201 protein-coding genes and 2 pseudogenes (2 of these 203 cut by a window edge) are annotated in these 226,560 nt (G+C 68.1%); 86 read left to right on the top strand and 117 right to left on the bottom strand.

What is annotated here, in order from left to right:
* From BM133_RS18925 to BM133_RS18875, 11 genes are all read right to left on the bottom strand, one after another.
* Positions 1-5 carry the 5' end (the start) of a type II secretion system F family protein gene (locus BM133_RS18925; RefSeq protein ID WP_093436872.1) on the bottom strand. Its footprint begins 853 nt before the window's first position, so 5 of the gene's 858 nt are visible here — the first part of the coding sequence; its start codon is at positions 3-5; its stop codon lies off the left edge, out of view.
* Complete coding sequence (locus tag BM133_RS18920; RefSeq protein ID WP_093436870.1) at positions 2-1,645, bottom strand: TadA family conjugal transfer-associated ATPase; 1,644 nt, start codon at positions 1,643-1,645, stop codon at positions 2-4. The genes BM133_RS18925 and BM133_RS18920 overlap by 4 nt, the downstream gene beginning before the upstream one ends.
* 31 nt (positions 1,646-1,676) lie before the next feature.
* Entirely contained in the window at positions 1,677-3,275 is a 1,599-nt protein-coding gene (locus tag BM133_RS18915; protein ID WP_093436867.1) for a type II and III secretion system protein family protein, read from the bottom strand.
* Between the two features lie 65 nt (positions 3,276-3,340).
* Positions 3,341-4,297: a Flp pilus assembly protein CpaB gene (gene cpaB, locus BM133_RS18910; RefSeq protein ID WP_093436864.1), complete on the bottom strand. Its 957-nt coding sequence runs from the start codon at positions 4,295-4,297 to the stop codon at positions 3,341-3,343.
* A gap of 6 nt (positions 4,298-4,303) precedes the next feature.
* Positions 4,304-4,516, bottom strand: coding sequence for a hypothetical protein (locus BM133_RS18905; RefSeq protein WP_093437136.1), 213 nt, complete (start codon positions 4,514-4,516; stop codon positions 4,304-4,306).
* An 11-nt stretch (positions 4,517-4,527) separates the two neighbouring features.
* Positions 4,528-5,250 (bottom strand): hypothetical protein, encoded by a 723-nt coding sequence (locus tag BM133_RS18900; protein WP_093436862.1) that lies wholly within the window; start codon positions 5,248-5,250, stop codon positions 4,528-4,530.
* Complete coding sequence (locus BM133_RS18895; RefSeq protein WP_256219258.1) at positions 5,250-6,170, bottom strand: hypothetical protein; 921 nt, start codon at positions 6,168-6,170, stop codon at positions 5,250-5,252. The genes BM133_RS18900 and BM133_RS18895 overlap by 1 nt, the downstream gene beginning before the upstream one ends.
* Positions 6,171-6,255: 85 nt before the next feature.
* Positions 6,256-8,163 carry a TadE/TadG family type IV pilus assembly protein gene (locus BM133_RS18890; RefSeq protein ID WP_093436856.1) on the bottom strand — a complete coding sequence of 636 codons (1,908 nt, stop codon included), beginning with the start codon at positions 8,161-8,163 and terminating at the stop codon, positions 6,256-6,258.
* A 42-nt stretch (positions 8,164-8,205) separates the two neighbouring features.
* A complete protein-coding gene (locus BM133_RS18885) occupies positions 8,206-8,511 on the bottom strand; it encodes a Flp family type IVb pilin (protein WP_093436854.1) in 306 nt (101 codons plus the stop codon).
* 133 nt (positions 8,512-8,644) lie between these two features.
* Positions 8,645-9,583 (bottom strand): AraC family transcriptional regulator, encoded by a 939-nt coding sequence (locus BM133_RS18880; protein WP_093436851.1) that lies wholly within the window; start codon positions 9,581-9,583, stop codon positions 8,645-8,647.
* 352 nt (positions 9,584-9,935) lie between these two features.
* Positions 9,936-10,367 carry a putative toxin-antitoxin system toxin component, PIN family gene (locus tag BM133_RS18875; protein WP_093436848.1) on the bottom strand — a complete coding sequence of 144 codons (432 nt, stop codon included), beginning with the start codon at positions 10,365-10,367 and terminating at the stop codon, positions 9,936-9,938.
* A 135-nt stretch (positions 10,368-10,502) separates the two neighbouring features.
* Here BM133_RS18875 and BM133_RS18870 point away from each other — a divergent pair, with 135 nt between their 5' ends.
* Positions 10,503-10,934, top strand: a complete 432-nt coding sequence (locus BM133_RS18870; RefSeq protein WP_093436846.1) for a surface-adhesin E family protein — start codon at positions 10,503-10,505, stop codon at positions 10,932-10,934.
* 1 nt (position 10,935) lies between these two features.
* On the opposite strand, the gene BM133_RS18865 is transcribed toward BM133_RS18870, so the two are convergent.
* Together BM133_RS18865 and BM133_RS18860 are read right to left on the bottom strand one after the other, a co-directional pair.
* Positions 10,936-13,836, bottom strand: a complete 2,901-nt coding sequence (locus BM133_RS18865) for a C1 family peptidase (protein WP_256219257.1) — start codon at positions 13,834-13,836, stop codon at positions 10,936-10,938.
* A 382-nt stretch (positions 13,837-14,218) separates the two neighbouring features.
* Positions 14,219-15,439: a THUMP domain-containing class I SAM-dependent RNA methyltransferase gene (locus BM133_RS18860; RefSeq protein WP_093436843.1), complete on the bottom strand. Its 1,221-nt coding sequence runs from the start codon at positions 15,437-15,439 to the stop codon at positions 14,219-14,221.
* 82 nt (positions 15,440-15,521) lie between these two features.
* Between BM133_RS18860 and BM133_RS18855 the strand changes: the two genes are divergently transcribed.
* The 5 genes from BM133_RS18855 (at position 15,522) to BM133_RS18835 (ending at position 19,973) form a co-directional block, all read left to right on the top strand.
* Positions 15,522-17,315: an ATP-binding response regulator gene (locus tag BM133_RS18855; RefSeq protein ID WP_093436841.1), complete on the top strand. Its 1,794-nt coding sequence runs from the start codon at positions 15,522-15,524 to the stop codon at positions 17,313-17,315.
* Between the two features lie 115 nt (positions 17,316-17,430).
* On the top strand, positions 17,431-18,033 hold the full coding sequence (locus BM133_RS18850; RefSeq protein ID WP_093436838.1) for a cytochrome b: 603 nt from the start codon (positions 17,431-17,433) through the stop codon (positions 18,031-18,033).
* A gap of 13 nt (positions 18,034-18,046) precedes the next feature.
* On the top strand, positions 18,047-18,622 hold the full coding sequence (locus tag BM133_RS18845) for a YceI family protein (protein WP_093436836.1): 576 nt from the start codon (positions 18,047-18,049) through the stop codon (positions 18,620-18,622).
* 54 nt (positions 18,623-18,676) lie between these two features.
* A complete protein-coding gene (locus tag BM133_RS18840) occupies positions 18,677-19,309 on the top strand; it encodes a YceI family protein (RefSeq protein ID WP_093436833.1) in 633 nt (210 codons plus the stop codon).
* A gap of 19 nt (positions 19,310-19,328) precedes the next feature.
* Entirely contained in the window at positions 19,329-19,973 is a 645-nt protein-coding gene (locus tag BM133_RS18835) for a LysE family translocator (RefSeq protein WP_093436831.1), read from the top strand.
* Between the two features lie 95 nt (positions 19,974-20,068).
* Here BM133_RS18835 and BM133_RS18830 read toward each other — a convergent pair whose 3' ends face one another.
* From BM133_RS18830 to argS, 7 genes are all read right to left on the bottom strand, one after another.
* On the bottom strand, positions 20,069-21,670 hold the full coding sequence (locus BM133_RS18830; RefSeq protein WP_093436828.1) for a phospholipase D family protein: 1,602 nt from the start codon (positions 21,668-21,670) through the stop codon (positions 20,069-20,071).
* A gap of 10 nt (positions 21,671-21,680) precedes the next feature.
* Positions 21,681-23,273 carry an RNA polymerase factor sigma-54 gene (gene rpoN / locus BM133_RS18825; protein ID WP_093436825.1) on the bottom strand — a complete coding sequence of 531 codons (1,593 nt, stop codon included), beginning with the start codon at positions 23,271-23,273 and terminating at the stop codon, positions 21,681-21,683.
* Between the two features lie 18 nt (positions 23,274-23,291).
* On the bottom strand, positions 23,292-24,086 hold the full coding sequence (gene lptB, locus BM133_RS18820) for an LPS export ABC transporter ATP-binding protein (protein ID WP_093436822.1): 795 nt from the start codon (positions 24,084-24,086) through the stop codon (positions 23,292-23,294).
* Positions 24,083-24,799, bottom strand: a complete 717-nt coding sequence (gene lptA / locus BM133_RS18815; protein WP_093436820.1) for a lipopolysaccharide transport periplasmic protein LptA — start codon at positions 24,797-24,799, stop codon at positions 24,083-24,085. Before lptA ends, lptB begins: the two co-directional genes overlap by 4 nt.
* 199 nt (positions 24,800-24,998) lie before the next feature.
* Entirely contained in the window at positions 24,999-25,646 is a 648-nt protein-coding gene (locus BM133_RS18810; RefSeq protein ID WP_093436817.1) for a thiol:disulfide interchange protein DsbA/DsbL, read from the bottom strand.
* Positions 25,647-25,800: 154 nt separating this feature from the next.
* On the bottom strand, positions 25,801-26,565 hold the full coding sequence (locus tag BM133_RS18805) for an SPOR domain-containing protein (RefSeq protein ID WP_093437131.1): 765 nt from the start codon (positions 26,563-26,565) through the stop codon (positions 25,801-25,803).
* Between the two features lie 11 nt (positions 26,566-26,576).
* Positions 26,577-28,262 carry an arginine--tRNA ligase gene (gene argS / locus BM133_RS18800; RefSeq protein WP_093436814.1) on the bottom strand — a complete coding sequence of 562 codons (1,686 nt, stop codon included), beginning with the start codon at positions 28,260-28,262 and terminating at the stop codon, positions 26,577-26,579.
* A 130-nt stretch (positions 28,263-28,392) separates the two neighbouring features.
* Between argS and BM133_RS18795 the strand changes: the two genes are divergently transcribed.
* A complete protein-coding gene (locus tag BM133_RS18795; protein ID WP_093436812.1) occupies positions 28,393-28,746 on the top strand; it encodes a hypothetical protein in 354 nt (117 codons plus the stop codon).
* Positions 28,747-28,810: 64 nt separating this feature from the next.
* Here BM133_RS18795 and BM133_RS18790 read toward each other — a convergent pair whose 3' ends face one another.
* The 6 genes from BM133_RS18790 to BM133_RS18765 form a co-directional block, all read right to left on the bottom strand.
* Positions 28,811-30,847 (bottom strand): fused MFS/spermidine synthase, encoded by a 2,037-nt coding sequence (locus BM133_RS18790; protein ID WP_093436809.1) that lies wholly within the window; start codon positions 30,845-30,847, stop codon positions 28,811-28,813.
* A gap of 12 nt (positions 30,848-30,859) precedes the next feature.
* Entirely contained in the window at positions 30,860-31,312 is a 453-nt protein-coding gene (locus BM133_RS18785; RefSeq protein ID WP_093436807.1) for a DUF2214 family protein, read from the bottom strand.
* Between the two features lie 178 nt (positions 31,313-31,490).
* On the bottom strand, positions 31,491-32,417 hold the full coding sequence (locus BM133_RS18780) for a LysR family transcriptional regulator (protein ID WP_093436804.1): 927 nt from the start codon (positions 32,415-32,417) through the stop codon (positions 31,491-31,493).
* A 42-nt stretch (positions 32,418-32,459) separates the two neighbouring features.
* A complete protein-coding gene (locus BM133_RS18775; RefSeq protein ID WP_093436802.1) occupies positions 32,460-33,446 on the bottom strand; it encodes a Bug family tripartite tricarboxylate transporter substrate binding protein in 987 nt (328 codons plus the stop codon).
* 4 nt (positions 33,447-33,450) lie between these two features.
* Positions 33,451-34,641: a CaiB/BaiF CoA transferase family protein gene (locus tag BM133_RS18770; protein WP_093436799.1), complete on the bottom strand. Its 1,191-nt coding sequence runs from the start codon at positions 34,639-34,641 to the stop codon at positions 33,451-33,453.
* Complete coding sequence (locus BM133_RS18765) at positions 34,634-35,569, bottom strand: hydroxymethylglutaryl-CoA lyase (RefSeq protein WP_093436797.1); 936 nt, start codon at positions 35,567-35,569, stop codon at positions 34,634-34,636. The genes BM133_RS18770 and BM133_RS18765 overlap by 8 nt, the downstream gene beginning before the upstream one ends.
* A gap of 118 nt (positions 35,570-35,687) precedes the next feature.
* On the opposite strand from BM133_RS18765, the gene BM133_RS18760 reads away from it, so the two are divergent.
* Positions 35,688-36,428 carry an IclR family transcriptional regulator gene (locus BM133_RS18760; protein WP_093436794.1) on the top strand — a complete coding sequence of 247 codons (741 nt, stop codon included), beginning with the start codon at positions 35,688-35,690 and terminating at the stop codon, positions 36,426-36,428.
* Positions 36,429-36,431: 3 nt separating this feature from the next.
* Here the strand turns inward: BM133_RS18760 and BM133_RS18755 are convergent, their stop codons facing one another.
* Together BM133_RS18755 and hisC are read right to left on the bottom strand one after the other, a co-directional pair.
* Complete coding sequence (locus BM133_RS18755; protein WP_093436792.1) at positions 36,432-37,400, bottom strand: Bug family tripartite tricarboxylate transporter substrate binding protein; 969 nt, start codon at positions 37,398-37,400, stop codon at positions 36,432-36,434.
* A gap of 57 nt (positions 37,401-37,457) precedes the next feature.
* On the bottom strand, positions 37,458-38,435 hold the full coding sequence (gene hisC, locus BM133_RS18750; RefSeq protein WP_093436789.1) for a histidinol-phosphate transaminase: 978 nt from the start codon (positions 38,433-38,435) through the stop codon (positions 37,458-37,460).
* Positions 38,436-38,689: 254 nt separating this feature from the next.
* On the opposite strand from hisC, the gene BM133_RS18745 reads away from it, so the two are divergent.
* The 3 genes from BM133_RS18745 (at position 38,690) to BM133_RS18735 (ending at position 43,337) form a co-directional block, all read left to right on the top strand.
* Positions 38,690-40,876 carry a malate synthase G gene (locus BM133_RS18745; protein ID WP_093436786.1) on the top strand — a complete coding sequence of 729 codons (2,187 nt, stop codon included), beginning with the start codon at positions 38,690-38,692 and terminating at the stop codon, positions 40,874-40,876.
* A 129-nt stretch (positions 40,877-41,005) separates the two neighbouring features.
* Positions 41,006-42,274 carry an MFS transporter gene (locus tag BM133_RS18740; RefSeq protein WP_093436784.1) on the top strand — a complete coding sequence of 423 codons (1,269 nt, stop codon included), beginning with the start codon at positions 41,006-41,008 and terminating at the stop codon, positions 42,272-42,274.
* 43 nt (positions 42,275-42,317) lie between these two features.
* Positions 42,318-43,337 (top strand): hypothetical protein, encoded by a 1,020-nt coding sequence (locus tag BM133_RS18735; RefSeq protein WP_093436781.1) that lies wholly within the window; start codon positions 42,318-42,320, stop codon positions 43,335-43,337.
* On the opposite strand, the gene BM133_RS18730 is transcribed toward BM133_RS18735, so the two are convergent.
* Positions 43,315-44,130: a hypothetical protein gene (locus BM133_RS18730; RefSeq protein ID WP_256219256.1), complete on the bottom strand. Its 816-nt coding sequence runs from the start codon at positions 44,128-44,130 to the stop codon at positions 43,315-43,317. The genes BM133_RS18735 and BM133_RS18730 overlap by 23 nt on opposite strands.
* Positions 44,131-44,134: 4 nt before the next feature.
* A complete protein-coding gene (locus BM133_RS18725; RefSeq protein WP_093436776.1) occupies positions 44,135-44,362 on the bottom strand; it encodes a hypothetical protein in 228 nt (75 codons plus the stop codon).
* A 405-nt stretch (positions 44,363-44,767) separates the two neighbouring features.
* On the opposite strand from BM133_RS18725, the gene BM133_RS18720 reads away from it, so the two are divergent.
* Positions 44,768-45,346 (top strand): fasciclin domain-containing protein, encoded by a 579-nt coding sequence (locus BM133_RS18720; RefSeq protein WP_093436773.1) that lies wholly within the window; start codon positions 44,768-44,770, stop codon positions 45,344-45,346.
* Positions 45,347-45,371: 25 nt separating this feature from the next.
* Here the strand turns inward: BM133_RS18720 and BM133_RS18715 are convergent, their stop codons facing one another.
* Positions 45,372-46,307: a LysR substrate-binding domain-containing protein gene (locus tag BM133_RS18715; RefSeq protein WP_093436770.1), complete on the bottom strand. Its 936-nt coding sequence runs from the start codon at positions 46,305-46,307 to the stop codon at positions 45,372-45,374.
* 82 nt (positions 46,308-46,389) lie between these two features.
* Between BM133_RS18715 and BM133_RS18710 the strand changes: the two genes are divergently transcribed.
* The 4 genes from BM133_RS18710 to BM133_RS18695 all read left to right on the top strand — a co-directional run bounded on the left by BM133_RS18710 (position 46,390) and on the right by BM133_RS18695 (position 49,097).
* Positions 46,390-46,713, top strand: a complete 324-nt coding sequence (locus BM133_RS18710; RefSeq protein ID WP_093437128.1) for a DUF2917 domain-containing protein — start codon at positions 46,390-46,392, stop codon at positions 46,711-46,713.
* A gap of 32 nt (positions 46,714-46,745) precedes the next feature.
* A complete protein-coding gene (locus tag BM133_RS18705; protein ID WP_093437126.1) occupies positions 46,746-47,552 on the top strand; it encodes an enoyl-CoA hydratase-related protein in 807 nt (268 codons plus the stop codon).
* 64 nt (positions 47,553-47,616) lie between these two features.
* Entirely contained in the window at positions 47,617-48,873 is a 1,257-nt protein-coding gene (locus BM133_RS18700) for a 6-phosphofructokinase (protein ID WP_093436768.1), read from the top strand.
* A complete protein-coding gene (locus BM133_RS18695; RefSeq protein WP_093436765.1) occupies positions 48,870-49,097 on the top strand; it encodes a cysteine-rich CWC family protein in 228 nt (75 codons plus the stop codon). Before BM133_RS18700 ends, BM133_RS18695 begins: the two co-directional genes overlap by 4 nt.
* On the opposite strand, the gene BM133_RS18690 is transcribed toward BM133_RS18695, so the two are convergent.
* On the bottom strand, positions 49,088-50,428 hold the full coding sequence (locus BM133_RS18690) for a zinc-binding metallopeptidase family protein (RefSeq protein WP_093436763.1): 1,341 nt from the start codon (positions 50,426-50,428) through the stop codon (positions 49,088-49,090). The two genes, BM133_RS18695 and BM133_RS18690, sit on opposite strands and share 10 nt — an antisense overlap.
* A 138-nt stretch (positions 50,429-50,566) precedes the next feature.
* Here BM133_RS18690 and BM133_RS18685 point away from each other — a divergent pair, with 138 nt between their 5' ends.
* The 5 genes from BM133_RS18685 to BM133_RS18665 all read left to right on the top strand — a co-directional run bounded on the left by BM133_RS18685 (position 50,567) and on the right by BM133_RS18665 (position 57,754).
* Positions 50,567-52,087 (top strand): DHA2 family efflux MFS transporter permease subunit, encoded by a 1,521-nt coding sequence (locus BM133_RS18685; protein WP_093436760.1) that lies wholly within the window; start codon positions 50,567-50,569, stop codon positions 52,085-52,087.
* Positions 52,088-52,157: 70 nt separating this feature from the next.
* Positions 52,158-53,300, top strand: a complete 1,143-nt coding sequence (locus BM133_RS18680; protein ID WP_093436758.1) for an ABC transporter substrate-binding protein — start codon at positions 52,158-52,160, stop codon at positions 53,298-53,300.
* 69 nt (positions 53,301-53,369) lie between these two features.
* Positions 53,370-54,137, top strand: coding sequence for a class II glutamine amidotransferase (locus BM133_RS18675; RefSeq protein WP_093436755.1), 768 nt, complete (start codon positions 53,370-53,372; stop codon positions 54,135-54,137).
* 114 nt (positions 54,138-54,251) lie between these two features.
* Positions 54,252-56,453, top strand: coding sequence for a TonB-dependent receptor (locus BM133_RS18670; RefSeq protein WP_093436752.1), 2,202 nt, complete (start codon positions 54,252-54,254; stop codon positions 56,451-56,453).
* A complete protein-coding gene (locus BM133_RS18665) occupies positions 56,453-57,754 on the top strand; it encodes a PepSY-associated TM helix domain-containing protein (RefSeq protein ID WP_093436749.1) in 1,302 nt (433 codons plus the stop codon). Before BM133_RS18670 ends, BM133_RS18665 begins: the two co-directional genes overlap by 1 nt.
* Here the strand turns inward: BM133_RS18665 and gshB are convergent.
* Positions 57,717-58,670, bottom strand: coding sequence for a glutathione synthase (gene gshB, locus BM133_RS18660; protein WP_093436746.1), 954 nt, complete (start codon positions 58,668-58,670; stop codon positions 57,717-57,719). The genes BM133_RS18665 and gshB overlap by 38 nt on opposite strands.
* Positions 58,667-59,932, bottom strand: a complete 1,266-nt coding sequence (locus BM133_RS18655) for a benzoate/H(+) symporter BenE family transporter (protein ID WP_093436743.1) — start codon at positions 59,930-59,932, stop codon at positions 58,667-58,669. Before BM133_RS18655 ends, gshB begins: the two co-directional genes overlap by 4 nt.
* Before the next feature lie 106 nt (positions 59,933-60,038).
* Between BM133_RS18655 and BM133_RS18650 the strand changes: the two genes are divergently transcribed.
* On the top strand, positions 60,039-60,452 hold the full coding sequence (locus BM133_RS18650) for a nuclear transport factor 2 family protein (RefSeq protein ID WP_256219255.1): 414 nt from the start codon (positions 60,039-60,041) through the stop codon (positions 60,450-60,452).
* Positions 60,453-60,462: 10 nt separating this feature from the next.
* Positions 60,463-61,386 (top strand): polysaccharide deacetylase family protein, encoded by a 924-nt coding sequence (locus BM133_RS18645; protein ID WP_093436737.1) that lies wholly within the window; start codon positions 60,463-60,465, stop codon positions 61,384-61,386.
* 25 nt (positions 61,387-61,411) lie between these two features.
* Here BM133_RS18645 and BM133_RS18640 read toward each other — a convergent pair whose 3' ends face one another.
* From BM133_RS18640 to leuS, 6 genes are all read right to left on the bottom strand, one after another.
* The gene (locus BM133_RS18640) at positions 61,412-63,280 is read right to left on the bottom strand and encodes a potassium transporter Kup (RefSeq protein ID WP_093436734.1); all 1,869 of its coding nucleotides are present in this window, start codon (positions 63,278-63,280) and stop codon (positions 61,412-61,414) included.
* Between the two features lie 175 nt (positions 63,281-63,455).
* Positions 63,456-64,772: a glutamate--cysteine ligase gene (gene gshA / locus BM133_RS18635; protein ID WP_093436732.1), complete on the bottom strand. Its 1,317-nt coding sequence runs from the start codon at positions 64,770-64,772 to the stop codon at positions 63,456-63,458.
* Between the two features lie 262 nt (positions 64,773-65,034).
* Positions 65,035-66,327: a glutamate-5-semialdehyde dehydrogenase gene (locus BM133_RS18630; RefSeq protein WP_093436729.1), complete on the bottom strand. Its 1,293-nt coding sequence runs from the start codon at positions 66,325-66,327 to the stop codon at positions 65,035-65,037.
* A gap of 81 nt (positions 66,328-66,408) precedes the next feature.
* On the bottom strand, positions 66,409-67,482 hold the full coding sequence (gene holA / locus BM133_RS18625; RefSeq protein ID WP_093436726.1) for a DNA polymerase III subunit delta: 1,074 nt from the start codon (positions 67,480-67,482) through the stop codon (positions 66,409-66,411).
* Between the two features lie 24 nt (positions 67,483-67,506).
* Complete coding sequence (gene lptE / locus BM133_RS18620; protein WP_093436723.1) at positions 67,507-68,028, bottom strand: LPS-assembly lipoprotein LptE; 522 nt, start codon at positions 68,026-68,028, stop codon at positions 67,507-67,509.
* Between the two features lie 11 nt (positions 68,029-68,039).
* Positions 68,040-70,670: a leucine--tRNA ligase gene (leuS, locus tag BM133_RS18615; RefSeq protein WP_093436720.1), complete on the bottom strand. Its 2,631-nt coding sequence runs from the start codon at positions 70,668-70,670 to the stop codon at positions 68,040-68,042.
* Between the two features lie 171 nt (positions 70,671-70,841).
* Here leuS and BM133_RS18610 point away from each other — a divergent pair, with 171 nt between their 5' ends.
* Together BM133_RS18610 and BM133_RS18605 are read left to right on the top strand one after the other, a co-directional pair.
* Positions 70,842-71,816 (top strand): Bug family tripartite tricarboxylate transporter substrate binding protein, encoded by a 975-nt coding sequence (locus BM133_RS18610; protein WP_093436717.1) that lies wholly within the window; start codon positions 70,842-70,844, stop codon positions 71,814-71,816.
* 111 nt (positions 71,817-71,927) lie between these two features.
* A complete protein-coding gene (locus BM133_RS18605) occupies positions 71,928-73,007 on the top strand; it encodes an NAD/NADP-dependent octopine/nopaline dehydrogenase family protein (protein ID WP_256219254.1) in 1,080 nt (359 codons plus the stop codon).
* Here BM133_RS18605 and BM133_RS18600 read toward each other — a convergent pair.
* Genes BM133_RS18600 through BM133_RS18590 form a run of 3 tightly spaced genes read right to left on the bottom strand, consistent with a single transcriptional unit; the run spans position 73,002 to position 75,596 of the window.
* Entirely contained in the window at positions 73,002-73,595 is a 594-nt protein-coding gene (locus BM133_RS18600) for a peroxidase-related enzyme (RefSeq protein ID WP_093436714.1), read from the bottom strand. The genes BM133_RS18605 and BM133_RS18600 overlap by 6 nt on opposite strands.
* Entirely contained in the window at positions 73,592-74,119 is a 528-nt protein-coding gene (locus tag BM133_RS18595) for a CMD domain-containing protein (protein WP_093436711.1), read from the bottom strand. Before BM133_RS18595 ends, BM133_RS18600 begins: the two co-directional genes overlap by 4 nt.
* Before the next feature lie 25 nt (positions 74,120-74,144).
* Complete coding sequence (locus BM133_RS18590) at positions 74,145-75,596, bottom strand: NAD(P)-binding domain-containing protein (protein WP_093436708.1); 1,452 nt, start codon at positions 75,594-75,596, stop codon at positions 74,145-74,147.
* Between the two features lie 131 nt (positions 75,597-75,727).
* On the opposite strand from BM133_RS18590, the gene BM133_RS18585 reads away from it, so the two are divergent.
* The 6 genes from BM133_RS18585 (at position 75,728) to BM133_RS18560 (ending at position 87,249) form a co-directional block, all read left to right on the top strand.
* Entirely contained in the window at positions 75,728-77,404 is a 1,677-nt protein-coding gene (locus BM133_RS18585; RefSeq protein ID WP_093436705.1) for an alpha-amylase family glycosyl hydrolase, read from the top strand.
* A gap of 5 nt (positions 77,405-77,409) precedes the next feature.
* Positions 77,410-79,581, top strand: coding sequence for a 1,4-alpha-glucan branching protein GlgB (gene glgB, locus BM133_RS18580; protein WP_093436702.1), 2,172 nt, complete (start codon positions 77,410-77,412; stop codon positions 79,579-79,581).
* Between the two features lie 79 nt (positions 79,582-79,660).
* A complete protein-coding gene (gene glgX, locus BM133_RS18575) occupies positions 79,661-81,739 on the top strand; it encodes a glycogen debranching protein GlgX (RefSeq protein ID WP_093436698.1) in 2,079 nt (692 codons plus the stop codon).
* Between the two features lie 79 nt (positions 81,740-81,818).
* The gene (gene glgC / locus BM133_RS18570) at positions 81,819-83,126 is read left to right on the top strand and encodes a glucose-1-phosphate adenylyltransferase (RefSeq protein WP_093436695.1); all 1,308 of its coding nucleotides are present in this window, start codon (positions 81,819-81,821) and stop codon (positions 83,124-83,126) included.
* A gap of 17 nt (positions 83,127-83,143) precedes the next feature.
* The gene (glgA, locus tag BM133_RS18565) at positions 83,144-84,622 is read left to right on the top strand and encodes a glycogen synthase GlgA (protein WP_093436692.1); all 1,479 of its coding nucleotides are present in this window, start codon (positions 83,144-83,146) and stop codon (positions 84,620-84,622) included.
* A 143-nt stretch (positions 84,623-84,765) separates the two neighbouring features.
* A complete protein-coding gene (locus BM133_RS18560; RefSeq protein WP_093436689.1) occupies positions 84,766-87,249 on the top strand; it encodes a glycogen/starch/alpha-glucan phosphorylase in 2,484 nt (827 codons plus the stop codon).
* Between the two features lie 141 nt (positions 87,250-87,390).
* Here BM133_RS18560 and BM133_RS18555 read toward each other — a convergent pair whose 3' ends face one another.
* The 4 genes from BM133_RS18555 to BM133_RS18540 form a co-directional block, all read right to left on the bottom strand.
* Positions 87,391-87,861 (bottom strand): ExbD/TolR family protein, encoded by a 471-nt coding sequence (locus BM133_RS18555; protein ID WP_093436686.1) that lies wholly within the window; start codon positions 87,859-87,861, stop codon positions 87,391-87,393.
* 17 nt (positions 87,862-87,878) lie between these two features.
* Positions 87,879-88,574: a MotA/TolQ/ExbB proton channel family protein gene (locus BM133_RS18550; RefSeq protein WP_093436684.1), complete on the bottom strand. Its 696-nt coding sequence runs from the start codon at positions 88,572-88,574 to the stop codon at positions 87,879-87,881.
* Positions 88,575-88,583: 9 nt separating this feature from the next.
* A complete protein-coding gene (gene dapB, locus BM133_RS18545; RefSeq protein ID WP_371286345.1) occupies positions 88,584-89,348 on the bottom strand; it encodes a 4-hydroxy-tetrahydrodipicolinate reductase in 765 nt (254 codons plus the stop codon).
* A gap of 193 nt (positions 89,349-89,541) precedes the next feature.
* A complete protein-coding gene (locus BM133_RS18540; protein ID WP_093436679.1) occupies positions 89,542-90,096 on the bottom strand; it encodes an outer membrane protein assembly factor BamE in 555 nt (184 codons plus the stop codon).
* 89 nt (positions 90,097-90,185) lie between these two features.
* Here BM133_RS18540 and fur point away from each other — a divergent pair, with 89 nt between their 5' ends.
* Complete coding sequence (fur, locus tag BM133_RS18535) at positions 90,186-90,605, top strand: ferric iron uptake transcriptional regulator (RefSeq protein ID WP_013538901.1); 420 nt, start codon at positions 90,186-90,188, stop codon at positions 90,603-90,605.
* Positions 90,606-90,627: 22 nt separating this feature from the next.
* On the opposite strand, the gene hprK is transcribed toward fur, so the two are convergent.
* From hprK to BM133_RS18515, 4 genes are all read right to left on the bottom strand, one after another.
* A complete protein-coding gene (hprK, locus tag BM133_RS18530) occupies positions 90,628-91,587 on the bottom strand; it encodes an HPr(Ser) kinase/phosphatase (RefSeq protein ID WP_093436676.1) in 960 nt (319 codons plus the stop codon).
* A gap of 96 nt (positions 91,588-91,683) precedes the next feature.
* A complete protein-coding gene (locus BM133_RS18525) occupies positions 91,684-92,151 on the bottom strand; it encodes a PTS sugar transporter subunit IIA (RefSeq protein WP_093127334.1) in 468 nt (155 codons plus the stop codon).
* A gap of 214 nt (positions 92,152-92,365) precedes the next feature.
* Positions 92,366-92,695: a ribosome hibernation-promoting factor, HPF/YfiA family gene (gene hpf / locus BM133_RS18520; RefSeq protein WP_093436673.1), complete on the bottom strand. Its 330-nt coding sequence runs from the start codon at positions 92,693-92,695 to the stop codon at positions 92,366-92,368.
* 318 nt (positions 92,696-93,013) lie between these two features.
* Positions 93,014-95,131, bottom strand: a complete 2,118-nt coding sequence (locus tag BM133_RS18515) for an ATP-dependent helicase (RefSeq protein ID WP_093436670.1) — start codon at positions 95,129-95,131, stop codon at positions 93,014-93,016.
* Positions 95,132-95,344: 213 nt separating this feature from the next.
* On the opposite strand from BM133_RS18515, the gene corA reads away from it, so the two are divergent.
* Positions 95,345-96,331, top strand: a complete 987-nt coding sequence (gene corA, locus BM133_RS18510) for a magnesium/cobalt transporter CorA (RefSeq protein ID WP_093436667.1) — start codon at positions 95,345-95,347, stop codon at positions 96,329-96,331.
* Here corA and BM133_RS18505 read toward each other — a convergent pair.
* The 10 genes from BM133_RS18505 to BM133_RS18460 all read right to left on the bottom strand — a co-directional run bounded on the left by BM133_RS18505 (position 96,324) and on the right by BM133_RS18460 (position 107,703).
* Positions 96,324-97,088 carry a 5'-methylthioadenosine/adenosylhomocysteine nucleosidase gene (locus BM133_RS18505; RefSeq protein ID WP_093436664.1) on the bottom strand — a complete coding sequence of 255 codons (765 nt, stop codon included), beginning with the start codon at positions 97,086-97,088 and terminating at the stop codon, positions 96,324-96,326. The genes corA and BM133_RS18505 overlap by 8 nt on opposite strands.
* A gap of 3 nt (positions 97,089-97,091) precedes the next feature.
* Positions 97,092-98,723 carry an ABC transporter substrate-binding protein gene (locus tag BM133_RS18500; protein ID WP_093436661.1) on the bottom strand — a complete coding sequence of 544 codons (1,632 nt, stop codon included), beginning with the start codon at positions 98,721-98,723 and terminating at the stop codon, positions 97,092-97,094.
* A 39-nt stretch (positions 98,724-98,762) separates the two neighbouring features.
* Positions 98,763-99,806, bottom strand: coding sequence for a dipeptide ABC transporter ATP-binding protein (locus BM133_RS18495; protein ID WP_093436659.1), 1,044 nt, complete (start codon positions 99,804-99,806; stop codon positions 98,763-98,765).
* A complete protein-coding gene (locus tag BM133_RS18490; protein ID WP_093436656.1) occupies positions 99,803-100,831 on the bottom strand; it encodes an ABC transporter ATP-binding protein in 1,029 nt (342 codons plus the stop codon). The genes BM133_RS18495 and BM133_RS18490 overlap by 4 nt, the downstream gene beginning before the upstream one ends.
* A gap of 118 nt (positions 100,832-100,949) precedes the next feature.
* Positions 100,950-101,861, bottom strand: coding sequence for an ABC transporter permease subunit (locus tag BM133_RS18485; protein WP_093436653.1), 912 nt, complete (start codon positions 101,859-101,861; stop codon positions 100,950-100,952).
* Entirely contained in the window at positions 101,861-102,865 is a 1,005-nt protein-coding gene (locus BM133_RS18480; RefSeq protein ID WP_093436651.1) for an ABC transporter permease subunit, read from the bottom strand. The genes BM133_RS18485 and BM133_RS18480 overlap by 1 nt, the downstream gene beginning before the upstream one ends.
* Positions 102,866-102,916: 51 nt before the next feature.
* On the bottom strand, positions 102,917-104,596 hold the full coding sequence (locus BM133_RS18475; RefSeq protein WP_093436648.1) for a long-chain-fatty-acid--CoA ligase: 1,680 nt from the start codon (positions 104,594-104,596) through the stop codon (positions 102,917-102,919).
* A gap of 109 nt (positions 104,597-104,705) precedes the next feature.
* Positions 104,706-106,205 (bottom strand): NAD(P)(+) transhydrogenase (Re/Si-specific) subunit beta, encoded by a 1,500-nt coding sequence (locus tag BM133_RS18470; RefSeq protein ID WP_093436646.1) that lies wholly within the window; start codon positions 106,203-106,205, stop codon positions 104,706-104,708.
* The gene (locus tag BM133_RS18465) at positions 106,202-106,534 is read right to left on the bottom strand and encodes an NAD(P) transhydrogenase subunit alpha part 2 (RefSeq protein WP_093436643.1); all 333 of its coding nucleotides are present in this window, start codon (positions 106,532-106,534) and stop codon (positions 106,202-106,204) included. Before BM133_RS18465 ends, BM133_RS18470 begins: the two co-directional genes overlap by 4 nt.
* Positions 106,535-106,560: 26 nt before the next feature.
* Positions 106,561-107,703 (bottom strand): Re/Si-specific NAD(P)(+) transhydrogenase subunit alpha, encoded by a 1,143-nt coding sequence (locus BM133_RS18460; RefSeq protein ID WP_093436641.1) that lies wholly within the window; start codon positions 107,701-107,703, stop codon positions 106,561-106,563.
* Positions 107,704-108,134: 431 nt separating this feature from the next.
* Between BM133_RS18460 and BM133_RS18455 the strand changes: the two genes are divergently transcribed.
* The 3 genes from BM133_RS18455 (at position 108,135) to BM133_RS18445 (ending at position 109,879) form a co-directional block, all read left to right on the top strand.
* The gene (locus BM133_RS18455; RefSeq protein ID WP_093436638.1) at positions 108,135-108,845 is read left to right on the top strand and encodes a response regulator transcription factor; all 711 of its coding nucleotides are present in this window, start codon (positions 108,135-108,137) and stop codon (positions 108,843-108,845) included.
* Positions 108,846-108,926: 81 nt separating this feature from the next.
* Positions 108,927-109,370, top strand: coding sequence for a DUF4019 domain-containing protein (locus BM133_RS18450; protein WP_093436635.1), 444 nt, complete (start codon positions 108,927-108,929; stop codon positions 109,368-109,370).
* A gap of 14 nt (positions 109,371-109,384) precedes the next feature.
* Positions 109,385-109,879 (top strand): NUDIX hydrolase, encoded by a 495-nt coding sequence (locus BM133_RS18445; RefSeq protein ID WP_093436632.1) that lies wholly within the window; start codon positions 109,385-109,387, stop codon positions 109,877-109,879.
* Here BM133_RS18445 and mnmA read toward each other — a convergent pair.
* The 6 genes from mnmA to BM133_RS35190 form a co-directional block, all read right to left on the bottom strand.
* Positions 109,869-111,005, bottom strand: a complete 1,137-nt coding sequence (gene mnmA, locus BM133_RS18440) for a tRNA 2-thiouridine(34) synthase MnmA (RefSeq protein WP_093436629.1) — start codon at positions 111,003-111,005, stop codon at positions 109,869-109,871. The genes BM133_RS18445 and mnmA overlap by 11 nt on opposite strands.
* 89 nt (positions 111,006-111,094) lie before the next feature.
* The gene (locus tag BM133_RS18435; RefSeq protein ID WP_093437121.1) at positions 111,095-112,072 is read right to left on the bottom strand and encodes an LLM class flavin-dependent oxidoreductase; all 978 of its coding nucleotides are present in this window, start codon (positions 112,070-112,072) and stop codon (positions 111,095-111,097) included.
* A 45-nt stretch (positions 112,073-112,117) separates the two neighbouring features.
* Positions 112,118-113,791: an FxLYD domain-containing protein gene (locus tag BM133_RS18430; protein WP_093436627.1), complete on the bottom strand. Its 1,674-nt coding sequence runs from the start codon at positions 113,789-113,791 to the stop codon at positions 112,118-112,120.
* Entirely contained in the window at positions 113,788-115,659 is a 1,872-nt protein-coding gene (locus BM133_RS18425) for a VanW family protein (RefSeq protein WP_256219253.1), read from the bottom strand. Before BM133_RS18425 ends, BM133_RS18430 begins: the two co-directional genes overlap by 4 nt.
* Entirely contained in the window at positions 115,656-116,261 is a 606-nt protein-coding gene (locus tag BM133_RS18420) for a DUF6891 domain-containing protein (protein ID WP_093436621.1), read from the bottom strand. The genes BM133_RS18425 and BM133_RS18420 overlap by 4 nt, the downstream gene beginning before the upstream one ends.
* A gap of 18 nt (positions 116,262-116,279) precedes the next feature.
* The gene (locus BM133_RS35190; RefSeq protein ID WP_177224870.1) at positions 116,280-116,429 is read right to left on the bottom strand and encodes a hypothetical protein; all 150 of its coding nucleotides are present in this window, start codon (positions 116,427-116,429) and stop codon (positions 116,280-116,282) included.
* 136 nt (positions 116,430-116,565) lie between these two features.
* Here BM133_RS35190 and BM133_RS18415 point away from each other — a divergent pair, with 136 nt between their 5' ends.
* Positions 116,566-117,573, top strand: a complete 1,008-nt coding sequence (locus BM133_RS18415; RefSeq protein WP_256219252.1) for a hypothetical protein — start codon at positions 116,566-116,568, stop codon at positions 117,571-117,573.
* A 6-nt stretch (positions 117,574-117,579) separates the two neighbouring features.
* Here the strand turns inward: BM133_RS18415 and BM133_RS18410 are convergent, their stop codons facing one another.
* Positions 117,580-118,161 carry an isochorismatase family protein gene (locus tag BM133_RS18410; RefSeq protein ID WP_093436618.1) on the bottom strand — a complete coding sequence of 194 codons (582 nt, stop codon included), beginning with the start codon at positions 118,159-118,161 and terminating at the stop codon, positions 117,580-117,582.
* A gap of 115 nt (positions 118,162-118,276) precedes the next feature.
* Positions 118,277-118,657 carry a helicase SNF2 gene (locus BM133_RS18405; protein ID WP_093436615.1) on the bottom strand — a complete coding sequence of 127 codons (381 nt, stop codon included), beginning with the start codon at positions 118,655-118,657 and terminating at the stop codon, positions 118,277-118,279.
* Between the two features lie 255 nt (positions 118,658-118,912).
* Between BM133_RS18405 and BM133_RS18400 the strand changes: the two genes are divergently transcribed.
* Entirely contained in the window at positions 118,913-119,383 is a 471-nt protein-coding gene (locus BM133_RS18400; protein WP_093436612.1) for a DUF6314 family protein, read from the top strand.
* Between the two features lie 9 nt (positions 119,384-119,392).
* Here BM133_RS18400 and BM133_RS18395 read toward each other — a convergent pair whose 3' ends face one another.
* From BM133_RS18395 to BM133_RS18365, 7 genes are all read right to left on the bottom strand, one after another.
* Positions 119,393-119,971 (bottom strand): biotin transporter BioY, encoded by a 579-nt coding sequence (locus tag BM133_RS18395; protein WP_042581295.1) that lies wholly within the window; start codon positions 119,969-119,971, stop codon positions 119,393-119,395.
* A gap of 51 nt (positions 119,972-120,022) precedes the next feature.
* Positions 120,023-120,616: an energy-coupling factor transporter transmembrane component T family protein gene (locus tag BM133_RS18390; RefSeq protein ID WP_093437113.1), complete on the bottom strand. Its 594-nt coding sequence runs from the start codon at positions 120,614-120,616 to the stop codon at positions 120,023-120,025.
* Complete coding sequence (locus BM133_RS18385) at positions 120,609-121,349, bottom strand: energy-coupling factor ABC transporter ATP-binding protein (protein ID WP_093437116.1); 741 nt, start codon at positions 121,347-121,349, stop codon at positions 120,609-120,611. Before BM133_RS18385 ends, BM133_RS18390 begins: the two co-directional genes overlap by 8 nt.
* Positions 121,350-121,478: 129 nt before the next feature.
* Positions 121,479-122,342, bottom strand: a complete 864-nt coding sequence (locus BM133_RS18380) for a winged helix-turn-helix domain-containing protein (RefSeq protein WP_177224869.1) — start codon at positions 122,340-122,342, stop codon at positions 121,479-121,481.
* 396 nt (positions 122,343-122,738) lie between these two features.
* Positions 122,739-123,461, bottom strand: coding sequence for a Crp/Fnr family transcriptional regulator (locus tag BM133_RS18375; protein ID WP_143100151.1), 723 nt, complete (start codon positions 123,459-123,461; stop codon positions 122,739-122,741).
* Positions 123,462-123,615: 154 nt separating this feature from the next.
* On the bottom strand, positions 123,616-125,121 hold the full coding sequence (locus tag BM133_RS18370) for a Crp/Fnr family transcriptional regulator (RefSeq protein WP_093436602.1): 1,506 nt from the start codon (positions 125,119-125,121) through the stop codon (positions 123,616-123,618).
* 65 nt (positions 125,122-125,186) lie between these two features.
* Complete coding sequence (locus tag BM133_RS18365) at positions 125,187-126,044, bottom strand: isocitrate lyase/PEP mutase family protein (protein ID WP_093436599.1); 858 nt, start codon at positions 126,042-126,044, stop codon at positions 125,187-125,189.
* 133 nt (positions 126,045-126,177) lie between these two features.
* Here BM133_RS18365 and BM133_RS18360 point away from each other — a divergent pair, with 133 nt between their 5' ends.
* Positions 126,178-126,891: a YebC/PmpR family DNA-binding transcriptional regulator gene (locus tag BM133_RS18360; RefSeq protein ID WP_093436596.1), complete on the top strand. Its 714-nt coding sequence runs from the start codon at positions 126,178-126,180 to the stop codon at positions 126,889-126,891.
* Positions 126,892-126,918: 27 nt separating this feature from the next.
* Entirely contained in the window at positions 126,919-127,335 is a 417-nt protein-coding gene (locus BM133_RS18355; protein ID WP_093436593.1) for a GFA family protein, read from the top strand.
* 16 nt (positions 127,336-127,351) lie between these two features.
* On the opposite strand, the gene BM133_RS18350 is transcribed toward BM133_RS18355, so the two are convergent.
* The gene (locus BM133_RS18350; protein ID WP_093436590.1) at positions 127,352-129,370 is read right to left on the bottom strand and encodes a sensor histidine kinase; all 2,019 of its coding nucleotides are present in this window, start codon (positions 129,368-129,370) and stop codon (positions 127,352-127,354) included.
* 119 nt (positions 129,371-129,489) lie between these two features.
* A complete protein-coding gene (ssb, locus tag BM133_RS18345; RefSeq protein ID WP_093436587.1) occupies positions 129,490-130,053 on the bottom strand; it encodes a single-stranded DNA-binding protein in 564 nt (187 codons plus the stop codon).
* A 123-nt stretch (positions 130,054-130,176) separates the two neighbouring features.
* Between ssb and BM133_RS18340 the strand changes: the two genes are divergently transcribed.
* From BM133_RS18340 to BM133_RS18330, 3 genes are read left to right on the top strand one after another with little or no spacing between them, the layout of a single operon-like run.
* Complete coding sequence (locus tag BM133_RS18340; RefSeq protein WP_093436584.1) at positions 130,177-131,559, top strand: chloride channel protein; 1,383 nt, start codon at positions 130,177-130,179, stop codon at positions 131,557-131,559.
* Positions 131,560-131,577: 18 nt separating this feature from the next.
* The gene (gene uvrA, locus BM133_RS18335) at positions 131,578-134,694 is read left to right on the top strand and encodes an excinuclease ABC subunit UvrA (RefSeq protein ID WP_093436582.1); all 3,117 of its coding nucleotides are present in this window, start codon (positions 131,578-131,580) and stop codon (positions 134,692-134,694) included.
* Positions 134,695-134,703: 9 nt separating this feature from the next.
* On the top strand, positions 134,704-135,594 hold the full coding sequence (locus BM133_RS18330) for a DMT family transporter (RefSeq protein ID WP_093436580.1): 891 nt from the start codon (positions 134,704-134,706) through the stop codon (positions 135,592-135,594).
* 13 nt (positions 135,595-135,607) lie between these two features.
* On the opposite strand, the gene BM133_RS18325 is transcribed toward BM133_RS18330, so the two are convergent.
* The 3 genes from BM133_RS18325 to BM133_RS18315 are packed head-to-tail and all read right to left on the bottom strand — an operon-like array spanning position 135,608 to position 139,673.
* Positions 135,608-136,366, bottom strand: coding sequence for a GntR family transcriptional regulator (locus BM133_RS18325; RefSeq protein ID WP_093436577.1), 759 nt, complete (start codon positions 136,364-136,366; stop codon positions 135,608-135,610).
* A gap of 2 nt (positions 136,367-136,368) precedes the next feature.
* The gene (locus BM133_RS18320; RefSeq protein WP_093436574.1) at positions 136,369-138,129 is read right to left on the bottom strand and encodes a glycerol-3-phosphate dehydrogenase/oxidase; all 1,761 of its coding nucleotides are present in this window, start codon (positions 138,127-138,129) and stop codon (positions 136,369-136,371) included.
* The gene (locus tag BM133_RS18315) at positions 138,126-139,673 is read right to left on the bottom strand and encodes an FGGY family carbohydrate kinase (protein WP_093436571.1); all 1,548 of its coding nucleotides are present in this window, start codon (positions 139,671-139,673) and stop codon (positions 138,126-138,128) included. Before BM133_RS18315 ends, BM133_RS18320 begins: the two co-directional genes overlap by 4 nt.
* Before the next feature lie 180 nt (positions 139,674-139,853).
* On the opposite strand from BM133_RS18315, the gene BM133_RS18310 reads away from it, so the two are divergent.
* The 12 genes from BM133_RS18310 to BM133_RS18255 all read left to right on the top strand — a co-directional run bounded on the left by BM133_RS18310 (position 139,854) and on the right by BM133_RS18255 (position 155,549).
* Positions 139,854-140,900: a substrate-binding domain-containing protein gene (locus tag BM133_RS18310; protein WP_093436569.1), complete on the top strand. Its 1,047-nt coding sequence runs from the start codon at positions 139,854-139,856 to the stop codon at positions 140,898-140,900.
* Entirely contained in the window at positions 140,897-142,408 is a 1,512-nt protein-coding gene (locus BM133_RS18305) for a sugar ABC transporter ATP-binding protein (RefSeq protein ID WP_093436566.1), read from the top strand. The genes BM133_RS18310 and BM133_RS18305 overlap by 4 nt, the downstream gene beginning before the upstream one ends.
* A complete protein-coding gene (locus BM133_RS18300) occupies positions 142,405-143,448 on the top strand; it encodes an ABC transporter permease (RefSeq protein WP_093436563.1) in 1,044 nt (347 codons plus the stop codon). The genes BM133_RS18305 and BM133_RS18300 overlap by 4 nt, the downstream gene beginning before the upstream one ends.
* A gap of 32 nt (positions 143,449-143,480) precedes the next feature.
* Positions 143,481-144,461, top strand: a complete 981-nt coding sequence (locus BM133_RS18295) for an aldo/keto reductase (protein WP_177224880.1) — start codon at positions 143,481-143,483, stop codon at positions 144,459-144,461.
* A 41-nt stretch (positions 144,462-144,502) separates the two neighbouring features.
* On the top strand, positions 144,503-145,363 hold the full coding sequence (locus BM133_RS18290) for a class I fructose-bisphosphate aldolase (protein WP_093436560.1): 861 nt from the start codon (positions 144,503-144,505) through the stop codon (positions 145,361-145,363).
* 147 nt (positions 145,364-145,510) lie between these two features.
* Entirely contained in the window at positions 145,511-150,220 is a 4,710-nt protein-coding gene (locus BM133_RS18285) for an RICIN domain-containing protein (RefSeq protein ID WP_093436557.1), read from the top strand.
* Between the two features lie 139 nt (positions 150,221-150,359).
* Positions 150,360-150,599, top strand: coding sequence for a F0F1 ATP synthase subunit C (gene atpE / locus BM133_RS18280; RefSeq protein WP_013538854.1), 240 nt, complete (start codon positions 150,360-150,362; stop codon positions 150,597-150,599).
* 194 nt (positions 150,600-150,793) lie between these two features.
* The gene (locus BM133_RS18275) at positions 150,794-151,999 is read left to right on the top strand and encodes an ABC transporter substrate-binding protein (protein WP_093436554.1); all 1,206 of its coding nucleotides are present in this window, start codon (positions 150,794-150,796) and stop codon (positions 151,997-151,999) included.
* A gap of 157 nt (positions 152,000-152,156) precedes the next feature.
* Positions 152,157-153,077, top strand: coding sequence for a branched-chain amino acid ABC transporter permease (locus tag BM133_RS18270; protein WP_093436551.1), 921 nt, complete (start codon positions 152,157-152,159; stop codon positions 153,075-153,077).
* A complete protein-coding gene (locus tag BM133_RS18265) occupies positions 153,074-154,045 on the top strand; it encodes a branched-chain amino acid ABC transporter permease (protein ID WP_093436548.1) in 972 nt (323 codons plus the stop codon). The genes BM133_RS18270 and BM133_RS18265 overlap by 4 nt, the downstream gene beginning before the upstream one ends.
* Positions 154,042-154,797: an ABC transporter ATP-binding protein gene (locus tag BM133_RS18260; protein WP_093436545.1), complete on the top strand. Its 756-nt coding sequence runs from the start codon at positions 154,042-154,044 to the stop codon at positions 154,795-154,797. The genes BM133_RS18265 and BM133_RS18260 overlap by 4 nt, the downstream gene beginning before the upstream one ends.
* A complete protein-coding gene (locus BM133_RS18255) occupies positions 154,794-155,549 on the top strand; it encodes an ABC transporter ATP-binding protein (RefSeq protein WP_093436543.1) in 756 nt (251 codons plus the stop codon). The genes BM133_RS18260 and BM133_RS18255 overlap by 4 nt, the downstream gene beginning before the upstream one ends.
* 14 nt (positions 155,550-155,563) lie before the next feature.
* Here the strand turns inward: BM133_RS18255 and BM133_RS18250 are convergent, their stop codons facing one another.
* Both BM133_RS18250 and BM133_RS18245 read right to left on the bottom strand, forming a co-directional pair.
* Entirely contained in the window at positions 155,564-156,175 is a 612-nt protein-coding gene (locus tag BM133_RS18250; protein ID WP_093436540.1) for a methyltransferase domain-containing protein, read from the bottom strand.
* Positions 156,176-156,258: 83 nt separating this feature from the next.
* Positions 156,259-157,476, bottom strand: coding sequence for a multidrug effflux MFS transporter (locus BM133_RS18245; protein ID WP_093436537.1), 1,218 nt, complete (start codon positions 157,474-157,476; stop codon positions 156,259-156,261).
* A 74-nt stretch (positions 157,477-157,550) separates the two neighbouring features.
* Between BM133_RS18245 and BM133_RS18240 the strand changes: the two genes are divergently transcribed.
* Positions 157,551-158,510 (top strand): AraC family transcriptional regulator, encoded by a 960-nt coding sequence (locus BM133_RS18240; protein ID WP_093436534.1) that lies wholly within the window; start codon positions 157,551-157,553, stop codon positions 158,508-158,510.
* A 10-nt stretch (positions 158,511-158,520) separates the two neighbouring features.
* Here BM133_RS18240 and BM133_RS18235 read toward each other — a convergent pair whose 3' ends face one another.
* Both BM133_RS18235 and BM133_RS18230 read right to left on the bottom strand, forming a co-directional pair.
* Positions 158,521-159,978 (bottom strand): SulP family inorganic anion transporter, encoded by a 1,458-nt coding sequence (locus tag BM133_RS18235; RefSeq protein ID WP_093436531.1) that lies wholly within the window; start codon positions 159,976-159,978, stop codon positions 158,521-158,523.
* A 244-nt stretch (positions 159,979-160,222) separates the two neighbouring features.
* Complete coding sequence (locus BM133_RS18230) at positions 160,223-160,936, bottom strand: SDR family oxidoreductase (RefSeq protein WP_093436530.1); 714 nt, start codon at positions 160,934-160,936, stop codon at positions 160,223-160,225.
* Positions 160,937-161,107: 171 nt separating this feature from the next.
* Here BM133_RS18230 and BM133_RS18225 point away from each other — a divergent pair, with 171 nt between their 5' ends.
* The 4 genes and pseudogenes from BM133_RS18225 (at position 161,108) to BM133_RS18210 (ending at position 164,509) form a co-directional block, all read left to right on the top strand.
* Positions 161,108-162,250 carry an MGDG synthase family glycosyltransferase gene (locus tag BM133_RS18225; protein WP_093436527.1) on the top strand — a complete coding sequence of 381 codons (1,143 nt, stop codon included), beginning with the start codon at positions 161,108-161,110 and terminating at the stop codon, positions 162,248-162,250.
* Positions 162,247-162,741 (top strand): hypothetical protein, encoded by a 495-nt coding sequence (locus BM133_RS18220; protein ID WP_093436524.1) that lies wholly within the window; start codon positions 162,247-162,249, stop codon positions 162,739-162,741. Before BM133_RS18225 ends, BM133_RS18220 begins: the two co-directional genes overlap by 4 nt.
* On the top strand, positions 162,738-163,289 hold the full coding sequence (locus tag BM133_RS18215; RefSeq protein ID WP_093437108.1) for a dual specificity protein phosphatase family protein: 552 nt from the start codon (positions 162,738-162,740) through the stop codon (positions 163,287-163,289). Before BM133_RS18220 ends, BM133_RS18215 begins: the two co-directional genes overlap by 4 nt.
* 89 nt (positions 163,290-163,378) lie before the next feature.
* Positions 163,379-164,509, top strand: a pseudogene (locus tag BM133_RS18210) (zinc-binding dehydrogenase).
* A gap of 314 nt (positions 164,510-164,823) precedes the next feature.
* Here BM133_RS18210 and kdpE read toward each other — a convergent pair.
* From kdpE to BM133_RS35185, 9 genes are all read right to left on the bottom strand, one after another.
* Positions 164,824-165,522, bottom strand: a complete 699-nt coding sequence (gene kdpE, locus BM133_RS18205; protein ID WP_093436521.1) for a two-component system response regulator KdpE — start codon at positions 165,520-165,522, stop codon at positions 164,824-164,826.
* Positions 165,523-165,526: 4 nt separating this feature from the next.
* Entirely contained in the window at positions 165,527-168,271 is a 2,745-nt protein-coding gene (locus tag BM133_RS18200) for a DUF4118 domain-containing protein (protein ID WP_093436518.1), read from the bottom strand.
* A gap of 25 nt (positions 168,272-168,296) precedes the next feature.
* Entirely contained in the window at positions 168,297-168,431 is a 135-nt protein-coding gene (locus BM133_RS35530) for a hypothetical protein (protein ID WP_256219249.1), read from the bottom strand.
* Complete coding sequence (locus BM133_RS18195; protein ID WP_093436515.1) at positions 168,421-168,777, bottom strand: hypothetical protein; 357 nt, start codon at positions 168,775-168,777, stop codon at positions 168,421-168,423. The genes BM133_RS35530 and BM133_RS18195 overlap by 11 nt, the downstream gene beginning before the upstream one ends.
* 10 nt (positions 168,778-168,787) lie before the next feature.
* Positions 168,788-169,384 (bottom strand): potassium-transporting ATPase subunit KdpC, encoded by a 597-nt coding sequence (gene kdpC, locus BM133_RS18190; protein ID WP_093436512.1) that lies wholly within the window; start codon positions 169,382-169,384, stop codon positions 168,788-168,790.
* A gap of 12 nt (positions 169,385-169,396) precedes the next feature.
* Entirely contained in the window at positions 169,397-171,490 is a 2,094-nt protein-coding gene (gene kdpB, locus BM133_RS18185; RefSeq protein WP_093436509.1) for a potassium-transporting ATPase subunit KdpB, read from the bottom strand.
* 137 nt (positions 171,491-171,627) lie between these two features.
* A complete protein-coding gene (kdpA, locus tag BM133_RS18180) occupies positions 171,628-173,436 on the bottom strand; it encodes a potassium-transporting ATPase subunit KdpA (RefSeq protein WP_093436506.1) in 1,809 nt (602 codons plus the stop codon).
* A gap of 1 nt (position 173,437) precedes the next feature.
* A complete protein-coding gene (gene kdpF, locus BM133_RS18175; RefSeq protein WP_093243136.1) occupies positions 173,438-173,536 on the bottom strand; it encodes a K(+)-transporting ATPase subunit F in 99 nt (32 codons plus the stop codon).
* Positions 173,533-173,673, bottom strand: coding sequence for a hypothetical protein (locus BM133_RS35185; RefSeq protein ID WP_177224868.1), 141 nt, complete (start codon positions 173,671-173,673; stop codon positions 173,533-173,535). The genes kdpF and BM133_RS35185 overlap by 4 nt, the downstream gene beginning before the upstream one ends.
* A gap of 211 nt (positions 173,674-173,884) precedes the next feature.
* On the opposite strand from BM133_RS35185, the gene BM133_RS18170 reads away from it, so the two are divergent.
* Both BM133_RS18170 and BM133_RS18165 read left to right on the top strand, forming a co-directional pair.
* Positions 173,885-174,556, top strand: coding sequence for a helix-turn-helix transcriptional regulator (locus BM133_RS18170; RefSeq protein WP_093436503.1), 672 nt, complete (start codon positions 173,885-173,887; stop codon positions 174,554-174,556).
* Between the two features lie 41 nt (positions 174,557-174,597).
* Positions 174,598-175,179 carry a superoxide dismutase gene (locus BM133_RS18165; protein WP_093436500.1) on the top strand — a complete coding sequence of 194 codons (582 nt, stop codon included), beginning with the start codon at positions 174,598-174,600 and terminating at the stop codon, positions 175,177-175,179.
* Positions 175,180-175,183: 4 nt separating this feature from the next.
* On the opposite strand, the gene BM133_RS18160 is transcribed toward BM133_RS18165, so the two are convergent.
* A complete protein-coding gene (locus tag BM133_RS18160; protein WP_093436498.1) occupies positions 175,184-175,561 on the bottom strand; it encodes a VOC family protein in 378 nt (125 codons plus the stop codon).
* Positions 175,562-175,763: 202 nt separating this feature from the next.
* On the opposite strand from BM133_RS18160, the gene BM133_RS18155 reads away from it, so the two are divergent.
* On the top strand, positions 175,764-176,741 hold the full coding sequence (locus BM133_RS18155; protein ID WP_093436495.1) for a Bug family tripartite tricarboxylate transporter substrate binding protein: 978 nt from the start codon (positions 175,764-175,766) through the stop codon (positions 176,739-176,741).
* 60 nt (positions 176,742-176,801) lie between these two features.
* Entirely contained in the window at positions 176,802-177,836 is a 1,035-nt protein-coding gene (locus BM133_RS18150) for an MBL fold metallo-hydrolase (protein ID WP_093436492.1), read from the top strand.
* A 46-nt stretch (positions 177,837-177,882) separates the two neighbouring features.
* On the opposite strand, the gene BM133_RS18145 is transcribed toward BM133_RS18150, so the two are convergent.
* The 4 genes from BM133_RS18145 to BM133_RS18130 are packed head-to-tail and all read right to left on the bottom strand — an operon-like array spanning position 177,883 to position 180,233.
* Positions 177,883-178,140, bottom strand: a complete 258-nt coding sequence (locus BM133_RS18145) for a hypothetical protein (protein WP_093436489.1) — start codon at positions 178,138-178,140, stop codon at positions 177,883-177,885.
* A 31-nt stretch (positions 178,141-178,171) separates the two neighbouring features.
* Positions 178,172-178,936: an SDR family NAD(P)-dependent oxidoreductase gene (locus BM133_RS18140; RefSeq protein ID WP_093436486.1), complete on the bottom strand. Its 765-nt coding sequence runs from the start codon at positions 178,934-178,936 to the stop codon at positions 178,172-178,174.
* Between the two features lie 59 nt (positions 178,937-178,995).
* The gene (locus BM133_RS18135; RefSeq protein WP_093436483.1) at positions 178,996-179,466 is read right to left on the bottom strand and encodes a hypothetical protein; all 471 of its coding nucleotides are present in this window, start codon (positions 179,464-179,466) and stop codon (positions 178,996-178,998) included.
* Complete coding sequence (locus BM133_RS18130; protein ID WP_093436480.1) at positions 179,463-180,233, bottom strand: Crp/Fnr family transcriptional regulator; 771 nt, start codon at positions 180,231-180,233, stop codon at positions 179,463-179,465. The genes BM133_RS18135 and BM133_RS18130 overlap by 4 nt, the downstream gene beginning before the upstream one ends.
* A gap of 84 nt (positions 180,234-180,317) precedes the next feature.
* Here BM133_RS18130 and BM133_RS18125 point away from each other — a divergent pair, with 84 nt between their 5' ends.
* The 7 genes from BM133_RS18125 (at position 180,318) to BM133_RS18095 (ending at position 189,029) form a co-directional block, all read left to right on the top strand.
* Positions 180,318-182,273 carry an AMP-binding protein gene (locus BM133_RS18125; RefSeq protein ID WP_093436477.1) on the top strand — a complete coding sequence of 652 codons (1,956 nt, stop codon included), beginning with the start codon at positions 180,318-180,320 and terminating at the stop codon, positions 182,271-182,273.
* Positions 182,270-183,055: an ABC transporter ATP-binding protein gene (locus BM133_RS18120; protein WP_093436474.1), complete on the top strand. Its 786-nt coding sequence runs from the start codon at positions 182,270-182,272 to the stop codon at positions 183,053-183,055. The genes BM133_RS18125 and BM133_RS18120 overlap by 4 nt, the downstream gene beginning before the upstream one ends.
* Positions 183,056-183,070: 15 nt before the next feature.
* The gene (locus BM133_RS18115; RefSeq protein ID WP_093436471.1) at positions 183,071-184,000 is read left to right on the top strand and encodes a branched-chain amino acid ABC transporter permease; all 930 of its coding nucleotides are present in this window, start codon (positions 183,071-183,073) and stop codon (positions 183,998-184,000) included.
* Positions 184,001-184,089: 89 nt separating this feature from the next.
* Positions 184,090-185,154, top strand: a complete 1,065-nt coding sequence (locus BM133_RS18110) for a branched-chain amino acid ABC transporter permease (RefSeq protein ID WP_093436468.1) — start codon at positions 184,090-184,092, stop codon at positions 185,152-185,154.
* A 69-nt stretch (positions 185,155-185,223) separates the two neighbouring features.
* On the top strand, positions 185,224-186,555 hold the full coding sequence (locus tag BM133_RS18105; RefSeq protein ID WP_093436465.1) for an ABC transporter substrate-binding protein: 1,332 nt from the start codon (positions 185,224-185,226) through the stop codon (positions 186,553-186,555).
* A gap of 88 nt (positions 186,556-186,643) precedes the next feature.
* Complete coding sequence (locus BM133_RS18100; protein ID WP_093436462.1) at positions 186,644-187,456, top strand: ABC transporter ATP-binding protein; 813 nt, start codon at positions 186,644-186,646, stop codon at positions 187,454-187,456.
* A 325-nt stretch (positions 187,457-187,781) separates the two neighbouring features.
* Positions 187,782-189,029 (top strand): phenylacetate--CoA ligase family protein, encoded by a 1,248-nt coding sequence (locus BM133_RS18095; protein ID WP_093437105.1) that lies wholly within the window; start codon positions 187,782-187,784, stop codon positions 189,027-189,029.
* On the opposite strand, the gene BM133_RS18090 is transcribed toward BM133_RS18095, so the two are convergent.
* Together BM133_RS18090 and BM133_RS18085 are read right to left on the bottom strand one after the other, a co-directional pair.
* Entirely contained in the window at positions 189,020-190,039 is a 1,020-nt protein-coding gene (locus BM133_RS18090) for a hypothetical protein (protein ID WP_093436459.1), read from the bottom strand. The genes BM133_RS18095 and BM133_RS18090 overlap by 10 nt on opposite strands.
* 108 nt (positions 190,040-190,147) lie before the next feature.
* Positions 190,148-191,263 (bottom strand): citrate synthase/methylcitrate synthase, encoded by a 1,116-nt coding sequence (locus BM133_RS18085; protein ID WP_093436456.1) that lies wholly within the window; start codon positions 191,261-191,263, stop codon positions 190,148-190,150.
* Between the two features lie 82 nt (positions 191,264-191,345).
* Between BM133_RS18085 and BM133_RS18080 the strand changes: the two genes are divergently transcribed.
* A complete protein-coding gene (locus BM133_RS18080; RefSeq protein ID WP_093437103.1) occupies positions 191,346-192,509 on the top strand; it encodes a citrate synthase in 1,164 nt (387 codons plus the stop codon).
* Positions 192,510-192,518: 9 nt separating this feature from the next.
* Here the strand turns inward: BM133_RS18080 and BM133_RS18075 are convergent, their stop codons facing one another.
* Positions 192,519-193,091 (bottom strand): type 1 glutamine amidotransferase domain-containing protein, encoded by a 573-nt coding sequence (locus BM133_RS18075; protein WP_093436453.1) that lies wholly within the window; start codon positions 193,089-193,091, stop codon positions 192,519-192,521.
* Between the two features lie 165 nt (positions 193,092-193,256).
* Positions 193,257-194,441 (bottom strand): M48 family metalloprotease, encoded by a 1,185-nt coding sequence (locus BM133_RS35705; RefSeq protein WP_093436450.1) that lies wholly within the window; start codon positions 194,439-194,441, stop codon positions 193,257-193,259.
* Between the two features lie 206 nt (positions 194,442-194,647).
* On the opposite strand from BM133_RS35705, the gene BM133_RS18065 reads away from it, so the two are divergent.
* Complete coding sequence (locus tag BM133_RS18065) at positions 194,648-195,622, top strand: tripartite tricarboxylate transporter substrate-binding protein (RefSeq protein WP_093436447.1); 975 nt, start codon at positions 194,648-194,650, stop codon at positions 195,620-195,622.
* An 82-nt stretch (positions 195,623-195,704) separates the two neighbouring features.
* Here the strand turns inward: BM133_RS18065 and BM133_RS18060 are convergent, their stop codons facing one another.
* Positions 195,705-197,831 (bottom strand): hypothetical protein, encoded by a 2,127-nt coding sequence (locus BM133_RS18060; protein WP_093436444.1) that lies wholly within the window; start codon positions 197,829-197,831, stop codon positions 195,705-195,707.
* Positions 197,832-198,018: 187 nt separating this feature from the next.
* Here BM133_RS18060 and BM133_RS18055 point away from each other — a divergent pair, with 187 nt between their 5' ends.
* The 3 genes from BM133_RS18055 to BM133_RS18045 all read left to right on the top strand — a co-directional run bounded on the left by BM133_RS18055 (position 198,019) and on the right by BM133_RS18045 (position 202,280).
* Positions 198,019-198,996, top strand: coding sequence for a helix-turn-helix transcriptional regulator (locus BM133_RS18055; protein WP_093436441.1), 978 nt, complete (start codon positions 198,019-198,021; stop codon positions 198,994-198,996).
* A 96-nt stretch (positions 198,997-199,092) separates the two neighbouring features.
* Positions 199,093-199,860, top strand: a complete 768-nt coding sequence (locus tag BM133_RS18050) for a hypothetical protein (RefSeq protein WP_143100150.1) — start codon at positions 199,093-199,095, stop codon at positions 199,858-199,860.
* An 8-nt stretch (positions 199,861-199,868) separates the two neighbouring features.
* Positions 199,869-202,280, top strand: a complete 2,412-nt coding sequence (locus BM133_RS18045; RefSeq protein WP_093436435.1) for a hypothetical protein — start codon at positions 199,869-199,871, stop codon at positions 202,278-202,280.
* A 12-nt stretch (positions 202,281-202,292) separates the two neighbouring features.
* Here the strand turns inward: BM133_RS18045 and BM133_RS18040 are convergent, their stop codons facing one another.
* The 4 genes from BM133_RS18040 to BM133_RS34670 all read right to left on the bottom strand — a co-directional run bounded on the left by BM133_RS18040 (position 202,293) and on the right by BM133_RS34670 (position 206,209).
* The gene (locus BM133_RS18040; protein ID WP_093436432.1) at positions 202,293-204,401 is read right to left on the bottom strand and encodes a PQQ-dependent dehydrogenase, methanol/ethanol family; all 2,109 of its coding nucleotides are present in this window, start codon (positions 204,399-204,401) and stop codon (positions 202,293-202,295) included.
* Positions 204,402-204,485: 84 nt separating this feature from the next.
* On the bottom strand, positions 204,486-204,722 hold the full coding sequence (locus BM133_RS18035; RefSeq protein WP_093436429.1) for a hypothetical protein: 237 nt from the start codon (positions 204,720-204,722) through the stop codon (positions 204,486-204,488).
* Between the two features lie 250 nt (positions 204,723-204,972).
* Positions 204,973-205,566 carry a Swt1 family HEPN domain-containing protein gene (locus tag BM133_RS18030; RefSeq protein ID WP_093436425.1) on the bottom strand — a complete coding sequence of 198 codons (594 nt, stop codon included), beginning with the start codon at positions 205,564-205,566 and terminating at the stop codon, positions 204,973-204,975.
* Positions 205,559-206,209, bottom strand: a complete 651-nt coding sequence (locus tag BM133_RS34670) for a DUF5343 domain-containing protein (RefSeq protein ID WP_143100149.1) — start codon at positions 206,207-206,209, stop codon at positions 205,559-205,561. Before BM133_RS34670 ends, BM133_RS18030 begins: the two co-directional genes overlap by 8 nt.
* A 346-nt stretch (positions 206,210-206,555) precedes the next feature.
* Between BM133_RS34670 and BM133_RS18025 the strand changes: the two genes are divergently transcribed.
* Complete coding sequence (locus tag BM133_RS18025; RefSeq protein WP_093436422.1) at positions 206,556-207,797, top strand: helix-turn-helix domain-containing protein; 1,242 nt, start codon at positions 206,556-206,558, stop codon at positions 207,795-207,797.
* Positions 207,798-207,824: 27 nt separating this feature from the next.
* Here BM133_RS18025 and BM133_RS18020 read toward each other — a convergent pair whose 3' ends face one another.
* Positions 207,825-208,652 carry an IclR family transcriptional regulator gene (locus tag BM133_RS18020; protein ID WP_093436420.1) on the bottom strand — a complete coding sequence of 276 codons (828 nt, stop codon included), beginning with the start codon at positions 208,650-208,652 and terminating at the stop codon, positions 207,825-207,827.
* 142 nt (positions 208,653-208,794) lie between these two features.
* On the opposite strand from BM133_RS18020, the gene BM133_RS18015 reads away from it, so the two are divergent.
* The 4 genes from BM133_RS18015 to BM133_RS18000 all read left to right on the top strand — a co-directional run bounded on the left by BM133_RS18015 (position 208,795) and on the right by BM133_RS18000 (position 212,626).
* Positions 208,795-210,084 (top strand): 3-isopropylmalate dehydratase large subunit, encoded by a 1,290-nt coding sequence (locus tag BM133_RS18015; protein WP_256219248.1) that lies wholly within the window; start codon positions 208,795-208,797, stop codon positions 210,082-210,084.
* Positions 210,081-210,587 (top strand): LeuD/DmdB family oxidoreductase small subunit, encoded by a 507-nt coding sequence (locus BM133_RS18010; protein WP_093436417.1) that lies wholly within the window; start codon positions 210,081-210,083, stop codon positions 210,585-210,587. Before BM133_RS18015 ends, BM133_RS18010 begins: the two co-directional genes overlap by 4 nt.
* 106 nt (positions 210,588-210,693) lie before the next feature.
* A complete protein-coding gene (locus BM133_RS18005; RefSeq protein WP_093436414.1) occupies positions 210,694-211,575 on the top strand; it encodes an isocitrate lyase/PEP mutase family protein in 882 nt (293 codons plus the stop codon).
* A gap of 43 nt (positions 211,576-211,618) precedes the next feature.
* The gene (locus BM133_RS18000; protein ID WP_177224867.1) at positions 211,619-212,626 is read left to right on the top strand and encodes a Bug family tripartite tricarboxylate transporter substrate binding protein; all 1,008 of its coding nucleotides are present in this window, start codon (positions 211,619-211,621) and stop codon (positions 212,624-212,626) included.
* Positions 212,627-212,651: 25 nt separating this feature from the next.
* Here BM133_RS18000 and BM133_RS17995 read toward each other — a convergent pair whose 3' ends face one another.
* From BM133_RS17995 to xylF, 5 genes are all read right to left on the bottom strand, one after another.
* Positions 212,652-215,111: a glucose/quinate/shikimate family membrane-bound PQQ-dependent dehydrogenase gene (locus BM133_RS17995; protein ID WP_093436408.1), complete on the bottom strand. Its 2,460-nt coding sequence runs from the start codon at positions 215,109-215,111 to the stop codon at positions 212,652-212,654.
* Positions 215,112-215,190: 79 nt separating this feature from the next.
* Positions 215,191-216,348 (bottom strand): ROK family transcriptional regulator, encoded by a 1,158-nt coding sequence (locus tag BM133_RS17990; RefSeq protein ID WP_093436406.1) that lies wholly within the window; start codon positions 216,346-216,348, stop codon positions 215,191-215,193.
* Between the two features lie 13 nt (positions 216,349-216,361).
* Entirely contained in the window at positions 216,362-217,165 is an 804-nt protein-coding gene (locus BM133_RS17985; protein WP_093436404.1) for an ATP-binding cassette domain-containing protein, read from the bottom strand.
* 144 nt (positions 217,166-217,309) lie between these two features.
* Positions 217,310-218,500, bottom strand: a complete 1,191-nt coding sequence (locus tag BM133_RS17980) for a sugar ABC transporter permease (RefSeq protein WP_093436401.1) — start codon at positions 218,498-218,500, stop codon at positions 217,310-217,312.
* A 123-nt stretch (positions 218,501-218,623) separates the two neighbouring features.
* Positions 218,624-219,646 carry a D-xylose ABC transporter substrate-binding protein gene (gene xylF, locus BM133_RS17975; protein ID WP_093436399.1) on the bottom strand — a complete coding sequence of 341 codons (1,023 nt, stop codon included), beginning with the start codon at positions 219,644-219,646 and terminating at the stop codon, positions 218,624-218,626.
* A 217-nt stretch (positions 219,647-219,863) separates the two neighbouring features.
* On the opposite strand from xylF, the gene BM133_RS17970 reads away from it, so the two are divergent.
* The 3 genes and pseudogenes from BM133_RS17970 (at position 219,864) to BM133_RS17960 (ending at position 222,399) form a co-directional block, all read left to right on the top strand.
* Positions 219,864-220,280 carry a surface-adhesin E family protein gene (locus tag BM133_RS17970; protein ID WP_093436396.1) on the top strand — a complete coding sequence of 139 codons (417 nt, stop codon included), beginning with the start codon at positions 219,864-219,866 and terminating at the stop codon, positions 220,278-220,280.
* A 68-nt stretch (positions 220,281-220,348) separates the two neighbouring features.
* A pseudogene (locus tag BM133_RS17965) lies at positions 220,349-221,446 on the top strand (thiamine pyrophosphate-dependent dehydrogenase E1 component subunit alpha).
* Complete coding sequence (locus BM133_RS17960) at positions 221,437-222,399, top strand: alpha-ketoacid dehydrogenase subunit beta (RefSeq protein WP_093436393.1); 963 nt, start codon at positions 221,437-221,439, stop codon at positions 222,397-222,399. Before BM133_RS17965 ends, BM133_RS17960 begins: the two are co-directional and overlap by 10 nt.
* Before the next feature lie 30 nt (positions 222,400-222,429).
* Here the strand turns inward: BM133_RS17960 and BM133_RS17955 are convergent, their stop codons facing one another.
* Entirely contained in the window at positions 222,430-223,200 is a 771-nt protein-coding gene (locus tag BM133_RS17955) for an SDR family oxidoreductase (protein ID WP_093436392.1), read from the bottom strand.
* Between the two features lie 124 nt (positions 223,201-223,324).
* Here BM133_RS17955 and BM133_RS17950 point away from each other — a divergent pair, with 124 nt between their 5' ends.
* Together BM133_RS17950 and BM133_RS17945 are read left to right on the top strand one after the other, a co-directional pair.
* Positions 223,325-224,251: a LysR family transcriptional regulator gene (locus BM133_RS17950; protein ID WP_093436389.1), complete on the top strand. Its 927-nt coding sequence runs from the start codon at positions 223,325-223,327 to the stop codon at positions 224,249-224,251.
* Between the two features lie 64 nt (positions 224,252-224,315).
* Entirely contained in the window at positions 224,316-225,332 is a 1,017-nt protein-coding gene (locus BM133_RS17945; RefSeq protein WP_093436387.1) for a Bug family tripartite tricarboxylate transporter substrate binding protein, read from the top strand.
* A gap of 111 nt (positions 225,333-225,443) precedes the next feature.
* On the opposite strand, the gene BM133_RS17940 is transcribed toward BM133_RS17945, so the two are convergent.
* Positions 225,444-225,767 (bottom strand): DUF1840 domain-containing protein, encoded by a 324-nt coding sequence (locus BM133_RS17940; protein ID WP_093436384.1) that lies wholly within the window; start codon positions 225,765-225,767, stop codon positions 225,444-225,446.
* Positions 225,768-225,777: 10 nt separating this feature from the next.
* Positions 225,778-226,560: the 3' portion of an SAM-dependent methyltransferase gene (locus tag BM133_RS17935; RefSeq protein WP_093436382.1), read on the bottom strand. Its footprint extends 489 nt past the window's final position; only the last 783 of its 1,272 coding nucleotides appear in the window; the start codon falls outside the window, past its right edge; its stop codon occupies positions 225,778-225,780.

Genomic DNA, 226,560 nt, shown 5'->3' with positions numbered 1-226,560 from the left:
TTCATGCCGGGGTCTCCCCGAAGAGGTATTCCAGGTCCAGCTTCAGGCCGTGCTCCTGCAGGCGCGTGAAGAACTCGGGCACGGTGCCCGCGGCCGTGAAGTGGCCGACGGTCTTGAACGACTCGTCCACGCCGGTCTTGCGGAAGGCATACACGTCCTGCATCTGGATCGTGCCGTCGGCAAAGCCCGTGATCTCGGTGATCTGCGTGACCTTGCGGCTGCCGCACGGAAAGCGCGTGAGCTGCACGATCAGGTCCACGGCCGAGGCGATCTGCTCGCGGATCGCCGAGACCGGGATGTTCATGCCCGCCATGGTCACCAGCACTTCGAGCCGCGACATCGCATCGCGCGGCGAATTGCTGTGCAGCGTGGTGAGCGAGCCGTCGTGGCCGGTGTTCATGGCCTGCAGCATGTCCAGCGCCTCGCCGCCGCGGCACTCGCCCACCACGATGCGGTCGGGCCGCATCCGCAGCGAGTTGCGCACCAGGTCGCGAATGGCGATCGCGCCCTTGCCTTCGATGTTGGCCGGCCGCGATTCCAGCGACACCAGGTTGGGCTGGCCCAGCGAGAGCTCGGCCGCATCCTCGATGGTCACGATGCGCTCGTTGGGCGGAATGAAGTTCGACACCATGTTCAGCAGCGTCGTCTTGCCGGTGCCCGTACCGCCCGAGACGATGATGTTGAGCTTTTCCTCCACCGCGATGCGCATGAAGTCCACCATCTGCGCGGTGATGGAGCCGGTGCGGATCATCCCCTCGTGGCCCATGCGGTTCTTCGGGAACTTCCGGATCGTGACGCTGGGCCCGCGTAGCGCGAGCGGCGGAATGATCGCGTTCACGCGCGAGCCGTCTTTCAGTCGCGCGTCCACCATCGGCGAGCTCTCGTCGATGCGGCGGCCGAGAGGCGTCACGATGCGCTCGATGGCGCCCAGCACCGCGATGTTGCTGGTGAAGGCGACGTTGGTGCGCTCCAGGCGCCCCGCGCGCTCGATCCAGATCTCGTCGAAGCGGTTGACCATCACTTCGGTCACGCTCTCGTCTTTCAGCAACACCTCCAGCGGACCCAGGCCGATGGCTTCGTCCAGCAGCTGCTGGCTCAGGAGCGCGCGGTCCAGCTCGGGCGGCATGTCACGCGTGTCGCGGATGATCTCGGCGATCAGCGCGCGGATGTTGGAGCGCAGCTCCTCGTCCTTCATCTGCGCGGTGTCGATGCGGCGGTTGTCCAGTTGCTGGAGCAGGGTGCGGTGCAGCGAGCGGCGCCATTGCAGGAGCGGGTCCTCGATGGCGAGCGCCGTCTCGGCGTACTGCGCCGCCTCGGCTGCCTCCTGCGGATCGACGCCCGCGGGCCTGAGCGCCGTGTCCAGCGACACCACCAGCGTGTGGCCGCCGATGATGATTTCCTCGCCGCCCTTCATCGGGCCGAAGCGCGTCACGCGGTTGCCGTCGACCCAGGTGCCGAAGAGGCTGCCCAGGTCCTGCACGAACACCTCCTCGTCGTGCAGCACGAACTGGGCGTGCAGCTTGGCGACGTTCCAGCCCGAGAGCACGATGTGGTTCCCGGCATCCTTGCCGACCTGGAGTTCCGCGACGTCGATCGGGACCTCGCGCACGACCTGCTGCGGGGAATTGACGAAGACCTTGTGCATGGTGGCGTGGGTTCTCGGGTCGTGGGGAATGTCAGGGAGCGACGGGTTGGCCGGGCGTGCCGGCCGGGATGCCGCCGATGTCCGCGGCGGCGGGCGGCGGGCGCACGCCGTCGGGGTCCGACTTGTCTTCGGTCAGCCTGCCGAAGTTGCTGCCCACGTCCTGCTCGAGCTGGCGCGAGCGCTCGATGCGCTGCCGGCTGTCCGCCGGGACGACCACGCGCGGCGTGATGAACACCACCACTTCCTGCTCCTTGTCGGTGTCGTTGTCGGCGCGGAACGCGCGCCCGATGATCGGCGCCTTGCGCAGGCCCGGCACGCCGTCGCTGGAGCGCGTCGATTCGCGGCTCAGGAGCCCCGACAGCACGATGGTCTCGCCGGCCTTCACGTTGAACTCGGTGTCGGTGCGCCGGATCAGGAGGCCCGGGATGCCCTGCACCGCCACGCTGCGGTCGATGCTGCTCACCTCGGTCAAGATGCTGCCCGACACGTTGCCTTCGCCGTCGGCGATGGGCTTGATATTCAGCCGCACGCCGTAGGGCTTGAACTCCACCGAGCCCGCGCCCTGCGTGCTGAGCGCGGGCAACGGAATTTCGCCGCCGGCCAGGAACTTGGCCTCGCCGCCGCTGCGCGTGGAAAGGTTGGGCGAAGCGAGCAGGAAGGCGTTGCCGCGCTGCACCAGGAGGTTGATGCGCGAGGTGAGGCTCAGGCCGATGCCGAAGTAGGCCTCGGGCATGCGCCGGTTCTGGCCCAGCAGCGCCGTGCCCTGCGGCGTGGAGGTGTTGAACGCCGAGCCATCGGGCAGGATGCGGTAGCTGCCGCTGGAGGCGATGTCCGAGAACAGGCCGAAGTTGAAGCCGTCGCCCGAGCTCTGCCAGCGCACGCCCAGGTCATCGAGTGCGGTCTTGCTGAATTCGACGATGCGCACCTGGATGTCCACCATGCGGTCCACGCGGATGCGGTCGGCCGTGGCCAGCGACACCACGGCCGGCGCATAGAGAGTGGCCACGGTGTTCAGGCGCTCGACCGCGGCGGGGTCGAGGTTGTTGCCGTCCATGATGATGCGCTCGCCGATGCGGCGGATGTTCACGCCCGAGATGCCGCGCGTGATCTCGCGCAGCTCGTCGGCGATGCGGTCCAGGTCCACCACGTTCACGCGCACCTTGAGCTTGCGCACGGTGCCGTTCTTGTCCCAGACATGCAGCGTGCTGTCGCCCGCGTCCTGCGCGGTGATGAGCATGTTCGCGCCGTCCAGCACGCGCGCCTCCAGCACCTTGCCGTTGCCGATGGCCACGCGCGACACGCCCGGCATCTTGACCAGCACCATCTGCCCGACATAGATCGTGAGCAGCTCGGGCAGCCGCTGCAGCACGGTGGCGCGCGCGGCGATGCGCTGCAGCTCGGCCTCGGTGATGGAGGCCTGCGAGGGCGGCGGCGCGGGCGGGCGGATGCCCGGCGAACTTTCGGCACGGGCCGCGGCCGGCGCGCCCGGCGCCGAAAACGCCGGCGCGGGTGCCACGGTGCCCATGGGCACGGGCGATGCCACCGGCGCGCCGGGGTACGGACCCTGCGCCTCGGCCTGGAAAACAAGACACAGCGCCGTCGCTGCCAAGGTGCATCGCTTGAGGTTCATCGAACTTTTCTGGAGATCAGTAAAACGGGTGCGCCCCGCGGGGCAACGTTCGGGGCGGCAGGACTTCAGCGCGGCAACGCGCCGCCGGTGGGCAGCGCGGCACCCAGGCCGGGCGCGGGAGGCGCACCGCGGCCGCCGGTGCCACCGACGATGTATTCGACGCTGGGGCCCGAGGGTCCGGCCACGGCCATCGCATGCGAGCGCTGCGGCCTGAAGCCGGCCACGATGGCGTCCAGGTCGACCGCGTCGACGCCGCTGGTCATGGTGGCCCGGTCCTCGGGGTTGCGCAGCGTGGCGATGATCTTTCCGAGGCGCTGCGCCAGGATGAGCTTCTGCGCGTCCTGCGGCTGGATCGCCACGGTGACGGTGGAGTAGCGCTGCTGGGCGTAGGGGTCGGTGTCGGCGGAGACGTCCGAGCGCTTTCGCATCGCGGCGAACTGCTCCGAGGTGATCTGGCCGGTGGCGCGCACCTCCACGTCCTGCAGGAGCGGAATCACCACCGAGGGATCGTTGGCCGCGGACTTCTCCACCACGTACATGAAGTCGATGCGATCGCCGGCGCGCAGCATGCCAGAGATGGAACTGATCTCGTCCACCGGGATGGTGATGGCGCGCACGCCCTGCTCGATCTCCTGCGCGAACACCTTGCGCGGCGCCGAGAAGAACGACGCGAGCAGCGGCTTGCCGGCGGCCACCGGCACCGAGAGCTGGCGGCCCGCGAACTGCGCGAAGGTCTCGGGCGTGAGCGCGTCGTTGTGCACGTATTCGTTGGGCACCGAGCGCTTGGCCACCATGCCCGGCAGCACGGTGGTGCCGTCGGAGAGCGGCTGGCGCGCCACGACCACGTCGCGGCGCTGGCTGTCGGCATCCTTCTCCAGGCTGGCGGCGATTTCGCGCTCGCTGGCCCGAAGGTAGTACCAGCCCAGGCCCGCGGCCAGGAGGCCCAGCATCAGGGCACCGATCAGGGGGGACAGCCGTTTGACGCTTTGCTTGAACTTGAGGAGTCCCGGAGATGATTTCATGCCTGGCTACAAAGGATAGGAAAGGGTGTACGAGTAGGTCGACCAGGCGTCGCGGAAGGCCTTGATGAGCAGCCCGATCACCGAGCGGTCGGCGCCCGGGAAGGTGGCGAACAGCATCACTGCGAGGATGCCGGCGACGATCACGTATTCGGCGATGACCTGGCCGCGCTGGGCGCGGCGGGGAGAAGAACGATGGCGGCGATGGAGGCGTGAACGCATGGCGGTCGCTCTCATTCCGGCGTGGTCTGGCTGGCGACGATGAAGTAGCCGTCGTCGCGCTTGGAGATGGTCACCACCATCTCCTCGCTGTTGCGGCGGAACACCAGCGCCGAGCGGGTGCCGCCATCGATGGTGCGGTCCTGCTGCAGCGACCAGCCCAGGCGGATCATCTGTTCGCGCAGGTAGAGCGCATTGGTCTCCACGCTCACGTTGTTGGTGATGACGATGGTGCGGTTGCGCTGGCCTTCGTCGTAGGAGAGCGTGTCCGAGACCACCTGCGAGCCGGCCGGGCGCGGGAAGCCCTTGCCGATGCGCTCGGCGCGCTCGCGCAGTTCCTGTTCGCTCTTGACCTCGTCGTACATCACCGCCGCCACCAGCCGGCCCGCCGTGCCCGAGGGAACCGCGCGCAGCTGCACCGTGACCTGGTACAGGCCGAAGCGCGCACCGAGCACGCGCATCGGGCCGACGTTGCTCACGCCGTAGCCGGCCTTGTCGGCCAGCCACTTTTCGTAGAAGCGCGAGACGACTTCCATCGGGTCCTTCGACTCGATGCCGCGGATCTGCATGGGGATGGTGTTCTGCTCGATGTACTCGGCGATCCAGAAGGTCTTGGCGCTCGCGGGCGACGGAATCGCGGGCCAGTCGCGCTGCGGCGGCGCGCCAGCGGCAGCGCCGCACAGGCACAGCCATGCGGCGGCGAGCATCCATCGCAGGAACGGCGCGGGCAGGCTCATCAGGGCAGCGTGTTGACCACGGGGGTCGGCGGGAAGGCGCGGTAGTAGCGGAAATGGTCCTTCACGCTGCCGCCGTTCGCCTCGCCGTCGCCGCCGGTCTCGCCGGTCGCCTCGGGCGGGATGCGCTCGAAGCGGTCCAGCGGCGTCTTCTCCAGCGCATCGCCCGGCGTGAAACCCATGGTGAGGTTGTTCATGTCGAAGGCCGGAAAGATCTGCTTGATCTGGTAGGCCGTCTGGTGCATGCCGCCGCGCAGCTGCTGGTAGAAGGCGCCGTCCAAGAGCTTCATCGGCACCAGGCCCTGGATCTTGGATTCCTCGCGGTTCGTGCCGCCGGCGTTCCAGGCTTCGGTGAGCATGGTGACCTGCTCGCTCATGTCCAGCGCGGGAACGTCCTTGAACTTGGTGTAGGTCTGGCTCACCTTCACCTCGTGGCGCAGGTATCCGCTGCTGACCATCTGGAACTTGCCCAGCGGCCCGGTGATCGCGTTGGAGCCGAGCGCGGCCTGCGCCACCCGGATGCCGTCGAACACCACGTCGCTCGCATTGAGCAGCGAGGGCATGGGCGCTGCCGTGCTCGATGCGGTGACCGCCGTGGTGCGCTGGTCGATGGCCGGCAGCATCGGCTCGAACTCGGCGATGTCGGCGGCGTGAATGGAAATGCCGGGCGCCGAGCGGTCGCGAAAGATGTGGCGGCGCAGGTCGCGCGTGACCTCCGCGTCGGTCTTCTTGATGGCACCCGAGGCGCCCTTGGCTTCCGCGGCGGTGATGCCCTGCTCCTCCGGCATCCACACGGTGCGCTGCCAGGCCACCAGCTTGGCAGCGGCCACGGTCTGCATGCGCTTGGTGCCGTACTCGGCGATGGCCGGAATCGCGGCCAGCGTGACGGCCGCGAAGCTCGCGATGAGCAGGGTCTCGACCATCGCGTGGCCGGCAACAGCCTTCGCGCGAGGCGCTCGTGCGGGAAGGCGTGGATGCGGAGGGGTCATGCGCGGGCTTCCATCGGCATCAGTTGCCGTTGTCTTCGTCGGCCGAGCCGCCGACGGCCGTGCCGCCCATGGCGATGGCGCGCGCCCACAGCGAGGGCTCCACGTTGTGCACGTGCCAGTAGGGGCTGAAGAGGCTGCGGTGCTCGATGTAGCCGCCGGCGAAGCCCACGTTGTATTTGCCGATCGTCGAAGGATCGGCCACCGCGTTGTCGCGGCGCGCCCAGCGGTCCTGCGGCCGGCGGAAATAGACCTGCGAGGTCGACAGCGCCTTGATCTCGCGGCCCTGGAAGTTGTCGCGCAGGCCCGCCTTGCCGTCGGCCGCGGAGTTGCCGAAGCCGGCGACCTCGCCCGTGCGCAGCTTGTCGCCGCCCTTTTGCACCACGAGCGTGAAGGCCGGGCCCTTGTCGGTGTTCTTGCCCCACTTGAGCGGGTTGGCGCCCTTGAAGCCGTTTTCCGCGAGCCAGTTGTCCGACTCGTTGGCAATCATCGGCGGGTGGTCCTTGATCTCGGTGAAGCGGGGCATCGCCCAGCTCTTGGTGACCAGGCCGATGTCGGTGCGCGGGCTGTAGTGCAGCTTGGCGTTGAACACCAGCACCGCCAGCGGGGCCAGCAGGATCTCGCCGTTGCTGTCGCGCGCGGCCCGCTCGAAGGATTCGCGCTCCATGTACGCGGTGTCGCCGATCTCGCCGTTCAGGCCGCCGTAGGTGCGCCCCTCGCGGGCGTAGCTGCGCAGCGTGAGGCGCTGGCCTTCCCAGCTCTTCATGTAGTTGGGTCCGCCCGCGGCGGCCGCGCCGGCACCCAGGCCGAAGCGGCCGCGCACGATGTCGTCCCAGCCGCCGATGAGGTCGGTGTAGAGCACCCCGATGGGCAGCTTGATCTCGATCGAATCGGCCGACTGCCAGCGGATGCGCCCGGTCTCGTCGCCCACGGGGGCTTCGGTGGCGACCAGCTCGGTGCCGCCCTTCCATTCGAGGAGCCCGCCCATCATGTCGCCGGTGATGTCGCTGAAGCCCGGCGGCGAGGTCGGGCTGCTGGAAATCATGCCCTGCAGGGCGCCGGACATGCCCGAGGCAACCCAGCCGAGCACGTTGGGCAGGAAGCGGCGGTTCTTGGTCCAGTCGTCGCGCGTGGCCTGCGCGGCATGCGCGAAGCGCAGCACCTCGTTGAACTCGTCGTCGTCGAACGAGAGGCTGCCCGACTGGTGGTAGGTCCGGAGATAGGTCCCCACGTCGGCCACGAACTTGATGACGAAGATCGCGGTCTCGGCCGGCGGCACCGACGCGTCGGGGTCGTTCGAGTTGACCACGTCCTTCACCAGCTGCGGCAACTGCGCCGTCGTGCCCACGAGCATCGCGACCTGGCTGGCCGAGATGCCCTGGTTGAACGCGCGAAGGATGTCGGCCCCGATCTGCAGCGGCTTGGCCGAGGGCTCCACGAAACCGGCAATGCGGTCGGCCGTGCGCTGCAGGCGGTTCGCCTTGGCGATGTTGCCCAGGTACTGGAAGAAGTAGATCCAGCCCACGACCGGAATGCGGCTTCTCTCCAGGTTGCGTATGCCCTTCAGGGCCTCGGCGACGACCAGGCCCTCCTGGATGTTGGCCGCGCTCGTGATGAGCATGGCCATCGAGGTCTGCGCGCTCGCCAGCGTCGCGATGCTGGCCTCGTTGGCCGCCATCGCGCGGTTGGTGTAAGCCATGTAGTTGAGCGCGCGTGCCGTGAGCACGTTCGCGCTGTAGGTCGCCGCGTCGGCCGTGTTCTGCAGCTTCATCTTCTCGCGTGCCGCGATGGCCGTGTTGTAGACCACCAGCACGCTCAGGAAGATGATCGGCAGCATCGCCACCAGGTACACGATCGCCTGGCCCGACTGGCGCCGGCGCGCGGGCGCGCCGGCAGTGGCCAGGGGGAGCGAAGCGGCAGCTGGAGGCATCACGCGATGTCGATCAGGCCGTCGAAAACGTCCGGAAACGCCTTACTTCGTGGCGTCCGCACCGCCCTTGGTGTAGGTGCTCATGTTCATGTTGACCTGGGCGTTGGTCGAAGCCTTGCCGGCGGCTGTCTGCGCGTTCGTGACTTCGGTGGCGCCCGATTGGCCGCCCACTTCCTTGGCCATGCCGGCGACCTGGTTGCGCATGGTCTGGCCGAAGAAGCTGAACACGGCGATCGCGGCGATGGCGATCAGGCCCAGGATCACGAGGTACTCGGTCATGCCTTGGCCGCGGATCTTGATCTTCGAGGCAATTTGGCGGCTCAGCTGGGTCAGACGATGGATTTGCATGGGAGAAGTTCCTGAAAGGTGGCTGAAAGAACAGGCGGATCGTAGGGACGGTTTCGTCGCGTGTTCGATACACTTTTTGCGAATCCTGATACAAATTAACATTCGCAAAACGATCGCAAATCGGGCGAATTCTTTAGTTCTCCAAACTGCCCGCACCTTCGAAACGCAGCTGGCTTTGCCTGCGAAATTCGGTCGGCGTCACGCCTTTGATCTCGAGAAACCGCCGGTTGAAATTCGAGACATTGTTAAAACCAACTTCGTAACAAATCGAGGTGACGTAGCGGTCGCTCTGCATCAGCAGCAGGCAGGCCTTGTTCACCCGCACCTCGTTCACGTAGCCCAGGAAGCTGTGGCCGGTGGCGCGCCGGAAGAGCCGGCCGAAGCGCCCCGCGTTCATGCCGAGTTCGGCGGCGATGTCGGCCGCGCTCAAGTCCTTCGCGGGGTCGTTGGCGATGCGCGTGACCACGTCGTCGATGGCCTCGATGCCGTGGTCGCCGTCGGTCTGCATGCCCGAGAGCAGGCGGTAGTCGGTGCACAGCGCCAGGTCGGCCAGGAAATCGCAGAACAGGCTGAAGCGCTTCAGGCCCCGCGCGGCCTTCACGCGGTGCCAGTGCGCCTGGGCGCTGGCCGCCATGCCGAAGAACTCGATGCCGTAGCGCGCGCGCTCCAGCATGCGCACCGCCTCCTGCAGTTCGGGAATGCGCTCGGCCGCCTCGAAGATGGGGTCGTGCAGGAACTGGATCACCAGGTCGCGCTGCGCGACGCCCTCGGGCGGCACGTCCAGCGAGATCCAGTTGTGCGGCAGCTTCGGGCCGCACAGCACGAGGTGCCCCGGCTCGAAGGCGCCGATCCAGTCGCCCACGAAAGCCTGGCCCGAGGTGGCGACGATCAGGTGCAGCTCGTACTCCTCATGGCAATGCCAGCGCGCGAGCGGCGTGGGAAAACCGTGTTCCAGGCAGCGCACCAGTCCCACCTCGGTCGATGGCTCGTAGCCCAGTTCGGGCGAACGGGCACGCTCGACTTCGAGCTCGGGGAGCAACTGGCGCGGCGATCGTTGGCTGGAACTCGTCATGACTTTCTGTTGGGCTGACAGGAAACAACACGCCCGCCATCTTGGGGCGCACGGGCGACACGGCAACGAATTGGCGATCTTCGGGGGCGAACATGTCCGCGGGCGCGCTGGCAGGCAGCGGCAAGCGCAGGGATCGGGTTCGCGCCGCGGACGATATGGTTTGGCCCTTGCAATTGCCAGACCCTATGCGAACTACGAAGATTCGTATGCGCGCACGGCAAGCGCCAAATTGGGGCCGCCGGCGCTGTCTAGACAGCGGGTTTTTACGGTGGCGCACCAGTGCGGCATGCGCTGCAACGGGTGCAATGGGTCACCTGTCTAGACGACCTGCCCAACGCTGCATGTCATCGCTTCAAGCCGCGGCCAACACCGTCATCACCGCCACGCCTTGCAGGGCCAAACGTTTGCGCAGGGTCAGCACCGCCTGGTCCTTGCTGATGAGCAGCGCGCGCTGCGCCACCGCCAGGTCGATGAAGACCTGGTCGTCCGGGTCCTTGCACACGCAGGGCGCGCGCGGCGGCGTGTCGGCCACGAGGTGCACGCGCGCATCGAAGGCCGCGAGCACGCTGGCCGCTTCCATCTGCCGCTGCGCCAGCCGCCGCACGATCAGCGGGTAGCCGAGCACCCGCGCGAGCTCGGTGCGCATGGGGGCGGTGGCGATCCAGCGCAGGGCGCCGGCCGCGAGCGCCGCGGCCAGCGGCATGCAGTCGGGGTTGTCGAACACGAACAGGTCGAGCGCGATGTTGGTGTCGATGACGACGAGGCCGGATTCTGGAAGGGTCATGGCGGCGTGGAGATGACCGCCGATGTTGCACCATGTGCGCCCCCCGTCAGCCGCAGGTCGGGCGCGACGCCCCACAATGCTGCGGCGCGCACCACGCCCTCCCGCCATCGTCCCGACCCGCCGCCGCCCGCCTTCATGAAACGACTCCCGCTGCTCTGCCTCGCCCCCTCCGCCCTCCTCGCCTGCGCGGTCGCGCGGGCCGAATGGCTGACCCTGAGCGGCACGCCCGGCGATGCGGCCGGCAGCTACGTGCAGGTCGACCCGACGCGCATCGAGATCGACGGCGCGCGCCGCGGCGTCACGCTGCGCATGAGCCTGGCGGAGGACGTCATCGGCCAGGACGGTTTCAAGCTGCGCTCGTTCGAGGCCCGGGCCGCCGTCGATTGCGAGGCGCGCACCGCGCGCTACGTGAGCGCCACCTACTTCGGCCTTGCGAACTTCGTCGGCGAACCCGTGGCCGTGAAGCATTTCGAGGACGACGACATCCGCCCCATGACGCTGCCCGGCGCCCCGCCCGAGCTGGTGGCGCGCACGGTCAACGCCGCCTGCAGCGTCGGCGGCAAGTAGCTCAGAAGCCGCGCAGGTCGTCCACCGGCAGCGCGAGGCTGGCGCCCGTGATGCGCTCCAGCGTGCGGCCGACGACGCCGATGTCGTTGTCGAAGCCGCCGTGCCCCGCCGTCTCCAGGACCGGCTTGCCATTGGCGTCCAGCGCGACCTGGATGCGGTCGTCCTTCACCCGCTGGGTGCGCCTGTCCAGCTTCGCGGCCTTGGCCGAACTGCGCCAGACGGACAGCGCCTCGCCGGTGTCCGAGGAGCCGTCCCACCCCGAATAGGCCTCGTCGTTCACCCGGTCCAGGCCGAGGATCGGCGTGTGCAGGTCGGCCTCCAGCGCGTTCGACACGAGGTACAGCAGCGACTTGCGGTAGACCTTGCCGACGTTGTCGTCGGACTCGATCTTTTCCGAGAGCACGTCCAGGTGCAGCCGCTCCATCACCGCCGCGCTGCCCCCGTAGTGGCGGTTCGCGAAGGCGACGGTGCAGGCCGGTGCATACAGGTTCACCGAGGCGAGGCGTTCGCTCAGACCCCCGTCGCGTCCGGCGCGCTTGCGCGTGCTCAACGCACTGAGCAGGTGGCCGATGGCGATCGAGCCGGCCGAGTGGCCGACCAGGTGCAGCTCGAACTGGTCCTTCCAGTTGGAGGCCAGCGCCTGGAGCGCGTCCAGCAGCAGGTCGCCGCCGCGGCGGTCGGCGAACGCGAGCTCGGCGTTCTCTTTCATCTCGCTCCAGATCGGGCGCGCGAGCGGGCGGCCGATGCCTTTCTCGATCAGGAGGTCGGTCTTGTCGGTGATGCGCTCGCCCACGCCACCGCCCGCGGGCAGCGACGGCAGCTTGCCCGCGATGATCCCGCCGATCGATTCGAAGAGCCCCGTCTTCCACACCAGGAACAGCGGATAGCAGCCGTTGCCCACGAAGTAGCGCCCCATGGCACAGGCGCGCTCGATGGCCTTGTCTTCGTTGTTGAGGCCGCCGTGCACGTAGAGCACCAGGCGCTTGCGCTGCGACGAGGGCTGGCGGCGGAACCAGTCGTCGGGCAGCACGCAGGCCTGCTGCTGGAGCTTGCGCGGTTGCTCGTCCTCGGTGAGGTAGCGGCTCACGCGGCCGTCGTTGCCCAGCACCACGCTGTGCTGGTAGGCCAGGCCCGTGTCCCACCACTTGTTGCGGTCCGCGGCCGATGCGCTGCCGCGCGCCTCGGTGGCGGCGGTGCCGCTCACCGCGAGCCGGCCGGCCACCACGCCCGGCACGCCGAGCGAGACCACCCAGGCGTCCATCGCATGCGCGAGCCAGTCGAGGTACCCGATCACCGCGAAGCCGCCCGCGCCCCAGCGGTTGCCCCAGGAGTTCTGCAGGATGAAGCCCTGCGCGTTGAAGCCGATCAGCGCGAAGGCATGGCCGCCCTCTTCGGAGCGCCGGCCGTCGAACGGGATGAGCGGAAGGTCGGCGTGCGTCTTCGGCGTTTTGGAGAGCTTCACCGCGTTCCAGCCCGCGTGCGTGAAAGAGGAGACGAACACCGCGCGATGCTGCGCGATCGCGGCCTGCATGTCGGTGATCGAGGAGGTCTCGATGCGGTAGTACACGCCCAGGGTGACGTTGGCCGCGCGCGCGGCGAAGCCGTAGGTCGCGGCGCTGGACTTCTCGCTCGAATAGGGCCAGTCGGGCTCCAGGCACACGCCGTTGTTGAACCAGCCCTTGAGTGCGCCGCGGCAGCTCGAGCCTTCGTAGTTCTCGCCCTCGTACTCGTCGTGGCGGCGCGCCAGCGTGTAGAGCATGCGCGGGCTCACCGAGTCCATCTTGACGGGCAGGCCCGACTTGACCCAGCGCAGGTAGTTGACGACGCAGCTCAGGCCAAAGCCGGTGCACGCGCCTTCCTGGCCCTGGTCCAGGATGAGCCCGGCCTTGTCGTAGGCGGGCAGGTACTTGCGCATTTCCTGCACCGGCGGGTACTCGTCGGGCAGGCTGATCGCGGCGGGCTGGTAGAGGCGGTCGCGCAGGTCGGCCGCGTCCTTGCGGGTGCGCAGGTCGGTGGTGCGGCGTGCGGGAGCCTTCGGTTTGGCTGCCGCTGCAGCGCCACCTGCGCGCGCAACCGCGGGGACATCGCTCCACACCGTCTTCGCGCGCTCGAAGACATCGCGGAACCGGTCCAGGCCATGCGCGCCGCCGTTGACCAGCCGGCGCGCTTCGCGCAGGCCGTCGCGCCCGCCGACGCCGTCGTTGCGGATCGCGTCGCGGAACTTGACGGCCTTGTCGGCCAGGAACAGCGCGAGCAGCACCGCCGCGATTTCCGGCGCATTCGCGCGGTCGGGCGTCGCCTCGAGCGGCAGGCCCACGCGCTGGCCGTAGCGCCGGTAGTTGTCCTTGCCCGTCAGCTGCACGAAGCCCCGGCCGCGGTAGCGCTCGCCGTCGCCGGGCTGGCCGTTGCCCAGGTCCGTGCGCGTGTCGTAGAGGCTGAAGGGCGCGCCGCCGGGGGGCGTGTTGAACTTGGAGATGCCTTCGGCAATCGGCACGAAGCCCTCGGTCTCGGAGCGGATGGTGCCGAGCGCGCCGAGGATCATCGGCCGGTCGGTGAGCTTCGCGACGCCCAGCGCCGCCTCGATGTAGGGCAGGTAGCGCGCGATGTTCGCCGCCTTGGTGGCGGGGAACAATTTGCTCACGTGCGCCACGTCGAGCGCCAGTTCGAACGCGCGTTTGTCCAGCGCGATGAGATCGAGCAGCACCTGGCAGCGCGGCCCGACGACGCCATCGCCGATGAGCCCGACGCCGGCCTGCCATTTGCGGATGGCGGCATCGAAGTCGTCGTCGATCGGTGTGCCGGATCTGGCGAGCGATGCGAACAGGTCCGCGTCGCTGCCCAGGGCTTTTGCGAGGGCCTTGCGCAGGCGTTCGACGTCTTCGCCGACGCTGCCTTTGCTCATCAGGATGTCCATGCCGTTCCCCTTCATGCGGGCCGTGACGGGCCGCGGGACGCATGGTGAAACTCGCGCGGGGGCGCGTCTATCCGTCAGATTGAGTAGGCCAAGTGTTGCTCTCCGTTCGGGGCGGGTGCACAGGCCACCGGGTACTCCCCTCCGCGAATGTCCCCCGGGGCTTCGCCCCTCCTCCTTGATTTCGCTGCGGGGAGTACCCGATGCCCTGCGCACTTGGGCACGCTCTGAGTGAACGACTGATCAACGACCGCTCTGAAAGCGCTCACGCCGATGGTGGGCTCTGTTTCGCGAAATCAAGGAGGAGGCCGCAGGCCGGGGGACATTCGCGAAACAGAGCCCACCGTCGGCGGGAGTGCCGCCCCGAAGGGGCCTATTTCCGCGCCGACCCCGCGACCATATCGAAGCGGAACAGCCGGCACTCAATAGGACCGTTCCACATCGGCACGCGGCGCGATTCCTTCAGCCGCATCTGCTTGGGCAGCTTCAGGTCAGGGGTCAGGACCCAGGCCGTCCACCCGGCATAGTTCTTCTTCCAGTGGGTGGCCAATTGAGGGAAGAAATCGCTGCCGTCACCCTCTTCGGTCTGTGCGGATTCGCGTGCGCCCGCACGCGCCACGCCGCCGACTTCGATCCGTTCGCCATAGGGCGGATTGAGCATGATCACCCCGCCCTCGGCCGGCGGCATGCGCTGCAGCGCGTCGCCGCCGCGGAACTCGATGGCCTCGGCCACGCCCGCGCGCTCCGCGTTGCGCTCGGCGAAGTCGACCATGCGGTGCGACACGTCCGAACCGAAGATCGCGACGCTGCCCGGCTTCACGGCCGATTGCGCTTCCTTCTTGATCGCGTCCCACACGTGCGCCTGGAACGGCAGCAGCTTCTCGAAGCCGAAGCGCCTGAGCGAGCCGGCCGCGATGCCGCGCGCGATCTGCGCCGCCTCGATGGCGATGGTGCCGCTGCCGCAGCAGGGGTCGTACAGCGGCTCATCGGTCACCGCGCCCGTCTCGGGATTCCACCAGCCGCTGGCGGCCAGCATGGCCGCGGCCAGGGTTTCCTTCAGCGGGGCATCGCCCTTGTCCTGGCGCCAGCCGCGCTTGAAGAGGGGCTCGCCCGAGGTGTCGATGTAGAGCGTGCAGCTGTCGGTGGTCAGGTGGGCGAACACGCGGGTGTCGGGCCACTGGGTCTCGATGCTGGGGCGCACGCCGTTGGCCTTGGCGCGAAAGCGGTCCGCAATGGCGTCCTTGATGCGCAGCGTGGCGAAGTTCAGGCTCTGCAGCGGGCTGTGCTGGGCCGTGGTCTCGATCTTGAAAGTCTGCTTGGGCGTGAACCAGATCTCCCAGGCCACGCCGCTCGCGATGGCATACAGGTCGTTCTCGTTGCGATACGGCGCATGGGCCAGCTCGACCAGCACCCGCTGCGCGAGCCGGCTGTGCAGGTTGAGCTTCAGGGCGTCGCGCCAGTCGGCGCGCACCCGCACGCCGCCGCGCAGCGTGAGCAGGTCTTGCCCGACGCGGCCCGTGAGGGCGTGCACCTCTTGAGCGAGGAATTCCTCGACGCCGGCGGCGCAAGGCAGGAAAAAGGAGAGATCGTTCACGGAAAGTTGGCCATCGGGAAGCCCGACTAGGGGACTCCATTGTCGCCGCGTCACAGTCCTTCTCTATATAGTCGATTTGCCGATGAATCCCACCCCCGCACCTTCGCTCGCCCCGGCCGCCGACCACAGCGACCGCTTCGCGATCCAGTGCGAGGTGCTGCGGCTCTCGATCCGGCCCATCGGACCGGTGCTGCTGGTGCAATACCTGCTGAACTGCGGCGTGGCCGCGCTCTTCGCCTGGCAGTACTCGCTCACGCGCGCGCTGGTGTGGATCGCGCTCATCACCGGGGTGACGGTGATGCGCGGCTTCTTTCCCCAGCGCCTGCCCGACCCCTTCACGCCACCCAGCCTGCGCCACGCCCAGCGGGTGCACACGCTGCGCACCGCCGTCTGGGAGCTGGCGCACGGGCTGGCGGGCGTGCTGCTTTTCAACCCCGAGCGGCCCGACCAGCAACTGCTGCTCGGCCTGATGCTGATGGGCATGACGCTGTCCTCGGCGTTCTCGGTGTCGTTCTACACACCGGCCACGCAGCTGGCGATCACGCTGCTGCTGGCGCCGGTGATCGTCACCGGCCTTTCGCTGGGCGCGCCGACGATGATGGCCGTCTCGGTGATCGGCATCGGCCTCATCGCCATGATGTGGAAGCTGGTGGCCGAGCGCTCGCGCCAGCTCGAGGAAAACATCGGCCTGCGGCTGAACGAGCGCACGCTGCGCGAACAGGCGCTGGCGGGCCTGCGCGCCTCGGAGCACGCGCAGGCCGAGCGGCTGCGCTTCTTCTCTGCCGCCAACCACGACCTGCGCCAGCCGGTGATGGCCATCGGCCTGCAGGCCGAAGTGTTGCGCCAGCAACTGGACACCGGCGCGGACACCGCTGCGGTCCAGCACACCGTGGTCTCGCTCGCCCGGGCGCAGCAGGCGCTCGAAGGGCTCACCAACCAGTTGCTCGAAATCGGGCGCATCGAGGCCGCCGTCGATCCGCTGCGGCCCGTGGCGGTGGCGCTGGCCCCGCTGCTGCAGGACCTGGCGCGCCAGGCCGGCGACGGCCGCGTGACGGTGCGCTGCCCGGCCGGGGCCGTCGCGTGGAGCGATGCGGTTTCGCTGCGGCGGGTGCTGGCCAACCTGGTCGACAACGCCGTCAAGTTCACGCCGCGCGGCCGCGTGCTGCTGGCGGTGCGGGCGCGGCACCGGGGCGCCGAGCGGGCCTGGCGCGTCGAGGTGCGCGACAGCGGCATCGGCATCGCGACCGATTCGCAGGAGCGCGTGTTCAACGACTTCGAGCAGATCGGCAATGCCGAGCGCAACCTGCAGCACGGGCATGGCCTGGGCCTCGCGATCGTGCGGCGGCTGGCGGCGCAGCTGGGCATCGAGGTGTCGCTGCGCTCGGCACCGGGCCGGGGCTCGGTGTTCGGCTTCGAGCTGCCCGCGGCCCTGGGCTATGGGGCGGCGGCCACGCAGGTCGCCCCTGCGCCGTTGGCCACCCCCGGTGCCGGTGCCGCGCCCGCGCTGCGCCCCGGGCTCGCCGTGCTGGTGGTGGAGGACAACGCGGTGGTCGCCGACAGCCTGTTCGCGCTGCTGCGCCAGTGGGAGGCGAAGCCGCGCGTCTATGCCAGCGCCGCCGAAGCGCTGGCGCTGGCCGATCTGGGCGCGCTCGACGTGGCGCTGTGCGACATCCGCCTGCCGGGTGCGCTGGACGGCATCGCGCTGGCGGAACGGCTGCAGAAACAGAATCCCACGCTCGCCATCGCGCTGATCTCGGCCGATATCAACGAAGCCACCCAGCGCCTGGCCACGGAGCGCGGCTGGCATGCGCTGCGCAAGCCCGTGCAGCCGGAAGAGTTGCGCGGTGTGTTGCTGCAGGCGCAGCAGCGGAACTGACCTGACAGGTCCGGCCGAACGGCCTGGCCGGCCGGATCGGCACGGGCCTTGCGGCGCAGGAGCCCGCGGCTTCCGATATATGCTCCGCGCACAGGCCGCCCGTCCTGCCCCTCCGATGTCTGCCGACACCCCTCTTCATCCCCTTGCCGCCGGCCCGCGCGGCCAGCGCGGCCCGCGCTATGGCACCGTCGCCATCGTGCTGCACTGGCTGCTCGCAGCCATGATCGTCGGCTCGCTGGGCGTGGGGCTCTACATGACGGGGCTGCCCTTCTCGCCGCAGCGCATCAAGCTCTACAACTGGCACAAGTGGGCCGGCGTCACCATCCTGCTGCTGTCGGCGCTGCGGCTCCTGTGGCGGCTCGCGAACCGCCCCCCTCCGGTGCCGGCGCAGGTGCTGGCCGCCATGCCGCGCTGGCAGTTCGCGGGCTTGCGGGCCAGCCACGCGCTGATGTACCTGCTGTTCTTCGCGGTGCCGCTCGCCGGCTGGGCCTACACCTCGGCGCTGGGCATTCCGGTCGTGTGGTTCGGCGTGCTGCCGCTGCCCGATTTCGTGCCCGTCGACAAGGACTTGGCCGAGGCCATACTCAAGCCGCTGCACAAGGGCAGCGCCTACACGCTGGCCGCGGTGGCGCTGCTGCACACCGCGGCGGCGCTCAAGCACCACTGGATCGACCGCGACGGTCTTCTCGAACGCATGTGGCCCGGACCGCGCCACTGAAGGAACCTGCCCGATGACGCGCCTCTTTTTCCCGAGCCTCGCGGCACTGGCCTTCGCGGCGGCCATGCCCGCGGCCGCCGATCCCGCCGCGAAGCTGGTCGCCGACAAGAGCCAGATCGCCTTCGTGACCAAGCAGATGGGCGTGCCGATGGAAGGCGCCTTCAAGAAGTTCGACGCGCAGGTCGCCTTCGACCCGAAGAAGCCCGAAGGCGGCAGCGTCGCCCTGCAGATCGACACTGCCAGCGCCGGCTTCGGCGTGGCGATGAGCGATGCGGAGCTCCCCAAGGCGCCGTGGTTCGACGCCGCGAAGTTTCCGCAAGCCAGCTTCCAGTCGAGCGCCATCAAGGCGCTGGGCGATGGCAAGTTCGAGATGACGGGCAAGCTCACCATCAAGGGCACGTCCAGGTACGTGACGGTGCCCTTCGCGATCGCCCCGGCCGGCGGCAACTACGCGGCGGCCACCGGCAGCTTCACGCTCCAGCGCCTGGACTACAAGGTGGGCGACGGCGAGTGGACCGACACCTCGGTGGTCGGCAACGACGTGCAGGTGCGCTTCAAGCTCACGCTCGCGGGCCTCGGGCCGCTCTGAGCACCCCTCTCTCTTTTTCCGATTGCACATCCCATGTCCCTCATTCCTACCGCCATGAAGAAGCTCCTCCTCGCCCTGGCGCTGTCGGCCACGGCACTCCCGTTCGCCGCCGTCGCGCAGGAATACACGGCCCCCGCCGTGGCCGCCAAGCCCGCGGGCGGCCCCGTGAAGAACGGCAACTACGTGGTCGATCCCACGCACACCTTCGTGATGTACGAGATGGGCCACTACGGCACCACCACCAACCGCGGCCGCTTCAGCACCAAGGACGGCTCGGTGCAGATCGACGGCACAGGCGCCAGCGGCAAGGTCGACATCACGATGGACATCGGCACCATCAACACCGGCGTGGACCTGCTCAACCGCCACGTGCAGAGCAAGGACTTCTTCAACGTCGCCGAATTCCCGACCGGCCGCTTCGTGGCCGACCGCATCGACTTCAGCGGCGACAAGGTGGTCGACGTGCCGGGCACGCTCACGCTCATGGGCCAGACCCGGCCGGTGACGCTGAAGGCCGTGCGCTTCAACTGCTACCTGAACCCGCTGATCAACCGCCAGGTCTGCGGCGGCGACTTCGAGACCACCGTGCAGCGCAGCGACTGGGGCATCAACTGGGGGCTGAACTTCGGGTTCGAGAACAAGGTGAAGCTGCTGGTGCAGGTCGAAGCGGTCAACGTGCAGCAATGACGACGAAAAGGCCCTCGCGATGATGGACACCACACTCTCCCTCCTCGGCATTGCCGGCGCGATGACGGTCGGCGCCATGAGCCCGGGCCCGAGCTTCGTCATGGTCGCGCGCACGGCCGTGGCTTCACGCAGCGACGGGCTCGCGGCGGCGCTGGGCATGGGCGCGGGCGGGCTCGTGTTCGCGATTGCCGCGCTGGCCGGGCTGCAGGCGGCGTTCCTCGCGGTGCCGGGGCTCTATCTCGCGATCAAGGGCTTCGGCGGCGCGTACCTGATCTACCTGGGCTTTCGCATCTGGCGCGGTGCGCGGCAGCCGCTTGCGATGACGCAGGACACCGATGCATCGCCCCGGCAACAGGGCCACGGCGGGCGCACCTTCCTGCTCGGCCTGGCCACGCAGGTCAGCAACCCGAAGACAGCGGTGGTGTACGCGAGCATCTTCGCGGCCTTCCTCCCGCGCGAGATGCCGCGGGTGCTGGCGCTCGCGGTGCCGGTGGTCATCTTCTGCATCGAGACGGGGTGGTACGCGATCGTCGCGCTGGCGCTGTCATCGGCGGCGCCGCGCTCGGCCTACCTGCGCTACAAGGCCTGGATCGACCGCGCGGCCGGCGGCGTGATGGGCCTGCTGGGACTGCGGCTCGTGTGGTCGGCCGTGCGCGAAAGCTGAGGCTCCGCCCGTTCGGGCTGAGAGCTTGACGAAGCTTCGCGCGGCGCTTCGACAAGCTCAGCGTGAACGGTTTTTCGAGCGCAAGTTGCCAGGGATCACAACAGGCTCTCCGGCGTCAACGGCGCCAGCAGTTCGAGCATCGTGCGGTCCCAGAAGCCGGAGTCGGGCTCCTCGTTCAGCACCGTGGTCTTGCCCGCGTCCTCGCTGACCCACTCGATGCGCGACTCGCCGCTGTCCTGGACAAAACGCAGCCGGTACGCGCCCTGCTGCTTGAGCACGTCGATGAGCTTCAAGGTCTGCTCCGCCATCTCGGGGCTGCGGATGAACAGGCCGATCTCGGTGTTGTGCGTCTCCGAGCGCGGATCGAAATTCATCGAGCCGACGAAGAGGATGCTGCGGTCGATCACCGCCGACTTGGCGTGCAGCCGGCCCACCGAGGTGCCGAACAAGCCGAGCCGCACGCTGCGCCGCGTGCGCGTGGTGCTCAGCTCGTAAAGATCGGCGCCGAGCTTGAGCATCTCGGGCCGGTAGCGGCGGTAGGCGGTGTGCACCAGCGGCTCGTCGGTGGCGGCCAGCGAGTTGGTGACCACGCTGATCTTCACGTTGCGCTGGCGGATCTCCTTCATCACCTCCAGCCCCGCGGCGCCCGGGATCAGGTAGGGCGAGACGATGGTGACCTCGCTCCTCGCGCGGCGCATCTGCTCGACCACGTTGTAGCGCACGCTGTCCACGTCCAGCAGCGGCACGCCGCCGTACGACGCGGTCTTGCCGATCACGCGCTCGGGCGAATCGGCATACGCCTCGGCCAGGGTCCAGATCAGGCCGAGCTTGCCCGCATTCAGGTCGTCGGCCATCGGGCTGTAGCCGAGCAGGTCGTTGGGCGCGGGCTTCGGCGGCGGCGGCGTGGTGTCCGGGCCTGTGGCGGCGTCGAAGCGCTTTTGCAGTTCCTCCCGCGAGAGCTCGCTCGCGATGACCGACTGGACCGGCCGCACGTAGACGCTGTTCCAGTACTGGTCGAACAGCACGCCCAGGCGCGGGATCAGCGCGCCGGTGACGAAGGTGTCGAGGTCGATGAAGTTCTCGCCCGCCGTGCGCGTGAAGTACTGGTTGCCGATGTTGCGCCCGCCCGCCACCGCCATCGCGCCGTCGGCGATGAAGAGCTTGTTGTGCATGCGGCGGTTGACGCGGCTGAAATCGAAGAGCGAAGCGGCAAAGCGCTTGAGCAGGCTGCCGCGCCCGGCCGGGAATGGGTTGAACAGGCGCAGCTCGACATTCGGCGTGGCGGCCAGGCCGAGCAGGAGTTCGTCTTCGCCGGACGTGTACAGGTCGTCCATCAGGAGGCGCACGCGCACGCCGCGCTGGGCCGCATCGCGCAGGGTGCGCAAGAGGTAGCGGCCGGTCTCGTCGTTCTCGATCTGGTAGTACTGCACGTCCAGCGTGCGCTGCGCGCGGCGCGCGAGCTGGATGCGGGTGTCGAAGGCGAAGTCGCCGCCCGGCATCAGGCGAAAGCCGCTGAGGTCGGGGTCGGGCTGCGAGGCCAGCGCGATCTTGCCGAGCGCGGTGTCGGCGGAGACGGCGATGGTCCTGGTGGGCGGGCGCGGCGCCTCGTCGGGCAAGGTGGCGCAACCCGCGAACAGCAACGCGGCCGCGACGGCCAAGACCCAATGCCCACAGCGCGACAGCAGGCGGCGGGTCATCGGCGGCTTTCTACAGGGCCTTGCGCAGGTTGGCGGGCGCGATGCGCAGCGCCTCGCGGTACTTGGCCACGGTGCGGCGCGCGCACTCGATGCCCTGCTCCTTCAGCATCTCGGAGATCTGGCTGTCCGACAGCGGCTTCTTGATGCTCTCGGAGCTCACGAACTGCTTGATGAGCGCGCGCACCGCGGTGCTCGACGCATTGCCGCCGGTCTCGGTGCCCAGCGCCGAGCCGAAGAAGTACTTGAGCTCGACCGTGCCGAACGGCGTGGACATGTACTTGGCGGTGGTCACGCGCGAGATGGTGGATTCGTGCAGGCCCAGCTCGTCGGCGATCTCGCGCAGCACCAGCGGGCGCATCGCGAGCTCGCCGTGCACGAAGTAGCTCTTTTGCCGCTCGACGATGGCGTTGCTCACGCGCAGGATGGTGTCAAAGCGCTGCTGGATGTTCTTGATGAACCAGCGCGCCTCCTGCAGCCGCTGCGACAGCGCCTGGCTGCCCTCGCCCTTGTGCGCCTTGAGCGCGCCGGCGTAGATGTCGTGCACGCGCAGGCGCGGCATCACCTCGGGGTTGAGCATGACGCGGAACTTGATGTTGGTGCCGCGGCCGGTCTTGGTGACGATCACGTCGGGAATGACGATGTTGCGCTCGACGTCGACAAAACGGCGGCCCGGCTTGGGCTCCAGGCGCGCAATGATCTGCAGCGCCGAGCGCACCAGCTCTTCGTTGGTGCGCGTGAGCGTGGCCAGGCGCTTGAAGTCGCGCCGCGCGAGCAGCTCCATCGGCTGCTTGCAGATCGCGATGGCGGTCTTGCGGATGAGCTCTTCGTCCTCGGTCTCGTCTTCGCTGGCCAGGGCGCGCAGCTGGATGCCCAGGCACTCGCCCAGGTCGCGCGCGCCGACGCCGGCCGGCTCCAGGCTCTGCAGCAGGCCGAGCGCCACCTGGAAGTGGTGCACGAGCTCGTCGAACTGGTCGTTGTCGTCGCCCGCGAGGCCCGAGGCCAGCGCGGGGAGCGAGTCTTCCAGGTAGCCGTCGTCGTTGAGCGACTCGATCAGGAAGCGCAGCGCGGCACAGTCGTTTTCATTGAGGCGCAGGCTCAGCGCCTGGCGGTGCAGGAACGACTGCAGCGACTCCTGGCTGCGCGCAAGCTCGGTGGCGTCGGCGCGTTCGTCGTCGCCCAGGTTGTTCTGGCGCGCGGGGGCGTCGCTGCCCCACTCGCTGTCGTCCGGCGCCATGTCGACGGTGCCGTCGCCTTCCCAGTCGGGCTCGCGCTCGGCGATCTCGGCGGCGGGTGCGTCGGAGTCGGGCGTGGAGGCGGTTTCGGTGGTGGAGGTGGTCGCGCTGCTGCTCGGCGCCGAGGCGAAATCGCTCTCGCCAGTTTCGCCGCCGTCGTCGCGCGGCACCGGCGTGTCGACGGCGTCGAGCCCGAACTCCTCGCGCGCCGCTTCTTCAGCGGTGCGCTCCAGGAACGGGTTCTCGTCCAGCATCTGCTCCACCTCCTGGCTCAGTTCGAGCGTGGAGAGCTGCAGCAGGCGGATCGACTGCTGCAGCTGTGGCGTCAGTGCCAGATGCTGCGAGACGCGAAGGGACAGCCCTTGCTTCATGAAGAACCCGACCCTCCCTTACATGCGGAAGTGTTCGCCCAGGTACACCCTGCGTACTTCGGCGTTGTCGACGATCTCCGAGGGTGTGCCTTGTGCCAGCACGTGCCCGTCGCTGATGATGAAAGCGTGATCGCAGATGCCCAGCGTTTCGCGCACGTTGTGGTCGGTGATGAGCACGCCGATGCCACGTTCCTTCAGGAAACTGATGATCCGCTGGATCTCGATCACCGCGATCGGGTCGATGCCGGCGAAGGGCTCGTCCAGCAGGATGAAGCGCGGTTGCGTCGCCAGCGCGCGCGCGATCTCGACGCGGCGGCGCTCGCCGCCCGAGAGCGCGAGCGCGGGCGAATCGCGCAGGTGATCCACGCGCAGGTCGGTCAGCAGTTCGGACAGGCGCTCTTCGATGTGCTTCTTGGAAAGCGCCACCACCTTGCCGCTCTCGTCGGGTTCGCGCTGCAGCTCGAGCACGGCGCGCACGTTTTCCTCGACGGTGAGCTTGCGAAAGATCGACGCTTCCTGCGGCAGGTAGCTCAGGCCCATGCGCGCACGGCGGTGGATCGGCATGTGGGCGATCGGCTCGCCATCGATGGTGATCTCGCCCGCGTCGGCGCGCACCAGCCCGACGATCATGTAGAACGACGTGGTCTTGCCGGCGCCGTTGGGGCCGAGCAGCCCGACGACTTCGCCCTTCTGCACGTCCAGCGAGACGTCCTTCACGACGGTGCGGCTGCCATAGCTTTTCTGCAGGCCGCGCGCGACCAGGCGGCTGCCCGGGACGTTGTTGGCTTCCTGGATTCCGGCGGTTTCGATCACTTGCGCCCTTCTCCCTCTCCACCGAGCGTGGTGGTCGAGCGCAGGCCGGTGCCGGGCGCGGGGGTGGGGGCCGGTGCCGCGGGCTTCGCGCCGGCCGGGGCCGAGGCGCCGGGCTTGGGCGCGGTGGCGGCCTTCGGGGTGAGGATGGTCTTCACGCGGCCGGTGGGCGTCGATGCGTTCACGGCGGTGTTCGGCGGCACGGTCGAGCCGTTGACCGTGTAGGTGTCGTTGCTCTGGTCGTAGACGATCAGCGCGCCCTGGCTTTCGTCGTTCGGCGTGGCGCCGAGCAGGCGGCGCATGGTGGCGTTGCGGATGAACTTGACGTTGTCGGCACGGCTGTCGTACTCGATGACTTCGGACTCGCCTTCGATCCACTCGTCGGGCGCATTGCGCTTCTGCTTGTAGTAGGCCCGCTTGCCGGGTGCCGCCGTGACCACGCCGTACTGGTAGCCCTCGGCATCCTGGCGCACATCCAGGCGCGCGCCGCGGATGATGATCGTGCCCTTCGTGACGAGCACGTTGCCGGTGAACACGCTGGTCTGTTTCAGGTCGTCGTAGCGCATGGCGTCCGACTCGATGTTCATCGGCTTGCTGCGGTCGGCGGTCTCGGCCAGGGCGCCCGAGGCGAGGCCGGCCAGCAACAGCGCGCCGATGGCCAGGCGGCCGATGCGACGAATGAGGGGGGTGTTGTTTGGGTAGGAGGGCAATGTCATAGAGGCACGAAACTTGCTCTGAACCATTGTATGCGGCGGATTAACACCGGTTACCAGCGCCGATGAAAAAGGCCCGCCAAAGCGGGCCGGTGTTCCCTCGGGGAGACATCGCGGAACCGGCTCCGCCGGGCCTGAGGTATCGCCCCCTGCAAGGGAGAGGCGCTGCGGACACGAAGTGCCGCGCGGCCCTCTTCGGGGGTCAGCCCTTCTTTGCTTCGCCGACCAGGAAGTTGACGACCTGCAGCACGTTGGTCATGTTGCCGGCGGTCTCGCCATCCACATACCAGCGGCCGGCCACGGCCATTGCCGGCACACCGGCCACCTTGTAGGCGTCGGTCATCTGTGAGGCGCGCTTGGCCTTGCTGGCCACGCCGAACGAGGTGAACACTTCCTTGAACTTGGCGCCGTCGATGCCGTTGGCCGCGACCCAGGCAATGATGTTGGCGTCGCCGTTCACGTTCTGGCGCTGCTTGTGGATTGCGTTGAAGACCTTGGGCTGGAATTCGTCGACCTTGCCCAGCGCCTCGAGCGCGTAGTACAGGCGCTGCTTGGCTTCGACGTCGTTGCCCACGAAAGGCACCGGGATGCGGCGGAAGGCGACTTCCTTGGGTGCCGTCTTGGCCCAGGCTTCGAGCGCCGGTTCGAAGTCGTTGCAATGGGGGCAGTTGTACGAGAAGAACTCGACCACCTCGACCTTGCCGGCCGGTGCATCGACCGGCACGCGCTTGTCGAGCACGAGGTACTCGGAGCCGGCCTTGGGGGTGCGCGCCTGGGCGTGGGCCGGATTGGCGGCCAGCGAAAGCAGCCCGAGCGAAGTGGCGGCCAGCGAAAAGTCACGACGTTTCATTGAAAGGGTTCTCCTGTTGGTACGGCAGACTGAGCCGGCGCGCGGCGAGGAGTTCCTCGCAAGCGGTGCACACGGCGCGCCCGAAGGCGCTGAATGGTGGCGGCAAATGCCGCGCGGCGAAGCTTAAAGGCTATTTGCGACAGCCGCAGCCCGGTCAGCGCTGCACGCGGACCAAGGCCGATTCGAGACCGCCGCCGTCGAGCCGGTCCTTGAGCCGGTCGGCGTCGTCCTTCTTGTTGAACGGACCCGCGCGCACGCGGTAGACCGTGCGGCCGGCCTGCTCGCGCTCGGTGACCCGGGCCTCGACACCCATCAGCGACAGCTTGGCGCGCTGGGCCTCGGCGTCGTCGGTGGTGCGGAAGGCGCCGGCCTGCACGAAATACATGAACGGATCGGCGCCACCGGAGGACGCTGCCGCAGCGTTGTTGCTGCTCGGCGCGGCGGACGCCACGGTCGTGCTGCCCGAACTGCTGCCCGCGCGGGCCCGGGCCAAGTCGCCCAGCGGATCGTTCGACGCCGGCAGCGCATTGGCTTCGGCCGGCACGGGCGCCGCGCGCGTCGGCTTGGGCGCGACCACCACGGGCACCGGCGCGGTGGCCGGGGGCGGTGTGCCGGGTGCGACGGCGGTGGTGCTGGTGGCCGGCTCGCCAGTGATCGGGTTGACCGGGCCGGTGGCGGCCGGCGGCGTCGGCTTGGCGGCACCTGCCTTGCCGGCCAGCGGTGCGTTGGGGTCCCAGTCGCGGTTCTTGCGGGCTTCGGCCTCGTCCTGCTCTGCGCCGCCCTTCTGCGTCTTGGTCACGAACGGGATCGGCACCTTGGTCACGTAGACCGCGATGCCCAGCGCGACGCCCAGGCCGAGCACCAGCCCGATGATCAGGCCGATGACGATGTTGCCGCGTTGTCTTGTTGTCTTCTTCATGGGAGTGAGGTTCACATCTTGTTCGGCGCACTGACGCCGAGAATCGCGAGGCCATTGTGCAGCACCTGCGCGGTCGCGGCGACGAGCGCCAGGCGGGCCAGCTTGACCTTTTCGTCGTCCACCAGGATGCGTTCGGCGTCGTAGTAGCTGTGGTAGCTGGCGGCCAGTTCGCGCAGGTAGAAGGTGACGTCGTGCGGGGCGAAATCCGTCGACGCCGCCGTGAGCATGGCCGGGTACTTGGCCAGCAGCAGCATCAGCGCCTGCGCCGGCGGGCTCTCGAGCGGCGACAGGTCCACGTCCTTCAGCGTGGCGGCGTCGCCACCCCAGCCGGCCAGCACCGAGCAGATGCGCGCATGCGCGTACTGCACGTAATAAACCGGGTTGTCGTTGTTTTTCGTCACCGCGAGATCGACGTCGAAGGTGTATTCGGTGTCGGGCTTGCGGCTCAAGAGGAAGAAGCGGATGGCATCGGTGCTGGTCCACTCGATCAGGTCGCGCAGCGTGACGTAGCTGCCGGCGCGCTTGCTGATCTTGACCTCTTCGCCGCCCTTCATGACGCGCACCATGGTGTGCAGCACGTAGTCGGGGTAGCCCTCGGGGATGCCTTCGCCCGCCGCCTGCAGCCCGGCGCGCACCCGCGCGATCGTGCCGTGGTGGTCGGTGCCCTGGATGTTCACGACCTTGTGAAAGCCGCGCTCCCACTTGGCGATGTGATAGGCGACGTCGGGCACGAAGTACGTGTACGTGCCGTCCTTCTTCTTCATCACGCGGTCCTTGTCGTCGCCGTAGTCGGTCGACTTGAGCCACAGCGCGCCGTCTTCCTCGTAGGTCTTGCCGGCCGCCACGAGCTTGCCCACGGCGGCCTCGACGCGGCCGCTGGTGTAGAGGCTGGACTCCAGGTAGTAGTTGTCGAAACGCACGCGGAAGGCCTGCAGGTCCAGGTCCTGCTCGCGGCGCAGGTACGCCACGGCGAACTCGCGGATGGAATCGATGTCCTCGATGTCGCCGCTCGCGGTGTATTCGCGGTCGTCGGACCTGACGGTCTTCTTCGCCTTGAAGTCCTCGGCGATGTCGGCGATGTAGTCGCCGTTGTAGGCCGGGGCCTTTTCGCCGCTCGGCCATTCGGCGTCGCCGGGCTTGAAGCCGCGGGCGCGCAGCTGCGTGCTGTTGGCCAGCGTCTGGATCTGCACGCCGGCGTCGTTGTAATAGAACTCGCGCCAGACGCTGTCGCCCTGCGAGGCGCGCAGGTTGCAGATGGCGTCGCCCAGCGCCGCCTGGCGGCCGTGGCCCACGTGCAGCGGGCCGGTCGGGTTGGCCGAGACGAACTCGACCAGCACCTTCTCGCCGGTGGCCGGCTGCTGGCCGAAAGTGTTACCTGCGGACAGCACCTCGCGCACGATCTGCTGCTTGGCGGCGGTCTTCAGGCGGATGTTGAGGAAGCCGGGCCCGGCGATCTCGATGGCCTCGACCCATTGGCCGAAAGCGGGGGTGGCGAGCAGCGCAGCGCTCAGTTGCTCGGCCAGTTCGCGGGGCTTGCGCGCGAGCGGTTTGGCCAGTTGCATGGCGGCCGTGCTGGCGAAATCGCCGTGCGCGGCCACCTTGGGCGATTCGAACGCGGCTTTGGCGCCAGCGCCGGGGGAGAGGGATTCGAGCGTGTTCGCGAGCGCCGCGAGCAGCTCCTGTTTGACCAATAGCATCTGCGAATTTTACCGGGGGCAAACCCCGACCCAGTTGACCATCGTCATCCAATCGTTGCCTTGGGCCGTTAGGATGGGCGGCCCCGGGGCGGGGCACCTGTCACAACTCACCTTGCAAGGACATATCACCATGAAGAAGTTCCTTTCCCTGGTCGCCCTGGGCGCCTGCCTGACGTTCGGCGCCGCACAGGCACAAGACAAGGCCCCCGCGCCTGTTGTCGCCCCGGCTGCCACTGCGGCTGCCACTGCGCCTGCCGCAGCACCCGCCGCCGGCGCCACCTGCGATGCCAAGGCCATCGACAAGAACGGCAAGCCGCTGGCCGGCGCCGCCAAGGCCAGCTCCATCAAGAAGTGCGAAAAAGACACCAAGGCCGCCGCAGCCCCCGCATGCGCCGCCAAGGCCATCGACAAGAACGGCAAGCCGCTGGCCGGCGCCGCCAAGAACAGCTTCGTGAAGAAGTGCGAAAAAGACGCCAAGGCCTGAAGCCCGCGCCGCGCTGACAGAAAAGCCCGCCCCGTGCGGGCTTTTTTCATGGCCGCCCGGGCCGCTACTTCAGCACGCCCAGCAGGTTGTTGAAATCGTCGGTCCAGGGCCGGGCGCCGGCCACCGGCGCAATGGCCGATGCCGCGGCGCCCACCGGTTCGCGCGCCAGCGTCTGTGCCTCGCGCGCGACCAGCACCCAGTCGGTGTCGCGCAGCCAGGCGATGTCGGCGGTGTCGTCGTGCACCAGCACCGCATGCAGCCCCTGGGTCTCGGCGATCTTCGCGACCACGGGCGCCAGCGCGAGGAAGCGGTTGGTCACGTGGAAGGCGACGATGCCGCCGGGCCGGAGGTGCCGCAGGTACACCGCCATCGCCTCCGCGGTGATCAGGTGGATCGGCACCGAGTCGCCCGAGAACGCATCGACCGCCAGCACGTCGAAGCCCTGCGCGGGCTCGCGCTCCAGTGCCAGGCGCGCGTCGCCCAGCACCCGCTCGATGCGGGCCGGGCTGTCGCGCAGGAAGCTGAATTCGCTCTCGGCCAGCGCGAACACCTGCGGATTGATCTCGTAGACGCGATAGACATCGCCGACCCGACCGTAGCCCGCGAGCGTTCCCGCCCCAAGCCCGATCAGGCCGACGCGGCGCGGCCCCGCGGGCGCGGCGGCGATCGCGCGGCCGATGCCCGAGGTGCGGCCGTAGTACGAGGTTGGCTCGCTGCGGCGCGCAGGCGAAAGGAACTGCTCGCCGTGCTTGACCGAGCCGTGGTACATCTGCCGCACGTCGTCGGCAGGGTCGTCGCGCCGGTGATCGACGGTGACCAGCGTGCCGTAGAAATTGCGCTGCATGACGCGCGCATCGGCCGAGTCGCCCTGCACCTGCAACCAGAGGAACCACGCGCAACACCCCGCGACCGCCACGCAGGCCACCTGCAGCCAGCGCCGGTTGCGCAGCACCGCGGCCGCCACCAGCGCCGTGAGCACCAGGCCGAGGCCCAGTTCGTAATAGGCGGGCAGCACGTGCGGCGCGACCAGCCCGACGGTCACGCCGCCCAGCGCGCCGCCCAGCGACAGCATCAGGTAGAAGCGCGTGAGGTAGCGCGGCCCCGGCCGCAGCCGGGCCATCTCGCCGTGCAGGAACATGCACAGGGCGAAGAGGCCCGCCGCGTAGATCGGCAGCGCCGTCTTCAGGTTGGTGCCGATGGCGTCCTGCAGGCCGAAGGCGCACAGCAGCAGCATCGCGGCCGCGAGCGGCAGGAACACGCCGCGGCGGTACCAGCGGTCGCTCTCGAAGCACAAGACGAAGGTCAACAGGTAGAGCGTGAGCGGCAGCACCCAGAGGAAGGGAATCGCCGCCACGTTCTGGGTGATGTGGTTGGTCACGGCCAGCAGGAGCCAGGAGCCGAGCGCGGGCAGCGCGAGCCACAGCAGGTAGTGGGCGGCGCGCGGCGGTTGTTCAGGGACTGCCGCCGCATCGCCGGTCGTTTGCGGCAGCGGCACGTCGGCCCAGCGGCGCGCCACATACAGCGTGGTGCCGCTGCACAGCGCGACGAACGCCCCGTAGCCCCACGACCATCCGTGCGCCTGCTGCAGCAGCGAACTGCGCGGCTCGATCAGCACCGGGTAGCTCAGGAGCGACAGCAGCGACGCCAGGTTCGACAGCGAAAAATACCGGTACACCTGCGCGCCCCATGGCGTGCGCGCCACCCACGACTGCACCAGCGGCCCGGTGGTCGAGAGCAGGAAATACGGCAGGCCGATGGTGCCGAGCAGGAGGCCCAGGATCCACAACGTCGGGTCTTCGGCGCCGGTCGGCTTCCAGCGCGCGCTGGTCACGATCGGCAGGAAGAAAAGGCTCGCGAGCAGCAGCGCGACGTGCAGCGTCGCCTGGGCGCGCACCCGCAGGTGGCGCGTGATCCAGTCCGAATACGCATAGCCCGCGAGCAGCACGACCTGGAAGAACACCATGCAGATCGACCACACGGCCGCCGAGCCGCCGAACCACGGCAATATCTGCTTGGCGATGAGCGGCTGGACCAGGAACAGCAGGAACGCGCTGCTGAAGATCGTGCCGGCAAACAGGAGCTGGATGCCGGCGGGTCCCATGCCGGCTCTTGCTTATTTGCCGAAGCCGCGCGCGAGGAACACGGCGACCAGCGGGATCAGCGCGATCAGGTGGGCCTGCACCATCACCAGCTTGCGCGTCTTCCTGATGTCGTCTTCCAACGGGAGCTTGCCGGTGGAGCGCAGCGTCTTGCGCCAGCGGAAGTAGGTGAGCGTCGGAAAGATCGACAGCACGCCGATGATGATGAAGAGCCCCAGTTTCACGTGCAAGAGCGGGTTGGTCCAGTACCAGGCCGTGCCCTTCACGCCCCACCAGGTGCGCGCGATGCCGGTGGCGAGCACCGCGATGGCGGCGATGCCGTAGACCACGTCGACCTTGGCCAGCCGCTCGACCACCGCGGCGTTCAGCCACTGCACGCGGCACAGGGCGGCCTCGCTGGAAATGAACACGACCATCGTGAGGATGGCCAGCAGATGCAGGTAGGCGAGGACGGCTTCGAGGGTCATCGATGGCTTTCTAGGACTCGCCCCCAGGCTTCGCGTACTTCGTGCCGCTTCTCCTGCCCCCTGCCGGGGGCAACACCAGCGGCCCGGCAAAGCCGATTCCGCGGTGTGTCGCGAAGAGCGCCGTGGGGACTTCGGCGGTTTTTAAATGCAAACTGATTGTGACGCCGCTCCCGCCGCTTCAGGCCGTTCGTCCCCAGAATTCCGGTTGTCCGTACTGGTCCTTGAGGAAATCAAGCCACAGTCGCACCCTGAGCGGCAGGTGCTTGGCGCCCGCGAACACCGCGTAGATGCCGTTGGGCGGCGCGGCGAATTCGTCCAGCACCGGCACCAGGAGGCCCGCGTCGATCTCGGCTTCGACCTCCCAGGTGCTGCGCCAGGCGATGCCGTGGCCGGCCAGGCACCAGTCGTGCAGCACCTGGCCGTCGGAGCAATCGAGCGGGCCGCTCGGGCGCAGGTGGATCAGCTCTTGCGCGCCGGCCTCGCTGGTCACGCGAAAGGCCCAGCCGCGCGTCTGCGAGGCATCGCTGGACAGCGTGAGGCAGGCGAAGCGCGACAGGTCGCCGGGGTGCCGGGGTGTGCCGTGCCGGCGCAGGAAATCGGGCGTCGCCACGCAGCGGCGGCGGTTGTCGGCCAGGCGCACGCTCACGAGCGATGAATCGGGCAGGTCGCCCACGCGCACTGCGCAATCGAAGCTCTCGCCGGTCACGTCGACCACGCGGTCGCTGAGGTTGAGCGAGATCGTGACCTCGGGATGCATCGCATGAAAGCGCGGCACCAGCGGCGCGACGTGGCGGCGCCCGAAGCCGGCCGGCGCCGTCACGCGCAAATGGCCGCTCGCCTTGACGCCGCCGGCACTCACGCTGGCCTCGGCATTCGCGAACTCGGTCAGGAGGCGCTGGCAGTCTTCGAGAAAGGCGCTGCCCTCGTGCGTGAGCGTGATGCGCCGCGTGGTGCGCACCAGGAGCTTCACGCCCAGCCGCTCCTCCAGCGCATCGAGCCGCCGGCCCATGATCGCGGGCGCCACGCCCTCGGCCTTGGCCGCGGCGGTGAGGCTGCCACGCGTGGCGACCGAGACGAAGGATTCGAGTTGCTTCAGGCGGTCCATGGGGCGGGAACTATATCGCCCACCGTAGGAAACGTTCTCTTCTTATTCGGGCCTGACGCCCGCGTCGCGCACCGCCGCGCCCCAGCGCTCGTGCTCCGCCTTGATGTACTGCGCCGCCCGCTCCGGGCTGCCGCCGACCGGCACGCTGCCCTCGGCCTGCAGCTGCGCGATGGTCGCCGGCCTGGCGAGCGCCTTGTCGATGGCGGCGTTGAGCTTCTTCACGATGTCGGCGGGCGTGCCGGCCGGCACGACGACGGCCTTCCAGTCCACCGCCTCGAAGCCCTTGTAGCTTTCGCCCACGGTCGGCACGTCGGGCATCACCGGCAGGCGCTGCGCCGAGGTGACGGCCAGCGCGCGCAGCTTGCCGCCCTTGACCATCGCGAGCGCGCCCTGCGGCGTGGCGAACATGTAGTCGGTCTGGCCGCCCAGCAGGTCGGTGATGGCGGGGGCGGCGCCCTTGTACGGCACGTTGAGCACCTTGAAGCCCGCGCGCTTGGCGAGTACTTCGCCCGCCATGTGACCGAGCGTGCCGGTGCCGGCCAGCGCCTGCTTGATCTCGCCCGGCCTGGCCTTGGCGGCGGCCACCACGTCGGCCAGCGTCTTGAAGGGCGCATCGGTGCGCACCACCAGCACGACCGGCTGCGCCGCGACGATCGACACGGCCACCAGGTCCTTCAATGCGTCGTAGGGCATCTTCGGAAAGAGCGTCGGGTTGATCGCGAGGTTGGCCGTCTGGCCGAGGCCGATGGTGTAGCCGTCGGCCTTCGCCTTGGCCACCACGTCGATGCCGATGTTGCCGTTGCCGCCCGCGCGGTTGTCCACGATGAAGGTCCACTTCGTGTCGTCGGTCACCTTCTGCGCGATGAGGCGCGCGACGATGTCGGTGGCGCCGCCCGGGGTGTAGGGCACGACCAGGCGCACGGGCTTGTCGGGCCAGGCGGCGGTGTCCGCCGCAAGGGCGGGAATGGCGGGAAGGCATGCAGCGGCTGCGGCGCAGGCCAGCAAGGCGCGCCGTGTGAATGAAAACATGGGGTCAGTCTCCGAGGGTGATGTGGTGTGACTCGAGGGCCGCGATCTCTTCGTCGCTGTAGCCCACTTCTTTCAGCAGCTCGCGGCTGTGCTCGCCGATGTGCGGCGGCTGCAGGCGGATGCCGGGGCGCTGGCCGCCCAGCGTGAACGGCGCGAGCGGCACCTTGGCCATGTGGCCGTCGTTCATGCGCACGGGTGCCAGGCCGCCGGTGGCGTTCAGGTGCGGATCGTCGAACAGGTCCTGCGGCTTGGTGATGGGCGCGAAGGGCAGCTCGTTCTGCTCGAACACCGCGGCGAGCTCGGCCGCGCTGCGCTCGGCCAGGTGCGAACGCAGGATCGGCATCATCCATTCGCGCGCGCGCACGCGGTCGTTGTTGGTCTTCAGGCGCGGATCGGCCAGCATGTCTTCCAGGCCGAAGGCCTTGCAGAAGATGGCCCACTGCTTGTCGCTGACCGCGGCCAGGAAGATCTGCTCGCCGTCTTTCACCGTGAAGACGTCGTACACCGCCCACGCCGAGATGCGGCTGGGCATCGGGTCGGCCGCCTTGCCGGTGGCGGCGAACTGCATCATGTGCTGCGCGACGAGGAACACGTTGTTCTCGAACAGCGCGGCCTGCACCTCGCAGCCCTTGCCGGTCGCATCGCGCTGGCGCAGCGCGGCCATGGCGCCGATGGCGCCGAACATGCCGCCCATGATGTCGTTCACGCTGGTGCCCGCGCGCAGCGGGTCGCCCGAGCGGCCGGTCATGTAGGCGAGGCCGCCCATCATCTGCACCACTTCGTCCAGGGCGGTGCGGTGGTCGTACGGGCCGGGCAAGAAGCCCTTGTGGCTCACGTAGATGAGGCGCGGGTTGAGCCTGGAAAGCGTCTCGTAGTCGAGCCCCAGCTTCTTCATCGTGCCGGGCTTGAAGTTCTCGCTCACGATGTCGGCGGTGGCGACCAGGCGCAGCGCGGCCTCCACGCCTTTGGGCTGCTTCAGGTCGAGCGCAATGCTCTTCTTGTTGCGGTTGAAGGTCGGAAAGAAGCCCGAGCCCGAGCCGAGCAGGCGGCGCGTGTTGTCGCCCTCGATGGGCTCGACCTTGATGACCTCGGCGCCCAGGTCGGCCAGTAGCAGGCCGCAGGTCGGGCCCATCACCATGTGGGTGAACTCGACGACGCGAACGCCTGCGTAGGGAAGTGGATTGGCTTCAGACATGTGCAGTGTGTTCCTGGACAAAACCTTTGGGCAGGCCGGCCTCGGGCGTCATGCCGTAGACCGGTTCGCCGGGGAGGCCCGCCATGAGCGGCGCGCGCGCCGCGATGAGTTTCTGGATGTCGATGCCGGTGCGAACGCCCATGGCCTCGAACATGAAGACGAGGTCTTCGGTCACGGCGTTGCCCGAGGCGCCCGGCGCGTAGGGGCAGCCGCCGAGGCCGCCGAGCGAAGCGTCGAAAGTGCGCACGCCCTCGTCCCAGGCCGCCAGGCAGTTCGCGATGCCCAGGCCTCGCGTGTTGTGCATATGGGCCGCGCCGGCGTGCGTGCCGAGTTCCGCGCGCAGGCGCTTGAAGAGGCGGCGCACCTGCGCGGGATTGGCGTAGCCGACGGTGTCGGAGAGGCCCGCCTCTTCAGCGCCGGCTTCGATGCATTGCGCGGCGAGGCGGATCACGTCGTCTTCGGGCACCAGCCCCTGCAGCGTGCAGCCGAAGGCGGTGGAGATGCCCGCCTCGAGCTTGACCTGCGGCGCGATCGCGCGGCGCAGGTCGGAGATGGCGCGCACCTCCTCGACCATTTCGGCGGGAGTCTTTCGCACGTTGGCCAGCGAATGCGCCACGCTCGCCGACACCGGCATCGTGAGCTTGTGCACGCCGGCTTCGAGCGCGGCCTGCGCGCCCTTGCGGTTGGGCACGAGCGCCATCACGGTGAGGCCGGGCAGCGTGATGGCGTGGCGCACCACGTCGGCGGCATCGGCCATCTGGGGCAGCAGCCTGGCGGGCACGAAGGAAGCGACCTCGATCTCGCGCACGCCGGCGGCGTAGAGCGCGTCGATCCAGCGCAGCTTGTCGGCGGTCGGCATCGTGGCCTTGACCGATTGCAGGCCGTCGCGCGGGCCGACCTCGCTGATGAGGACGTCGGGGGGTGTCATCGAATTTGTCTCCTGGGAGCGATCACGCGGCGAAGCACTTGACAATTCTATCTTACAGAACTAAATTCCGTTAAACAGAATTAGACCGCTGTTCGACTTTCCCTGTCAAGTCACGCCCATGCCCCGCAAAGCCCAGACCGAATCGGTTTCCGATCTCAATGCCGCCCCCGGCGGCGCCGCCGCGGTCGATCGCGCGCTGAGCCTGCTCTCGGCGTTCCAGGCGGGGGACGAGGCGCTGTCGCTCGCGCAGTTCGCCGAGCGCACGCAGCTCTACAAGAGCACGGTGCTGCGGCTCCTGGCATCGCTCGAACATGCGCGGTTGATCCGCCGGCAGGACGACGGGCGCTACGCGCTCGGCATGGAGATCGCACGGCTGCACGGGCTCTACGCAGCCTCGCAGTCGCTCGACCGCGTCGTGCTGCCGGTGCTGCGCGCGCTGGTCGCCGCCACCGGCGAAAGCGCGGCGTACCACGTGCGGCAGGACCAGGGCGAGAGCTGGGTGCGCCTGTGCCAGTTCCGCATCGATTCATCGCATGTGGTGCGCGACCACGTGCGCGCGGGCGACCTCTTGCCCAACGACCGCGGCGCCGGTGCGCGCGTGCTGATCGCCTTCGGGCCCGAGGCCGAGCGGCCGCGCGGGGCGAAGGAGCGCAAGCTCTATGACGCGATCCGCGCGCAGGGCTACTGCGCGCTGGTGGGTGACCGCACGGCGGAACTCGCGGGCATCTCGGCGCCGGTGTTCCATGCGGACGGCAGCCTCGCCGCTGCGGTCACGCTGACGATGCCGACGCACCGCTACGACGAGGGCTACATCGCGCCCGTGCGCGCGGCGGCGAAGGAACTCGGCGGGCAGGTCTGAGGTTCAGGACTCGGCCTTGAAACCGGAGTTCTTGATCGGCATTTCCCAGCGCTTCAGATGCGCCGCCTGGATCGCCGCGAGTTCGGCCGGCCCCGCATGCGCCGGCACGAGCCCCAGCGCATAGATCCTGTCCTGCACATCGGGCATGCGCAGCGCATCGCCCACGGCCTTGTCGATGCGCACGACCACTTCGGGCGACATGCCCGGCGGGCCGTAGAGCCCGAAGAACGCATCGGCCGTCACGTTGATGCCGGCCTCCTTCAGCGTCGGCACATCGGGCAGCGCGCGGCTGCGCTGTTCGCCCGTCACCGCGAGGATGCGCACCCTGCCGGCGCGGTGGTGCTCGATGGTTTCGGAGGCGGTGTCGACCATCAGCGGCACCTGTCCGCCGATCAGGTCCTGCGCGGCCGGTGCGCCGCCGCGGTAGGCGACGTGCGTCATCGGCACGCCCGCCGCCTGCGCCAGCAGCTGGCCGGCGAAGTGCGGCACCGTGCCCGCGCCCGAGGTCGCGTAGTTGGCCTTGGCCGGGTTGGCCTTCATCCAGGCCAGCACCGCCTTGATGTCGCCGGGCGGCGCGCCCGGCCCGGCCGTCACCGCGAAGTCGAAGGTGCTGCCGAGCGAGATCGGCGTGAAGTCCTTCGCGGGGTCGTAGCCCAGGTTCGCATAGAGCCACGGATGGATCACCATCGCGCCGCTCGGCGAGAAGACCAGCACGCTGCCGTCGGGCGGCGAGCGCTTGAGCTCACCCAGTGCAAGGCGCCCTGCCGCGCCGGGCTTGTTGTCGATGATGACGTTCTGCCCCAGCAAGACGCGCATCTTGTCGGCGAGCAGCCGCGCCACCACATCCGCCGACCCGCCCGGCGGGAACCCGACCAGGATGCGCGTGGTGCGCTCCTGCGCGAAGGCCATCGGCGCGGTGGCCGTGACGGCAATGACGGCAGCGGCCTGCGCTGCGAACTGGCGGCGTTTCATGCGTCTGTCTCCTCGGGGGTCGTGGTGGAAATGGAGTCGGGCGGGCGGGAGCGCCGCTCAGCGCAGTGCGGCGAGCACGGCCTGGTTCTGTTCGGGCAGGCCGACGCTCACGCGCAGCCACTGCGGCAGGCCGTAGGGGCCGAGCAGCGAGACCTCGATGCCGGCGGCCAGCAGGCGCGCGTGCACGGCCTGCGCATCGCCCACCTGCACCATCAGGAAGTTGCCCGACGAAGGGATGCATGCGAGGCCCAGTTCGGTGAAGCCCGCGGCGAGCTGGTCGCGTCCGGCGGTGTTCAGGTCGTAGGTGCGCGCGAGGAATTCCGCATCGCCGAGCGCAGCCACCGCCGCGGCCTGGGCCGGCGTCGTCACGTTGAAGCGCGGGCGCTGCGCGTTCATGCGCGCGGTCAGCGGGGGCTGCGACACGCCGTAGCCGATGCGCATCCCGGCCAGGCCGAAGGCCTTGGAGAAGGTGCGCGCCACGACGAGGTTCGGCAGGCGCCGCACCCACCCGATGCTGTCGTAGCGCTGTGCGGGCGAGAGGTATTCGGTGTAGGCCTCGTCGAGCAGCACCGTCACGTGCGTGGGCACCGATTGCAGGAAGGCCAGCAGCGGCGCAGCATCGATGAAGGTGCCCGTGGGGTTGTTCGGGTTGGCGACGAAGACCAGCTTCGTGTCGTCGGCAATGGCGGCGCGCATCGCGTCCAGGTCGTGGCCGAAATCTTGCGAGGGCACGACGGTGGCGCGCGCATGCGCGTGCGCCGTGGCCTGCGCGTAGACGATGAAGCCGTACTGCGAATAGACGACGTTCTCGCCCGGCTTCAGGCTCACCTGCGCGGCGAGTTCGAGGATCTCGCTCGATCCGCTGCCCAGCGTGAGCCACTCGGGCGATACGTCGAGCCGGGCGGCCAGTGCATTCTTGAGCGCGGTGCCGTTGCTGTCGGGGTAGTTGCCCGCGCCCTGGAGGGCGGAAGCGGCGGCGCGGCGGGCCGACTCGGGCATGCCGAGCGGGTTTTCGTTGGAAGCCAGGAGGATCATTTCGGCGGAGTCGGGATTATTTAAGAAGTTAAATATATCCCGCGGCCGTGGCGTCTCTATCAGTGCCTACCCTTTGAGTAAAAACCGGCGCCATACAGCCATTACCTTCATTTTTGTCATTGATAAATCTCACTTTCGGCTCTTACTCCCTCGTAAAGTATCGAATAAAGTTGACCTGCGTCATTGCGACACCCACGTCTTTTGATTCCGTATTCCGCCGTATTCCGCCGTATTCCGATTTCCAGGAGAGAAAAATGACTGCCCGCACCACCGCCCACGGACTCCAGGTTGCGACCGAGCTCCACCGCTTCATCGAAGAAAAAGTCCTGCCCGCCACCGGCGTGGCGAGCGATGTCTTCTGGAAGGGCTTCGACGCCATCGTGAGCGACCTCGCGCCCAGGAACATCGCGCTGCTCGCCGAGCGCGACCGCCTGCAGACAGAGCTGGACGCCTGGCACAAGCAGAACCCCGGCCCGATCGGCGACATGCCGGCCTACCGCGCCTTCCTGGAAAAGATCGGCTACCTGCTGCCGCAACCCAAGGGCGCGAAGGCCACGACCGCGAACGTCGACGCCGAGCTCGCGCTGCAGGCCGGCCCGCAGTTGGTGGTGCCGATCCTGAACGCGCGCTACGCGCTGAACGCCGCCAACGCGCGCTGGGGCTCGCTGTACGACGCGCTCTACGGCACCGACGCCATCCCCGAAACCGGCGGCGCTGGCAAAGTGGCGGAAGGGGGCAAGGGCTACAACCCGGTGCGCGGCGCCAAGGTCATCGAGTTCGCGCGCAACGTGCTCGACCAGGCCGCACCGCTGGAAAACGGCTCGCACAAGATGGCGACCGGCTACAGCGTGAAGGACGGCAAGCTGGTGGTCGCGCTGCAGAGCAGCAGCACGGGCCTGGCCGACCCCTCGCAGTTCATCGGCTACCAGGGCGAGGCTGCGGCGCCGTCTTCGGTGCTGCTCAAGCACAACGGCATCCACCTGGACATCCGCATCGACCGCAGCACCGCCATCGGCAAGAGCGACGCGGCCGGCGTGAGCGACCTGGTGCTCGAAGCCGCGCTCTCGACCATCCTGGACCTGGAAGACTCGGTGGCCGTGGTCGACGCGGCCGACAAGGTGGTCGCGTATTCGAACTGGCTGGGCATCGTCGAAGGCTCGCTGACGGAAGAAGTCGCCAAGGGCGGCAAGACCTTCACGCGTGGCCTGAACGCCGACCGCGAATACACCGGCGCCGATGGCCAGCCCGTGAAGCTGCACGGCCGCTCGCTCATGTTCCTGCGCAACGTGGGCCACCTGATGACCAACCCGGCCATCCTGTACGCCGGCGGCAAGGAAATTCCGGAAGGCATCCTCGATGCCGTGGTGACCACCACCATCGCCACCATCGACCTCAAGCGCAAGGGCAACTCGCGCACCGGCAGCATCTACATCGTGAAGCCCAAGATGCACGGCCCCGCCGAAGTGGCCTTCGCGAGCGAATTGTTCGGCCGCGTCGAGCAACTGCTGGGCCTGCCCGCCAACACGGTGAAGCTGGGCATCATGGACGAGGAGCGCCGCACCAGCGTGAACCTGAAGGCCTGCATCGCCGAAGCGGCCGCGCGCGTGGCCTTCATCAACACGGGCTTCCTCGACCGCACCGGCGACGAGATGCACACCGCCATGCAGGGCGGCCCGATGATCCGCAAGGGCGACATGAAGTCCAGCGCGTGGATCGGCGCCTATGAAAAGAACAACGTGCTGGTCGGCCTCTCGTGCGGCCTGCGCGGCAAGGCGCAGATCGGCAAGGGCATGTGGGCGATGCCCGATCTCATGGCCGCGATGCTCGAGCAGAAGATCGGCCACCCCAAGGCCGGTGCCAACACCGCCTGGGTGCCCTCGCCCACCGCCGCCACGCTGCACGCGCTGCACTACCACCAGGTGAGCGTGACGGCAGTGCAGCAGGAACTGGAGAAGATCGACGCGGACGGCGAGCGCGACAACATCCTCAATGCGCTGCTGCAGGTGCCGATCGCACCCGAAGCCAAGTGGACGGCCGAAGAGCGCCAGCAGGAAATCGACAACAACGTGCAGGGCATCCTGGGCTACGTGGTGCGCTGGATCGACCAGGGCGTGGGCTGCTCCAAGGTGCCCGACATCCACAACGTGGGCCTGATGGAAGACCGCGCGACGCTGCGCATCTCCAGCCAGCACATCGCCAACTGGCTGCTGCACGGCGTGGTGACCAAGGCGCAGGTCGACGAGACCTTCCAGCGCATGGCCAAGGTGGTGGACGAGCAGAACGCGGGCGACGCGCTCTACCAGCCGATGGCCGGCAACTTCGCGACGTCGGCTGCGTACAAGGCGGCGCAGGACTTGGTGTTCAAGGGCATCGAGCAGCCGAGCGGCTACACCGAGCCGCTGCTGCATGCATGGCGCCTGAAGGTCAAGGGCGAGGCCTGATCGGCGTGCACCCGGCACTGCGCCGGGCTTGAGCGAACGGACGGCGCCTTCGGGCGCCGTTCTGCATTGAGTGCGGCATGCCATTAGCATTCGTGCCGCCCCCTTCTTCTTTCAGCCCCTCCCCTCCCGATGAACACGAACGCGGCATCGCCGCCCCCGCCGCGCTGGTCGACCTCCGCGGCCGCCATGCTCGTGGCCCTCGCCTCGGCCTTCGCGCTGAGCCAGGCCTTCCGCACCGTCGGCGCCATGATGGCCACGCCGCTCAGCAGCCACTTCGGCCTCTCGCCCCAGCAACTGGGAACATGGGCGGGCACCTTCCACTTCATGTTCGGGATCATGCAGCTCGCGATGGGCGTGTCGATCGACATGTTCGGCGTGCGGCGCACGGTGCTCACCGCGTTTCCGCTGGCCATCGCGGGCGCCGCGCTGTGCGCGGTGGCGTCGAGCTTTCACATGCTGCTGCTCGGGCAGGCGTTGATCGGCGTCGGCTGCGCGCCAGCGTTTCTTGCGTGCACGGTGTTCATCGCGCGGCATTTCGACGCCTCGCGCTTCACCGCGATGTCGGGGCTGGTGATGAGCCTGGCGGGCATGGGCATTCTCTTCACCGGCACGCCGCTGGCGCTGCTGATCGAGGCCGCATCATGGCGCGCCGGCTACACGGTGCTGGCCGTGTTCGCGGTGCTCTCGTGGATCGTCATCTTCTGGCGCGTGCGCGAGCCGGCGCGCGCGGTGGACCTTGCGCCGCAATCCGCCCCCGCCGAACGGCAATCGTTGCGCAAGGCCGTGCGCGAACTGCTGCCGCTGTTCGCGATGCCGCACACGCTGGGCCTCTTGTGCTTTGCGTGCGTGTCGTATGCGGCCTTCATCACGCTGCGGGGCCTGTGGCTCGGGCCGGTGCTGCACGAGCGGCATGGCCTCTCGCTCGTGGCCAGCGGCAACGTGGCGCTGGTGATGACGGTCACCGGCATGATCAGCCCCGCGCTGTTCGGCCGCCTGGACCCGGGCCCCGCACGGCGCACGCGCTGGATGATGGGCTGCGCCTCTGCTGGCGCGCTGATGTTCGGCGCGATGGCGTTCACGCATTCGCGCGCGATCGACATCGGCCTGCCGATCCTCTACGGACTCATCTCGGGCTACAGCGTGCTGCAGTACGCGTACACCAAGAACGGCTACCCCGCGGCGATGACGGGCCGCGCGATGGCGCTGATGAACATGGCGATGTTCCTCGGGGTCTCGCTGATGCAGTGGACGACGGGCGTGGCCGCATCGTGGGGCGTGGCGCATGGCGTGGAGCCGTTCCGCGCGGTGTTCCTCACGGTGGCGGGCATGCTGGCTGCGGGGACGCTTGCGTTCTTCTTGCTGCCGCGTGCGCAGGTGCCGACACGAGCCAGGGCTTGATGGCCGGCCCCGGAGCGGCGATGCCGCTTCTATCATCCTGCCGATGGACCCTCGCATTCACGATGCGCTCACGCGCTGCCTTCACGCGATCAACCTGGACAACGCCTTCGGCTACTACCCGAGCGCCGAGCAGAAGGCGCAGCTCGATGCGCTGGCCATCGAGATCCAGCCGCTGATCGACGCGCTCGCCGCCGAGCCCTACGCGGGCAAAGGGCTGGGTTGCGGGTATCTCGGACATCGCGGCTATCGCACGCCGTGGGCGGCCATGATGCATCGGCTTCAGGGCAGCCGCAACAGCCACAGCCTGAGCTGGAAGGATCGGATCGAAGTCCTGTTCGACACGGCCGGCCTCGGTGCAAGCGAGATGCTGGCCTGGACGCAGCAGGTGGAAGACGACATCCTGCGCGACCATCTGCTGCTGCACATCGCAGCCGATCTCGCGATCGAAGGCGAGATGACGCGTGTCGAGCAGGAGATCACGCCGCGCCTGCGTCCCGACATGGCCCATCGCGCTGACCGCGTGCTGCTGATGGAGTACGCGCGTCGCGGCGATGTCAGCGGGTTCCTGCGCAAGCAGAAGAAGGCCGATCAGCGCCAGGAACGCCACACGCTTCTCGATGCGCGTGCGTTGCTGGTCGAGCGGGTGGCCGCGCAGCAAGGCCTCGATGCGGCACTGCACCTCTGCGAAGAGACCAAGGGCTTCGGCGACGGCTATCGCGCAGCGGCCATGCGCACCTATGCGGCCACGGTGGATGTGGCGAGGATGCGCGCGTGGATCGCGGCCCATGCGACGCTGTTTGCATCGGCAGCGGGGCTTGAAGAAGAACTGCTGGTGAAGGCCTATGCCAAGGGGCCGCGACCCGATGGCATCGACGGCGACGATCCGTTTGACGAACTGTTCGCCAGGGTGGACGCGATCGACAAGTCGCTGCGCCATGGGGATGTTCGCCTGCGCGATTCGCTGTTGCTCGACCTGGGCATGGCCGTGGGGCCGGGCGCGCGCCGGCTGCTGTGCCGCAAGAAAATCGGCAATGCGTCGATCAAGCGCGAGCTCGATGCTTAGGCACAGGGCCTTCGCAGGAATCGCCAAAACGCTCCCGTACTCTCTGCAGGCTCAGCTTGCACATGGCCGCGGCGTATACATGGTCCCGCCCGTACATCTCCCGATGATCGGGTGACCCGAAGGCCGGCTTCTCGCAACCGCCACGGCGCGAGACCGGGCAGCGGCGCAGCACGTCGTAGTACGTCACATCGAGCACTGTCCGCCGCAGCTCGGGCAGCGGCGCGATGGTGACCTCGAACCAGCAGCCATCGATGCGGTGCCACTGCGTGAACTCGTCGATCACATGAAAGACCGTGTGGCGCTTCTTGTCGGTCGGCCAACCGGCCCGCGCAACGCGATACGCCTCCTGCTGCGCCTGGCGTGCTTCGCGCAATCGCCGGTTGGGCAGCACGATGCCCGTGACGGGGTGCACGAACAGCTCGACGTGCGCGGCTTCGCGAAGCGGCACACGGCGCCCGCCCCTCCATCGGGGCGAGTTCACCCACACCTGGCCATCGCGCATCACCGCCCCGCGTTCGACGAACTGGTCGATGTGCTCGAAGATGTGCGCCTGCACCGTACTGCGTCGATCGATGCCGCTGCAGAGCTCCGCATACACCTTGTCCCACGGCCTGTGCACCTGCTTGTGCAACCAGCGCTTGAGCGGCGCGAGGTTTTCGTTCAGCCCCTTCGGATGGTCATGGCCGCGCTTCATGCCCAGGTGCGAGCCGCGCTCGCGGCTGTTGCGAAAGCCGCGCCCGTCGCCCTGCACGCCACCGCCGCGGCGCGGGCGTTCGACGATGACCTTGTCCATGTCGTCACGCATCGTCGCCCCCTCGCCCTGCGCTACGCGCAGTCTTCTGCAACGCCACCTTCTGCGCACGCCGCTCGGCGCGGTGCGTGCGCAGGTGGCGCCCGGCGCCCTGGCTAGATTCGCGGCGCGCCATCGCGGCCACCACGGGATTGCGAGGTGCCGCATTCGGCACCGAAAAATAGAAACGGCCCAGACGCTTGTCGTCGTCGCGGGCCTTTCGTTGAGCACTCATGTGCGCACACTCCAAAAAACAAAAAGGCCCCGGCGAATGGCTGCGCGGGGCCTTTGTCGACAAGGCCTCGGCGGATGCATGGATGCACATCCGGCCGGGGCGGTCGGTGTGCGGGTCAGGTGTTCAGGAAACGGTTCATTGAATTGGTTGGTCGCCCGGGAGGTCGCAAGTCGCCAGGCGCGGTGAAAAGAAACTGTTGCTGAAAAACGAAGGGCGGATTCTGTCGAGCGCATGCGCGATGCGCAAGCGCCACTTGCAACGCTGTGGCGCAAAGCCGACGCGATGCGGCGCGGTGAATCCAGTTGCACCGACCTCCCGTATTGATCTCAAGCGCATCGCGCCCCCGAGCTGTTGGCGGTTTCCACAGAGAGATCCTCGACAACCATTTCTTTCCAGGAGACTTCCATGAAAAAACTCGTGATCGCACTCGGCGTTTCGGTCCTGCTCGGCGCTTGCGCGGGCGGCATGGGCATGAGCGGCAGCGGCAGCTCCGGCATGTCGTCCAACCCGATGGTCGGCGGCGCCGCGATGTACCCGACCAAGGACATCGTGGACAACGCCGTGAATTCGAAGGACCACACGACGCTGGTCGCCGCCGTCAAGGCCGCGGACCTGGTCGGCACGCTCAAGAGCCCGGGTCCGTTCACCGTGTTCGCACCGACCAATGCCGCGTTCGCGGCGCTCCCGGCCGGCACGGTCGACACGCTGCTCAAGCCCGAGAACAAGCCCACGCTGACCAAGGTGCTGACCTATCACGTGGTGCCCGGCAAGATGGACGGCCCCGCGCTCATGAGCGCGATCAACGCAGGCGGCGGCAAGGCGGTGCTCAAGACCGCGAGCGGCGGCACGCTCACGGCGACGATGAGCGGCAGCAACGTGATGGTGACCGATGCCAAGGGCGGCACGGCGATGGTGACGATCGCCAACGTGTACCAGTCGAACGGCGTGATCCACGTCGTGAACAAGGTGCTGCTGCCGGGCTGATCGTTCTCCGCGCGACGGGCCTCTTTCAGGCTCGCTGCGCGGCCTCGGCTTCGTCGCGCAACCATTGCGCGAAGTCCTGCGCATCGCGGTTCCCCGCGGCGCGCTTGGACATCTCGATGAAGTAGCCGCGGTGCGATGCCGCGCCCTCGCCGAGCGGCGCCACGAGCCGGCCGTCGCGCACCAGTTCGCGCAGCAACGGCAACCGGCCGATCACAACTCCCTGTCCCGCCACCGCGGCGGCCACCGCATCGGCGTACTGCGAGAAGCGCAGCGTGCTCTTCATGCGCAGGTCTTCCAGCCCCATCACCTTGAGCCACGGCTCCCAGTCGGTGGTCGGGGCTTCGCTGTGGTCCGGGTATTCGATGGTGAGCAGCGTGAGCCTGGAAAAGTCCGACAGCTCCCGCAGCGACGCGGCCAGTTGCGGCGAGCACAGCGGGATCACCGACTCCTCGAACAGCGCCAGCCCCACACCGCGACCGATGGGCGCGAAGCGCACCGCGAGATCGAGGCGGCTCACGTCCAGGTCGAGCACGTCGAGCGTGGCCGACACGCGCACGTCCACCTGCGGATGCGTACCGGTGAAGCGCGCCAGTTTCGGAATGAGCCAGAGCGATGCGAAGCCCGGCGTGGTGGTGATCGCCACCTGCCGCGGCGCGGCGCTGGCGCGCACGCGGGCCGTGGCGTCGCGCAGCCGCTCCAGGCTGTCGGTGACCGCACGTTGCAGCACGCCGCCCGCCTCGGTGAGCGCCAGCGCGCGGTGGCGGCGCTCGAACAGCAGCACGCCCAGGCTGGCTTCGAGTTGCTGGATCTGCCGGCTCACGGCCGACTGCGTGAGGTGCAACTCGCCGGCCGCCAGCGTGAAGCTGAGCCGTCGCGCGGCGGCCTCGAAGCTGCGCAGCAGCTCGAGCGGCGGGAGTTCGCCACCCGGGGCTGCCGTGGCTTTCGCATTCTCTGTAGGCATGCAACGAGTTCCGAATGACCGCGTGTAAGAGAGGGGGCGACTCACTATATTCATTCGTATCCCGAATGCAATGGAGCTTGCCATGAGCACCCAACCGAATACGTCTTCCCGCTTTCATGTCAGCCTGCCGACGCGCACCGTCTTTGCCGTGCCCGACGGCGCGGGCGTGGGCATCGAATGCCGCAGCGGCACCGTCTGGGTCACGCTGGACCGCGATCCGCGCGACATCGTGCTGGAGGCCGGCGACCGCTTCGACGGCACCGAGCACCGGCGCATCCTGGTGTCGGCGCTGACGGCCTCATGCATCACGGTGTCGGACGCGCAGCCCGCTGCGATGCCCCTTGCGCGACCGGCGCGCGGATGGTCGCCTTGGCGACTTCGGCCCCACGGGTTGTCCCCGGCTTGACCCGGGTGCCGTCGGCATCGAACCTCGATGCCATGGACTCCCCCCAAGCACCGATCCTCTACGAGCTGGCCGACGGCATCGCGACACTCACGCTGAACCTGCCGGCCAAGCTGAATCCCATTGCGCACGGCCTGCAGGTCGAGCTGCGCGACACGCTGGAGCGCATCCGCGACGACCGCGCGGTGCGCGCCGTGATCCTGACGGGCGCGGGCAAGGCCTTCTGCGTGGGCGCCGACCTGAGCGCGATGGCGCCCGGCGAAGAAGGCAAGTCGCTCGGCACGCAGACGGCCGAGTGGATGCAGTCGCTGAGCAATCCGCTGATCGAGACGCTGCGCACGCTGCCTGTTCCTGTGGTCGCTGCGGTGAACGGCCCGGCCGCCGGTGCAGGCGTGGGCCTCGCGCTCGCGGCGGACGTGACGATCGCCGCACGCAGCGCGTACTTCTATCTGCCCTTTCTCCCGAAGCTGGGCATCGTGCCGGACCTGGGTTGCACCTGGGCCATTCCGCGGCGCGCCGGCAAGGCGCGCGCGATGGGCATGGCGCTGCTCGACGAACGCCTGAGCGCGGGCCGCGCGGTGCAGTGGGGCCTGATCTGGGCCTGCGCCGACGACGAGCAACTGATGGACGATGCGCGTGCGATCGCGCAGCGCCTTGCACGGCTGCCCGCGCACGCGGTCGTCGAGGCGCGCGAAGCCTTCGAGGCCTCCGAGCGCCACACGCTGAAAGAGCAACTGCACTATGAAAGCGAACGCCAGCGCGAACTGATCGACCGCCCGACCTTCCGCGAGGGCGTGAGCGCGTTCCTGCAGAAGCGGCCGCCCGCTTTCGAGAGCCGCTGACATCCTGACACCCTGAAGGCCGCCGGTACTGGCGCCTGCCATGGGGCTGCGGGAGAATGCCCGCATGCCCATCCTCAACGCCTTCTACGCCCAGTCGGGCGGCGTCACTTCGGTCATCAATGCGTCGGCCTGCGGCGTGATCGAGACGGCACGAAAACACCCGGACCGCATCGGCAAGCTCTACGCAGGGCGCAACGGCATCATCGGCGCGCTGACGGAAGAATTGATCGACACGGGTGCCGAACCGGCCGAGGCCATCGCGGCGCTGCGCACCACGCCTTCGGGCGCATTCGGCTCGTGCCGCTACAAGCTCAAGTCGCTCGAGAAGAACCGGCGCGAATACGAGCGGCTGATCGAGGTGTTCAAGGCGCACGGCATCGGCTATTTCTTCTACAACGGCGGCGGCGATTCGGCCGACACCTGCTTCAAGGTGAGCCAGCTGTCGCAGTCGCTCGGCTATCCGCTGCAGGCGATCCATGTGCCCAAGACCATCGACAACGACCTGCCGCTGACCGACTGCTGCCCGGGCTTCGGCTCGGTCGCCAAGTACGTGGCGGTGTCCACGCTCGAAGCCTCGTTCGACGTGCGCTCGATGGCCGCCACCTCGACCAAGGTGTTCGTGCTCGAGGTGATGGGGCGGCATGCGGGATGGATCGCCGCGGCCGGCGGGCTCGCCGCGGACCAGGGCATTCCGGTGGTGGTGCTGTTTCCCGAGATCGAGTTCGACAAGGCGCGTTTTCTCGCGCGTGTCGATGCGTTGGTGAAGCAGCACGGCTACTGCTCGGTCGTGGTGTCCGAGGGGTGCCACTACCCCGACGGCACCTTCCTCGCGGAACAGGGCACGCGCGACGCGTTCGGCCATGCGCAACTGGGCGGCGCCGCGCCGGTGGTGGCGCAGATGATCAAGGACGCGCACGGCCACAAGTTCCATTGGGCCGTGGCCGACTACCTGCAGCGCGCGGCGCGGCACATCGCCTCGGCCACCGACGTGAAGCAGGCCTACGAACTGGGACAGCGCGCGGTCGAGCTCGCGCTGGAAGGCCGCAACGCGGTGATGCCGACGATCGAGCGCACATCCGACGTGCCCTATGCGTACACCCTGGGCAGTGCGCCGCTCGAATCGGTGGCCAATGTCGAGAAGCCGATGCCGCGCGATTTCATCTCGGACGACGGCTACGGCATCACCGAAAAGTGCAGGCGCTACCTGCTGCCGCTGATCGAGGGCGAGGACTACCCCGCCTACCGCGACGGCCTGCCGGTGTATGTGACGCTACAGAACGTCGCGGTGGCGAAGAAGCTGCCGGCTTTCGTACTCGCATGACGATCACGGCCCCTGCAGCCATCGACGCCACGCGCTGCCCGCTGTGCGGCGCGTCGAACCGCTGCGCGATGGAGGTCGAACGCGAGACGGGCCAGGCGCAGCCGCCCTGCTGGTGCATGCAGGTCGACTTCAGCAACGCCCCGCTCGCCAGGTTGCCCGAGTCGATGCGCGGCCTCGCCTGCATCTGCGCGCGCTGCGCCGCGGGGACGCCGCCTCAGGACTGAACGCCGCCCTGGGATTGCGACTGAGATTGCGTTTGGGATTGCGCCAGCCCGGGTGCGGGTTCGATGGGCTCGGGCGCCGCCACGTCGCTGGCCACCACCATCGTCGGCGCCGACCCGGGCCGCTGCTCGGTGATCACGCGGTGAATGAACTGCAGCTTGCCCACCGCCGCGCGCGGCAGCACGAAGGGGTAGTAGTCGGGCTGCCCCATGCTGCGCGACAGCTCGTTGAGCACGTTGGTGAGCAACACCCAGCCGTTGATGAAATCCAGGAACGTCGCGGCATCGGGATGGTCGGGCTGCCAGAGATCGGCCGCGGTGAAGAGGTCGCTCGTCAACTCGACGTTGGTCGCATCGACGCCGAAGCTCATCGCGGTGTCCGCGGTGTCGGCCATGTGCAGGTAGTGGGCCCAGGTCTCCGCCCAGTCTTCCCACGGGTGCATGCTCGCGTAGCTGCTCACGAAGCGGTCGGCCCAGTCGGGCGGCGGGCCCTGTTCGTAGTGCGTCTGCAGCGCGGCGGTGTAGTCGGCGCGGTCGTCGCCGAAGAGCGCGCGGAAGTCGTCGATCCACGGCGTCGGGAGCACGAGCAGGTCCCAGTAGTAGTGGCCGATCTCGTGGCGGAAATGGCCCAGCAGCGTGCGATAGGGCTCGCGCATTTCGGCGCGGATGCGTTCGCGCACGGCGTCTTCGGCTTCCTCGGCGTTGAGGGTGATCACGCCGTCGTCATGGCCGGTCATCACGTGCGGGCCACCGGGCATGTTGCTGAGGAAATCGAAAGCCAGGCCGTGCACCGGATCTGCGTGGCGGCTCACCACCGGCAGGCCGAGCGCGAGCAGTTGCGAGATGAGCCGGCGCTTGGCCGTCTCCAGCTTGCGCCAGAGTTCGCCGTTGCTCTCGATCGAAAGATCGGGAATGGTGCGGGTGACGCTGCACGCGAGGCAATAGCCGGGCACCAGGCCCTGGGTGTCCAGGGGAATCGTCTCGCCCTCGCGCGGCACCGAGACCATCCAGCTGCAGGCCGCCGGCGTCATGAGGTTCGCGCAGCGTTGGTAGGTCTTGCCGTGCGGATCGCCGAAGACGGTGAAGGTGTCGGGCAGCGCGCCCTCGCCTTCGGCCGGCGCCAGCGGCATGACGCCCAGGCGGTCGATCACGTAGCCGAGCGGCGTGTGGCAGGCCAGGCACTCGCTGTTGCGCAGGAACACGGGACGGCCGCACTGGCAGCGGTAGGCGCGGCTCAGCGTGGGCGCGACGAGTTCGCTCGCCAGCGTGGGTGCGCCTTCGGGTTCGCCATTGGCGGCTTGTTCGTTGACGGGATCGGTGGTCGAGGAGTCCATGGGATGGTCTTCTGTCTTCTTCTTGCGCTTGACGCGGAGGGGAGAGCCGCTGCATTGTGCGACCGCCCGCCGCGCCGTTCGCCACGCAAAGACCGATATGCTTGTAGGACGACGGACCCCGACACATTCCGCCGCCCCATGACCTCCCCACCCACGCCCAAAGCCGCGTCCACGCCGGCCCCGCCCTCCATGGGCACCCTGCGCGAACGCTACGGCGAGCGCTACCGCTGGTATCTGCTGATGTCGGTGATGGTGGGGACGATGGCCTCGATCATGTCCTCGACCATCGTGAACGTGGCCATCCCCGGCATGAGCCACCACTTCTCGCTCGGCCAGGAGCGCGCGCAGTGGGTGAGCTCGGGCTTCATGGTGGCGATGACGGTCTCGATGCTCACCACGCCGTGGCTGCTCTCGCGCTACGGCTACCGCCGCACCTACGTGGGCACGATGCTGCTGCTGCTCGTGGGCGGCGTCGCGGGCGGGCTGGCCAACAATTTTTCCCTGGTGCTGTTCGCACGCGTGGCCGAAGGGCTCGCGGCGGGCGTGGTGCAGCCCATTCCGGCCATCATCATCCTGCGTGCCTTCGAGCCGCACGAACAGGGGCGCGCGAGCGGCATCTTCGGCATGGGCGTGGTGCTGGCGCCGGCCATCGGGCCGAGCATCGGCGGGGTGCTGGTCGACCTGTTCGGCTGGCGCTCGATCTTCTTCATGGTGGTGCCGTTCTGCCTGGCCTCGATCTGGCTGGCCTACAAGTTCGTGCCGAAGACGGCGCCGGGCGGCGTGGCTGCCGTGCGCGGCAACGGGCTCGATGCGCGTGGCCTGGCGCTGGGCACGGTCGGTACGCTGTGCCTCCTGAACGGGCTGGTCGAGCTGCGTGGCGATTCGCCGCTGCAGGCCGCGCTGCTGCTGGGCGGCGCGCTGGCGTCCTTCGTCGCCTTCGTGTGGTGGCAGCGCCGGCTCGCGGCCTCGGGCGGCACGCCCTTGATGAACCTGGCGCTCTTCCAGTACCGGCAGTTCGCGATGGGCAGCGTGGTGGCCTTCATCTACGGCACGGCGCTGTTCGGCTCGACCTACCTGCTGCCGGTATACATGCAGGTGGGGCTGAGCCTGTCGGCGTCGCACGTGGGCACCATTCTTTTGCCAGCCGGCATCGTGCTGGCCGTGACCATCGCGGGCGTGGGCCGGCTGGCCGACCGGCAGCCGACATGGGTGCTGGTGACCGTCGGCCTCGCGCTGCTGGCGGCCTCGTTCGCGCTGATGACGGTGCTCAGGCTGGACAGCGCGCTGTGGCTGCTGGTGGCCTTCGCGATCATCGGGCGCATCGGGCTGGGGTTCATCCTGCCCTCGCTCAACCTGGGCTCGATGCGGCCGCTGGCCAAGCCGCTGATTCCGCAGGGCGCGAGCGCGATCAACTTCGTGCGCATGCTCGGTGGCGCGGCCGGCGTGAGCCTGTGCGCGATCGTGCTCGAGTGGCGTCTTGCCGCGCACGGCGATTCGCTGGCCAATCCGGTGAGCAGCCCGGCGCGGCTGGCCGCGTTCGACGAGGTGTTCGCGATGCTGGCGGGGCTGTGCGCGCTGGCGATCTGCGCGGCATGGCAACTGCGCGAAGGACCGAAAGGGCCGACAGGGACGGCAGTGACGGCGCGCAACACGGGGTAAACCCCGGCGGACCCGGAAGGCGCTTTCGCATTCAATTGTTATCAGTTGTATCTGATAACGAAACGGTTCCATGCATCGCAGAAATTTCATCGCCGCCTCGGCTGCGGCAGCGGCCGGACTCGGCCCTCTTTCCTTTCCGGCCCATGCGGCCGAGAGCGGCGTCACCGACGGCGAGATCGTCCTGGGCCACACCGGCATCCTGAGCGGCCCGCTGGGCGTGCCGGTGAAGGTGGTGATGGCCGGCGCCGGGCTGGCCTTCGATGCGGTCAATGCGCAGGGCGGACTGTCGGGACGGAAGATCCGCGTGGTTTCGCTCGACGACGAACTCAAGCCCGAGAAGGCCCTCGCCAACTACGAGAAGCTCTTGGCCGAGCACCGCGTCTTCGCCTTCTTCGGCTGCGTGGGCTCGGGCACCACCGCCGCGGGCGCCAAGGTCGTGAACCAGAGCGGCGCACCGACGGTGGGCGGCTATGCGGTGTCGGATTCGGCCCGCGAGAAGATGGGCGCCGCCGGCTATTTCGTGCGCGCCACCTTCGCGCGCGAAGCCCAGGCGCTGGTGCAGCACCTGACGACCATCGGCGTCTCGCGGATCGCCGTGGCGTACCTGGACAACCCCGGCGGCGCGGAAGTCGCCAAGCTGGTCGAAGCCGCGCTGGACACGCTCAAGCTGAAGCCCGAGGCCGCGGTGGCGGTCAAGGGCGACGGCACGGGCAACGAGGCATCCGGCAAGGCGCTGGCCGACAGCAAGGCGCAGGCCGTGATCATGTACCTGGGCGGCGGCATCGGCGGCGAGGTCATGAAAGCCGCCTGGGCGGCCGGCGGGCGGCAGATGTTCTACGGCATGTCGATCGTGCCGGGCGACGTCACGGCCAAGCTCGTGGGCGACAAGACCAGCGGGCTGGCGATCTCGCAGATCGTGCCGTACCCGTGGAGCGAGGTCGACGCCACCGCGCGCGAATTTCGCCAGCTGGCCGAGCGCGCCAAGGTGGACCTGGGCTACCTCAGCTACGAGGGTTATGTGAACGCGCTCGTGATGATCGAGGGCCTGCGCCGTACCGGCCGCGACCTGACGCGCGCGAAGCTGCACGCCGCGCTGAAGGCGATGAAGCTGCGCATCGGCGGCATGGAGATCGACTTCACCGGCGTGAGCAACACGGGCTCGCGCTTCATCGAGATGGTGCGCGTGACCAAGGAGGGCAAGTTCATCCGCTAGCTGCAGCCGGATGGTCGGGTAAGCGACGCCGGGGGCGGGGCCGGCGCGAATCGCGGTCTAATCGCCTGCATGTGTCAATTGCTAGGGATGAACTGCAACACGCCGACCGACGTGACCTTCAGCTTCACGGGGTTCGCGCAGCGCGGTGGCCGCACCGACCACCACGCCGACGGCTGGGGCATCGCGTTCTTCGAGGACCGGGGCCTGCGCCATTTCGTCGATCACCAGCCGGCCTGCGAATCGCCGGTGGCGGAGCTGATCCGGCGCTATCCGATCCAGAGCCGCAACGTCATCGCGCACATCCGCAAGGCCACGCAGGGCGAGGTCAACCTGCAGAACTGCCACCCGTTCGTGCGGGAGCTCTGGGGGCGCTACTGGGTGTTTGCGCACAACGGCGACCTGAAGGATTTCCGGCCGCGCCTGCATGGCAACTTCCATCCCGTGGGCAACACCGACAGCGAACACGCCTTCTGCTGGCTGATGCAGGAGCTGGCGAAGTCGCACGCGGGCGTGCCCAGCATCGAGGAACTGACGCTCACCCTGCGCGAACTGGCACCGCAGCTCGCGAGCCACGGCACCTTCAACTTCATGCTGTCCAACGGGCAGGCGCTGTGGGCGCACGCGTCGACGAACCTCTGGTACGTGGAGCGGCGGCATCCGTTCGTGACGGCGCAGCTGTCCGACGAAGACCTGGAGATCGATTTCGCCCAGCACACCACGCCGACCGACCGCGTGGCCGTGGTGGTGACCACGCCGCTCACCACCAACGAGACCTGGACGCCCTTTGCGCCGGGCGAATTGCATGTGTTCGTGGACGGGCAGCGGGCGCCCGGCTGAAGAAGCGGTGAAGACTTTTACCTGACACTTTTTTGCAACAGTGCAAGAAAGTATCGAAGGCGGGGCTGTGCGAGAGAATAATAACGGTTCTCATTTGCGCACATCAGATCCTCCATGCCCGCTCCATTTTTCCCTCTTCGCCCGACCGCGATCGCGTCGCTCCTCGCCCTGAATGCCCTGGCGGCGATGGCGCAGACCCCCGCGGCCGAGCCCGCACCGAGCGGTGCCCTGGCCCCCGTCAACGTCGAAGCGAGCGCCGACGCCTCGGCCGAAGGCCTGACCAAGCCCTTCGCCGGCGGCCAGGTGGCGCGCGGCGGGCGGGTCGGCATCCTGGGCAACCAGGACATGATGAGCACGCCGTTCTCCAGCACCAACTACACCAACGAACTGATCCAGGACCAGCAGGCCAAGAGCGTCGCCGACGTGCTGCTCAACGATCCGTCGGTGCGCCAGGCCCGCGGCTTCGGCAACTTCCAGGAGCTCTACGTGGTGCGCGGCTTCCCCGTGTACTCGGACGACGTTTCCTACAACGGCCTCTACGGCATGCTGCCGCGCCAGTACATCGCCTCTGAATTCTTCGAACGCGTGGAAGTGTTCCGCGGCGCCAACACCTTCCTGAACGGCGCCGCGCCCGGCGGCAGCGGCATCGGCGGTGCGATCAACCTGCTGCCCAAGCGCGCGCCCAACGAACCGCTCACCCGCGTCGGCTTCGGCGTGCAGAGCGGCGGCCAGGGCTTCGTGAACCTCGACCTGGCACGCCGCTTCGGCCCTGACGACAGCCTGGGCGTTCGCGTGAACGCCGCGCGCCGCGAAGGCGGCACCGGTGTCTTCAAGGAAAGCCAGCAGCTGAGCGCCTTCGGCGTCGGCCTGGACTGGCACAGCCGCAGCGTGCGCCTGTCGGCCGACTTCGGCTACCAGGACTTCGACCTGAAGGACGGCCGCCCGAGCCTCACGCCCTCCTCGAGCCTGCCGATCCCGCGCGCGCCCGACGCGAAGAGCAACTTCGCGCAGCCCTGGACCTATTCGAAGGAAAAGGACAAGTTCGCCACCTTCCGCGGCGAAGTCGACATCACCGACAACATCACGGCCTGGGCCGCCGGCGGCGTGCGCCGCAGCGACGAAGACAACGTGCTGTCGAACCCGACCCTGGTCAACTCGTTCGGCAACACCAGCAACACGCGCTTCAGCAACACCCGCAAGGACCGCATCGGCACCGCCGAGATCGGCGTGCGCGGCAACTTCGCCACCGGCCCCGTGAAGCACACGGTGGTGGCCTCGGCCGCCACGTACAGCAACGACCGCGACAACGCCTATGCGATCTCGCGCGGGGCCGTCCTCAACAACATCTACGCGCCCTTCTTCTCGCCCAACCCGGTGGCCAACGGCTTCACCGGCAACACGCTCGAAGACCCGCGCCTGACCGACAAGATCGACACGTCGAGCATCGCCATTGCCGACACCATGTCCTTCATGGAGGACCGCCTCCTGGTCACGCTCGGCGCGCGCCGCCAGACCATCAAGCAAACGAGCTTTGCCTACAACACGATCAAGGAATCGAGCGCCTACGACAAGAGCAAGACCACGCCGGTGGCCGGCGTCGTGTTCAAGATCACGCCGACCGTATCGGCCTACGCCAACTACATCGAAGCCCTGGTCAAGGGCAACGTGGCGCCCGGCACGGTGAACAACCGCCCGGTCACCAATGCCGGTGACGTGTTCGCGCCGTACCAGGCCAAGCAGAAGGAAATCGGCGTCAAGTACGACGGCGGCACGCTGGGCGCCAGCGCCGCGTTCTTCACCACCGACCAGCCGGTCTACCAGTACTCGGGCCAGACCTACGGCCTCTACGGCAAGCAACGCAACCAGGGCCTGGAGTTCTCGGTGTTCGGCCAGCCGGCCAAGGGCCTGCGCCTGCTCGGCGGCCTGACGCTGCTGGACGCCAAGCAGAAGAACACGCAAGGCGGCGCCACCGACGGCCTCACCGCCATCGGCGTGGCCAAGCAGCAGGCCAACCTGGGCGCCGAGTGGGACGTGCCCGGTGTGCGCAACCTGTCGCTGAATGCGCGCCTCCTGTACACCTCCAAGCAGTACGCCAACGCCGCCAACACGCAGCAGATTCCGGGCTGGACGCGCTTCGACATCGGCGCGCGCTACCTGGTGGACCTGGGCAACGGCCGTGCGCTCACGCTGCGCGCGCGCATCGACAACCTGTTCAACAAGTCGTACTGGGCTTCGGTGGGTGGCACGCAGGGCTCCAACTACCTGGTGATGGGCGCGCCGCGCACAGTCGCCGTGAGCGGCACCATCGACTTCTGATGCGCGCCTTCGCGACCGCCATCCACCGCTGGGCGGGCCTGGCGGTCGCGCTGTTCCTCATCGTCTCGGGCCTGACCGGCGCCGTCATCTCGTGGGACCACGAGATCGACGGCTGGCTCAACCGCAAGCTCTACGACACGCAGAGCCGCGGCCCCTTCAAGGACCCGTTCGCGCTGGCCGCCGCGGTCGAGGCGCACGATCCGCGTGCGCGGGTCGCATACCTTCCACTCGGTTTCGAGGAAGGCCACGCCGCCGGCTACTTCGTGCAGCCGCGCACCGATCCGGCCACCGGCAAGCCCTTCAAGCTCGGCTACAATCAGGTGTTCGTCGACCCGGTCACCGCCGAAGTGCGCGGGCGCCGCGACTCGACCGCCGTCTCGCTCAGGCCCGAGACGCTGATGCCGTTCCTGCGCAAGCTCCACTACATGCTGCACGTGCCGGCGATGTGGGGCACCGACCGCATCGGCTGGTGGATCATGGGCACGGTGGCGCTGGTGTGGCTCATCGACAGCGTCGTCGCGCTCTACCTCACGATGCCCCGGCGCCTGCGCCGGGCCGTGCACCCGGCGCACCGGCCGGCCACCGCCTGGTGGCAGCGCTGGAAGCCGGCGTGGACCGTGCGCTGGGCGGCCGGCGGCTACAAGCTCAACTTCGACCTGCACCGCGCGGGCGGGCTGTGGATCTGGGGGCTGATCATCGTCGTGGCCTTCACCTCGTTCTCGCTGAACCTCTACAAGGAGGTGTTCCACCCGATGCTCTCGCTGGTCTCCAAGACCACGCCGGGTCCGTCGGCGCTGGTACCCCTCGCACCGCTGGACACGCGCATCGAGCCCACCATCGGTTTTCGCGAGATCGTGGCCCAGGCCGACGCCGAGGCCCGGCGCCGCGGCTGGACGACGCCGCTGGGCGGCGCGTTCTACAACGCGCGCGGCGGCTTCTACAACGTCTCGTTCTTCGACCACGCCACGCACGACGACAGCGACGGCATGGGCCTGTCGAACCTCTACATGGACGGGCGCGACGGCCACATCATCGGCAGCAACCGGCCGTGGCACGGCACGGCGGCCGATGTGTTCGCGCAATTGCAATTGCCGCTGCACGGCGGGCGCATCCTGGGCATGCCGGGCCGCATCATGATGTCGGCGCTCGGGCTGGTGGTGGCGATGCTGTCGATCACCGGCATCGTCATCTGGGCGCGCAAGCTGCGCTCACGACGCCTGCAGGCCCGGCGCGAGCGCGAAGCCCGCCCGGAGACTCCGGTGCTCAGGCAGGACGCAGGGTTTTCTCCAGCGCGTCGATGAACATCTTCGGCACGTCGAAGCCGGTCTGCTCCGTGATCTCCTGAAAACACGTCGGGCTGGTCACGTTGATCTCGGTGACCGAGTCGCCGATCACGTCCAGCCCGATCAGCAGCAGCCCGCGCGGCGCGAGCACCTTGCCAATTGCCTCGGCGATCTCGCGGTTGCGCGCGGTCAGCGGCTGCGCCACGCCCTTGCCGCCCGCGGCCAGGTTGCCGCGCACCTCGGTGCCCTGGGGAATGCGCGCCAGCACGAAGGGCGCCGGCTCGCCCGCGATGATCAGGATGCGCTTGTCGCCTTGAACGACCTCGGGCACGAAGCGCTGAACCATGATGGTCTCGGCGCCGTCCTTGTTGAGCGTCTCGACGATGGAGCCCAGGTTCAGCGCGTCCTGCTTCACGCGGAAGATGCCCATGCCGCCCATGCCGTCGAGCGGCTTCAGGATGATGTCGCCGTGCTCCGCATGGAAGTCGCGCACGGCCTGCGCGCTGCGCGTGACCAGCGTGGGCGTCACGAACTGCGGAAACTCCATGATCGCGAGCTTCTCGGGGTGATCGCGCAGCGCGCGCGGCGAGTTGACCACCTGCGCGCCCTCGCGCTCGGCCTGCTGCAAGAGGTGCGTCGAGTAGATGTACTCGGCGTCGAAAGGCGGGTCCTTGCGCATCAGCACCGCGTCGAAGTCCTTCAGCGCCTTGGATTCGGTGATGTCCACGGTGTACCAGTCCTTGGCGTCGCCGGTCAGCGTGATCTGCTGCACCGTGGCGGTGACCCGCCCGCCCGACTTCCACTGGATGTCCTGCGGCAGGCACGCCGCGATGCGGTGGCCGCGCCGCTGGGCCTCGCGCATCATCGAGAAGGTGGTGTCCTTGTAGATCTTGAAGTGATCGAGCGGATCGGCGACGAAGAGGATGTTTTTCACGAGACGTTCTTTCCGGCGCCGGGTGCGGCGGCCACGTTGGTTTCTGGGGCGATGTTGCCGGAAGCGGCCATCTCCTTGCCGACTGGGGCTTTTTGCTTTCGCCCCACCTGCTGCACGGCCAGCGCCACCGCCCCGGCCACCACGCCCCAGAAGGCCGAGCCGATGCCCGCCAGCGTGACGCCCGAGAGCGTGACCAGGAAGGTGATCAGCGCCGCCTCGCGGTGCGATTCGTCGCGCACCGCGGCCGCGAGTCCGCCGCCGATGGTGCCCAGCAGCGCGAGGCCCGCGATGGCCGCGACCAGCTCCTTCGGAAACGCCGTGAGCAGCCCCGTGACCGCGGCGCCGAATATCCCGATCACCACGTAGATCGCACCGCAGCTCACCGCCGCGGTGTAGCGCCGCGCCGGGTCTTCATGGGCTTCGCGGCCCATGCACATGGCCGCGGTGATCGCGCTCAGGTTCAGCGCGAACGCGCCGAAGGGCGCGAGCACCAGCGTCGCGAGGCCGCTGAGCGTGATGAGCTTGCTGACCGGCAAATCGCTGTAGCCGCTCGCGCGAATCGCCGCCACGCCGGGCAGGTTCTGCGAGGCCATGGTCACGACGAAGAGCGGCAGCGCCAGGCTCACGACGGCCTGCCAGCTGAAGACCGGCATCGTGAACACCGGCCATGCGAGCGAGAAATGCACCGACGACCACGCCAGCTCGCCGCGCGCCGCCACGAAGACGATGGCCACGAGCAACGTCAGCGGCACCGCATAGCGCGGCAGCAGCCGCCTGGCGACGAGGTAGGTGCCCAGCATCAGCAGCACCAGCGGCAAGGCGGTCTGCGCCGCAACGAAGGCCGAGATGCCGAAGCGCGCCAGCACGCCGGCCAGGAGCGCGGAGGCGATCGCCATCGGAATCCTGTTCATCACGCGCTCGAACCAGCCGGTGGCGCCGGCCAGCACGATCAGCACCGCGCAGACGATGAACGCACCCACCGCCTCGCCCATGCTGTGGCCGACGCCCGCGACCGCCAGCACCGCCGCGCCCGGCGTGCTCCAGGCGATCATCACGGGCTTCTTCCACCAGAGCGACGGCAGCGCAGAGGCCAGCCCCATGCCGATGCCCAGCGCCCACATCCACGAAGCCGCCATCTCGGGCGTGGCGCCGAAGGCCTGCGCGGCCTGGAACACGATGGCCACCGAACTCGTGAAACCCACAAGCACGGCGACAAAACCCGCGGTGAAAGCCGAAAGGCTCAGGTCCTTGAAAAATGACATCGGGCGATTGTGCCGGGAGCCCAAGCGCCCGGGCGAGGCCCGTTCGGCACAGGAATTGCGGAGGTTCCCGGCCACGCACCGCCGTGGCCCAACGATGGAGAACCCCATGAACGCCCCCGCTCCCCTCGACCCCGCCGCGGTGGTCGACGAATTCCTCCGGCTCGTGATGATTCCCGACCCGCAATCGGCCTCGCGCTTCACCGCGCCCGGCATCCGCATCCGCTTCACCGGCAACCGCGAGATGCACGCGCCCGGCGACACCTCGGCCTTCAACGCCAAGCGCTACGCCTGGGTGAAGAAGAAGATCGAACGCACCGAAACGGTGGCCGGCGGCACGCCCGAGGCCACCGTGGTCTACAGCCTGGGCACGCTCTACGGTGCCTGGCCCGACGGCACGGCCTTCGAAGGCAACCGGTACGTCGACCGCTACGTGGTGAGCCACGGGCTCATCGTGCAGATGGACGTGTGGAACGACAGCGCCGAGTGGCTGCTGGTGCGCGCCGGGCTCGCGGTGCTGTGAGGCGGTGCGCATGACGACACGCTGGCCCGACCTCCTGCCCTCGCACGACCGCTTCGACTACCGGCCGATCACGCGGCGCCCCGACCACGCCTGGCCGAACGGCGCGCGGCTGGCCGTGTACCTGGGCTTCAACATCGAGCACTTCGCCTTCGGCGACGGCCTGGGCGCGTGCATCGGCCCGGCCTCGCCGCAGCCCGATGTGCTGAACCACGGCTGGCGCGAATACGGCAACCGGGTGGGCGCGTGGCGCTGCCTCGAACTGTTCGATGCGCTCGCGCTGCCGACCGGCGCGCTCATCAACACCGCGCTGTACGACCACTGTCCAGAACTGGTTGAGGCCTGCGTGGCGCGCGGCGACGAACTCATCGGCCACGGCCACAGCAACGCGGAGCGCCAGGGCGCGCTCGACGAAGAACACGAGCGCGCCCTGCTGCTGCGCTGCAGCGAACGCATGCTGCGCGAAAGCGGCCAGGCGCCCGCGGGCTGGCTGTCGCCATGGATCTCGGAGAGCGCCGCGACGCCCGACCTGCTCGGCGAAACCGGCTACGGCTACACGCTCAACTGGTGCCACGACGACCAGCCGGTGCGCATGCGCACGCGCGGCGGCGGCTCGATCTGGTCGGTGCCGTATCCGCAGGAGCTCAACGACATCCCGATGATCATGGGCCGCCTGATGGATGCGAAGGATTTCAGCGCGATGGTGGTCGACAACTTCGACGAGATGCTGGCGCAGTCGCGCGCGCAGCCGCTGGTGATGGGGCTGGCGCTGCACCCGTACATCGTGGGCCAGCCGTACCGGCTGCGGCACCTGCGCACGGCGCTCGCGCACCTGGCGCAGGCGCGGGACCGTGGGGAGATCTGGTTCACGACGCCGGGGGCGATCGCAGCGCACATGACGCAGCTCGCGGCGGAGCGGCCCGGGGATTTCGGCTGAAGAGGCCACCGCCCCTTCCGCTGCCTCAAATCTCGATCTTCGACCCCAACTCCACCACCGCGTTGTTCGGCAGCCCCAGGAACGCCGCCGCCCCGCTTGCGTTGTGGTGCATCTGCGCGAAGAGCTTCTCGCGCCACGGCGCCATGCCGCTGCCCAGCGTCGGGATCACGACGTCGCGGGAGAGAAAGTAGCTCGTGGCCATCGGCTCCAGCTGGCAGCCGCGCAGGCGCGCATGCTCCAGCGCACGCGGCAGGTCGATGTCGTTCTTGAAGCCGTAGTGCACCATGACCTGCCAGCAATGGTGGCCCAGCGCCTCGATCTCGATGCGCTTGTCCATCGGGATCCAGGGCACCTCATGGTTGCGCACGGTGACGAACATGTTCTGCTCGTGCAGCACCTTGTTGTGCTTGAGGTTGTGCAGCAGCGCATTGGGCACGACGCCCGGCTCCGCGGTGAGGAATACCGCCGTGCCGTCGACGCGCGCCGGCGGACTCACGAACACGGAATCGAGAAACGATTTCAGGTCGATCGCATCGGCATGCTGCGCCTCGCCCATGAGGCGCCGGCCTTCCTTCCACGTGATCATCAGCGTGAACACGAAGCCGCCGATCAACAGCGGGAACCAGCCGCCTTCGAACAGCTTGAGCAGGTTCGAGGCGAAGAACAGGAAGTCGACCACGAAGAAGACCGCGGTCGATGCGATGCACAGCGCCAGCGGCAGCTTCCACGCATAGCGGATCACGAAGAAGGTCAGGATCGTGGTGATCAGCATGTCGGTCGTCACCGCGATGCCGTAGGCCGCGGCCAGGCTGCTCGAGGTGCGGAACATCACCACCGCCAGCACGATGGCCACGAACAGGCCCCAGTTGACCAGCGGAATGTAGATCTGCCCGGCCGTGCGTACGCTGGTGTGCTCGATGTTCAGGCGCGGCAGGTAGCCCAGCTGGATCACCTGGCGCGTCACGCTGAACGCGCCGGTGATGAGCGCCTGCGACGCGATCACCGTGGACAGCGTGGCCAGCATCACCAGCGGAACCAGCGCCCACTCGGGCGCCATCATGAAGAACGGGTTCTTCACCGCCTCGGGGTTCTCCAGCAGCAGCGCGCCCTGGCCAAGGTAGTTGAGCGTCAAGGCCGGCATGACGACCGAGAACCACGCGATGCGGATCGGCTTCTTGCCGAAATGCCCCAGGTCGGCATACAGCGCCTCGGCGCCGGTCACGCACAGCACCATCGCGCCCAGCAGGATGAAGCTGGTGCCCGGGTTGTCCCAGATGAACTTCAGCGCGTACCAGGGGTTCAGCGCCTTGACGATTTCGGGGTGGTGCAGGATCTGCCACACGCCCAGCACCGCGATGGCCGCGAACCACGCCAGCGTGACCGGCCCGAAGAACTTGCCGATGCCCGCAGTGCCGCGCTTTTGCACGGCGAAGAGACAGAACAGCACGACCAGGGTGATCGGGATCACGTAGTGCGTGAAGTGCGGCGACACCACCTCCAGGCCCTCGACCGCCGACAGCACCGAGATCGCCGGGGTGATGACCCCGTCGCCGTAGAAGAGCGACGTGCCGAAGATGCCGACCACCAGCAGCAGATGGCGCAGCCTGGGCTTGTCGGCCACCGCCCGCGAGGCCAGCGCGAGCATCGCGACCAGGCCACCCTCGCCTTCGTTGTCGGCCCGCAGCACCAGCACCACGTATTTGATGGAGACGATGACGGTCAACGTCCAGAAGAACATCGAAAGGATGCCGTAGACGTTTTCGACGGTGAACGGCACATGGCCGTGGCCGAACACTTCCTTGACGGCATACAGCACGCTGGTGCCGATGTCGCCATAGACGACGCCGATGGCGCCGACGATCAGGCCGGCAGAGATTGATTTGGGGGCTGACACGAAGTCGATGGGAAAAAGGGCTGGCCGTTGGAGATCGACGCGTCAGACACGCGGGGGCGTCGTGGCGGCGGAACATTCGTTCCACCACGCGTCGCCCCTCCCGCCCTTTTGTTTCCGTTGCTGTGGGGCCGCTATTTTGCCGTTGCCCGGTGACCCCGCAACCCGACAACCCCAATCATTCGTAGATTTCGGCGTCCGGGTCGGTCGCTTCCATCTCGTAGCTGGCCGCGACCATGGCCAAGCGGCCGACCACGCCATACATGTAGAAACGGTTCGGCGCGCTCGCACCGGGCTTGGCACCGGGCTGGGGCATGTGCGTGCTTTCCGAGAAAGCCAGCGGCACGAAGCTCGCGTCCGGGAGCTTCAGGTTCTCGTCGGCCGCCTGCGCGGCATGCACCCGGTAGAAGCCGCCGACCACGTAGCGGTCCATCATGTAGACGACCGGCTCGGCCACGCCGTTGTGCACGCGCTCGTTGGTCAGCACGCCTTCCTGGACGATCAGTTCGGTGGGTTCGCGCAGGTCGCGCCCGGCAGAGGTCTTCGCCGCCGAGGAGGTGCTGGTGCGCGACTTGCCGATCAGCGCCTCGACGTCCTTGGCATCGCGCACCGTCACCACGCCCGGGCTGCCGCTGCCGCTGTGGCCGCCCTTGACGACCACGAACGGCTTTTCGTTGATGCCGTATTCCTTGTACTTGCGGCGCACCTTGGTGAGCACCGCGTCCACGTGGCTGGTCAGCACGTCGATCCCGCGGCCCTCGGCGATGTCGACGCCTTCGGCGCGCGCATAGATCGGGTTGATGAGCCAGGGGTCGATGCCCAGGAGCTTGCCCAGGCGCTTGGACAGCTCTTCATAGCTGTGCAGGTGGTTGCTCTTGCGGCGCACCGACCAGCCCGCGTGCAGCGGCGGCAGCAGGTATTGCTCGTGAAGATCCTCCAGGATGCCCGGCGTTCCCGCAGAAAGCTCGTTGTTGAGCAAAATTGTGCAGGGATCGAAGTTCTTCAGACCCAGCCGACGCTTGCCGCGCACCACCGGTTCGAGGGTGACGGTCTCGCCGTTGGGCAGTTCGATCTTCTTGGGCGACTTGATGGCCGGATCGACCGAGCCGATCCGCACGTTCAGCCCCGCCATGTGGAAGATGCGCACCAGTTGCGCGATGTTGGCGAGATAAAAGGTGTTTTTGGAGTGATTTTCCGGAATGACGAGCAGGTTGCGCGCCTCCGGACAGATCTTTTCGATCGCCGCCTGCGCGGCCTGAACCGCCAGCGGCAGCATTTCCTTGGTGAGGTTGTTCCAGCCTCCGGGGAACAGGTTGGTGTCCACCGGCGCGAGCTTGAAGCCCGCGTTGCGGATGTCCACCGAGCTGTAGAACGGCGGCGTGTGCTCCATCCATTCGAGGCGGAACCAGCGCTCGATGGCGGGCATCGAGTCGAGCACCCGCTGCTCCAGTTCGTTGATCGGGCCGGTCAGGGCGGTGACAAGATGCGGAACCATGCGGCGGCCTTCTTCGATTTGTATTAGAGGCTGAGAGGCAATTCGGCGTGACCGAGCAGCCCCCGCAAATGGGCCCAATCAAGGCGCAAAGCGCAGCCATAGCTCGGGCTATGGCGAGCATTTGCAACGCGGAGTGGGGGCGTTTGCGGGGGATGAGCGGTCATGTCGGGTTGCCTCTCAACCTCTCAGAGGTGGAGCGGAATTGTAGGAATTGGGGGTGTCCGCCCCGATGACAAGACCGCACAGGCGGCTTCGGCGTCCATCACGTGCGCACTTCGCCCTGGCCGAGCACCACGTACTTGAGCGAGGTCAGCCCTTCGATGCCGACCGGGCCGCGGGCGTGGAACTTGTCGGTGCTGATGCCGATTTCGGCACCCAGCCCGAACTCGAAGCCATCGGCGAAGCGGGTGCTCGCATTGACCATGACGCTGGCTGAATCGACCTCGCGCAGGAACCGCTGCGCATGCACGTGGTCGCGCGTGACGATGGCATCGGTGTGGTGGCTCGAATAGCGGTTGATGTGCGCAATGGCTTCGTCCACGCCGGCCACGACCTTGATGCTGATGACGGCGGCCAGGTACTCCTCGGACCAGTCGGACTCGACCGCGTCGACCACCCTGGCGGCCGGATCGGCGGCTTCATCCGCCCGCAGGATGCGGGCGGCGGCCGGATCGCAGCGCATTTCCACGCCCTTGGCAGCGAAGATGGCGGCGATTTGCGGCAGGAAGTCTTCCGCGACCGCTTCCGACACCAGCAGGCCTTCGGCCGCATTGCAGGGGCTGTACTTCTGGGTCTTGGCGTTGTCCACGATGCGCAGCGCCATGGCGAACTCGGCCGTGTCGTCCACGTACACGTGGCAGTTGCCGTCCAGGTGCTTGATGACGGGCACCTTGGCGTCGCGGCTGATGCGCTCGATCAGCCCCTTGCCGCCGCGCGGAATGATCACGTCCACGAATTCGGGCATGGCGATCAGTTGGCCCACGGCTTCCCGGTCGGTGGTCTGCACCAGCTGCACCGCCTCGACCGGCAGGCCCGCTTCGGCCAGCGCCTCGGACACCAGCAGCGCCAGCGCCTTGTTCGACTCGATGGCTTCCGAGCCGCCGCGCAGGATGGCCGCGTTGCCGCTCTTGATCGCCAGGCTCGCAGCCTCGATGGTCACGTTGGGCCGGCTCTCGTAGATCATGCCGAACACGCCGATCGGCACCCGCATCTGGCCCACGCGGATGCCACTGGGCTGCTGCTTCATGCCGATGATCTCGCCGATCACGTCGGCCATGCCGGCGAGCTGTTCGCAGCCCAGGGCCACGGTCTCGATGACCTTCGGGGTGAGCTTGAGCCGATCGACCATCGGTGCCGAGAGGCCGGCGGCGGTGGCGCGTTCCAGGTCTTTCTGGTTGGCGACCGCCAGCGCCGGGCCGGCTTCGCGCAGGCGCCGGGCAAGCGCCTTCAATGCTATGTTTTTGGTAGCTGCATCCGCACGGGCCATGAGGAAAGCAGCGGTCTTTGCCTGCAGCCCGAGGGCCTGCATGTGCTCGCTGACGTTGAACGCATTCATGTCGGCATTTTCCCACGCGGACCTGTAGCCCGGCTTACGCAAGCCTTTTGGCGGCTCCAGCCATCGAAATTCAGGCGCGAATCAGGCGCGGCGGGCGGTTGCCGGGGCGCTGCTGCACGCGCGGCACAGCATCAGCGCCAGCCGTTGCAGCGCCTGCCAGCCGCTGGCGGGCCAGTCGGGCTGCTTCAGGCCCTTGCAGATGCCGTCCACCAGGTGGGCCGCGCGCAGCAGGCGCGCCAGCATGCGGTCGTCCAGCCGCGGCAGCACGCGCTCGAAGGCGCGCTCGCGCGGGCCCCAGATGCGGTTCTCGCGCAGCGCCATCGGCAGCGGCCGGCCGGCGGCCATGGCGTCCTTCACGCGCTTCAATGCGCGGATGTCCTCGGCGATCGTGTAGTGCACCAGCACCTCGGCCTCGCCCTCGGCCTGCAGGCCGTCCAGCATGCGCGCCACGCGCTGCGGGTTGCCCGCGAGCACCGCTTCGGAGAGCTTGAACACGTCGTAGCGCGCCACGTTGTTGACCGCGCCTTCGACCTGCTCCCAGCTCAATTCGCCCGCCGGGTGCAGCAGCGCGAGCTTCTGGATTTCCTGGTGCGCGGCCAGGAGGTTGCCTTCGACGCGATCGGCAAAGAACTGCAGCGTGCGCTGGCCTTCGTCGCCCGGCATCACGCGCTGGCCCTGCAGCGCGAGGCGCTGCGCGATCCACTGCGGCAGCGCGGCGCGCTCGATCGGGTCGACCTGCAGGCTCACGCCGTTGTTCTCCAGCGCCGAAAACCAGGCACCGGTGCGCGTGGCCTTGTCCAGGCGCGGCAGCATCACCAGCGTGAGCGTGCTGTCGTTGCCGGGTGCGGCTTCGGCCAGCTGCTGCAGGGCGGTGCTGCCGTCCTTGCCGGGCTTGCCCGAGGGGATGCGGATCTCCACGATCTGCTTGTCGGCGAAGAGCGAAAGCGAGCCCCCCGCCGCGAGCACCGCGCTCCAGTCGAAGTGCGCGCCCGCCACGGTGTACGAGCTGCGCTCGGTGTAGCCCTGCTCGCGCGCAGCGGCGCGGATGGCATCGGCCGCTTCCTGCGCGAGCAGCGGCTCGTCGCCGTGGATCGTGTAGAGCGGTTTGAGCCCCTTCTGCAGGTGGGCTCCGAGTTGGGCGCTGGCAAGTTGCATGGAAAACGCTGCGGCGCGGAGCGCCTAGAGTTCCTTGACGGCCGCCAGGCGCCGCATCAGCTGCTGCGCGATGTCGGATTGCATGTCGCGGAACAGCAGTTCGGCCTCGCCTTCCTTGGCGAGCGCATTGGTTTCGTTGAAGCTCAGGTCGCGCGTCTGCGACACCTCGGAGGCAGAGAGCAGTTCCTTGCCGCCCGGCGTCTTCAGGCTGAAGCGCACGCGCAGGCGCAGTTGCAGCTCGCGCAGCGCGCCGGCCGAATTGGTCGAGATCACGAAGCGGTCGCGGTCTTCGCCAAGCACCACCAGCACCGCGTCGGCGGTCTTGGCGTCTTCCTTGGGCACCAGCGTCACCGTGCCGGCCGCGCGCAACTCGCGCCGCACCTGGTTGATGAGTGCGGAATTGCCCTCCACCGACAGCGTCTTGAACGCGAAGACCGGCGCCTTGCGCAGCTCGAAGCCGCAGCCGGCCAGGCCCACGCTGGCGCCCGCGGCGGCCAGGCCGAGAAGAAAGCCGCGGCGCGGCAACGAGGCATTGCGTTTGTTCATGCTTCTATCGTTCAAAGGACCACGTTGACCAGACGGCCGGGAACCACGATCACGCGCTTGGGCGGCGCGCCCTCGGCGAAGGCGACGAAGTCGTCGCAGGCGAGCGCGAGCTTCTCGATCTCGTCCTTGGAGGCGCCGGCCGGCACCAGCAGCTTGCCGCGCAGCTTGCCGTTGACCTGCAGCATGAGTTCGATCTCGTCCTGCACCAGCGCCTGGACGTCGACCGTCGGCCAGGCCGCATCGAGCAGGCCGCCCAGGTCCTTGTCGTAGCCCAGCTCGCTCCACAGCTGCTGGGCGATGTGCGGGGTGGCGGGGTACAGGCAGCGCAGCAGGATGCCGAAGCCCTCGCGCAGCGCGGTCGCATCGCCCGCGCTGCCGTCGGGCTTGAAGCCCTCCAGCGCGTTCAAGAGCTTCATCGCGCCCGACACCACCGTGTTGTATTGCATGCGCTGGTAGTCGTAGTCGACCTGGCGCAGCACCGTGTGCACCTCGCGGCGCAGCGCCTGCGCGGCCTTGCCGAACGTCTGTCCACCGGCCTTGGCCGGCGCCACGTCCGCCTGCGCCACGCCGAAGTTCCACACCCGGCGCAGGAACCGGTAGCTGCCTTCGACGGCGGCATCGTTCCACTCGAGCGTGGCTTCGGGCGGCGCGGTGAACATGGTGTACAGGCGCGCGGTGTCGGCGCCGTATTTCTCGATCAGGTCCTGCGGATCGACGCCGTTGCGCTCGCTCTTGCCCATCTTGCCGACGCCGCCGTACTCGACCTTCGTGCCGTCGGCCGTGGTGCCGCCGGTGATGCGGCCCTGCGCATCGAGCACGGGTGTGACTTCCGAAGGCGGAAAGTAGTCCTTGCCGCCCTTTTCGCTGCGCTTGTAGAAGATGTGGTTGAGCACCATGCCCTGCGTCAGCAGCTTGGCGAAGGGCTCGTCGGCCTTCACCAGGCCCAGGTCGCGCATCACCTTGGTCCAGAAGCGCGCGTACAGCAAATGCAGGATCGCGTGCTCGATGCCGCCGATGTACTGGTCCATCGGCATCCAGTAGTCCGCGCCCTCGGCGACCATGGCCTGGTCGTTCTTCGGGTCGCAGTAGCGCATGAAGTACCACGACGAATCCACGAAGGTGTCCATCGTGTCGGTCTCGCGCCGCGAGGGCTTGCCGCACACGGGGCAGACCACGCCGGCGTGGAAGCCTTCGTGCTTGTTCAACGGGTTGCCGGAGCCGTCGGGCACGCAGTCGGTGGGCAGCACCACGGGCAGGTCCTTCTCGGGGACCGGCACCGCGCCGTGCTCGTCGCAATGGATGATCGGGATCGGCGTGCCCCAGTAGCGCTGGCGGCTCACGCCCCAGTCGCGCAGGCGCCAGGTGGTCTGCAGCTCGCCCAGGCCCTTCTGGCCCAGCGCATGCGCCACGGCGGCCACGGCCTCCTTGTACGACATGCCGCTGAAGTTGTCGGAGTTGATGGTCACGCCGCGCTGCTTGTCGGCGTACCAGTCCTGCCACTTGTGATAGTCGAAGTGCGGCTCGTCGTCCACCAGCACGACCTGGATGATCTCGATGCCGTACTTGTTGGCGAAGGCGAAGTCGCGCTCGTCGTGCGCGGGCACGCCCATCACGGCGCCGTCGCCGTAGCCGATGAGCACATAGTTGCCGACCCACACCGGCACCTGCTCCTCGGTGATCGGGTGCTTCACGGTCAGGCCCGTGGGCACGCCCTTCTTCTCCTGCGTGGCGAGCTCGGCTTCGGTGGTGCCGCCGTTCTTGCACTCCTCGATGAAGGCCGCGACCTTCGGGTCGCGCGTGGCGGCGTGCGCGGCCAGCGGATGCTCGGGCGCCACGGCACAGAAGGTGACGCCCATGATCGTGTCGGCGCGCGTGGTGAACACGTACATGCGGCCGTCCTGGATGAGCTTTCCGCTCGCATCCTGGATGTCATGGGTGAAGGCGAAGCGCACGCCCTCGCTCTTGCCGATCCAGTTCTCCTGCATCAGCTTGACGCGCTCGGGCCAGCCCGGCAGCTTGTGCTGCGTGTGCTCGAGCAGCTCTTCGGCGTAGTCGCTGATCTTCAGGTAGTAGCCAGGGATCTCGCGGCGCTCGACCGTGGCACCGGTGCGCCAGCCCTTGCCGTCGATCACCTGCTCGTTGGCCAGCACGGTTTGGTCGACCGGGTCCCAGTTCACCACCTGGGTCTTGCGGTAGGCAATGCCCTTCTCGAGCATCTTCAGGAACAGCCACTGGTTCCACTTGTAGTAGCTCGGATCGCAGGTGGCGATCTCGCGGCTCCAGTCGATCGCCAGGCCCATGGCCTGGAGCTGGCCGCGCATGTAGTCGATGTTCTCGTAGGTCCACTTGGCTGGGGGCACGCCGTTTTTCAGCGCCGCGTTCTCGGCCGGCAGGCCGAAGGCATCCCAGCCCATGGGCATCAGCACGTTGTAGCCGCTCATGCGCAGGTAGCGCGTGAGCATGTCGTTGATCGTGTAGTTGCGCACATGGCCCATGTGCAGCTTGCCGCTGGGGTACGGCAGCATGGAGCAGGCGTAGTACTTCTTGCGGCTCGCGTCCTCGGTGACGCGGTAGGCATCGACGGCGCTCCATTGCGCCTGGGCAGCGGACTCGACGTCGCTGGGTTTGTAGCTGGGGTTCATGACGGTACGGCAGGAGCCCGGCGCGGGGCGCACCGGGGAAGGCGGATTATCGCTTTCAGGCGGGCGTCCGGCCGCCGGACCCTAGACTTGGGGCGCGTAACCTGCGTGTTGCGCGGGTAACGCCTGCTTTCCGCCCGTTTTTTGCCCGCTTTTCGCACCGCCTGGAGCCCCATGAAACTGCGCCTCAAACACCTTGCCCTGGGCCTTGCGGCCGCCGCCAGCCTCGCCACCCAGCCCCTGTGGGCGCAGCAGAACGACAAGCCGCTGCGCATGGTCGTGCCCTTCGCCCCCGGCGGTGCGCAGGACGTCATTGCCCGCTACCTGGGCGCCAAGCTCACCGACAGGCTCGGCACGCCGGTGATCATCGACAACAAGGCCGGCGCCGGCGGCATCGTCGCCGCCGATGCGGTGGCCAAGGCGACCGACGGGGCCACCGTGCTGCTGGCCACTGGCGGCGCGGTCACCATCGCGCCCCATCTGCAGGCCAAACTCCCTTACGACCCCGTGCACGAACTGGTGCCCGTGGCGCTGGTCGCCGACACGCCGATGACGCTGTCCGTGCGCACCGAAAGCCCCTACAAGACCATCGCCGATGTGCTGCGCGACGCCAAGGCGCGGCCGGGCCAGGTCACCTACGCATCCACCGGCAACGGCACGGTCTCGCACCTCACGGGCGCGCTGCTCGCGCAGGCGAGCGGCGTGAACCTGCTGCACGTGCCCTACCGCGGCGCGGCACCGGCGCTGACCGACCTGCTGGGCGGGCAGGTGGCGGTGATCGTCACCAGCGTCGCCTCGATCGAGCCCATGGTCGCGAGCGGCAAGGCGCGCGTGCTGGGCACCTTCTCGCGGGCGGCGCTGCCCAGCATGGGCACGGCACCCACCGTCGGCGAGGCCACGGGCCTGGCGGGCATGGAAGTGCCGGTGTGGGTCGGCGTGATGGCCCCGGCGCGCATGCCGGCCGCGGGCATCGACAAGCTCTCCGCCGCGCTGCTCGAGGTGTGCAACCTGCCGGAGACCAAGCAGCGCTTTGCCCAGCTGGGCGCGGTCAACACCTGCGGCAACGCGGCGGCGCTCGGCAAGGTGGTGACCGAGGACAGCCAGCGCTGGGCCAAGGTGATCAAGCAAGGCGGTATCAAGGTTGAATAGCGTGACTCTCCCCCAGGCTTCGCGCACTGCGTGTCGCTTCTCCTTCCCCCTCACCGGGGGCAACACTGGCGGCCCGGCAGAGCCGGTTCCGCGGTGTTCCCGAAGGCTCCCGTGGTGACGGAGGCTGGCAGGCTGTACCGCGTCGGCATCGCGGGCACCGGGGCCATCGCGTTCGCCAGCGCCGCATGGCTGCGCCAGGCGGGCCACGGCGTCACGCTCTGGTCGCCGGGTGGCCGGGGCGCCGAGGCCTTGCGCACGCAGCCGCTGGTAGCAGGGGGCGTGCAGCCCTGCGCCGTGACGGTCGAGGTCGCCGACGATGCGGCGCAGCTCTGCCACGCCTCGGACGTGCTGCTGCTCGCGCTTCCGGTCAACGGCCACAAGCGCGTGATGGACGCGCTCCTGCCCTTCCTGCGCGACGGGCAGACCGTCATCGTCAGCTCGATGGCCTCGCTCTCGTCGCTCTATCTCCACGAAGCCGCACGCCACGCCGGCAAACAACTGACGGTCGCCAGCTTCGGCACGACCGTGCTGACCGCGCGCCGCGAATCGGGCACGCAGGTCCGGGTGATGACGCGGCGCAAGGCCGTCGGCGTGTCGGCGCTGCCGGGCGCGAACGTCGCAGAGGCCCTGGCGCTCTGCACCGCGCTGTTCGGCGACGGCTTCTTCGCGCAGGACAGCGTGCTCGCCAGCGCCCTGGCCAACGTCAACCCGCAGTCCCACGGCCCGCTCGCGGTCTTCAACTGGACCCGCATCGAGCGCGCCGAGAACTGGCCGCAGTACCACTGCATGACGCCCGGCGTGTCGCGCGCGATCGAGGCACTCGACCTGGAACGGCGCGCCGTGGCGAAGGCCTTCGGCATCGCGCTCGGCCCCATCGAGGAACACTTCGCACGCTCCTTCGGCACCGCTTCGGCTCGGCTCGAAGACATCGCGGCCGAGCTGCACGCCCAGCGCGGCGGCCCGCCCGGGCCGGTGCGCACCGACACCCGCTACGTGACCGAGGACATGCCCTACGGCCTGGCGTTCGTCGAAGCGCTGGGGCAGATTGCCGGGGTTCCCACGCCCGCGACGCGAACCATCGTGGACGCGGCCTCGCTGGTCAACGGCGTCGACTTCCGCGCGCAGAACGACCTGCTGGCGCCGCTGGGCCTCAAGAGCGAAACCGTCGCCGGGCTGCTCGCGCGCCTATGACCCGTCCGCGGGAAAGACCGGCTCGCCCAGGTTGAGCATCAGCCGGTTGGCCCAGGCGAACAGGGCCACCGAATGGACCAGGTCGAGGATCTCCAGCGCGTCCAGCCCGACCTCTTTCAGCGCCTGCACATCCTCGGCCGACACCGTGTCCGGCGCGGCGCCGAGCTTGATCGAAAACGCGACGATGGCCTTCTCGCGCGGCGTGGTGCCGGCCGATGCCGGCTCCTCGAACACCTGCCCGATCACGTCGCTCCTCTTGGCCAGTTGCTCGAAGCGCTGCGCATGCACCGACGCGCAGTACACGCAGCCGTTGACGCGCGACTCCACCGTCGCACCCAGCTCGCGCTCGGCGCGCGGCATGCCGCCGGGCGCGAACATGATCGCGTTGAAGGCGATGGAGCGCTGCAGCAATATCTCGGGCTGGTGCGCGAGCACCAGGAAGTACGGCGAGGTGCGCGCCTGCGGGCTCATCTCGTCCAGCGCGGCCAGCTGGGCCGGCGTGGCGGTGTCGACGTTCACCGTGTCCAGCCACGGTTTCCACTTCAGCACCTCGGTGGTGAAGCCCTGGATGCGGATCGGGGCCGTCATGCCGCGGCCTCCGCAGCGGCCAGCGCCTTGAGGCCCGCGACGACGCGGACCTGGTAGGAGAGAAAGGCGACCAGCTGGCTCAGCGCCACGAGCGCGGGCGTCGACAGCCCGTGCGCCGCCAGCGCCTGGATGGCGGCGCGGTCGCCCTCGATCGGGCGGGCGATGAGCTTGCCGGCGAAATCCAGCATCGCGCGCAGCCGCGCGTCGGCGAGCGAGACGATGTCGCCGCGCTCCACCGCATCGGCCACGGCGGTGTCCACGTTCTCGGCGGCCAGCTCTTCGCGATAGTGCGCGGCGAGGTTCGGCGCTTTCGAGACGCGGCAGGCATGCAGCGCGACCAGCAGGCGGTCGGTGCGGGACAGGCCCTGGACCGCGTGCGAGAACATCGCGTCGTGGCTGCTCTGGGTGGCGGCCACGACCTTGTCGCGCCGCTGGCGCAGCGCCCAGGTCGGCTGGTTCGGCGCGAGGGGCACGGCGTCATCGACCACGTCGATGGCCGGCAGCGGCACGGAAAGATTCGTCATGCGGGGTCCTCGATGCAAAAAGGGATCAGGTGCGTTCGCCGGGCGGCGGCGCGGGCACCCACTCGTCGCCGAACAACTCAGGCTCGCTGTAGGCCTCGAGGTTGGCGAAGTGATGATCGAAATCCTCGCGGTAGAAGAGGCTCGCGATGCCGCCCGCCAGCCGCTTGGCGCCGTCGCTGATCGCGGGGATGTCGCCCGACACCGTGCCGTGCGAGAGCGCCGCCGGGTAGCAGAAGCAATGGATGCGATCGAGCCCCGGGCACTCGCCCGGCACGCGCTCCTGGAATTCGAACGCCGGCCCGAGGTCCGGCGAATCGGCCAGCTCCTGGTCTTCGTCGCCGGGCGCGGGCACGAAGCGGTCCTTCCAGGTCCGGATGTGAGCGGCGATGACGTCGAATTCGGGGCGATTCGGCCAGTCGACCTTGAAGCCGGTCGAGACGATGAGAAAGTCGAATTCGAAATCGCGCTTGGGCGTCGACACGCGCATCGAATCGCCCTGCGGCGCGACCGACAGGATCGGGCAGCCGAAGTTGAAGTACGCATTCGGAAATGCCGACACCCGCAGCGTGCTGCCATGCGGCGGCGGCACGTTCGCCACGTTGATGTAGTGCCGGATGCGCCACTTGCGCTCGTCCGACAAATCGAAATGCCCCTGCGTGAGCCCCGGAACGCCCGCGCCTTTGCCCTTGTTGACGCGCGGCAGGTCGGGCCGGCGGATCAGGATCTCGACGCTGCGCGCGCCCGCCTCCAGCGCGGTGGCGGCGCTGTCCATCGCCGAGGAGCCCGCGCCGACCACGCCGACGCGCAGGCCCGCAAGCTGGCCGTAGTCCATCTCGTCGGACGAGTGCGCCCATTGCGAGCGCGAGAGCGCATCGACGAACGCGGGAACCGCAGGGCCGCCGAGCCCGTCGCGGCCGGTGGCCAGCACGACGCGGCGCGCCAGCACGCTGTGGGCGCCGGCCGGCGTGCGCAGGTCGAGCCGCACCGCCGTGGCGTCGGGGAGCGGATGGATGCCGGTGACGGCGGTGTCGTTGCGCACGTCGACGTTCATCACGCGGCGGTACCAGCCGAGGTAGTCCATCCACTGCAAGCGCGGGATCTTGTCCATCGCCGCCCACGCCTCGCGCCCGAATTGCGCCTCGAACCACGCGCGAAAGGTGAGCGACGGCAGGCCCAGCGCGGGGCCGGTGAGCTCCTTGGGCGAGCGCAGCGTTTCCATGCGCGCGGTGGTGGCCCAGGGGCCCTCTTTGCCCGCGGGGGACCGGTCGAACACCACGGCGCGGATGCCCTGCTGCGCCAGCGCCACCGAGGCCGCGAGGCCGGCCTGGCCGCCGCCGATGACGGCCACGTCGAGCACCGCCTCGCCGTCCTTGTGCCGCACGGGCATCCACTGGCGGCCGGGCCAGCCGAGGTAGTCGAGGTCCTGGGCGAGCCGCGCTTCGAGCGCGGCGAGGGAGGAAACGGAATCTGATGTCATTTGGGAGCGCCGGAAACAGCGCCCAGTGTAGAAAGCTTCGCTGCCTGTCCAATCACGCACAGTCGCCCGCAAGCGCGTATGACTGGCCCGAATCTCGCATGCCACAATGAATTCCGACCACAGGGGCAGGCATGGGCAGCAGCATCAATAGCAGCAACAGCGAATGGTGGCGCGGCGCGGTGATCTACCAGATCTACCCGCGCAGCTTCATGGACAGCAACGGCGACGGCATCGGCGACCTGCCCGGCATCACGGCCCGGCTGGACCACGTGGCCAGCCTGGGGGTCGATGCGATCTGGGTCTCGCCCTTCTTCCGCTCGCCGATGAAGGACTTCGGCTACGACGTGTCCGACTACCGCGCGGTCGATCCGCTCTTCGGCACGCTCGCCGACTTCGACGCGATGCTCGCGCGCATGCATGCGCTGGGCCTGAAACTCATCATCGACCAGGTGCTCTCGCACACCTCCGACCAGCACGCGTGGTTCGCCGAAAGCCGATCGAGTCGCGACAACCCGAAGGCCGACTGGTACGTCTGGGCCGACCCCAGGCCCGACGGCACGCCGCCCACCAACTGGCTCTCGGTCTTCGGCGGCTCGGCCTGGCAGTGGGACTCGCGCCGCAGGCAGTACTACCTGCACAGCTTTCTTGCCGAGCAGCCCGATCTCAACTTCCATTGCGTCCAGGTGCAGGACGCCCTGCTCGGCGAGGTGCGCTTCTGGTGCGAGCGCGGCGTGGACGGCTTTCGCTTCGATGCCTGCAACCACCAGTTCCACGACGCGCTGCTGCGCGACAACCCGCCCGCTTCGCTCGCGTCGATCGACGAGGTCAGCACCGTGCGCGCCGACAACCCCTACGCGATGCAGCAGCACCTGTACGACAAGAGCCAGCAGGAGAACCTCGTGTTCCTGGAGCGCCTGCGCCAATTGCTCGACAGCTACGGCGCGGTCGCGCTGGGCGAGGTCGGCGACGAGAACGCGCCGCTCGTCATGGCGCAGTACACCGAGCTGGGCAAGCGCCTGCACCTGGCCTACAGCTTCAGCCTGCTGACGGCGGAGCACAGCGCCAAACACCTGCGCCACCAGGTCGAGACGCTCGACCTCGCGCTCGCGCCCACGGGCGGCTGGGGCTGCTGGGCGGTGTCGAATCACGACGTGCCGCGCGTGGCCACGCGCTGGAGCGACGGCAAGGCGCCCGACACCCGTCGCGACCGCCTCTGGCTCACCCTGCTGCTCACGCTGCGCGGCAGCGCCAGCATCTACCAGGGCGAAGAGCTCGGCTTGCCCGAAGCCGAGGTTCCCTTCGCGCTGCTGCAGGACCCCTACGGCCGCGCCTTCTGGCCCGAGTTCAAGGGCCGCGACGGCTGCCGCACCCCGATTCCGTGGCAGGCCGATGCGCCCCACGGCGGCTTCACCACCGGCACGCCGTGGCTGCCGGTGTACGGCCCGCACCTGCCGCTGGCCATCGACAACCAGGCCGACGAACCGGGCTCGATGCTGGCCTTCAGCCGCGCGCTGCTGCACTGGCGCCGCACGCAGCCGCTGCTGCGCACCGGCCGCATCGTGTTCTTCGACGCGCCCGAGCCCGTGCTTCGGTTCGAGCGGCGCGACGGGAGCCGGTCGCTGCAGGCGGTCTTCAACATGGGGAGCAAGGCCGTGTCGATCCCGCTGCGCGAGGCGCTGGTGCCGCTGCAAGGCCATCCGCTGGCGGGCGGCGCCGCCGTGCACGGCGATGGCGAAAAGCGCATGCTGGCGCTGACGCCCTGGGGAGTCTTTTTCGGAACACCTGCCCACGAAGAAGGACAAAGCTGATCACCATGCCATCGAAGTCCCTGCCCGCCTCCGAAGTCCGCGCCCTGATGCGCGCCGAACACGGCGATCCGTTCGCCGTGCTCGGGCCGCACGAAACGCGCGAGGGGCTGGAGGTGCGCGCCCTGATGCCCGGCGCACAGAGCGTGGCGGTGATGCATTCGCGCACCGGCTGGCCGCTGGCGATGCTCACGCGGCAGGAGGGCTCCGACCTGTTCAGCGGCCTGGTGCCGGCGGCGGAAGCGCGTCTTGGCTATTCGTTCCAGGTCGAATGGGGCTCGCACACCTCGCGGCTCGAAGACCCGTACCGCTTTCCGTTCGTGCTCGGCGAGACCGACGTGTGGCTGCTGGCCGAGGGCACGCACCTGCGGCCCTGGGAGCGGCTGGGCGCGCACCTGCGCGAGATCGACGGCGTCAAGGGCGTGGCCTTCGCGGTCTGGGCGCCGAACGCGCGGCGCGTGTCGGTGGTCGGCGACTTCAACAACTGGGACGGCCGGCGCCACATGATGCGGCTGCGCCGCGAGTGCGGCGTGTGGGAAATCTTCGCGCCGCACGTGGCCACCGGCGACAGCTACGAGTTCGAGATCCTGTCGGCGCACGGCGAGGTGCTGCGCAAGGCCGACCCGTTCGCGTTCTCCTCGCGGCTGCGGCCCGACACGGCCTGCGTGGTGGCGCCGCTGCCGGCGGCGGTGAAGATGCCCGAGGGGCGCGCCGAGGCCAACGAGCGCCACGCACCGATCAGCATCTACGAGGTGCACCTGGGCTCGTGGCGCCGCAAGAACGGCCACGAGTGGCTCGACTACCGCGAGCTGGCCGACACGCTGGTGCCCTACGCCCGCGACATGGGCTTCACGCACATCGAGCTGCTGCCCATCAGCGAGCACCCTTTCGACGGCTCGTGGGGCTACCAGCCGATCGGGCTCTATGCGCCGACCTCGCGCTTCGGCACGCCCGGCGACTTCCGTCATTTCGTGGAGGCTGCGCATGCGGCGGGGCTGGGGGTGATCCTGGACTGGGTGCCCGCGCACTTCCCGACCGATGCGCACGGCCTCGGAAACTTCGACGGCACGGCGCTGTACGAATACGCCGATCCGCGCGAGGGCTTTCACAACGACTGGCAGACGCTGATCTTCAACTTCGCGCGCACGGAGGTGCGCAACTACCTGGTGGGCAATGCGCTGTACTGGCTGGAGCGCTATGGCGTCGACGGCCTGCGCGTGGATGCGGTGGCCTCGATGCTGTACCGCGACTACAGCCGCAAGGCCGGCGAGTGGGTGCCGAATGCGCAGGGCGGGCGCGAGAACCTGGAGGCCATCGATTTTCTTCGCCGCATGAACCGCGTGGTGGGCATCGAGCGGCCCGGCGCGGTGACGCTGGCCGAGGAATCGACGAGCTTCCCGGGCGTGACGCGGCCGCCGGAAAACGGCGGGCTGGGCTTTCACTACAAGTGGAACATGGGCTGGATGAACGACACGCTGGCGTATGCGGGCACCGATGCGGTCTACCGCAGGCACCACCACCAGCAGGTCACCTTCGGGCTGATGTACGCGCACACCGAGAACTTCGTGCTGCCGCTCTCGCACGACGAGGTGGTGCACGGCAAGGGCTCGATGATCGGGCGGATGCCGGGCGACGAGTGGCAGAAGTTCGCGGGGCTGCGCAACCTGTACGGCTACCTCTGGGGGTATCCGGGAAAGAAGCTGCTGTTCATGGGCGGCGAGTTCGCGCAGGTCGCCGAGTGGAATGCGGACCGCAGCCTCGACTGGCACCTGCTGGAGCATGCGCCGCACCAAGGGGTGCGGCGGCTGGTGCGCGACCTGAACAACGTGTACCGGCACTTTCCCGCGCTGCACGAGCTGGACAACGACGCAGCCGGGTTCGAATGGACCGTGCATGACGATGCGGACCAGTCGGTGTTCGCCTTTGTCCGCAAGGCGCGGGACGGGGCGTTCGTTGTCGTCGTGTGCAACTTCACGCCTTTGCCGCGGCACTCGTACCGGCTGGGGGTGCCTGTTGCGGGGGCCTATCGCGAGATCATCAACACGGATGGCGCCGTTTATGGCGGGAGCGGCGTGGGGAACGGCATCGTCGAAAGTGCGCCGACCGCATGGCACGGGAAGGCGGATTCTGTTTGCGTCAGCGTGCCGCCGCTGGCGACTGTGATGTGGGTGCTGGCCTGATGGTTCCGGGGATGCCTTTTTTCCTGGGGCCGCGTCTCGACCCGGCCCCGGAAACCCGACCGATCCAGGGGCAACAGGAATGCTGAGCCCCGGCACTCCGTTCCCCTTGGGCGCAACCCCGGCACCTCAAGGCGTCAACTTCGCGATAGCAGCCCCCACCGCGGAGTCCGTGGAACTCTGCCTCTTCGATGGCACCGGGCAGAACGAACAGCAACGCCTCTGCCTGCCTGCGTGCACCGATGGCGTCTGGCACGGGCTGCTGCCGGCCGGCCGCAAAGGCCTGGTCTACGGCTACCGCGTGCACGGCCCGTGGGCGCCGCACGACGGGCAACGCTTCAATCCCGCCAAGCTGTTGCTCGATCCGTATGCGCGAGAGATCGTGGGGCGTTACGACGGCAGCGACCTGTTCCTCGGGCACGACCCGGCGCGCCCCGACCAGCGCGACGGGCGCGACAACGGCGCCATCGCGCTCAAGGGCCGTGCAGTGGCCGCCATGGGCGCGGCGACGCCGCCGGGCCACGCACGCATCGCGTCCGGCGACCGCGTGCTCTACGAACTGCACGTCCGCGGCCAGACCCGCCTGCACCCCGGCGTGCCCGCCGCGCTGCGCGGCACCTACGCCGGCCTCGCCGAGCCCGCGGTGCTCGACCACCTGCAGCGCCTGGGCGTCACCACGCTGAGCCTCATGCCCGTGCAGCACCGCGCCGACGAGCAGCGCCTCCTGGCCATGGGCCTCACCAACTACTGGGGCTACAACACCATCGGCTGGTTCGCGCCCGAGGCCCGCTACTGGAGCGGCCGCCCCGGCACCACGCCCGCAAGCGAATTTCGCGCGATGGCCGACGCGGTGCACGCGCGCGGCATGGAGCTGGTGATCGACGTGGTCTACAACCACAGCGCCGAGAGCGACGAGGCCGGCCCCACGCTCTCGCTGCGTGGCATCGACAACGCCCTGTACTACCACCTGCGCGAAGACGACCGCGCGCTCTACGAAAACTGGACCGGCACCGGCAACTGCCTGAACCTCGGCGAGCCCCGCGTGCTGCAGCTCGTGATGGACAGCCTGCGCTTCTGGGCTTGCGAGATGGGCGTCGACGGCTTCCGCTTCGACCTCGCGCCGGTGCTCGGGCGCGATGCCGCCACGGGGTTCGATCCGCGCGCGCCCTTCTTCGCGGCCATCGCGCAAGACCCGGTGCTCTCGCGCACGCTCTTGATCGCCGAGCCGTGGGACATCGGACCCGGCGGCTATCGCCTCGGCGAATTCCCGCCGGGCTGGCTCGAATGGAACGACCGCTACCGCGACACGCAGCGCGGCTTCTGGCTGCGGCAAGGGCGCGACGGCGCCGCGGGCCTGGGCGATTTCGCGCACCGCTTCACCGCCTCCAGCACGCAGTTCGCCCACCACGGCCGCGCGCCGGTGGCGAGCGTCAACTTCATCACCGCGCACGACGGCTTCACGCTGCGCGACCTCGTGAGCTACGAAGAGCGCCACAACCTCGCCAACGGCGAGGGCAACCGCGACGGCCATGCCCACAACCTGAGCAACAACTGCGGCGTCGAAGGCCCGAGCGACGACGCTGGCGTGCTGGCGAAACGCAGCCGGCTGCAGCGCGCGCTGCTCGCGGTGCTGCTGCTCTCGCAGGGCACGCCGATGCTGCTGGCGGGCGACGAGCTGGGCCACAGCCAGCAGGGCAACAACAACGCCTATTGCCAGGACAACGAGACCACCTGGCTCGCATGGATCGGCGCGTCGGACCCCGCGGGCGACATAACGCGCACGAGCGACTTCGTGGCACGGCTCACCGCCTTGCGCCGCGAAGCCGCGCCGCTGCGCAGCACGCGCTGGTGGCCGGCCGCGCCACCCGAGGGAACGCCGGGCATCCGCTGGCTGCGCCCCGACGGCCAGCCGATGACACCGGACGACTGGCACGTGGGCACGGCCCTTGCGATCGCCTTCGAAAGCGCCGCGACGGAGGACTCGGGCGCATGGCTGGTGCTCGTCAATGCAGGCGCGGAGACGGTGAATTTCACGCTGCCCGCGGGCACCTGGCGCAGTTGTCTCTCGACCGATCCCGCGCATGACCACGGCGCTTCGCCAGAGGCGCTCGGCGATGCGGCAGAAGTGCCTTTTTCGAGCATCCGGGTTGCAAGAACGTAGGAGCCATGCGCACGGCGCGGTGCTAGTCTCGATGCAGAAACTCTGACGGCGCATTCCAACAAACGAACGGAGACACAGGATGGACAACCAGCTCACCACGCCCCCCCCGCAGGCCCCTCTGCAGGCCCACCAACTGGTCCGCCGCACCATCGCCCTGGTGCTGGCCGGCGGCAGGGGCTCGCGCCTGAAGCAGCTGACCGACCGGCGGGCCAAGCCGGCCGTGTACTTCGGCGGCAAGTTCCGCATCATCGATTTCGCGCTGTCCAACTGCCTGAACTCGGGCATCCGGCGCATGGCGGTGGTCACGCAGTACAAGTCGCATTCGCTCATGCGCCACCTGCAGCGCGGCTGGAGCTTCCTGCGGGCCGAGCTCAACGAGATGGTCGACGTGCTCCCCGCGCAGCAGCGCGTGGGCGACGAGCACTGGTACCGCGGCACGGCCGATGCGGTGTTCCAGAACCTGGACATCATCCAGACCCGCTCCACGCCGCACGACTACGTGGTGGTGCTGGCCGGCGACCACATCTACAAGATGGACTACTCGATCATGGTGAAGGACCATGCCGAGCGCGGCCTGGGCTGCACGGTCGGCTGCATCGAGGTGCCGCGCATGGAGGCCACCGCCTTCGGCGTGATGGCCATCGACGACGGCCGGCAGATCACCGCCTTTCTCGAAAAGCCGGCCGACCCGCCCGCCATGCCGGGCAACCCCGACGTGGCGCTGGCCAGCATGGGCATCTACGTGTTCGACTCCGCCTACCTCTACCAGCTGCTGGAAGAAGACAACGCCAACCCCGATTCGAGCCACGATTTCGGCAAGGACATCATCCCGCGCGCCGTGGCGCAGGGCCGGGCGCTGGCGCATCCGTTCGGCATGTCCTGCGTCACGCGGGCCTCGCGCGGGCCCGATGCCAAGGCCTACTGGCGCGACGTGGGCACGATTGATGCATTCTGGGCAGCCAACCTCGACCTGGCCTCGATCACCCCGGAGCTCGACATCTATGACACCGACTGGCCCATCTGGACCTACCAGCGGCAATTGCCCCCGGCCAAGTTCGTGCTCGACCGCCACGGCCAGCACGGCATGACGGTCAACACCATCGTCTCGGGCGGCTGCATCGTCTCGGGCTCCAAGGTGAGCAGCTCGGTGCTGTTCTCGGGCGTGCGCATCCACTCCTTCTGCGAGATCAACGAGGCCGTGCTGCTGCCCGACGTGGAAGTGGGCCGCGGCGCCCGGCTCAACCGGGTGGTGATCGACCGCGCCTGCGTCATACCCGACGAGATGGTGATCGGCGAAGATCCGGTCGCCGACGCCGCGCGCTTCGAGCGCACCGAGAACGGGGTGGTGCTGGTCACACGCGAAATGCTCAAACGCCTGGCCGCCTGAGGCCGCAACCCGCCACGATGCGAATCCTCCAGGTCAGCGCCGAACTCTTTCCCCTCCTGAAGACCGGCGGACTGGCGGACATCGCCGGCGCCCTGCCCCTGGCGCTCATGGCCGAAGGACAGGACGCCCGCGTGCTGCTGCCGGGCTTTCCGGCCATTGTGGCCGGGGTGCGCGACCTGGCACCGGTGGCGGATTTCAATGCGCCCTGGGGCGAGCGCTTCGGCCTGCGCGCCGGGCACATCGCCATCGACGGTGCGCCGGCGATCCGCGCCTACGTGATCGACGCGCCGGCCCTGTACGACCGGCCCGGCAATCCCTACGAGGACACGGCGCGCCAGCCCTACGCCGACAACCACCGGCGCTTCGCGCTGCTCGGCTGGGCCGCGGCGCAACTGGCAAAGGGGCTCGACCCGGCGTGGCAGCCCGAGGTCGTGCATGCGCACGACTGGCATGCGGCGCTGGCGCCCGCCTACATCGCCTTTGCGCGGCAGGCCGGCCCGAACCGTGATTTGCGCGTGGGCACCGTGTTCACGGTGCACAACCTGGCCTACCAGGGCATCTTCGCGCCCTGGCATTTCACCGACCTTGGCTTGCCGGGCCCCGCCTTCCACATGAACGGGCTCGAATACCACGGGCAGGTCTCGTTCATGAAAGCCGGCCTGTACTTCGCCGACCGGCTCACCACGGTGAGCCCGACCTACGCGCTGGAGATCCAGACGCCCGAGCAGGGCTGCGGCCTGGACGGCCTGCTGCGCCAGCGCAGCGGCGCGCTCACCGGCATCCTGAACGCGGTGGACGACAAGGTCTGGAACCCGGCCTCCGACGCCGCGCTGGTGCAGGGCTATCACACGCCCGAGGGCCGCCACATGGCGGGCAAGGCGCGCTGCAAGGCGGTGCTGCAACACCAGCTTGGCCTCGCCGAGCGGCCCGATGCGCCGCTTTTCATTCTCGTGAGCCGGCTCACCGAGCAGAAGGGCCTGCACCTCGTGCTCGGCGGCATCGACGCGCTGCTCGCCCAGGGCGGCCAGCTCGCGCTGCTGGGCAGCGGCGAAGCGTGGCTCGAAGAGGCCTTCCGCCAGCGCGCGGCGGCGGCGCCGGAATCGGTCAGCGTGACCATCGGCTACAACGAGACGCTCGCGCACCAGCTCTTCGGCGGCGGCGACGTGACGCTGGTGCCGTCGCTCTTCGAGCCCTGCGGCCTCACGCAGATGTACGGCCTGAAATACGGCAGCCTGCCGCTGGTGCGCCGCGTGGGCGGGCTGGCCGACACGGTGGTCGACAGCACGCTGGAAGACATGGCGAGCGGCGAGGCCACCGGCTTCGTGTTCGACCGCTTCGACGCGGCCGACTACGAACGCGCGCTGCGCCGTGCCTTCGCCCTCTACCAGCGCGCGCCCGACTGGCGCCGCGTGCGCGGCCATGCCATGCGGCGTCCGGCCGACTGGGCCACGGCCGCCGCCCAGTACATCGACGTCTACAGGCAGAGCATGGAATGACCCCCCGTCTTCGCGCACTTCGCGTCGCTTCGCCAGCCCCCTCACGGGAGGCAATGCCAGCGGCCCGGCAAAGCCGGTTCCGCGGTGTTCTCGCGAAGATCCCGCGGCTGCAACCCTAACCACTCACACCAGAGCGCCCCACCATGACGATCAAAGACTTCGCCTACGACCACCCCGACCGCGACGTTGCGGCCTTCAAGCGCGCCGTGGCCAACAAGCTGATCTATGCGGTCGGCAAGGACCCGGTCGCCGCCAGCCAGGACGACTGGCTCAACGCCACCTCGCAGGCCGTGCGCGACCAGCTGGTGGAGCGCTGGATGATGACCACGCGCGCCAACTACGCGCAGGACCTGAAGCGCGTCTACTACCTCTCGATGGAGTTCCTCATCGGGCGCACCTTCACCAACGCGCTGCTCGCGGTGGACCTGTACGACACGGTGCGCGAAGCCCTGGCCGACTTCGGCGTCGACATGTCGGCGCTGGCCGAGCGCGAGCCCGATGCCGCGCTCGGCAACGGCGGCCTCGGACGGCTCGCGGCCTGCTTTCTCGATTCGATGGCCACGCTCGGCGTGCCGGGCATGGGCTACGGCATCCGCTATGAATACGGCATGTTCCGCCAGCGCATCGTCGACGGCCAGCAGGTGGAGACGCCCGACTACTGGCTCACGCGCGGCAACCCCTGGGAGTTCCAGCGTCCCGAGGTGAACTACCGGGTACGCTTCGGCGGCCATGTGCAGAAACGCGAAGGCCTGAATGCGCCCTACGGCGCGGCCGACTGGGTCGACACGCACGACGTGCTGGCCGTGGCCTACGACACCATCATCCCGGGCTACGGCACGCAGGCCACCAACACGCTCAGGCTCTGGTCGGCGCGCGCCACCGAGGAAATCGACCTCTCGGCCTTCAACCGCGGCAACTACATGGGCGCGGTGGAGAGCAAGAACCAGTCGGAGAACGTCTCGCGGGTGCTCTACCCCGACGACTCCACGCCCTCGGGCCGCGAGCTGCGCCTGCACCAGGAGTATTTCTTCTGCAGCGCCAGCGTGCAGGACCTCTTGCGCCGGTACCTGCGCAGCCACAAGACCTTCGAGCAGCTCTCCGAGAAGGTCAGCATCCACCTGAACGACACGCACCCTGTGCTCGCGGTGCCCGAGCTCATGCGCCTCCTGCTCGACGAACACGGCCTCGCATGGGACGAGGCCTGGGCGCACACGCAGAAGGTGTTCAGCTACACCAACCACACGCTGATGCACGAGGCGCTGGAGACCTGGCCGGTGGAGATGCTGGGGCGCATCCTGCCGCGGCACCTGCAGATCATCTACGACATGAACGCGAAGTTCCTGGCCACCGTGACGCAGAAGGTGGGCAACGACGTGGAGCTGATGCGCCGGCTCTCGCTGGTCGACGAATCGGGCGAGCGGCGCGTGCGCATGGCCTACGTGGCGGTGCTCGCGAGCCACTCGATCAATGGCGTCTCGGGTCTTCACTCGGAGCTGATGAAGCAGTCGATCTTCGCGGACTTCGACAAGATCTTTCCCGAGCGCTTCAACAACAAGACCAACGGCGTCACGCCGCGCCGCTGGCTCGCGCAGGCCAACCCGCCGCTGGCCGGGCTGCTGGACCAGCGCATCGGCAAGGGCTGGCGGCGCGACCTGTCGCAGCTGGAGGCGCTCAAGCCCATGGCCGCGCAGCCCGCCTTCGTGCGCGCGTTCCGCCACGCCAAGCGCGAGAACAAGCTGCGGCTGGCCAACTGGGTCGGGGAGCACCTGAAGATCGACCTGGACACCGATGCGATGTTCGACGTGCAGGTCAAGCGCATCCACGAGTACAAGCGGCAGCTGCTCAACGTGCTGCACGTGGTGGCGCGCTACCACCGCATCCTGGATGCGCAAGCCGCCGGAACGCCCATCGACATCGTGCCGCGCGTGGTGGTGTTCGCGGGCAAGGCGGCCTCGGCCTACGTGATGGCCAAGCTGGTGATCCGGCTCATCAACGACGTGGCGAGCACCGTCAACGCCGATACGCGTGTGGGCAAGCTGCTGAAGGTGGTGTTCTTGCCGAACTACAGCGTGAGCCTGGCGGAAATCATCATGCCGGCGGCCGACCTTTCGGAGCAGATTTCCACCGCGGGCACCGAGGCCTCGGGCACCGGCAACATGAAGTTCGCGCTGAACGGTGCGCTCACCATCGGCACGCTGGACGGCGCCAACGTGGAGATGCGCGAGAACGTGGGGCCGGAGAACATCTTCATCTTCGGCAACACGACGCCGGAGGTGGCGGACATCCGGGCGCGCGGCTACCAGCCACGCGAGATCTACGAAGAGAACGCGGAATTGAAGCGCGTGCTCGATGCGATCCGCGACGGCGCGTTCTCGCCGGGCGAGCCATCGCGCTACCAGGGCATCTACGACGCGCTGGTGAACTGGGGCGACCACTACCTGCTGCTGGCCGACTACGCGAGCTATGTCGCCAAGCAGGCCGAGGTCGATGCGCTGTACCGCGATTCGGACGCGTGGACGCGGATGGCGATCCTCAATGTGGCGGGGATGGGGGCGTTTTCGTCGGACCGCACGATCGCGCAGTACGCGCACGAGATCTGGAACACGAAACCGGTGGTGCTGGGCTGAGGTTTCGTTTCGGTATTTCTCCCTCCCCCTCTGGGGGAGGGCTGGGGTGGGGACACGGCGGGGTAACAATCACCGCGGCTTTTCAGAGGCCGCTTGCCCCCATCCCACCTTCCCCCAGAGGGGGAAGGAGCAAAGCCAGGATCAGCGCGGCTTTTCGGCGGCTGCTTCAGCCTCTGTCACGAAACCGATTCGGCTCAACCCCGCCTTGTTCGCGATGCCCATGAGCGCCACCACCTTGCCGTAGGGCACGGTCTGGTCGGCGCGCAGTTGCATTTCGGTGTCCTTGCTGTCCGCGGCGGCTTTCTCGAGTTGGGCAGCCAGCTCTTCGTCGGTCACGGGCTTGTCGTTCAGGAAGACCTTGCCCGATGCATCGACCGAGAGACTCACGAACTTGGGCGTGTCGTTGGGCTGGCCCGCATCGGTCTGCGGCAGGTCGAGCTTGATCGAGCTGGCCATCAGCGGCGCCGTGATGATGAAGATCACCAGCAGCACCAGCATCACGTCGACCAGCGGCGTGACGTTGATGTCCGAGAGCGGTCGCTGCCCGCCGGCGCCCGTGGCTCGCCCGCCGCCTGCGGCGCTGCTGCCGAGCGAAGTGCGTCCGAAGGCCATGGCGCGCTGCTCCCTGTTTAGACGGGCATCGGCCGCGCCGGCGGCGGTGCGGCCGGTGCCGGCGCCTCGCCGAAGCTGCCGAGCAGGTCGTGCGCGAAGCCTTCGAGCTCGGCCTCGATGCGGCCGATGACGCGGCCGAACACGTTGTAGGCCAGCACGGCCGGAATGGCGACCGCCAGGCCGAAGGCCGTCATGACGAGCGCTTCGCCAACCGGGCCGGCCACCTTGTCGATGGTGAAGCCGCCGGTCTGGCCCGCGATGCCCGCCAGCGCGCCGTAGATGCCCCAGACCGTGCCCAGGAGGCCGACGAAGGGCGCGGTGGCGCCGACCGTCGCGAGAAGAATCTGCCCGGCCTGGAGGCGCCGCAGCGCAGCGTGCAGGGCATCGCGCAGGGCGCGCGTCAGGCGCTGGTTGCGGTCGCCCGTGGCACCCAGCGTTCCACTGACATCGACAGCGGCCGCATTCTTGATGGCGACGACCGCCGGCAGCACCAGCGTGGCCCGGTCGAATGCCTTGAGCTTCTGCTCGGCATCGGCCAGCGTGGCCGACTGCCAGAACGCCGCGATGCCGCGCAGCACGTCGCGCGTGCCGCCGCGCAGCAGCCACGCCTTCCAGAGGATCACGACCCAGCTGGCGATCGACATGGCCAGCAGCAGCGCCGCCACCGAACGGCTGACGCCGTCGCCCTGGGTCAGCAGTTGGAACACGCTCATCGGTTTCCCTTAGCGAAGACCCAGCACGTCGTACATGTCGAACAGGCCCGCTTTCTGGCCGGCCAGGAAGCGCACCGCGCGCAGCGCGCCCTGTGCGTAGGTCACGCGGCTGGACGACTTGTGCGTGATCTCGATGCGCTCGCCGATGCCGGCGAAGAGCACGGTATGGTCGCCCACGATGTCGCCGCCGCGGATGGCCGAGAAGCCGATGGTCGAGGGATCGCGCTCGCCGGTGATGCCTTCGCGGGCATAGACGGCGCAGTCCTTCAGGTCGCGGCCCAGCGCATCGGCGATGACTTCGCCCATCTTGAGCGCGGTGCCCGAGGGCGCATCGACCTTGTGGCGGTGGTGGGCCTCGATGATCTCGATGTCGTAGCCGGTCGACATCGCCTTGGCGGCCATCTCGAGCAGCTTGAAGGTGACGTTGACGCCCACGCTCATGTTGGGGGCCAGCATGATCGCCACGTCTTTCGCGATCTCGGCGATCTCGGCCTTCTGCGCATCGCTGAAGCCGGTGGTGCCGATGACCGCCTGCACGCCGAGTTCGCGGCAGACCGCCAGGTGCGCGAGCGTGCCTTCGGGGCGGGTGAAGTCGATGAGCACCTGTGCATCCGCAAGGCCCGTGCGCAGGTCCGCCACGATGGGCACGCCGCTCGTGAAGCCCAGGAAGGCCGCGGCGTCGGCGCCGATGGCTTCGCTGCCGGCGATGTCGAGCGCGCCGGCCAGGCGGCAGTCGGGGGCGTTGCGCACGGCCTCGATCAGCATGTGGCCCATGCGGCCGGAGGCACCGGCGATGGCGATGCGGCGCAGCGCGGGGGTGGCCGAAAGGGAGGAAGAGGGGGAGGAAGAGGAGGTAGGTTCGGTCACGCGGATTCAGTCTTCAGGATGGCCCGCAGGCCACTGGAACCAAGAAGGGCACCGGACGGACGCCGCCTGACTCGGCGGGCGCCGCCCGCTCCTGCTGCGCTCAGCGCGCAGCTTCGAGCGGGGGGTAGGCGGCCGGCAGCGGCGGCACGGAGGCCGATGCGGCGGCGTCGGCTTTCTCGTCCTTGGCCGGCGCGAATTTCTTGAGCTCGTCTTCCGTGGCCTCGAGCTGGGGCACCTTGCCGGACTTCTTGCGGGTATCGAGCGTGGCGACGAATTCTTCTTCGCTGGGCATCTCGCCGCCTTCGAAGCGGTCCATCAGCTCGCCGTTGAAGAACACGGTCAGGCGGCGTTCCTGGGGTTCCACGCCCTGGCGGCGGATGGTGAACACGTAGTCCCAGCGGTTGGCGTGGAACACGTCGCTCAGCAGCGAAGTCCCGAGGATTTCCCGCACTTGCTGGCGGGACATGCCGGGCTTGAGCGCCGCGACCTGCTCCTTCGACACGAAGTTGCCCTGGACCACTTCGACCTTGTAGGGCGTGACCGCGGACAGCGCGCCCCGCGTGCGATCGCTGAAACCGCTGCAGGCACCGAGGCAGAGCGTCGCGGCGACGGCAGCAGCCAGCAGCCAGGGACGGCGTTGGAGAATGGCAGGCATGGGAGGAAAAGGGGGTAGCGATATGATCGGCCATTGTAGCGGCTGACCTTTTCAGGACCTGACCGCGGCACAGGGCGCAGGAACCATCAATGGCCAATATCGACGAACTCAAGAATACCGGCCTCAAGGCCACCTTGCCACGCCTGAAGATTCTGGAAATCTTCCAGACCGGCAGCCAGCGGCACATGACGGCCGAAGACGTGTTTCGCGTCCTGCTGAACGAGCATTCCGACATCGGCCTGGCCACCGTGTACCGGGTGCTGACGCAGTTCGAGCAGGCCGGCATCCTGGAGCGCAGCCACTTCGAGAGCGGCAAGGCGGTCTACGAGCTCAACGAGGGCACGCACCACGACCACCTGATCTGCACCTCGTGCGGCAAGGTCGAGGAGTTCTACGACGCCGAGATCGAACGCCGCCAGCAGATGATTTCCAAGGACAAGGGCTGGATCCTGCAGGACCACGCCATGTCGCTTTACGGCCTCTGCGGCGACTGCGTAAAGAAGCGCTGAACGGTCGATCGAAACGACGGCGTCAGTCGCCGTCGCGCCCGCTTTCCATCGCCTTGTGGTGGCGCGCCACGAAATCCGCATAGGTGTCGATGCCCCGCAGCTGCAGGATCGAATTGCGCACGGCCGCCTCGACCAGCACGGCGATGTTGCGCCCCGCCACCACCTGGATGATGACCTTGCGCACCGGAATGCCCAGCACGTCCTGCGTGAGCGGTGCCGAGGGCATGCGCTCGTAGTCGCGCTCGAAGCTGTCGCGCCGCACCAGGTGCACGATGAGCTTCAGGCGCATCTTCCGGCGCACCGCCGTCTCGCCGAAGATCGCGCGGATGTCCAGGAGGCCGATGCCCCGCACTTCGAGCAGGTTCAGCAGCAGGTCGGGGCAGCGGCCCTCGATGGTGTTCTGGTTGATGCGGTACAGGTCGACCGCATCGTCGGCCACCAGGCCATTGCCGCGCGAGATCAACTCCAGGCCGAGTTCGCTTTTGCCCAGGCCGGACTCGCCCGTGATCATCACGCCCATGCCCAGGATGTCCATGAACACGCCGTGCATCGAGGTGCGCTCGGCGAAATGCTTGGACAGGTAGGCACGCAGCAGGTCGATGACGAAAGCCGACGATTCGCGCGTGGCGAAAAGCGGCAGCTGGGCGCGCTCGCAGATCGACAGCAGCTCATCGGGCGGCGCCTGGCCGTCGGCCAGCACCAGCATCGGCGGCTCCAGCGTGACGATGCGGGCGATGCGGCGTGCGCAGTCGTCGGGGCTGCCGCGCGTCAGGTAGGCCACCTCGCGGGCGCCCAGGATCTGCACGCGGTACGGGTGGATGTAGTTGAGGTAGCCGACCAGGTCGGCGGCCGACTGGGCGCGGCTGATGACCTCGGGATCGAACTGGCGCTCCGAGGCTCCGAGCCCTGCGAGCCATTCCCAGCGGAGCGACCCGCGGAACTCCTCGAACATGGCATCGGCGCTGATGACGGTCGGCTTCATGCGTTCAGGAGGCGGCGCTCGGCGCCGTCATTGGAGTGAAGAGTGACAGGAGGTGTCGCGCAGCTTAGCAGCAGCCGCGCACGCCGACGCATGCGCTCAGGCGACTTGGGTCGACTGCCAGCCGGCGATCAGGCCGTGGAGCGCGGCCGCGTCGGTGCTGGACTTGATCTGTTCGCGCAGGCTGGCATCGCTCAGCAGCTCGGCGATTTCAGAGAGGATTTCCAGGTGCTTCTGCGTGGCCGCTTCGGGCACCAGCAGGAAGATCAGGAGGGCGACGGGCTGCTCGTCGGGGGCATCGAACCCGATGGGATTGGCCAGCTGGAACACCGCGGCCATCGGCGCCTTCAGGCCCTTGATGCGGCCATGCGGAATGGCAACGCCGTGGCCGAGGCCCGTGGAGCCGAGGCGCTCGCGCGCAAACAGGCTGTCGGTGATCAGGGCGCGTCCCAGGCCGTGAAGGCTTTCGAACAGAAGGCCAGCTTCTTCGAAAGCACGTTTCTTGCTGGTAGCGTCAACGCTCACAAGCACTTGGGCGGGCGGCAGGATGGACGCGAGGCGATTCATGGTGGGGGCAGAGCGGGGGCGATTATGCACCCGGTTGGTAAAAACCCCCAGTCCCCCTATCTACTTTCTGTTTACATGTTGCCCGGAGGCCTCGCTGCCCTGGGCAGAAACCAGGCAGAAACCCCAAAGCCCCACGGCAACGGTCGGAAAAGCAAAAGGCCGCCCGAAGGCGGCCTGTGGTGCGAGCGGGCCTCAAGGGGGCCTCGCCCGGTGCTCACATCACGCGCTTGGGCGCCATGTGATGGTGGTCCTGCAGGCGGTCCTTGTGGCGGACCACCTGGCGGTCCAGCTTGTCGACCAGTTCATCGACCGCAGCGTAGAGATCAGCGTGGCTCGACTCCGCGAACATGTCATTGCCCTTGACGTGAATGTTGCACTCCGCCCGTTGGCGGCGTTCCTTTTCCTTCTGCTTTTCCACCGTGAGGATCACCTTCACATCGACCACCTGGTCGAAATGCCGTGTGATCCGGTCCAGCTTGCTCGTGACGTAGGTGCGCAAGGCAGGGGTGACGTCGAGGTGATGACCGCTGATCGTCAAATTCATGAATGACCTCCTGAGAATTGACGGTTGGGGAAATGACCCCGCTCCGGGATGGAGCGTGGCCGGCGAAACAGAGGGGGGCGGTTCGGGGAGAGAGAAGAAGAAGGGGGAGAAAGAGGGGTCGGTCGATTCACTATGCCCAAGCTGTCACGGTATTGCAATACCTGGGTTCTCCGGGTGGCGGGCGTTCGCGGAGCCTGCTTCGATCCGCTATTGAATCCATAGCTGCCCACGCATGTTGGCCCGCCTTCGTGGCGCTTTGCCGGCAAGTGTCAACGCGCTTTTCCCCCGGTGACCCTGCCGGGCGAAGGGCCGGCCGCTTCAGCGCCAGGCCGCGCGCATGCGGTTGCGCAGGTCGATCACGGCGGTGGGCGGTGGCACCGCGGGTGCGCGTACCGGCGGCGGTGGCCAGGTCTGCTGCTCGAAGCCCGCGAGATCCGATTCGGCGATGAAGCGCGTGCGGTTCGCATACAGGTGCCGGTCGCCCCGCACCGCCTGCTGCGTGACGTAGAAGCGCTGCGGCACCAGCAGGTGCAGGTGGTCGCGGGCCCGCGTCATCGCGACGTAGAGCAGGCGCCGCTCTTCCTCGAGTTCGTGCGCGCCCTGCGCCACGTCGGCCGGCAGGCAACCGTCGACCACGTTGAGCACGTGCACCGAGTTCCACTCCTGGCCCTTGGCCGAATGGATGGTGGAGAGGATCAGGTAGTCCTCGTCCAGCAACGGCGGGCCGGGGCGATCGCTCGTGGCTTCGGGCGGATCGAGCGTGAGTTCGGTCAGGAAGCGCTCGCGCGAGCCGTAGCCCGCGGCAAGGCGCACCAGCTGCTCCACGTCCTGGCGGCGCACGCCGGAGGTGTCCTCGTAGAGGCGCTCCAGGTGCGGCAGGTACCAGTCCATCGCCAGTTCGACATCGGCCGGCCATGCCAGCGACGGCGCGCGCAACGCGGCGTAGGCCTCGGCAAAACCCGTCCACTGCTCGCGTGCCGCGGACGGCGGCACGAAGTCGCGCACAGCCGCGACCGGATCGGCGGCCTGGTCCATCGCGTCGAGCAACCGCGTGCCGGTGACGGGCCCGATGCCGGGGATCAGCTGCGTGACGCGAAACCCCGCCATGCGCCCGCGCGGGTTCTCGGCGAAGCGCAGCACCGCGAGCAGGTCCTTCACGTGCGAGGCCTCGAGAAACTTGAGGCCGCCGAACTTCACGAACGGGATGTTGCGGCGCGCCAGCTCCAGTTCGAGCCCCGCACTGTGCGACGACGTACGAAACAGCACCGCCTGCGACTTGAGCGCGAGCCCGCCTTCGCGGTGCGCGAGCACCTTGTCGGCCACCCAGCGCGCCTGCCCCGCCTCGTCGGGCACCAGCACCAATTGCGGCTTACCGGCGGAGGGCTTGTCGGTCCAGAGGGTCTTGGCATGCCGCTCGGCCGCCTGTGCGATCACGCGGTTCGACACATCGAGGATCGGCTGCGTCGAGCGGTAGTTGCGCTCCAGCGTGACGACCCGCGCGGCCTGGCTGAACTGCGCCGGAAAGTCGAGGATGTTGCGCACCGTGGCGCCCCGGAACGAGTAGATCGATTGCGCGTCGTCCCCCACCACCGTGACGCCGCGTCCGTCGGGCTTCATCGCCAGGAGGATCGAGGCCTGCAGCAGGTTGGTGTCCTGGTACTCGTCGACCAGCACATGGTCGAAGCGCGCGCCCACGGCCTCGGCCAGCGCGGGCTCGCCGACCATCTCGGCCCAGTAGAGCAGCAGGTCGTCGTAGTCGAGCACGTTCTGCTGCTGCTTGGCCTGGACGTAGGCGCCAAACAGCGTCTTGAGTTGCGCCTCCCATTCGCCGCACCACGGGAAGGCCTCCTTCAGCACCTCGGCCACCGGGGCGCGCGTGTTCACGCAGCGCGAGTAGATCGACAGGCACGTGCCCTTGCGCGGGAAGCGGTTCACCGTGGAGGACAGGCCCAGTTCGTGGCGCACCAGCCCCATCAGGTCTTCGGCATCGCCGCGGTCGTGGATGGTGAAGTTCTCGTCCAGGCCGATCTGCCCGGCGTATTCGCGCAGCAAACGCGCCCCGATGCCGTGAAAGGTGCCGGCCCACGGCAGCGCGGGCGGCCGTTCCGACTTCAGCCCGAGCACGCGTGCCAGCACCTGGCCCGCGCGGCGCTCCATTTCCTGCGCGGCGCGGCGCGAGAAGGTCAGCAGCAGCAGGCGCTGCGGATCGACGCCATCGGCGATCAGGTGCGCCACGCGGTGCGCCAGCGTGCTGGTCTTGCCGGAGCCGGCGCCGGCAATCACCAGCAGCGGGCGATGATCGTCGGCCACCGCAGCGCCGACACCGTGCTCCACCGCCGCGCGCTGGTCGTCGTTGAGCGTGGCCAGCGCTGCGGCCAGGCGTTCGGCCTGAGTCTTTGGCGCAGCGGAAAAAACAGGGGGCGCAGCGGTCTGCATGGGGCACGACTTTACTGTATGTCCGTCCAGTCCGGCCATCTTGCCGCCTTGTGGCCGGTGACATAATCGCGCCTCGCTGCAACCGGAGACTCCCCATGGAAACCGCCCCGTCTCGGCAGCTTTCAACTCCCTTCTGACGCGCCTCGCGCCGGGCCCGGGAATTGAAAGCGCCCCTCCCTCGCCTACCGTTCAGTCATCCCCGGGAGTGAGCCCATGCTCAATATCTTTACGCTCGCCAACGGCCGCCTCGTCCAGGAAGAGATCGAGTCGCTGGAGGAGCTCTCCAAGTTCCAGCCGATCTGGGTCGATCTCGAATCGCCCACGCTGGACGAAAAGCGCTGGATCAAGCAGTACTACGGTCTCTCGATTCCCGAAGACGCGATGGACGAGGACATCGAGGAATCCGCCCGCTTCTACGAAGAAGACAACGGCGAACTGCACATCCGCTCCGACTTTTTGATCGACGACGACGAAGACCCGCGCACGGTGCGCGTCGCCTTCATCCTCAACCAGCACAACACGGACTTGCGCAGCCGCGGCGTGCTGTTCTCGATCCACGACGAGGACGTGCCCGTGTTCCGCCTCCTGCGCATGCGCGCACGCCGCGCGCCGGGGCTGATCGAAGATGCAAAAGAAGTGATGCTCAAGCTCTTCGACGCCGACGCCGAATACTCGGCCGACACGCTGGAGAACATCTACGACGAGCTCGAGGTGGCCGGCAAGAAGGTGCTCTCGGGCAACGTCACCGACGAGCTGGCCGGCGAGGTGCTGGGCCTCATCGCGCGGCAGGAAGACTTGAACGGCCGCATCCGCCGCAACGTGATGGACACGCGCCGCGCCGTCAGCTTCATGATGCGCAGCAAGATGCTCAACGCCGAGCAGTTCGAAGAGGCGCGGCAAATCCTGCGCGACATCGAATCGCTGGACAACCACACGGCGTTCCTCTTCGACAAGATCAACTTCCTGATGGATGCGACCGTCGGTTTCATCAACATCAACCAGAACAAAACCATCAAGATCTTCTCGGTGGCGAGCGTGGCGCTCTTGCCGCCCACGCTGATCGCGAGCATCTACGGCATGAACTTCAAGTTCATGCCCGAGCTCGACTGGGCCATGGGCTATCCGTATGCCATCGTGCTGATGGCGGCCAGCGCGCTGGTGCCGATGTGGTACTTCCGCCGGCGCGGCTGGCTCAAGTAGCCGATTGCCTTGCGAGCCACGCGCCGACCAGCGCGAGGCTGTAGCGGCTCGCCACTTCGGCGACGAAGCGCGCGAAATCGCCATGGGCTTCGTCGTCGGCGCGGTCTGAAATCGTCCGCATCGCCGCGAAGGGCACGCCGTAGTCGTGGCACACCTGCGCCACTGCGGCGCCTTCCATTTCCACGGCAAGTGCGTCGGGCAGATTGCGCCGCAGCGCTTGGCTTTCGGCAGCGGTCGAGACGAAGCGGTCGCCACTGACCAGCAGGCCGCGATGCACCTTCGGCGACCGAAGGCCGAATTCATCGACAGCGCTCTGCCCCACCAGCGCCACCGGGTCACGCAGCGTCTCTTGCGCGACGGCCGCCAACGCATCGCTGATCGCGGCGTCGGCCGTGAAACGCGAAATGCCCATCAAGGGCACTTCGTACTTCGGAAAGAGCGGCGAGGCATCCATGTCGTGCTGAAGCAGCCCGGTCGCCACGACCACGTCGCCGACATTCACACCCGGCGCCAGGCCACCCGCGACACCGCTGAACACAATGGCTCGCACGGCGAACCGTTCGAGCAGCATCGTGGCCGTCACAGCCGCCGCGACCTTGCCAATGCGCGACAGCACCGCGACCACCGGTTGGCCATGCAGATGGCCCACCCAGAAGTCGCGTCCCGCGATGCGCACACGCTGCTCATCGGGCATCTGCGCGAGGAGCGCCTTCAGCTCCTCGTGCATCGCCGCGACGATGGCAATGGGCGCGGCCACCGCTTACTTGATATCCACGCCGTAGAACGTGTGGCGGCCGAACGGGCTCAGCTTGAAGTCGACGACTTCCTTGCGCACCGGCTTCAGCTGCACCGCGTGCGCAATGGTGAACCACGGCGCCTGCTCCTTGAAGATGACTTGCGCCTTCTTGTAGAGCGCGTCGCGGTCGGCCTGCTTGGTCGTGCTCTTGGCCTTCACCACGATGTCTTCATATGGCTGGTAGCAGAACTTGGAAATGTTGCTGCCGCTGGCCGACTTGGCCGAGGCGCAACCCAGCAGCGTGTACATGAAGTTGTCCGGATCGCCGTTGTCGCCGGTCCAGCCCAGCATGCCCATCTGGTGCTCGCCGGCCTGCAGGCGCTTGCGGTACTCGCCCCATTCGAAGCTCTTGATCTCGGCCTTCACGTTGATCTTGGCGAGGTCGGCCTGCATCAGCTCGGCGATGCGCTTGGCGTTCGGGTTGTACGGACGCTGCACCGGCATGGCCCACAGGTCGGTGCTGAAGCCATCGGGGAAGCCGGCCTGCGCCAGCAGCTTCTTGGCGGCTTCGGGGTCGTACGGATCGTCCTTCACCGCATCGTTGTAGGACCACATGGTCGGCGGGATCGGGTTCTTGGCCGCAACGCCGGTCGTGAGGTACACGCCGTCGATGATGGCCTTCTTGTTGATCGCCATGTTGATGGCCTTGCGCACGCGCACGTCGTCGAAGGGCTTCTTGGTCGTGTTGTACGAGAGGTAGCCCACGTTCAGGCCCGGCTGCTCCAGCACCTGCACGTTCGGGTCCTTGCGGATCGCGTCCAGGTCAGCCGGGTTCGGGTACGGCATGACGTGGCATTCGCCCTTCTGCAGCTTGGCCCAGCGCACCGATGCATCGGGCGTGATCGCAAAGATCAGGTCGTCGATCTTCGCCTTGCCGCCCCAGTACTGCGGGAAGGCCTTGAAGCGGATGATCGCGTCCTTCTGGTACTGCACGAGGTAGAACGGGCCAGTGCCGATCGGGTCCTGGTCGACCTTCTCGGGCGTGCCGGCCTTCAGCATGGCGATCGCGTATTCCTTGGACTGGATGCCCGCGTACTGCATCGCCAGGTTGGCGAGGAACGGCGCCTCGGCCTGGTTGAGCGTGATCTTCACGGTGAAGTCGTCGATGCGGTCCACCGTCTTCAGCAGCTTGGGCATGCCCATGTCGTTGAAGTACGAGTGGTTCTGGCTCGTGACCTTGAAGAACGGATCGCTCTCCTTCCACTGGCGCTCGAGCATGAAGATGAAGTCGTCGGCGTTGAAGTCGCGCGTGGGCTTGAAGCTCTTGCTCGTGGTGTGCCACTTCACGCCCTTGCGCAGGTGGAAGGTGTAGACCGTGCCGTCGGCCGAGATGTCCCACTTTTCTGCGAGGCCCGGCGTGACCTTGGTGCCGCCGCGCTCGAACTCGACGATGGTGTTGTAGACCTGCGTGGTCACGTCGAACGAGGTGCCGGTGGTGTTCATGCCCGGATAGAAATTCTCCGGACTTCCTTCGGAGCAATACACCAGCGTCTTGGCTGACACGGCGCCCGAGGCCAGGGTAAGGGCCGCAAGCGCTGTCGGTGCCAGGAGCGCCAGCATTCGTGAGCGGCGCGAAACGGAGGGTTGGGTCTTCATGGGGACTCCTTCAGACACGGTTGAAAAAAACGAACTTGCTCAGGGATTCGTCGCCATCGGAACGGCGAGCACGGGGACATCGGCGCGCACGGGAGGCGCGCCATCGAGGAACTTCTCTGCGTAGTGGCAGGCCACCAGCCGCTCGTCCAGCGCGCGCAGCAGGGGCCGCTCTTCGCGGCAGCGCTGCTGCACGTGGTGGCAGCGCGTGTTGAAGACGCAGCCCGAGGGCGGATTCAGCGGCGACGGCAGCTCGCCCTTCAACACGATGCGCTGGCTGCTGAGCCCCGGCGTCGAGGCCAGCAACGCCTGCGTGTACGGATGCAGCGGCCGGGCGAAGATGCGCCCCTTGGGGCCCTGCTCCACCGCATGGCCCAGGTACATCACGAGCACGTCGTGCGCGATATGCCGCACCACGCCCAGGTCGTGCGAGATGAAGAGATACGCAAGGCCCAGCTCGGCCTGCAGGTCGGCCAGCAGGTTCAGCACCTGCGCCTGGATCGATACGTCCAGCGCCGACACCGGCTCGTCGGCCACCAGGAGGCGCGGCGACAGCATGAGCGCGCGCGCGATCGCGATGCGCTGGCGCTGGCCGCCCGAGAACATGTGCGGGTAGCGGTTCGCGTACTCGGGACGCAGGCCCACGCGGGCGAGCATTTCGCGCGCCCTGGTGGCGCGCTCCGCCTTGCCCATCGGGGTGTTGATCGCGAGCGGATCCTCGAGCACGGCCGAGATCTTCTTGCGCGGATTGAGCGAGCCGTAGGGGTTCTGGAACACGAGTTGCACGGCCTGGCGCAGCTCGCGCTTGCGCTCGGCCGGCGGGTTCACCGCATCGGCGCCGACCAGCGTGAGCTGCCCCGCCGTCGGCTTCTCGATCAGCGCGACCATGCGCGCGAGCGTGGACTTGCCGCAGCCCGATTCACCGACCACCGCCAGTGTGCGGCCGCGTTCGAGCCGGAACGAGATGTCGCCCACTGCGCGCAGATGCGCCGGCGCGCGAAAGAGCCCGCGCCGCACGTCGTAGGTGCGCTGCAGATTGGTGGCCTCGACCACGATGTCGCCGGGCACGCCCTTGTCGTTGTTCATGGCAGCGCCTCCGCCACGGGCAACTGCCGTGGCCGGTCCTGCTCGATCGCCACGATGCGGCCCGGCTCGCCCAGCGGATAGTGGCAACGCACCTCGGCACCCTGCCACTCTCGCAGCGCCGGTCGCACGTTGCATGCGCGCGTGGTGACGTAGCTGCAGCGCGGCGCGAAGAGGCAGCCCGAAGGCCGGTCGTGCACGCCGGGCACCACGCCGCTGATGGTGGCCAGCCGCCCTTCGGGCGCGGCACGCTCGGGCAATGCCGCGAGCAGGGCCTCGGTGTACGGGTGCTGCGGCGATGCGAAGAGCCGGTCGACGCGCTGGTGCTCCATCACCTGGCCCGCGTACATCACGGCGATGCGCTGCGCCATCTCGCTCACCACGCCCATGTTGTGCGTGATGAGCACCAGCGCCATGCCGCGCTCCTTCTGCAGCTCGCGCAGCAGGTCGAGGATCTGCGCCTGGATGGTCACGTCGAGCGCGGTGGTCGGCTCGTCGGCGATCAGGAGGCGCGGGTTGCAGGCGATGGCCATCGCGATCATCACGCGCTGGTTCATGCCGCCCGAGAGTTGGTGCGGATAACTTGCGAGGCGCGACGATGCGGCGGGAATGCCCACCTGCTCCAGCAGCTCGGTCGCGCGTTTCTTCGCGGTACGCTTGTCCAGGTTCAGATGGAGACGCAGCACTTCCATCAGCTGAAAGCCGATGGTGAAGCAGGGGTTCAGGCTGGTGGTCGGCTCCTGGAAGATCATCGCGACCTCCTTGCCGACCAGCGAGCGGCGCGCCTTGTCGGAGATGCCGAGCAGGTCTTTCCCAGCGAAGCGCATGTGGTCCGCGCGCACGCGGCCCGGGAAGCCGACCAGGCCCATGAGCGCCATCATCGTGACGCTCTTGCCCGAGCCGGATTCGCCGACGATGCCGAGCACTTCACCCTCTTCGAGCGTGAGGCTCACGCCGTCTACGGCGTGCAGCACGCCACCTTGCGTGGGAAATTCCACGTGCAGATCTTTGATGTCCAGAAGACTCATCTCACCCCCAGTCTTCGCGCACTTCGTGTCGCTTCGCCAACCCCCTTGCAGGGGGCTGCACCTGCGGCCCGGCAAAGCCGGTTCCGCGGCGCCCCTGGACTTGAATCATGGAGAGTTGTCATCGTTTCAGTTTGGGGTCCAGCGCATCGCGCAGACCGTCGCCCAGCAGATTGAAAGCCAGCACCGCCGCGAGGATCGCGAGACCCGGGAAGGTCACGACCCACCAGGCGCGCAGCACGAACTCGCGCGCGTCGGCCAGCATCGTTCCCCACTCGGGCGATGGCGGCTGCGCGCCGAGGCCGAGGAAGCCGAGCGCCGCCGCATCGAGGATGGCGGTGGAAATGCCGAGCGAGGCCTGCACGATCAGCGGCGCTGCGCAGTTGGGCAGCACCTCGCTGAACATGAGGCGCAGCGTGCCGGCACCGCTCACGCGCGCCGCCGTCACGTAGTCGCGCGAGACCTCGGCGATGACGGCCGCCCGCGTGATACGCACGTAGTGCGGCAACACCACGATGGCCACCGCGAGCATCGCGTTGACGAGGCCCGGGCCGAGGATCGCGACGATCACGATGGCCAGCAGGAGGCTCGGCAGCGTGAGCACGATGTCCATGAGCCGCATGATCGCGATCTCGAGCACGCCGCGGAAAAACCCCGCGATGAGACCGAGCACCACGCCCGCCACCACCGACAGCGCCACGACGGCAACGCCGATCGACAGCGAGAGCCGCGCACCGTACATGAGGCGCGACAGGATGTCGCGGCCGATGGCGTCGGTGCCCAGCAGGTAGCTCCACGTTCCGCCCTGCTGCCAGGCGGGCGGCTGCAGGAAGACGGCGCTGTTGGTTTCGTTGGGCGCGTGCGGTGCGATCCACGGCGCGAGGAGCGCGACGAGCAGCAGCACGGCGATGGTGACGAGCCCGATGACCGCGCCGCGGTTCGCCGAGAAAGCGGTCCAGAACTCGCGCCAGGGGCCGGGCGGCGCGGTGCTCGCACCGGTCGTCGGGATGGGAGGGGTCGAAGTCGCGTTCATCAGCGTCGGATACGGGGATTGATGACGCCGTAGGCCACGTCGACAAGAAGATTGACCAGCATCACGATGCCGCCCAACAGCAGCATGCCGCCCTGCAGCACCGGGTAGTCGCGCCGGCCGATGGCCTCGATGAGCCACTTGCCGACACCGGGCCAGGAAAAGATCGTCTCGGTGAGGATCGCGCCGGTGAAGAGCACGCCCACCTGCAGCCCGATGACCGTGACGACCGGGATCAGCGCATTGCGCAGCGCATGCAGGCCCACCACGCGAAAGCGCGAGAGCCCCTTGGCGCGCGCGGTGCGGATGTAGTCCTCGCCGAGCACTTCGAGCATGGCCGAGCGCGTCATGCGCGCGATCACCGCGAGCGGCACGGTGCCCAGCACGATGGCCGGAAGAATGAGGTGGTGCAGCGCCGACCAGAAGGCATCGGTATCGCCGGCGCGCAGCGAGTCGATCAGGAGGAAGCCCGTTTCGGGCTCGATGAAGTACTGCACCGCGATGCGCCCGGAAACGGGCGTCCATCCGAGTTGCACCGAGAAGAACAGGATCAGCAGCAGCCCCCACCAGAAGATCGGCATCGAGTAGCCGGTGAGCGAGGTGGCCATCACGCCGTGGTCGAAGATGGAGTTGCGCCGCACGGCCGCCAGGATGCCGGCGGGCAAGCCCAGCAGCAGCGCGAAAAGGATCGCGCACACGCCGAGTTCCACGGTGGCGGGGAAGAGCGCGAGAAACTCGCCCATCACCTTGTCCTGCGTGATGATCGATTTGCCGAGGTCGCCATGCAGCACGCGGCCGATGTAGATGCCGTACTGCACGAGGATCGGCTTGTCGAAGCCGTAGGCGGTGCGCAGTTCGGCATGGCGCGCGGGATCGATCCCGCGCTCGCCGGCCATGGTTTCAATGGGGTCGCCCGGCACCAGCCGGATGAGAAAGAAGGCCAGCAGCGTCATGCCGATGAAGGTCGGCACCAGCAGGCTCACGCGGGTCAATATGAATCTGAACATCGACCCGCGAATATGCAAGATCGATGCCGTGGCCCTACCCGGGCCGAACCCTTACTTCTTGGCGTCGCGCAGCTCGCGGCGGAGGATCTTTCCGACCGGTGTTTTCGGCAGGTCCGTACGAAACTCTACGATTCGCGGCTGCTTGTAACCCGTAAGGTTTGCTCTGCAGTATTCGCGCACCTGCGCCTCGGTGAGCGACTCGTCTTTCTTCACGATCACGAGCTTGACGGCCTCGCCGGTCTTGTCGTCGACCACGCCCACCGCCGCGCATTCGAGCACGCCCGGAATCTGTGCAACGACGTCCTCGATCTCGTTCGGGTACACGTTGAAGCCCGACACCAGGATCATGTCCTTCTTGCGATCGACCACCTTGAAGTAGCCGCGCTCGTCGACCACGCCGATGTCGCCGCTCTTGAAGTAGCCGTCGGGCGTCATGACCTTGGCGGTCTCGTCGGGGCGCTGCCAGTAGCCGGCCATCACCTGCGGTCCCTTGATGGCGATCTCGCCCGGCTGGCCCATCGGCACTTCGTGGCCGTCGTCGTCCAGCAGCTTGAGCCAGGTGCTCGGAAGCGGCAGGCCGATGGTGCCGGTATAGGCCTTGCTGTTCGTGGGGTTGCAGGTGGTCGAGGGCGATGTCTCCGACAGGCCGTAGCCTTCGCAGATCGGGCAGCCGGTTTTCTCGAGCCAGAGCTTCGCGACCGCGGCCTGCACCGCCATGCCACCGCCCACGGAGACCTTGAGGTTCTTCCAGTTGACGGTGTTGAAGTCGGGGTGGTTCGCCAGGCCGTTGAAGAGCGTGTTGACCGCGGGAAAGCTGTGGATCGTGTGCTTGGACAACTCCTTCAGCACGCCCGCGAGGTCGCGCGGATTCGGGATCAGGATCAGCTTGCCGCCCGTGCGCATGCCCAGCATCATGCCGACCGTGAACGCGAAGATGTGATAGAGCGGCAGCGCGCACACGCCGGTAGGCTGCTCGTTGGCCGGCACCTGCGCCATCACGGGCTCGTTCCAGGCTTCGGACTGCAACACGTTGGCGATCACGTTGCGATGCAGGAGCACTGCGCCCTTGGACACGCCGGTGGTGCCGCCGGTGTACTGGAGCACCGCCACGTCGTCGGGCCCGATGACCGGCGCCTGCAGCTTGCGGGTCGCGCCTTTTTCAAGCGCCTCGTTGAAGCGCACGGCGCCCGGCAGGCTGAAGTGCGGCACCATCTTCTTGACGTTGCGCACCACGTAGTTGACCAGCGTGCCCTTGAGGAAACCGAGGCGGTCGCCCATCGAGGTGAGCACGATGTGCTTGATCGGCGTGGCCGCGATGCATTGCTGCAGCGTGGTGCCGAAGTTCTCCATGATGACGATGGCCTTGGCGCCCGAATCCTTCAACTGGTGCTCCAGCTCGCGCGGCGTGTAGAGCGGGTTCACGTTCACCAGGATGAGGCCCGCGCGAAGGATAGCCGCCACCGCGATCGGGTACTGGGGGCAGTTGGGCATCATCGCGGCCACGCGGTCGCCCTTCACGAGGCCCAGGCCCTGCAGGTACGCGGCGAAGGCCTTGCTCTGCTTGTCGGTCTCCGCGTAGCTCACGTCCTTGCCCATGAAACTGTAGGCGGTGCGGTCGGCGTACTTGGTGAAGCTCTCTTCCATGAGCCCGACCAGCGAGGAATAGTGCGAAGCGTCGATGTCGGCGGGCACGCCTTGCGGGTAGCTGCTGAGCCAGGGGCGGTCGGTCATGGATGTGTCTCCTCCAGGTCTTGGAACTTGCGGGTAACTGAAACGAAAACGGCGCTCGAATGGCGCCGCGAAGATCTGGCCCGCCTTGCGGCGGGCCCGGATCGCCGGCCTATTCGATGGCCTTGCCCATATCTTCCACTACTTTCTTCGCATCCCCAAAGACCATCATGGTCTTGTCCATGTAGAAGAGTTCGTTGTCCAGGCCGGCGTAGCCCGCCGCCATGGAGCGCTTGTTCACGATCACCGTCTTGGCCTTGTAGGCTTCGAGAATGGGCATGCCGTAGATCGGGCTGCCCTTGGTGTGCGCCGCAGGGTTCACCACGTCGTTGGCGCCCAGGATGATCGCCACATCGACCTGGCCGAACTCGCCGTTGATGTCTTCCATCTCGAACACCTGGTCGTAGGGCACTTCGGCCTCGGCCAGCAGCACGTTCATGTGGCCCGGCATGCGGCCGGCCACCGGGTGGATGGCGTACTTGACGATGATGCCCTTCTCGGTGAGCTTGGCGGCGAGCTCCTTCACCGCGTGCTGTGCGCGCGCCACGGCCAGGCCGTAGCCCGGCACGATGACCACCGTCTCGGCATTGCCGAGCACGAAGGCCGCGTCGTCGGCGCTGCCGGTCTTCACCGGGCGCTGTTCCTTGGCCGCGCCACCGGTGGTGGCCGCCTCGCCGCCGAAGCCGCCCAGGATCACGTTGAAGAACGAGCGGTTCATCGCCTTGCACATGATGTACGAGAGGATCGCGCCCGAGGAACCCACCAGCGAACCGGCCACGATCAGCATCGCGTTGTTCAGGCTGAAACCGATGCCCGCAGCGGCCCAGCCCGAGTAGCTGTTGAGCATCGACACCACCACCGGCATGTCGGCCCCGCCGATCGGGATGATGATGAGCACGCCCATCACGAACGCCAGCGCCAGCATCGCGAAGAACGCCGGCCAGCTCTCTGTGAAGACGAACACCAGGCCGAGCGCGACGGTCAGGAGGCCGAGCACGAGGTTCAGCATGTGCTGGCCCGAGAACTGCACCGGCGCGCCCTGGAACAGGCGGAACTTGTACTTGCCCGAGAGCTTGCCGAACGCGATGACCGAGCCGCTGAAGGTGATGGCACCGATGGCCGCGCCCAGGAACAGTTCGAGCCGGTTGCCCGCGGGAATGGCGTAGCGCACGAAGCCGTCCAGGATGACGGCACCGTCCGGCGTGTTGGCGCCGATGAGCGCCGCCACAGGCGCGGCGGTGATGCCGAAGGCCCAGGGCTCGGCCACGGCAGCCACGCCGATGAAGACCGCGGCCAGGCCGATCATGCTGTGCATGAAGGCGACCAGCTCGGGCATCTTGGTCATCTCGACCTTGTTGGCCATGAAGGCCCCGAGGCCCCCGCCGACCACCACGGCCGCCAGCACGTAGGCGATGCCGGTGCCGAAGTCGACATTGAGCGAGCGCGCCTGTCCGTGGATCAGCGCGATGGTGGTCAGCACGGCGATCGCCATGCCGGTCATGCCAAAAACGTTGCCGCGGATCGAGGTGGTGGGATGGGACAGGCCCTTCAGGGCCTGGATGAAGCAGACGCTGGCAACCAGGTACAGCAGCGTGACGAGGTTCATGCTCACTTGGAAGCTCCCTCTTCAGCCTTGGGTACGGCGGCCTTCTTCTCTTTCTTCTTGAACATCTCCAGCATCCGCCGCGTAACGAGGAAGCCGCCGAAGACGTTCACCGCGGCCAGGGCCACGGCCAGCACGCCCATGGTCTTGCCCAGCGGCGTGGTGGTGAGCGCGGCCGCCAGCATGGCGCCCACGATCACGATCGCCGAGATCGCGTTGGTCACGGCCATCAGCGGCGTGTGCAGCGCGGGCGTGACGGTCCAGACCACGTGGTAGCCCACGTAGATGGCCAGGACGAAAATGATCAGGTTGATGACTGTGTGGGAAACGGGATCCATGGCGCTTGTTCTCCTCGCGTTTTCGCTTACTTCTTCGTGACCTGGCCGTCCTGCGTCATGCGGCAGGCGGCGACGATGTCGTCTTCCAAGTCGATCTTGAGCGCACCTTCCTTCGTGACGATGAGCTTCAGGAAGTCGAGCACGTTGCGCGCATAGAGCGCCGACGCATCGGCCGCCACGAGCGCCGCGAGGTTGGTCTCGCCGACGATGGTCACGCCGTGCTTGACCACGGTCTTGTCGGCTTCCGACAGCGGGCAATTGCCGCCCACGCCACCATCGGGATTGACTGGCCCCTTGCCGGCGGCGATGTCCACGATCACCGAGCCGGGCTTCATGGCCTTGACCATGTCCTCGGTGATGAGCGTCGGCGCGGCGCGGCCGGGAATGAGCGCGGTGCTGATGACGATGTCGGCCAGCGCCACGCGCTTGGCGACCTCGACCTGCTGGCGCGCAAGCCAGCTCGGGGGCATCGGCTTGGCGTAGCCGCCGACGCCGACGGCGGCTTCCTTTTCTTCATCGGTGTCGTAGGAGACCTCGATGAACTTGCCGCCGAGCGATTCGATCTGCTCCTTGACGCTCGGGCGAACGTCGGAGGCTTCGATCACGGCGCCCAGGCGCTTGGCAGTGGCGATGGCCTGCAGGCCCGCCACGCCGACGCCCAGGATGACGACGCGCGCGGCCTTCACGGTGCCGGCAGCGGTCATGAGCATCGGGAAGAAGCGCTGGTATTTGTCGGCCGCGATCATCACGGCCTTGTAGCCGGCGATGTTGGCCTGCGAGGAGAGCACGTCCATGCTCTGGGCGCGGGTGGTGCGCGGCGCGGCTTCGAGGGCGAAGCCAGTGACCCCGGCCGACGCCAGGCGCTGCAGGCCCGCCGCATCGAACGGATTGAGCATGCCGATGACGACGGCGCCGGCCTTCATCAGCGCGGCCTCCGCATCGCTGGGCGTGCGCACCTTGAGCACCATGTCGGCGGACAGCGCGCCGGCCTGGTCGGTGATTTCCGCACCGGCGGTCTGGTAAGCCGCATCGGTGACGCTGGCTGCGACGCCGCCCCCCGACTGAACACGAACGATGTGCCCGGAAGCGACCAGTTTCTTCACCGTTTCGGGTGTGACGGCCACTCGGGTTTCGCCAGCCGCGGTTTCGGCAGGCACGCCTATCAGCATAGAGATCTCCTCAGGGGAAGGGGCAGCACGGAATGCGGGCAGAGCTTACAGCAAGATTACAGCGGCTCGTGTCGCAAGAATGTCGCAACGAAGTTGCCCGCCAAGGCTCATGCATGCTATTGATATAGCTATCTAATTTATAGCGACTTCGGGTATTCGCCGGTCGGATGCGGCAGTCTCGCGCGAAGACCGGATCGGCTCCTTGACCCCGATCAAGAACCGGCGGATCAGCGATCCGGCGCGTAAACGATGGTGGATGGAATAACAGTATTTGTATTCAACTGTAGCCATCTCGGCCTAGCATTCCCTCGAAAAACGCAATATGCGTGCATTAGTTGCAATCTCTATTTCTTACGTCAGACGCAGATAGATACACTTCTGCTCAATCGCCCGCTCACTGAGGTTGGCGAAGGGAGGAAAAGGGGGATGGAATGCGTATTGCCGTACTGGACAACGGGCCGGAACAGCTCAAGTTGATCAACCACACCATGACGGGTCTCGGGCACGAGTCCCGCATGTACACCGAAGGAAAAACGCTGCTGCAGTCTTTGCGCCGGCAGACTTTCGACCTGCTGATCCTCGATTGGGGCCTGCCGGACATGAAGGGGCTGGACGTGGTCAAGGCCATCCGGCACGACCTCAAGAGCCGCTTGCCCATCCTCTTCGTGACCGACCGGCGCGATGAAGCCGACATGGTCGAAGGCCTCAACAGCGGCGCCGACGACTTCATGGCCAAGCCGATCCGGGCCGGCGAACTCGAGGCCCGCGTCAATGCGCTGCTGCGCCGCTCCTACCCCTCGAAGCACGAGGCCGAGCTGATCTTCGGCCCCTACCATTTCTACCCGCCTTCGCGCGTCCTGAAGGTCAAGGGCAAGCCGGTCGAACTGAAGAACCGCGAGTACGAACTGGCGCTCTTCCTGTTCCAGAACCTCGGGCGCCTGCTCTCGCGCGAGCACCTGCACGAAGCGGTGTGGGGGCTGGGCGTGGAGGCGCTCTCGCGCTCGCTCGACACCCACGTGTCACGCCTTCGAACCAAGCTCGACCTGCGCCCCAAGAACGGCTTCCTGCTGCTGGCCATCTACGGACTGGGCTATCGGCTCGAAACGATCGAAGCGAACACCTTGCCCGCATCCGCGCGCTAGTGCGCCTACCCGACAGGCCGGGAATCTCCGCCGAGCTACAGTCTCCAACGGCGTCCCCGGCACCCAACAAGGAATGAGACGATGAACCGCATGACCCGGCTGCTGCTCGCCGCCACGCTGCTCTGGAGCAGCTTCACAGGCCTGGCCGCCGCACAACAGGACATCGTGGAGGCCAGCGACATGGTGCGCGGCGGCATGCAGGCGATCCAGATGATCGACCAGGGCAAGGCCGGCGAACTCTGGGACGGCGCCACGCCGGCCACCCGCAAGCGCGTGACCCGTGCCGACTTCACGGGCAAGATCGCCAGCAACCGCGCATCGCTCGGCGCGCCGCAGCAGCGCACCTGGGTGGCGGTCAACCGCCAGGTCGTGGCCGACCCCGATGCCGACACGGCCGGCCAGTACGTCAGCGTCGAATACGAGACCCGCTTCGCCAGCAAGCCCGAAGGCACCCTGCGCGAACTCGTGAGCTTCCACCTGGATCGCGACCGCACCTGGCGCTTCGCCGGCTACGTGCTGCGATAGCCGGGCAGCCAGCCATGGCCCCGCGCTGGAAGCCCAATGTCACCGTCGCCGCGGTGATCGAGCGAGACGGCCGCTTCCTGCTGGTCGAGGAGCACGCCGCCGGCGGCCTCATGCTCAACACGCCCGCAGGCCACCTCGACCCCGGCGAATCGCCGGCCGAGGGATGCGTCCGCGAAACGCTCGAGGAAACCGCTCACCACTTCGCCCCGACCGCGCTCGTCGGCGTCTACATGGCGCGTTCCCGGCCACAGGCCGGGCAGAGGGAAGACGTGACCTACATGCGCTTTGCCTTCACCGGCGTGCTCGGCGCGAAGGAAGAAGGCCGCGCGCTCGACGAAGGCATCGTGCGCACGCTGTGGATGACGCCTGACGAGATCCGTGCCAGCGTGGCACGGCATCGCAGTCCGCTGCTGCTGCAGTGCGTCGAAGACTACCTGGCCGGCCAGCGCCACCCGCTCGAGCTGATCCACATCGACGAATCGGTGCGGACCCCACCGGTCAAACGATGACGCCGCCCCCGAGGCAGCGCTCGCCGTCGTAGAGCACGGCCGACTGTCCCGGCGTCACGGCCCATTGCGGCGCGCCGAAGCGCAGGCTGAAAGCTCCATTCGCGCCCTTCGCGCCATTCGCCCGATCCGCGCCATTTGTGCCATCGGAGAGTTCGCAGTCCGCATCGGCCTGCCGGTAGCGCGCTTTTGAGCCGTAGCTGCCCGCAGCGGGCGCTTCGCCCGCCACCCAGCTCGCATCGTCCGCGTTCAGCGCCGACGACAGCAGCCACGGATGGTCGTGCCCCTGCACCACCCAGAGCGTGTTCTTCTCGACGTCCTTGCGCGCCACGAACCACGGCGAATGGTCGCCCGATCCGCGCTGCGCGCCCTTCTCCTTGACGCCGCCGATGCCCAGCCCCTGCCGCTGCCCCAGCGTGTAGAAGCTCAGGCCCTGGTGCTCGCCGAGCTTGCGGCCGCGGTCGTCCTTGATCGGGCCCGGCTCCTTGGAGATGTAGCGGTTCAGGAAGTCGCGGAACGGCCGCTCGCCGATGAAGCAGATGCCGGTCGAGTCCTTCTTCTTCGCATTGGGCAGGCCGATGTCCTCCGCGATGCGGCGCACCTCGGTCTTGTGCAGCTCGCCGACCGGGAACAGCGTCTTGGACAGCTGCGCCTGGTTCAGGCGGTGCAGGAAATAGCTCTGGTCCTTGGAGGGGTCGAGCCCCTTGAGGAGCTCGTGCCGGCCGGTGGCCTCGTTCAATCGCACCCGCGCGTAATGGCCCGTGGCGATCTTCTCGGCGCCCAGGCGCATCGCATGGTCGAGAAAAGCCTTGAACTTGATCTCGGCGTTGCACAGCACATCGGGGTTCGGCGTGCGGCCGGCCTTGTATTCGCGCAGGAACTCGGCGAACACGCGGTCCTTGTAGTCGGCGGCGAAGTTGACGTGCTCGATCTCGATGCCCAGCACGTCGGCCACGCTGGCGGCGTCGATGAAGTCGATGTTCGACGAGCAGTATTCGCTGTCGTCGTCGTCTTCCCAGTTCTTCATGAAGATGCCGACCACCTCGTGCCCCTGCTGCTTGAGCAGGTGCGCGGTGACGGCGGAGTCCACCCCGCCGCTCAGTCCGACCACAATCCGTTGCTTTGCCATAAGCCCGCCATTGTCCCAGCCCCGGGGTAGCGGGTTCCGCCGTGGGGGAAATGCGCCCCGGGGCGCCCCCCGATGCCCTGAAGTGCGTCCTAGCGGATGCCGGCCAGCAGCTCGTAGGAGCGCAGCCGCGCCGCGTGGTCGAACACCTGCGAGGTGATCATCAATTCGTCCGCCCCGGTGCGCGCCACGAAGGCCTCGACGCCCTGGCGCACCGTCTCGACCGAGCCGACCGCCGAGCACGAGAGCACCGAGTCGAGCAGCGCGTTTTCCGCCGGCCCGACCTTCTGGCGGTAGTTCTCCACTGGCGGCGGCAGGCGGCCGGGCCGGCCGCTGCGCAGGTTGACGAAGGCCTGTTGCCACGAGGTGGCGCGAAATTCAGCCTCCTCGTCGGTATCGGCCGCGAACACATTGAAGCCCAGCATCACGTACGGCTTCTTCAACTGCGCCGAAGGCTTGAAGGTCTCGCGGTAGATCTGGATGGCCTGCATGATCTGCTGCGGCGCGAAGTGCGAGGCAAAGGCATAGGGCAGGCCGAGATGCGCCGCCAGCTGCGCGCCGAAGGTGCTGGAGCCGAGGATCCACACCGGCACCTCGAGCCCCTCGCCGGGCACGGCCCGCACGGGCTGCTGGGGCGTCTTCGACATGAAATCCATCAGTTCGACCACGTCCTGCGGGAACTGGTCGGCGTCCGATTCGAGGTTGCGGCGCAGCGCGCGCGCGGTGCGCTGGTCGGAGCCCGGCGCCCGTCCGAGCCCCAGGTCGATGCGCCCCGGATACAGCGAGGCCAGCGTGCCGAACTGTTCTGCGATCACCAGCGGCGAATGGTTCGGCAGCATCACGCCGCCGGCGCCGATGCGAATGGACGTGGTGCCCGCCCCGATGTACGACAGGAGCACCGCCGTCGCCGCGCTCGCGATGCCCGGCATGCCGTGGTGCTCGGCGAGCCAGTAGCGCGTGTAGCCGAGCTTTTCGCCGTGCTGCGCCAGCGAGAGCGAGTTGCGGAACGACTGCGCGGCGTCGCTGCCCTCGGTGATGGGGGAGAGGTCGAGGATCGAGAACGGAATCATGGGCGCCATGATGGCGTGTTCGGCCCGCCGCCGCCACGGCAGGGGCTATTCGGTTTGGTATAGCGTGGTCACGCTCGCGAAGTCGCGGCCGTTCTGCTCCACGTTCACCTGGAACGGCACGCTCTCGCCCGGCGCGATGGCCGGCAGGTTGTCCACCAGCTTGAAGCCGGTGAGCTGCCCGTTGCGGTCGCGCAGGCTCACCCACAGCCGCGCCTTGCCGATGATGGCCGTGCCCGGGTTCTTCACGCTGCCCGTGACCTCCACGCTCTTGTAGGTGAAGCGCTGGCTGAAGTTGAGCAGCACGCTGCCCAGCTCCGCCTTGGTGCCCGTCACCTTCACCTCCAGCGGCTTGCGCGGCCCCGGCAGCGCGGCGCGGCGCATCGGCTTCCATTCGATGCGGGTCGAGGTGAAGCGCTCCATGTCCTCGGGCTCCAGGAAGATCGGGAAGCGCTCGCCCGGATAAAGGTACGCCAGCCCCGTGATGTTCGTCGTGCCGTGCGCCTTGTTGCCGCTGAAGCGCGAGATCACGCCGCCCGGCGCGAGCACGACCGCATCGGTGCTGCGGTTCACCAGCTCGCCGAGAAAGAGCCGCTGCTGGATGTTGTTGCGCCCATCGACCAGCGGCAGCAGCTCGAGGTCCTTCGGATCGAAGCGCTCGCTGTCCTCGGCCAAGAGGTCCTCGGTGCCCAGGCGCAGGTCGGGGTTGAAGCTTTCCGGCCCGGCCGCGGTGCGCACCACCCGCTCGGCGTTCAGCACCGGCGTGCGCGCGCCCGAGGCGTCGACGGTGTTGTAGCCGATGCGGTAGTCCCAGGCGGCGATCGCCGCCGCGCGGCCGAAACGGGCCACGCTCACGTCCACCGAGGTCTGCGCGCCGGGCTTGAGCTCGCTCGCCTGCGCATACCCGTGGCCGAAGCCGATCACCTGCCCGGCGTCGTCGTACAGCGTCGCCAGCACGTCGATGCCGCCTAGCGTGGCTGCGTCCTTGCGCGCGTTGTCGATGCGGCCCACCAGCCGCACGCGCTCGCCCTGCTGCACCAGCCGCACGCGCGTGAACGCGAGGCGCGGGCCCTGCACGGCGTTGTAGGGGCCGGAGAGCTTCTGCACCTGCAGCTCCTGGCGCGTCACGTTCTTTCCGTTCGGCATGTCGATCAGCGCGGGCGCGCTCTCGCCGGGCTCCAGCACGAAGATCGGCAGCGTCTCGGTGCGCTCGTCCACCTTGCTGTCGCCGTCGTAGTACGTCGCCCGGATGCCCGCGCGCGACAGCGGCTTGCCGGTTTCGTTGCGCGCCACCACCAGCAGCTTGGGCTGCGCCGAACTGCCGCTGCCCACCAGCACCTGCCGCGGCTCGCCCAGCTTCAGGCCGTCGGTGGGAATGCTGCGATCGACCACCGCGGCGACCACGGGCCGCCTGTCGTCTGGCCGGCGTGGCTCGACGAGCGCCGCGACGATGCGCCACACCAGCACCAGCCCGAGCACGCCGATGATCGCGATGCCGATGTTGCGCAGCACAAAGTTCTGTCGCAGCGCCTGCTCGGCCGCGAGCCGACGGCCGGCTTCGTTCTTGACCTGGTTGAGCACGCGTTCGAGCCGGTCGGAGACGTTGTCTTCCACCAGCGTGACCGAGCCGCAGTGGTCGCAGGTGTATTCGTTCAGGCCCGTGCGCTTGAGCGCGCTGCTGCCGCATTCGCCGCACTTGAGCGTCTGGAGATCGATGGTCATGCAATGCTTTCTTCGTTCTTGTTGTCGTCCGCGCCGCAGGCATTCCTCAATGCCTCGCGCAGACCCTCCACATCGCCCGCCGTCACTTCGCGCACCCCCGGCAGTCCGGCGAGGCCGCAGGCGCTCGATGCCACCACCGGCACGCCGGCCGCCAGGGCGCGCAGCAGCGCGCGCGGTGCGTGCTCGATGTGCGCGGGCAGCACCACCACGCGGGCGCCGTTCAATCCGTCGCCCCGCCAGTGCATGTGCGCGACGCCGCCGATGCCGCGCCAGAGCTGCGCATCGTCCGAGGGCGATCCGAGCACGCGCAGCCGGCAGGGCCAGCCCTGCAACGCCGCTGCCAGTTCGCGCGCGCCCTTTCGCGCGAGCGCACTCGCAGCGAAGACGATCAGCGGCGGCGCGGCGCGCGCGGCATCGATGGCGCGGGTGGCATCGATGCCGCGCGCGGCAGGCAGCACCCAATCGAGCCGCGACAAGACCGCTTGCGGCGCCATCGCGGCCAGGTGCGCCGCGACCTCGGCATGCGGCGTGACCACCATCGCAGCCCGCGCCAATGCCGCGGCCTCGGCGCGCACGAGCACGGCATCCGCACGAAAGTCGCGCAACGTCGCGTCGTTGGGCCAGCGCCGAGCGGCTGCGTCGAGCCGGCGCTCGATCTCCGCCATCGGCAACGCGCTGGCCAGCACCGTGACGCGGCGGCCGTCGAGCGCGCCGGCCTGCTGCAGATGCGGCAGCAGCGCCTGGTCGATCACGAGCTGCGTGTGTTCGGGCTTCAGGCGCGCGGCGAAGGCGAGCGCCAGCCAGCGCTGCCCGTCGATCAGGCTTCCCTGCCGCTGGCCCGCGTGCCGCGCCCGGAGACGCTGCCACGCGGCGCGGCGCAGGCTCGTCCACCAGGGCGATGCAATGGATGCGGCGCCATCCGCAACGGCTTCCCGATGCCAGCCTGCGGTCGGCCGCGCACGCCAGAACGCGAGCCGCATCGGCACCGGCTGCATGCGGTCGGCGCCGGCGTGGTGTGCGGCGAGATAGCGCGCGAACTCGGGCGTCCACGCATCGAGCAGGACGGCCGTGCGCCCTTGCTGCGCCACGGCGGAGAGCGGGCGGTGCCGGAAGCAGGCGGTCTGGTCGCAACTGAGGCAACCGCGTGCCAGTGGCAGCGCTGTGCCGACGCCTTCTTCGCTCGACCGTCGCAGCGCCATTGGCGGCATCGGCGCCGCTGGCGCAACCGGCATTGCGAGCGGCGAGCGCGCGCGGATGCGCAGCACCAGCTCGTCGGAAGTCAGCTCGACTTCGAGCCGCCATGCATGCTTCGCGCGCACCTTCAGATCGACGTAGTTCCAGAACACCGTCGCATCCACGGCATCGCCCGCCGCATCGGCGGACTGCTCGATGCGCGCCGTGTGCCCATGGCGCTCCACCAGTTCCAGCCCGGCGCGGGCCGCCACCGTGGCGAGCGCGTTCGAGAGTTGGCACAGGCCCCCGGCCAGCGTCGGCACCACGCAACCGCCGCGCAGTTCGCGGCCCTGCACGAAGCCGCGCCAGGCGCCCGGCCGGCCCAGCTGCCGCCAGAAGCTCAGCACCTCGCCGGCCGGCACCTCGATGGCATCGAAGGCCCGGCGCGCCACGCGCAGGTTCTGCACCTTGCCGGCCACCAGGGGAAATTCGTCCGCGCGTCCGTCGGACCAGAGCGCGGTGCGGTACTGCGCGAGCACCGGCGCGTCGGCCAATGCGGGGGCATCGCCATGCCAGCGCCGGGCCGAGGGCCTGAGCGCTTCGCGCAGTGTGTGGGCGCTGGCCAGCAACCGGGAACGCAGCCAGAAATCGATGGCGTCGATGCGGCGCGGCGGCAGCCAGGCCGGCGCGCTCACACCGAGGGGCCTCGCTTGCGCCATTGGCCGAGGTCGGCTTCGATGCGCTCGTTGATGTTGCCGCTCCAGTGCGCATCGAAGCCGGCGGCGCGCAGCAGTTCGACGATGCGGTGGCCGATCACCACCGTGTTGGCCTCGCGCTGCTCGATCTCGGGAATCATGCCGCCGCTGAACGCCAGGTGCAGCCGGCCCGTGCGCACGGCCGTGTCCAGGTCCTGCGAGTGATAGAAGCAGCAGCCCCGGATGCCCGAGGCCAGCCGCCCCGCCGCGCGCCAGTGCTCGCGCACGTCGTCGTGGCCGTCGGACAGCGTGTTGCCCGCGCGGTGCAGTGCAATGACCTTTTCGCTGCGCAGTTGCGCGAACACGGCTTCGAGCCGGTCGTACTCCGTCTGGGCCGGCCACTCGGCCTCGGCCGCGCGCTTGGCGGCGCAGATGCCGGCCGCCTCGGCCTTGACCCAGGCCCTGTCTTCGCTGGTGAGCTCGTCGGGGTCTAGATACTCGTCGGTGATCATCCACTCGACATCGGCATCGGGATAGAAGCCGCACCACACGAGATCGTGAATGCGTCCGCGCGTATCTTCAGGGGCTAGAGTTAGAGCCATGCGTGTTGGGTTGTCGCGTCAGGGGCGACGGATCATGCTTTCATTTTTCCTGGCGGAAACGTCGTCGTATTTTCGCGTGTCCGCACCACCATGGCGCAGTAATGCGAAAGCATGAAGTCGGGCGGTCGTCTCTTCCGCGCCGCCATCATGAGTGATGCGCTGCGCCAAGGCAATGCGCCTTATGGCGCAGTCGCGGTCTGTCGCACGGCCGGTCGATGCGAACTTTCAGCCGAGCGCCGCACCGGCCTGGTGCCGCCCGGCGCCTCACGCCGCACGGGCATGGCTATGCTCGGTCGCTTCTCCCATGCCCCGCCTCCATCCGTCCGTTGCATTGATCGCCCATCTGTCCGGACACGCGCCGGGGTACGGGTGCACCTCGCCCGAGCGCCGCTACCAGGCGGTGGCGCTCGGCGGCGACACGCTGATCGTCGATGTGCGGGAGCGACGGATGCACCGGGCGCCCGGCGTATACCCGCGCGGCTTCGAGGAGGCGACGCCCGATGGCGTGAAAGGCATCGCGCTGCGGGTGGAAGGCGAGGAAACCGCCACGGCCTACCTGCCGGCCTGGACCGATCTCCAATGGATTTCACTGGAGCGCAGAGCGGAAGACTTCTGGGCGCCCTGGCCCGATCCGCGAACGGCCGGCCTGCCGCCCATCGACGAAACGCTGCCTGCCGAATGGACGTCCGAGGCGCCGCAGGCCACGGAACGCCTGCGCAGATCCGTCGGCGACTGGGTGGCGTGGTTCATCGCGCTCGCGGTGCTGGCTTTCTTCGCGGTCTTCGGCTTCAACGCGATGACCTGGGCGCTGGCCGGTGGGTGGCAATGGCTCTGGATGGGGGTCGGCCTGCCGGTGTTTGCGATGTTCTCGGTGCTGACGGTGGTCTTCGTCGTCACGACCTTGCGCGTGCGGCGCCGCGTGCGCGTGGCGTTGGGCGGCATGTCGCTGGAGCGCGGCGAAGGTTTTCGCGTGGGCGAGCCGCTCGACGTGCGCCTGCTCGCGCAGGTGCCCGGGGCGCAGGGCGGCGAGCGCACGGTGGCGCCGGAGCGCATCGCCATGCGGCTGATGCGGCGGTCGGTCCGCCACGAAGCCGATGGCCGGTGGAGCGTGGTGGACGAATGCCGCGGCGAGGCGATTGCCGTGCGCGACGACACGACGCGCGCCGGCCGGGTGCTCTATGCATGCGAGCTTTGCGCGCGCCCCACGCCTGACGACGCGCCCTCGCAGTGGACCGTCGAGCTGCACGAGACGGTCGCGCCGAGCAGCGCGCCCTTCATCGTCGCCGGCCTGCGGCGGCTGGTCGCGCGCTGAGCAGCTTTAGTTCTTGCCAGCGACGGCGGCCAGGAATTCGTCCGTCGACCGCACGCGCCCCATGCGCGGGAACAGTTCCTTGACGGTGAAGGCGTGCGGCTCGGCGCCCAGCGAAGTCATCGCGTCCTCCACGAACACGAGCTCATAGCCGCGATCGAACGCCGCGCGCGCCGTCGACTCGACGCCGAAATTGGTCGCAATGCCGCTCATCACCAGCGTCTTGATGCCGCGGCGGCGCAGTTGCAGGTCGAGGTCCGTGCCGTAGAAGGCGCCCCATTGGCGCTTGGTGATCCGCACGTCGCCGTCCTGCACCTGCACTTCGGGCACCAGCTCGGAGAACTCGGGGGGCGGCACGGGCGATCCGGGCGGGCGCAGCGGCGTGTCCGACGCAAGGCTCAGCAGTCCGGCGAGATCGACGCGCACCCACACCACGGTGCCGCCGGCGGCGCGCAGCGCGTCGGCGATGCGCGTACTGCGCTGGACCACGTCCGCCGCGGCGTGCGGGGCCAGCGGGCGGCCGACGTTGCTGCGCTGCAGGTCGATGGAGATGAGGGCGGTCTGGCGGGGGTCGAAGACGAGGGGTTGCATATCAGGCGATGGTACGAAGGCAGTCTGACGGTGTCATGAGGACATTGCGGCAAAGAAAAAGCCGGCCCCTGCTTTCGCAGGGCCGGCTTTCTGGAGAGCTCGCGCTCCCGGAGGATTACAGCGGCAGCGCGTCGCCACGGGCGGCAGCGCGGGCCGCGGCGCGAACGGCATTGCGGTCCACGGTGCTGGCGACCAGCGGGGCCACGCCAGCCGATGCGCCTTCGGCGTACGGATCGGCGCTGTGTGCGGCGGCAACGGCTTCGGAACGGACCGCGGCGCGGCTGGTCGACGAAACGAAGACCTGCGCGGGGCCTGCATTGGCGCCCGTGGCATACGGGTCGGCACTGTGCGCGGCGGCCACGGCTTGACCGGCAACGTCGGCGCGGCTGACGGCCGAGGTCAGTTGGTGCACGCCGTCATAGCTTTCAGCGTGGGCGGCACCGGCAACAGCCATCAGGGCAACAGCAACGGCGGAGAGGATCTTCGAGGCGGTCATTTGGATTTCCTTCAATTCAGTTCAGTTTTTGCTTTGGATGATTTCGAACCGGTCTTGGGTGGGTCACCGTCCCTCCGGGGGCGGCCACCTCGCTCGGGGCCCTGTTCACCCAGATCGGCTTGGGGGCCGGTCTGTGGATGTATTGTGCGACGGCATCTAGGTAAAAACCCGTAGCAAAAGGAACCACGGCGTTCACGGAACGGAAACAATCAATGCCTAAAGGTCAGCGAACCCGGCTTGGCTTAGAGTTCGCGCATGGAAACGACGCCCCTGCCGCCCCTTGCTTCCTGGGGCACACCGGACACGGTCTTCGACCGGCTGGAAGGCGCCTGGGACCTGGACCGCACCATCGAGGGCAAGGCCACGATGGTCGGCGTTGCCCGATTCGCGCGCCTGCAAACCGGCCAGCTGAAGTACCGGGAAGAGGGACGCATCCACCTGCCCGATGGGCAAGCGTTCGACGGGCACCGCGAATACGTCTACGAGCGCAGGCCGGATGGCTTCTCGGTCTTCTTCGCCGAGACGCCGCTGCGGCTCTTCCACGACATCGCCATCGTGCGCGAAGGCGGCGAGCTGGTCGGATCGGCGGGCCACCTCTGCGCGGCTGACCAATACGACAGCGTCTACCGGTTCCGCGCGGATGGCTCGTTCCTCATCGAGCACCTGGTGAACGGGCCGCGCAAGGACTACCTCTCGCGCACCGTGTTCAAGCGGCGCAACCCGTAGCGCCCGGTCTCAGTCGCGATCGAGCCGCCAGCTCGGCATGCCGCGCATCACCGTCTGCACGAGCATCGCGCAGATGCCGCACTTGATGAGGTCGCCGGGAATGAACACCAGCATCGCGAGCGCCGCCTGCGAGAGCGACATGTGGGCGATCAGCGAGAGGCCCACGATGCCGAACGCATAGACCACCACGATCCCGCCGACCACCGACGCGAAGAACGCCGCGGCCAGCAGCCCCTTGCCCGTCGCACCGGCCATGCGGCGCATCAAGAGGCCGCACGCGAAGGCGCCGAACATCCACCCGAACAGGAAGCCCCCGGCCGGCGCGACGAACACGGCCAGCCCGCCGCGCCCGCCCGGCAGCAGCGGCAGCCCGAGCGCCACCGCGAGCAGGAACAGCGCGATCGCGAAGAAGCCGCGCCGCGGCCCGAGCAGGCAGCCGGCCAGCATCACGCCCAGCGACTGCAGCGTGATCGGCACGCCGAACGGCAGGTCGACCTTGGGGATCAGCCCGAACACCGCCATCAGCGCGGCGAAGAGCGCGATGTAGGAGAGCGAGCGGGACGAGGTGATGGAGCCGGTGGTGGTCATGTCGGGATTCGGGAGAGGGGTGTCGTCCGATTCTGCGCCGCGCTGTCTGGCCTACCGCCCCAGCCGCGCGGCCAGCGCATCGGCCACGCGCTCGGCGGTCTGCAGCGTGCGGATGGTCAGCGGCGCCAGGAGGCGCAGCCCGCCGCCATGGCCCGCGCGGGCCCGGTAGGCGTCGTCCAGGCGCTGCCACTGCACGTAGAAATTCTCGGCAAAGCGCAGCATGAGGCCGATGCCGAGAGCGATGCGCTCGGTCGGCACGCCCAGGCGCTGCAGCGGCTGCATCACGGTTTCGAGCACGACCAGCAGGTCTTCGAAGCGCGTGGTGAGCGTCAGCATCAGCGCGAGCACCGCCGCGCTGGCCAGGCGCAACGCGCTCGCCACGCCAAGCGCGGTCGTGCCCAGGAACCAGTGAAAGCCGACGATCAGCGCGCAGCCGATTGCGATGCCCGCGAGCATCCGCACGCGCAGCCACGCCGTGCGCCCGAGCGATGCGAAAAGCAGCAGCACCACCGCGCACGCGATGCCCAGGTGCACCGGCCGCGCGACCAGCACCAGCAGCGTGCCGCACACCGAAAGCACCGCCAGCTTGACCCACGCGGGCACCGCATGCAGCCAGGTCGGATGCGATGAATAAAGACTACGCATGCCGCTCCGCGTCGGCGCGCTGGCGCACATTCTCGGCATAGGCCTCGCAGATCTCGCGGCCCGGCCCGTCGGCGCGCACCTGGCCTTGTTCGAGCCACAGCACGCGCTCGAAGTCGTGGACGTGTTCGAGCAGGTGCGTGGAGACGACGATCTGCTGGCCGGTCGCTTCGAGCTGCGCCGCCAGCCGCGCCTGGCTCAAGAGGTCCAGGCTCGCGAACGGTTCGTCCAGCAGCAGCGTCGCGGGCTGGCTGATCTGCAGCGCGAGCAGGCACACCTGCTGGCGCTGGCCCTGGCTGAGTTCGCCGATGGCGCGGCCGGCCCAGGCCGCAAGCCCGCGCTCCGCCAGGAATTCGCGCGCCCGCTCGCGTGCCGCCTGCCGCGTCTGGCCGCGCGCGGTGAGGCTGAACGCGAGCTCTTCGGCCACGGTGGGAAAGATGATCTGGTCGTCGGGGTTCTGGAACATCAGCCCGACGTGTTGCGAGAGTTCGCGGCGGTCCGTTTGCGTGTCACAGCCATGCACCACGACGCGCCCCTGCTGCGGCTGGTCGAGCCCGCTGATCAGGCGAAACAGGCTGCTCTTGCCCGCGCCGTTGTCGCCGACGAGCCCGATGCGCGCTTCGTCCAGGGTGAGCGTGAGCCCGTCGAAGACGCGCTGGTCGCCGCGAACCAGCGTGACCGATTCGAGGCGGATGCTGTGCGTGGCGAGGGGGTCGGTGGGTGTGGGCTGCGGCAAGGGGTCGCCACTGTACCCCAGCCTTTTCTTCGTCCGTCGCTCGCGGGCGGTGCGCATGCACCGTGAGCAGGAAACCTGGCGCGCGCGTGCGGTGCGGATGCGCCGACGGCTCGGTTCAATTCGCCCCGGTCAGGAAAGCTGCAGGCCCGCGTCCGGCCCGAGGGAAGCGGCCGGCCCCAGGGCCAGGCCATTCAGGGCGCCTTCGGCGTGCGCGAAGGTGGGCGGCTTCGGTGCAGTCGCCAGCGCCAGCCCCGCATCGAGCCGGGTTCGCGGCGGCGTCGTGCGCAGTTGGTAGCCGCGCCTGTAGACGGCGCGCAGCGTGAAGCCGTTTTCGGGTCGCAGTTCGAGCTTGCGGCGCACGTTGGCCACGCACACGTCGAGCGCGCGCACGCCGTCGCGCGGCAGCGTCGGGCCCCAGAACGAGTTCCACAGCCACTCGCGCGTAAGCAGGCGGCCGACGTTGCGAAAGAGTTCGAGCGCCAGTTCGAACTGGCGCGGTTGCAGCATGATTTCGCGCCCCTTGTGCACCACGATCTGCGGGCCTTCGAGGAACTCGTAGCCGCCGATGGTGGTTTCCAGGGCCTGGGAGTGACGGCGTCCGCTGGCGCGGGTGCGCTGGATCAGGTTGCGCAGGCGCGCGTCGAGTTCGATGTCGGTGCTGTCGGAGGTTGCGAAGTCGAAGAGCGGTGTCAGCAGAAGGTCCTGGTCGGGCTCGGCGCGGGTCTTCCAGCGGGTTTCGTGGGTGAGAAGCAGCGCCGGCATGCCGAGCACGCTGCACACCGCCGACAGGCGGCCCCAGGCCGCGGTGCCGTCGTCCATCAAGAGCAGGGCCTCGAATTGCCGGCCGCTGGCCAGCGCCGCCAGCAACTCGGACACGCCGGAAAACAGCATCGGGAGGTAGCCCCGCCGCTCCAGCCGGCTGGTCAAGCCCAGGCGCTGGATCTCGGCGCTGTCGACAAGGGCCACGGAAGAAGGCGCCCGCGTTCCGTTCATTGTTTTCTCCAGAAATTGGGCACCCCGGGATGCCATGTCTACGAATGGATTGCTCTTTGAAAAAGGCAATCAACGAATTGCGCCCATTCAGAAAGTAATTCCAGTGGCGCCGGCGTGGAGCGCTGGCCTGATGTCATTGCGATCCGGAGCGGACTTTAGAAGGGCTTCGTCTTGCGAGCGAGCGCTGAATGGCCAGGAAAGTAATGTTTGAGACAGTGCTTGAAAAGCAATTGCGTCGAGCGCAAACAATTGCACATCTTGAAATTGACAATCCTCTTTTCAGGTCAATTTCTTCGAAAAGTGATGTTCAGGACAATTGAGGCCAATGAGATTCGCACTGTGCAAATAAATGCACATCCGCCAATCAATTCCGGGCAGCGAAACCGCAACGGGCACTCAAGCCCCGTGCCCCAGGGCGCGCAGCGCGGCAAGGTTGCGCACGATCACGCTGCCGTACTCGGAGTTGACCAGCCCCCGCTGCTCGAAGGCGCGCATCTCGCGGTTGATGGACTGGCGCGTGACCTGCAGCATGGCTGCGAGGTCTTCCTGGGACAGGCGCAGGCGCAGCGTCCGGGTGGTGTCGTTGCCGCCGTGGATCTGCGAGAACCGGGTGAGCGTGGCTGCCAGCCGCTGGCGCACCGGGCCGCTCAACTGGTGCAGGAGGGTGGCCAGCAGCGCCCGCTGCTGCCTGAGCAGGAAGGGCGCCATGCCCCGCCAGAGCGGCGGCTCCGCATCGAGGATGCCGAGCAGCGCCGGGGCCGACAGGTGCGCGACCAGCGTGCCGTCGTCGTGCGCGTGGTAGGCATAGCGCGTCTCGTCATGCGGCTCGGGCACGCCGCCGATGCCCGCCAACGTGCCCGGCCCGACGAGCGTGAGCGACAGGGGCTCGCCGCCGAGCCCCGACCAGCCCATCATCAGGCAGCCCGACAGCACCGCCAGCGCTTCGGCCCCGCCGCCGCCCTCGCGATGGACCGGCGCCCCCCGGTCATACCGGCGCAGACGGGCCGATCGCAGCAATTCCCGCAATGCGGCCGCGGACCACGGCGCAAAAGCCTGGAAGGTGCCCAGCCCCTGGAGCAGGAGCGCCATGTCCTGCGCGGATTTTTCCGTCGAATTCACGATGCCACCCTGTGCGGCGGTTCATTTCGGGAATTCGGAATTGAATTGCTTTAGAAATGATCGCCAACTTTTAACTTCAATCCACAATTCACTGCGGATTGGCCGGCGGGCAATTTAATCGAAGCGAATTCGTAACTTGATAACGATTGAAAATTCAGGGCTGCGCGTCCTGCCCATCCTGTCCCTCCCGTCCCTCCTGCACTTGTCCGCCCAATTGCCGCAGGGCCGCAAGCTGATGAACGCTGACCGCGCCATATTCGCCCCCCACGAGCCCCTGCTTTTCGAGCACGCGCATCTCACGGTTGATGGACTGGCGCGAGACCTGCAGCATGGTCGCGAGATCGTCCTGCGACAGCGCAAGCCGCAAGCTGGGGCTGCCGTCGCCCGCTCCGTACAGCTGCGCCAGCCGGGCGATGGTGGCGGCCAGGCGCTGGCGGGTGCTGCCGGTCTGGTAGTCCATCAGGGTCCTGGCGACGGCGCGCACGCCCAGGAGCACCGGGGGCGCCATGGCTCTCCAGAGCGCGGGCTGCGCATCGAGCCGCTCCACGATCGCGCGTCCCGCCAGGTGCACCACGACGAGCTCGTCCAGCGCCTCGTACATGTCGTGCAGGTGGTGCTGCGAATCCAGCACCTTGTACATGTTGGCGACCCGGCCGGGACGGAAAACGAACACCGGCGTGTACGACCCGTCCGCGTGCACGCGGCTGGCCAAGAGGTGGCCCGAGAGCACGACCAGCGCCTCGGGCTCGCCATCGCTCCTCTGGATGCGCACGCGCGCGCCGCGCCGATAGCGGCCCAGGCGCGCCGAGGGCAGCAGCGCCTCGATGGCCGCGGGGGGCCACGCGGCGAAGCGCTTGACGAGCGCCAGGCCCTGGCGGATGAGCGCGACGTCGGCTGGCGCATGGCCCGGCGGATTTTCCGGCTCGAAGGGCGCGGGCCGGCTGCCGATGCCGCCGAGCGCGAGCAGCGCGGGCAGGTCGCGCACGGTCACGGTGCCGTAGTCGGCGCGCAGGAGGCCCAGCTCCTCGATCGCGCGCATCTCCCTGTTGATGGCGCCGCGCGAGACCTGCAGCAGGCCGGCCATGTCTTCCTGCGAGAGGCGCAGCCGCAGCGTCATCGCGGCGCCGTCCACCCCGTAGACCTGCGCGAGGCGGGCGATGGTGGCGGCCAGCCGCCGGCGCAGGCTGCCGCCGAGCTGGTCGATCATGGCCGTGAGCATCTGGCGGTGCTGGCGCAGCAGCATGAGGGTCAGGCTCTTCCAGAGCGAAGGCGCGGCGTCCAGCACGTCGAGCATTTCCCGCGCGGGCAAATAGGCGACCACCGCGTTGCCGTGGGCACGGTAGATGCAGCGCGCCTCGCCCTTGGCGTCGAGCGCGCGCGGCACGCCGATGAGCGTTCCGGGCCCCATGATGGACATGGGCACGCCCGGGCCTTCGGCGGCCAGGCGGCTCATCAACAGATGGCCGGACACCACGAGCAGAACCACGGGTTCGTCCACTGCCTCGCTGTACACCAGCTCGCCGCGCGCACAGGTGCGCAGCCAGGCCACGCGCAGCAGTCCGTCCAGCAATGCCGCAGGCCAGGCCGCGAAGGCCTCGGTAGTGCCCAGTGCCTGGCGGATGAGCGCGGAATCGTCGCGCGTGCTGTGTGGCGAACCCATGGATCCTTTCGTTTCGCCCACCGACTCCCTGTGCGTTTTCTACCGCCATCGCGGTGTGCGGAATTCTAGGTTTTGGCGACCGATCCGGACAGAGGAGCGAAGAGCGCGTTGATTTCACCCGCCGCGAGCATCCCCTCGCCCATCGCGCGAAATTGACCTGCATCGAAGGCCTCCGCGGCGATGCGCCCGAGCAAGCCGAGCGCCGATTGCAGCGGCCCGCAGCCCAGGCTGATGCGACGCGCGCCGGCGCCGGCGAGCACTGCGGCCGAAGGCGCCTGCGCGTAGCCGGCATAGACGTTCACGGGCAGCGGCACGGCATCGGCGAGGCCCGCGATCTCCTCCAGCTTCGCCATGCCCGGCACGAAGATGCCATCGGCGCCCGCCGCCGCGTAGAGCCGCGCGCGCCGCAGCGTGTCTTCGTAGCGCGCGGCGGGGTCGTCGTTCGCGACGAAGTAGGTGTCGGTGCGCGCGTTGATGAAAAAGCGCGCATCGAGCCGGCGCAGCGCCGCGATGCGCTCGCACAGGATCTCCGGCGGCGCGAGCGCGCGCGTGCCGGGGAGCGTGCCGTCCTCGATGTTCACGCCCACCGCGCCCATGTCGATGAGCGCGCGCACCACGTCGCAGACGGCCCCGGTGCTGTCGCCGAAGCCGCGCTCGATGTCGACGGTGACCGGCACGCCGGTCACCCGGCAGATGCGCGCGGTGGCGGCGAGCATTTCGTCCACCGGCATGCGTTCCCCGTCCGCATGGCCGAGCGCCCACGCGATGCCCGCGCTGGTGGTGGCGATGGCCTTCGCTCCGGCACGCTCGACGATGCGCGCGCTGACCGCGTCCCATGCGTTCGCGAGCACCAGCGGCGCGGGGCCGGCGTGCAACCGATGAAAGATTTCCGTCTGCTGTCGTCTTGTTTCGGTGGAGGGCATGGTGTGTCGTCGGGCTCGATGGTTGTGAACGGCGCGAGCGTAGACGCGCCCTTTCTCCGCGACTTGGAGAAAACTGCGGCCCGCCCCCGCGCTGCGGCTACAGTAGTCGCCCCGAATCGAAGGAACATCAGCCATGGGCGCACAGTGGAAAGCAAAACACAAGGATCTGGCCGCCAATGCCAAGGGCCGCTTGTTCGGAAAACTGGCCAAGGAAATCATGATGGCCGCGCGCAACGGCGCCGACCCGGCCTCCAATTCGCGCCTGCGGCTGGTGGTCGAGCAGGCCCGCAAGGTCTCGATGCCCAAGGACACGCTGGACCGCGCCATCAAGAAGGGCGCGGGCCTCACGGGCGAGGCGGTGCATTTCGAGCACGTGATCTACGAAGGCTTTGCGCCGCACCGCGTGCCGGTGATGGTCGAATGCCTCACCGACAACGTGAACCGCACCGCGCCTGAAATGCGCGTGCTGTTCCGCAAGGGGCAGCTGGGCACGTCGGGCTCGGTGTCGTGGGATTTCGACCACGTCGGCATGATCGAGGCCGAGCCCGCGAATGCCACTGCCGACGCCGAGGTCGCCGCCATCGAGGCGGGCGCGCAGGACTTCGAGCCGGCTTCCGAGGGCAACGCCAGCGTCTTCCTCACCGACCCGACGGACCTGGACCTCGTGAGCCGCGCGCTGCCGGCGCAGGGCTTCACGGTGCTGTCGGCCAAGCTGGGCTACAAGCCGAAGAACCCGGTCGATCCGGCCAGCCTGAGCGCCGAGGACCTGGAGGAAGTCGAAGTGTTCCTCGCGGCCATCGACGCGAACGACGATGTGCAGAACGTGTTCGTGGGCCTGGCGGGCTGAAGCCCCGCGCGATTGCGGGAGACGCCGATGACGGAGCCCGCACGCACGCTCGCCGGCAGGTGCCTGTGCGGCGCCGTTCACTACACGGTGGCCGACGAATTCACCTATGCGCTGAACTGCCACTGCGCTGACTGCCGCCGCGCCACGGGCTCGGCCTTCAAGCCCTTTGCCGGCATCGAGCGGCACAAGCTGGCCCTCACAGAGGGCGGCGACCAGCTGCTGATCCATGGCAAGCCGGACGCCGGCGACATCCACTGCGGCACGTGCGGCTCGTTCCTCTATTCGGTGGTGCGCGACGGCCTGTTCGTGCACGTCACCCTGGGCACGCTGGTGGACGATCCGTCGATCCGCCCGAGCGCGCACATCTTCGTCGGCTCGAAGGCGCCGTGGTTCGCCATCAACGACGACCTGCCCCAGCACCAGGGGCACGCGGACGCCGGCTGAGCGGCCGGCCTGCCCTCTAGGCCTTGCGCGGCTTGCGCTGCAGCGGCAGCCACAGCGTGAACAGCGTGCCCGCCGGCCCCGAGCGCCAGCCCACGCCCCCGCCGATGGCTTGCGCGCGGCGCAGCTGGTTCTGCATGCCGCGCCCGCCGGCCTCGGCCATCGCCTTGTCCACGTCGAAGCCCTGGCCGTTGTCCTCGATCGTCACGCGCACGCCCTCGGCCTCGGGCACGGTGCCCACGCGGATCTCGGTGGCGCGGGTGTGGCGCAGGATGTTGGCGATGCTCTCCTGCACGATGCGCAGGATGTGCAGCGCGCTGGTGGGGTCGAGCCAGTCGATCGGCGGGATCTCCTGCACCTCCCACCGCAGCGCGACGCCCGAACTCTCCAGCCGCGGGCCGAGGCGATAGCGCAGCGTGGCCAGCAGGAGCAGCAGGTCTTCCTCGAGCGGCTCCATCGAATCGATGGTGAGCTTCAGGTCGTCCAGGCAGCTCTTCAAGATGTGCGAGACCTTCTCGCTGGTGAGGCGCCCGTTCTCCACCGAGCGGATCGCGCTGATGAGCGAGGAGCCCAGGCCGTCGTGCATGTCCTGCATCAGGCGCTGGCGCTCGTCGCCGATGGTCTGGCGTCGCTCCACTTCGCGCAGGCGCCGGTGGCTGAGTTCGAGCTCGGCCTCGCGGGCCCGCAGGCGCTCGGCCAGGCTGGCGTTGACCAGTTCCACCTCGGCGATGGCATCGACATAGCGCCGGTACATCAGCGCCCCGAACACGGTGAAAGTGACGGCGTTGGTGTAGGCGCCCAGGTACCAGCCCTCGGGGCTCACGAAGTTGTTCTGCAGCAGCCAGTCCGAGAGGCCCAGCAGCACGCACACGCCGATGCCGACGGCCACCAGCCGCCCCTCGTTGGAGCGGCGCCAGGCGCTGATGCCGCCCACCAGCGCGACCGCGCCGCCCATGAAGGCCGCGCCGACGTAGATGAGCGGCGTGACCTGCGGTGTGTTCCTCAGGATCGAAAGCCCCGGCAGGGTCAGCACGCCGATCAGCACGGTCCAGCCGACCACCCCGAACGTCAGCCACTTGAGCGGACGCCCATGCAACTGGCGCAGCGCGAAATGCACCACCGCGACCAGCCAGAACAGCGAGTTGACGGTCAGCCACGCGAACCAGTCGTTGGCCACCGGCAAGCCCACGTAGAAGTGCAGGCTCCGCAGGAACGACGTGGTCGCGAGATTGAAGAAGAGCAGGTAGCCGGTTTCGTGGCGGCGCCTGAACCACACGAACAGCGCGAACAGGCCCACGGCCATGAAGGCGGCGCTGAGCATGGCCGGCAGGTCCTGCTGGAACCACAGGCGCTTGCTGTAGCGGTCCTTCAGCGAATCGACCGGGCCCAGCCACAGCGAGGACACCGCCACCTGCGCGTTCTGCGTGTGTTCCAGGCGGATGAGGATTTCCTTGAGCGGCACCGCGTCGGGCGTCTTCTCGATCACCACCCACAGGGGCGCGCGGGTGCTGTTCCAGAGCGGCCCGTTCTCCTGCGCGCGGTGGACCAGCCGGCCGTCTGCATACACCGCGATGGTGCCGTCGGTCTTGATGCGCGCGCCGTACAGCGCGAGCGGGCCCGTGGTGACGGGCAGGTCGCGCACCGCCACGCGCAGCCAGGTGGTGCGCGTGGCGCTGGCGCTGGCGCTGGCGCTGGCGCGGGTGCGGGTGGACTCGCGGCCGTCGGCCTGGCGCAGCAGCGCGATGGGCAGGGACAGGGGCAGCCCGACAGGCTGCCAGGCGTCGGGCAGGGCCCGGCTGTCCATGACCAGCGAGGGTTCGCGAAAGCCCGGTGCCTCGGTCACCTGCCAGCCGGCGCGGGTGATCTGCGTCGCCGCGACACCCGGCACGGCGGACGATCCGCCGAAGAAGACGATCATGACTGCCAGCAAGGCGAGCGAGACGGCCAGCACCACGTTGGCCCAGAGGGGTGCGGCGCGGTATTTCGAGAGGCCTTCGAAGAACCACGCACGCAGTTGGCGCACCAGGGGCAAGTTCATCGGGGCGCGAGCTGCAGGGCGGGATTCAGGGCATGGCCGGGGGCGAGGATGCCCCGGGCAGGACGCATGTCCGAAGCAGCGATGCAGCGGCTTCGGTCATGCAAGGGAAGACGTTCGGATCAGAACGGGATGTCGTCGTCCATGTCGTCGAAGCCCGACGACGACTTGGCCGGTGCCTGGCGCGGTGCGGCCGACGGCGCGCGGGGTGCCGCTGCGGGAGCGCGGGGGGCGTAGCCGCCACCGCCACCGCCACCACCACCGTTGCCGCCCTGCGAGTAGCCGCCGCCACCGCCGCCTTGCGAATAACCGCCGTCGTCTTCCGGACCACCCGACGGGCCGCCCTGGCCTTGTCGGCTGCCCAGCATCTGCATCTGGTCGGCGCGGATCTCGGTGGTGTATTTTTCGATGCCGTCCTTGTCGGTCCACTTGCGCGTGCGCAAGCTGCCTTCGACATAGACCTGCGAGCCCTTGCGCAGGTACTGGCCGGCGATTTCGGCCAGGCGGCCGTTGAAGACGATGCGGTGCCATTCGGTGGCTTCGCGCATTTCGCCGCTTTGCTTGTCTTTCCAGCGATCGGTGGTGGCCACTGTGACGTTCGCGACCTGGTCGCCGCTCGGGAAGGTACGCATTTCGGGGTCGCGCCCCAGATTGCCGACGACGATGACTTTATTGACCGATGCCATATGCACTGCCCCTGATAAGTAGATGAAGGAGGAGGAAGAGAACCGGAGATTGTGCCCGATGCCGGCCGGCCCGGGCGACGCCCGCGGCGCCGCGCCGTGGGGATGCCAGAATGACATTTCCGCATGAACCGTGAACCCGATTTCTTCGAACACCTGCGCGCCGAGCTGTCGAGCGGCCGGGTCTGGCTGGACCGGGCCATCGTGCTGGGCTACGCCATCGCGGCAGGGCTTTTCGTGGTGGGCTTCACGCTCGCCAGCGACTGGATCTTCGGCGGATTCCATCGTTTCTACGCCGCCTGGCCCTGGGCCGTGCTGCTGACGACGCCATTGATCACCGCGGCCATCGTGTGGTTCACGCTGCGTTTTTTTCCCGGTGCGGGCGGCTCGGGCATTCCGCAGATCAAGGCGGCGCTGCATCCGGCCTTGCCGCAGGAGCGGCGCTTCATGTTCGCCTCGCTGCGGCTCACGGTCGCCAAGATCGGGCTCGGGGCGGCGGGCTTCGCGGCCGGCCTGTCGATCGGGCGCGAGGGCCCGTCGGTGCAGGTCGCGGCCGGTGTGATGCAGCATGCGCGGCGCTGGCTCTCGCCCAACACCGCCATCGACGGGCGCGCGCTGCTGGTGGCCGGCGGGGCGGCCGGCATTGCGGCGGCGTTCAATGCGCCGCTCGCGGGCGTGGTGTTCGCCATCGAAGAGCTGTCGGGCCGGCTCGAAGCGCGCTCCAGCGGCCTGATCATCACGGCCATCGTGCTGGCGGGCCTGGTGGCGGTGTCGGCCTTCGGCAACATCAGCTACTTCGGGGTGATACGGGTGCCCCGGCTGGGCTGGGACGCGCTCGGGCCCGGCCTGTTGGTCACGCTGCTGAGCGGCGCGGCGGGCGGCCTCTTCGCGCGGCTGCTGATCGCCTCGCTCACGGGCGCGCCCGGGCGGCTCAACCGCTGGCGGGCACGCTTTCCGGTGCGCTTCGCGGCCGCCGGCGGACTGGCGGTCGCCATCATCGGGCTGGTCACCGGCGGCGTGACATTCGGCGCCGGCTCCGAGGCGGTCAAGCAGATGCTGCAGGGGCACGACCAGTTGACGCCGCTCTACACCGTGCTGAAGTTCATCGCCACCTGGCTCACGGCGTGGTGCGGCGTGCCGGGCGGCATCTTCGCGCCCTCGCTGTCCATCGGCGCGGGCATCGGCGATGCGGTGTCGCGGCTGGCCAGCAGCGACCTGGGGCCCGCGCTCATCGCCATGGGCATGGCCGGCTTCCTGGCCGCGGTGACGCAGGCGCCGCTCACCGCCTTCATCATCGTCATGGAGATGGTCGACGGCCATTCGATGGTGCTGAGCCTGATGGCGTCCGCCATGCTGGCCAGCCTGGTCTCCCGGATGATCAGCCGCCCGCTCTACGACACGCTGGCCGAGCACATGGTCGGCCGGGCCATCGGCTCGACCGAGCCGGTGCATCCGGCTGCGCCGGAAGCCCCCACGGCGAAACCGCCGGATTCCGCGCCCTCGCCATGAAATGCGGGGCGGATTATCATGTCCGGTTGCCCTCGGACGATCGCCCCCTTGAATTCAAAAGCCACTGAATACGCCGACGACGACGCGCAGCGCACACGCGACGCACAACTCGAACGCGACACCTACCTCGGCGCGGTGCTGGCGCAGCAGCGCATCAGCATCCGCGGTGCGCGCACCCACAACCTGAAGAACGTCGACCTGGACATTCCGCGCAACAAGCTGGTGGTGATCACCGGCCTGTCGGGCTCGGGCAAGTCGAGCCTGGCCTTCGACACGCTCTATGCCGAAGGGCAGCGGCGCTACGTCGAAAGCCTGTCGGCCTATGCGCGGCAGTTCCTGCAGCTCATGGACAAGCCCGACGTCGACGTGATCGAGGGCCTGTCGCCCGCCATCAGCATCGAGCAGAAGGCCACCAGCCACAACCCGCGCTCCACCGTGGGCACGGTGACCGAGATCCACGACTACCTGCGCCTCCTGTACGCCCGGGCCGGCACGCCCTACTGCCCCGACCACCACCTGCCGCTGCAGGCGCAGACCGTCTCGCAGATGGTCGATGCGACGCTGGCCATCCCCGACGAGCCGCGCCTGCTGATCCTGGCCCCCGTGGCGCGCGAGAAGAAAGGCGAGTTCCTGGAGCTCTTCGCCGAGATGCAGGCCGCGGGCTACGTGCGCTTTCGCGTCGATGGCCAGACCTACGAATACAACGACCTCCCCAAGCTCAAGAAGACCGAGAAGCACGACATCGACGTGGTCATCGACCGCCTGCGCGCGCGCCCCGACATGCAGCAGCGCCTGGCCGAGAGCTTCGAGGCCGCGCTGCGTCTGGCCGAAGGCCGCGCGATTGCGCTGGAACTGGGCACCGAGGGTGTGGCCGACAAGGAACACCTGTTCAACGCCAAGTTCGCCTGCCCGGTCTGCCACTACTCGCTGTCGGAGCTGGAGCCGCGCCTCTTCTCGTTCAATTCGCCCGTGGGCGCCTGCCCCAGCTGCGACGGCCTGGGCCACCGCGAGGTGTTCGACCCGGCGCGCGTGGTGGCCTTCCCGTCACTGTCGATCGCCAGTGGCGCCATCAAGGGCTGGGACCGCCGCAACGGCTACTACTTCAGCATGATCGAGAGCGTCGCCAAGCACTACAAGTTCGACGTCGACGCGCCCTTCGAATCGCTGCCGGCCTCGGTGCAGCAGGTGCTGCTGAACGGCTCGGCCGCCGAAGAGATCAAGTTCAACTACACCATGGAGTCGGGCAACTTCGCGGGCAAGAAGCTCACGAAGAAGCACCCCTTCGAGGGGATCATCCCCAACATGACGCGGCGCTACCGCGAGACCGATTCGGTGCTGGTGCGCGAAGACCTCGCGCGCTTTCGGAACCTCCAGCCCTGCCCTGATTGCGGCGGCTCGCGCCTTCGGCCCGAGGCGCGCAACGTGTTCCTGGTCGACGAATCGGCCCGCCCGGCGGACGGCAGCGAGCCGCCGCGCATGGCGATCTTCGAACTGAGCCACCTCACGCTGCGCGATTCGCTCGCCTGGTTCCAGACGCTCAAGCTGCGCGGCGCCAAGGCCGACATCGCCGACAAGGTGGTGCGCGAGATCGGCCTGCGCCTGAAATTCCTCAACGACGTGGGCCTCAACTACCTGAGCCTGGACCGCAGCGCCGAGACGCTCTCGGGCGGCGAGGCGCAGCGCATCCGCCTGGCCTCGCAGATCGGCTCGGGCCTCACGGGCGTGATGTACGTGCTCGACGAGCCCAGCATCGGCCTGCACCAGCGCGACAACGACCGGCTCATCGGCACGTTGAAGCACCTGCGCGATATCGGCAACAGCGTGATCGTGGTCGAGCACGACGAGGACATGATCCACGCCGCCGACCACGTGATCGACATGGGCCCCGGCGCGGGCGTGCACGGTGGCCGCGTGATGGCGCAAGGCACCTATGCCGAGGTGTCGGCCAACCCCGAATCGCTCACGGGCCAGTACCTCTCGGGCGTGCGCAAGATCGAGGTGCCCCGGCACCGCACCGCCTGGCTGCCGGTGGTGAAGAAGCCCGCATTCAACGAAGGCAAGAAAGCCTCGCGCTTCGCACCCAGCCCCGCGGCCGAACGCCGCGCCGCGCGCGAAGCGGCGCACCTGGCCTCGCAGAGCGACCTGCAGGAAATCCGCGTGGTCGGTGCGACCGGCAACAACCTGAAGAACGTGAGCGTCGCTTTCCCGGTGGGCCTCCTGACCTGCGTGACGGGCGTCTCCGGTTCGGGCAAGTCGACGCTGGTGAACGACACGCTCTACACCGCCGTGGCGCGCACGCTGTACCGCGCGCACGAAGAGCCGGCCGAGCACGAGTCGGTCGAGGGCATCGAGTATTTCGACAAGGTCATCAACGTCGACCAGAGCCCCATCGGCCGCACGCCGCGCAGCAACCCGGCCACCTACACGGGCCTGTTCACGCCGATCCGCGAGCTGATGGCCGAGACCAACACCGCGCGCGAACGCGGCTACGGCCCGGGCCGTTTCAGCTTCAACGTGGCGGGCGGGCGCTGCGAGGCCTGCCAGGGCGACGGCGTGGTGAAGGTCGAGATGCACTTCCTGCCCGACGTGTACGTGCCCTGCGAGGTGTGCCACGGCCAGCGCTACAACCGCGAGACGCTCGAGGTGCTCTACAAGGGCAAGAACATCGCGCAGATCCTGGAGATGACGGTGGAGACCGCGCACGAGTTCCTGAAGGCCGTGCCGACCATCGAGCGCAAGCTGCACACGCTGCTCGACGTGGGTCTCTCGTACATCAAGCTGGGCCAGTCGGCCACCACGCTCTCGGGCGGCGAGGCGCAGCGCGTGAAGCTCGCGCTCGAACTGAGCAAGCGCGACACCGGCCGCACGCTCTACATCCTGGACGAGCCGACGACCGGCCTGCACTTCGCCGACATCGAGCTGCTGCTGAAGGTGCTGCACCAGCTGCGCGACGCGGGCAACACGATCGTGGTGATCGAGCACAACCTGGACGTCATCAAGACCGCCGACTGGCTGATCGACATGGGCCCCGAAGGCGGCGCCGGCGGCGGCACGGTGGTGGGCGAAGGCACGCCGGAAGACATCGCGGCGAACCAGGCGAGCCACACGGGGCGTTACCTCAAGCGTTTGCTGTAGACCTCGCAGATGCCCTCCTTCACCCCGCGCCAGTTCGTCCTGCTCGTCCTCCTGACCCTCGCCTGGGGTTTCAACTGGCCGGTGATGAAGCTGGGCGTGGCGGACTATCCGCCGCTCGCCTTCCGCGCCATCTCGATCTGGCTGGGCCTGCCGGTGCTGGGCCTCGCGCTGGTGTGGATGAAGGTGCCGTTCCGCGTGCCGCGCAGCGCGTGGCCCGAACTGGTGTGGCTGGGCGCGACCAACATGTTCGTCTGGCACGCCTGCATCATCCTCGCGGTGAAGGCGCTGTCGGGCGGGCGCGCGGCGATCCTGGGGTACACGATGCCGGTGTTCTCGGCGGTGATCGGCGCGCTGCTGTTCTCCGCCGTGCTCACGCGGCGTTCATGGATCGGCGTGGGGGCGTGCGCGGTCGGCGTGGGCCTCCTGCTGTGGCACGAGCTCACCGACCTCGCGGGGCGCCCCGGCTACGTGGCCCTGGCGCTGGTGGCCGCGGCGACATGGGCGCTGGGCACGCAGCTCCTGCGCCATACGCGCATCGGGCTGCCGACGCTCACGCTGTCGTTCTGGATGACCGCGATGACGGCCGTCGTGATGACGGTGCTCTCGCTGCTCTTCGAGCGCACCCCGTGGCAATGGCCGGGCCCGGTGACCTGGGGATCGATCCTCTACAACGCGGTGCTGATCTTCGGCTTCGCGCATGCCGCGTGGTTCTACCTGGCGCGCGGACTGCCTCCGGTGGCCTCGACCTTGAGCGTGATGTTCATCCCCGTGCTCGGCGTTTTCAGCGGCGCGGTGTGGCTGGGCGAGGTCGTGCACTGGCAGGACTGGGTCGCGGTCGCGCTGATGATGGTGGCGATCGCCTCGGTGCTCTGGCCCTCGCGCAGCGTCGCCAAGGCCTGACGCACAAGAAAACTCAGGTCGTCGTCTGCACGTGCAGGCGGCTTTCCTTGCAGCGGTGCAGCGCGCGGTAGTGCTCCAGCGGCCGGCCGTTCGCGCCATAGGCGATCGACTCGATGCGCAGCAGCGGCTCGGGCTGCGGCAGGTCAAGCAGCTTGCAGGTTTCGGCATCGGGCAGCACCGCATCGATCCAGCGTTCGGCGCGCACCAGGCGCAGGCCGTATTGCCGGCGCAGCACGTCGTAGAGCGACCGGTCATCCAGCCGCGTGCGATGCAACCCGGGCGCCAGGTCCGCCGGCACCACCGTCTCGACCAGCAGGCGCAGCTCGCCATCGACACTGCGAAGACGCTTGAGCGCAACGACCTGCGCGTCCGGGTCCGTGAGCCCCAGCGACGCGGCCTCCTGTTCGGTGGGCGCGCGCAATTCCTGCGTGAGGATCTGCGTGCGCACCGAGCGCCCCTTGCGCTCCATCTCGTCGGAGAAGCCCAGCACGGTCGAGACGAAATCCTCGTCGCGCTCGCGCGCCGACACGAAGGCGCCTCGGCCCTTGATCTTGTAGATGAGGTTGTTGCGCACCAGGTCGGCCAGCGCTTCGCGCACCACGATGCGCGAGATGCCGAACTGGTCGCCCAGCTCGGCTTCGGACGGCAGCTTGGCGCCGATGGGCAGCACCCCCTGCAGGATCTGCAGGCGCAGCGCATCGCGGAACTGGGCCCACAGCGGGGACTCGGAGTTGCGGTCGAGCACGGTCGAGATGTCGTTGGGACTGTTCACTTTTAGGACTGGCCGAGGGCGGAGCCGGCCATCAATGATGCATTGAAAGAAGGTGCCACGTCGGGCGCGACGGCCTGCAGGCGCACGTTGTGGCGCTCGCGCAAGGCGGTGGCGCAGGCGCTCAGTTCCTTGTGCGCGCGGGCGGCATCCCAGCCCAGCGCCTCGGCCGCGATGCCCGAGATTTCGGCAAGCGCGGCATCGGTGACCAGGCCGCGAATGGCCAGCAGCGTGCGGCGGATCACGAGATCGTCCAGGTGCACCACGCCGGTTTCCAGGCACAGGTACGAGAGCTCGGCGGCCGAGTAGTCGGGTGCGTGTTGCAACGGCACGTCGCCCGAGGCCGCCAGGCGCTGCGCGAGCGGCAGCGCCTTGGAGCCATAGCGCGCGAGCAGGGTCAGCGCACGCGTGCGGCCCATGCCCGAGGCCGTCATCTTCTCGATGAAGCGTTCGGTCGCGGCCGCATCGGCCGGCAGGTCCGCGCCGCCGCCGATGGGCAGCAGTTCGGTCGAGGCGGTGCGCGAACGCCCCAGCAGCTGCAGCACCTCGGTGGTCGCCTCTTCGGCGAGCGAGCGGAAGGTGGTCCACTTGCCGCCGACGAGGCCGACGATGGGAATGTCGCGCGTCGCATTCGGCGGATCGATCACCACCGAGTGGTCGCGCGAGATCTGGCCCGGCTTGTCGGCATCGGAGCGCGCGAGCGGCCGCACGCCGACGTAGGTGTAGACCACGTTGTCGCGGCCGAAGGCCATGTTGGGGAACACCTCGCGCAGCACGTCGATGAGGTAGTCGACCTCTGCGGGCTCGGTGACGATCTGGTCAGGGTCCTCCACCGGGATGTCGGTCGAGCCCACGAGCACGCGATCGAGGAACGGATAGACGATGCACACGCGCCCGTCGACCGCCTCGAAATACGCCATGCGGCCGTCCAGCGCGTCGCGCAACGCGGGATGGTCGAGCACCAGGTGCGAGCCCTTGGTGCCCATCACGCGCGGGCCGGCGCCGCCGAGCACGGCCGCGCTGCGGTCCAGCCACGCGCCGGTGGCGTTCACCACGGTGTCGGCCGTCACGCGCACGAGCGCGCCGGTGAGTTCGTCGCGCAGCGTCAAGATGTTGCCTGCGCAGCCCATCACGCGGCAGTAGTTCGCGGCCGCCGAGCGCGGCTGGTCGCGGCAGGCATCGCCGATGAGTTCGAGGATGAGCCATTCAGGATGGCTGATCCACGCATCGAAGAAGGTCGCGGTCCAGCGGATCGCCGCGCGAAAGAGGCTGCGGTCGTTGGTCGGCACGCGGCTGATGCGGTGCCCCGGCATCACGCGCTGGCGGCGGCCCAGGATGTCGTAGAGCCGCAGGCCCAAGGCCACCGCCAGCAGGCCGCGCGTGCGCTGCGGCGGCGTGCGGCCGAAGAACTTGAGCGCGCTGCTCATGAGGCCGCCGAAGAAGTTCGCGAGCGGCACCACCGTCTTGAGCGGGCGCACCAGGTGCGGCGCGTTGCGCAGCAAGAGGTTGCGCTCGCGCGTGGCCTCGGCCACCAGCGAGAAGCTGCCGTTCTCCAGGTAGCGCAGGCCGCCGTGGATCATGCGCGAGGGCGCGCTGCTGGCGCCGGCACCGAAGTCGCCCTTGTCGACGATGAGGCAATCGACACGCTGCAGCGAGAGATCGCGGAACACGCCGACGCCGTTGATGCCGGCACCGACGATCACGGTCGAGAAATGGCGGTCCGCCAGCGAGGCCGGGCGCACGAAGGGAAGTTGCCAGGCGCTCATCGAGAAACCTCCGCGCCATGCGCTGCGGTGCGAGCGTCTTCGGGCGGCCGTGCGGCGCTCTGCGCACCGCCCGCGATGTGGGTGAATACAGGTGACATGCTGTCGATCAGTTCGTTGAAATCGGCGTTGAAATCCGCATGGGCGCGCGCGTCCCTTGCCTCGGGTTCGATGAGGTCGCACGGCGCGAGCAGCGCGCTGCCCTCGGCCGCGTCGTCCAGGCCTTGCGACAGGGCCGCATAGAGCGCGGCGCCGCGCGCGCCGGTCTCGTCGTCGGCGCAGCGCTCGACCGGGCGGCCGAGAAACGAGGCAAGGAGGCGCACGAGGCGCGCATCGCTCGCGCCGCCGCCCAGCACGGTCGACGCGGAAACGGCGAGGCCGCCAGCCGCCAGGCGCGCCGTCTGGCGCACATGCAGCGCCGCCACGGCATCGACCACGGCGCGTGCCATGTCGGCGCGGGTGTGGTGGCTCTTCAGGCCGACGAAGCCCGCCGTCACGCCACCACCGCCGTTGATGAAGGGCGCGAAGCGCAGGCCGTTGGCGCCCAGCGGCACGGTCATCGCGAGGTCGACCACCGCGCGCGCATCGGGCAGCGCGAGCACGCCCGCGAGCCACGCGATGTTGGCCATGGAAGACGGGCTGTTCTCCATGTAGAGCCGCTCCTGCGTGCGGCCGAAATTCACGATGGAGGCGACGGCGGGCTTGGGGTCCATGACCGGGCCGATGACCGCGTTCACGCACCACGTGCCGAACACCTGCACCGCGCGGCCGCGGCCTTCGGCGCAGATGGCGGTCATCGAGGCGAGCAGGTCGATGGCGCCCATCGCGACCGGAATGCCGGCGGGCAGGCCGCACAGCGCCGCCTCCGAAGGGCGCAGCTTGCCGAGCACGGTGCCGCTCGAAAGGATCGGGCCGAAGTTGTGCGCGCCCAGGTCCTGGAGGCCCGAGGCATCGAAGGCGATCTGCGACCAGCCGCCGGTGGCGAGCGAAACGAGGCCGGCGGTGCTCGCATCGCTCGCGTCGGTGGCGATCTCGCCGGTGAGCAGGAAGCCGAGGTAGTCCTTGGCGAAGAGCAGCCGGCGCAGTTCGCCGCGCTGCACGGCATCGGCGCCCAGCAGCTCGGCGGCGATCACCGTCGGCTGGCCGGGCCACGGGCCGCAGCCCACGTCTTCGAAGAGCCGCGCGCCTTGGCTCCTGGCCAATGTCCGTGCGCGGGCATCGGCGCGTTGGTCGGTGGAGGCGACGGCGCGGCCGCCCACGAGTTCGTTGTTCGCATCGAGCGCGTAGAGGCCGGCGCCGTGGCCGGTGCAGGCCATGGCGCGGACTTCTGCGGCGCGTGGTCCGAGCTGGTGGGCCACGTCGCGCAGCACGTGGGTGAGCGCGGCGCGGATGGCCGCGGCGCGCACTTCGCAGCCGCCGCCGGCGAGCCGGTCGTGCGGCAAAGGCATGCGGGACAGGGCAATGGCACGGCCGCTTCCGGCTTCGAGGGCCAGGGCTTTCAGGCTGCTCGAGCCCATGTCCACGCCGATCAGTATGTTTGGCATCATGTCATAACAGCTTCGGCGGAAAAAAAGGCCATCGCCAGTAGCGTTTCCCCTAGTACTCCACCCAATCGGGCCGGGATTACATTCTAGCCTGTCATAACAACTGATGTGACATTGAGGTCCCGAAGATCTGCTCGAAAAGAGAGATCGCAAGCTCTGCCAGTCAACGTGAGGAGACAAAGAATGAGGCGTAATTTCCTGAAGTCCGCAGCTGCCGCCGGTATCGGTCTGGCCGGTGCGAGCGCGTTCGCGCAACAACAGCCCGCAGCCCCTGCGGCAGGCACGGGCCTGCGCGGCAATGCCAGCGACGTCTACGTGATGAACGTGATGGTCTCCGGCGTGGAGTACTGGTTCCCCGTCTACGAAATGATGAAGCAGCTCGGCCGCACGCTGGGCGTGAAGACGCGCTACACCGGTACGCCCGAGTACGACGTGAACAAGCAGCTCGCATCGTTCGAGCAGGAACTGGCGCGCAAGCCCGCGGGCATCCTGCTGCACCCGATGAACCCGGACCCCTTCATCGAGCCGATCAACCGCGCCGCGGCGATGGGCATCCCGGTCGTCACCTTCGCGGCCGATTCGCCCAACTCCAAGCGCACCTCGTTCGTCACCTCCGACAACGACCGCGAAGGCACGCAAGCCGCCGATGCGATTGCCGCCTCGCTCAACGGCAAGGGCGAATATGCCGTGCTGGAGAACCCGGGCCAGGACAACCACGACCGCCGCATCGCCGCCTTCGTGAACCGCATGAAGACCAAGCACACGGGCATGAAGCTGGTCGGTCGCGCCGCCAGCAACCAGGACCCGAACAAGGCCTACCAGGCGGTGCTGAGTCTCGCGCAAGCCAACCCGAACCTGGGCGCGCTCTTCATGCCCGAGGCCAACTCGGCGCTCGGCGCGGCGCAGGCCAAGGTCGAGACCAAGAAGAACATCAAGGTGATGTGCTGCGACGTGAACGCCAAGATCCTGGACATGATCAAGTCGGGCGACGTGTTCGGCGCCATCAACCCGAACCAGGGCATGCAGGGCTACATGGGCATGATGATGTTGTTCCTGGCCAAGAACCCCTCGCTCATCGACCCGATGAACGACGCCAAGCGCAACGGCACCAACCCGATGGCCGTGCCCTTCCTGGACAACGGCCTGGCCGTGGTCAGCAAGGCCAACGCCGACGACTTCTACTGGGACAAGTACCTCGCCCGCCGTGGCACCAAGGGAATCGGCGAGTGAGCGCCTTGCTCGAACTGCGCGGCATCAGCAAGCGCTTCGGCGCTTCGCGCGCGCTCTCGGGCGTGGACTTCTCGCTGCACGCGGGCGAGATCCACGCCCTGTGCGGCGAGAACGGCGCGGGGAAGTCGACGTTGATGAACATCATCGACGGCATCCACCGCCCCGACGAGGGCGAGATCCTGCTGAACGGCCAGAAGGTCGTGATCGACGGCCCGGCGCATGCGATGCGCCTGGGCATCGGCCTGGTGCACCAGGAGATCGCGCTGTGCGCCGACGCCACGGTGGCCGAAAACATCTTCATGCCGGAGATCAACGCCGGCAAACAGACGTGGATGAACTACGCCAGCTTCAACGAGCGGGCGGCCAAGGTGCTGCGCCGGCTGGGGCAGGACATCGATCCCGCCACGCCGGTTGGCGACCTCAGCATCTCCAGCCAGCAGCTGGTGGAGATCGCCAAGGCGCTCACGCTCGACTGCAAGGTGCTGATCCTGGACGAGCCCACGGCCGCGCTGACCGACAACGAGTCCGCGGCGCTGTTCCGCGTGCTGCACGACCTGAAGGCGCAGGGCATCGGCATCATCTACATCAGCCATCGCATGGCCGAGATCTTCACGCACGGCGACCGCGTCACCGTGCTGCGCGACGGGCGCAACGTGCATTGCGGACCACTGGCCGGGCTCACGCCCGATGAGCTGGTGCGCCGCATGGTCGGGCGCGACCTGGGCAACTACTACCCGCCCAAGCAGGCTGTTGCCCAATCCTCCGGGCCCGTGCTCGAAGTGAACGACATCGCCGACGGCGAGCGCGTGCATGGCGTCTCCTTCACGCTCAAGCGCGGCGAGATCCTCGGCATCGCGGGCCTCATGGGTGCCGGCCGCAGCGAGCTCGCGGAAACCATCTGCGGCCTGCGCATTGCGAAGCGCGGCACAGTGCGTTTGAGTGGCAAGGCGTTGACCATCCGCAAGTACAGCGACGCGCTGCGCGAAGGCATCGCGTACCTGAGCGAAGACCGCAAGGCCGCCGGCGTGTTCCTGGACCTGCCGATCGCACAGAACGTGTCGTCGATGGCGCTCGGCCGCGTGAGCTCGGCCTGGGGCCTCTTGCAGCGCTCGGCCGAGCACAAGCTCGCCAAGACGCTCGGCGCCAAGCTCAACCTGAAGTCCGACGGCGTCGCCATCGAGGTCTCCAGCCTCTCGGGCGGCAACCAGCAGAAGGTGGCCATCGCCAAGCTGCTGGCCACCAACCCGTCGGTGCTGCTGATGGACGAGCCCACGCGCGGCGTCGACGTGGGCGCGAAGTCGGAGATCCACCACATCCTGCGCGAACTCGCGAACCAAGGCGTGGGCGTGATCGTGATCTCCTCGGAGCTGCCCGAAATCATCGGCCTGTGCGACCGCGCACTGGTCATCCGCGACGGCCGGCTCGCGGGCGAACTGGAATCTGAAGAAATGACGGAAGAGGCCCTGCTGCGGCTGGCTTCCGGACTCTGCGAACAGGAAACAGCATGAACTACCCGGCACAACTCGATGCGGGCCTTCCCCCTCGAAATTCTGGGAATTCCGGGCATTCCGGACCGTCAGGAGGCGACCCCGTGAAGCCCGCCAACAAACTCACGAGCATGCGCGAAGCAGGGCTGCTGCTGATCATCGCGGTGCTGTGCATCGCGATGAGCTTCGCATCGCCCTACTTCCTCACCTGGGACAACGTGCGCGCGATGCTGTTGTCCTTCTCCATCGAAGGCATCGTGGTGGTGGGCATGACGATCCTCCTGATCGTCGGCGGCATCGATCTCTCGGTGGGCTCGGTGGTCTGCTTTGCGATGGTGGTGACGGGCAAGCTCTTCTTGATGGGCGTGGACCCGTGGCTCGCGAGCCTGGTGGCCATCGGCATGTGCGGGCTCATCGGCGCCATGATCGGCGGCTGCGTCACGCGCATCGGCCTCAATCACTTCATCGCCTCGCTGGCGTTCATGGTGATCGTGCGGGGCTTGTGTCTCGCGCTCACGCAGGGCACGCCGCAGTCGCTGTTCTCGCTGCCGGCGGAGTTCAAGTTCATCGGGCAGGGCACCCTCTTCGGCGTGCCGGCGGTCATCCTGATCTTCTTGGCGATCGTGGTGGTGAGCGACTTCGTGCTGCGCCGCTCGACCCTCTTGCGCCGCGTGTTCTACACGGGCAGCAACGAGAAGGCGGCGCTGTATTCGGGCATTCGCGTGGGCCGCGTGAAGTTCTGGGTCACGGTGCTGTGCTCCGCGTCCGCAGGCCTTGCCGGCGTGATCTACACCGCGCGCTTCGGCGCCGCCACGCCGACCTTCGGCATGGGCATGGAACTGAACGTGATCGCCGCCGCGGTGATCGGCGGCGCCAGCCTCAAGGGCGGCTCGGGCACGGTGCTGGGCGCGGTGCTCGGCCTGGCGCTGCTGTCGGTGGTGACCAGCTCGCTGATCCTGCTGGACGTATCGCCTTACTGGCAGGACGTGATCAAGGGCCTGATCCTGCTCGCGGCCGTGACCATCGACCACATCATGAACACGAGAAAGAAGACCAGATGACGAGCGAGATGAAGAGCGAAATGAAGAGCGAGATGAAGAAGACAACGCTGGGCCCGTCGAGCATCGAATGCTCGGCCATCGGCCTGGGCACCTGGGCCATGGGCGGCTGGATGTGGGGCGGCGGGGACAACGCCGCCGCCGTCATCGCCATCCAGGCCTCGCTGGATGCGGGCGTGAACCTGATCGACACCGCGCCGGCCTATGGCCTGGGCCGCTCCGAAAGCATCGTCGGCACCGCGCTCAAGGGGCGCCGGCACGAAGCCGTGATCGCCACCAAATGCGGGCTGGTCTGGCACACACAACAAGGCACGCACTTCTTCGAAGAAGACGGCCACCCGGTGTACCGGTACCTGGGCCGCGACTCGATCTTCCACGAATGCGAAGAGAGCCTCGCGCGCCTGCAGACCGACTACATCGACCTCTACATCACGCACTGGCAGGACAGCACCACGCCCGTGGCCGAGACCATGGACGCGCTGCTCGACTTGAAGAAGCAGGGAAAGATCCGCGCCATCGGCGTGAGCAACGTGAGCCCCGAGACGCTCGCCGAATACCTGCGCTACGGCCCGGTCGATGCGGCGCAGGAGCGCTACAGCCTGATCGACCGCGAGATCGAGGCCACGCTCGCGCCCTTGTGCAGCGAGCACGACGTCGCGGTGCTCGGCTACTCGTCGCTGGCGCTGGGCCTGCTCGCCGGCCCCATCGACCCCGAGCGCGAGTTCAAGGGCGACGACCAGCGCGCGAGCAACCCGCGCTTCGGCGCCGCCAACCGCGCGGCGCTCAAGGCCTTCTTCGAAGCGCTCGAGCCGGTGCGCGCAAAGCTCGGCTGCTCGTTCGGCCAGATGATGATCGCGTGGACCGTCGCGCGCGGCACCGTGGCCGTCGCGCTCTGCGGCGCGCGCGTGCGCCAGCAGGCTATCGAGAACGCCGGTGCCGGTGCGGTCGCGCTGGGCGACGAAGCCCTGCGGCTGATCGACGCCGCGGCGAAGCGCCACCTCTCCGCGCTCGCCTGATCCCCCTCTTCATTTCCGACCCCAACAAGGAGTTCTTTCCCATGTCGAAAGACAAGACAGCACGGCTGAACCGCCTGCTCACCAACGGCCGCTGCCTGGACATCGCCCTGGATCACGGCGTGTGCAACGAGCCCTCGTTCCTCGACGGCCTGGAGGACATGCCCCAGGTCATCGACAAGCTCGTGGCGGCCGCGCCCGATGCGCTGCAACTGAACTACGGCCAGTCCGACCTGCTGCAGGACCGCCCGGGCCGCGACAAGCCGGCACTGGTGATGCGCATCGACATGGGCAACCCCTACAACGCCACGCTGCACCGCGTGATGTGGGCGCAGCTGCAGAACGAGCACGACCCGGTGCTGCCGGCCGTGCAGCGCGACGCGGCCTGCGTCGTCGTCAACCTGTTCATGCTGCCGGACGAACCCGACCTGTTCCGCCAGTGCGTGCAGAACATCGCGCGCGTGCGCGCCGACTGCGACCGCTACGGCATGCCGCTGATGATCGAGCCGCTGGTGATGCAGTCGCCCACGCCCGGCAGCCGCTACATGGTCGATGGCGATGCCGAGAAGATCGTGACGCTGGTGCGCCTCGCGCGCGAGATGGGGGCCGACATCGTCAAGGCCGACCCGACCAGCGACCCGAAGGATTTCCACCGCGTGGTGCAGGCCGCGCGCTGCCCCGTGCTCGTGCGCGGCGGCGGGCGCGAAGACCTGCAGCAGGTGTTCGCGCGCTCGCGCGCGCTGCTGGACCAGGGCGCGGTCGGCATGGTGTACGGGCGCAACGTCTACCAGCATGGGAATCCGTCGGCGGTGGTCAGTGCGCTGATGGCCATGATCCACCGCGGCGCCAGCGCCGAGGCGGCCTGGGACATCTACGAATCGGGCGGCGCGAAGCCAGGCAAGTAACGCTGCTGTCAAAGGGAGAGGGTTTCACGGCAGGCGATCACCCGTCGCCTGCCGGGGTGCGTCCTGCGCGCGCACTTTGCAAGTCGAGCCAGAGAAGAAACGAGTCAGTGGGTCCCCCTGCGAACTTCTAACAACTTGGAGGCAACGATGAAGATCCGGTATTACGTGATGGCATTGATGGTGCCGTTCGTCACACTGCTGACGCACGCGGCAATCACCGGGGTCAGTCCGATGACGACCCTCAGCAACATGGCGACGGCGGTCTCCGCCGCCGTCGCCGACCCGCTCCCGCTGCAGGGGCCGGGCCTGGGCAACCTCACCTACACCTCGGCTGAATTGTTCAAGCCGGTGTCGATGATCACGAGCCCCGCGCACCCGCTCGATCCGGCGCACAGCAGTGCCTACGAATCGCGCGAGGTACCCGCCACCTACCCGGGCCGCAAGGACTACGGGATGAACGCGGGCATCATGGTCAACGGCTACTTCCTCACCTCCTTCGCGCCGGACAGCGGCCTCGGCCCGGGCGGCTTCTTGCTGTACGACGTGTCGAACCCGCGCCAGATCCAGCTCGTGAAGAAGATCTACGAGCCCGAGGCGCGCACCAAGGAGTTCCGCGAGACGCACTCCTTCGGCACCGCCAAGATCGGCGGCAAGACCTACGTGGTGCTGCCCAGCATCAACGGCGTGGAGTTCTGGGACTTCACCGACGTCAACGACATCAAGCAGGTCAAGAAGCTGGCGCTGCCCGGCGTCAGCGGCGGCGACTACGAGAACGTCGCCTGGCAGCTCTGGTGGCAAGCGCCCTACCTGTACGTGGCGTCGGCGGGCCGCGGCATCTTCATCGTCGATGCCAGCGACCCCGCGAACGCCGTGGTCGCGAACCGCGGCGCCGGCAAACCCAACCCGGTGCCCACCGGTGAGCTCGGCGGCTTCCGCATCGGCCCGATCTTCACGATGGGCAACCACATGGTGCTGACCGCGATGGAAAGCAACGGCGGTTTCGCCAGCCTGGACATCTCCGATCCGCTCAACCCCAAGGTGCTCGATTCCATCGTGGGCACCACGCCGTTCTATTACGCGACCTGCTTCGACGGCCGGAACCTGCACGTCTCCACGCGCAACAGCGGCGCCAAGATGTACAGCTACGACCTGTCCGACCGCTCGCGCTTCGTGGCAGAAGACAATCGCCTCGTCATCGACGAGCAGCTGTATTGCGCCACGCAGGACAACTACGTGATCCAGGGCGCGCAAACCCGCATCCACAAGGTGGACGTGAGCAATCCGCTGAACCACGTCGAGGTGGGCCGCGGCAGCATCCTGCGCGAAGACGACCCGAACTTCACGCACTCGGACAACGGCCAGGTCGCGATGTTCGGCAACCTGGTCTTCGTGGGCAACGACCACGGCTCGGGCAGCGGCTTCGTCGTGCATGCAGTGGACCCGGACATCACCAAGCCTGAAGTCAAGCAGGTCTCGCCCGTCAATGGCGCGAAACAGCAGGCGCTGACCTCGCGCATTGGCCTCGGCATGACGGACAACATCCGGCCCGAGAGCGTGAATTCCAACACCTTCATCGTGCGCCCGGTGGGCGGCAACACGCTGGCCGGCACCTACAGCGTGCAGCTGGGCATCGTCAACTTCCACCCCGCACAGCCGCTGCTGCCGGGCACGAGCTATGAAGTGTTCCTGCCGGCCAACGGCGTGAAGGACTATGCGGGCAACGCCATCGGCGCGGACTACCGCTCGACCTTCAACACCGGCAACGCGACCGACATCAACCTGATGCACTACTGGACGCTGGCGGGCAATCTCTCCGACCAGATCGGCAGCAACAACGGCACGCCGGTGTCGGGCGACGCGTTCGAGAGCATCGGCATGAACTTCGCGAACCGCACTGCCGGCGTGCCGCTGAAGAACGACAGCGTGGCCACCGTGCTCGGCGGCACCGCGTCGCTGAGCTTCTACATGAAGACCACGCAGGCGGGCGGCGCGAACTCGTGGACCGCACCCGGCATCTTCGGGCGCGACCAGTCGGGTGGCGCGGACGACGTGTTCTGGGGCTGGCTGGACACCAGCGGGCGCATCAAGCTGTCGGTCGGCAACGACGGCGGAACCACCTCCACCGCGGCGGTGAACGACGGCAACTGGCACCACGTGGTGCTCACGCGCGATGCGGCCTCGGGCGCGCAGGCGGTGTACGTCGACGGCGTGAAGACCACCTCCGCGGGCCTCACGGGCACCAAGGGCCTCACGAACAAGTTCAACGTGCTGGGCCAGATCCAGGGCAACGCGGCGCTCTTCAAGGGCACGCTCGCGGAGGTGCGCGTCTACGGCCGCGTGCTCACCGACACCGAGGTGAACACGCTGCGCGGGCAGGCCATCATCGGCGACCCCGGCATCGGCGGCGGGCCCAAGCTCGTGAACGGCCAGCTGGTGTTCAATCCCGGCACGCTGGGCAGCGGCGGCGCGCAGTTCCGCTGGAACTTCGGCGACGGCACGCAGACGGCGTACGCCAACCAGCCGAACTACACCTACACCTACAACCGCCCCGGCCACTTCACGGTGACGCTGACGGTGAAGGACGCAAGCGGCCGCGAGACCTTCTACACCTACAACCTCACCGTGATCGTTCCGACCACGGCGCGGGCGCCCACGCACACCACCAACATCGCGGGCGATGCGAACTCGGTGTACTCGGTGAACCCCGACAGCGGCACGGTCGCCGCCATCAACTCCGACACGCTGGCCAAGCGCTGGGAAGTGCGCGTGGGCGACGAGCCGAAGACGCTGGCCGTGGGCCCCGATGGCCGCATCTGGGTCACGGTGCAGGGCGAGGACAAACTCGTGGCGCTCAACGCGGCCGACGGCAGCACCTCGGCCACCGTGCCGCTGGCCTACGGCAGCGGCCCCTACGGCGTGGCCTTCACGCCCGATGGCGCAAAGGGCCTCCTGACGCTGGAGAGCAAGTCGGTGCTCATGAGCTTCGACCCGAGCAACGGCGCCACCACCGGCGCGGTCGCGCTGGAAGGCAACCTGCGCGGCATCGCCGTCAACTCCGACGCACAGGTGGCTTATGTCACCCGCTTCAAGTCGAAAATGACAGGCGGCCAGCTGCACAAGGTGAACCTGCAGAGCATGAGCGCCATGACCACCATTGCGCTGCCGGTGGACACCACCACGGTGGACACCGAGAGCCGTGCGCGCGGCGTGGCCAACTACCTGAGCCAGGTCATCATCTCGCCGGACGGCACGCGGGCGGTGCTGCCTTCGAAGAAGGACAACATCGTGCGCGGCAAGTTCAGGGACGGCAACAACCTGGTGCACGACCAGACGGTGCGCTCCATCCTCTCGCAGGTCAACCTGCAGACGGCCGCGGAAGTGTTCGCCGAGCAGATCGACTTCGACGACCGCGCACCGGCACGCGCCGCGCTGTTCTCGCCGTCGGGCGACTACCTCTTCGTCGCGCAGATGGAAGGCAACCGCGTGGCCATCGTCGATCCGTACAGCCGCTCGGTGCGGGGCGAGATCAACGCCAGCAGCGCGCCGCACGGCCTGTACCTGGACGCGGCGAGGAAGCGGTTGTTCGTCAACAACTTCCTGGCGCGCTCGGTGTCGGTGCACGACGTGGCCTCGGTGCTGGCCTCGGAGACGGCGGCGCCGATCTTCCTGCAGAACGTCTCGACGGTCGCGCAGGAGCCGATGGCGGACGCGGCGCTGCGCGGCAAGCAGGTGTTCTACAACGCGTCGGACCGGCGCATGAGCAAGGACAACTACATCTCCTGCGCGAGCTGCCACGCGGATGCCGGCGACGACGGCATGGTGTGGGACTTCACCCAGCGCGGCGAGGGCCTGCGCCGCACCATCAGCCTCATGGGCAAGCGCGGCCTGGGCCACGGCAAGCTGCACTGGACGGCCAACTTCGACGAGGTGCAGGACTTCGAGAACGACATCCGCAACGAGTTCGGCGGCGTCGGCTTCCTCACCAACGCGGACTTCACGGCCACGCAGGACCCGCTGGGCGCACCCAAGGCCGGCAAGAACGCGCAGCTGGACGACCTGGCGGCCTACCTCACCTCGCTGAACAAGTACATGCGCAGCCCGGCGCGCAACGCCGACGGCAGCCTGAGCGTCGATGCGGCGCGGGGCCAGGCGCTGTTCGCCTCGGCGCAGTGCGTGACCTGCCACACCGGCGCCACCTTCCGCGACGGACAGCGGCACGACGTGGGCACCATCCAGCTGTCGTCGGGCAAGGGCATGAACCAGCCGCTGGCGGGCGTGGGCTTCGACACGCCGACGCTCGTGGGCACCTGGAACACTGCGGCGTTCTTCCACAACGGCCAGGCGGCCACGCTGCAGGACGTGCTCGCCGGCGGCCACGGCAACGCCAGCAGCCTGCCGGCGGCCGACGTGGTGGCGATTCGCGAGTACGTGCGGTCGCAGGACACCGACCCGACGCCCACGATCACCCGCATCCGCTCGAACCTGAGCAACCTGTGCGTGAACATCAAGGCCGTGTCGACCGCGAGCGGCGCGACGGCGGTGCAGTGGCCGTGCGGCAATGCGAACAACGAGAGGTTCACGGTGACGAGCCTCACCGGCGGCTACGTGCAGTTCAAGGCCGAGCACAGCGGCCTGTGCCTGGCGCAGAGCGGCACCGCGACGACGAACGCGGCGGTGGTGCAGCTGGCCTGCTCGGCCGGCGACACCACGCAATGGACCCAGGTGGGTGGCGCCCTCAAGAACCGCGCCTCGGGTTCGTGCCTTGACGTGCCGAACAGCTCGACGGCGCAGGACACGGCGCTGATCACCTGGACCTGCAACGGCGGCACGAACCAGACCTGGACCCAACTGCCCTGACCGTCTGACGCTCCCCTGAAAGCCGGCCGCCTTGTGCGGCCGGCTTTTTTTCGTCCAACCCATGACCTCCCACGTCATGGACCGTGCGCACCCGTTGCGGGAAAGTACGTCCATCGATCAACCAACCAGGAGAAACACCATGACCGGCTTCAACATCCTTCCCCTCGCAGTCGCCCTGCTGATCGGCATCGCCGCACTCGGCTCGTGCCTGGGCATCGGACTGGTCGGCCAGAAGTTCCTGGAGAGCACCGCGCGCCAGCCCGAAATGGTGGACGTGCTGCAGACCAAGTTCTTCCTCATCGCGGGCGTGACCGACGGCGCGTTCATCATCGCCACGGGCATCGGCCTCTGGTTCGCAACGGCCAATCCCTTCGGCTGACCGAGTGCCGCGGCCCCTGGAAAACGGGGTCCGCGCACCAGGAAGTGACACGATCCACTGGCACCATTCGTGCTAGCACCGTTGACACTGAATCGTTTATGGTTAAAGTATTTAGCTATCAACGGTTCGATGTCGCCGGTGCTGCATGGCGCAGTGCCGGAGCGTCGTTTCATCCTTCCTCCCTCGGAGAATCCATGAGCCACCTGTCCCCGAAGTCGCCCGCGCTGCCGCGCACCCTCGTCTCGCTGCTGCTGTGCGGCGCAGCCCTTGGTGCTGCGGCGCCGGCCATGGCCGCCCCCGTGAAGGTGGGTTTGGCCCTCGACATTTCGGGGCCTTTCGCGGCATTGGGCGCCGAGGCGCGCGACGGCTTCGCGCTCGGCATCAAGCAACTGGGCGGCAAGCTCGGCGGGCAGGACGTGGAGTTCGTGCAGGCCGACATGGCCGGCAGCCCCGACCAGGCCAAGCAGCTGGTCGACCGCATGATCCAGCGCGACAAGATCGACATCTTCAGCGGCCCCATCGGCTCCAACGTGGCGCTGGCCGTGGGCCCCACGCTCTTCAACGCCAAGGTGCCGTACCTCTCGGCCAACGCCGGCCCGAGCCAGTTCGCGGGCGCGCAGTGCAATGCGTACTTCTTCGGCACCGCCTACCAGAACGACCAGTTCCACGAGGCCGCCGGCAAGTTCGCGCAGGACCGCGGCTTCAAGAAGACCGTGCTCATCGCCCCCAACTATCCCGCCGGCAAGGATGCGCTGGGCGGCTTCAAGCGCCAGTTCAAGGGCCAGGTGGCCGACGAGCTGTACACCAAGCTCGGCCAGATCGACTACGCCGCCGAACTCGCGCAGCTGCGCGCGGCCAAGCCCGACTCGATCTACTTCTTCCTGCCCGGCGCGATGGGCATCAACTTCATCAAGCAGTTCGTGGGCGCGGGCCTGTCCAAGGACATCACGCTGGTCACCAGCGGCTTCTCGGCCGACGAGGACGTGATCGGCGCCGTGGGCGAGCCGATGCTCGGCCTCTTCAACACCTCGCACTGGGCGCACGACCTGGACAACCCGGCCAACAAGGCGTTCGTGGCCGCGTTCCGCAAGGAATACAACGGGCGCTACCCGTCGGTGTACGCGGCGCAGGCGTACGACGCGATCCTCGCGATGGACGCAGCCGTGAAGCAGTCGGGCGGCAACGCGCAGAACCGCGACGCCGTGGTGGCCGCGCTGAAGAAGGCCAACTACGCCTCGACGCGCGGTGCCTTCAAGTACGCGAACAACCACTACCCGATCGAGAACTTCTACCTGCGCGTGATCGGCAAGGATGCGCAGGGCAAGGTCACGAACAAGCTGATCAACACGGTGCTCACGAACTACGGCGACAGCTACGCCGACAAGTGCCCACTGAAATAAGCGCTCTGGCTTCATCCGGATTTCCGTACGCGAAGAGCGCAAAGATTTCGCAAAGAACGCAGAAGAGACAAAGAAAACCTTCAAGGTTTTCTTTCGCGTCCTTTGCGGAACCTTCGCACCCTCTGCGCACGGCTGCCCGCATTCCTCTCTCCCCCCAATGACCTTCATTCTCGTTCTCGAGCAGCTGCTCAACGGCCTGGGCTACGGCCTGATGCTGTTCCTGCTGGCTGCGGGCCTCACGCTGGTGTTCGGCATCATGGACGTGCTGAACCTCGCGCACGGTTCGCTGTTCATGGCGGGTGCCTACGTGGCGGCCGAGGCGCACACGCGCACCGGCTCGTTCACCGCAGCCATCGTCATCGCGGTGGCGGTCACCGTGGTGGTGGCGCTGCTGCTCGAAGTGCTGCTGATGCGCCGCCTCTACACACGCGACCATCTTGCGCAGGTGCTCGCCACCTTCGGCGTGATCCTGGTGGCCGACGACATCGTGACGATGGCCTGGGGCCCCTCGCCGGTGATGGCGCCGACGCCCGCCGCGCTCTCGGGTCCGGTCAACCTGATGGAGGGCCTCCCCTACCCCGCCTACCGCCTCGTGATCCTTGTCGGCGGCCTGCTGGTGGCGCTGGCGCTCTACCTCCTGGTGAACCACACGCGCATCGGCATGCGGGTGCGCGCGGGCGCGTCCGACCGGCCGATGGCCGAGCTCATGGGCGTGCGCGTGGGCCGCATCTTCAACGGCGTGTTCCTGCTCGGTGCGGCGCTCGCGGCATTGGCGGGCGCGCTGATGGGCCCGATCGTCGCGGTGCAGGTCGGCATGGGCGAAGCCATCCTGATTCCGGCGCTCGTGGTGCTGGTGATCGGCGGCATCGGTTCGGTGCGCGGCGCGTTCGTGGCCGCACTGCTGGTGGGCGTGGTCGACACCATCGGGCGGGCGTTCGTGCCGATGCTGCTGCGCGCGACGCTGCCGCCCGCCACTGCGGCCGACCTGGGGCCGCTCTTCGCCGAAGTCGCGATGTACGCGCTGATGGTGATTGTTCTGATCTTCCGGCCCTCGGGGCTCTTTTCGGCGCGCGCATGAAGACCCCTTCCTCATCCCCACGCTACATCGGCCTCGGGCTGGTCTTCGTGCTGCTCGCGGCGTTTCCGCTGGTCGCGCCGCTCTTCGGTCTCGAGTTCTACATCGGCTTCGTGCGGCGCGTGCTCATCGTGGCGCTGGCCGCGGCGAGCCTCAATTTCATCCTCGGCTTCGGCGGCATGGTGGCGCTCGGGCATGCGGGCTTCATCGGCATGGGCGCGTACACGGTGGTGGCGCTCAGCGACGCGGGCGTGATGTCCGCGTGGATCATGTGGCCGCTGGCCGCGCTCGTGGCCGGCCTCGTCGCTGCGTTGATCGGCACGGTGGCGCTGCGCACGCGGGGCGTCTACTTCATCATGACCACGCTGGCCTTCGCGCAGATGCTGTACTTCGTGGTGGTGTCGCTGCGCCGCTATGGCGGCGACGACGGCTACACGCTCATGAGCCGGCCGACGCTCTTGCCCGGGCTCGATCTGGGCAACGAATCGAACTTCTACTGGGTGGTGCTGGTCATCGTGGCGCTCGCGCTCTGGTGGCTGCACCGCGCAACGCAATCGCGCTTCGGCCATGCGCTCATGGGCATCCGCGACAACGAGACGCGCATGCGCGCGCTGGGTTATCCGGTGTTCCGGCTGCAACTGGTGGCCTTCGCGATCGCCGGCGCCATCGCCGGGCTGGCGGGTGCGCTTCTTGCAGGCGGCAACGGTTTCGTCAGTCCCGCGACGATGCACTGGACGCAGTCGGCCACGCTGCTGGTGATGGTGGTGATCGGCGGCCTCGGCCGCAGCTGGGGCGGGCCCGTCGGTGCCATCGTCTGGCTGCTGCTGGAGGAGTTCCTGAAGCAGCACACCGAGCACTGGCACATGCCGCTGGGCCTGCTCCTGATCGCCGTCGCGTTGTGGGCACCCAAGGGACTGGCAGCACTCGCGCGCCGCCGCCAGGCGGCGCCGCTCAACAAGGCAACACCATGAGCCTTTTCAGAATCGAAGGGTTGGTCAAGCGCTTCGGCGGCCTCTTGGCGACCGACCATGTGAGCCTTACCGTGGAACGCGGCGAGGTGCATGCGCTCATCGGCCCCAACGGCGCGGGCAAGACCACGCTGGTGAACCTGATCACGGGCCTCCTGAAGGCCGACGCGGGCCGCATCCTGCTCGACGAGATCGACATCACCAAGCTGCGCGACCACCAGCGCGTGGCGGCGGGCATGTCGCGCTGCTTCCAGGTGACGCGCGTGTTCGCCAAGGAAACCGTGCACGACAACCTGATGCTCGCGGCGCAGGCCCATGCGGGCAGCAGCCTGCGCTTCATGGCGCCGCGCGCGACCGAGCGCGACCTGGTGCAGCGCGCCATCGCGCTGGCCGATCGCGTGGGCCTGGGCAGCGAGCGCCACCGCATCGCCGGCACGCTGCCTCACGGCGCGCAGCGCGCGCTCGACGTGGCGTTGGCGCTCGCGGCCGAACCCAAGCTGCTGCTGCTCGACGAGCCGATGGCGGGCATGGGCCCTGATGAATCGGCGCGCATGGTGGCGCTGATCGAATCGCTGCGCGAATCGATGGCCATTCTCCTGATCGAACACGACATGGACGCGGTGTTCCGCCTGGCCAACCGGCTCACGGTGCTGGTGCAGGGCCGCGTGCTGATGAGCGGCACGGCCGACGAGGTGCGCGGGCACCCCGACGTGCAGGCGGTGTACCTCGGTACGGAAGCAGAGGGACACGCATGAGCGCAGCAGCAACGGCAACGACAACGACAACGAAGGCCTTGCTCGAGGCGAAGTCCATCGAGGCCGGCTACGGCGCGAGCCAGGTGCTGTTCGGCATCGATCTGAAGATCGGTGCGGGCGAGGTGCTCGCGCTGCTGGGCCGCAACGGCATGGGCAAGAGCACGCTGTTGAAAGTGCTGACCGGCACGCTCTCGCCGATGCGCGGCGACGTGCATTTCGGCGGCGATGCCATCGGCGGCCCGAACAAGTCGATGCGGCCCGATGCGATCGCGCGGCGCGGCGTGGCCATCGTGCCCGAAGGCCGTCACGTGTTCCCGAACCTCAGCGTGGACGAGCACCTGCGCGCCTTCGCGCGGCCGCGCCCCGGCAGCGCGCCGCGCTGGACGGTCGAGGCGCTGTACGGCCTCTTTCCGCGCCTGGCGGAACGCAAGGCCAACGCGGGCAACCAGCTCTCGGGCGGCGAGCAGCAGATGCTGGCGATCGCGCGCGCGCTTTCCACGCACCCGCGCCTCCTGATCCTCGACGAAGCCACCGAAGGCCTCGCGCCGGTGATCCGCGAGGAGATCTGGCATTGCATCGCCACGCTCAAGTCAGAAGGCGAGGCGATCCTGGTGGTCGACAAGTACGTGCAGCGCCTGCTGCCGCTGGCCGACCGGCATGTGATCCTCGAACGCGGGCGCGTAGTGTGGCAGGGCGACTCCACCGCGCTGGACGCCGACCGTTCGCTCTGGACGCGCTACCTGGGCGTGTAGGTTCAGGCCCGCTTTCACTCGCGTGGACGGCACGCGAGAAAGCCGGCCCACGCCACGTCCTTGCGGCCGATCCACTGCGTGTCCCATTGCACTCGCAGGCCCGCCGCTTCGAGCGCATCGACGAACCGGTCTTTCTCCCAGTACACGGTCTGGTAGTCGCCGTTCGTCTCGCCCTCGCCGATGCGCATGCCCGCGAGGAAGGCCCCACCGGGTTCGAGCGCATCGAACACCTTGCAGAGGACTGGCGCGACCTGCGCACGATCGACATGGATCAGCACGGCCATCGCGAGGATCGCGCTGCAGGGCCCGCCCAATGCATCCGTGACGACGTTGAGCAGCTCGCCCTTCTTGCCGCGCTCGGCCTGCAGGTCGAGAAACGCCTGCGCCGCATCAGTGCGCCTGACGACTCCGCCCAGGGACTCGATGAAGTCGGCGTCCTGCCCCGATCCGGAACCGATCTCCAGCACGGTGCCGCCGGCGGGCACGAACTGCATCATCCGGCGCAGCGCGTCCACGATCTCGGGCGGGCGGTGGCCGGCCACGATCGCGTTGTATTCGCGGGCGGACTCTTCGTAGGACTGGATGGTGCGATCCATGCTCCTCAACACCGAGGCGGGAATTTCCATGAGAGCCTTTCCGGTCCATCGGACATCCGACGGGAACCCGAAAGGCTAGGCCCAAGGCCCTCTCGGCCCACGGGGAGAATCACCTAGGACCCGGGTACTACACCGAGCATGCGATGCGCCGGCCGAAGCGTGCGCAAGGCCAGCACGAGCACGACCGCCGCGCAGCAGGCGATGCCCGCGACCATGGGCAGCGGCCTGCCGTCGGCGAACGGCGCGACCAGCGCCACCATCACCGCGCCGCCCGCGAAGTTCATCGTGCCGATCAGCGCCGACGCGGTGCCCGCGAGCGACGCGTGCCCTTCCATCGCGAGCACGAAGGTCGCGGGTACGACGAGACCGTTGAGGCCGAAGCCGATCATCAGCAGCAGCACCAGCACCGGGAGCCGGTCGACGCCCGCGAGCGTCAGCACCAGCAGCAGGCCGACGGTGGCGGCCTGCGCCATGACCGCCGTGCGCAGCACGCGCCGTATGCCGTAGCGCGCCACGAGCCAGCCGTTGATCTGCGACAGCGCGAGCAGCGACACCGCATTGAGCGCGAACAGCACGGCATACAGGCGCGGGGACACGCCGAAGTGCGTGCTCATCACGAACGGCGAATTCGCCACGTAGACGAAGAAGCCCGACACGGTGAACGACGCCATGAAGGCCAGCGCCATGAAGTGGCGGTCGCGCAGCAGCACGCCGTAGCCGGCCATGGCGCTTCGGAAGTTGCTGGACAGGCGCGCCGCCGCGGGCCGCGTCTCGGGCAGGAAGGCCATCAGCATCGCCAGGCCCGCGAGCCCCAGCGCGGCCACCACGCCGAACACCGCGCGCCAGCCCGCGGCATCGGCCACGAGGCTGCCGACCAGCGGCGCGAGGATCGGCGAGACGCTGTAGACCATGAGCAGCAGCGACATCATCCGTGCCGCCTCCGGGCCGCTGTACAGGTCGCGCACCACGGCGCGCGGCGTGACCATGCAGGCGCAGGCGCCCAGCCCCTGCAGGAAGCGCAGCGCGACCAGCACGCCGACGCTGGGCGCGAGCGCGCAGCCGATGCTGGCGAGCATGAACAGCACGAGGCCCGCGACCATCGGCCGGCGGCGCCCGAACATGTCCGACAGCGGGCCCGCCACCAGTTGGCCCGCGCCGACCGCGATGAAGAAAGCCATGAGGCTCGCCTGCATCGCATGCGGGTCGGCGCCCAGCGCGTGCCCGATGGCGGGCAGCGCGGGCAGGTACATGTCGATGGCGAAGGGGCCGATCGTGGTGAGCAGGCCCAGCACGATGGCGTAGCGGGAAACTTGAGCGTTCGAGGAGGACATGCACCGATGGTCGCGCCGAAGGCTGAATGATTGAATAATCATCAGGCCTCTTTTCCTATTCATTCGTACAAACCATGGACCCCTTGTCCGATGTGCTCTCGATGCTCACGGTGAGCAGCACGCTCTCGTCGCGCTTCGAGGCGCGCGGCCGGTGGGCCTTGCGCTATTCGCAGTACGCCTCGCACATCAAGCTGGGCTGCGTGCTGGAGGGCCGCTTCCGGCTCGATGTCGACGGCGCGGCCGCGCCGGTCGTGCTGGAGGCGGGCGACTTCTTCCTGCTGACCAACGGCCTGCCCTTCTCGGCTTCGAGCGATCCACCGGGTCCGCTGCGGGACGGCACGCAGCTCAACCGCGACCACCGCGGGCCGGATGGCGTGGTGCGCTACGACGGCCAGGGCGCCGAGGACGGCACGCGGGTTGCATTGGCCAGCGGCCGTTTCGCGCTCGCCGGCGAGGCTGGCGAACTGCTGCTGCGCCACCTGCCGCCGCTCATCCACCTGCGCGCGAGCGATCCCGGTGCGCGGCCGCTCGTGGGCCTGCTCGACCTGCTGGGTTGGGAGACGGCCGAGATGCGGCCGGGCTCATCGATTGCGCGCACCAACCTCGCGGCGCTCGTGCTGGTGCAGGCGCTGCGCGTGCATCTGGCGAATGCACCGCAGCCCGAAGGCTGGCTGGGCGCGATGGCCGACGCGCGCATCGGCGCGGCGCTGTCGCAGATGCATGCCGACATCGCGCAGCCGTGGACCGTCGAGCGCCTTGCGCAGTCGGCCGGCATGTCGCGCACCGCCTTCGCCGTGCGCTTCAAGGCATTGACGGGTTCGACGCCGCTCGACTACCTCGGCGGCTGGCGCATGACGGTGGCGCGCAATGCGCTGCGGCACGGCGAGGAAGGCATCGCGCGCATCGCCGAGCGGGTCGGCTACCAGTCGGAGACGGCGTTCAGCGCGGCCTTCAAGCGCGAGACCGGCGAGAGCCCGGGGCGTTTCCGGACGCAGGCGCGCGCCACCGGGCTTGGCCTTGCGATAGCGGCCTAGCGCCTGCTGCTCACTCGGGCGCGGCGTCGAGCTGCAGGATCAGGTCGCGGCTGGCTTGGTTGAGCCCGGTCACCTCCACCGCGCTGCCGTGCTTGCGCAGCCGCTCGACCACCTTGGTCAGCGCGGCCACGGCGGTGACGTCCCAGAAATGCGCCTGCGCCACGTCGATGTGCACAGGCGCGCCGTCGATCTCGCGCACGTCGAAGGCATCCACCAGCATGTCGGCCGAGGCGAAGAACACCTGGCCCGCGATGCGGTAGGTGCGCAGGCCGCCTTCGCCCACCTCGGCATGCACGTGCAGCAGCCGCGCCACCTTGAAGGTGAAGAACACGCCGCTCAGCAGCACGCCGACGGCCACGCCCGAGGCCAGGTTGTCGGTGGCGACAGTCACGGCCACCGTCGCGAGCATCACCGCGCTGGACATGCGCGGGTGGCGCACCAGCGTGCGCAGCGACCCCCAGTCGAAGGTCGATGCCGACACCATCACCATGATCGCGACCAGCGCGGCCACCGGCACCTGCGACACCCAGGGCTTGAGCAGCACCATGAGCACGAGCAGGAAGGCGCCCGCGAACAGCGTCGACAGCCGCCCGCGCCCGCCGTAGCGCACGTTGCTCACCGTCTGGCCGATCATTCCGCAGCCCGCGATGCCGCCGAAGAAGCTGGCCGCGACGTTCGCCACGCCCAGGCCGCTGCACTCGCGGTTCTTCGAACTCGGCGTGTCGGTGAGTTCGTCCACCACGCTGGCGGTCATCATCGATTCGAGGAGGCCGACCATCGCGATGGCGAACGCGGGCAGCGCGATGATGCGCAGCGTGTCGAGCGTGAACGGCACCGAGGGGAAGGCGAACGCGGGCAGCGCATCGGGCAGGTGCCCCAGGTCCGCCACGGTCTTGAGCGGCAGGTCGAGCCAATGGCCGACCAGCGTCACCACCACGATGCACACCAGCGGCGACGGCACCGCGCGCGTGATGCGCGGCAGCAGGTAGATGACGGCCAGGCCCAGCCCCACCATCGCCCAGGTGGCGGTGTTGGCGCCGATGAAGTGCGGCATCTGCGCCGCGAAGATCAGGATGGCGAGCGCATTGACGAAGCCCGTGCGCACCGAGGTGGAGACGAAGCGCATCAGCACGCCCAGCCGCAGCAGGCCGAACACGACCTGCATCGCGCCCGCGAGCACGCCGGCCGCCAGCAGGTACTGCAGCCCGTGCGCATGCACCAGCGGCGCGGCCACGAGCGCGACCGAACCCGCGGCCGCCGACACCATGGCCGGCCGCCCGCCGGCGAAGGCGATGACGATGCTGATCACGAACGACGCGAACAGCCCGACGGCCGGATCGACGCCCGCGACGAAAGAAAAGGCGATGACTTCAGGGATGAGCGCGAAGGTGGCGACGGCGCCGGCCATCAGTTCGCGCGGAATGCTCGGGCACCACTCGGTGCGCAGGCGGCTGTGGGAGGAGGACATGGAAAAAGGAAAGCGGCCCGCATGCGCCGGCAGGGCGATGCGGGACAGGGCAGAAGGAAGAGAGGCCGGCGCTGCGGCCTTGCGTGTCGCTGTGGGCGGCGCCGCGGCGCGTCACTGCGCGATCGTCAAGGAGGCGTCGGCCGCGAGCAGCCGGACTGCCGGCGGCGGATGGGAAAGCGGGGCATCCTCGGACACATGGGGCGCGATTGTAGAGAGCGCTCCCCGCCCTCTCCGGCGCCTGCCTTCACACCGAACGCGTGATGCCGCCGTCCACGCGCAGGTTCTGCCCGGTGATGTAGCCCCCGCCTTCGGAGGCGAGGAAGCCGATCACGGCGGCGATCTCGCTCATCTTGCCGTAGCGGCCCATCGGGATGCGGCCGCGGAACTCGGCCTTCTCGGGCAGGCTGTCGATGAAGCCGGGCAGCACGTTGTTCATGCGCACGTTGTCGGCCGCGTACTTGTCGGCGAAGAGCTTGGTGAACGCCGCGAGGCCGGCGCGAAACACGCCCGAAGTCGGAAACACGGGGTCGGGCTCGAACGCGGCGAAGGTGGAGATGTTGATGATCGTGCCGCCGCCCTGCTTGACCATCAGCGGCGCCACGAGGCGGCTGGGGCGCACGGCGCTCAGCAGGTAGACGTCCATGCCGCGGTGCCAGTCTTCGTCGGTGATCTCCAGGATCGGCGCGCGGGGGCCGTGCCCTGCGCTGTTGACCAGCACGTCGACGCGGCCCCATTCGCCCGTGACCTTGTCGACCAGGCGCTTGATGTCGTCGTTCGACTGGTTGGAGCCGGTCACGCCGATGCCGCCGAGCTCCTGGGCCAGCGCCTCGCCCTTGCCTGATGACGAGAGGATGGCGACGCGAAAGCCGTCTTCCGCGAGCTTGCGCGCCGCCGCGGCGCCCATGCCGCTGCCACCGGCGGTGACGATGGCTACTTTTTTCTGTGCTTCAGAAGACATGCGGGAGTCCTTGGTTGGAATTCATGCGAGGGGTGCATTTTTAGCCAAGGTCCCCGGGCGCGTGCGCACTGGGGCACGCTCCGAGCGAACGGACCATCAACGACTGCTCTGGCGCGCTCGCGCCGGGGCTGCCACACGGCATGTCCATAATCCGCCCAGACAGCCGAATCCATGACCAAACTCCTGATCCTCAGCGTGAGCGCCGGCAACGGCCACGTGCGTGCAGCACAGGCGCTCGCCGCCACCGCCCAGTCCCTCGCCCCGCCCTGCACGGCGGTCCACACCGACGCCATGGCCCATGTGGCCGGCGGCTTTCGCAAGGTCTACACCGACTGGTACATCCAGCTCGTGAACCGCGCGCCCGAGCTGTGGTCGTACCTGCACCAGCGCACCGACACCACGCCGCACCACGCGCCTTCGCAGCGCCTGCGCCGCGGCATCGAACGGCTGAGCACCGGCGCGCTGGTGCGCGAGATCCGCCGCGAGAAGCCCGATGCGGTGATCTGCACGCACTTCCTGCCGGCCGAGCTCCTGATGCGCGAGCGCAACCGCGGGCGCATCGACTACCCGGTGTGGCTGCAGATCACCGACTACGACCTGCACAACATGTGGCTGATTCCCGGCATGGCGGGCTATCTCGCCGCCACGGAGGAAGTGGCCTTTCGCCTGCGCGCACGCGGCATTCCCGCGGACCGCATCCACGTGACGGGCATCCCTGTGATGCCGGCGTTCTCCGAACCCGATGTGCCCGCGCTCGCGCGCAACACCTGCGCCGCCGAACTCGGGCTCGATCCGTCGCGGCCCGTGCTGCTGATGGCCTCGGGCGGCGCCGGCGTGGGCGACCTGCCGAGCATGGTCGAGCGCGTGCTCGGCCTGGGTGGCGACGGCAACTTCCAGGTCATCGCGGTCGCGGGCCGCAACGTGGAGGCGCACGCCAGGCTGCAGGCGCTGGCGGCGCGCCATCCGGGCCGCGTGGTGGCCGTGGGCTTCACCAACGAGATGCACAAGATGATGGCCGCGGCCGACCTCGTCGTCACCAAGCCCGGTGGCCTCACCGTGTCCGAGTGCCTGGCGCTGGGCAAGCCGATGCTGCTGATCTCGCCGATTCCCGGACAGGAAGAACACAACGCCGGCTTCCTGATGGAAGAAGGCGCCGCCTGGCTCGCCTACGACGCCATCGGCCTGGACTACAAGGTGGCGCGCCTGATGGCCGACCCCGCCAAGCTCGCGAACATGGCCGCGCGCAGCCGCGCGCTCGGCAAGCCGCAAGCGGCGCGGGCTGTGTTGCAGCACGTGCTGGGTGCCGTAGCGTGAGCGGCGAGGTCGAAAAGACCGGCGTGGGCCGCACGCTGGGCTACCTGGCATGGGTCGTCGTGATGGCCTTCTTCTTCGCCAACGCCGAGATCCAGATCGAAGGCGGCGCGGGCTGGGCCACGTCGCTGCCCACCTGGCGCATCGAGAACAGCATCTGGCTGGACCTGTTCTGGGGCGGGCGCGCAATGACCGGCTATCACGCGTGGGTGTTCACCTTCATGGCGCTGGTGTTCTTCTCGCCGCTGGCGTTCAACGGCCGGTGGACCTGGCGCAACGTGGGGCTGGCGGTCGCGGGGCTGATCGTGTTCTGGGTCTGCGAAGACTTCCTGTGGTTCATCATCAATCCGGCCTTCGGCTGGGCGCGCTTCAATCCCGTCGATGCGTTCTGGCACAAGCACTGGCTGTGGGGCGCGCCGGTCGACTACTGGGGCGGCCTCGCGGTGGCGGCGCTGATCCTCACGGTGCGCCATTGGCGTCGGCGCGCGCGATGACGGCAGCCAAAACAACCAAGGCCGACGACCTGCGTCCCGGCCACTGGGCCGATCCGCTGGACGAACTGCAGGTCGAAAACCTGCACCGCATCACGCCCACGCTGTACCGCAGCGCGCAGCCCCGGCGCGCGAACGTGGCGGCGCTGCAGTCGCTGGGCATCCGCACCATCGTCAGCCTGCGCTCCTTCAACGACGACAAGAAAGTGTTCGCCGGCAGCGGCATCCGGCTGGTGCGCGTACCGATCAACACCTGGTCCATCGACGATGCGAAGGTGCTGCGCGCACTGGTCGCGATCCGCGAGGCCGAAAAGCACGGCCCCGTGCTCATCCATTGCATGCACGGCGCCGACCGCACCGGCGTGGTGGCCGCCGTCTACCGCATGGCGGTGCAGGACTGGGACAAGGACAGCGCGCGCCACGAGATGCTGCGCGGCGGCTACGGCTATCACACGCTGTGGCGCAACATTCCGCGCTACATCGAGCGGCTCGATCCCCTCAGGATGCGCCACGCACTGGCCCATGCACCGGTGATTCCCGTGGTGTCCTGAAGGCGGCTGCAGCTTTCGCACCCCGCTCCTATACTGGCCGCCCCGTGGCCGATGGCCATCTTCGAGCGACCTTCACAAGGGCTTCTTCCATGGCACTCCAACTCCGCTCCCTCGTTCGCGCCAACGGCATCCTCGAACTCACGCTGCACGACGACCCGATTCCCGAACCGCAGGCCAACGAGGTGGTGGTGCGCATCGAGGCATCGCCGATGAACCCGTCGGACCTGGGCCTCCTGTTCGGCGCGGCGGACATGAGCACCGCAAAGATTTCGGGCACACCCGAGAGCCCGGTCGTCACCGCCGCGATTGCGGAGCGCGCCATGCCTTCGATGGCGGGACGGCTCGACCAGTCGATGCCGGTGGGCAACGAAGGCGCGGGCGTGGTGGTCAAGGCCGGTTCGTCGCCGGCTGCGCAGGCGCTGCTGGGCAAGACGGTGGCCGCCATCGGCGGCGCGATGTACTCGCAGTACCGCGCCCTTCCCGTCGCGCAGTGTCTCGAACTGCCGGCGGGCACGACGCCGGCCGAAGGCGCTTCATGCTTCGTCAACCCGCTCACTTCGCTGGGCATGGTCGAGACGATGCGGCGCGAAGGCCACACGGCGCTGGTGCACACGGCCGCTGCGTCGAACCTGGGGCAGATGCTCAACAAGATCTGCCAGAAAGACGGCATCGACCTCGTCAACATCGTGCGCAAGCCCGAGCAGGAGGCGCTGCTGCGCGGCCTCGGCGCGAAGTACGTGTGCAACGCAAGCTCGCCGACCTTTCTCGAAGACCTGACGCAGGCATTGGTCGACACCGGCGCCACGCTGGCCTTCGACGCAACGGGTGGCGGCAAGCTCGCGGGCCAGATCCTCGGCTGCATGTAAGCGGCGCTGAACCGCACCGCCAAGGAATACAGCCGCTACGGCTCGACCACGCACAAGCAGGTCTACATCTACGGGGGCCTGGACCGCAGCCCGACCGAGTTCGTGCGCAACTTCGGCATGGCGTGGGGCATGGGCGGGTGGCTGCTGTTTCCGTTCCTGCAGAAGCTGGGCGCCGAAGGCACGCAGCGCTTGCGGGCGCGTGTGGTCGCAGAGTTGAAGACGACGTTCGCCAGCAAGTACACGCGGGAAGTGTCGTTGCTCGAGGCCCTGCAGCTCGATGCGATCGGGGTGTACAGCAAGCAGGCGACGGGCACGAAGTTCCTGCTCAATCCGAACAAGGGCATTGCGGCCTGAAAAGAGGTCTCGCCTTTCGATTCGTCGGGTTTGTTTGAGGGTCGTCGTTCAGGGCGCGATCACGCCGACGGGGCACCTTGCTCCGCGAATGTCCCCCGGCTTCGCCTCCTCCTTTATTTCGCTGCGCAAGGCACCCCATCGGCGCGATCGTTTTCAGCGCGGTGGTTGATCGCCCGGCACCGCAGCCGCGCCTCGCGTGCGCAGGGCATCGGGTGCTCCCCGCAGCGAAATAAAGGAGGAGGCCGCAGGCCGGGGGACATTCGCGGAGGGGAGTACCCGTTGGCCTGCGCACGCGCCCTGAATACAGCTGGGATCTAGACCACCAGCCGATATCCCACGGCCGTTTCGGTCAACAGATGCCGAGGCTGCGCCGGATCGGTCTCCAGCTTCTGCCGCAAATGCCCCATGTAGATGCGCAGGTAGTGGCTCTGGTCCGTGTGCGACGGCCCCCACACTTCGCGCAGCAACTGGCGCTGCGTGAGCACGCGGCCTGCATTCGCGACCAGCACGGAGAGCAGCCGGTACTCGGTCGGCGTCAGGTGCACTTCGGCGCCGGCGCGGCGCACGATGCGTGCGGCGCGGTCCAGTTCGATCTCGCCGAATCGGAAGACGGCCTCGGCGGGTTCGTCGTTGCCGCCGCCCGCAGCGCGAGGCCGGCGCAGGTTGGCGCGCACGCGTGCGAGCAACTCGCCGGTGCCGAAGGGCTTGGTGAGGTAGTCGTCGGCGCCGGCGTCGAGCGCGGCGATCTTGTCGGCCTCGTCGGTGCGTGCGGACAGCACGATGATCGGCACGGCCGACCAGCCGCGCACGTCGCGAATCAACGAGACCCCGTCGCCATCGGGCAAGCCGAGGTCGACCACCAGCAGATCGGGCTGGCGCGTACCGGCCGCGGCGAGGCCGTCGCGCAGCGTGCCGGCCTCGTGCACCAGCCAGCCTTCGGCCTCGAGCGCGCCGCGCACGAAGCGGCGGATCTGCGGCTCGTCCTCGATCACGATGGCGGTGGGAGATGGCATGGCTTCAGAGTTGGGCTTCGGCCGGTTCGGGCGGCTCGCGGCGTGGCAGGGTGACGGTGAATTCTGCACCGCCGTCGCGCGCATTGGCAGCCGTGATTTCGCCACCGTGCGCGCTGACGACCGCGCGGCAGATCGCCAGGCCCAGCCCGACGCCCGGCGTGGCTGATTCGGCTTCGCCGCGGGTGAACTTGTCGAACAGCTTCTGCTCGCGGCCCAGCAGCGCAGCGGGCAGGCCGGGTCCGTGGTCGCGTACCGTGAGCACCAGCGCGCCGGGCTCGGCGCGCGCGCCCACCACGATGGGCGGGGCGCCGTACTTGGTGGCGTTCTCCAGCAGGTTGACCAGCACGCGTTCGATCAGCACCGCATCGAACTCGACGAGCGGCAGGTCCGCATCGAGCGTGGTCTGCACGACGGCATCGCCGAGCGCCGTGCGCGCCGCGCGAATCGACGAGCCCACCACCTCCTCGACCGACTGCCAATCGCGCCGCAGGTTCACCGCACCGCCCGCAATGCCGCTTTCGAGCCGAGCCATGTCGAGCAGGTTGTTGACCAGCGCATGCAGCTCGTGCGCCTGCGCGACGATCGCGCGCGCCGCGTCGGCGTGTTCTTCGGGCGGCAGCGTCTGCAGCGATTCGGCCAGCGCGATGAGCGCAGTGAGCGGCGTGCGCACGTCGTGCGAGATCGCGCCGAGCAGCGCATTGCGCAGGCGCTCCGATTCCATCTCGACCACCGCCTGCTGCGCCACCTCGACGTAGTGCACGCGCTCCAGCGCGATCGCGATCTGCCGGGCCAGCGTGTCCAGCTGCTGCGCCTGTTCGGGAATCAGCAGCCAGCGCGGCTGCGCGGGCGACAGCGCCAGCACGCCGCGCACGCGCATGGGCGCCTGCAGCGGCACGTAGTGCCAGGGCTGCGCCGCCAGCGTGGCGGTCGCCAGGCCCGCGGGTTGACCGTGGCGGAAGGCCCAGTCAGCCACCTGCGCATCGAAGCCCTCCGGCGGCTCCTTCGGCAGCACGAGCTGGTCGGCCGCATCGGTCACCAGCACCAGCGCATGGCCGCCGAAGTGGCCTTGCACCGCGGCAGCGCCGAGCGTGACGACCTGCGTGCTCTCCAGCGCCGCCGAGAGTTCGCGCGTGAGCTCGAACAGCGAGCGCGCGCGCCGCTCGCGGCTGGTCGATACGCCGGCCGCAAAACGCAGCCCCGCAGTGAGCTGCCCCACCAGCAGGCCGACGCCCAGCATGATCGCGAAGGTCAGCACGTACTGCACATCGCTCACCGCGAACGACAGGCGCGGCGGCACGAAGAAGTAGTCGAACGCGGCCACGTTGAGCAAGGCCGCCAGCGCCGAAGGCCCGCGCCCGAAGCGCATCGCGACGCCGACCACGCCGAGCAGGAACAGCATCACGATGTTCGAGAGTTCGAGCACGCCGGCCAGTGGCGTGCAGACCAGCGTGAGCGCCACGCTCGTGGCCGTCGCCCAGGCGTAGCCGGGCCAGTGGATGGGTGCCTTCTCGTGATCGTCGTCGTCGGCACGCGGCGTGTTGAACGGCGTGCGCGCCAGGCGCCGCGCGCTGTCGGCGCGGCCGACTTCCAGGATGTCGAGGGCGGGCGCGCGTTGCGCGAGTGCCCGTGGCAACGGCACCGGCGCGGCGGGCCACCATCGACGCCAGCCGCTCGCGGGCTCCGAACGCCCCATCACCAGCGTCGCGCAGTTGAGCCGGCGGGCCTGCTCGGACAGTTGCTCGGCCACGTCGGAACCGGTGAGCACCGCGGTGGCCGCGCCCAACTCTTCGGCCAGCTTGAGCACCGCGAGGATGCGGTCGCGCTCTGCGGCGGCCAGGCGCTGCAGCCGGGGCGTCTCGACGTAGGCCGCATGCCAGCGCACATTCAGCTGGCCTGCGAGCCGCGCCGCGGTGCGCACCGTCTGCGCCGCGCCTTCGTGCGGCCCCACACACGCGAGGATCGCGCCCGAGGTGTTCCAGGCCTGCAGCGCGCCGCCATGTCCGTTGCCGGCCGCGCCCGATTGCTCGACGCGCCAGCCACGCACATCGTCTTCCACATGCTCGGCGGTGCGGCGCAGCGCAATCTCGCGCAGCGCGATCAGGTTGCCCTTGCGAAAGAAATTCTGCGCGGCGCGCTCGGCCTGCTGCGGCAGGTACACCTTGCCGGCTGCGAGCCGCGCGGTGAGTTCATCGGGCGTGACGTCGACCAGCACCACCTCGTCGGCCTCGTCGAGCACGGTGTCGGGCACCGTCTCGTGCACGCGCACGCCGGTGATGGCGCCGACCGTGCCGTTCAGGCTCTCCAGGTGCTGCACATTGAGCGCCGACCAGACCTCGATGCCCGCGGCCAGCAGCTCCTGCACGTCCTGCCAGCGCTTGGCATGGCGCGAACCCGGCGCGTTGGTGTGGGCCAGTTCGTCGACCAGCAGCACGGCGGGCCTGCGCGCAAGGGCGGCGTCCAGGTCGAACTCGGCGAGCGTGCGGCCGCGGTAGGCCAGCTCGCGCAGCGGCAGGGTGTCCAGCCCCGCGAGGAGCGCGGCGGTTTCGCTGCGGCCGTGCGTCTCGACCACGCCGATGAGCACGTCGCGCCCCGCGGTGCGCTCGCGCTGGGCCGCGCTCAGCATTGCCCAGGTCTTGCCGACGCCGGCGCTGGCGCCGAAGTAGATGCGCAACTTGCCGCGCAGCGCACGTGCCTCGTCGTTGCGCAGTTGCGCAAGCAGGGCATCGGGATCGGGGCGGGTGTCGGGCATGGAGGAGGTCGGATGGCTGCGCAGGTTATCGCATCGGGCCGCCCTTGCGGCGCCTGGCCTCGTGCCGTCGCGCGGTGCGCGAGAGCACCCACCAGGCAAAACCCAGCGGCACGAACAGCGCCGCGAGCGCCAGCAGCGCATGAAAGAGATCAGTGACCATCGCGCAGGCCGCAGCGTGCCAGGTGCTCGCGCCAGCTCACGAGCCGGCCGATCTCGCCGGAGGGCACGCACTCGATCAGGCGGTGCAGCACCTCGGCGTAGCTGGCGATGGGCAGGCGGATCATCAGCCGCACGCAGGGCGCATCGCTCTCCTGCGAGCAGAGGGCGTGCAGCAACGGCTCGCAGCGCACGACGCCCGCATCGGGGCAGCCCGCGATGCTGCGGCGCACGCGCAGCGCGTCGGCGCAGCAGACGGTGACATCGAGCACGTAGAACGGGCTCGTGGCGGTCAGGGGCGCGTGCATTCGCAACGTGCCGGAGTGTTCACGGTAAGCGGCATAGGCCATGGTTTTCTCCTCAACGCGCAGTCGAAGCAGTTGACGCATCGAGCGCGAGATTCAATGCGAGAACGTTGACGCGCGATTCACCCAGCAGGCCCCAGAGCGCGCCCTGGGTGTTCTTCTCGATCAGCGCGTTGATCTGTTCCACCGGCACCCCGCGCACGCGCGCGACGCGGGCCGCCTGGTACTGCGCAGCGGCGGGGCTGATGTCCGGATCGAGCCCGCTGGCCGAAGCCGTGACGAGGTCTACGGGCACAGGCGCGGTGTTGCCCGGGTCCGCGGCGCGCAGGGCCTCGACGCGCGCCTTGATCGCATCGGTCAGCGCCGGGTTGAGCGGGCCCTGGTTCGCGCCGCCCGAGGCGCTCGCGTTGTAGGGCTGCGGCGCGGTGGCCGACGGACGGCCCCAGAAGTGCTTCGGATCGCTGAAGTTCTGCCCGATGAGTTTCGAGCCGACGGTGGTGCCGTCGAGCACGATCAGGCTGCCCGCCGCCTCCTTAGGAAACACCGCTTTCGCGGCGCCGGTGACGGCCATCGGATAGATGAGCCCGGTGAGCGCGCTCAACAGTGCGAAGAGCACGATTGCGGGACGAAAAATGCTGCCATTGTTGTTCATGAGAAATGCTCCTCAGACCAGGTGGACTGCGACGAGCAGCCAGTCGATCAACTTGATGCCGATGAAGGGGACGACGAGGCCGCCCAGGCCGTAGATGGCCAGGTTGCGGCGCAGCAGCGCGGCAGCGCCCACCGGCCGGTAGCGCACGCCCTTGAGCGCGAGAGGGATCAGGAACACGATGACGAGCGCGTTGAAGATCACCGCCGAAAGAATCGCCGACGACGGGCTCGCAAGCCGCATCACGTTGAGCGCGCCCAGCTGCGGGTACGTCGAGACGAAGATCGCCGGGATGATCGCGAAGTACTTCGCCACGTCGTTGGCGATCGAGAAGGTGGTGAGCGAGCCGCGCGTCATGAGCAGCGCCTTGCCGGTCTCCACCACCTCGAGCAGCTTGGTCGGGTTGGAGTCCAGGTCGACCATGTTGCCGGCCTCCTTCGCGGCCTGCGTGCCGCTGCCCATGGCCACGGCCACGTCGGCCTGCGCGAGCGCGGGCGCGTCGTTGGTGCCGTCGCCGGTCATCGCGACCAGGCGGCCTTCGAGCTGGTAGCGGCGGATCAGTGCGAGCTTGTCCTCGGGCGTGGCTTCGGCCAGGAAGTCATCGACACCGGCCTCGGCGGCGATGGCCGCGGCGGTGAGCTTGTTGTCGCCGGTGATCATCACCGTCTTGATGCCCATGCGGCGCAGCTCGGCAAAGCGGTCCTTGATGCCGGTCTTGACGATGTCCTTCAACTCGACCACGCCGAGCACGCGGTCGCCCTCGGCCACGGCCAGCGGCGTGCTGCCGCGGCGCGCGGTTTCCTCGGCGGCGCGCAGCATCTCGGCCGGCATGCTGCCGCCCAGCGATTCGACATGCCGGCGGATCGCATCGACCGCGCCCTTGCGCAGCAGCACGACGTCGGTGTCCAGGCTGTTGGGCGCGGCCGGCAGGTCCACGCCGCTCATGCGGGTCTGCGCGGTGAAGGGCACGTAGCGTGCGATCTCGACGGCGGCGACCTCCAGGCCATCGCGGCGTGCGAGCTCGACGATGCTGCGGCCTTCGGGCGTTTCATCGGCCATCGAGGCGAGCATCGCGGCGCGGGCAAGCCGGCCCTTGGGCACGCCGGGCGCGGGCAGGAAGGCGCTGGCCTGGCGGTTGCCGTGGGTGATGGTGCCGGTCTTGTCCAGCAGCAGCACATCGACGTCGCCGGCCGCTTCCACCGCGCGGCCCGAGGTGGCGATCACGTTGGCCTGCATCATGCGGCTCATGCCGGCCACGCCGACGGCCGAGAGCAGGCCGCCGATGGTCGTCGGGATCAGGCACACCAGCAGCGCCACCAGCGCGGTGAGCGACACCACGGTGCCCGCACCCGTGGCCTCCACGCTGAACACCGAGAACGGCAGCAGCGTGACGGTGACCATCAGGAACACGAGGGTCAGCGCGACCAGGAGGATGGTGAGCGCGATCTCGTTGGGCGTCTTCTGGCGCTTGGCGGCCTCGACCATGCCGATCATGCGGTCCAGGAACGACTCGCCCGGGTTCACCGAGATGCGCACCACCAGCCAGTCGGACAGCACGCGGGTGCCGCCGGTCACGGCCGAGAAGTCGCCGCCCGATTCGCGCACCACGGGCGCCGATTCGCCGGTGATGGCGCTTTCGTCGACCGAGGCCACGCCTTCGATCACTTCGCCGTCCAGCGGGATCACGTCGCCGGTCTCGACCAGCACGACGTCGCCCTTGCGCAGGTTGGGCGCTTGCTCGGGCAGCCACTGGCCACCGTGATGCGGCTCCGTCAGCTTCTTGGCCCAGGTGTCTTTGCGCAGGCCGCGCAGCGACGCGGCCTGCGCCTTGCTGCGGCCTTCGGCGAGGGCCTCGGCGAAGTTCGCGAAGAGCACGGTGAACCACAGCCAGATGGTCACGGCGAGCACGAAGGCGGGCTTCATGCCGGTGTCGCCCGGGAAGCTCAGCGCATGCAGCCAGAGCAGGCTGGTGAGGATGCTCCCGATGTAGACGATGAACATCACCGGGTTGCGCCACTGGGTGCGCGGGTTCAGCTTGGCGAAGGCGCCCCAGAGGGCGGGCTTGACCAGCGCTGCATCGAACAGCGAGAGAGAAGATTTCGTTTGCATATCAATTACTCCGAAACATGGAGTCCAGGAACACCGCGGAACCGGCTTTGCCGGGCCGCTGGTGTTGCCCCCGGTAGGGGGTTGGCGAAGCGACACGAAGTGCGCGAAGCCTGGGGGCGAGCCTCATTGCATGCTCCTTATTTCCAGAGCACCAGGTGTTCGACGATCGGCCCGAGAGCCAATGCCGGCACGTAGTTGAGCAAGCCGACCAGCAGCACGGTGCCGATCAGCAAAGAGACGAACAGCGGGCCGTGCGTGGGCAGCGTGCCGCTGGTGACGGGCAGGCGCTTCTTGGCGGCCAGCGAGCCGGCAATGGCCAGCACCGGCACGATCATCGCGAAGCGGCCGAGCCACATGGCCAGCGCGAGCAGGCCGTTGTAGAAGGGCGTGTTGGCCGAGAGGCCCGCGAAGGCGCTGCCGTTGTTGTTGGCGGCAGAGGTCAACGCGTAGAGGATTTCCGAGAAGCCATGCGCGCCGGGGTTCGCGATGCCGGCCTTGCCGGCGCCCGCGATCACCGCCACCGCGGTGCCGGCCAGCACCAGGATGGGCGTGACCAGGATGGCGATGGAGAGGAGCTTCATCTCGCGCACTTCGATCTTCTTGCCCAGGTACTCGGGCGTGCGGCCGATCATGAGACCCGCGATGAACACGGCGAGCATCGCGAAGATCAGCATGCCGTAGAGGCCGCTGCCGACGCCGCCGAACACCACTTCACCCAGCTGCATGAGCACCATGGGCACCATGCCGCCGAGCGGGGTGAGCGAGTCGTGCATGACATTCACGGCGCCGCACGAGGCAGCGGTGGTGATGACGGCGAAGAGGGCCGAGGCGTCGATGCCGAAGCGCACTTCCTTGCCTTCCATGTTGCCGCCGGCCTGCAAGGCGCTGGACATCTGGTCGACGCCGAGCGACGCGAACAGCGGATTGCCGGTCTGCTCGGCGGGCGTGATCACCATCACCGCGACGACGAACATGACCGTCATCGCCGCGAGCACGGCCCAGCCCTGGCGCATGTCGCCCACCACGTGGCCGAAGGTGAAGCACAGCGCCGCCGGGATCAGGAAGATCGCGATCATCTGCAGCAGGTTGCTGAGCGCGGTCGGGTTCTCGTACGGATGCGCCGAGTTGGCGTTGAAGAAGCCGCCGCCGTTGGTGCCGATCATCTTGATGGCTTCCTGCGAAGCGACCGGGCCCATGGCGAGCGTCTGCGTCTTCGTGGTGGCGTCTTCCATCACCGGGGCGCCCTTCTCGTCCTTCAGCGCCTGGCCGTCTGCGCCGGTCTTGGGCTGCTGGAAGGCGGTGGTCTCGACGGTGTCCACGGACTTGTAGGCATCGAAGTTCTGGATCACGCCCTGGCCCACGAAGAAGACCGCGAGCACGAACGACAGCGGCACCAGCACCCACAGCGTGACGCGGGTGATGTCGGCCCAGAAGTTGCCGACCAGGCCTTTGCTGCCGGCACCGTCGCCCCGGCGCGCAAAGCCGCGCACCAGCGCGAAGGCCACCGCGATGCCGGTGGCGGCCGAGAAGAAGTTCTGCACCGTGAGGCCGAGCATCTGCGTGAGATAGCTCATGGTCGATTCACCGGCGTAGCCCTGCCAGTTGGTGTTGCTGACGAAGCTCACCGCGGTGTTGAAGGCCGAGTCGGCCGACACCGCGCTCATGCCGGCCGGGTTCAGCGGCAGCACGCCCTGCAGGCGCTGCAGCGCGTAGACGACGATGGCGCCAAGGAGGTTGAAGGCCAGCAGCGCCAGCGCATAGGTGCGCCAGTTCATCGAACGCTCGGGGGCGGTGCCCGCGAGCTTGTAGAGCGGCGCCTCGACGCGCTGCATCCAGCGCGGCACGCGCTCGTTGCAGAGGGCGGCGAGGAACTTGCCGACGGGCCAGGCCAGCACGGCGAGTGCGGCGAGGAAGAGGGCCAGGAGGCCCCAGGCGGACGCGGTCATTTCAGAATTCCTCGGCGCAGATCAGCGCGAAGACGAGATAGGCGAACAGGATCACGGCGATGAGCGCGCCGAATCCGTAGAGGACTTCGAGGCTGATCACGATGCTTCTCCGTTGCCGGTGTTGCCGGCATGACCGGCGTTCGGCGGGTTCGGTCCCTCGAGCCTGTTCAGCCCGACGACCATGGCCGCCACCACGACCCAAAGCGCCAGCAAGGCGCTCATCCAGACGATGTCCATTCAATTGCTCCTGGAGCGAAACACAAGGCCTTCAGTCTCGGCAGACGCCCGTAAAAACGGGGAACAGAGTCGGTGGGGGCGCATAAAGAAAGCGTAAAAACGCGCGGCCGGATGGCCCCTGCGTGCCGGGGTCATTGCGGCGCTGGCCTCGACAGCGCAGGTGGCCTCGCCTAATAATCAAAGCAATTGCCTGATAAATGGCAACCCGCCCATGCACACACGCCCCACGAAACCGACCGTGCCCGCCTGGCAGCCGCACCAGCCGGCAGACCGCATCCTCTCCACGCTCAAGACCCGCGGCGCGCTCGGCATTCCCGACATCGCCAAGGTGCTGGGCGTCACGGTGGAAGCGGTGCGCCAGCAGATGGCCAAGCTGGAGACCGAGGGCCTGGTCGATGCGGAGAGCCGCCCGAGCGGCCGCGGCCGGCCGACGCAGATCTGGCGTCTCACCGGCGAGGGCCACAAGCGCTTTCCCGACACGCACGCCGAGATGACGGTGCAGATGATCAGCGCCGTGATCAGCGTGTTCGGCGAGAAGGGCATGGACCAGCTGATCGATGCACGCGAGAACACCATGCGCGCCAACTACACCGAGGCCATGCGCGGCGCGCGCAGCCTGAAGACGCGGCTGGAGCGGCTTGCAGAAATTCGCAGCCGCGAGGGCTACATGGCCGAGTTCCGGCCCGAGGGCGACGGCTTTCTCTTCATCGAGAACCACTGCCCCATCTGCACCGCGGCGCAGGCCTGCACGGGCTTTTGCCGCAGCGAACTGCAACTCTTCGACGAAGTGCTGGGGCCCGAAGTGACCGTCAGCCGCGTCGAGCACGTGCTCGCAGGCGCGCGGCGCTGCGCCTACCAGGTCAGCCCGAAGCCGCGCGCCTGAACACTGAACAACGATTTACCCACAACCCCAAAGGAACCACGATGGAACACAAGCTCCCACCCCTGCCCTACGCCCTGGACGCGCTGGCACCCGAGTACTCGCAAGAGACCCTCGAGTACCACTACGGCAAGCACCACAACGCCTACGTCGTGAACCTCAACAACCTGCAGAAGGGCACCGAGTTCGAAGCCCTCACGCTGGAAGAGATCATCAAGAAGGCCAGCGGCGGCATCTACAACAACGCCGCCCAGATCTGGAACCACACCTTCTTCTGGAACTGCATGAAGCCCCAGGGCGGCGGTGCTCCGACCGGTGCGTTGGCCAAGGCCATCGATGCCAAGTGGGGCAGCTACGACGCCTTCAAGGAAGCCTTCGTGAAGTCGGCTGTCGGCAACTTCGGTTCGGGCTGGACGTGGCTCGTGAAGAAGGCCGATGGCTCGGTGGACATCGTGAACACCGGCGCCGCCGGCACGCCGCTGACGACCGCGGACACCGCGCTGCTGACCGTCGACGTCTGGGAACACGCCTACTACATCGACTACCGCAACCTGCGCCCGAAGTTCGTCGAGACCTTCCTGGCCAAGCTGGTGAACTGGGACTTCGTCGCCAAGAACTTCGGCTGATCGATCAGCCGTTGATCAGGTTCAGGATGTTCCCATCGGGGTCCTTGAACCACGCGACCTTCATGTCGCCCATGACATGGAGGTCGCCTTCGAGTTTCGTCTCGGGCATGTCGTAGTGCTCGAAGCGCACGCCCTTGGCCTTGAGCGCCGCGGCGAGGCGCCCGATGTCCGCGCCGACCTGCCAGGTCACGGCCGTTGCCTGGTTGGTGCCGGCGAATTCGGAGCGGTACACGTTGATGCGCGTGTTGCCACTGCGGTAGACGACGACTTCGTCGCCCTCCGCGTCGACCTGGGCGAGGCCCAGCGTGTCTTCGTAGAAGCGGCGGGCCACCGCGAGGTCTTTCACCGCGAGGTTGGCCGTCGCATCGATGTTTCCGAGCATGGTTGTCTCCTGTGTTGATCGACATTTCATGTTCGACGCCCGACCGGCCCTGTCAAGTCGCCGCCGTCTGATACGGGACCCATCGCGAACCACGAAAACAGCGCCGCGCCACTTCCGGCACACTGCACCCTCGGTGCAGTGAGGCCAAAAGACCTCCACGCCACTGCTGCAACCCGCCTCGATCCGACAAAGAGACAAACCCATGATCCGCAAACTCACCCGCACGCTGGCCCTTGCGCTGGCACTCCCCCTCGCGTTCGCCACGGCCGTGCACGCGCAGAGCTACCCCACCAAGCCCATCCGCATGATCGTGCCCTTCCCGCCCGGCGGCGGCACCGACATCCTGGCGCGCCTGGTCGCGCAGAAGCTCGCCGAGGCCAACCACTGGACCGTGGTGCCCGACAACCGCGGCGGCGCCGGCGGCACCATCGGCATCGCCGAAGCGGCGCGCGCCGCGCCCACGGGCTACGACATCGTGATGGGCCAGAAGGACAACATGGTCGTCGCGCCCTGGCTCTACAAGAACCTGAGCTACAACCCGGTGAAGGACCTCACGGCCGTGGCCCACGTGGCCTACACGCCGGTGGTGATCGTCACGCAGGCCAATTCGAAGTTCAAGACGCTGGACGACGTGGTGAAGGCCGCGCGCGCCGCGCCCGACACCATCACCTACGGCTCGCCCGGCAACGGCACCACCATCCACCTGGCCGGCGAGATCTTCAACAGCGCCGCCAAGATCAAGATGCGCCACGTGCCCTACAAGGGCTCCAACGCGGCCATGATGGACGTGCTGGCAGGCAACGTCGACCTGATGGTGTCGTCGGTGCCCTCTGCCATGGCGCAGATCAAGGCCGGCAAGCTGCGCCCGCTGGCGGTCACGTCCGCCAAGCGCAGCACCTCGCTGCCCGAGACGCCCACCGTCGCCGAGCTCGGCTACAAGGGCTTCGACGTGAGCACCTGGTACGGCATCTTCGTGCCGGCCAATACGCCCAAGGACATCGTCGCCACGCTGAACACCGAGGTCAACAAGCTCCTGGCCACGCCCGAGATGAAGGCCGCCATCATCGGCCAGGGCGCCGAACCCGAGAGCATGACGCCCGAGCAGTTCGGCGCGCTGCTGAAGACCGACTACGAGAAGTGGAAGGGCATCGTGCAAGCCTCGGGCGCGACCATCGAATAAGCCTTCGCGTCGCAGAATGGTGTTTCCACAACGGGCCGCGACGACGGCATGGAGACACCGATGGCATTCCGCAAGAACCCACGCACCCTGCTGCTGAAGACAACCGCCCTGGCAGCGGTTGCCGCTTTCATCCAGGGCTGCGCGCAGACACCGGCGCAGCAGCCGCCCTCCGAAGCCACCATCGCCGCGCACGTTGCCGCGGCCACACGCGATGCGGGCACCGACCTCGCGCCGCTCCTGGCCCTTTGCAAGCCCGCGCCCGCCGCGCAGCCGCCGCAGGCCGAGCTCGACAAAGGCCTCAGGGCACTCATCGACAAGCCCGCGCCGCCGCCGGGCAAGGCCTTCGACAACCTCTACTTCGTGGGCGCCGACTGGGTGAGCGCGTGGGCGATCAAGACCTCGGACGGCATCATCCTCATCGATGCGCTCAACAACCAGATGGAAGCCGCCGCGCTCATCGAGGGCGGCATGCGCAGGCTGGGCCTGGACCCGGCGCAGATCAAGTACGTGGTCGTCACGCACGGCCACGGCGACCACTACGGCGGCGCGCCGTACCTCGCGCAGAAATACCGCGCCCGCGTGGTGATGAGCGAAGCCGACTGGACGATGACCGAGACGAAGCTCGAATTCGCGACGCCGGTCTGGGGCGCACCGCCCAAACGCGGTGCGGGCGACATGTCGGTGAAAGACGGCGACCGCCTCACGCTCGGCGACACCACCGTCACGCTGTACATCACGCCGGGCCACACCATGGGCACCATCTCTCCGGTGTTCGACGTGACCGCCGATGGCCAGAAGCACCGAGCGATGCTCTGGGGCGGCACGGCCTTCAACTTCGGCAAGAACGTGCCGCGGCTGGGGAGCTACATCGATGCGACGCGGCGCATGGGCACGGTGGCCGAGGCGCAGAAGATCGATGTGCTGGTGTCGAACCACTCGGGCTACGACGGCTCGCAAGGCAAGCTGGCTGCGCTGCGGCAGCAGCCAGCGGGCGCGGCGAATCCCTTCGTGATCGGCACGCCCGCGGTATCGCGCGCGTTGAACGTGATGGGTGAATGCGCGCAGGCGCAGCGGGACCGGTTCGTGCTGCAGTGATGCTGTCTTGCCCTCCCCCAGCGGGGGAGGGAGAAATACCGCAGGCTCAGTCCGGCACGAACTTCGTGTTGAAGATATCGACGTCGGTGTCCAGCTCGAACGTCACCACCTGCCCCATCTTCCCGTCGCTCATGCGGCAGGCCGAGAACAGGCTGTAGCGGCCCTTGAAGTAGAACTCGTCCATCACGATCAGCGCGTACGGGTACGGCACGAAGACCTGGTGTTCGAAGATGACGCGGTGCACGTTCCTCGGCGACGGAAAGAGCTTGTAGTCGTTGGTGTCGATCGACTTGGCGGTGGCCATGCGTGCTCGCTTTCTTTTTTCTCCCGGGCGTTCAGGCCGGGTCGCGCACGTCGGCCACGGGGTTCGCGCCGAAGTCCTCGCGCGCCAGGTACTTGAGCACCTTGGCCGCCGCGGTGGCGGGGCTGTCCAGGCGGCCGTCTTCCTTCATGCTCACGAAGCGCGTGCGGTCCGGAAAGTTCTCGGCCGATGCGCCGCGCAGTTGCACCTGCATGTCGGTATCAATGATGCCGGGCGCGAGCGAGACGATGCGCGCGCCATTCGGCGCGGCCGCTTCCTCGAGCGCCACGGCCTGAGAGAAACGGTCCATGCCGGCCTTGGCCGCGCAGTAGGGTGCCTGGCTGCCCATCGCGTTGCGGCCGAGGCCCGACGAGATGTTCAGCACCTTGCGTGCGCCGCGCCATTCGCGCGTGGCATTGAGGAACGCGGCGGTCAGCAGCATCGGCGCTTCGAGGCCGATGCGCAGTGCCAGCGACAGCTCGCCAAGCACGGCGCCGGCCAACGGCGCCGGGTTGCCGACGGTGCCTGCGTTGTTGATGAGGGTCACGCTGTCGAAGCGCTGCGCATCGAGGGTCTTGAGCCAGGCCGACACGCGGGCCGATGCGGCGACGGGGTCGGACAGGTCCTGCTCCCATTGCGTGAGCTCGGCGCCGGCGGCCTTGGCAATCTCGGCCAATTGCGGGTCTTGCTTGCGAGAGATGCCGAGCACGACATGGCCGGCTTGCAGCAGTTGTTCGGCCATGGCGCGGCCCAGGCCGCGCGAGGCGCCGGTGATGAGGGTGAGGTGGGAGGCGGTCATCAGGAAATCTTTCTTGAACGAAGGCGGGGAGGTTAAGGGGGATTGAAAGGCCTCGCGGCTCAACCGGTACGGAATTGCTTGCGCAAGAAAGCGCGGTGCCGCGCGATGTGCTGCAACTGCGCAGGCGCGATGGTGCCGCCCAGGTCGACTTCGTCGGCGCCGTTGAGCACCGCATTGGCATGCGTCATCGCACGCGCGACGACTTCTTCTTCGCTGACACCGCTGTGCGCCGCGAGGTCGAGGGCCACGCGCCGCATCGCGCGCTGCGAGAGCATCCACATCGCGCCGAAGCGGTCCCAGGCAAGCGCGGCCTCTTCGGCCTTCTCGCGGTCCGCAAGGATCTCGCTGAGCGGCTTGGCGAGAATCGCGTCGAGCGCATCGATCTTCTCGGTCAGCGCCTCGTTGCGTTCGATGGCTTGCGCCAGCGTCGGGCCGGCGTCTTCGGCCTTCGTCTTCGGCGCCTCGGGCGGGGGGATGAAAGCCGCTTCCGCGTTCGCGGGCACGACCTGGAGCTGGTCTTTGAGGGTCATGAGGTTTCCGTTTCCGCCGAGGCGTTCTTCTTGTTCGACATCGCGCTCACGCGCAGGCCCGGCAGGTCGAGCACGCGCAGCCCACCGTACTCCACCCGGATCAGCCCCTGCGCCGAGAGGCCGTTGAGCGCCTCGTTCACGCGCTGGCGCGAGAGGCCCACCAGGTACGCGAGCTCCTGCTGCGTGATGCGCAAGACCTCGCCCACGCCCGGGTACAGCACCGGGTTGAACAGCGACACCAGGTTGCGCGCCACGCGCGCGTCGGGGTTGTTGAGCCGGTCGATCTCCAGCGCCGCGATGAATTGGCCCAGGCGTTCGTTGAGCTGGTTCATCACGAAGCGGTTGAAGCCGATCGAGTGATCGAGCAGCCAATGGAAGCTCTCGATCGGCAGCCCCGCCACCACGCTGCGGCGCAGCGCCTGGATGTTGTAGCGGTAGGGCTCGCGCTTCATCACCGTCCCTTCGCCGAACCAGCCGCCCGGCGGAACGCCTGTGTAGGTGACCGAGCCGCCGTCGGCGTTGTCGTTGCTCATCTTCAAGAGGCCTTCGACCACGCCGAACCAGTAGGTGGGCGAGCGGCCGACGCGGCAGACCAGGTCGCCGGGCTCGGCCTCGCCCACCACGAGCGCGGCTTCGGCGCGGCGGCGCTCGGCGGGCGTGAGCGTGGGCAGCCAGGGAATGCCGCCGAGTTCCGCGGCATTGGCGGCACGCACGCGGTCCTTGATCGAATTGCCGAGCTGGCTCTGGTTGAGGTTGCCGTGAGGCATCGGGAAACTCCGGGGAGTAGTGTCCCTAGGATTGTCGTTGGAACGACAACCGGGCGTCAAAGTGAGACCTACGATCCGGCCACTGTGCAAACAACCGCCCCTACCTTCCCCCGTCTGCTGCTCGCGCACGCCCAGGCCCAGCCTGGGTCGCCCGCCGTGCGCGAGAAAGACCTCGGCATCTGGCAAACCTGGACCTGGAACGCCGTGGCCGAGGAGGTGCGCGAGATGGCTTGCGGCCTCGCAAGCCTCGGCTTCAAGGCCTTCGACAACCTGGCCATCGTGGGTGCCAACCGGCCGCACCTGTACATGGCGGTGGTCGCGGCACAGAGCCTGCGCGGCGTGCCGGTGCCCCTGTACCAGGATGCGGTGGCCAGCGAGATGGTCTTCATGCTGCAGGACGCGGCCATCGACTTCGTGATCGTCGAAGACCAGGAGCAGGTCGACAAGCTGCTCGAGTGCCGCGAGCTGCAGAAAGACCAGCAGCACGGCATCCGCCACATCATCTACGACGACCCCAAGGGCCTGCGCCACTACGACCAGCCCGGGCTCATGAGCTACGAGCAACTGCGCGCGCTGGGCCGCGAATTCGACAAGGCCAACGTCGGCTGCTACGACCGCGCCGTGGCGAGCGGCGAGGCGACGGACGTCGGCGTGATCCTCTACACCTCGGGCACCACCGGCCGCCCCAAGGGCGTGTGCCAGACGCATGCGAGCTTCATCGCGGCGGGCCGCGGCGGCGTGGAGACCGACCGGCTCGGCCCCGGCGACAACATCATGAGCTACCTGCCGATGGCGTGGGTGGGCGACCACCTCTTCTCGGTGGCGCAGTGGCTGGTGGGCGGCTTCACGCTCAACTGCCCCGAGTCGGCCGAGACGGTGATGAACGACATGCGCGAGATCGGCCCGAGCTACTACTTCGGCCCGCCGCGCACCTTCGAAGGCTTGCTCACTGCGGTGTCGATCCGCATGGAAGACGCGGCGGCTCCCAAGCGCTGGCTCTATGCGAAGTTCATGGCGCTCGCGCAGCGCGTGGGCGCGGACATCCTCAACGGCGCGCCGGTGAGCACGGGCGACCGGCTGATGTATGGCCTGGGCAACCTGTTGATCTACGGGCCGCTGCGCAACGTGCTGGGCATGAGCCGCATCCGCGTGGCCTACACGGCCGGCGCGGCCATCGGGCCCGACCTGTTCCGCTTCTATCGCTCCATCGGCGTGAACCTCAAGCAGTTCTACGGCCAGACCGAGACCTGCGCCTACGTGTGCCTGCAGCAGGACGGCAAGGTCAAGCTGCAGACCGTGGGCACCGCCGCACCGGGCATCGAACTGAAGATCGCGGAAGACGGCGAAGTGCTGGTGCGCGGCGTCTCGGTGCTGAAGGAATACTACAAGCGCCCCGACGCCACCGCCGAGGTGCTCGATGCGAATGGCTACTTCCACACCGGCGATGCGGGCGTGCTCGACAGCGAAGGCCACCTGCGCATCATCGACCGCGCGAAAGACGTGGGCCGGCTCGTGGGCGGCGCGATCTTCGCGCCCAACTACATCGAGAACAAGCTCAAGTTCTTTCCGCAGATCAAGGAAGCGGTGTGCTTCGGCAATGCGCGCGACGAAGTCTGTGCGGCCATCAACATCGACTTCGAGGCCGTGGGCAACTGGGCCGAGCGGCGCGGCCTGGCTTACGGCGGCTACGTCGACCTGGCCGGCAAGCCCGAGGTGCTGGCGCTGATTGCCGAATGCATCGCCAAGGTGAATGCCGACCTCGCGAGCGAAGACGGCATGGGCGAGACGCAGATCGCGCGCTTCCTCGTGCTGCACAAGGAGCTGGACCCCGACGACGACGAACTCACCCGCACGCGCAAGGTGCGGCGCGGTTTCATCGCCGAGAAATACGCGGTGCTGCTCGATGCGCTCTACGGCGGCAAGACCGAGCAGTACATCGAGACCCAGGTCAAGTTCGAGGACGGGCGCACGGGCGTGGTGAATGCCACGCTGAAGATCATCAAGGTGAAGACTTTCCCCATCGTGAAGGCGGCCGCATGAGTGCGAGAAAGACCGGCGAGGTCATCCTCGACGTGCAGAACATCTCCCTGAGCTTCGGCGGCGTGAAGGCGCTCACCGACATCAGCTTCAATGTGCGCGAGCATGAAGTGCGCGCCATCATCGGGCCGAACGGCGCGGGCAAGAGCTCGATGCTCAACTGCATCAACGGCGTCTACTGGCCGCAGCAGGGCTCCATCACCTTCCGCGGCCAGACCTTCAAGCACATGAACTCGCGCCAGGTGGCCGAGATGGGCGTGGCGCGCACCTTCCAGAACCTGGCGCTCTTCAAGGGCATGAGCGTGCTGGACAACATCATGACGGGGCGCAACCTCAAGATGAAGAGCGGACTGCTCGCGCAGGCCTTCCGCTGGGGCCCCGCGGAGCGCGAAGAGTTGCGGCACCGCGAATTCGTCGAGCACATCATCGATTTCCTGGAGATCCAGGCGCACCGCAAGACGCCGGTGGGCCGCCTGCCCTACGGCCTGCAAAAGCGCGTGGACCTGGGCCGCGCGCTCGCGATGGAGCCGCAGGTGCTCTTGCTCGACGAGCCGATGGCCGGCATGAACGTCGAGGAAAAGCAGGACATGAGCCGCTTCATCCTGGACGTGAACGACGAGTTCGGCGCCACCATCGTTCTCATCGAGCACGACATGGGCGTGGTGATGGACATCTCCGACCGCGTGGTGGTGCTGGACTACGGCAAGAAGATCGGCGACGGCACGCCGGACGAAGTGCGCAACAACGAAGACGTGATCCGCGCCTACCTCGGCGTCGAGCACTGATCACGAAAGAACACGATGGGCTTTTTCCTCGAAACCCTGTTCGGCGGCCTCATGGTCGGCATGCTCTATTCGCTGATCGCCATCGGCTTCGTGCTGATCTACAAGGCCTCGGGCGTCTTCAACTTCGCGCAGGGCGCGATGGTGCTGTTCGCGGCGCTCGCCATGGCGCGGTTCTCCGAGTGGTTCCCGCTGTGGTTCGGCTTCCAGAACCAGATCCTTGCGAACATCCTGGCCTTCATTGCCGCGATGGCGGTGATGGTCGTGGTGGCCTGGCTCATCGAGCGGCTCGCGCTCAGCAAGCTGGTGAACCAGGAGGGCATCACGCTGCTCATGGCCACGCTGGGCATCGCCTACTTCCTGGACGGCCTGGGCCAGACCATCTTCGGCAACGACATCTACAAGATCGACGTGGGCATGCCCAAGGAACCGCTGATGGTGTTCCAGGGCACCTTCGAAGGCGGCCTGCTGCTGAGCCAGGAAGACCTGATCGCAGCGCTGGTCGCAGCGGGCCTCGTGGTGGTGCTGGCCATCTTCTTCCAGAAGACCGCCACGGGCCGCGCGCTGCGCGCGGTGGCCGACGACCACCAGGCCGCGCAGTCCATCGGCATTCCGCTCAAGCGCATCTGGGTGATCGTGTGGTCGGTGGCCGGCTTCTCGGCGCTGGTGGCCGGGATCATCTGGGGCTCCAAGCTTGGCGTGCAGTTCTCGCTGTCGCTGGTGGCGCTGAAGGCGCTGCCGGTGGTGATCCTGGGCGGGCTCACCTCGATTCCGGGCGCGATCATCGGCGGCCTTTTGATCGGCGTGGGCGAGAAGCTGTCTGAAATCTATCTGGGCCCCATGCTCGGCGGCGGCATCGAGATCTGGTTCGCCTACGTGTTGGCATTGGTCTTCCTGCTGGTGCGGCCCCAGGGCCTGTTCGGCGAAAAAATCATCGATCGGGTCTGAAATGAAAAGCCCCCACGCTCATCACTTCGTGTATCGCTGCCCCCCGAGGGGGCGCTCAATGCCCTTCGGGCGGCCGGACGGGCATTGATATGTTCTACAGAGAAAACGGCCAGTTCAAGTCGAGCTACCGCGCCGACCAACAGATCCTGCCGATCGCGCAGGACCGCATCGCGATGCTGGTGCTGCTGCTCGTGGCGTTCGTCGTCGTGCCGCTGGGCGTCTCGGACTACTGGATGCGCGCCATCCTCACGCCCTTCCTGATCCTGTCGCTCGCAGCGCTGGGCCTCAACATCCTGGTCGGCTACTGCGGCCAGATCTCGCTGGGCACCGGCGCCTTCATGGCGGTGGGCGCGTACGCGGCCTACAACTTCCAGGTGCGCATCGACGGCATGCCGCTCATCGCCTCGCTGCTCTTGGGCGGCCTTTGCGCCACGGTGATCGGCGTGCTCTTCGGCATTCCGAGCCTGCGCATCAAGGGCCTGTACCTGGCGGTGGCCACGCTGGCCGCGCAGTTCTTCACCGACTGGGCGTTCCTGCGCATCCAGTGGTTCACCAACAACTCGTCGTCGGGTTCGGTGAGCGTGGCGGGGCTCAACGTGTTCGGCGTGCCCATCGAGTCACCGGTGCAGAAGTACCTGTTCTGCCTCCTCTTCGTGGTGGTGTTCGCGCTGCTCGCCAAGAACCTGGTGCGCAGCGCCATCGGCCGCGAGTGGATGGCCATGCGCGACATGGACGTGGCCGCCGCGGTGATCGGCATCCGCCCCGTGTACGCCAAGCTCACGGCCTTCGCGGTGAGCAGCTTCATCGTCGGCGTGGCCGGCGCGCTGTGGGGCTTCATTCACCTGGGCGCGTGGGAGCCGGCGGCATTCAGCATCGACCGCTCGTTCCAGCTGCTGTTCATGGTGATCATCGGCGGGCTCGGCTCGATCATGGGCAGCTTCTTCGGCGCCGCCTTCATCGTGCTGCTGCCGCTCTTTCTGAACCAGCTGCCGTCGTGGCTGGGCTTCTCGATTTCGACCGCGCTGGCCTCGCACCTGGAGACCATGATCTTCGGCGCGCTGATCGTGTTCTTCCTGATCGTCGAGCCGCACGGCCTTGCGCGGCTGTGGTCCACGGCCAAAGAGAAGTTGCGGCTCTGGCCCTTCCCGCATTGAGAGAGTTTTCCCGAGAGTTCCCGTTCGTAAAAAACCCCGGCACCGAGGTGCCCACAAAAGGAGACAGGCATGAAACTGAAATCGCTCGCTCTGACCGCCGCCCTGGTGGCCAGCACCCTCGGCGCCCTGCTCGCGCCATCGCTCGCGCAGGCGCAGGCCAAGGAGCAGTTCTTCCCGCTGCTGGTGTACCGCACCGGCCCCTACGCGCCCAACGGCACGCCGTGGGCCAACGGCAAGCAGGACTACCTGAAGCTGGTCAACGCGCAAGGCGGCATCAACGGCGTGAAGATCACTTTCGAGGAATGCGAAACCGGCTACGCGACCGACAAGGGCGTGGAATGCTATGAGCGCCTGAAGGGCCGCCCGGGCGTCGCGCTATTCGATCCGCAGGCCACCGGCATCACCTTCGCGCTCACCGACAAGGTGCCCACCGACAAGATCCCGCTCGTCACGCTCGGCTACGGCCTTGCGGCTTCGCAGGACGGGGGCGTCTTCAAGTGGAACTTCCCGCTCATGGGCAGCTACTGGACCGCGGCCGACATCCTGATCCAGCACCTGGGCAAGAAAGAGGGCGGCCTGGACAAGCTCAAGGGCAAGAAGATCGCGCTCGTCTATCACGACTCGCCGTTCGGCAAGGAGCCGATCCCGCTGCTGCAGGAGCGCGCCAAGATGCACGGCTTCGACCTGTCGCTGATTCCGGTGACCGCGCCCGGCGTGGAGCAGAAGTCCGCCTGGCTGCAGGTGCGCCAGCAGAAGCCCGACTTCGTGCTGCTGTGGGGCTGGGGCGTGATGAACTCCACCGCGCTGAAAGAGGCCGTGGCCACGGGCTTTCCGCGCGAGAAGATGTACGGCGTGTGGTGGGCCGGCGCCGAGCCCGACGTGAAGGACGTGGGCGCCAACGCCAAGGGCTACAACGCGCTCGCGCTGAACGGCTCGGGTCCCGACAACAAGGTGATCCAGGACATCCTGAAGCAGGTGCACGACAAGGGCCAGGGCTCGGGTCCGCGCGACGAAGTGGGCTCGGTGCTCTACACGCGCGGCGCCATCATCTCGATGCTGAGCGTGGAGGCCGTCAAGCGCGCGCAGGAGCGCTTCGGCAAGGGCAAGGTCATGACCGGCGAGCAGGTGCGCTGGGGCCTGGAGAACCTGGCGCTCGACCAGAAGAAGCTCGACGCGCTCGGCTTCGCCGGCGTGATGCGCCCCGTGAGCACCTCGTGCCAGGACCACATCGGCTCGACCTGGGCACGCATGGAAACCTGGGACGGCGCCAAGTGGAACATCGCGCCCGAGTGGTACCAGGCCGATGACCAGATCATCAAGCCGATGGTGAAGGGTGCCGCCGACAAATACGCCGGCGAGAAAAAGCTGACGCGCCGCGAAGCAGCGGATTGCCAGTCTTGATGCACTGAGTGCCGTGGCGGCTCGCAAGAGCCGCCATTCGCAAGAACGGCAGCGCGCTGCCGTTCTTGCGAATGCTTCGGACCACACCATGAGCGAACCCAACATCCTTCTCGACGTCAACGGCATCGAGGTCATCTACAACCACGTGATCCTCGTGCTCAAGGGCGTGTCGCTCTCCGTGCCCGAAGGCGGCATCGTGGCGCTGCTCGGCGGCAACGGCGCGGGCAAGACGACCACGCTGCGCGCGGTGAGCAACCTGCTCGCGGGCGAGCGCGGCGCGGTGACCAAGGGAACCATCGAGTTGCGCGGCGACCGCATCGAGGCGCTCTCGCCGGCCGAGCTGGTCAAGCGCGGCCTCATCCAGGTGATGGAAGGCCGCCACTGCTTCGCCCACCTCACCATCGAGGAGAACCTGATGACCGGCGCCTACACGCGCACCGACGGCAAGGCCGCGGTGCAGCAGACGCTGGACAAGGTCTACGCATATTTCCCGCGCCTGAAGACACGGCGCACCTCGCAGGCGGCCTACACGTCCGGCGGCGAGCAGCAGATGTGCGCCATCGGCCGCGCGCTGATGGCCAACCCGACGATGGTGCTGCTGGACGAACCCTCGATGGGCCTTGCGCCGCAGATCGTGGAGGAGGTGTTCGAGATCGTGAAAGACCTCAACACCAAGGAACACGTGACCTTCCTCCTGGCCGAGCAGAACACCAACATGGCGCTGCGCTACGCCGACTACGGCTACATCCTGGAGAACGGCCGCATCGTGATGGACGGCGAAGCCAAGAGCCTGCGCGAGAACGAGGACGTCAAGGAGTTCTACCTCGGCGTCGGCGGCGCGGACCGCAAGAGCTTTCGCGATGTGAAGAGCTACAAGCGGCGCAAGAGGTGGCTGGCTTGAAAGACTGGTGTGTCGTTGTACAGGGCGCGATCACGCCGACGGGGTACCTTGCTCCGCGAATGTCCCCCGCCTTCGGCTCCTCCTTTATTTCGCTGCGCAAGGCACCCCATCGACGTGCTCGTTATTCACAACCGTGGTTGAACGGCCAGCACAACGACAGCGCCTCTCGTGCACAGGGCATCGGGTGCTCCCCGCAGCGAAATAAAGGAGGAGGCCGAAGGCCGGGGGACATTCGCGGAGGGGAGTACCCGGTGGCCTGTGCACACGCCCTGATGAACAACACCAGCCGGTCCAACACCGAATTGAAAAGATGAAGGGTACGGACATGACCGACCACTACGACAAGCTAGAAATCCGTGACCCCGCCGAACGCGAGCGCGACCTGCTCGCCGCGTTGCCGAAACAGATCGCGCAGGCGCAGACGGCGACCTCCGCGTTCAAGAAGATCCTGGACGGCGTGAAGCCCGCGGACGTCGCGACGCGCGAGGCGCTCGCCAGACTACCGGTCACGCGCAAATCGGAATTGCTCGAGCTGCAGAAGGCACGCCGCGCCGACGACCCGTTCGGCGGCTTCGCATCGATCGTGCGCGGTGCGCGCATGCCGCGCGTGTTCGCGAGCCCCGGCACCATCTACGAGCCCGAGGGCGAAGCGCGCGACTACTGGCGCACTGCGCGGGCGCTGCATGCGGCAGGCTTTCGCAATGGCGAGCTGATCCACAACAGCTTCAGCTACCACATGACCCCGGCCGGCTCGATCATGGAGAGCGGTGCGCGCGCCATGGGCTGTACCGTGTTCGCGGGCGGCACCGGGCAGACCGAGCAGCAGCTCGAAGCCATCGCCGACCTGAAGCCCGAAGGCTACGCAGGCACGCCGAGCTTCCTGAAGATCCTGCTGGAGAAGGCCGAGGAGAAAGGCCAGAAGCTGCCCTCGCTCACCAAGGCCCTGGTCTCCGGCGAAGCCTTTCCGCCGAGCCTGCACGACTGGATCGCCGCACATGGCGTGAAGGGCACGCAGTGCTACGCCACCGCCGACCTCGGCCTCATCGCCTACGAGACCAGCGCGCGCGAAGGCCTGGTGATCGACGAAGGCGTGCTGGTCGAGATCGTGCGCCCCGGCACCGGCGACCCGGTGCCCGACGGCGAGGTGGGCGAGATCGTGGTCACCAGCTTCAACCCCGACTATCCGTTGGTGCGCTTCGGCACCGGCGACCTCTCGGCCGTGCTCGCGGGCACCTGCCCCACGGGCCGCACCAACAAGCGCATCAAGGGCTGGCTCGGCCGCGCCGACCAGACCACCAAGGTGCGCGGCATGTTCGTGCATCCGTCGCAGGTGGCTGAAATTGCACGGCGATTTCCGGAGATCCAGCGCGCGCGCCTGGTGGTGTCGGGCGAGATGGGCGACGACCAGATGACCTTCAGGCTCGAATGCGCCGGCACGCCGGCCGGGCTCGACGCGCGCATTGCCGATGCCGTGCGCGAGGTGACCAAGCTGCGCGGCACCATCGAGCTGGTGGCGCCGGGTACGCTGCCCAACGACGGCAAGGTGATCGAGGACGCGCGCAGCTACAAGTAGCGGCGGTAGAACCGGCGCGTGATGGCGCGCGTGATCGCCACCACCAGCGCCGCATAGACCAGCGCGAGCGCCACGGTGAGGCCGATGTTCCCGAGTGTGTTCGAGATGCGCAAGGAGCTCGCGTATGCAAGTAAGAACCACGCGATCGCGATGAAGAGGCCCATCACCTGCACCAGCAAGAAGGCCGACACGGACGCTGCCACGGCCCTGAACGGCCGCGCCAGCGACATGCCGGCCCGCGTGCCGAGCCAGGCGCCCCAGAACGCGAGCGCAAAGGCCGCGAGCCACGGCAGCACCAGGGTGAGCAGCAACCTGAGCGCGTTGTCATCCGACGGAAAAAGCCAGTTGGACACCGCCAGGCTGCTCCACAGTTGCATCGACGCGAACACCGCGGCGATCAGCCACACGACGGCGCGGCGCGGCGGTGCGCCGGAAACCTCGAGGGTCGCATCCTCCGGTGCGCGAACTGCCACGTCCTGGCCGCGGCTGCGGCTCAGCGCGAGGCGTGCCGCAAGCCACAGGCCGAGCACCAGCACCGCCAGTTGGACAACGGACTGCAACAGCATGGCGGCGCCCATGCCCAGATAAGGCGAGTAGCCGGAGAACTCTTCGAAGCGGCCGCCGGCCATGAAGAGCGTCCTGATCTTGAAGAACAACGGTGTCAGGCCGTAGTAGCTGAAGGCGACCACGAGCGCCCACACGGTTCCGAAGCGCAGCCTTGCATCGTGCGCCAGCGCCACTTTCGCCACGCCGAGTCTTTCGAGCGCATGGCGTGCATGGCTCCACCCGAGCAGGGCCGCGAGCGTCCAGGGCACCGCGAGGCCGGCCAGCATGGTGATCCAGACCTCCGGTTGCGCGTAGGCACTGCGGATCTGCTCGACGTCGGGTGTGAACCGCGTCAGCAGCACGACGGTGCTGATGACAAACATGGCCACATCGAGCCCCACGGCGATCAGCGCGAAGTCGCGGGGCAAGCGCAGCGCGCGCTCGTCGGAAGGGTTCACCGTCATAGGAATACTTTCGCCTTGCGTCATGCACGCCGCGGTCGGCATGCGAAGACAACGAGGGTACCGGATGACGGTGCGACGGCGCGTAGGCCTTGCGTTTGCCTCCCGGGATCAGTGCGCGAGTGCGGCTTCGGCCTCTTCGGGCGCGGGTCCCACGTACACGGACTGCGGACGAATGAGCCTGCCGTTCTTGACCTGCTCGCGCGCATGCGCCACCCATCCGCTCACGCGGCCCGCGGCGAACACGCAGGTGAAGCTCTCGCGGCCGAAGCCCAGGGCTTCGAGCAGCAGCGCGGTATAGAACTCGACGTTGGTTTCCAGCGCGCGGCCGGGCTTCTTCTCGCGCAGGATCGCGAGCGCGGCCTGCTCCGCGGCCTCGGCCAGCGCGAAGCGCGCGGCGTTGACGCTGCCCTCGATGCTCAACCGGCGCAGCGCGCCCTTGAGCGCATCGGCGCGCGGATCGCGCACGCGGTAGATGCGATGGCCGAAGCCCATCAGGCGCTGGCCGCCGGCCACCGCGCCTTCGAGCCAGTGGCGCGCATTGGCTGCCGTGCCGATGGCATCGAGCGCATCGAGCACCGGACCGGGCGCACCGCCGTGCAGCGGGCCCTTGAGCGCGCTGATGCCGGCGAGCACCGCCGATGCCAGGCCCGCGCCCGTCGATGCCACCACGCGCGCCGCGAAGGTCGAGGCATTGAGGCCGTGGTCGCACACGGTGACCAGGTAGGTGTCGAGCGCGGCAGCCTGCGCGGCCGTCGGCGTGCGGCCATGGAGCATGCGCAGCATGTCGGCGGCGTACGGCAGCGATTCGTCGGGCGCGAGGGCCTGCACGCCGAGGCGCCAGCGCATCACGGCCGCGGTGTAGACGGCGGGCGCGGCGACCAGCCGCAGCGCCGTGGCAAGGTCATCGCCATCGGGCAGCCGCGCGAGCAGCGCGCGCACCGCTTCGATGGGCGGCATCTTGCGCAGCACCGCGTCGTCGTTGGGCTGCAGGCGCTCGAAGGCTTCGCGGCGTGCGCGGCCGAGCGCGCCGCGCAGGGCCGCTGCATCGGGCACCGTGTCGAAGAAGCCCTGGAACAGCAGCGCCACCACGTCTTCATAGCGCCAGCGCTGCGCAATCTCGTCCAGCTGGTGGCCGCGGATCACCAGCCGGCCGGCCGCGCCGTCCACCTCGGACAGCACGGTGTGCGCGGCCACCACGCCTTCGAGGCCATCGTCGTTGTTCATCGTTTCGTACTCCTGGGTTGTCACGATGACATCGATTCTGTCGGCGCTAACATTGACGTCAATCTTGATCAATTCCATCAACATGACCAAGCCACCTCTCTGGCTTCCCGCGGCCGAAGCGCTCGAGCTGATGCAGGTGCGCCCGCAGACGCTCTACGCGAGCGTGAGCCGTGGGCGCATCCGCGCCAAGCCCGACGCGGCGGACCCGCGCCGCAGCCTCTATCACCGCGACGACGTGCAACGCATCGCCGCCCGCACACGCGGCCGGCGCAGCAGCGAAACGGTGGCGAGCGAAGCCATCCAGTGGGGCGAGCCAGTGCTCCCTTCTGCGGTCTCGACAGTGGCCGAAGGGCGGCTCTGGTATCGGGGGCAAGACGCCTGCGAACTGGCCGGGCACGCCACGCTCGAAGATGTCGCGGGCCTGCTGTGGGCGAGCGCAACACCGCGCTTCGTGCCCACGGCCTCCGGACCGGCGCACGCCAAAAACGCCACGCCATTGCAGGCGGGCTTGCTCGCACTCGCTGCGCGTGCGGCCACCGATCCGCCCTCGCGCGGCCGCTCGCGCAGCGTGCTGCAGGCCGAAGCGGCCGACGTGATCGGCACGCTCGCCGATGCGCTGCTGGGCCCGTCGCCCTCGCACGCGGCGCATCTGCACACGCGGCTCGCAGCGGCGTGGCGCCGTCCGCGCGCGGCCGACGTGCTGCGCCGCGCGCTCGTGCTGATGGCCGACCACGAACTCAACGCATCGACCTTCGCGGCACGCGTGACCGCCTCCACGGGCGCTTCGCTCGCGGCCTGCCTGCTCACGGGGTTGTCGACGCTGACCGGCCCGTTGCACGGTGGCGCCGCAGCCACCGTGCAGGCGCTGATGCGCAGCGTCGCAACGCTCGGCAGCGAAGCCGCCGTGCGCGAATGGCTGGCGCACGACCGGCCGCTCGCGGCCTTCGGGCACCCGCTCTATCCCGCGGGCGATGCGCGCTGCGCGGCGTTGCTCGAGGTCATCGAGCTGCCGCCCGCCTTCGCCTCGCTGCGCGCCACGGGCGAGAAGCTGCTGGGCGAAGTGGCGAACATCGATTTCGCCCTGGCCGCGATGGCGGCCGTGCACAAGCTGCCGGCCGATGCGCCGCTGATGCTGTTCGCGCTCGCGCGCACCGTGGGCTGGACGGCGCACGTGCTCGAGCAGCAGGCCACGGGGCAGTTGATCAGGCCGCGCGCCCGCTACACCGGCCCCGACCTTGCGCGCTGAAAGCGGTCGTCAATGGATGGCCGCTTCGTAGGCGAGCTCGAACATCCTGGTCATCTCGCGGTTGAAGGCAGGCAGGTCGTCGGGCTTGCGGCTGGTGACGAGATTGCTGTCGACGGCGACCTCCGTGTCGCTCCAGCGGGCGCCCGCGTTCTGCAGGTCGACGCGCAGCGAAGGCCACGAGGTCATCTTGCGGCCCCGCACGCCGCCGGCATCGATCAGCGTCCAGGGGCCATGGCAGATCGCGGCGATGGGCTTGTCCGCTTCGACGAAGGCGCGCACGAAGGCGATGGCCTGGTCATCGATGCGCAATGCATCCGGGTTGACCACGCCGCCCGGCAGCAGCAGCGCATCGAAGTCCTCGGCGTTCGCTGCTGCAAGCGGCACGTCGACTTCGAAGGCGTCGGCCGGGTCGTGGTGATTCCAGCCGCGCACGCTTCCGTTCATGGGAGAGACGATCTGCGTGAGCGCGCCGGCGATGTCCAGCGCCTTGCGCGGCTCGGTCATCTCGACCTGCTCGAAGCCGTCCGCAACGAGGATGGCGACTTTCATTCCGTCCAGAGACGAGGTGGTGATGGTGGGCATGGGTGAAGCACTCCTTCGGTGGTTTCGGTGGCAATGAAACTTCACCCTAGGGCCCGCGCCCGGGGCACGCATCGGCGTGCGCCGGGTCCGCCTGTCGGACAGTTCGACGGGCGGCAACCTTCTCTTACGACGCTTTACCTGCCAGGCCCCGGCCTGGCACGGTGGTTACTTCCGGCAGGCGATCGGCAGCGCCTTGGCCGAGAGGCCGTCGCCGGCCGTGCAATGCCAGTCGATGCCGTCGTCGCTGGACGAGGGCTCCATGCGCAGCGTGCCCTTGGCGGTGGTCACTTCCAGCACCATCGTGTCGGGATCCAGCTTCAGGGCCGAACCGTCGGGAAGGGTCTCCGGCGCACCGGCGGCCTCCAGGGAATCGGGCGTCTCCTGCTTCTCCTTGTAGTAATTGCCCAGCGTCTCGCGCACCGGCGCGGCCTGGAACCAGGCCTGCGAGACGACGGTGCGCGTCTGGTAGTCCTGGTAGGCCGGAAGGGCCACCGCCGCCAGGATGCCGATGATCGCCACGACCATCAGCAGCGCCAGCGCACCGCCGCCCGCGCGGCCGGTGTTGGGCACGAAGATCGCGAGCACGTAGGCCAGCGGGTTGCGGCCGGGCAGCTTCGCGGCCGGGTCGATGGCGCGCGCCACGCGCTTGGTGAGCCAGGGGTAGCCGCCGATCAGCTCGTGGAACGAGGCCCAGAAGCCGCTGTTGCCCGCCGACTGGTCGGCATAGCGCTGCAGGTCGACGTTGCGCCACTGCTGCGCGCCGGCGGCCAGCGCCACGAGCGCGCGGGGCGCGGAGTCGGGCTCCTCGCAGCAGGCGGCGCCGTGCAGGTCGCAGGTGTATTCCTGCGCACGCGAATAGGCCGCGCCCAGGAGCGGCAGCCAGAGCACCGGCATGCGCCAGACGTGGCCCGTGAGGTGGCCGCGCTTGATGTGGCCCAGCTCGTGGCCGATGTAGAAGTTGATGCCGTCGGGCTGCGTTTCCATCGCATCGACCACGTCGGACAGCAGCACCACGAAGTCGCGCCCGAAGAAGCGGGTGGCAAAGGCGTTGAAGATGCCGTCGCCGTGCAGCAGGTAGGCCTCGGGCGGGTTCTCGATGCCCAGGTATCCGCAGCAGGCCTTGAAGCGCGCGTGCAGTTCGGGCAGCTGGGTGGGCGAGAGCTTCACGGCCGTGCCCTTGATCCAGGCGATGACGGCCGACTGTGCGAACACATAGGCGATGAAGCCCAGCAGCACATAGACGAGCGCGATGCCCAGGGTGCCCAGCACCAGCAGCCCCCATATCAGCACGCCCAGGCCCAGCGTGATGTTGCCCAGCCAGCGCTCGCGCGGGTAGACCAGTGGATCCATTGGAATTTCCTCCTCGATGCGGCCCCCTGAGGACCTGCGTTGTTGTGGTTGTTTTTCGCGCCGCCAAGCACGGTCTGCGAGCGCCGATCATGCCCCAGGAAGGGGTGGATTTCGTCACGGACCTAAGGGCTATTCGGTATAGGTCAGGCGGTGGTCAGCCTATAAGATCGCGGCCGATTTTCAAACTCAACCGTCCCGGAGACTTCATGAAGAAATTGCTTGCCCTTACGGCGATCGCCGCCGCCGCTGTCGGCGTTCACGCCCAGGATTTCCCCGCAGGCAAGACCGTCACGCTGGTGGTGCCTTTCGCAGCCGGCGGCCCGACCGACCGCGTCGCGCGCGACCTGGCCGAAGCCATGCAGAAGACGCTGGGCACCACCATCGTGGTGGACAACACCGCCGGCGCCGGCAGCTCCATCGGCACCGCCAAGGTGGCGCGTGCCAATCCGGACGGCTACACGCTGCTCTTGAACCACATCGGCATGTCCACGATGCCGGCGCTCTATCGCAAGCTGCCGTTCAACGTGGAGACCGACTTCGAGTACCTGGGCATGGTCAACGAAGTGCCGATGACGCTGATCGGCAAGCCCTCGCTCCCGGCCAACAACTACAAGGAACTGACGACCTGGATCGAAGCCAACAAGGGCAAGATCAACCTGGGCAACGCCGGCCTGGGCGCCGCCTCGCACCTGTGCGGCCTCCTGTTCCAGAGCGCGCTGAAGGTCGAGATGACGCCGGTTCCCTACAAGGGCACGGCCCCCGCCATCGCCGACCTGCTGGGCGGCCAGATCGACCTCCTGTGCGACCAGACCACCAACACCACCTCGCAGATCGAGGCCAAGAAGGTCAAGGCCTATGCCGTGACCACCGCCAAGCGCCTGACCACGCCGGCCCTGAAGGACCTGCCGACGCTGCAGGAAGCGGGCGTGAAGGGCTTCGAGGTGTCGATCTGGCACGGCATGTACGCCCCCAAGGGCACGCCGGCACCGGTGCTCAAGAAGTTGAACGAAGCCATCACGGCCGCCATGAAGGACCCGGGCTTCATCAAGCGCGAAGAGGCGCTGGGCGCGGTGATCACCACCGACAAGCGCACCGAGCCGGCCGAGCACAAGAAGTTCGTCTCGGCCGAGATCGCGAAATGGGGCCCGATCATCAAGGCAGCGGGCGTGTACGCCGACTGATCTTCACGATCTCCTGAAATAAAAAAGCCGCCGGCCCTTTGGACCGGCGGCTTTTTTCATGGCGGTGACAGCGCGAGAAAACTCAGGGCGTGACGGTCCACACCTCGAAGTTCTTGCGCACATCGACCTGGCGCGCGGTGCGCGCCACGAAGGTGAAGGTGCTGAGCGAAGAGCCTTCGGCGTACTGGTAGCTGTTGTTGTTGGCCGGTGCGCAATGCGGATCGGGGAGCGGCGCCACCGGCACGCAATAGACGATCGCCTTGCGGTTCGTGTTGCGCACGGTCACGGTCTCGCTGAAGCGCGTGCCGCTCGGTCCCGGTGCACGGCCGAACACGCTGAACGAGGTCGGCGCGAGCGCGCCGTTGGGCACCAGCCAGGCGTCCAGGTTGCCTTCGGCGCTGAAGTCGGCGTTGTTGGGGTCCACGAGGCTCGTCGGTCCGAAGACGATGCCGCGCGCGCTGCCCTGGGTTTCCGCCAGCAGCTCGGCGCGCACCGCGGGCACGAGCTCCACCAGGGGCGTCTGCACGGCCTCGGCAATGGTCGGCACGCGGGAGAAGGTGCGCACGTACTGCACCACGTTCGGCGTCACGCCGTCCGCGCGGAAGAACTCCAGCTTCCACACCGTCTGGTCGGGGATCTTGCGCAGGTCCTCGTCGCCGATGAACGGGCTGGCGAAGAGGTTGGCGTTCTCGAAGTCGTTGGGGCTGCCGGGCTGCGCCGGATCCAGGTAGCGCGCCGACATGCGCCAGGCCGACGAGTTCAGGCCCGAGGCGATGGTGCCGTCCGGCGTGAGCACCAGCGAGCTGAGGCCGCTCTTGGGCACCAGCACCAGTTGCCGGCCGGGCAGCGATTCGGTCGTGGCCACCACCTTCGCGAGGATCGGGTTGCCCATGCCGTCGCGCACGTTGTCCACCGAGATGGCGTAGCCGACCGAATGGAACACCAGGTTCTGGTGCTTCAGGTAGTCCTTCTTTTCCAGCTGCGGCCGAACGAAGGCGCGGTAGGCGTCCGCGTTGCCCGTGAGCTTGAGCGCGCCGTCCACGATCTTCGCGTTGAAGACATCGTTGTCGGTGTTGCCCAGGATGTCGGTCCAGCGGTAGGTGAGCGCGATGTCGCCGTTCTTGTAGAAATATTCGAAGTTGCCGCGGTCGTGCTTGAGGTTGGTCGGGCCGAAGCGGAACAGGCTGTCGAACGAGCGACGCGCGCCGCCGGCCACGCGGCCGATGGGCACGCCGCCGGCCGCCACGAAGTTCTCCGGGCTGTCGCCCACGAAGAGCGTGCGGCATTCGGGCGCGACCACGTTGGCCGCGGTGCCGAACGCGTTGCCGTCCTGGTTGATCGGGCTGTTCACGCGCTGGTTGAGCGGCAGCGCATAGCAGGCGTTGATGCGCTCCAGCAGCGCCTGCACCATGGCCGGCGTGGGCGGCTGCACCAGCGCCGCCGCGTCGACAGCCGGCAACGGCGTGATGGTCGCATCGCCGCTGCGGAACACGATGGACACGGGCGCCGTCTCCTCGCCGGCCGGCAGCGCCTTCACGGTGATCTCGATGTTGGAGGCCGCGCCGTCCGGGCGCACCGACACGTTGATCGAATCGAGCACGCGGTCCTGCCCCGAGCCGTTGGCCTGGAACTCGCCGCTCATCGGATCGATGCTGAGGTTCAGCGCCGTGAGCAGCGGCTGCAGCGCGGCCACGAGCTTGGCGACCTGCTCGCCGATCGAGCCGGCCGTGACCGCGCCGGCATCGGCCTGGATCGCGGCCGCCAGCTTCGACGGATCGCCGTTGGGCGAGAGCTGCGCCACGATGATGGTGGTGAGCGGCGTCACGTTGGTGGTGCCGGTCGCGGTGCTCGCGGTGGTGCTGTAGAGCGTGAGGTCGTCGCGCACGGCCTGGATCACCAGCGGCGCCTTGGTGCCCGCGGGCAGCGAGCAGGTGTAGGTGCCTTCGGGCGTGGTGGTCACTTCGCAGACCTTGGCGCCGGTCTGGTCGAACACCGTGAGCGCCGCGCCGGCGAAGGCCGCGCCGGTGGCCACCGTTCCACTGAGCGTGGTAGCAGTTGCAGGCTGGTCGCCGCCGCCACCGCCCGAGGCCGGCGGGATGAAGCCGAAGCCGCCACCGCCGCCGCCTCCACCACCCCCACCGCATGCGGCGAGAAGCGCCAGGGTGACGATGGACAGGGCATGGGGGATCTTGCGGGTGAGATGTGGCATCTGTGGGCTCTTCGAAAAGGTTGAAAACTCCGGACCTCCCGGGGGTTCGCAAACAATAGCTTTCACTTTTCGAAGAAAAAATGATGCAAATGCACCATTCTTGAAACGCGTGGGCCTTTGCGCAGACCGCAAACGAATCACCGGAACATGGGATGCGGTACCCCACCGCTGCGGGAAAACTCGGTCCATGAACCGTCCGGAACTGCACGACTTCGGCATGCTGCTGCTGCAGCTGTACCGGCTCTCGCACGAGTTGCCGATCGACGCTTTCCAGGACGCCGCGCTCGACCTCATCAAGCCGGTGCTGCCCTTCGACGCGTCGATGTGGGGTACGGCCACCACCGCCGCCGAGGGCATCGACGTGCACACGCTGCACCTGCACCGCAAGACGCCCGAGATGATGATGGAGTACGACGACTTCAAGCACCTCGATTCCGCGGCTGCGAGCTTCTTCGGCAAGGGACACGGCACGCGGGGCTTCCACTCCAAAAGCTGGTGGAGCGGCCCCGAGTACGCGCCATTTCTGGACTACGTGCAGCGCTACGACCAGAACAACATCTTCATCACGATGGACAGCGACCCGCGGTCCAACTTCATGCACTGGTTCTCGCTGTTTCGCGCCGACCCCGACGCGCACTGCAAGCCCGAGGAAGTGAACCTGCTGGCGAGCCTCTCCCCGCACCTGATGCAGGCGCTGGCGCTCAACCGCATCGTTCACCTCGACAGGCTCGAGGCCGGCGCCCAGGCGCCCAGCGGCTCGGCCATCGGCGACCTGCGCGGGGTGCTCTACCACGCCGACAATTTCTTCGAGACGACGCTCAAGACGGAGTGGCCGTCATGGCACGGGCGCACGCTGCCCGACGTGCTGCTCAAGCACTTCCTGCATGGCCACGCGCGCTACAGCGGGCAGGCGATCGTGGTCACGCACCGCGTGGAGCAGCGCCTCTTGTTCCTCAAGAGCCGCATGCGCTGCCGCGCCGACAGCCTCACGCCGCGCGAGCACACCATCGCCGAGCTGCTGGCGCGCGGCGACACGCACAAGGACATCGCCGCCATCCTCAGCCGCTCGCCGGCCACCGTGCGCAACCACATCCAGTCGATCTACGACAAGCTGGAGGTGGGCAACGTGGCGGGGCTGATCCACGAGCTGCGGCTCGCGGGCTGAGCCGCTCGCCAGGCGCCGATCGGGCGCTGCGCGGCCGATGCGCTTTTTTCGCTATGCTCGCCGGGGTTTCCTCCACCCCCTCCCCCTTTTTCCTTCATGCGTCCTCGCGGCACTTCGCCTGTGCTGGTCTTGCTGGCCCTTGTGGCCCTGTTCACGCATGAAGCACTTGCCGGCCCGCAGACCGGCTCAGAGGCCGGCTCGCCGCGGACGCTGCTCTGGGTGTGGGACCGCCCCCAGCTTTTCTCCGCGCCGCCCGAAGGCACCGGCATTGCCTACCTGCACGCGACGGTGCGCCTGAGCGGCACGCAGAGCCGCACGACGTGGCGCCAGTGGCCGCTGCGCATCGCGCCGGGCATCACGGTGATTCCGGTGGTGCACGTCACGCTCGACAACCTCGCACCGTCGCTGGTCGACGACGCGCAGCAACAGGCCATTGCCAACGCGCTCGCACATGCCGCGGCGCACAACCGCTCGGGCTGGGTGCAGCTGGACTTCGAGGCGCGCCGCAGCCAGCGCGAGGCCTACGTCGCGCTGCTGCAGCGCCTGCAGCCGCTGCGCGCGAACGTGCGGCTCTCGGCCACGGCACTCGCCTCGTGGTGCATGAGCGACCCGTGGCTGCCGGCCGGCCTCGTCGACGAGGTGGTGCCGATGTACTTCCGCATGGGTGCGGAGTCGGCGCACATCCGCCAACGGCTGCAGGTCGCGGGCACCGCCACCGTGCCGGCCTGCCGCGATGCGGCCGGGCTGCTGCTGGGCGAGCCATGGCCGGCGCTGGTCGGCGTGAAGCGGCGCTACGTGTTCCACACGGGCGCATGGAAGACCGAAGACTTCGAAAAGATCGACACCAGGGGCACACATCCATGACTTCTCCCATGCGCACTCTGCGCGCCGGCCTTCGCCTGCTCGCGATCGCCGCATCGCTCGGTGCCGCGGCGGCGCATGCGAGTGGCGGCGGCGACCCGGTGGACATGTTCTTCGACAGCACGCGGCCCGACCAGCCGGTGCGCGAATTCGTCGAGCGGCCCGCGGGCTACTACACCGACTACCTCGTGCCCTACCAGGTGCTCTGGTACTGGCGCCTGCGCGGGCAGGCGTTCTCACCCGATGCGGTGCGGGCGTTCTCCGACCTGCTGGAGAAACTGCCGCGCGAGGACAGCGGCATGGAAGACACCGACGCGGCCTGGACCGAATGGCAGCAGGCCCGCGCCGGCGCCTACGCGAAGCTGGGCCAGCCGCTGCCCGAGGGATCCAAGCCCACCACGCCGCCCTCCGGGCAAACACCGCAGTGGAACGCCAACACCCTGCGGGCGAGCCCCAGCTGCCTCTATGGCGACGCCTTCCGCAATGCCACCAAGACCCTGGCCCAGCGCATGGAACGCGTGGCGGGCGACAAGACGGCCGGCCCGCCCGTGCTGTACTGGTTGCAGGCGCAGGAAGTGGTGTTCTACGCCTGCGACAAGGAACCCGCCGCGCTCCCGGAGCTGCCACCCCGCGCCCCGGCCTGGCTCCAGGCCGACCGCGCCTACCAGCAGGCCGCATGGCGCTTCTATGCCAATGACCTGGCCGGCGCCGACACCGCATTCACCGAGATAGCGGCCGACAAGGCGAGCCCGTGGCGCGACCTCGCGGCCTACATGCGGCTGCGCGTGCTGGCGCGCCAGAACCCGGGTGGCGATGCATCGCCCCCGGACCGCGAGAGTGCCGGCAAGGAGAGCGCCGAGGCGATCAAGCAGCAGGCCGAGCTCACGAAGGCGGTCGATGCCATCGCGCTGCCGCTGCTGAAGAACCGGCGCCTGCAGGCGCTGCATCCCTCGGTGCATCGGCTGGCCGAGGCACTGCGCATCCGCTACCTGCTGCCCGCCACGCGCATGCGGCGACTGGCGGACGGCCTGAAGACCATGGGCCCGCCCGATGCGGCCGCCGCGAAACTGCTGCTGCTGAATCACGAATTCCGCGCCTGCGGGTTCTCGTACGACTGCACGTACATCGGCCCGGCGCAGACTTCCGACCTTGTGCAATGGCTCAGTACCGTGCGCGGCTTCGACACCCCGGGCAGCGGCGCCGAGCCGAACGGCAAGTGGCGCGAGACCCTGAGCTGGAGCCGCTACCAGCGCACCCACGAGCTCACATGGCTCATGGCCGCCGCGAGCCTGGTGCCGGTCGCCGGCACTGCCGACGACAAGCGCGAGGCCGAGCTGCAAGCGGCCCTGGCCGCCGTGCCCGAAGACCATCCCGCGCGCTTCGCCGCCACCCAGTTGCGCGCCCAGCGCCTGTTTGCGCAGGGCCGCTTCAAGGAAGCGCGCGAACTCATCGCGGGCGCGGCCGATTCGCCGTTGATCGCCCGCAGCCCCTCGGGCCAGAATTTCGTGAAGGCGCTGCTGCTGCCCACGGCCTCGTCGGAAGAGGAATGGCGCCGCCTGGCGATCCGTCCCGTGGTGGCGCGCCGCGACCCCGAGGCGCAGGAGGCCAGGCCCAATGCCACACCGTTGGCCAGCGCCTTCGACGACGACGTGGTGCGCTTCCTGAACACACGTGCACCGCTCGCGATGTGGCTGCGGCTCGCGGTCGACCCGGCCCTCTCGCCCGCGCTGCGCGACACGCTGCTGGAGACCGCGTGGACCCGCGCGGTGCTGGTGGAGGACTACGCCACGGCGCAGCGCGCGGCCGAGTTGCGCATCGCCTCGACGCAGAAGGCGCCGGCCAAGGGCGCCGACGCCATCGCCGGCATCCGCCGTTCGCTCACCCTGGCCACGACCGACACCGCCGCCTGGCATCGCCTGCTGCTCGAGCGCGTGGCCAGCGCCGCCGAGACGCTGCAGCCGCCGCACTGGCCCGACGCCAGTTGGTACGTCCGGCCCACGCCGCTCAGGCCCTGGGTCGCGTCGACCTACGACCCCAACGCGGCCGTCGGCAGCTACGGCAAGTGGTGCACCTCGCTGGGCGTGCCGGCCTCGGGGCCCAAGGCAGCGGGGCCGGCCGATTTCGAGATGCCCGCATTCGTGCCGCAGGAGGAGCGCACCCAGCAGGCGGCGCTGGTCGCGAAGCTGCGCACCGTGCCGCAGGACTCGGTCTACTTCACGCAGGAAAGCCTGGCGCTGATGCAGCGCGACCGCGCCGATCCGCTGGTGCCGCAGGCGCTCTCGGTGGCCGTGAAGATGGCGCGCTACACCTGCCAGGACAAGACGGTGGGCGACTGGTCGCGCAAGGGCCTGCAGGCCCTGCACGCGAACTACCCGAACTCGACCTGGACCGCCAACACCCCGTACTGGTTCGGCGGCCGCTGACTCGGGCGCGCCCTACTTCGGCCGGACCGCGTCCGCCGTGCCCTGGATGAATGCCTTGATGCTCTCGATGTCCTCGCCCGAGAGCTTGCCCGTGAAGTCGGGCATGCCGCGCGCCATGGCCGGGCCCTTCAGGATGAACTTGTCCAGGTTCTCGATGTACGCCGAGTCCATGTAGCCCAGGTTGGGGATGTTGCCGCCGCGGTCCACGCCCGGCACGCCGTGGCAGAACACGCAGTTGCTCACGTAGAGCAGGGTGCCGGCCTGCACCTTGGCGGGGTCGTACTTCACGCCCTGCACCAGCTTGCTCATGCGGTACTGCACGAAGTCCGGCATCTTCGCGGTGCCGCCGACCGCGAAGGTATAGACCGTGCCCGGCCCCTGCTTCTCGGTGGCGCGCTGCGCGAGGCCGTACACGCCGCCCCAGCCCACGGCCACCGACACGTACTGCTTGCCATCGACCATGTAGGTCGAAGGCGCCGCGACCACGCCGGTGCCGGTGGGCGTTTCCCAGAGCTTCTCGCCGGTCCTGGCGTTGTAGGCCAGGAGCCGCCCGTCGGCCGTGCCCTGGAACACGAGGTTGCCCGCGGTGGTGAGCGTGCCGCCGTTCCATGGCGATGCGTAGTCGACGCCCCAGGCTTCCTTCTGCGCCACCGGATCCCACGCGACGAGCCGGCCGAAAGGCTTGCTGGTGGGCGGCTCCGCGTTGGCGAACTTGCCCGTGTTCCAGCCCAGCGCCGCATGCGGGCGACCGGGTGCGTTCTGGTCGAACTTCCAGTCCTTGTCGTCCATCAGGTTGAGCGGTACGTGCTGCGCGGGCAGGTAGGCCAGGCCGGTCTGCGGGTTGAACGACATCGGGTGCCAGTTGTGCGCGCCGAAGGGACCGGGGATGCTGTCGCCGGGCTTCTCGTTCTGGCGCGCGGCGGCGATCTCGATGGGCCGGCCGTTCTTGTCGTAGCCCGTGGCCCAGTTCACGTCGACGAAGTTCTTCGCCGAGATGAACTTGCCGTTGGTGCGGTCGATGACGAAGAAGAAGCCGTTCTTGGGCGCATGCAGCAGCACCTTGCGCGCCTTGCCGCCGAGCTTGACGTTGGCCAGGATCATCGACTGCGTGGAGGTGTAGTCCCAGTTGTCGCCGGGCGTCTCCTGGTAGTGCCACACGTACTTGCCGGTGTCGGGGTCGAGCGCCACCACCGAGCCCAGGTACAGGTTGTCGCCGCCCTTGGGGCTGCGCGCCTTGTGCGCCCACGGCGAGCCGTTGCCGGTGCCCACGTACATGAGGTTGAGCTCGGGGTCGAAGGCGAAGCTGTCCCACGCGGTGCCGCCGCCGCCGGCCTCCCAGTATTTGCCGCTCGGGTCCCAGGTCCTGGCGGCGCGCGCCATCGATTCGTCCTCGAAAGGCTTGGCCGGGTCGCCCGGCACCACGAACCAGCGCCACTTCTGGTCGCCGGTCTTCGCGTCGTAGGCGGTGACGTAGCCGCGCACGCCGTACTCGGCGCCGCCGTTGCCGATGATGACCTTGCCCTTGAACACGCGCGGCGCGCCGGTGATGGTGTAGCTGCCCTTCTGGCCTTCGATGGTGTTCTTCTCCCACACCTTCTGGCCGGTGGCCGCGTCGAGCGCGATGAGCCGGCCGTCGTAGGCGGCCACGTAGACGCGGCCTTCGTGCAGCGCCACGCCGCGGTTCACCACGTCGCAGCAGCCCCTGAAGCCTTTCGATTTATCGACCTGCGGGTCGAAGGTCCAGAGCTTCTGCCCGGTGCGCGTGTCGATCGCATGCACCACGCTCCACGAGGCGGTGACGTACATGATGCCGTCCACCACCAGCGGCGTGGATTCCACGCCGCGCGTCGATTCGAGGTCGTACGACCAGACCAGCCCGAGCGCTTTCACGTTGCCTGCGTTCACCTGGTCCAGCTTGCTGAAGCGCGACTCTGCGTAGTCCAGGCCCACGCTGGGCCAGTCGGGTGTCTTCTGCGCCGCGTTGGCGCGGATGAAGTTGCCGTCGACTTTCTTCGCAGCGGCCGCCGCGCGGTCCTGCGCGTTCTGGGCCGTGGCCGTCGATGCACCCAGGCACAGCAATGCGCCGGCCAGCACGAACAGCCCCGTGGTGGTTTTCTTCATCGTGGGTCTCCTTGTGCTGCAAGGATCGTTCGCATGGCCCTCGCCTTCACCCTCGGGATTTCCCCAATCAAGCTTTGTTCCATTTCAGAACACAGAAATCTCTTTCCGCGGTTGTAGCGAGGTATTTGAAGACTTGTCTTCACTCGCAAGGAATGGGCGAAAGTGAACCAAGCCCGCGAACTGGAAAAAGACGAACCAACCGTAGAAGACGTCGACGAGCCGACGATTCGCGGTCGCCAACGAAAGTACTGTTTGAGAGGCGCTGGCGATGACCGATGCGATCTGGGCAACTGCGGCAACGAACACAACGAGCAACTGCAATCAGCAGTTTCTGGTCGCCAAGAATGCAATCGGCAGTGGACGCCGGCACATCTCTCGCGGGACGATACGTGCATCGCAACTTTCACGTGGAAAAGACTATGTATGACAGTACACAGCCCGCCCTCGAAATCGCCAAATGGAAGCGGAAATACTGCCAATCCGTTATCGAAGGCGCGAAGAAGGAGTTAGAAATTCGGCAGCTGAAGAAAGCGGTGGAAGAGCGAGATACGACCATTCGCACAATCCTCTCCTATTCCATCAGCCGAAACCAATCACGAAGGGTGAGCTGAAGACGCAATTCCTCGTCTTCGGCGAGTGGGCTGCAATGAGCTATCGGATTACGAAGAGCGTTGAGACTTGCAAATACTTTGCCCAATGCCTTTCTGCTATTAAATATCCCACCGAAAATCGGCCAATTAGAAATGATAATTTCCGACAACTCACCGAAAGTTGTGTAATCCAACGCGTCCTGAGAACGACGAGTAACACCGGCATCAAGTTCTTTGACGATTCGCGACGCGACTTCCGTTTTTATATTTGTGGGGACACGGGCCGTATCCCACCAATCGGGCGTGCTATCGGCAGCCTCAATAGTTTCTGCCACAAGCGCTCTGATGGATTTTTCGAGAGAATAAAAAACCTCATAGTGTTTTGCCATCCGCGCTGCCTCGCCACGAACCGACGCATCGAATTGCGGGTAATAGATGTCGTCCACGGTGTTAGCCGAAGAAGGCAAATGCCCTAGTTCGATGTTGTAGAGAGCTGCAACTCGGGTGAGCTCCTCTGCAATGATCTGGTTAGTCATGCCGAAGGCTTTCACCTTCTCAAGTGCAATCTTATCCATTGTTGGAAAGCAAATGTTCTTTCAAGCTTCGAAAGATGGCATTGAATACAGCTTGATCCGATGTGGCCGGCAAATTTAAATTGATCGTGTAAGAAAGATTGAGGCCAAGGTTTTCACTTTCAGCTCGACTTTGCTTTGTTGCTGGCGCCCATGTCGCATCATCTTCTGACTCAAGTTTACGTGCCATTTGCGGCACCTCCATCGCAGCTTCTTTTGAATTAAAGTCGGCATACAGCTTTAGCGCCTTCAATGTCGATTGAATGAGCTTGGGAACCGCTCCATTGGCCTCCGCCCCTGTGACCTGAACAATTAATGCGAGAAGACCTTTGTCATCGAGCATATAAAAATACTCGTTCGACTGGGCAAGATCCTTGTATCCAATACGAATTGCCTCCGCAATGGCGGCCCCACCTGCGGCAGGATTTCGAAAGCGCTTGTACAACTCGGTTGGTGCGCCATCGGAAGCGACAAATCCAATTTTTTTCAGAAAAGGCGAAATTTGAGCACCCGTCCCACCTTTCATTTGCAATACAGTATTGACAAAATCACCGGTAACACGATCGGGAGTCGCAGCGTTTCGAATTTTCTCCAGCGCGGTCTTAATTGAATTAGGAGACGCAAGATACGGCAAATTGGCGGGCAATTTCTTCTCCAAGGTTATTGTGGCGTAGAGGCGGAATCTACCAGCAACTACTACTCGACCGACAGCCACCGTGCGAGCACTCGTGCGGACATTAACGAATCCTCATCAACTGAAGTAGCGAAGTTGATCCCGACAACTTCGAAAGCCGCGACCGCAACTACAGTATGTAGAAGTTCCTTTGCTGCTGGCGGAAAACATCGCACGCCTGCAGTTGACGTACTGGTCAGAGGACATAGTTTTCGCCCAAAAATTGATGCGGCTCTCCTCGTGAAAAGCCTATTGACCGGCTGTTCCATTGCGGAACACATTAACTGTGGTCCCCGAATCCAGGGAGGCATCGAGCACCATGGCTCACGACATGTTCGACAGGCTGGGCACGGCGGATGCGCCGCACCAGCTCTTCGCCAGCACGCCCACGCAGCGCGTGGCGCTCGCGCGGCGCCAGTTCTTCGAGGAAGGCGTGCGGCCCTCGGGGCTCATCGGCGAGGCGGTGCTGCAGTCGTGGATGCGCTGCACGCGCAACCACACCGACCGCCAGCGCATCGTGCCCTTCGATGCCGTCACGCCCAGCCGCCTGCACGCCACGCTCGCGCGCAACCGCGAGCTGCTGGAAGTGGCGCGGCAGGAACTCGTGCAGATGGAAAACACCTTGGCCGGCACCGACTGCCGCGTGATCCTGACCGACCGCGAAGGCGTGGTCGTGCACGTCACGCACCAGCCTGCCGCCGCGCACCAGCCGGTGCTGCGCAAGACTGCGCGCGTGGGCGTGAACATCTCCGAGCGCATCGTGGGCACCACCGCGCCGGGCATCGTGGCGAGCACCGGGCAGGCCTGCACCGTCGACGGCGCCGAGCACTACTTCGACGTGCTGTGCCACATGCAGTGCGCCGCCGCGCCGATTCGCGACGTGACGGGGCGGCTGGCCGGCGTGCTGGACCTCACGATCGAGGCGCGGCGCTTCGGCTTCGATGCGGCATCGATGGTGTCGCTCTACGCGACGACGATCGAGAACCGACTGCTGCAGGCGCAGTCGCGCGACCACCTCATCCTGCGCTTCCAGGCGAGCCCGACCTTGCTCGGCACGCCGCTCGAAGCGCTGGCCGGCATCGCGCCGGACGGCACCATCGCGTGGCTCAACAACGCGGGCGCGCGCCTGCTGGGCCGGCTGCCGGAAGCGGCGGGCGAGCGCGATGTCGAATGCCTCCTGGGGCACGACCTCGCAAGCCTGATGCGACTGGGCCGGCGCGAGGCCGCGCAGCCACTGCGGCTCGCGAGCGGGCTCGGTGTGTGGGTGCAGGCGCATCTGAAGGGGACAGATGGCGTGGACTTCAAGCACGCGGTGGCGATGCCGGGCCTGCATGCATCGACGTCCGTCGAGCACTCGGTCGCCGTGGCCACTGCCGGCGAAGACTGCACAGCCGCGACCGATGACGGGCAGGCGCCGCATGCCGAAACCTTGCGCGAGCACAGCCGCAAGCTGATCGAGGAAACGCTCGCGGCGCATGGCGGCAACGTGTCGCAGGCGGCGCGTCGACTGAACGTGTCGCGCGGCACGCTGTACCGGCGCATGCGCGGCTGGGAGCTTTGACGTCCCGTGCAGGCCGGCGGACGCCGGTCAATCGCCATCGCGGCCCGATGAGGGAGCCATCGACTTGGCCTCGAGCAGCACGCAGATCGCACGCACCTGCTGGTGGATGATCTTCGCCACTTCGGCGCGCCGCGCCGGCGCCATGCGGCTGGAGATGGCCGCCACGCTCACGGCCGCGATCGGGTTGTCGGGCGGAAACGCCACGCCGATGGCCGCTGCGCCGGGGGTGGCCGCACTGTCCAGGAATGAATAGCCCTGCGCACGCGTCTGCGCGATGGCCTCGCGCAGGAAGCCCGGCTCGAAGGCGCCGAACTTGGCATAGCGCGCCTCGTTGGCCGCGACGATCAGCTCCGCTTCCGCCTCCGGCAGCGCACTCAGGATCGCGAGGCCGCCGGCGCCCACGCCCATGGGCCGGCGAATGCCCACATCGAGCGTCAGCGCCTTGATCGGGTAGGCGCCCAGCGCCCGGCTGGTGCAGATGGATTCGGGGCCTCGCCGCTCGCTCAGGTAGACCGTGTCATGCGTCAGCTCGGCGATGGCGCGCAGCGCCTCCTCGCACAGTTCGCTCAGCTGGTAGTGCGGCTGGGCCAGCATGCCCAGCTCGTACAAGAGCGGCCCCAGGTGGTACTTGCGGGTGAGCAGATCGCGCACCAGCAGCCCTTCCACTTCCAGCCGCTGCAGCATGCGAAAGCACGTGGACATGGGCAGGCCGCTGAGGCTCACGACATCGGCAATGCGCATGCCGCGCCTGCCGCGCGAAGCCACCACGCGCAGCATGCCCACCACGCGCTCGATGCTCTGCGTGCCCGAGCGCGCGCCGCTGGCGGGCAGGGGCTGGGGTGCGGCGTTCTTCATGGTGGTGGCTCGGCGTTTAGTTTCCACAATGCGGCAGTAATTGGGGTTGTTCCCCAAGAGCGGGGAAATTCGCTCGAATGTAATAGGTATCTCGAACCCACCGAACTCCCATATCGTGGAAGTGAAGAAGATGCCCCAGACGATGACAGAGAAGATCCTCGCCCGCGCCGCTGGCAGGCCGGGCGTGGTGCCCGGCGAGGAGATCACGGCGCGGCCGGACTTCGTGATCGCCTACGACTTTCCCGGCTACACCGACGTGTTCTTCAAGGAGACCCGCGAGGACTTCGGGATCGAGAAAGTGTCCAGCCCCGAGCGCTTCGTGCTGTTCATCGACCACATGGTCCCGGCCACCGCGCCCAAGGAAGAGGAACTGCACAAGATCACCCGCGCCTGGGGCAAGGAACAGGGCGTGCCGGTGCACGAACGCGAGGGCATCGGCCACCAGGTGGCGGCCGAGCTGGGCTATGCCACGCCGGGCGCCTTCGCCGTTCACTTCGACGGCCATGTGAGCCAGCTGGGGGCCTTCGGCACCTTCGCTTTCGGTGCGCGAAAAGGCGTGCTCGAATCCTTCGTGACCGAGACGCTCACCATGACCGTGCCGGCGAGCGTGAAGGTCGAACTGGTGGGAACGCTCCAGCCCGGCGTGATGGCGCGCGACGTCTTTCACCACATGGTCCGCGTGATGGGCCCCGCCTCCTGCCGCTTCAAGGTGGTGGAGCTGTGCGGGCCCGTGATCGACGCAATGAGCATCGAAGGGCGCCAGACCATTTGCGGGCAGGCCATGTTCCTCGGCGCGACCACCATGCTCATCGCGCCCGATGCGAAGACGCTGGCCTATGTGCAGGGGCGCTCGAAGATCGCGCTGGACCCGGTGTACCCCGATGCCGACGCCCACTACGACCAGGTGGTGACGATCGACGTCTCGGCGCTGGAGCCCATCGTCGTGATTCCGCCGAGCCCCGCCAACACGCGGGACCTGAAGGACTTCACCGGCGTGGAGGTGCACACCGGCTATCTCGGCTCGTGCGCCAGCGGCCGGCTCGAAGACCTGCGCATTGCGGCCGAGGTGCTGCGCGGGCGCCGCATCCAGCCGGGTTTCCAATTGCACGTCGTGCCGACGTCCAAGGCCATCATGGCGGCCGCCGCGCGCGAGGGTCTGATCGAGGTGCTGGTCGAGGCGGGCGCCTTCATCAGCTCGCCCAGCTGCGACTATTGCTTCGGGCGCATCGCCACCATGACCGACGGCCAGCGCGCCGTCTCCACCGGTACCCTGAACACGCCGGGGCGCATGGGCAGCGTGGATTCGGAGATCTACATCTGCAATGCGGCCGTGGTGGCTGCATCCGCGCTGGAAGGCCGCATCGCCGACCCGCGCCCCTACCTGGCTGAAGCCGCTGGCGCCGCTGGCGCCGCCGAAGGACCGCTCGCATGAGCCTTGCAAATCTGCACGGCCGCGCGGCCTGGGTCTTCGAGGAAGACGACTACGACATCGACCTCATCGTGGGCGTGCGCAACATCAAGATCACCGACGTGAAGGAACTGGCCGCGCTGGCCATGGCCGACTACGCGCCGGGCTTCGCGGCCAGCGTGGGCAAGGGCGATCTGCTGATCGGTGGCCACAACTTCGGCTATGGCCACCCGCATTACCCGGCCATGCGCGCCATGCGGCACCTGGGCATTGCCGCGGTGATCGCCGAGTCGTTCTCGCCCGGGTTTTTCCGCGGCGAGACGAGCATGGGCTTTCCGCTCGTCAGCTGCCCGGGCATCCGCGCAGCAACGGCGCGCGGCGACGAGCTCACGGTCGACTGGGGCACGAGCGAAGTGAAGAACCTGCGCTCGGGCCGGACCTTGATGCTGCAGCCCTTCTCCGATTCCGAGCGCGGCATGCTGGAGGCGGGCGGGCTCATTCCCTATCTGAAGCGGCGCATGGCCTGAACGGCCGGCGCTCATCCCGACGATTTTTTCGCCCCCGCTTTTTTTTGTGAGTCCATGGCGCGGCGCCCATGCCGGTTCGCAGCGCCCCTTTTTCAGGAGACAGAAGATGACCTCAACACGCCAGGCGCTGCGCCAGCGCATCACCCACGGTCCGACCCTCTGGTGCGGCGGCGCGCAGGACGCGCTGTCGGCACTGCTGGTCGACCAGTCCGATTTCGATGGCATCTTCAGCACGGGCTTCGGCATCTCCGCCGCACTGCTGGGCCAGCCCGACATGGAGCTGTACACGCTCAGCGAGAACGTCGCCACCGTGAACCGCATGGCCAACGTCGTGCGCAAGCCGATCTTCGTCGATGCGGACACGGGCTACGGCGGCGTGCTCAACGTCGGGCGGGCCGTGCGCGAGTTCGAGAAGGCCGGTGCCGCGGCATTGCAACTGGAAGACCAGATCAGTCCCAAGCGCTGCCCCGCCGCCACGCCGACCTCCACGCTGGTTTCGATGGACGACGCGCTCGCGCGCATCAAGGCCGCGTTGGATGCGCGCACCGACCCCGACCTCGTGATCGTCGCGCGCACCGATGCCCAGGACCCCGCCGAAGCGCTGGAGCGCGCCGCCCGGTACGCCGAGGCCGGCGCCGACCTGATCCAGCCCATCTCGCGCACCTTCGGCAGCTACGAGCAACTCGTGCAGCTGCGCGAAGCCTGCGGCCGCCGGCTTTCGTTGATGCTGATGGCCGGCACCTGGATGACCGCGCTGACCCGCGAGCAGATCGAGAGCGTGGCGGCGATCGCGAGCTATCCGATCGCGGGCCTGCTGACCACCGTGCACACGGTGCAGGCCAACCTGCGCGAGCTGGCGCGCCGCCGCTCGGGCGATTTCTCAGACCTGCCTTTCGCACAGACGCCGATGGCCGACTTCAAGGACCTCATCGGCTGGCATGCGCTCGAAGAACGGCAGGCCTTGTACGAGACCGGCGGCACGCGCTGAGTCCGGCCCCTTCGTTCCCCCTAGAAAAACCAGGAGCAAACACGTGCGTACTCTCAACCTCATCGACCGCGCCGTCGCGGTAGCAACCTTGGCACTGGGCCTAGGCCTGGGCACTTGCGCCATGGCGCAAGGCGGCGCTGGCGCCTATCCGACCAAGCCGATCCGCCTGGTCGTGCCCTACCCGCCGGGCGGCGCCACCGATGCAGCGGCGCGCATGCTGAGCCCGCGCCTGCAGGAGGAACTGGGGCAAACCGTCGTGGTCGAGAACCGCCCCGGCGCGGGCGGGAACATCGCCATGATCAACGTGGCGCAGAGCAGCCCCGACGGCCACACCCTGGCGGTGACGCTCACGGGCATGCTGTCGATCAACCCGGTCATCTACAAGAAGGCGGGCTTCCAGGCCTCGGACTTCGTGCCCGTGTCGCGTGTGTCGCTGGCGCCGCTGCTGCTGGTGGTGCCTGAGAAGTCGCCCTACAAGAACGTGCAGGAGCTGCTGGCCGCGGGCAAGAAAGCCGGCAAGGGGGGTCTGCCCTACGGATCGGCTGGCGCGGGCGGGCTGTCGCACCTGGCATCGGAAGCTTTCAACGCCAACGCGGACGGCAACTTCACGCATGTGCCCTACAAGGGCGGTGCGCCGCTGGTGCAGGCATTGATGGCCAACGAAGTGAGCTGGGGACTGCTGGGAACCGGCGACGTGCGCAGTTTCATCCAGTCGGGCAAGCTCAGGGCCATCGGCCAGTTGCGGAACGGCCGCTCCGAGTTGTGGCCCGACGTTGCGACCCTGACCGAGCAGGGCGTACCTGGCGGCGTGGACTTCGATGTCTGGTTCGGCGTGGTGGCGCCCGCGAAGACGCCCGCACCGGTCGTCAAGCTGCTGGGCGAGAAGATCGCCAAGATCACCGCCGAGCCCGCTTTTCGCAAGCGACTCAACGAACTGGGCGGCGTGGCGCCGGCGACCGGCAACACGCCCGAGGCCTTTGCCGAGGTCCTCAAGCGTGAACTGGCCATCCTGCCCAAGGCGGCGCAGGAAGCGGGATTGCAGCTCGATTGATCCCTGGCCGAACGTTGGTTCGCTCCTAACGCTTGGGCAATGCGTAGGCGATCACATGGTCGCCGGTCCGCGTGCCGAGCGAGCCGTGCCCGCCGGCGGCTACCAGCACGTACTGCCGCCCGTCGCTGCCGCGATAGGTCATCGGCGTGGCCTGCCCGCCGGCCGGCAGCCGGCTGCGCCAGAGCTCCTTGCCGTTGCCTGTGTCGTAGCCGCGCACGTACTGGTCCAGCGTGCCCGAGAGAAAGGCCACGCCGCCCGCCGTCATCACCGGGCCACCGAGGTTCGGCACCCCCATGGCGAACGGCAGCGGTACCGGCGAGCTGTCGCGCACCGTGCCGTTCTTGTGCTTCCAGATGACCTTGCCGCTGCGCAGGTCTGCGGCGGCCACGTGGCCCCAAGGCGGCGCCTGGCACGGCAGGCCGAGCACCGAGGTGAAGGCGCTGAGCTTCACCGCGAACGGCGCGCCGAAGTTCTCGTTGAGCGCCGGCAGGCTGTCGTTGGGACGGTCCTTGCCCTGGACGTACAGCGTCGTGTCGTCCGCGCGCGGCACGAGCCTGGACACGAAGGCCAGCGAGGTCGGCGTGGCGAAGGCGATCTGCCGCTGCGGATCGACCGCGATGCTGCCCCAGTTGAAGACACCGAAGTTGCCCGGATAGATCAGCGAGCCCCCGGTCGACGGCGGCGTGAACCGGCCTTCGTAGCGCAGCCTGTGAAAGGCGATGCGGCAGGCCAGCTGGTCGAACACCGTCGCGCCCCACATGTCGGCCGGCGTGAGCGCGGGCGGATCGAACGAGAGCCCCGACACCGGCTGCGTCGGCGCGGTGCGGTCGCCCGCGGCCGCGCCCTGCGGCGCGGGCCGCTCGTTGACCGGCACGATCGGCTTGCCGTTGCGCCGGTCGAGCACGAAGAGCTCGCCCTGCTTGGTGGGCTGCACGAGCGCAGGAATGATCTCGCTGCCCACGCGCAGGTCGATGAGGCTGGGCTGCGCGGGCACGTCGTAGTCCCAGAGGTCGTGGTGCACGGTCTGGAAACTCCAGCGCACGCGGCCGCTCGCCAGATCGAGCGCCACCACCGACGACGAATAGCGCTCCGCGCCCTCGGTGCGCTTGCCGCCCCATTGGTCGGGCGGCTGGTTGCCCGTGGGCACGTAGACCAGCCCCAGCGCCTCGTCCACGCTGGAGATCGACCAGCTGTTGGGCGAGTTGACGGTGTAGGTGCGGTCGGCCGCGATGGGCGCGGTTTCCTCGGGGTTGCCCGAATCCCAGTTCCACACCAGCGCGCCGGTGTTCACGTCGAACGCGCGGATCACGCCCGAGGTCTCCTTGGTCGAGACGTTGTCCAGCACCGTGCCGCCCACCACGATGAGCGAGCGCGTCACCACCACGGGCGAGGTCGAGTAGTAGGAGCCGGCCTTCACGTTGGGCATGTTCTTCCAGAGATCGATCTGCCCGCTGCCGCCGCCGAACGCGGTGCATGGCTTGCCGTCGGCAGGGTCGAGCGCGAGGATGCGGCCGTCGGCGGTGGGCATGAAGAGCTTCGCGTCGCAGGCCCCGGCAGGCACCGAAGGTGAAGGCGACGGTGTCGATGAAGCGGCGGGTTGTGCCGCGCTGCCCGCGTAGTAAGACAGGCCGCGGCAGGTCAGGTGCTGCAGCGCGAGCGATTTCTGGACCTCCGGCGTGTAGCGCCAGATCTGCTTGCCCGTGGTCGCGTCCAGCGCGATCACAGCCTGGTGCGGCGTGCAGAGAAACAGCCGCTCGCCGATCTTGAGCGGCGTGACTTCGAAGGTCGTCTCTTCCGGATCGCCGGGCTGGCCGCGCACGTCGCCGGTGCGAAAGTGCCAGGCCTCCTCGAGCTGCCCGACATTGGCCGGCGTGATCTGGTCGAGCGCCGAGTAGCGCTGGCCGAAGCCGGTGCCGCCGTAGGCGGTCCAGTCGTCCTTCGCGGGTGGCGGGCTGACGGGTGCCGCGGCGGTTGCATTGGACGATGCATCGGGCAACGGCGCGATGCCTTCGATGCGCCCGGGCTCGCGCGTCCACGAGAACACCGCCGCCAGCAGGAAGGCCGCGAGCACCACGCCGAGCGCGGCGCGCGTGCGGCCGATGCCCGTCGCGTCGCGGCGCGCGAGTGCGCGTGCCACCCACGGCGAGAGCAGGAACAGGCCGACCACGAAGAACACATCGCCGCGCGCGGCCAGCGGCCACCAGTCAAAGCCCACTTCCCAGAGCGCCCAGACCAGCGTGAGCAGGACCACCGCCGCGTAGTACAGCAGCCCGATGCCGCCGCCGCGCTTGAGCAGCAAGGCCGAGGCGATGAGCCCGAGGCCCGCGACCAGGTAGTACCACGAGCCGCCGAGCGCGATGAGCCATGCACCCGCGACAGCGAGCGCCAGGCCCGCGAGGCCGATGACCACGGCCGTGACGACAAGCAATGCGGAGGGCGACGAGCCCGCTGCGGGCTGGGTGAACTGGGCGGAGGAACGCGTCATGTCTTGGACTCCCGGAAGCAGAGAGAGAGAGAGTCCAGACGTTAGGCCATCGATCGCGCGCCGCGCGTAGGCCGAAGGCTCAGGCGGCGGCGAGAACGCGCTCGGCGCGCGCGCGCCGCGTTCTCGCGTCGGGTTGCAGCGGCCTTAAGTATTCGTGCAACGCCAGCGCCGCCGCGCCGACCGCGGGCGCGAGCTCTTCATAGCGCGCGGTGCGCAGCTCGGGCGCGGGCATGCCCGCGCCATCGGCATGGCGCTTCACGCGCTCGAACGCGGCCTGCACGAAGCCGCGATGCGCCGCGCACGCCTTGCCGCCGATCACGATCGCGCGCGGATTGAACGTCACCCACAGGTTCTGCAGCAGCACGCCGAAGAAGGCCGCGGCGCGCTGCGTGTCCACGCCTTCGCGCTCCAGCGTGCGCGAGCCGAAGAAGGCTTCGGCGCAGCCGCGCCGGCCGCACGAGCACAGCGGACCGTCCAGTTCGAGGATCGTGTGGCCGATCTCGCCGGCCATGCCCTGCGCGCCGGTGAAGAGCCGGTCGTTCAGGATCACGCCCGCGCCCACGCCGACGTCGCAGCTCACGAAGATCAGCGGGTCCTCGCCCTCGCCGGCGGCGAATTCGTATTCGCCGAGCACGGCCGCATCGGCATCGTTCTGCAGCTGCACGGTGACGCCGGGCAGGCCCGCGGCGGCGAACGATTTTTCGAGCGCGGGCAACAGGCTCACATTGCGCCAGCCGAGGTTGGGCGCGAAGCGCACGACACCGGTGCAGTCGTCCACCGCGCCCGGCACGCACACGCCGATGCTCGACAGGCGCAGGCCCAGCGCGTCCAGTTGCCTGTGCGCGGCCGAGGCCATGCGCGCGACCTGCGCGCACACGCCGGCGGGCGAGCCGTCGGTGAGTGCGTGGGTGTTGGAGTACAGCACCTGGCCCTGCAGCGAGACGCACACGAGGCGCACGGTCTCCACCGCGATCTCCACGCCCATCAGGGCGCGCACGCCGACGTCGATCTGCAGCGGCGTGGACGGCCGGCCCAGGCCGTCGTTCACGGCCGCATCGGACTCCTTGAGCCAGCCTTCGTCGAGCAGCTCGCGCACCAGCAGGCTCACGGTGGATTTCGTGAGCCCGCTCTCGGTGGCCAGCCGCGCACGCGAAAGCCCGGGCTGCGCGCGCAGCAAGCGCAGCAGCACGCTGCGGTTCATGCGCTTCAGGAGCTGCTGGTCGCCGATGGTCTTCATGGGGCCGGACGGTTCAGGCCGTCACTGCGGCGGTCGCGGCGTGGTGGGCCTGCGCTTTGCCTTCGGGGCGCTTGCCCGCGATGATCATGCCGAGCACTTCGTCCTCGGTCACGTCCTGGGTGCGGTAGGTGCCCACGAGCTTGCCGTTCTTCATGACCGCGAGGCGATCGCTCAGCGAGAACACGTCGGGCATGTCGTGCGTGATGAGGAAGATGCCCACGCCATCGGCCTTGAGCTGTTTCACCAGGCCGCCGACCATCGCGGTTTCTTCCGGGCCGAGCGCGGCGCAGGGCTCGTCCATGATGAGGATGCGCGCGTTGAAATACAGCGCCCGCGAGATCGCCACCACCTGCCGCTGGCCGCCCGAGAGCCGGCGCACCGGCACGCGGATGTTGGTGAAGTTCCTGTTCAGGCGATGGAACACTTTTCGCGCCTGCACTTCCATGAAGTGGTCATCCAGCGTGTTCCAGCGCGTCATCTTCTCGCGGCCCAGAAAAAGGTTGGACACCGAGTCCAGGTTGTCCGCGAGCGCGAGCGTCTGGTAGATGGTCTCGATGCCCTGGCCCTGCGCTTCGGCGGGCGTGCGGATGTTGACCTTCTCGCCCGCGATGAGCGTGTCGCCCGAGTCGATGGGGTAGGCGCCCGCGAGCATCTTCATGAGCGTGGACTTGCCCGCCCCGTTGTGGCCGAGCAGCGCGACCACTTCGCCGGGGTACAGGTTCACGCTCACGCCGTCCACGGCTTTCACGCCGCCGAAGGACTTGCGGATCTCGCGCAGTTCGACGAGGGGTTTCGTCGTGTCCGGGAGGGTGCTCATTGCGACTCTTTCCTACGGTTGGCCCGCGCAGCGAGGCCTGTTCGGGGGCTCCCGCGGAACCGGCTTTGCCGGGCCGCAGGGTGCGCCCCCTGGAGGGGGGATTCGGCTACACGAAGCGAGCAAGAAACGGGGGTGGGCTTCACTTCAGTTCTCCCCGAACTTGCGGCGATAGAGCACGTCGAACACCACCGCCACGATCAGCACCTGGCCGATGATGACCATGCGCTTGCCGATGGGCACATCCAGCAGCAGCATGCCGCTGTCCAGCGACTGCATGATGAGCGCGCCCAGCACCGAGCCGAAGATCGAGCCGCTGCCGCCCGCGAGCGCCGTGCCGCCGATGACGGCCGCCGCGATCACGTAGAGCTCCATGCCGGTGCCCAATGAATTGGTGCCCGCGTTGAGCCGCGCGATCGACACGATGGCCGCGACGGTGACCAGCACCGCCAGCAGCGCGAACAGCATCAGCGTCACGCGCTTGACCGGGATGCCCACGAGCGCCGCCGCGTCGGGGTTGCCGCCCATGGCGAACACGTAGCGCCCGAAGCGCGTGCGGTGCACGATGAACGACAGCACGATGGCCACCACCGCCCAGATCAGCACCGGGATCGGAATGCCCTGCGGCTCCGACTTGGACGAGATCTGGTAGTTGTTCATGACCGCCGCGAAGCCGACGACCACCGCCACCGGCACGGCCGTGATGAGCACGTCCAGCCACAGCGGCTCGGTGGGCATCTCGTAGCGCTGGCGCGCGCGGCGCTTCTGCACCATGCGCCCGAAGAGCACGAGCGCCACCAGCGCCGCGATCACCCAGCTCGCGGTGGTGCCCACGCCGCCGTCGTAGCCGCCGCCCAGGCGCTGGAAGAATTCGTCGTTCACCGGCTGCGTCTTGCCGTCGGCCACCAGGAAAGCCGCGCCGCGGAACGACATCAGGCCGCCCAGCGTGACCACGAAAGAAGGCACGCCGAGCACGGCCGTGAGCCAGCCCTGGTAGATCGACACGAGCAGCGCCACGGCCAGGCCCGCAAGGCAGGCCGTGGGCCACGACCAGCCCGAGGTGTATTGCAGGTACGCGATGAGCACGCCCACGAAGCCCATCACCGAGCCGACCGACAGGTCGATGTGGCGCGCCACGATGATCAGCACCATCACGGTGGAGACGATGCCCACCACGGCGGTCTGCTGCGCGACGTTGTAGAGATTCTCGGGCGAGAGAAACACGCCGCCCGACATGACGCTGAAGGCCACCGCCATGACGACCAGCAGCAAGCACATCAGGATCAGGCGCAGGTCCACGCCCGTGCGGCGCCACCATGCCGGAGTTTCGTTGCTCATTTTTTCAGTACCCCCTTCAAGCGGATGCGGCGGATGCAGCGGATGCGCGACAGCGTCCCGGCCGGGCCTTGGCAGCCCGGCCCGGCGCGTGCATCGCGCGGATTGACGACTGGCTCGGCTTGCTTACTTGCAGGCCGCGGGCGCGCTGGCGGCCGGGACGCCCTTGCAGAGCTCGTCCTTCTTGATCCAGCCGGCCTTGACCACGACGTCCAGGTTGTCGCGCGTGACCGGCACCGGTGTGAGCAGGCGCGACGACAGGGCGATCTTCTTCGGGCCCGAGTTCCACTGCGCCGCCTTCTCGACCGGCTTGCCCTGCGAGAGCGAGATGGCCGCGGTGGCGGCTTCGCGGCCGAGCTCGCGCGAGTCCTTGAAGATGGTGGCGGTCTGCGTGCCCAGCGCGATGCGGTTGAGCGCCGCGAAGTCCGCGTCCTGGCCCGACACCGGCACGCCGCGCAGGCCCTTGGCCGTGAGCGCGGCGACCGCGCCGCCGGCGGTGCCGTCGTTGGCAGCCACCACCGCATCGACCTTGTTGGCGTTCTTGGTGAGGATCTGCTCCATGTTCTTCTGCGCGACCTCGGGCTTCCAGCCTTCGGTGTATTCGTCGCCCACGATCTTGATGTCGCCCTTCTTCACGGAGGCCTCGAGCACCTCCTGCTGGCCGGCGCGCAGGAAGTCGGCGTTCGGGTCGCTGGGCGAGCCCTTGATGATCACGTAGTTGCCCTTGGGCTTGACCTTGAGCACCTCGCGTGCCTCCATCCGGCCGACCTCGACGTTGTCGAAGGTGATGTAGAAGACGCCGGGCGCCTCGATGAGGCGGTCGTACGCGACCACGGGCACCTTCTGGCGCGTGGCCTTGGTGATGGCCGGCAGGATCGCGTCCTTGTCCATCGCCAGCACGATGAGCGCCTTGGCGCCCTTGGCCATCAGGCCCTCGATGTCGCCCAGTTGCTTTTCGGGCGAGCCGCCCGCATCGGCGCTGATGTACTTGGCGCCGAGCTTTTCCAGCTGCGCCTTGATGGCCGCCTCGTCGGTCTTCCAGCGCTCTTCCTGGAAGTTGGACCAGCTCACGCCGACCACGGTCTGGGCCAGCGCGCTCACGGCGGTGAGGCCGAAGGCCATGGCGGCCAAAGTTTGTTTGAGTTGCATCGGTGTCTCTCCTGCCGTGTAAGAAAATAGTTAGTTTGAAGGGCGAACTAACTATCCCATCCGCGGCGACGGATGGCATCGGGGAATTCCCCGAGCGGTGCCGTCCGACAGGCACGCGGGGTGAATAACGGTAAATTGATGTTTCAGCGGCCGGCCGGCAAGGTCGGCTTTTTTGAGCCCGGCACGCACCCCGTGCCGTTCTTTTCGGAGCGATGGCGTGAAGTACTGGTTGCTGGCAATCGGCCTGCTTGGCGGCATGGCCCATGCGCAGTCCGCGTGGTTCACGGTGGTGGGCGATTCGCAGGACAAGGCGGCCGACACCGTGCAGGTCGATCCGTCCGGCGCCGCGTCGGCGGAGCCCGCGCGGCAGGGCATGAACCTGCGCGTGAGCCGCGCCACGCCACGCACCAACTGGGACGGCGTGCCCTACCGCTCCTACGAATCGCGCGTGGTGTTCGACTGCCAAGCGCGGCGCGCCTCCTACGTCGCCGCGCGCTTCTACATCCAGCCCCTGTGGCAGGGCGAGCCGCACCACGTCGCCGACTACAGCGATGCGCCCAAGCCCATGCTCTTTCGCGACATGAAGCAGAACCCGACGGCGCGCATCGTGCGCGCCGCATGCCGGTCGAGCTAGATCCGTCCTGCCATTCGATACTGATACGATTTTTGTCACGCGCCCATTCCAGAGGCGCTGGAGACAAGATGGACTCGAGCACATCCGGCGCCGCTGAGGCGCTTTACCGCACGATGGTGCGCATCCGCGCCTTCGAGAACGCCGCCGAGACGGCCAGCCAGGGAGGGGTGAGCGCCTACGGCCAGCAGGCCGCCGGCGCCGCCAAGGTGCGCGGCCCGCTGCATCTCTCGACCGGACAGGAGGCCGTGCCCGCAGGCGTGTGTGCACACCTGCGCACAAGCGACTACCTCACCTCCACCCACCGCGGCCACGGCCACACGCTGGCCAAGGGCGCGGACCTCACCCGCATGATGTGCGAGCTCTTCGGCAAGGCCACGGGCTTCAACGGCGGCAAGGGCGGCTCGATGCACATCGCCGATTTCTCGGTCGGCATGCTGGGCGCCAACGGCGTGGTGGCGGCGGGGCTGCCGATCGCGGTGGGTGCGGCGCATGCGCAGAAGCTGATGAAGGCGGCGCAGGGCCGCTCCCAAGCCGCCTTGCCCCCCTCGGGGGGAGGTCCCGGCTTGCCGGAGCCAGGGGGCCACAGTGCGGGCGACGACATCACGGTCTGCTTCTTCGGCGACGGCGCCATCAACCGCGGGCCCTTTCTCGAAGCACTGAACTGGGCGCGCGTGTACGAGCTGCCGGTGCTCTTCGTCTGCTAGGACAACCGCTGGATCGCGACCACGGCGAGCGGTCCGATGACGGCGGGCGACGGCGCCTCGGCGCGCGCCATGTCGATGGACATCGCGGCCACGCAGGTCGATGGCAACGACGTGTTCGCGGTGCACGAAGCCGCCGAACGGCTGGTGCGCGAGGTGCGCGGCGGCGCCGGACCGCGCCTGCTGCACGCGCTGACGTACCGCGTGAAGGGCCACGTGTCGGTCGATCTGGCGGCCTACCGCGATCCGGCCGAACTGGCCGCCGCGCTGGAAACCGATCCGATCGCACGCACGCGCGGGCACCTGCTTTCGGCCGGCGTGAGCGCGGCCACGCTCGACGCCATCGAGAACGCGGCGCGCGACGAAGTCGACACCGCGCTGGCCATCGCCGACGCGGCGCCCTGGCCCGAGGCCGGCGCCGCATTCACCGACGTGCAGACCATCGGAGCAGGCCAATGGCATTGAAGGAACTGAGTTATTCCGAAGCCGCCGTGCTCGCCGTGCAGCGCGAGATGCAAGCCGATGCGCGCGTGGTCGTGCTCGGCGAGGACGTGGGCCGCGGCGGCATCTTCGGCCAGTACAAGGGGTTGCAGCAGGCCTTCGGCGCCGAACGCGTGATCGACACGCCGATCAGCGAGGCCGCGATCATGGGCGCCGGCGTGGGCATGGCGCTCGCGGGGCTGCGCCCGGTGGTGGAGATGCGCGTGGTCGACTTCGCCCTCTGCGGCATGGACGAGCTGGTGAACCAGGCTGCCAAGAACCGCTTCATGTTCGGCGGCCAGGGGCGCGTGCCGCTGGTGGCGCGCATGCCGGGCGGCATCTGGGACGCGTCGGCCGCGCAGCATTCGCAATCGCTGGAAGCGTGGTTCGCGCACCTGCCGGGCGTGGTGGTGGTGAGCCCGTCCACGCCGCAGGACAACTACGGTCTGCTGCGCGCCGCGTTGCAGTGCGGCGACCCGGTGGTCTACATCGAGCACAAGACGCTGTGGGGCCTGCGCGGCGAAGTCGACGAAGACATCGCCGTGCCGCTCGGCAAGGCAGCGCGCGTGCGCGAGGGCAACGCGCTCACGCTGGTGAGCTGGAGCCGGCAGATGCAGGCTTGTGCCACGGCATGCAATGCGCTCGCGGCCGAAGGCATCGCGGTCGACCTCGTCGACCTGCGCACGCTGTGGCCGTGGGACCGCGAGACGGTGCTTTCATCGTGCGCGCGCACCGGGCGCCTGTTGGTCGTGCACGAGGCGGTGCAGGCCGCGGGCTTCGGCGCCGAGATCGCGGCCAGCGCCGCGGAGGACACGGGCTGCCGCATCGCGCGGCTCGGGGCGCCGCGCATTCCGGTCGGCTATGCGCCGGTGCTGGAAGCGCAGTCGCGCATCGGCGCGGAGGCCATCGTGGCCGCCGCGAAGAAGCTGCTGGGCTGAGCCTGCGGGGCAGAGCTTGCGGGCCTGACCTCAGGCGGCGAAGCCGCCGTCGATGTTCAGGCTCGCACCGGTCACGAAGGCCGCCTCGGGGCTGGCCAGGTACGCCACCATGCTCGCGATTTCATCGGGGTGGCCGTGGCGGGGCAGCGCCATCAGGCCGTGCATGGCGGCGGCGTTCGGGCCGTCGACCGGGTTCATGTCGGTGTTGACCGGGCCGGGCTGCACGTTGTTGACGGTGATGCCGCGCGGACCGAGGTCGCGCGCCAGGCCTTGCACCAGGCCCTTGAGCGCCGACTTGCTCATCGCGTAGGCCGCGCCGCCGGGCCAGGGCATGCGCTCGGCGTTGGTGCTGCCGATGTTGATGACGCGGCCGCCTTCGCCCATGTGGCGCGAGGCCGCCTTGGCGGCCACGAACACGGCACGCACGTTGACGTCGAGCGTCTTGTCGAAGTCCTCGAGCGAGAAGTCGTCCAGGGCGCCGCCCAGGAACACGCCGGCGTTGTTCACCAGGATGTCGATCTTGCCGAGCGTGCGGGCCGCTTCGTCGATGCCGGCGGTGAGGGCCGCGGCGTCGGCGCTGTCGATCTTCAGCGCCAGCGCGCGGCCGCCTTCGGACTGGATGCTGCGCGCCAGCTCGTCGGCCGGGGCGGCGGCGCTGCTGTAGCTGAAGGCGACGGCGGCGCCGTCGCGCACCAGGCGGCGCACGATGGCCGCGCCGATGCCGCGCGAGCCGCCGGTGACGAAGGCGACCTTGCCGGCCAGGACGGGGGAAGAGGAGGAAGAAGAAGCGAAGGAGGACATGATTTTTCCGATCGGGTCAGTGGAGGAATGACGTCAGTGTCGGGATTCCACTCCCTTCCCGGTAGCCATCAATAGTCGCAATCAAATTCAACCCAAAGTTGAAGATGGAATCGAAAATGGGTGCATGGAACCGCTCAACCACCTCGAATCCTTCGTGCAGAGCGCCGAAAGCGGCAGCTTCTCGGCGGCCGCGCGGCGCCTCGCGCTCACGCCGGCGGCGGTCAGCAAGAACGTCGCGCGGCTGGAGGCGCGGCTGGGCGTGCGGCTGTTCCAGCGCAGCACGCGGCGGCTCACGCTGACCGAGGGAGGCGAGCGCTTCCTGGCGCAGATCGGCGGGCCGCTCGCCACGCTGCAGGACGCCGTCGCCGGCCTGGCCAAGGACGACGGGCAGCCCGCCGGCACGCTGAAGATCAGCATGGGCCAGGCCTTCGGGCGCGAGCACGTGCTGCCGATGATGGGCGACTTTCTCGCGCGCTACCCGGCGATCCTGCCCGACTGGCATTTCGACAACCAGCAGGTGGACCTGGTCGGCGAGGGCTTCGACGCGGCCATCGGCGGGGGCATCGAACTGTCGCCCGGGGTCGTGGCGCGGGAGCTCTCGCGCATCCACGTGGTGGCGGTGGCTTCGCCGGCCTATATGGCGGGACGCGCGTTGCCCGCGCAGCCTGCCGACCTGGCGACGCTCGACGCGCTGCTGCGGCGCTCCTCGCCCACCGGGCGGCTGCGCAGCTGGACGCTGCAGCACGCGAACGGCCAGCAGGCCACGGTGGAACTGCCGCGGCCGCGCGCCATCTTCAACGACCCCGAGGCGATCGCGCATGCGGCGCTGCTGGGGCTGGGCGCGGCGATGCTGCCGATGCCCTTTGTCGAGCGGGGCCTGCGCAGCGGCGGGCTGGTGCGGCTCTTGCCCGAATGGCATTTCGATGCGGGGGTGGTGTGGCTCTACTACCCGAGCAAGAAGCTGCTGCCGCCGAAGACGCGGGTGTTCGTCGACTTCATGCTGGAGCGCTTTCGCAGCGAGCGCTTCGCCGAGCGGATGCAGGTGGCCTGAAAGAGGCGATTCCCGGGGTTTTCACTCGCGGCGACGGGGGCGGTTCACCTGTACAAACACGCGCATGAACTTATCTTTCAAAACGAATCGCCGGGCCGCGCTGACGGCGTCGGCCGCTGCGGCCATCGCCCTGGTGGCGCCCGCCGCGTGGGCCCAGGGCACCTGGCCGACCAAGCCCGTGCGCATCGTCGTGCCTTTCGCGGCCGGCGGCACCACCGACATCCTGGCGCGCGCCGTCGCGCCCGAACTCTCCAAGGCCTTCGGCCAGCAGTTCATCGTGGACAACCGCGCGGGCGCCGGCGGCAACGTGGGCGCCGAGATCGTGGCGCGCGCGCCGAACGACGGCTACACGCTCCTCATGGGGACGGTGGGCACGCACGGCATCAACCGCGCGCTGTACCCCAAGCTGCCCTTCGACCCGATCAAGGACTTCGTGCCGATCACGCTGGTGGCGGCCGTGCCGAACGTGATGGAAATGAACGCCGAGAAAGCCAAGGCGCTGAACATCCACAACGTGCAGGACTTCATCAAGTACGCCAAGGCCAACCCGGGCAAGCTGAACATGGCATCGAGCGGCAGCGGCACGTCGATCCACCTGGCGGGCGAGCTCTTCAAGAGCATGACGGGCACCTTCATGGCCCACATCCCGTACAAGGGTTCGGGCCCGGCGCTCCTGGACATGGTGGGCGGCAATGCCGACGTGATGTTCGACAACCTGCCCTCGTCGATGGCGCAGATCAAGGGCGGCAAGCTCACCGCGCTGGCCGTGACCAGTTCGCAGCGCTCGCCGGCGCTGCCCGACCTTCCGACGGTGGAGGAAGCGGGCGGCCCGACGCTCAAGGGATTCGAAGCGAGCTCATGGTTCGGCCTGCTGGCGCCGGCCGGCACCTCGCCCGAGATCGTGAACCGGATTCAGCAGGAAGTGGCCAAGTCGCTGGGCACGCCCGCCATCAAGGAGAAGATGCTCGCCCAGGGCGCGATCCCGAGCGGCAATTCGCCGGCCGACTTCACCAAGCTCATTGCGAGCGAGCATGTGAAGTGGGCGAAGGTCGTGAAAGACTCTGGCGCGAAGGTGGACTGACCCCCGGGCTGCGCGCACTTCGCGTCGCTGCGCCAATCCCCCTGCAGGGGGCAACACCTGCGGCCCGGCGAAGCCGGTTCCGCGGTGTATCTTGAAAGAGCACGACCGTGATCAGGTGCTCCAGGTCACGTCCTTGTTGTCGGTCTGCGAGTCCTTGAGCATGTGAAGCAGGGGCGCTGCACGCTGGTGCAGTCCTACATGCTGCTTCTCGGCATCGCTGGTGTGGCCTTCGACGGCGTAGTCGTCGTTGTTGTGGCTGTTGCTGCCCTCGCGCGTCAACGCGGCCTCGAGCGCGGCGATGGCGCCGGGAATCTGCTCGACCGTGATGATGCCCTGCGGCGCCGGGGACTTGCCGACGATGTCGAGCAGTTGGCGCGCATGCACTTCGAGCATCACGAAATCAGGAGAGGCCCGGGACTTGAAACGATAGAGCATTTTTTTTCACTCACTTGTAGATGTAGTCACGGGCAAAAGGGTACACCGATTGCGCACCGCGCAAGACGCCCGCGCGCCCTACATCGCCGTCAGGCTTTGTCGACAACATCTGATGCAAGGAGATCCATCCCTGTTCGAAACTCATGGCCGAGCCTGCGAGGTACAGGCGGTAGGCGCGCAGCACGCGCTCGGCGTTCTCGCCCTGGCGGCCGCCGCTGCGCTGCAGCACCTCCAGCGCCTTGCCCAGCTGCGCCTCGAGCGCATCCGACCAGGCCCAGAGCGTGCGCGCATAGTGCGGGCGCAGGCTCTCGGTATCCACCATCTCCAGGCCCGCGGCCGCCGTCTCGCGCAGCACGTGCGTCACGTGCAGCAGCTCGCCGCCGGGGAAGATGTACTTCTCGATGAAATCGCCCATGCCCGCGCCCAGCTGGCGGTAGTTGAGCTCGCCCGAGGTGATGCCGTGGTTCAGGACCAGGCCGCCGGGCTTGAGCAGCGAATGGATCTTGCGGAAGTACGTCGGCATGTTGGCCGCGCCCACGTGCTCGAACATGCCGACCGAGGAGATCTTGTCGAAAGGCTGCTCGGCCGAGAGCTCGCGGTAGTCGCGCAGTTCGACGCGCACGCGTCCCTGCAGGCCCTTCTCCTCGATCAGGCGCTGCACATAGGCATGCTGGTTCTTGGACAGCGTGATGCCGGTCGCATCGACGCCGTAGTGCTCGGCCGCCCACAACAGCAGCGCGCCCCAGCCGGAGCCGATGTCCAGGTAACGCTCGCCCGGCTGCAGCATGAGCTT

The sequence above is a fragment of the Variovorax sp. 770b2 genome, assembly GCF_900115685.1.
GTDB lineage: Bacteria > Pseudomonadota > Gammaproteobacteria > Burkholderiales > Burkholderiaceae_C > Variovorax.
The sequence above is the reverse complement of the archived record's forward strand: the minus strand, read 5'-3'. Positions and strand labels throughout refer to the sequence as shown.

Coding starts and splice junctions, on each gene's coding strand:
- BM133_RS18795 (WP_093436812.1), top strand. CDS start 28,393: ATGAAGAAGTTCCTTTCCCTGGTCGCCCTGGGCGCCTGCCTGACGTTC.
- BM133_RS18160 (WP_093436498.1), bottom strand. CDS start 175,561: ATGCTCGGAAACATCGATGCGACGGCCAACCTCGCGGTGAAAGACCTC.
- BM133_RS18600 (WP_093436714.1), bottom strand. CDS start 73,595: ATGACGGCCCCGATCCGCATCCAGGGCTTCACCACCGAGGTGCTGAAG.
- BM133_RS18680 (WP_093436758.1), top strand. CDS start 52,158: ATGCATCGCAGAAATTTCATCGCCGCCTCGGCTGCGGCAGCGGCCGGA.
- BM133_RS18355 (WP_093436593.1), top strand. CDS start 126,919: ATGACGGAGCCCGCACGCACGCTCGCCGGCAGGTGCCTGTGCGGCGCC.
- BM133_RS18645 (WP_093436737.1), top strand. CDS start 60,463: ATGACGACACGCTGGCCCGACCTCCTGCCCTCGCACGACCGCTTCGAC.
- BM133_RS18460 (WP_093436641.1), bottom strand. CDS start 107,703: ATGCTGATAGGCGTGCCTGCCGAAACCGCGGCTGGCGAAACCCGAGTG.
- BM133_RS18170 (WP_093436503.1), top strand. CDS start 173,885: ATGCACACACGCCCCACGAAACCGACCGTGCCCGCCTGGCAGCCGCAC.
- hisC (WP_093436789.1), bottom strand. CDS start 38,435: ATGATCCTCCTGGCTTCCAACGAAAACCCGCTCGGCATGCCCGAGTCG.
- BM133_RS18720 (WP_093436773.1), top strand. CDS start 44,768: ATGAAAAAACTCGTGATCGCACTCGGCGTTTCGGTCCTGCTCGGCGCT.
- BM133_RS18245 (WP_093436537.1), bottom strand. CDS start 157,476: ATGTCCTCCTCGAACGCTCAAGTTTCCCGCTACGCCATCGTGCTGGGC.
- BM133_RS18050 (WP_143100150.1), top strand. CDS start 199,093: ATGCGTCCTCGCGGCACTTCGCCTGTGCTGGTCTTGCTGGCCCTTGTG.
- BM133_RS18760 (WP_093436794.1), top strand. CDS start 35,688: ATGCCCCGCAAAGCCCAGACCGAATCGGTTTCCGATCTCAATGCCGCC.
- BM133_RS18445 (WP_093436632.1), top strand. CDS start 109,385: ATGGCCCCGCGCTGGAAGCCCAATGTCACCGTCGCCGCGGTGATCGAG.
- BM133_RS18115 (WP_093436471.1), top strand. CDS start 183,071: ATGGGCTTTTTCCTCGAAACCCTGTTCGGCGGCCTCATGGTCGGCATG.
- ssb (WP_093436587.1), bottom strand. CDS start 130,053: ATGGCATCGGTCAATAAAGTCATCGTCGTCGGCAATCTGGGGCGCGAC.
- BM133_RS18835 (WP_093436831.1), top strand. CDS start 19,329: ATGATGGACACCACACTCTCCCTCCTCGGCATTGCCGGCGCGATGACG.
- glgA (WP_093436692.1), top strand. CDS start 83,144: ATGCGAATCCTCCAGGTCAGCGCCGAACTCTTTCCCCTCCTGAAGACC.
- BM133_RS18905 (WP_093437136.1), bottom strand. CDS start 4,516: ATGCGTTCACGCCTCCATCGCCGCCATCGTTCTTCTCCCCGCCGCGCC.
- BM133_RS18655 (WP_093436743.1), bottom strand. CDS start 59,932: ATGTCATTTTTCAAGGACCTGAGCCTTTCGGCTTTCACCGCGGGTTTT.
- BM133_RS18475 (WP_093436648.1), bottom strand. CDS start 104,596: ATGACCGACCGCCCCTGGCTCAGCAGCTACCCGCAAGGCGTGCCCGCC.
- BM133_RS18765 (WP_093436797.1), bottom strand. CDS start 35,569: ATGACACCCCCCGACGTCCTCATCAGCGAGGTCGGCCCGCGCGACGGC.
- BM133_RS18885 (WP_093436854.1), bottom strand. CDS start 8,511: ATGCAAATCCATCGTCTGACCCAGCTGAGCCGCCAAATTGCCTCGAAG.
- BM133_RS18845 (WP_093436836.1), top strand. CDS start 18,047: ATGACGCGCCTCTTTTTCCCGAGCCTCGCGGCACTGGCCTTCGCGGCG.
- BM133_RS18080 (WP_093437103.1), top strand. CDS start 191,346: ATGACCAAGCCACCTCTCTGGCTTCCCGCGGCCGAAGCGCTCGAGCTG.
- BM133_RS18195 (WP_093436515.1), bottom strand. CDS start 168,777: ATGGCCTATGCCGCTTACCGTGAACACTCCGGCACGTTGCGAATGCAC.
- BM133_RS17945 (WP_093436387.1), top strand. CDS start 224,316: ATGAACTTATCTTTCAAAACGAATCGCCGGGCCGCGCTGACGGCGTCG.
- BM133_RS35705 (WP_093436450.1), bottom strand. CDS start 194,441: ATGGATCCACTGGTCTACCCGCGCGAGCGCTGGCTGGGCAACATCACG.
- BM133_RS18550 (WP_093436684.1), bottom strand. CDS start 88,574: ATGAGCGTGTTCCAACTGCTGACCCAGGGCGACGGCGTCAGCCGTTCG.
- BM133_RS18525 (WP_093127334.1), bottom strand. CDS start 92,151: ATGAATCGCCTCGCGTCCATCCTGCCGCCCGCCCAAGTGCTTGTGAGC.
- BM133_RS17955 (WP_093436392.1), bottom strand. CDS start 223,200: ATGTCCTCCTTCGCTTCTTCTTCCTCCTCTTCCCCCGTCCTGGCCGGC.
- BM133_RS18585 (WP_093436705.1), top strand. CDS start 75,728: ATGGGCAGCAGCATCAATAGCAGCAACAGCGAATGGTGGCGCGGCGCG.
- BM133_RS18410 (WP_093436618.1), bottom strand. CDS start 118,161: ATGCAACCCCTCGTCTTCGACCCCCGCCAGACCGCCCTCATCTCCATC.
- BM133_RS18405 (WP_093436615.1), bottom strand. CDS start 118,657: ATGACCGCCTCGAAGATCCTCTCCGCCGTTGCTGTTGCCCTGATGGCT.
- holA (WP_093436726.1), bottom strand. CDS start 67,482: ATGCAACTTGCCAGCGCCCAACTCGGAGCCCACCTGCAGAAGGGGCTC.
- BM133_RS18290 (WP_093436560.1), top strand. CDS start 144,503: ATGTCGAAAGACAAGACAGCACGGCTGAACCGCCTGCTCACCAACGGC.
- BM133_RS18875 (WP_093436848.1), bottom strand. CDS start 10,367: ATGACCCTTCCAGAATCCGGCCTCGTCGTCATCGACACCAACATCGCG.
- BM133_RS18240 (WP_093436534.1), top strand. CDS start 157,551: ATGGACCCCTTGTCCGATGTGCTCTCGATGCTCACGGTGAGCAGCACG.
- BM133_RS18040 (WP_093436432.1), bottom strand. CDS start 204,401: ATGAAGAAAACCACCACGGGGCTGTTCGTGCTGGCCGGCGCATTGCTG.
- BM133_RS18665 (WP_093436749.1), top strand. CDS start 56,453: ATGCGCGCCTTCGCGACCGCCATCCACCGCTGGGCGGGCCTGGCGGTC.
- BM133_RS18315 (WP_093436571.1), bottom strand. CDS start 139,673: ATGATGCCAAACATACTGATCGGCGTGGACATGGGCTCGAGCAGCCTG.
- BM133_RS18135 (WP_093436483.1), bottom strand. CDS start 179,466: ATGACCCTCAAAGACCAGCTCCAGGTCGTGCCCGCGAACGCGGAAGCG.
- atpE (WP_013538854.1), top strand. CDS start 150,360: ATGACCGGCTTCAACATCCTTCCCCTCGCAGTCGCCCTGCTGATCGGC.
- BM133_RS18100 (WP_093436462.1), top strand. CDS start 186,644: ATGAGCGAACCCAACATCCTTCTCGACGTCAACGGCATCGAGGTCATC.
- hpf (WP_093436673.1), bottom strand. CDS start 92,695: ATGAATTTGACGATCAGCGGTCATCACCTCGACGTCACCCCTGCCTTG.
- BM133_RS18810 (WP_093436817.1), bottom strand. CDS start 25,646: ATGAAACGTCGTGACTTTTCGCTGGCCGCCACTTCGCTCGGGCTGCTT.
- rpoN (WP_093436825.1), bottom strand. CDS start 23,273: ATGAAGCAAGGGCTGTCCCTTCGCGTCTCGCAGCATCTGGCACTGACG.
- BM133_RS18025 (WP_093436422.1), top strand. CDS start 206,556: ATGGCTCACGACATGTTCGACAGGCTGGGCACGGCGGATGCGCCGCAC.
- BM133_RS18365 (WP_093436599.1), bottom strand. CDS start 126,044: ATGCCCTCCACCGAAACAAGACGACAGCAGACGGAAATCTTTCATCGG.
- BM133_RS18285 (WP_093436557.1), top strand. CDS start 145,511: ATGAAGATCCGGTATTACGTGATGGCATTGATGGTGCCGTTCGTCACA.
- BM133_RS18915 (WP_093436867.1), bottom strand. CDS start 3,275: ATGAACCTCAAGCGATGCACCTTGGCAGCGACGGCGCTGTGTCTTGTT.
- lptE (WP_093436723.1), bottom strand. CDS start 68,028: ATGAACAAACGCAATGCCTCGTTGCCGCGCCGCGGCTTTCTTCTCGGC.
- BM133_RS18650 (WP_256219255.1), top strand. CDS start 60,039: ATGAACGCCCCCGCTCCCCTCGACCCCGCCGCGGTGGTCGACGAATTC.
- gshA (WP_093436732.1), bottom strand. CDS start 64,772: ATGGTTCCGCATCTTGTCACCGCCCTGACCGGCCCGATCAACGAACTG.
- BM133_RS18140 (WP_093436486.1), bottom strand. CDS start 178,936: ATGACCGCCTCCCACCTCACCCTCATCACCGGCGCCTCGCGCGGCCTG.
- BM133_RS18225 (WP_093436527.1), top strand. CDS start 161,108: ATGACCAAACTCCTGATCCTCAGCGTGAGCGCCGGCAACGGCCACGTG.
- uvrA (WP_093436582.1), top strand. CDS start 131,578: ATGTCCGGTTGCCCTCGGACGATCGCCCCCTTGAATTCAAAAGCCACT.
- BM133_RS18710 (WP_093437128.1), top strand. CDS start 46,390: ATGAGCACCCAACCGAATACGTCTTCCCGCTTTCATGTCAGCCTGCCG.
- BM133_RS18730 (WP_256219256.1), bottom strand. CDS start 44,130: ATGGACAAGGTCATCGTCGAACGCCCGCGCCGCGGCGGTGGCGTGCAG.
- BM133_RS18340 (WP_093436584.1), top strand. CDS start 130,177: ATGAACCGTGAACCCGATTTCTTCGAACACCTGCGCGCCGAGCTGTCG.
- BM133_RS18030 (WP_093436425.1), bottom strand. CDS start 205,566: ATGGATAAGATTGCACTTGAGAAGGTGAAAGCCTTCGGCATGACTAAC.
- BM133_RS18150 (WP_093436492.1), top strand. CDS start 176,802: ATGGCATTCCGCAAGAACCCACGCACCCTGCTGCTGAAGACAACCGCC.
- BM133_RS18055 (WP_093436441.1), top strand. CDS start 198,019: ATGAACCGTCCGGAACTGCACGACTTCGGCATGCTGCTGCTGCAGCTG.
- BM133_RS17990 (WP_093436406.1), bottom strand. CDS start 216,348: ATGAAGACCATCGGCGACCAGCAGCTCCTGAAGCGCATGAACCGCAGC.
- BM133_RS18075 (WP_093436453.1), bottom strand. CDS start 193,091: ATGCCCACCATCACCACCTCGTCTCTGGACGGAATGAAAGTCGCCATC.
- glgX (WP_093436698.1), top strand. CDS start 79,661: ATGCTGAGCCCCGGCACTCCGTTCCCCTTGGGCGCAACCCCGGCACCT.
- glgB (WP_093436702.1), top strand. CDS start 77,410: ATGCCATCGAAGTCCCTGCCCGCCTCCGAAGTCCGCGCCCTGATGCGC.
- BM133_RS18250 (WP_093436540.1), bottom strand. CDS start 156,175: ATGGAAATTCCCGCCTCGGTGTTGAGGAGCATGGATCGCACCATCCAG.
- BM133_RS18350 (WP_093436590.1), bottom strand. CDS start 129,370: ATGAACTTGCCCCTGGTGCGCCAACTGCGTGCGTGGTTCTTCGAAGGC.
- BM133_RS18110 (WP_093436468.1), top strand. CDS start 184,090: ATGTTCTACAGAGAAAACGGCCAGTTCAAGTCGAGCTACCGCGCCGAC.
- BM133_RS17950 (WP_093436389.1), top strand. CDS start 223,325: ATGGAACCGCTCAACCACCTCGAATCCTTCGTGCAGAGCGCCGAAAGC.
- BM133_RS18735 (WP_093436781.1), top strand. CDS start 42,318: ATGGACCCTCGCATTCACGATGCGCTCACGCGCTGCCTTCACGCGATC.
- BM133_RS18540 (WP_093436679.1), bottom strand. CDS start 90,096: ATGCCTGCCATTCTCCAACGCCGTCCCTGGCTGCTGGCTGCTGCCGTC.
- BM133_RS17985 (WP_093436404.1), bottom strand. CDS start 217,165: ATGAGCACCCTCCCGGACACGACGAAACCCCTCGTCGAACTGCGCGAG.
- BM133_RS18715 (WP_093436770.1), bottom strand. CDS start 46,307: ATGCCTACAGAGAATGCGAAAGCCACGGCAGCCCCGGGTGGCGAACTC.
- BM133_RS18200 (WP_093436518.1), bottom strand. CDS start 168,271: ATGCCCGACACCCGCCCCGATCCCGATGCCCTGCTTGCGCAACTGCGC.
- BM133_RS18890 (WP_093436856.1), bottom strand. CDS start 8,163: ATGCCTCCAGCTGCCGCTTCGCTCCCCCTGGCCACTGCCGGCGCGCCC.
- BM133_RS18700 (WP_093436768.1), top strand. CDS start 47,617: ATGCCCATCCTCAACGCCTTCTACGCCCAGTCGGGCGGCGTCACTTCG.
- BM133_RS18420 (WP_093436621.1), bottom strand. CDS start 116,261: ATGGCTCTAACTCTAGCCCCTGAAGATACGCGCGGACGCATTCACGAT.
- BM133_RS18270 (WP_093436551.1), top strand. CDS start 152,157: ATGACCTTCATTCTCGTTCTCGAGCAGCTGCTCAACGGCCTGGGCTAC.
- BM133_RS18785 (WP_093436807.1), bottom strand. CDS start 31,312: ATGACCCTCGAAGCCGTCCTCGCCTACCTGCATCTGCTGGCCATCCTC.
- BM133_RS18880 (WP_093436851.1), bottom strand. CDS start 9,583: ATGACGAGTTCCAGCCAACGATCGCCGCGCCAGTTGCTCCCCGAGCTC.
- hprK (WP_093436676.1), bottom strand. CDS start 91,587: ATGAAGCCGACCGTCATCAGCGCCGATGCCATGTTCGAGGAGTTCCGC.
- BM133_RS18675 (WP_093436755.1), top strand. CDS start 53,370: ATGTGTCAATTGCTAGGGATGAACTGCAACACGCCGACCGACGTGACC.
- BM133_RS18920 (WP_093436870.1), bottom strand. CDS start 1,645: ATGCACAAGGTCTTCGTCAATTCCCCGCAGCAGGTCGTGCGCGAGGTC.
- BM133_RS18555 (WP_093436686.1), bottom strand. CDS start 87,861: ATGGCCTTCGGACGCACTTCGCTCGGCAGCAGCGCCGCAGGCGGCGGG.
- BM133_RS18380 (WP_177224869.1), bottom strand. CDS start 122,342: ATGAACGGAACGCGGGCGCCTTCTTCCGTGGCCCTTGTCGACAGCGCC.
- BM133_RS18705 (WP_093437126.1), top strand. CDS start 46,746: ATGGACTCCCCCCAAGCACCGATCCTCTACGAGCTGGCCGACGGCATC.
- BM133_RS18370 (WP_093436602.1), bottom strand. CDS start 125,121: ATGGGTTCGCCACACAGCACGCGCGACGATTCCGCGCTCATCCGCCAG.
- BM133_RS17980 (WP_093436401.1), bottom strand. CDS start 218,500: ATGAGCAACGAAACTCCGGCATGGTGGCGCCGCACGGGCGTGGACCTG.
- BM133_RS18670 (WP_093436752.1), top strand. CDS start 54,252: ATGCCCGCTCCATTTTTCCCTCTTCGCCCGACCGCGATCGCGTCGCTC.
- BM133_RS18610 (WP_093436717.1), top strand. CDS start 70,842: ATGAAACTGCGCCTCAAACACCTTGCCCTGGGCCTTGCGGCCGCCGCC.
- BM133_RS18590 (WP_093436708.1), bottom strand. CDS start 75,596: ATGACATCAGATTCCGTTTCCTCCCTCGCCGCGCTCGAAGCGCGGCTC.
- kdpC (WP_093436512.1), bottom strand. CDS start 169,384: ATGAACAACAATGGCAGCATTTTTCGTCCCGCAATCGTGCTCTTCGCA.
- BM133_RS35530 (WP_256219249.1), bottom strand. CDS start 168,431: ATGGTCACTGATCTCTTTCATGCGCTGCTGGCGCTCGCGGCGCTGTTC.
- BM133_RS18495 (WP_093436659.1), bottom strand. CDS start 99,806: ATGAACAACGACAAGGGCGTGCCCGGCGACATCGTGGTCGAGGCCACC.
- lptA (WP_093436820.1), bottom strand. CDS start 24,799: ATGACATTGCCCTCCTACCCAAACAACACCCCCCTCATTCGTCGCATC.
- BM133_RS18095 (WP_093437105.1), top strand. CDS start 187,782: ATGACCGACCACTACGACAAGCTAGAAATCCGTGACCCCGCCGAACGC.
- BM133_RS18310 (WP_093436569.1), top strand. CDS start 139,854: ATGAGGCGTAATTTCCTGAAGTCCGCAGCTGCCGCCGGTATCGGTCTG.
- BM133_RS18745 (WP_093436786.1), top strand. CDS start 38,690: ATGACTGCCCGCACCACCGCCCACGGACTCCAGGTTGCGACCGAGCTC.
- BM133_RS18235 (WP_093436531.1), bottom strand. CDS start 159,978: ATGTCCTCCTCCCACAGCCGCCTGCGCACCGAGTGGTGCCCGAGCATT.
- BM133_RS18830 (WP_093436828.1), bottom strand. CDS start 21,670: ATGACCCGCCGCCTGCTGTCGCGCTGTGGGCATTGGGTCTTGGCCGTC.
- BM133_RS18155 (WP_093436495.1), top strand. CDS start 175,764: ATGATCCGCAAACTCACCCGCACGCTGGCCCTTGCGCTGGCACTCCCC.
- BM133_RS18485 (WP_093436653.1), bottom strand. CDS start 101,861: ATGAACGCGACTTCGACCCCTCCCATCCCGACGACCGGTGCGAGCACC.
- BM133_RS18500 (WP_093436661.1), bottom strand. CDS start 98,723: ATGAAGACCCAACCCTCCGTTTCGCGCCGCTCACGAATGCTGGCGCTC.
- BM133_RS18230 (WP_093436530.1), bottom strand. CDS start 160,936: ATGTCTTCTGAAGCACAGAAAAAAGTAGCCATCGTCACCGCCGGTGGC.
- corA (WP_093436667.1), top strand. CDS start 95,345: ATGCTCAATATCTTTACGCTCGCCAACGGCCGCCTCGTCCAGGAAGAG.
- BM133_RS18300 (WP_093436563.1), top strand. CDS start 142,405: ATGAACTACCCGGCACAACTCGATGCGGGCCTTCCCCCTCGAAATTCT.
- BM133_RS18295 (WP_177224880.1), top strand. CDS start 143,481: ATGAAGAAGACAACGCTGGGCCCGTCGAGCATCGAATGCTCGGCCATC.
- BM133_RS18855 (WP_093436841.1), top strand. CDS start 15,522: ATGAATCCCACCCCCGCACCTTCGCTCGCCCCGGCCGCCGACCACAGC.
- BM133_RS18695 (WP_093436765.1), top strand. CDS start 48,870: ATGACGATCACGGCCCCTGCAGCCATCGACGCCACGCGCTGCCCGCTG.
- BM133_RS18685 (WP_093436760.1), top strand. CDS start 50,567: ATGACCTCCCCACCCACGCCCAAAGCCGCGTCCACGCCGGCCCCGCCC.
- argS (WP_093436814.1), bottom strand. CDS start 28,262: ATGCTATTGGTCAAACAGGAGCTGCTCGCGGCGCTCGCGAACACGCTC.
- BM133_RS18450 (WP_093436635.1), top strand. CDS start 108,927: ATGAACCGCATGACCCGGCTGCTGCTCGCCGCCACGCTGCTCTGGAGC.
- BM133_RS18725 (WP_093436776.1), bottom strand. CDS start 44,362: ATGAGTGCTCAACGAAAGGCCCGCGACGACGACAAGCGTCTGGGCCGT.
- BM133_RS18790 (WP_093436809.1), bottom strand. CDS start 30,847: ATGGGACCCGCCGGCATCCAGCTCCTGTTTGCCGGCACGATCTTCAGC.
- kdpB (WP_093436509.1), bottom strand. CDS start 171,490: ATGCAAACGAAATCTTCTCTCTCGCTGTTCGATGCAGCGCTGGTCAAG.
- kdpE (WP_093436521.1), bottom strand. CDS start 165,522: ATGCCATCTCCCACCGCCATCGTGATCGAGGACGAGCCGCAGATCCGC.
- BM133_RS18265 (WP_093436548.1), top strand. CDS start 153,074: ATGAAGACCCCTTCCTCATCCCCACGCTACATCGGCCTCGGGCTGGTC.
- mnmA (WP_093436629.1), bottom strand. CDS start 111,005: ATGGCAAAGCAACGGATTGTGGTCGGACTGAGCGGCGGGGTGGACTCC.
- BM133_RS18320 (WP_093436574.1), bottom strand. CDS start 138,129: ATGAGCGCCTGGCAACTTCCCTTCGTGCGCCCGGCCTCGCTGGCGGAC.
- BM133_RS18065 (WP_093436447.1), top strand. CDS start 194,648: ATGAAGAAATTGCTTGCCCTTACGGCGATCGCCGCCGCCGCTGTCGGC.
- BM133_RS17940 (WP_093436384.1), bottom strand. CDS start 225,767: ATGCTCTATCGTTTCAAGTCCCGGGCCTCTCCTGATTTCGTGATGCTC.
- BM133_RS18165 (WP_093436500.1), top strand. CDS start 174,598: ATGGAACACAAGCTCCCACCCCTGCCCTACGCCCTGGACGCGCTGGCA.
- BM133_RS18870 (WP_093436846.1), top strand. CDS start 10,503: ATGAAACGACTCCCGCTGCTCTGCCTCGCCCCCTCCGCCCTCCTCGCC.
- BM133_RS18430 (WP_093436627.1), bottom strand. CDS start 113,791: ATGACCATCGATCTCCAGACGCTCAAGTGCGGCGAATGCGGCAGCAGC.
- BM133_RS17960 (WP_093436393.1), top strand. CDS start 221,437: ATGGCATTGAAGGAACTGAGTTATTCCGAAGCCGCCGTGCTCGCCGTG.
- BM133_RS18755 (WP_093436792.1), bottom strand. CDS start 37,400: ATGAAACGCCGCCAGTTCGCAGCGCAGGCCGCTGCCGTCATTGCCGTC.
- BM133_RS18775 (WP_093436802.1), bottom strand. CDS start 33,446: ATGTTTTCATTCACACGGCGCGCCTTGCTGGCCTGCGCCGCAGCCGCT.
- BM133_RS18560 (WP_093436689.1), top strand. CDS start 84,766: ATGACGATCAAAGACTTCGCCTACGACCACCCCGACCGCGACGTTGCG.
- BM133_RS18010 (WP_093436417.1), top strand. CDS start 210,081: ATGAGCCTTGCAAATCTGCACGGCCGCGCGGCCTGGGTCTTCGAGGAA.
- BM133_RS18900 (WP_093436862.1), bottom strand. CDS start 5,250: ATGAGCCTGCCCGCGCCGTTCCTGCGATGGATGCTCGCCGCCGCATGG.
- BM133_RS18390 (WP_093437113.1), bottom strand. CDS start 120,616: ATGCGTAGTCTTTATTCATCGCATCCGACCTGGCTGCATGCGGTGCCC.
- BM133_RS18275 (WP_093436554.1), top strand. CDS start 150,794: ATGAGCCACCTGTCCCCGAAGTCGCCCGCGCTGCCGCGCACCCTCGTC.
- BM133_RS18045 (WP_093436435.1), top strand. CDS start 199,869: ATGCGCACTCTGCGCGCCGGCCTTCGCCTGCTCGCGATCGCCGCATCG.
- fur (WP_013538901.1), top strand. CDS start 90,186: ATGGCCAATATCGACGAACTCAAGAATACCGGCCTCAAGGCCACCTTG.
- BM133_RS18255 (WP_093436543.1), top strand. CDS start 154,794: ATGAGCGCAGCAGCAACGGCAACGACAACGACAACGAAGGCCTTGCTC.
- BM133_RS18865 (WP_256219257.1), bottom strand. CDS start 13,836: ATGAGCAAAGGCAGCGTCGGCGAAGACGTCGAACGCCTGCGCAAGGCC.
- BM133_RS18015 (WP_256219248.1), top strand. CDS start 208,795: ATGACAGAGAAGATCCTCGCCCGCGCCGCTGGCAGGCCGGGCGTGGTG.
- BM133_RS18020 (WP_093436420.1), bottom strand. CDS start 208,652: ATGAAGAACGCCGCACCCCAGCCCCTGCCCGCCAGCGGCGCGCGCTCG.
- BM133_RS18805 (WP_093437131.1), bottom strand. CDS start 26,565: ATGAAGAAGACAACAAGACAACGCGGCAACATCGTCATCGGCCTGATC.
- BM133_RS18740 (WP_093436784.1), top strand. CDS start 41,006: ATGAACACGAACGCGGCATCGCCGCCCCCGCCGCGCTGGTCGACCTCC.
- BM133_RS18850 (WP_093436838.1), top strand. CDS start 17,431: ATGTCTGCCGACACCCCTCTTCATCCCCTTGCCGCCGGCCCGCGCGGC.
- BM133_RS18690 (WP_093436763.1), bottom strand. CDS start 50,428: ATGGACTCCTCGACCACCGATCCCGTCAACGAACAAGCCGCCAATGGC.
- BM133_RS18330 (WP_093436580.1), top strand. CDS start 134,704: ATGCCCTCCTTCACCCCGCGCCAGTTCGTCCTGCTCGTCCTCCTGACC.
- BM133_RS18395 (WP_042581295.1), bottom strand. CDS start 119,971: ATGACCACCACCGGCTCCATCACCTCGTCCCGCTCGCTCTCCTACATC.
- BM133_RS18415 (WP_256219252.1), top strand. CDS start 116,566: ATGCCCCGCCTCCATCCGTCCGTTGCATTGATCGCCCATCTGTCCGGA.
- BM133_RS18630 (WP_093436729.1), bottom strand. CDS start 66,327: ATGAATGCGTTCAACGTCAGCGAGCACATGCAGGCCCTCGGGCTGCAG.
- BM133_RS18455 (WP_093436638.1), top strand. CDS start 108,135: ATGCGTATTGCCGTACTGGACAACGGGCCGGAACAGCTCAAGTTGATC.
- BM133_RS18490 (WP_093436656.1), bottom strand. CDS start 100,831: ATGAGTCTTCTGGACATCAAAGATCTGCACGTGGAATTTCCCACGCAA.
- BM133_RS18260 (WP_093436545.1), top strand. CDS start 154,042: ATGAGCCTTTTCAGAATCGAAGGGTTGGTCAAGCGCTTCGGCGGCCTC.
- BM133_RS18480 (WP_093436651.1), bottom strand. CDS start 102,865: ATGTTCAGATTCATATTGACCCGCGTGAGCCTGCTGGTGCCGACCTTC.
- BM133_RS18145 (WP_093436489.1), bottom strand. CDS start 178,140: ATGGCCACCGCCAAGTCGATCGACACCAACGACTACAAGCTCTTTCCG.
- BM133_RS18005 (WP_093436414.1), top strand. CDS start 210,694: ATGACCTCAACACGCCAGGCGCTGCGCCAGCGCATCACCCACGGTCCG.
- BM133_RS18090 (WP_093436459.1), bottom strand. CDS start 190,039: ATGACGGTGAACCCTTCCGACGAGCGCGCGCTGCGCTTGCCCCGCGAC.
- BM133_RS35185 (WP_177224868.1), bottom strand. CDS start 173,673: ATGGACATCGTCTGGATGAGCGCCTTGCTGGCGCTTTGGGTCGTGGTG.
- BM133_RS18130 (WP_093436480.1), bottom strand. CDS start 180,233: ATGCCTCACGGCAACCTCAACCAGAGCCAGCTCGGCAATTCGATCAAG.
- BM133_RS18595 (WP_093436711.1), bottom strand. CDS start 74,119: ATGACGAATCTTTCCGTGCCGCTGCCGGCCATCGACGTGGTCGATGAC.
- glgC (WP_093436695.1), top strand. CDS start 81,819: ATGGACAACCAGCTCACCACGCCCCCCCCGCAGGCCCCTCTGCAGGCC.
- BM133_RS18360 (WP_093436596.1), top strand. CDS start 126,178: ATGGGCGCACAGTGGAAAGCAAAACACAAGGATCTGGCCGCCAATGCC.
- BM133_RS18215 (WP_093437108.1), top strand. CDS start 162,738: ATGACGGCAGCCAAAACAACCAAGGCCGACGACCTGCGTCCCGGCCAC.
- BM133_RS18465 (WP_093436643.1), bottom strand. CDS start 106,534: ATGGATCCCGTTTCCCACACAGTCATCAACCTGATCATTTTCGTCCTG.
- BM133_RS18060 (WP_093436444.1), bottom strand. CDS start 197,831: ATGCCACATCTCACCCGCAAGATCCCCCATGCCCTGTCCATCGTCACC.
- BM133_RS18840 (WP_093436833.1), top strand. CDS start 18,677: ATGAAGAAGCTCCTCCTCGCCCTGGCGCTGTCGGCCACGGCACTCCCG.
- BM133_RS18435 (WP_093437121.1), bottom strand. CDS start 112,072: ATGATTCCGTTCTCGATCCTCGACCTCTCCCCCATCACCGAGGGCAGC.
- leuS (WP_093436720.1), bottom strand. CDS start 70,670: ATGAACCCCAGCTACAAACCCAGCGACGTCGAGTCCGCTGCCCAGGCG.
- kdpA (WP_093436506.1), bottom strand. CDS start 173,436: ATGACCGCGTCCGCCTGGGGCCTCCTGGCCCTCTTCCTCGCCGCACTC.
- cpaB (WP_093436864.1), bottom strand. CDS start 4,297: ATGAAATCATCTCCGGGACTCCTCAAGTTCAAGCAAAGCGTCAAACGG.
- BM133_RS18780 (WP_093436804.1), bottom strand. CDS start 32,417: ATGGACCGCCTGAAGCAACTCGAATCCTTCGTCTCGGTCGCCACGCGT.
- BM133_RS18770 (WP_093436799.1), bottom strand. CDS start 34,641: ATGTCTGAAGCCAATCCACTTCCCTACGCAGGCGTTCGCGTCGTCGAG.
- BM133_RS18515 (WP_093436670.1), bottom strand. CDS start 95,131: ATGCAGACCGCTGCGCCCCCTGTTTTTTCCGCTGCGCCAAAGACTCAG.
- xylF (WP_093436399.1), bottom strand. CDS start 219,646: ATGCAACTCAAACAAACTTTGGCCGCCATGGCCTTCGGCCTCACCGCC.
- BM133_RS18120 (WP_093436474.1), top strand. CDS start 182,270: ATGAGTGCGAGAAAGACCGGCGAGGTCATCCTCGACGTGCAGAACATC.
- BM133_RS18400 (WP_093436612.1), top strand. CDS start 118,913: ATGGAAACGACGCCCCTGCCGCCCCTTGCTTCCTGGGGCACACCGGAC.
- BM133_RS18105 (WP_093436465.1), top strand. CDS start 185,224: ATGAAACTGAAATCGCTCGCTCTGACCGCCGCCCTGGTGGCCAGCACC.
- BM133_RS18895 (WP_256219258.1), bottom strand. CDS start 6,170: ATGGTCGAGACCCTGCTCATCGCGAGCTTCGCGGCCGTCACGCTGGCC.
- BM133_RS18085 (WP_093436456.1), bottom strand. CDS start 191,263: ATGAACAACGACGATGGCCTCGAAGGCGTGGTGGCCGCGCACACCGTG.
- BM133_RS17995 (WP_093436408.1), bottom strand. CDS start 215,111: ATGACGCGTTCCTCCGCCCAGTTCACCCAGCCCGCAGCGGGCTCGTCG.
- dapB (WP_371286345.1), bottom strand. CDS start 89,348: ATGGGCCACATGCTGATCGAGGCCGTGCGCAACGCCCCCGACTGCCGC.